This is a genomic window from Ectopseudomonas composti, assembly GCF_001567565.1.
GTDB classification, from domain to species: Bacteria; Pseudomonadota; Gammaproteobacteria; order Pseudomonadales; family Pseudomonadaceae; genus Aquipseudomonas; species Aquipseudomonas composti_A.
Window position 1 is genome coordinate 1 of record NZ_LSSW01000025.1, and the last position, 171317, is coordinate 171317.

General features: G+C 63.7%; 168 protein-coding genes, 2 tRNA genes and 1 pseudogene. 67 read left to right on the forward strand and 104 right to left on the reverse strand.

The window, feature by feature from the left end; genetic code table 11:
• Nucleotides 1-134 precede the first annotated feature (134 nt).
• The 4 genes from dctP to PCLY_RS13095 all read right to left on the reverse strand — a co-directional run bounded on the left by dctP (nt 135) and on the right by PCLY_RS13095 (nt 4977).
• On the reverse strand, nt 135-1127 hold the full coding sequence (gene dctP, locus PCLY_RS13080) for a C4-dicarboxylate TRAP substrate-binding protein DctP (RefSeq protein ID WP_061240059.1): 993 nt from the start codon (nt 1125-1127) through the stop codon (nt 135-137).
• Nucleotides 1128-1436: 309 nt separating this feature from the next.
• A complete protein-coding gene (locus tag PCLY_RS13085; RefSeq protein WP_061240062.1) occupies nt 1437-2822 on the reverse strand; it encodes a sigma-54-dependent transcriptional regulator in 1386 nt (461 codons plus the stop codon).
• A complete protein-coding gene (locus tag PCLY_RS13090) occupies nt 2819-4630 on the reverse strand; it encodes a sensor histidine kinase (RefSeq protein ID WP_061240064.1) in 1812 nt (603 codons plus the stop codon). The genes PCLY_RS13085 and PCLY_RS13090 overlap by 4 nt, the downstream gene beginning before the upstream one ends.
• Before the next feature lie 140 nt (nt 4631-4770).
• The gene (locus PCLY_RS13095; protein WP_156458600.1) at nt 4771-4977 is read right to left on the reverse strand and encodes a hypothetical protein; all 207 of its coding nucleotides are present in this window, start codon (nt 4975-4977) and stop codon (nt 4771-4773) included.
• 57 nt (nt 4978-5034) lie between these two features.
• On the opposite strand from PCLY_RS13095, the gene PCLY_RS24860 reads away from it, so the two are divergent.
• Nucleotides 5035-5181, forward strand: a complete 147-nt coding sequence (locus tag PCLY_RS24860) for a hypothetical protein (protein ID WP_156458601.1) — start codon at nt 5035-5037, stop codon at nt 5179-5181.
• Here the strand turns inward: PCLY_RS24860 and rfbD are convergent.
• The 14 genes from rfbD to PCLY_RS13165 form a co-directional block, all read right to left on the reverse strand.
• Nucleotides 5163-6041, reverse strand: coding sequence for a dTDP-4-dehydrorhamnose reductase (gene rfbD, locus PCLY_RS13100; protein WP_061240067.1), 879 nt, complete (start codon nt 6039-6041; stop codon nt 5163-5165). The genes PCLY_RS24860 and rfbD overlap by 19 nt on opposite strands.
• Nucleotides 6038-6586, reverse strand: coding sequence for a dTDP-4-dehydrorhamnose 3,5-epimerase (gene rfbC, locus PCLY_RS13105; protein WP_061240069.1), 549 nt, complete (start codon nt 6584-6586; stop codon nt 6038-6040). The genes rfbD and rfbC overlap by 4 nt, the downstream gene beginning before the upstream one ends.
• The gene (gene rfbA / locus PCLY_RS13110; RefSeq protein WP_061240071.1) at nt 6583-7455 is read right to left on the reverse strand and encodes a glucose-1-phosphate thymidylyltransferase RfbA; all 873 of its coding nucleotides are present in this window, start codon (nt 7453-7455) and stop codon (nt 6583-6585) included. Before rfbA ends, rfbC begins: the two co-directional genes overlap by 4 nt.
• A 9-nt stretch (nt 7456-7464) precedes the next feature.
• Nucleotides 7465-8526 (reverse strand): dTDP-glucose 4,6-dehydratase, encoded by a 1062-nt coding sequence (gene rfbB / locus PCLY_RS13115; protein ID WP_061240072.1) that lies wholly within the window; start codon nt 8524-8526, stop codon nt 7465-7467.
• A 132-nt stretch (nt 8527-8658) separates the two neighbouring features.
• Nucleotides 8659-8734 (reverse strand) — tRNA-Thr (locus PCLY_RS13120).
• 294 nt (nt 8735-9028) lie between these two features.
• The gene (locus tag PCLY_RS13125) at nt 9029-10243 is read right to left on the reverse strand and encodes a methyltransferase (RefSeq protein ID WP_061240074.1); all 1215 of its coding nucleotides are present in this window, start codon (nt 10241-10243) and stop codon (nt 9029-9031) included.
• Between the two features lie 46 nt (nt 10244-10289).
• Nucleotides 10290-10979: an ABC transporter permease gene (locus PCLY_RS13130; protein WP_061240244.1), complete on the reverse strand. Its 690-nt coding sequence runs from the start codon at nt 10977-10979 to the stop codon at nt 10290-10292.
• A 77-nt stretch (nt 10980-11056) separates the two neighbouring features.
• The gene (locus PCLY_RS13135; protein WP_061240076.1) at nt 11057-11752 is read right to left on the reverse strand and encodes an ABC transporter permease; all 696 of its coding nucleotides are present in this window, start codon (nt 11750-11752) and stop codon (nt 11057-11059) included.
• Nucleotides 11753-11806: 54 nt separating this feature from the next.
• Nucleotides 11807-12559, reverse strand: coding sequence for an ABC transporter substrate-binding protein (locus PCLY_RS13140; RefSeq protein WP_061240078.1), 753 nt, complete (start codon nt 12557-12559; stop codon nt 11807-11809).
• A 15-nt stretch (nt 12560-12574) separates the two neighbouring features.
• Entirely contained in the window at nt 12575-13348 is a 774-nt protein-coding gene (locus tag PCLY_RS13145; RefSeq protein ID WP_037002255.1) for an ABC transporter ATP-binding protein, read from the reverse strand.
• Nucleotides 13349-13595: 247 nt separating this feature from the next.
• Nucleotides 13596-13671: transfer RNA gene (locus tag PCLY_RS13150), tRNA-Phe, on the reverse strand.
• 149 nt (nt 13672-13820) lie between these two features.
• Nucleotides 13821-14093: an oxidative damage protection protein gene (locus tag PCLY_RS13155; protein WP_021490485.1), complete on the reverse strand. Its 273-nt coding sequence runs from the start codon at nt 14091-14093 to the stop codon at nt 13821-13823.
• Complete coding sequence (gene mutY, locus PCLY_RS13160) at nt 14090-15157, reverse strand: A/G-specific adenine glycosylase (RefSeq protein ID WP_061240080.1); 1068 nt, start codon at nt 15155-15157, stop codon at nt 14090-14092. Before mutY ends, PCLY_RS13155 begins: the two co-directional genes overlap by 4 nt.
• Nucleotides 15154-17379 carry an AsmA family protein gene (locus PCLY_RS13165; protein WP_061240083.1) on the reverse strand — a complete coding sequence of 742 codons (2226 nt, stop codon included), beginning with the start codon at nt 17377-17379 and terminating at the stop codon, nt 15154-15156. Before PCLY_RS13165 ends, mutY begins: the two co-directional genes overlap by 4 nt.
• Nucleotides 17380-17758: 379 nt before the next feature.
• On the opposite strand from PCLY_RS13165, the gene PCLY_RS13170 reads away from it, so the two are divergent.
• The 10 genes from PCLY_RS13170 (at nt 17759) to PCLY_RS13215 (ending at nt 26192) form a co-directional block, all read left to right on the forward strand.
• Entirely contained in the window at nt 17759-19417 is a 1659-nt protein-coding gene (locus tag PCLY_RS13170) for an OFA family MFS transporter (RefSeq protein WP_061240085.1), read from the forward strand.
• Nucleotides 19418-19563: 146 nt separating this feature from the next.
• A complete protein-coding gene (hisB, locus tag PCLY_RS13175; protein ID WP_061240087.1) occupies nt 19564-20157 on the forward strand; it encodes an imidazoleglycerol-phosphate dehydratase HisB in 594 nt (197 codons plus the stop codon).
• Nucleotides 20158-20796 (forward strand): imidazole glycerol phosphate synthase subunit HisH, encoded by a 639-nt coding sequence (hisH, locus tag PCLY_RS13180; RefSeq protein ID WP_061240089.1) that lies wholly within the window; start codon nt 20158-20160, stop codon nt 20794-20796.
• Nucleotides 20796-21050 (forward strand): DUF2164 domain-containing protein, encoded by a 255-nt coding sequence (locus tag PCLY_RS13185; RefSeq protein ID WP_061240091.1) that lies wholly within the window; start codon nt 20796-20798, stop codon nt 21048-21050. The genes hisH and PCLY_RS13185 overlap by 1 nt, the downstream gene beginning before the upstream one ends.
• A 37-nt stretch (nt 21051-21087) precedes the next feature.
• Nucleotides 21088-21825 (forward strand): 1-(5-phosphoribosyl)-5-[(5-phosphoribosylamino)methylideneamino]imidazole-4-carboxamide isomerase, encoded by a 738-nt coding sequence (hisA, locus tag PCLY_RS13190; protein WP_061240093.1) that lies wholly within the window; start codon nt 21088-21090, stop codon nt 21823-21825.
• Between the two features lie 96 nt (nt 21826-21921).
• Nucleotides 21922-22692, forward strand: a complete 771-nt coding sequence (gene hisF / locus PCLY_RS13195) for an imidazole glycerol phosphate synthase subunit HisF (protein ID WP_061240095.1) — start codon at nt 21922-21924, stop codon at nt 22690-22692.
• 209 nt (nt 22693-22901) lie between these two features.
• A complete protein-coding gene (locus tag PCLY_RS13200) occupies nt 22902-23636 on the forward strand; it encodes a substrate-binding periplasmic protein (RefSeq protein ID WP_061240097.1) in 735 nt (244 codons plus the stop codon).
• An 84-nt stretch (nt 23637-23720) separates the two neighbouring features.
• Nucleotides 23721-24476, forward strand: coding sequence for a substrate-binding periplasmic protein (locus PCLY_RS13205; RefSeq protein WP_061240099.1), 756 nt, complete (start codon nt 23721-23723; stop codon nt 24474-24476).
• A 133-nt stretch (nt 24477-24609) separates the two neighbouring features.
• Nucleotides 24610-25365: a substrate-binding periplasmic protein gene (locus PCLY_RS13210; RefSeq protein ID WP_061240101.1), complete on the forward strand. Its 756-nt coding sequence runs from the start codon at nt 24610-24612 to the stop codon at nt 25363-25365.
• A 71-nt stretch (nt 25366-25436) separates the two neighbouring features.
• Nucleotides 25437-26192, forward strand: coding sequence for a substrate-binding periplasmic protein (locus tag PCLY_RS13215; protein WP_061240103.1), 756 nt, complete (start codon nt 25437-25439; stop codon nt 26190-26192).
• A 159-nt stretch (nt 26193-26351) separates the two neighbouring features.
• Here PCLY_RS13215 and PCLY_RS13220 read toward each other — a convergent pair whose 3' ends face one another.
• The 3 genes from PCLY_RS13220 to gpmI all read right to left on the reverse strand — a co-directional run bounded on the left by PCLY_RS13220 (nt 26352) and on the right by gpmI (nt 30575).
• Nucleotides 26352-27668: a S41 family peptidase gene (locus PCLY_RS13220; protein WP_061240105.1), complete on the reverse strand. Its 1317-nt coding sequence runs from the start codon at nt 27666-27668 to the stop codon at nt 26352-26354.
• A gap of 28 nt (nt 27669-27696) precedes the next feature.
• Nucleotides 27697-28935, reverse strand: coding sequence for a murein hydrolase activator EnvC family protein (locus PCLY_RS13225; RefSeq protein ID WP_061240107.1), 1239 nt, complete (start codon nt 28933-28935; stop codon nt 27697-27699).
• A 107-nt stretch (nt 28936-29042) separates the two neighbouring features.
• Nucleotides 29043-30575 carry a 2,3-bisphosphoglycerate-independent phosphoglycerate mutase gene (gene gpmI / locus PCLY_RS13230; RefSeq protein WP_061240109.1) on the reverse strand — a complete coding sequence of 511 codons (1533 nt, stop codon included), beginning with the start codon at nt 30573-30575 and terminating at the stop codon, nt 29043-29045.
• A 147-nt stretch (nt 30576-30722) separates the two neighbouring features.
• Between gpmI and PCLY_RS13235 the strand changes: the two genes are divergently transcribed.
• Genes PCLY_RS13235 through secB form a run of 3 tightly spaced genes read left to right on the forward strand, consistent with a single transcriptional unit; the run spans nt 30723 to nt 31912 of the window.
• Nucleotides 30723-31136: a rhodanese-like domain-containing protein gene (locus PCLY_RS13235; protein WP_061240111.1), complete on the forward strand. Its 414-nt coding sequence runs from the start codon at nt 30723-30725 to the stop codon at nt 31134-31136.
• Nucleotide 31137: 1 nt separating this feature from the next.
• Nucleotides 31138-31398 (forward strand): glutaredoxin 3, encoded by a 261-nt coding sequence (gene grxC, locus PCLY_RS13240; RefSeq protein ID WP_061240113.1) that lies wholly within the window; start codon nt 31138-31140, stop codon nt 31396-31398.
• 28 nt (nt 31399-31426) lie between these two features.
• Nucleotides 31427-31912: a protein-export chaperone SecB gene (secB, locus tag PCLY_RS13245; RefSeq protein WP_061240115.1), complete on the forward strand. Its 486-nt coding sequence runs from the start codon at nt 31427-31429 to the stop codon at nt 31910-31912.
• A 61-nt stretch (nt 31913-31973) separates the two neighbouring features.
• Here the strand turns inward: secB and trmL are convergent, their stop codons facing one another.
• The gene (trmL, locus tag PCLY_RS13250; protein WP_061240117.1) at nt 31974-32438 is read right to left on the reverse strand and encodes a tRNA (uridine(34)/cytosine(34)/5-carboxymethylaminomethyluridine(34)-2'-O)-methyltransferase TrmL; all 465 of its coding nucleotides are present in this window, start codon (nt 32436-32438) and stop codon (nt 31974-31976) included.
• On the opposite strand from trmL, the gene PCLY_RS13255 reads away from it, so the two are divergent.
• Nucleotides 32437-32880 carry a hypothetical protein gene (locus PCLY_RS13255; protein ID WP_061240118.1) on the forward strand — a complete coding sequence of 148 codons (444 nt, stop codon included), beginning with the start codon at nt 32437-32439 and terminating at the stop codon, nt 32878-32880. The two genes, trmL and PCLY_RS13255, sit on opposite strands and share 2 nt — an antisense overlap.
• A gap of 593 nt (nt 32881-33473) precedes the next feature.
• On the opposite strand, the gene PCLY_RS13260 is transcribed toward PCLY_RS13255, so the two are convergent.
• Nucleotides 33474-35852 (reverse strand): penicillin acylase family protein, encoded by a 2379-nt coding sequence (locus PCLY_RS13260; protein ID WP_061240119.1) that lies wholly within the window; start codon nt 35850-35852, stop codon nt 33474-33476.
• Nucleotides 35853-35972: 120 nt separating this feature from the next.
• Between PCLY_RS13260 and PCLY_RS13265 the strand changes: the two genes are divergently transcribed.
• Nucleotides 35973-36977 carry an AraC family transcriptional regulator gene (locus tag PCLY_RS13265; protein WP_061240120.1) on the forward strand — a complete coding sequence of 335 codons (1005 nt, stop codon included), beginning with the start codon at nt 35973-35975 and terminating at the stop codon, nt 36975-36977.
• Nucleotides 36978-36983: 6 nt separating this feature from the next.
• Here the strand turns inward: PCLY_RS13265 and PCLY_RS13270 are convergent, their stop codons facing one another.
• Nucleotides 36984-37565, reverse strand: a complete 582-nt coding sequence (locus tag PCLY_RS13270; protein WP_061240121.1) for a DUF6436 domain-containing protein — start codon at nt 37563-37565, stop codon at nt 36984-36986.
• 125 nt (nt 37566-37690) lie between these two features.
• On the opposite strand from PCLY_RS13270, the gene bipL reads away from it, so the two are divergent.
• Nucleotides 37691-38632 (forward strand): phospholipase BipL, encoded by a 942-nt coding sequence (gene bipL, locus PCLY_RS13275; RefSeq protein ID WP_061240122.1) that lies wholly within the window; start codon nt 37691-37693, stop codon nt 38630-38632.
• A 13-nt stretch (nt 38633-38645) separates the two neighbouring features.
• Here bipL and PCLY_RS13280 read toward each other — a convergent pair whose 3' ends face one another.
• A complete protein-coding gene (locus PCLY_RS13280) occupies nt 38646-39413 on the reverse strand; it encodes a hypothetical protein (protein WP_061240123.1) in 768 nt (255 codons plus the stop codon).
• Nucleotides 39414-39535: 122 nt separating this feature from the next.
• Here PCLY_RS13280 and PCLY_RS13285 point away from each other — a divergent pair, with 122 nt between their 5' ends.
• Nucleotides 39536-40159 carry a 2OG-Fe(II) oxygenase gene (locus tag PCLY_RS13285; RefSeq protein ID WP_061240124.1) on the forward strand — a complete coding sequence of 208 codons (624 nt, stop codon included), beginning with the start codon at nt 39536-39538 and terminating at the stop codon, nt 40157-40159.
• 15 nt (nt 40160-40174) lie between these two features.
• Here PCLY_RS13285 and PCLY_RS13290 read toward each other — a convergent pair whose 3' ends face one another.
• The gene (locus PCLY_RS13290; protein WP_061240125.1) at nt 40175-40711 is read right to left on the reverse strand and encodes a DUF6160 family protein; all 537 of its coding nucleotides are present in this window, start codon (nt 40709-40711) and stop codon (nt 40175-40177) included.
• A 199-nt stretch (nt 40712-40910) separates the two neighbouring features.
• Between PCLY_RS13290 and PCLY_RS13295 the strand changes: the two genes are divergently transcribed.
• Both PCLY_RS13295 and PCLY_RS13300 read left to right on the forward strand, forming a co-directional pair.
• A complete protein-coding gene (locus PCLY_RS13295; RefSeq protein WP_061240126.1) occupies nt 40911-41423 on the forward strand; it encodes a 2-thiouracil desulfurase family protein in 513 nt (170 codons plus the stop codon).
• Between the two features lie 36 nt (nt 41424-41459).
• Nucleotides 41460-41897: a DUF4399 domain-containing protein gene (locus PCLY_RS13300; RefSeq protein ID WP_061240127.1), complete on the forward strand. Its 438-nt coding sequence runs from the start codon at nt 41460-41462 to the stop codon at nt 41895-41897.
• A 77-nt stretch (nt 41898-41974) separates the two neighbouring features.
• On the opposite strand, the gene serA is transcribed toward PCLY_RS13300, so the two are convergent.
• A complete protein-coding gene (gene serA / locus PCLY_RS13305) occupies nt 41975-43204 on the reverse strand; it encodes a phosphoglycerate dehydrogenase (protein ID WP_061240128.1) in 1230 nt (409 codons plus the stop codon).
• Between the two features lie 181 nt (nt 43205-43385).
• Between serA and PCLY_RS13310 the strand changes: the two genes are divergently transcribed.
• The 5 genes from PCLY_RS13310 to PCLY_RS13330 all read left to right on the forward strand — a co-directional run bounded on the left by PCLY_RS13310 (nt 43386) and on the right by PCLY_RS13330 (nt 47994).
• On the forward strand, nt 43386-44777 hold the full coding sequence (locus tag PCLY_RS13310) for an FAD-binding oxidoreductase (RefSeq protein ID WP_061240129.1): 1392 nt from the start codon (nt 43386-43388) through the stop codon (nt 44775-44777).
• Between the two features lie 116 nt (nt 44778-44893).
• On the forward strand, nt 44894-45559 hold the full coding sequence (locus tag PCLY_RS13315) for a fumarylacetoacetate hydrolase family protein (protein ID WP_061240130.1): 666 nt from the start codon (nt 44894-44896) through the stop codon (nt 45557-45559).
• An 81-nt stretch (nt 45560-45640) separates the two neighbouring features.
• The gene (locus PCLY_RS13320; protein WP_061240245.1) at nt 45641-46558 is read left to right on the forward strand and encodes an SdiA-regulated domain-containing protein; all 918 of its coding nucleotides are present in this window, start codon (nt 45641-45643) and stop codon (nt 46556-46558) included.
• Between the two features lie 102 nt (nt 46559-46660).
• Nucleotides 46661-47008, forward strand: a complete 348-nt coding sequence (locus tag PCLY_RS13325) for a NirD/YgiW/YdeI family stress tolerance protein (RefSeq protein WP_061240131.1) — start codon at nt 46661-46663, stop codon at nt 47006-47008.
• A gap of 71 nt (nt 47009-47079) precedes the next feature.
• Complete coding sequence (locus tag PCLY_RS13330) at nt 47080-47994, forward strand: SdiA-regulated domain-containing protein (protein WP_061240246.1); 915 nt, start codon at nt 47080-47082, stop codon at nt 47992-47994.
• Here the strand turns inward: PCLY_RS13330 and PCLY_RS13335 are convergent.
• Complete coding sequence (locus PCLY_RS13335) at nt 47991-48326, reverse strand: YegP family protein (protein WP_061240132.1); 336 nt, start codon at nt 48324-48326, stop codon at nt 47991-47993. The genes PCLY_RS13330 and PCLY_RS13335 overlap by 4 nt on opposite strands.
• Nucleotides 48327-48386: 60 nt before the next feature.
• A complete protein-coding gene (cadR, locus tag PCLY_RS13340) occupies nt 48387-48839 on the reverse strand; it encodes a Cd(II)/Pb(II)-responsive transcriptional regulator (protein ID WP_061240133.1) in 453 nt (150 codons plus the stop codon).
• Between the two features lie 81 nt (nt 48840-48920).
• Between cadR and PCLY_RS13345 the strand changes: the two genes are divergently transcribed.
• Together PCLY_RS13345 and PCLY_RS13350 are read left to right on the forward strand one after the other, a co-directional pair.
• Entirely contained in the window at nt 48921-51140 is a 2220-nt protein-coding gene (locus tag PCLY_RS13345) for a heavy metal translocating P-type ATPase (protein WP_061240134.1), read from the forward strand.
• An 11-nt stretch (nt 51141-51151) separates the two neighbouring features.
• The gene (locus tag PCLY_RS13350; protein WP_061240135.1) at nt 51152-51487 is read left to right on the forward strand and encodes a DUF3703 domain-containing protein; all 336 of its coding nucleotides are present in this window, start codon (nt 51152-51154) and stop codon (nt 51485-51487) included.
• Nucleotides 51488-51649: 162 nt separating this feature from the next.
• Here the strand turns inward: PCLY_RS13350 and rpiA are convergent, their stop codons facing one another.
• On the reverse strand, nt 51650-52321 hold the full coding sequence (rpiA, locus tag PCLY_RS13355; protein ID WP_061240136.1) for a ribose-5-phosphate isomerase RpiA: 672 nt from the start codon (nt 52319-52321) through the stop codon (nt 51650-51652).
• A 159-nt stretch (nt 52322-52480) separates the two neighbouring features.
• Here rpiA and ilvA point away from each other — a divergent pair, with 159 nt between their 5' ends.
• Entirely contained in the window at nt 52481-53995 is a 1515-nt protein-coding gene (ilvA, locus tag PCLY_RS13360; RefSeq protein WP_061240137.1) for a threonine ammonia-lyase, biosynthetic, read from the forward strand.
• Between the two features lie 14 nt (nt 53996-54009).
• Complete coding sequence (locus tag PCLY_RS13365; protein ID WP_061240138.1) at nt 54010-54450, forward strand: DUF2269 family protein; 441 nt, start codon at nt 54010-54012, stop codon at nt 54448-54450.
• Between the two features lie 119 nt (nt 54451-54569).
• Here the strand turns inward: PCLY_RS13365 and PCLY_RS13370 are convergent, their stop codons facing one another.
• Nucleotides 54570-55223, reverse strand: a complete 654-nt coding sequence (locus PCLY_RS13370; protein WP_061240139.1) for a histidinol-phosphatase — start codon at nt 55221-55223, stop codon at nt 54570-54572.
• Between the two features lie 144 nt (nt 55224-55367).
• On the opposite strand from PCLY_RS13370, the gene PCLY_RS13375 reads away from it, so the two are divergent.
• Together PCLY_RS13375 and ptsP are read left to right on the forward strand one after the other, a co-directional pair.
• The gene (locus tag PCLY_RS13375; RefSeq protein WP_061240140.1) at nt 55368-55847 is read left to right on the forward strand and encodes an RNA pyrophosphohydrolase; all 480 of its coding nucleotides are present in this window, start codon (nt 55368-55370) and stop codon (nt 55845-55847) included.
• Between the two features lie 18 nt (nt 55848-55865).
• The gene (gene ptsP / locus PCLY_RS13380; protein WP_061240141.1) at nt 55866-58145 is read left to right on the forward strand and encodes a phosphoenolpyruvate--protein phosphotransferase; all 2280 of its coding nucleotides are present in this window, start codon (nt 55866-55868) and stop codon (nt 58143-58145) included.
• A 78-nt stretch (nt 58146-58223) separates the two neighbouring features.
• Here ptsP and PCLY_RS13385 read toward each other — a convergent pair whose 3' ends face one another.
• Nucleotides 58224-58967: an NRDE family protein gene (locus PCLY_RS13385; protein ID WP_061240142.1), complete on the reverse strand. Its 744-nt coding sequence runs from the start codon at nt 58965-58967 to the stop codon at nt 58224-58226.
• A gap of 129 nt (nt 58968-59096) precedes the next feature.
• Between PCLY_RS13385 and PCLY_RS13390 the strand changes: the two genes are divergently transcribed.
• The 4 genes from PCLY_RS13390 to PCLY_RS13405 all read left to right on the forward strand — a co-directional run bounded on the left by PCLY_RS13390 (nt 59097) and on the right by PCLY_RS13405 (nt 62622).
• Entirely contained in the window at nt 59097-59879 is a 783-nt protein-coding gene (locus tag PCLY_RS13390; RefSeq protein ID WP_061240143.1) for a sulfite exporter TauE/SafE family protein, read from the forward strand.
• A gap of 10 nt (nt 59880-59889) precedes the next feature.
• Nucleotides 59890-60693: a prolipoprotein diacylglyceryl transferase gene (lgt, locus tag PCLY_RS13395; RefSeq protein ID WP_061240144.1), complete on the forward strand. Its 804-nt coding sequence runs from the start codon at nt 59890-59892 to the stop codon at nt 60691-60693.
• On the forward strand, nt 60690-61484 hold the full coding sequence (locus PCLY_RS13400) for a thymidylate synthase (RefSeq protein WP_061240145.1): 795 nt from the start codon (nt 60690-60692) through the stop codon (nt 61482-61484). Before lgt ends, PCLY_RS13400 begins: the two co-directional genes overlap by 4 nt.
• A 76-nt stretch (nt 61485-61560) precedes the next feature.
• Nucleotides 61561-62622 carry a transporter substrate-binding domain-containing protein gene (locus PCLY_RS13405; RefSeq protein ID WP_269451538.1) on the forward strand — a complete coding sequence of 354 codons (1062 nt, stop codon included), beginning with the start codon at nt 61561-61563 and terminating at the stop codon, nt 62620-62622.
• Between the two features lie 179 nt (nt 62623-62801).
• On the opposite strand, the gene PCLY_RS13410 is transcribed toward PCLY_RS13405, so the two are convergent.
• From PCLY_RS13410 to PCLY_RS13420, 3 genes are all read right to left on the reverse strand, one after another.
• Nucleotides 62802-64184, reverse strand: a complete 1383-nt coding sequence (locus tag PCLY_RS13410; protein WP_061240146.1) for a GTPase/DUF3482 domain-containing protein — start codon at nt 64182-64184, stop codon at nt 62802-62804.
• Between the two features lie 105 nt (nt 64185-64289).
• Nucleotides 64290-65681, reverse strand: coding sequence for a DUF2868 domain-containing protein (locus tag PCLY_RS13415; protein WP_061240147.1), 1392 nt, complete (start codon nt 65679-65681; stop codon nt 64290-64292).
• A gap of 60 nt (nt 65682-65741) precedes the next feature.
• Nucleotides 65742-66881, reverse strand: coding sequence for a glycerophosphodiester phosphodiesterase (locus tag PCLY_RS13420; RefSeq protein ID WP_061240148.1), 1140 nt, complete (start codon nt 66879-66881; stop codon nt 65742-65744).
• A 120-nt stretch (nt 66882-67001) separates the two neighbouring features.
• Between PCLY_RS13420 and PCLY_RS13425 the strand changes: the two genes are divergently transcribed.
• Complete coding sequence (locus PCLY_RS13425) at nt 67002-67532, forward strand: dihydrofolate reductase (protein ID WP_061240149.1); 531 nt, start codon at nt 67002-67004, stop codon at nt 67530-67532.
• A gap of 111 nt (nt 67533-67643) precedes the next feature.
• The gene (locus PCLY_RS13430; RefSeq protein WP_061240150.1) at nt 67644-68291 is read left to right on the forward strand and encodes a YitT family protein; all 648 of its coding nucleotides are present in this window, start codon (nt 67644-67646) and stop codon (nt 68289-68291) included.
• A 66-nt stretch (nt 68292-68357) separates the two neighbouring features.
• On the opposite strand, the gene gloA is transcribed toward PCLY_RS13430, so the two are convergent.
• The 36 genes and pseudogenes from gloA to PCLY_RS13605 form a co-directional block, all read right to left on the reverse strand.
• The gene (gene gloA, locus PCLY_RS13435; protein ID WP_061240151.1) at nt 68358-68885 is read right to left on the reverse strand and encodes a lactoylglutathione lyase; all 528 of its coding nucleotides are present in this window, start codon (nt 68883-68885) and stop codon (nt 68358-68360) included.
• 201 nt (nt 68886-69086) lie between these two features.
• Nucleotides 69087-69545, reverse strand: coding sequence for a metallophosphoesterase family protein (locus PCLY_RS13440; RefSeq protein WP_061240152.1), 459 nt, complete (start codon nt 69543-69545; stop codon nt 69087-69089).
• A 120-nt stretch (nt 69546-69665) separates the two neighbouring features.
• On the reverse strand, nt 69666-71504 hold the full coding sequence (gene ilvD, locus PCLY_RS13445) for a dihydroxy-acid dehydratase (RefSeq protein WP_061240153.1): 1839 nt from the start codon (nt 71502-71504) through the stop codon (nt 69666-69668).
• A gap of 202 nt (nt 71505-71706) precedes the next feature.
• Nucleotides 71707-72174, reverse strand: coding sequence for a methyl-accepting chemotaxis protein (locus PCLY_RS25400; protein WP_231740163.1), 468 nt, complete (start codon nt 72172-72174; stop codon nt 71707-71709).
• A 108-nt stretch (nt 72175-72282) separates the two neighbouring features.
• Nucleotides 72283-73062: pseudogene (locus PCLY_RS25405) on the reverse strand (PAS domain-containing protein); the annotation flags it as partial.
• Between the two features lie 100 nt (nt 73063-73162).
• Nucleotides 73163-74230 (reverse strand): protein-glutamate methylesterase/protein-glutamine glutaminase, encoded by a 1068-nt coding sequence (locus tag PCLY_RS13455; RefSeq protein ID WP_061240155.1) that lies wholly within the window; start codon nt 74228-74230, stop codon nt 73163-73165.
• On the reverse strand, nt 74227-74736 hold the full coding sequence (locus tag PCLY_RS13460; protein ID WP_061240156.1) for a chemotaxis protein CheD: 510 nt from the start codon (nt 74734-74736) through the stop codon (nt 74227-74229). Before PCLY_RS13460 ends, PCLY_RS13455 begins: the two co-directional genes overlap by 4 nt.
• Nucleotides 74729-75538 carry a CheR family methyltransferase gene (locus PCLY_RS13465; protein ID WP_061240157.1) on the reverse strand — a complete coding sequence of 270 codons (810 nt, stop codon included), beginning with the start codon at nt 75536-75538 and terminating at the stop codon, nt 74729-74731. Before PCLY_RS13465 ends, PCLY_RS13460 begins: the two co-directional genes overlap by 8 nt.
• Nucleotides 75539-75553: 15 nt before the next feature.
• Complete coding sequence (locus PCLY_RS13470) at nt 75554-76063, reverse strand: chemotaxis protein CheW (protein ID WP_061240158.1); 510 nt, start codon at nt 76061-76063, stop codon at nt 75554-75556.
• Nucleotides 76064-76114: 51 nt separating this feature from the next.
• Entirely contained in the window at nt 76115-77734 is a 1620-nt protein-coding gene (locus PCLY_RS13475) for a methyl-accepting chemotaxis protein (protein WP_082768078.1), read from the reverse strand.
• Nucleotides 77731-78282, reverse strand: coding sequence for a chemotaxis protein CheW (locus PCLY_RS13480; protein WP_061240159.1), 552 nt, complete (start codon nt 78280-78282; stop codon nt 77731-77733). The genes PCLY_RS13475 and PCLY_RS13480 overlap by 4 nt, the downstream gene beginning before the upstream one ends.
• A gap of 3 nt (nt 78283-78285) precedes the next feature.
• Nucleotides 78286-80490, reverse strand: coding sequence for a methyl-accepting chemotaxis protein (locus tag PCLY_RS13485; RefSeq protein ID WP_061240160.1), 2205 nt, complete (start codon nt 80488-80490; stop codon nt 78286-78288).
• Nucleotides 80491-80570: 80 nt separating this feature from the next.
• A complete protein-coding gene (locus PCLY_RS13490) occupies nt 80571-82508 on the reverse strand; it encodes a methyl-accepting chemotaxis protein (RefSeq protein ID WP_082768079.1) in 1938 nt (645 codons plus the stop codon).
• Nucleotides 82505-84658 (reverse strand): chemotaxis protein CheA, encoded by a 2154-nt coding sequence (locus PCLY_RS13495; protein WP_061240161.1) that lies wholly within the window; start codon nt 84656-84658, stop codon nt 82505-82507. Before PCLY_RS13495 ends, PCLY_RS13490 begins: the two co-directional genes overlap by 4 nt.
• The gene (locus PCLY_RS13500) at nt 84658-84963 is read right to left on the reverse strand and encodes an STAS domain-containing protein (protein WP_061240162.1); all 306 of its coding nucleotides are present in this window, start codon (nt 84961-84963) and stop codon (nt 84658-84660) included. The genes PCLY_RS13495 and PCLY_RS13500 overlap by 1 nt, the downstream gene beginning before the upstream one ends.
• 15 nt (nt 84964-84978) lie before the next feature.
• Nucleotides 84979-85347, reverse strand: coding sequence for a response regulator (locus tag PCLY_RS13505; protein WP_061240163.1), 369 nt, complete (start codon nt 85345-85347; stop codon nt 84979-84981).
• Nucleotides 85348-85358: 11 nt separating this feature from the next.
• Nucleotides 85359-86513, reverse strand: coding sequence for a methyl-accepting chemotaxis protein (locus PCLY_RS13510; protein ID WP_231740160.1), 1155 nt, complete (start codon nt 86511-86513; stop codon nt 85359-85361).
• A 138-nt stretch (nt 86514-86651) separates the two neighbouring features.
• Entirely contained in the window at nt 86652-87281 is a 630-nt protein-coding gene (locus tag PCLY_RS13515) for a response regulator (RefSeq protein ID WP_061240164.1), read from the reverse strand.
• Nucleotides 87281-89083, reverse strand: a complete 1803-nt coding sequence (locus PCLY_RS13520; RefSeq protein ID WP_061240165.1) for a sensor histidine kinase — start codon at nt 89081-89083, stop codon at nt 87281-87283. Before PCLY_RS13520 ends, PCLY_RS13515 begins: the two co-directional genes overlap by 1 nt.
• 74 nt (nt 89084-89157) lie before the next feature.
• A complete protein-coding gene (locus PCLY_RS13525; RefSeq protein ID WP_061240166.1) occupies nt 89158-90222 on the reverse strand; it encodes a protein-glutamate methylesterase/protein-glutamine glutaminase in 1065 nt (354 codons plus the stop codon).
• Nucleotides 90219-90737, reverse strand: coding sequence for a chemotaxis protein CheD (locus PCLY_RS13530; RefSeq protein WP_061240167.1), 519 nt, complete (start codon nt 90735-90737; stop codon nt 90219-90221). The genes PCLY_RS13525 and PCLY_RS13530 overlap by 4 nt, the downstream gene beginning before the upstream one ends.
• On the reverse strand, nt 90730-91551 hold the full coding sequence (locus PCLY_RS13535; protein ID WP_061240168.1) for a CheR family methyltransferase: 822 nt from the start codon (nt 91549-91551) through the stop codon (nt 90730-90732). The genes PCLY_RS13530 and PCLY_RS13535 overlap by 8 nt, the downstream gene beginning before the upstream one ends.
• Nucleotides 91548-92060 (reverse strand): chemotaxis protein CheW, encoded by a 513-nt coding sequence (locus PCLY_RS13540; protein WP_061240169.1) that lies wholly within the window; start codon nt 92058-92060, stop codon nt 91548-91550. The genes PCLY_RS13535 and PCLY_RS13540 overlap by 4 nt, the downstream gene beginning before the upstream one ends.
• Before the next feature lie 3 nt (nt 92061-92063).
• Nucleotides 92064-93707 (reverse strand): methyl-accepting chemotaxis protein, encoded by a 1644-nt coding sequence (locus tag PCLY_RS13545; protein ID WP_061240170.1) that lies wholly within the window; start codon nt 93705-93707, stop codon nt 92064-92066.
• A 32-nt stretch (nt 93708-93739) separates the two neighbouring features.
• A complete protein-coding gene (locus PCLY_RS13550; RefSeq protein ID WP_061240171.1) occupies nt 93740-94294 on the reverse strand; it encodes a chemotaxis protein CheW in 555 nt (184 codons plus the stop codon).
• A gap of 22 nt (nt 94295-94316) precedes the next feature.
• Complete coding sequence (locus PCLY_RS13555) at nt 94317-96488, reverse strand: chemotaxis protein CheA (RefSeq protein WP_061240172.1); 2172 nt, start codon at nt 96486-96488, stop codon at nt 94317-94319.
• Between the two features lie 6 nt (nt 96489-96494).
• Nucleotides 96495-96815 (reverse strand): STAS domain-containing protein, encoded by a 321-nt coding sequence (locus tag PCLY_RS13560; RefSeq protein WP_061240173.1) that lies wholly within the window; start codon nt 96813-96815, stop codon nt 96495-96497.
• A gap of 10 nt (nt 96816-96825) precedes the next feature.
• Nucleotides 96826-97194 (reverse strand): response regulator, encoded by a 369-nt coding sequence (locus PCLY_RS13565; RefSeq protein ID WP_061240174.1) that lies wholly within the window; start codon nt 97192-97194, stop codon nt 96826-96828.
• An 8-nt stretch (nt 97195-97202) separates the two neighbouring features.
• Nucleotides 97203-98348: a methyl-accepting chemotaxis protein gene (locus tag PCLY_RS25325; protein ID WP_061240175.1), complete on the reverse strand. Its 1146-nt coding sequence runs from the start codon at nt 98346-98348 to the stop codon at nt 97203-97205.
• A 188-nt stretch (nt 98349-98536) separates the two neighbouring features.
• On the reverse strand, nt 98537-99175 hold the full coding sequence (locus PCLY_RS13575) for a response regulator (protein ID WP_061240176.1): 639 nt from the start codon (nt 99173-99175) through the stop codon (nt 98537-98539).
• Nucleotides 99172-99915 (reverse strand): sensor histidine kinase, encoded by a 744-nt coding sequence (locus PCLY_RS13580; RefSeq protein WP_061240177.1) that lies wholly within the window; start codon nt 99913-99915, stop codon nt 99172-99174. The genes PCLY_RS13575 and PCLY_RS13580 overlap by 4 nt, the downstream gene beginning before the upstream one ends.
• A 531-nt stretch (nt 99916-100446) precedes the next feature.
• On the reverse strand, nt 100447-101301 hold the full coding sequence (locus PCLY_RS13585) for an ABC transporter permease (RefSeq protein ID WP_061240178.1): 855 nt from the start codon (nt 101299-101301) through the stop codon (nt 100447-100449).
• Nucleotides 101302-101434: 133 nt separating this feature from the next.
• Nucleotides 101435-102670, reverse strand: coding sequence for an ABC transporter permease (locus PCLY_RS13590; RefSeq protein WP_061240179.1), 1236 nt, complete (start codon nt 102668-102670; stop codon nt 101435-101437).
• Between the two features lie 119 nt (nt 102671-102789).
• Nucleotides 102790-103863, reverse strand: coding sequence for an ABC transporter substrate-binding protein (locus PCLY_RS13595; protein WP_061240180.1), 1074 nt, complete (start codon nt 103861-103863; stop codon nt 102790-102792).
• 34 nt (nt 103864-103897) lie between these two features.
• A complete protein-coding gene (locus PCLY_RS13600; RefSeq protein ID WP_061240181.1) occupies nt 103898-105016 on the reverse strand; it encodes an ABC transporter ATP-binding protein in 1119 nt (372 codons plus the stop codon).
• Between the two features lie 267 nt (nt 105017-105283).
• On the reverse strand, nt 105284-106483 hold the full coding sequence (locus PCLY_RS13605) for a class I SAM-dependent rRNA methyltransferase (protein WP_061240182.1): 1200 nt from the start codon (nt 106481-106483) through the stop codon (nt 105284-105286).
• Nucleotides 106484-106621: 138 nt separating this feature from the next.
• Here PCLY_RS13605 and PCLY_RS13610 point away from each other — a divergent pair, with 138 nt between their 5' ends.
• From PCLY_RS13610 to PCLY_RS13630, 5 genes are all read left to right on the forward strand, one after another.
• On the forward strand, nt 106622-107488 hold the full coding sequence (locus PCLY_RS13610; protein ID WP_061240183.1) for an HDOD domain-containing protein: 867 nt from the start codon (nt 106622-106624) through the stop codon (nt 107486-107488).
• A 106-nt stretch (nt 107489-107594) separates the two neighbouring features.
• Nucleotides 107595-108407 carry a bifunctional DNA-formamidopyrimidine glycosylase/DNA-(apurinic or apyrimidinic site) lyase gene (mutM, locus tag PCLY_RS13615; protein WP_061240184.1) on the forward strand — a complete coding sequence of 271 codons (813 nt, stop codon included), beginning with the start codon at nt 107595-107597 and terminating at the stop codon, nt 108405-108407.
• 45 nt (nt 108408-108452) lie between these two features.
• Nucleotides 108453-109031, forward strand: coding sequence for a lysophospholipid acyltransferase family protein (locus tag PCLY_RS13620; protein WP_061240185.1), 579 nt, complete (start codon nt 108453-108455; stop codon nt 109029-109031).
• A gap of 76 nt (nt 109032-109107) precedes the next feature.
• A complete protein-coding gene (locus PCLY_RS13625) occupies nt 109108-109446 on the forward strand; it encodes a hypothetical protein (protein WP_061240186.1) in 339 nt (112 codons plus the stop codon).
• Between the two features lie 92 nt (nt 109447-109538).
• Nucleotides 109539-111374 (forward strand): Na/Pi cotransporter family protein, encoded by a 1836-nt coding sequence (locus PCLY_RS13630; protein ID WP_061240187.1) that lies wholly within the window; start codon nt 109539-109541, stop codon nt 111372-111374.
• 59 nt (nt 111375-111433) lie between these two features.
• Here PCLY_RS13630 and ggt read toward each other — a convergent pair whose 3' ends face one another.
• From ggt to PCLY_RS13665, 7 genes are all read right to left on the reverse strand, one after another.
• Nucleotides 111434-113107, reverse strand: a complete 1674-nt coding sequence (gene ggt / locus PCLY_RS13635) for a gamma-glutamyltransferase (protein WP_061240188.1) — start codon at nt 113105-113107, stop codon at nt 111434-111436.
• Between the two features lie 78 nt (nt 113108-113185).
• Complete coding sequence (locus PCLY_RS13640; RefSeq protein WP_061240189.1) at nt 113186-113437, reverse strand: YfhL family 4Fe-4S dicluster ferredoxin; 252 nt, start codon at nt 113435-113437, stop codon at nt 113186-113188.
• Nucleotides 113438-113594: 157 nt separating this feature from the next.
• A complete protein-coding gene (gene coaD / locus PCLY_RS13645; protein WP_061240190.1) occupies nt 113595-114077 on the reverse strand; it encodes a pantetheine-phosphate adenylyltransferase in 483 nt (160 codons plus the stop codon).
• A 77-nt stretch (nt 114078-114154) separates the two neighbouring features.
• Nucleotides 114155-114526, reverse strand: a complete 372-nt coding sequence (locus tag PCLY_RS13650; RefSeq protein WP_061240191.1) for a hypothetical protein — start codon at nt 114524-114526, stop codon at nt 114155-114157.
• Nucleotide 114527: 1 nt separating this feature from the next.
• Nucleotides 114528-116120 carry a GMC family oxidoreductase gene (locus tag PCLY_RS13655; RefSeq protein ID WP_061240192.1) on the reverse strand — a complete coding sequence of 531 codons (1593 nt, stop codon included), beginning with the start codon at nt 116118-116120 and terminating at the stop codon, nt 114528-114530.
• A gap of 178 nt (nt 116121-116298) precedes the next feature.
• Nucleotides 116299-116844, reverse strand: coding sequence for a hypothetical protein (locus PCLY_RS13660; protein WP_061240193.1), 546 nt, complete (start codon nt 116842-116844; stop codon nt 116299-116301).
• A 42-nt stretch (nt 116845-116886) separates the two neighbouring features.
• On the reverse strand, nt 116887-118317 hold the full coding sequence (locus tag PCLY_RS13665; RefSeq protein WP_061240194.1) for a coniferyl aldehyde dehydrogenase: 1431 nt from the start codon (nt 118315-118317) through the stop codon (nt 116887-116889).
• A 385-nt stretch (nt 118318-118702) separates the two neighbouring features.
• On the opposite strand from PCLY_RS13665, the gene PCLY_RS13670 reads away from it, so the two are divergent.
• Nucleotides 118703-119362 carry a TetR/AcrR family transcriptional regulator gene (locus PCLY_RS13670; RefSeq protein WP_061240195.1) on the forward strand — a complete coding sequence of 220 codons (660 nt, stop codon included), beginning with the start codon at nt 118703-118705 and terminating at the stop codon, nt 119360-119362.
• A 120-nt stretch (nt 119363-119482) separates the two neighbouring features.
• Here PCLY_RS13670 and PCLY_RS13675 read toward each other — a convergent pair whose 3' ends face one another.
• The 5 genes from PCLY_RS13675 to PCLY_RS13695 form a co-directional block, all read right to left on the reverse strand.
• Nucleotides 119483-120463: a hydrolase gene (locus PCLY_RS13675; RefSeq protein ID WP_061240196.1), complete on the reverse strand. Its 981-nt coding sequence runs from the start codon at nt 120461-120463 to the stop codon at nt 119483-119485.
• Nucleotides 120464-120638: 175 nt separating this feature from the next.
• Complete coding sequence (locus PCLY_RS13680; protein WP_061240197.1) at nt 120639-120857, reverse strand: hypothetical protein; 219 nt, start codon at nt 120855-120857, stop codon at nt 120639-120641.
• Nucleotides 120854-121456, reverse strand: a complete 603-nt coding sequence (gene rsmD, locus PCLY_RS13685) for a 16S rRNA (guanine(966)-N(2))-methyltransferase RsmD (RefSeq protein ID WP_061240198.1) — start codon at nt 121454-121456, stop codon at nt 120854-120856. The genes PCLY_RS13680 and rsmD overlap by 4 nt, the downstream gene beginning before the upstream one ends.
• Complete coding sequence (locus PCLY_RS13690) at nt 121456-122916, reverse strand: M16 family metallopeptidase (protein WP_061240199.1); 1461 nt, start codon at nt 122914-122916, stop codon at nt 121456-121458. Before PCLY_RS13690 ends, rsmD begins: the two co-directional genes overlap by 1 nt.
• Nucleotides 122906-124279: a M16 family metallopeptidase gene (locus PCLY_RS13695; protein WP_061240200.1), complete on the reverse strand. Its 1374-nt coding sequence runs from the start codon at nt 124277-124279 to the stop codon at nt 122906-122908. The genes PCLY_RS13690 and PCLY_RS13695 overlap by 11 nt, the downstream gene beginning before the upstream one ends.
• A 142-nt stretch (nt 124280-124421) precedes the next feature.
• Between PCLY_RS13695 and ftsY the strand changes: the two genes are divergently transcribed.
• The 5 genes from ftsY (at nt 124422) to PCLY_RS13720 (ending at nt 129097) form a co-directional block, all read left to right on the forward strand.
• Entirely contained in the window at nt 124422-125747 is a 1326-nt protein-coding gene (gene ftsY, locus PCLY_RS13700; RefSeq protein WP_061240201.1) for a signal recognition particle-docking protein FtsY, read from the forward strand.
• Entirely contained in the window at nt 125744-126412 is a 669-nt protein-coding gene (gene ftsE / locus PCLY_RS13705) for a cell division ATP-binding protein FtsE (protein WP_061240202.1), read from the forward strand. Before ftsY ends, ftsE begins: the two co-directional genes overlap by 4 nt.
• Nucleotides 126412-127428: a permease-like cell division protein FtsX gene (gene ftsX / locus PCLY_RS13710; RefSeq protein ID WP_061240203.1), complete on the forward strand. Its 1017-nt coding sequence runs from the start codon at nt 126412-126414 to the stop codon at nt 127426-127428. The genes ftsE and ftsX overlap by 1 nt, the downstream gene beginning before the upstream one ends.
• 143 nt (nt 127429-127571) lie before the next feature.
• On the forward strand, nt 127572-128426 hold the full coding sequence (gene rpoH, locus PCLY_RS13715) for an RNA polymerase sigma factor RpoH (RefSeq protein WP_061240204.1): 855 nt from the start codon (nt 127572-127574) through the stop codon (nt 128424-128426).
• Between the two features lie 62 nt (nt 128427-128488).
• Nucleotides 128489-129097 (forward strand): hypothetical protein, encoded by a 609-nt coding sequence (locus tag PCLY_RS13720; protein WP_061240205.1) that lies wholly within the window; start codon nt 128489-128491, stop codon nt 129095-129097.
• 6 nt (nt 129098-129103) lie between these two features.
• Here PCLY_RS13720 and mtgA read toward each other — a convergent pair whose 3' ends face one another.
• Complete coding sequence (gene mtgA, locus PCLY_RS13725; protein WP_061240206.1) at nt 129104-129832, reverse strand: monofunctional biosynthetic peptidoglycan transglycosylase; 729 nt, start codon at nt 129830-129832, stop codon at nt 129104-129106.
• A gap of 206 nt (nt 129833-130038) precedes the next feature.
• Here mtgA and PCLY_RS13730 point away from each other — a divergent pair, with 206 nt between their 5' ends.
• From PCLY_RS13730 to PCLY_RS13755, 6 genes are all read left to right on the forward strand, one after another.
• Nucleotides 130039-130410, forward strand: a complete 372-nt coding sequence (locus PCLY_RS13730; protein WP_061240207.1) for a DUF423 domain-containing protein — start codon at nt 130039-130041, stop codon at nt 130408-130410.
• 102 nt (nt 130411-130512) lie between these two features.
• Nucleotides 130513-130713, forward strand: coding sequence for a sulfur carrier protein ThiS (gene thiS / locus PCLY_RS13735; RefSeq protein ID WP_061240208.1), 201 nt, complete (start codon nt 130513-130515; stop codon nt 130711-130713).
• Between the two features lie 18 nt (nt 130714-130731).
• Nucleotides 130732-131526, forward strand: coding sequence for a thiazole synthase (locus tag PCLY_RS13740; protein ID WP_061240209.1), 795 nt, complete (start codon nt 130732-130734; stop codon nt 131524-131526).
• 68 nt (nt 131527-131594) lie between these two features.
• Nucleotides 131595-132311 (forward strand): tRNA (guanosine(46)-N7)-methyltransferase TrmB, encoded by a 717-nt coding sequence (trmB, locus tag PCLY_RS13745; protein WP_061240210.1) that lies wholly within the window; start codon nt 131595-131597, stop codon nt 132309-132311.
• A 187-nt stretch (nt 132312-132498) separates the two neighbouring features.
• Nucleotides 132499-133842 carry a DUF1329 domain-containing protein gene (locus PCLY_RS13750; RefSeq protein ID WP_061240211.1) on the forward strand — a complete coding sequence of 448 codons (1344 nt, stop codon included), beginning with the start codon at nt 132499-132501 and terminating at the stop codon, nt 133840-133842.
• A gap of 74 nt (nt 133843-133916) precedes the next feature.
• A complete protein-coding gene (locus tag PCLY_RS13755) occupies nt 133917-134465 on the forward strand; it encodes an AAA family ATPase (protein ID WP_061240212.1) in 549 nt (182 codons plus the stop codon).
• A gap of 21 nt (nt 134466-134486) precedes the next feature.
• On the opposite strand, the gene PCLY_RS13760 is transcribed toward PCLY_RS13755, so the two are convergent.
• The 11 genes from PCLY_RS13760 to PCLY_RS13810 form a co-directional block, all read right to left on the reverse strand.
• Nucleotides 134487-134810, reverse strand: a complete 324-nt coding sequence (locus PCLY_RS13760) for a DUF3392 domain-containing protein (protein WP_061240213.1) — start codon at nt 134808-134810, stop codon at nt 134487-134489.
• Nucleotides 134811-134958: 148 nt separating this feature from the next.
• Nucleotides 134959-136119, reverse strand: coding sequence for a radical SAM family heme chaperone HemW (gene hemW / locus PCLY_RS13765; RefSeq protein WP_061240214.1), 1161 nt, complete (start codon nt 136117-136119; stop codon nt 134959-134961).
• Complete coding sequence (rdgB, locus tag PCLY_RS13770; RefSeq protein WP_061240215.1) at nt 136116-136712, reverse strand: RdgB/HAM1 family non-canonical purine NTP pyrophosphatase; 597 nt, start codon at nt 136710-136712, stop codon at nt 136116-136118. Before rdgB ends, hemW begins: the two co-directional genes overlap by 4 nt.
• Nucleotides 136705-137121, reverse strand: coding sequence for a DUF4426 domain-containing protein (locus PCLY_RS13775; protein WP_061240216.1), 417 nt, complete (start codon nt 137119-137121; stop codon nt 136705-136707). Before PCLY_RS13775 ends, rdgB begins: the two co-directional genes overlap by 8 nt.
• A gap of 14 nt (nt 137122-137135) precedes the next feature.
• Nucleotides 137136-137756 carry a methionine biosynthesis protein MetW gene (gene metW, locus PCLY_RS13780; protein WP_061240217.1) on the reverse strand — a complete coding sequence of 207 codons (621 nt, stop codon included), beginning with the start codon at nt 137754-137756 and terminating at the stop codon, nt 137136-137138.
• Nucleotides 137757-137758: 2 nt separating this feature from the next.
• Nucleotides 137759-138898, reverse strand: coding sequence for a homoserine O-succinyltransferase MetX (gene metX, locus PCLY_RS13785; RefSeq protein WP_061240218.1), 1140 nt, complete (start codon nt 138896-138898; stop codon nt 137759-137761).
• Between the two features lie 108 nt (nt 138899-139006).
• Complete coding sequence (locus tag PCLY_RS13790; protein WP_061240219.1) at nt 139007-140983, reverse strand: dynamin-like GTPase family protein; 1977 nt, start codon at nt 140981-140983, stop codon at nt 139007-139009.
• A 181-nt stretch (nt 140984-141164) separates the two neighbouring features.
• Nucleotides 141165-141455 (reverse strand): DUF167 domain-containing protein, encoded by a 291-nt coding sequence (locus tag PCLY_RS13795; RefSeq protein WP_061240220.1) that lies wholly within the window; start codon nt 141453-141455, stop codon nt 141165-141167.
• Nucleotides 141456-141600: 145 nt separating this feature from the next.
• The gene (locus PCLY_RS13800; protein ID WP_061240221.1) at nt 141601-142194 is read right to left on the reverse strand and encodes a YggT family protein; all 594 of its coding nucleotides are present in this window, start codon (nt 142192-142194) and stop codon (nt 141601-141603) included.
• A gap of 9 nt (nt 142195-142203) precedes the next feature.
• Nucleotides 142204-143022, reverse strand: a complete 819-nt coding sequence (gene proC / locus PCLY_RS13805; RefSeq protein WP_061240222.1) for a pyrroline-5-carboxylate reductase — start codon at nt 143020-143022, stop codon at nt 142204-142206.
• A gap of 9 nt (nt 143023-143031) precedes the next feature.
• Nucleotides 143032-143727: a YggS family pyridoxal phosphate-dependent enzyme gene (locus PCLY_RS13810; protein ID WP_061240223.1), complete on the reverse strand. Its 696-nt coding sequence runs from the start codon at nt 143725-143727 to the stop codon at nt 143032-143034.
• A gap of 216 nt (nt 143728-143943) precedes the next feature.
• On the opposite strand from PCLY_RS13810, the gene pilT reads away from it, so the two are divergent.
• Nucleotides 143944-144978: a type IV pilus twitching motility protein PilT gene (gene pilT, locus PCLY_RS13815; protein WP_003463935.1), complete on the forward strand. Its 1035-nt coding sequence runs from the start codon at nt 143944-143946 to the stop codon at nt 144976-144978.
• Between the two features lie 87 nt (nt 144979-145065).
• Nucleotides 145066-146211, forward strand: a complete 1146-nt coding sequence (locus PCLY_RS13820) for a PilT/PilU family type 4a pilus ATPase (protein WP_061240224.1) — start codon at nt 145066-145068, stop codon at nt 146209-146211.
• On the opposite strand, the gene PCLY_RS13825 is transcribed toward PCLY_RS13820, so the two are convergent.
• Together PCLY_RS13825 and PCLY_RS13830 are read right to left on the reverse strand one after the other, a co-directional pair.
• Nucleotides 146177-147064, reverse strand: coding sequence for a TIGR03915 family putative DNA repair protein (locus PCLY_RS13825; protein ID WP_061240225.1), 888 nt, complete (start codon nt 147062-147064; stop codon nt 146177-146179). The genes PCLY_RS13820 and PCLY_RS13825 overlap by 35 nt on opposite strands.
• The gene (locus PCLY_RS13830) at nt 147064-148275 is read right to left on the reverse strand and encodes a putative DNA modification/repair radical SAM protein (RefSeq protein ID WP_061240250.1); all 1212 of its coding nucleotides are present in this window, start codon (nt 148273-148275) and stop codon (nt 147064-147066) included. The genes PCLY_RS13825 and PCLY_RS13830 overlap by 1 nt, the downstream gene beginning before the upstream one ends.
• A gap of 146 nt (nt 148276-148421) precedes the next feature.
• Between PCLY_RS13830 and PCLY_RS13835 the strand changes: the two genes are divergently transcribed.
• Both PCLY_RS13835 and PCLY_RS13840 read left to right on the forward strand, forming a co-directional pair.
• On the forward strand, nt 148422-148820 hold the full coding sequence (locus tag PCLY_RS13835; RefSeq protein ID WP_061240226.1) for an NINE protein: 399 nt from the start codon (nt 148422-148424) through the stop codon (nt 148818-148820).
• Nucleotides 148821-148932: 112 nt separating this feature from the next.
• The gene (locus PCLY_RS13840; protein ID WP_061240227.1) at nt 148933-149580 is read left to right on the forward strand and encodes a DUF2076 domain-containing protein; all 648 of its coding nucleotides are present in this window, start codon (nt 148933-148935) and stop codon (nt 149578-149580) included.
• Nucleotides 149581-149629: 49 nt separating this feature from the next.
• Here PCLY_RS13840 and ntrC read toward each other — a convergent pair whose 3' ends face one another.
• From ntrC to glnA, 5 genes are all read right to left on the reverse strand, one after another.
• On the reverse strand, nt 149630-151063 hold the full coding sequence (gene ntrC, locus PCLY_RS13845; protein ID WP_061240228.1) for a nitrogen regulation protein NR(I): 1434 nt from the start codon (nt 151061-151063) through the stop codon (nt 149630-149632).
• A complete protein-coding gene (gene glnL / locus PCLY_RS13850; RefSeq protein ID WP_061240229.1) occupies nt 151060-152148 on the reverse strand; it encodes a nitrogen regulation protein NR(II) in 1089 nt (362 codons plus the stop codon). Before glnL ends, ntrC begins: the two co-directional genes overlap by 4 nt.
• 189 nt (nt 152149-152337) lie before the next feature.
• A complete protein-coding gene (locus PCLY_RS13855; RefSeq protein ID WP_061240230.1) occupies nt 152338-152952 on the reverse strand; it encodes a DUF4124 domain-containing protein in 615 nt (204 codons plus the stop codon).
• 5 nt (nt 152953-152957) lie between these two features.
• Nucleotides 152958-153515, reverse strand: coding sequence for a DUF4124 domain-containing protein (locus tag PCLY_RS13860; protein ID WP_061240231.1), 558 nt, complete (start codon nt 153513-153515; stop codon nt 152958-152960).
• Nucleotides 153516-153782: 267 nt separating this feature from the next.
• Entirely contained in the window at nt 153783-155189 is a 1407-nt protein-coding gene (gene glnA / locus PCLY_RS13865) for a glutamate--ammonia ligase (protein ID WP_061240232.1), read from the reverse strand.
• A 328-nt stretch (nt 155190-155517) separates the two neighbouring features.
• On the opposite strand from glnA, the gene thiI reads away from it, so the two are divergent.
• Together thiI and typA are read left to right on the forward strand one after the other, a co-directional pair.
• On the forward strand, nt 155518-156972 hold the full coding sequence (thiI, locus tag PCLY_RS13870; protein WP_061240233.1) for a tRNA uracil 4-sulfurtransferase ThiI: 1455 nt from the start codon (nt 155518-155520) through the stop codon (nt 156970-156972).
• Nucleotides 156973-157244: 272 nt separating this feature from the next.
• Nucleotides 157245-159068 carry a translational GTPase TypA gene (gene typA, locus PCLY_RS13875; RefSeq protein WP_061240234.1) on the forward strand — a complete coding sequence of 608 codons (1824 nt, stop codon included), beginning with the start codon at nt 157245-157247 and terminating at the stop codon, nt 159066-159068.
• A gap of 465 nt (nt 159069-159533) precedes the next feature.
• On the opposite strand, the gene gbcA is transcribed toward typA, so the two are convergent.
• Nucleotides 159534-160826 carry a glycine-betaine demethylase subunit GbcA gene (gbcA, locus tag PCLY_RS13880; protein ID WP_061240235.1) on the reverse strand — a complete coding sequence of 431 codons (1293 nt, stop codon included), beginning with the start codon at nt 160824-160826 and terminating at the stop codon, nt 159534-159536.
• A gap of 316 nt (nt 160827-161142) precedes the next feature.
• Here gbcA and gbcB point away from each other — a divergent pair, with 316 nt between their 5' ends.
• The gene (gbcB, locus tag PCLY_RS13885) at nt 161143-162255 is read left to right on the forward strand and encodes a glycine-betaine demethylase subunit GbcB (RefSeq protein WP_061240236.1); all 1113 of its coding nucleotides are present in this window, start codon (nt 161143-161145) and stop codon (nt 162253-162255) included.
• A gap of 112 nt (nt 162256-162367) precedes the next feature.
• On the opposite strand, the gene PCLY_RS13890 is transcribed toward gbcB, so the two are convergent.
• Nucleotides 162368-163408: a threonine aldolase family protein gene (locus PCLY_RS13890; protein ID WP_061240237.1), complete on the reverse strand. Its 1041-nt coding sequence runs from the start codon at nt 163406-163408 to the stop codon at nt 162368-162370.
• Between the two features lie 240 nt (nt 163409-163648).
• Between PCLY_RS13890 and PCLY_RS13895 the strand changes: the two genes are divergently transcribed.
• The 6 genes from PCLY_RS13895 (at nt 163649) to PCLY_RS13920 (ending at nt 171232) form a co-directional block, all read left to right on the forward strand.
• Complete coding sequence (locus tag PCLY_RS13895) at nt 163649-163948, forward strand: hypothetical protein (RefSeq protein WP_061240238.1); 300 nt, start codon at nt 163649-163651, stop codon at nt 163946-163948.
• A gap of 695 nt (nt 163949-164643) precedes the next feature.
• Nucleotides 164644-165897 carry a serine hydroxymethyltransferase gene (gene glyA, locus PCLY_RS13900; protein ID WP_061240239.1) on the forward strand — a complete coding sequence of 418 codons (1254 nt, stop codon included), beginning with the start codon at nt 164644-164646 and terminating at the stop codon, nt 165895-165897.
• A 66-nt stretch (nt 165898-165963) separates the two neighbouring features.
• Nucleotides 165964-167214 carry a sarcosine oxidase subunit beta family protein gene (locus tag PCLY_RS13905; protein ID WP_061240240.1) on the forward strand — a complete coding sequence of 417 codons (1251 nt, stop codon included), beginning with the start codon at nt 165964-165966 and terminating at the stop codon, nt 167212-167214.
• Between the two features lie 55 nt (nt 167215-167269).
• Nucleotides 167270-167596, forward strand: coding sequence for a sarcosine oxidase subunit delta (locus tag PCLY_RS13910; RefSeq protein WP_061240241.1), 327 nt, complete (start codon nt 167270-167272; stop codon nt 167594-167596).
• On the forward strand, nt 167593-170610 hold the full coding sequence (locus PCLY_RS13915) for a sarcosine oxidase subunit alpha (protein WP_061240242.1): 3018 nt from the start codon (nt 167593-167595) through the stop codon (nt 170608-170610). Before PCLY_RS13910 ends, PCLY_RS13915 begins: the two co-directional genes overlap by 4 nt.
• A complete protein-coding gene (locus PCLY_RS13920) occupies nt 170603-171232 on the forward strand; it encodes a sarcosine oxidase subunit gamma (protein ID WP_061240243.1) in 630 nt (209 codons plus the stop codon). The genes PCLY_RS13915 and PCLY_RS13920 overlap by 8 nt, the downstream gene beginning before the upstream one ends.
• The last annotated feature ends 85 nt before the right edge of the window (nt 171233-171317 follow it).

Genomic DNA, 171317 nt, shown 5'->3' on the forward strand with positions numbered 1-171317 from the left:
TGGGATCTCCCGAATGGAAAGGGCGTAGGGTGGGACGATACCGGCCCACCGGTCACAGCATGGGACGACGCCCGTCGCGGGCGTCGTGGTGGGTCAGAGCAACGACGCTCTGCCCACCCTACGGCTCTCCGGCCTTATTGCTGGTTGGCTGCTTGTGCGGCCTTGATCAGATCAGGACCGATCTCACCTTCGAACTTCTTCCATACCGGCTGCATGGCGGTACGCCATTCGTTGCGCTGCTCCGGAGTCAGGGTCAGAATTTCGGTGGTGCCAGCGTCGATGATGCGCTGCTTGTCACCTTCGTTGAGGGCGTCAGCCTGCTTGTTCACCTCGACGGTGACCTCGGCAACGATCTTGTTCAGCTCGTCACGAACGTCAGCCGGCAGACCGTCCCAGAACTTGGTGTTGGTGATCAGCATGTAGTCCAGCAGGCCATGGTTGGACTCGGTGATGTACTTCTGTACTTCGTTCATTTTCTGGCTGTAGATGTTCGAGTACGGGTTCTCGGCACCGTTGACCACGCCAGTCTGCAGGCCTTGGTAAACCTCGGCGAAGCTCATCTTGCGCGGGTTGGCGCGCACAGCCTTGAACTGCTCTTCCAGTACGGCGGAAGCCTGTACGCGGAATTTCAGGCCACGGGCGTCCTTCGGCTCCAGCAGGGCCTTGTTGGCGGACAGCTGCTTGAGGCCGTTGTGCCAGTAGGCCAGGCCGGTGATGCCCTTGTCGGTCATGGAGGTCAGCAGTTTCTGGCCTTCCGGACCTTTCTGGAAGCGATCGACCGCTGCCATGTTATCGAACAGGAAGGGCAGGTCGAATACCTGCAGTTGCTTGGTGTAATGCTCGAACTTGGCCAGGGACGGGGCAATGATCTGCACGTCACCGAGCAGCAGTGCTTCCATTTCCTTGCCGTCACCGAACAGCGAGGAGTTCGGGTAAACCTCGACCTTGACCTTGTCGCCCAGGCGCTGTTCAGCCAGTTGCTTGAACAGCATGGCACCCTGACCTTTCGGGGTGTGCTCGGCAACCACGTGGGAGAATTTGATGACGATCGGATCGGCAGCGTGAACCACGCCAGCGATGGACAGGGACAGAGCGCAAGCCAGCGCCTTGGCAGTCAGTTTGAACATGCGGATGCTTCCTCTTGTTGTGTTTATCGCATTTGCGCCGAAGGCGCTGATGACGAACGGACAAGAGCAAGTCTAGGCGGCTTGGAGAAAAAACGCCGGGTGGCATTAGCGACGCCTGGACTTGTACTTGTGGGTTCGCTTGAGATTAGCCTAGAGCAACCCTTGTGCCAGTCTGCCAAGTGCTGCTCCTGTGTATCGCGCAAAGGCCCATGGCTGCTGGCTTTATGGGTTTTCTGGCGGGAGCCTGAGAGCGTCCCCGGCGCGCTGGTGAGCGTTCTGGAAGGGGTGGAGCTGGCGGTTTGCCGCCAGTCAGTCGAAGTCCTCTGGCGAGCTTCCGCCAGCGCCGGAGAAGTTCAGCCCGTGTTTGCGCAATTTGTCATGCAGGGTCTTGCGCGGTATGCCCAGGGCTTCAGCCAGGCTGCGCAGCGAGCCGTGTGGGCGACTCAGTTCGGCAGCGATAAGGGCGCGCTCGAAGGCTTCCACCTGTTCGCTCAGCCCGCCATTGACCGGTGGCAGGCTCGGCGCGTTGCTGTCGAGAGCCAGCTCCAGGCCGAGTGCGAAACGTTCGGCAGCGTTCTGCAGTTCGCGCACGTTGCCCGGCCAGGGGTGACGCAGCAGCAAAGCACGTTGTCCCGGCTGGAGCTCGCGGGGTGCCAGGGTGTGGCGGGCCGCCGCCGCATCGGCGAAATGCTGGAATAGCTGCAGGGCGTCCTCGCCGCGTTCGCGCAATGGCGGAATGGACAGCGGCGCGACGTTGAGGCGGTAGTAGAGGTCGGCGCGGAAACGACCGGCATCGGCCGCCTGGCGCAGGTCTTCCTTGGTCGCGGCGATGACGCGGATATCCAGCGGAATCAGCTGATTGCCACCGAGGCGTTCGACCACGCGTTCCTGCAGCAGGCGCAGCAGTTTGACCTGCACGTCCATGCTCATGCTCTCGATCTCATCGAGAAACAGAGTGCCGCCGTTGGCGAACTCGAACTTGCCGATGCGGCGCTTCTGCGCGCCGGTGAAGGCGCCGGCCTCGTGGCCGAACAGCTCGCTCTCGACCACGGACTCCGCCAGTGCCCCGGCGTTGATGGCGACGAAGGGGCCATCGCGACGATTGGACAGGTCGTGCAGGGCGCGTGCGACCACCTCCTTGCCGGCACCTGTCTCGCCCAGAATCAGGACGTCGGTGGCGATACAGGCCAGTGCGCCGATCTGCTCGCGCAGACGCTGCATGGCGGGCGACTGACCAACCAGGCGGCTGGAGAGTTGCTGGCGGTCATTGAGCGCCATGCGCAGGCTGCGGTTGTCCAGCACCAGGCGGCGCAGCTCCAGTGCACGGCGCACGCTGTCGAGCAGATCATCGTTGGCGAAAGGCTTTTCCAGGAAGTCGTAGGCGCCTGCGCGCATCGCCTGTACGGCCAGCGGCACGTCGCCGTGACCGGTGATCAGCAGCACTGGCAGCTCGGTATCGCGCTCGCGCAGTTGCTGCAGCAGTTGCAGGCCGTCGATGCCCGGCATGCGGATATCGCTGACCACCACCCCTGGCCAGCCAGCGGGAATGCGTGCGGCCAGGCCCTGTGCATCGCCCAGGCTGACGACCTTGAGCCCAGCCAGGTCGAGCGTCTGGCTGAGTGCCTGGCGCAGATGGGCGTCGTCGTCGATCAGCAGTACCTGAACGCGGCTGTCGATGGCGCTGTCGCTGGTCATGGCGAAGGATCCTCTGAGGGTTGCAGGTTGACGCCGGGGCTGGCCAGGCGCAGGCGCAGGGTGATCAGCGCGCCGCCGGCCGGATGGTTGGCCAGTTGCAGTTCGCCGTCCAGCGCACGCACCAGACTATCGCAGATGGCCAGGCCCAGCCCCAGGCCCTGGGCGCTGGTCTTGGTGGTGAAGAATGGCTCGCGCGCGCGCGCCAGCGATTCGGCAGAAAATCCGGGGCCATTGTCGCGCAGCAGCAGGATGAGGTGATCGGCCTGAAGCTCGATGCTGATCCAGATGCGTCGTGGCGGCGCCTTGTCGACCAGGGCGTCGAGGGCGTTGCCGAGCAGGTTGCCGAGCACCTGGCGCAGGCGCGTTTCGCCAGCCTGAACCCAGAGCGTGGCATCGGGCAGGTCACGAATCAGTTCCACGTCCATGGCCCGGCGGCGTTTGGCCAGCAGCGAGAGGGCGTCGTCCAGTGCCGGCTGCAGGGCAACCCGTTCCGGCGCGTGGCGGTCACGGCGGGCGAAGGCGCGCAGGTGCGCGATGATCGAGGCCATGCGCTCGGTCAACTCGCTGATCAGCTTGAGGTTGGCGCGAGCATCGTCGCTGCGCTGATGGTCGAGCAGGGTGCTGGCGTTCTCCGCATAGCTACGGATCGCTCCCAGCGGTTGGTTGAGCTCATGGCTGATGCTGGCGCTCATGGTGCCAAGTGCCGAGAGTTTGCCAGCCTGGACCAGTTCATCCTGCGCGCGTACCAGTTCCTGCTGCGCATGCTCACGCTCGAGCACTTCCTGCTTGAGGCAGCTGTTGAGCAGCTCCAGGTCCTGTGTCCGCTCGGCCACGCGCTGCTCCAGTTCGGCCTTGGCGCGGGCATCGAGGGCGATGCGTTCGAGGTAGTGGCGGCGGCGCAGTATCAGCAGGCCAAGCAGTAGCAGCAGTGCCAGCAAGGCAGCTGCGCCCACGGCCACGGCGCTGCGTACTGGGCGGTCGAGCAGGATGCGCGGAGCGAGAATACTCACTGTCCAGCCGGTTTCGTCCAGGGTACGGCTTTGCGTCAGCCAGGCGTTGGGATCGAGATCGAGTCGGGGCGGAGCCTGGGTCGGGTAGGGCTGGTTGGCGGCAATGGCCGATTGTTCGACGCGGTCCAGTGGCCGGCTGGCGTGGAAGCGCCAATCCGGGCGCGAGGTGAGGATCACCACGCCGTTGGTATCGGTGACCAGCAATTGCTCGGGAGTGTTGCCCCACAGCGTTTCGGTATGGTCGAGGTCGACCTTGACCACCAGTGCGCCGATGTTGTGTTCATTCTCGCGTACTGGATAGGCGAAGTAGTAGCCGCGTTTGCCGGACGTTGTGCCCAGGCCGAAGAAGCGGCCCAGGCGCCCCGCCAGCGCTTCACGGAAGTAGGGTCGGAAAGCGAAATTGCCGGCGACGAAGCTGTCGGGTTTGTCCCAATTGGAGGCGGCCAGGGTGATGCCCTGCGGGTTCATCAGGTAAATCACGTCGGCGCCGGTCTGGTTTTTCACGCGGGCCAGCAGGCGGTTGGCGTCATTCAGTGTGGCAGGGTCTTCTGGGGCATCCAGGGCGGCGCGCAGACCAGGAAGATCGCCGAGAATCTGCGGCAGGACCTCATAGCGGCGTAGTGTGCCGAGCAGGTTGGCAACATACAGATCGAGAGTTTGTCGGTTCTGCTCGATCAGCACCTTGCGGTAATAGCTCTCGGCCAGGAAGTGGACAGGCCATAGTAGCGGGGCAAGCAGCAGCGCCAGCAGCACAAGGCTGCGCCAGCGAAGGCGGCGGGGGTGGGGAGTGCTGGGCATGGGTTCGACTGCTGAAGGTGTTGTAAAACGGTCGATGCAGGTTACGCGACGTGGCCAATACTGTAACGTAGCGCCGCCGCCAGGTGCGCGATTTTAAGCAGGTGAACGCCATCTGTTAGCCGGCGTGAATTCCGGGTGGCTCAGGGGAGGCTGGCCTTGCTGCCAGCGGTGTTGCTGGCAGTGACGCTGCTGATCGGCCTGTCCATCTTCGCCCACTGTTTGCCCTGCGCGATCTGATCAGCAAGGTGCAGCAGCGTTCCAACCTGACGCTGCGGGGCGATGTCAACGGACGGGATGAGGCAGCTGACACCGCGCGAGCCTTCGACACCCTGCTCGAACATCAGCAAAGCCTGATCCGCCATCTGACTGATACCGCGACCCAGCTCGCCACTTCGGCGGAGGAGATGAGCGCGATCAGCCAGAATATCAGCGGCCTCAACGACAGTATCAGCGAGGTGGTCAGCGGTGCCGAGCAGAGTTCGCTGGCCAGTCGCGACCTCGCTCAGCTTGCCAGCGGTCTACAGCAGCAGATTCAGCGCTTCACCGCCTGAGGCGTCTCGTCCAGGCACTGCTGCAGCGCGTCTTGCCAGTCCGGCAGGCGAATCTGCCACTCCTCCTCCAGGCGCGCACCATCCAGGCGGGAATTGAGTGGGCGTTGCGCCGGTGTCGGGTACTCGCTGCTTGGGATCGGGCGTAGCCGGGCGCAAGGTTTGCCGGCGGCGCGCAGGTGCTCCGCGATGGCGCTGGCGAAGCCGAACCAACTGGTCTCGCCCTGGCAGGTCAGATGGTAGGTGCCCCAGCGGTGGCGCCCTTGCTGCCACTTGTCGATCAACTCGGCGGTGGCGTTGGCGATGCTGCCGGCCCAGGTCGGGGCGCCGATCTGGTCGTCAACCACGCTGAGCTCCTCGCGCTCCTGCAGCAGACGCTGCATGGTCAGCAGAAAGTTGCGCCCGTGCTGCGAGTAGACCCAGCTGGTACGCAGGATCAGGTGATCGCAGCCACTGATGCGTAGCGCCTGCTCTCCGGCCACCTTGCTGGCACCGTAGACGCCCAGTGGGCATGGCGTATCGGCTTCGCGATAGGGCGTCGGCTTGCTGCCATCGAAGATGTAATCGGTGGAGTAGTGAATCAGCGGAATGTCCAGCTCGAAGCAGGCGTCGGCCATGGCACCCGGCGCCTCGGCGTTGATGGCGAAGGCCAGTTCGCGCTCCTGTTCGGCCTGGTCGACTGCGGTGTAGGCCGCGGCGTTGATCACCAGCGCCGGACGCTCACGGAGGATGACCTCGCTCAGGCTCTGCGGACGCGCCAGGTCAAACTGTTCACGCCCCAGGCTGAGCAGTTCGTGTTCGCCCAGTGCCCGCTGCAGCTCACGGGCGACCTGGCCGGTGTGACCTGTAATCAGAATCTTCATGCAAAGGTCTCGGCTTCGTTCAGGTTCAGGCCCTGTTGATCCTTGGCCGACAGCTGAGGTTCCAGGCCGTCCAGTGGCCAGTCGATTGCCAGCTTTGCGTCATCCCAGCGGATACACCGTTCGTGCGCTGGCGCGTAGTAGTCAGTGGTCTTGTAGAGGAATTCGGCGTGTTCGCTGAGCACCAGGAAACCATGCGCGAAACCTTCGGGCACCCACAGCTGACGCTTGTTTTCGGCCGACAGATGGACGCCGACCCATTTGCCGAAGTTCGCTGAGCTGCGGCGCACGTCGACGGCCACGTCGTAAACTTCGCCAGCACTGACCCGGACCAGCTTGCCCTGAGCCTGCTGCAGTTGGTAATGCAGGCCGCGCAGTACGCCGCGCGCGGAGCGCGAGTGGTTGTCCTGCACGAACTCGCGGGATACCCCGGTGGCTTCGGCAAAGCGCCGTGCATTGAAGCTCTCGTAGAAGAAGCCGCGCTCGTCACCGAATATCTGTGGCTCGAGAATCAGTACTTCCGGCAGTGCCGTTGCGATGACTTTCACAGCGATTCCTCCGCCAGCTTGAACAGGTACTGGCCATAGCCGGTCTTGCCCAGCGCCTTGGCGCAGGCGAGCAGTTGCTCACGGTCGATCCAGCCTTGCTGGTACGCGATCTCCTCGAGGCAGGCGACCTTCAGGCCCTGGCGCTTTTCCACCGTCTGCACGTAATGCGAGGCATCCAGCAGACTGTCGTGGGTGCCGGTATCGAGCCAGGCGAAGCCGCGGCCGAAGCGCTCGACGCGCAGATCGCCGCGTGCCAGGTAGGCATTGTTCACGTCGGTAATTTCCAACTCGCCGCGCGGCGAGGGTTTGACCGCCTTGGCGATCTGTACCACGTCGTTGTCGTAGAAATACAGGCCAGTCACGGCAAAGCTGGACTTGGGTTTGGCCGGCTTTTCCTCGATCGACAGCGCGTTGCCTGCGGCATCGAATTCGACCACGCCAAAACGCTCGGGATCGCTGACCCAGTAGCCGAAGACCGTGGCGCCGCTGTCGTGGCTGGCAGCGCGCAGCAGTTTCTCGGTGAAGTGCTGACCATGGAAAATGTTGTCGCCGAGGATCAGGCACACCGAGTCATTGCCAATGAACGACTCACCGATCAGGAAGGCCTGTGCCAGACCGTCGGGCGAGGGTTGCTCGGCATACTGCAGTTCGATGCCGAACTGGCTGCCGTCACCGAGCATCTTGCGAAAGTTGGGCAGGTCTTCGGGGGTGGAGATGATCAGAATCTCGCGAATGCCGGCCAGCATCAGCACCGACAGCGGATAGTAGATCATCGGCTTGTCATAGATTGGCAGCAGCTGCTTGGACACGCCGAGAGTGATGGGGTGCAGGCGAGTGCCGGAGCCGCCCGCGAGGATGATGCCTTTCATTGAAACTCCTTATAGCGCGCCGAGTCGCTGGCCTTGATAGCTGCCATCATGCACGCGGCCGCACCAGTCGAGGTTGTCCAGATACCACTGCACGGTCTTGCGCAGCCCGCTTTCGAAGGTTTCCTGCGGCACCCAGCCCAGTTCGCGCTCGATCTTGCTGGCGTCGATGGCATAGCGCAGGTCATGACCCGGACGGTCCTGCACGTAGGTGATCAGCTCCTCGTAGCGGGTGATCCCGGCCGGCTTCTGCGGCGCTAGCTCTTCCAGCAGGGCGCAGATGGCTTTCACCACGTCGAGGTTCTTCTGCTCGTTGTGCCCACCAATGTTGTAGGTCTCGCCCACCTTGCCTGCGCTGACCACCTTGAGCAGCGCGCGCGCGTGGTCTTCCACGTACAGCCAGTCGCGTACCTGCTGGCCGTTGCCATATACCGGCAGCGGCTTGCCCGCGAGGGCGTTGAGGATCATCAGTGGGATCAGCTTCTCGGGGAAATGGTACGGCCCATAGTTGTTCGAGCAGTTGGTGATCAGCACCGGCAGACCATAGGTGCGTTGCCAGGCGCGTACCAGATGATCGGACGCCGCCTTGCTCGCTGAGTACGGTGAGCTTGGGGCGTAGGGGGTGGTTTCGCTGAACAGGTCATCGACACCGTGCAGGTCGCCGTACACCTCGTCGGTGGAAATGTGGTGGAAGCGAAAGGCTGCCTTGCGCTCTGCATCCAGACCCAGCCAATAGGCGCGGGTGCTTTCCAGAAGGCTGTAGGTGCCGACGATATTGGTCTGGATGAAGGCGGCCGGGCCGTCGATGGAGCGATCGACATGAGACTCGGCGGCCAGGTGCATGATGGCGTCGGGCTGGAACTCGGCCAGGGCCGTGGTTACGCGCTCGCTGTCGGCGATGTCGGCGTGGAGGAAACGGTAGCGCGGACTGTCGGCGACCGGCGTGAGCGACTCCAGGTTGCCGGCATAGGTCAGCTTGTCGAGGTTGAGTACCTCGTGCTCGGTGTTCTGAAGCAGATGACGAATCAGAGCCGAACCGATGAAGCCGGCGCCGCCGGTGATAAGGATGCGCATCTGTTCATAACCTCGCAATGTAACCTTTCGCCATACCCACGATCCGAGTGCGGTAAGTGCAATGAACAAGCGACGGATATGGACAGTGCAAAAACAAAAAGGCCTGCATGAAAGCAGGCCTTAGATATTAGATGGTGCCGGCACCAGGAGTCGAACCCGGGACCTACTGATTACAAGTCAGTTGCTCTACCAGCTGAGCTATACCGGCACTGAAGGGCCGCCATTATATCCATTCGTCGGCCTGAGTAAAGCCACCTTCGAGCCAGGTTTTTTCAGGCTCGGCTATCAGTGGCTTCTGGCTTATGCACAAAGAGAAGGCATAAGCGACAGCCACGCACCGACGCTGTGCGATTCATCACTATTTTTTGCAAGTTGTTGTTTTTTCAGGTGCTTAGGTGGTTGTTCGAAAAATAGCCAGATGTCTACAGGGCAATTCCCGGCTGGCTTTGGCGCATTTGCCCAGAAAGGATCAACAGAGTTATCCACAGCTTCTGTGTGCAACTCAGGCGCGTTCCGCCAGCAGCAACAGGTTGCGTGGGCTCAGTTGGTAATCGCAGAAGGTGCCCAGTTTCACGTCGTAACCCTTTTCCTGCAGATACAGGGCGCGGTCCAGCAGCAGCCAGAGTTCCAGCGGCCGGCGGAACAGGTTGCGCAGCAACTCCAGGTTTCGCACTTCGGCCAGGCGCTGCCAGCCGCGAGCTTCAAGCTCCGGCCAGTTCTGCTCTCCGGGCGATGGTACGGCGCGTAGCGCGGCGAGGTCATGGCAGAAACTGGCGAAGGGTTTGCTAAACCAGTCGCTGGGCAGCGGTGGCGTTGGCAGGTATTCATCGATGCCGCGCAGCTGGCGTTGCAGCAGATCAAACGCCAGGCGCCAGGCCATCGACTGGTTGCGTTGTCTGCGCACGCGAGCGCCAGCCGTGACAGTCTCGCTCAGTGGGAGGCCGAGGTCGTCGCGTGACAGCCGCAAGGCGGAGGTTTGTGCGGCAGCCGATAGCGGTTGGTACTGCAGGCCGGCGATGCGGTTGTAGCAGCAGGGGGCGACTGCCAGCTGGGTACAGCCTTTCTGGCTGGCCAGTTGCAGCAGTCGTACATGCAGATCACCGCAGGCGTGCAGGGCGACGGGAGTGTGCTCTTGCTGCAGGCGCTCGCAGCAATCATCGGCCAGTACATCCTGTTGCAGATGCTGGGCATTCAGCCCCATGCGTTCGCTCAATGCGCGGCCTGACTCGATCAGCGCCGGGTCGTACTCCAAGCAGGTCAGCTGCTGATCGTCACTGGTCAGCCAGCGGCCCAGGTGGCCTTTGCCGGAACACCAGTCGAGCCAATGCACGGGGCGTTGGCGAAACTCCAGATGACCGGCAAATGCCTGGATCTGTGCCAGCTTCCTGCCAGGCACGTCGACACTCAGAGCGTGCTCGCGCACCGGGCTGTTGATGCCTGGCAGTTGCTGCACATGGCTGAGCGCCTGTGCGGCCTGTGCCAGTTCGGGGAAGGGCGCCGGTGCCGCGAGGGCGCAGAGGTTGCTGTCGCCGCTCTCGGCTTCTTCCAGCGAGCGGCTTCTGAGCCAGGCGCAGAGTTCGGGCAGTTCGCTCGCCCATGGCAGTTGCAGATGGTGGAACGGCCGTGGGCGCCAGAGCGCCTGATGACGCAGGAGAAAGCCATCCAGTGCCTGGAAGCGAGCGAGCAGGTCGCCTGAGGTGAGGATGGGCGTGGACATGGTTTATATGACTGGCAGAGCGGGCCGCCGAGACGGCCCGATTGTCTTAACGGCCCTGGCAGGCGTCGACACGCAGCCAGCGTTCGAGCAGGCGGAAAGCGCGAACCAGAACGAAGGCGATGACCAGATAGAACAGGCCAGCCGCGAAGAAAATCTCCACCGGCAAGTAGGTGCGCGCGATGATCGTACGCGCCATGCCGGTCAGCTCCAGCAGTGTCACGGTACTGGCCAGGGCGCTGGCCTTGAGCATCAGGATCACTTCGTTGCTGTAGGCCGGCAGGCCGATGCGTGCGGCACGCGGCAGGATGATATAGAACATCGCCTGCGCGCGGGACATGCCCAGCGCTCGTGCAGCTTCCACTTCACCGGGGGGCACGGCCTGGATGGCGCCACGCAGGATCTCCGCGATATAGGCGGCGGTGTGCAGGGTCATGGTGATGATCGCGCACCAGTACGGGTCGCGCAGATAGGGCCAGAGCGGGCCCTGGCGTACCGCGTCGAATTGCGCCAGGCCGTAGTAGATCAGGAACAGCTGAACCAGCAGCGGCGTGCCACGGAAGAAGAAGATGTAGCCATAGGGTATGGCGCGCACGTACCAGTGCTTGGAGGCGCGAGCGATGCCCATGGGCAGGGCGAGGATCAGGCCGGCGACGACGGCGACGGCGACCAGTTCGAGGGTCAGCAGCGCACCTTCGGACAAGCGCGGCAGCCACTTGATGATGATCGTCCAGTTCAGGCTGGAAAGGCTCGACCAAAGTCCGTAAGCGACGAGAAGGCCTGCTGCGAGCCAGGCGACGATAGCGGCGTTCTTTCTCATGAGGCGCTCCGGACGAAGCCGCGGCTAGCGCGCTTCTCGAGGAAATGCAGGCCGATCATGGCGAGAACGGTCAGGCCCAGGTAAATGAAGGCCGCAACCATATAGAAAGTGAAGGGCTCCTTGCTAGCGGTTACCGCGATCTGCGAGCGGCGCATGATCTCCTCCAGGCCGATCACCGACACCAGCGCGGTGTCCTTCATCAGAATCATGAACAGGTTGCCCAGGCCGGGCAGGGCGATGCGCCACATCTGCGGCAGAATCAGCTTCCAGAGAATACGGCCCTTGGACATGCCGAGGGCCTGGCCGGCTTCGCGGTGTCCCTTGGGAATGGCCAGGATGGCGCCACGGAACACCTCGGTGGCGTAGGCGCCGAAACACAGGCCGAGGGCGATGGTGCCCGCGGCGAAGGCGGAGAGTTCGAGGCTCTCGATGCCGAGCAGGTCGGCCAGGCTGCGCATCAGGCCGACCGTGCCGAAATAGATCAACAGCACCCAGAGCAGTTCGGGTATGCCGCGCACGATCGTGGAGTAGCTGCCGCCGAGCCACTGCAGTGGCTTGTACGACGAGGTCTTGGCCAGCGCACCGAGTAGACCGAGCAGCAGACCCACAGACAGCGCGCAAAGCGCCAGTTTGATGGTCATCAGCGTGCCGGCGGCCAGGGCGGGGCCGAATCCGTGGAGTTCGAAAATCATCGGAGGGCTCGGGCAACTGCGCCGCCGCGTGGGCGGCGCAATGCCGTCAGGTCATCAATAGATGCTGAACGGGAAGTACTTGTCGTTGATCTGCTTGTAGGTGCCGTCTTCGATGATGGCTTGCAGAGCGGTGTTCAGCTTCTCGCGCAGCGGGTCGCCCTTGCGCACGGCAATGCCGATCTTGTCGTTGTCGAATACCGGGTCGCCCTTGAACTCGAAGTCCTTGCCGGCGTCGCTCTTGAGCCATTCCCAGTTGACGAAGGTGTCGGCCAGTACGCCGTCGAGGCGGCCGGAGGCCAGGTCGAGGTAGGCGTTTTCCTGGGTGTCATACAGCTTGATGTCGACCACCTTGCCCAGGTTGTCTTCCAGCCAGGTGCCGGCGATGGTGGCGCGCTGGGCGCCGATCACCTTGCCCTTGAGGCTGGCTTCGTCGGTCTTGAAGTCGGCCGACTTGGGCGCGATGAACTGCAGCTTGTTGGTGTAGTACGGCTCGGTGAAGTCGACCGCGGCCTGACGCTCTTCGGTGATCGACATCGACGCGATCAGGAAGTCGAACTTCTTGGCGTTCAGGGCCGGGATGATGCCGTCCCAGTCGGAGGTGACCACTTCGCACTCGGCTTGCATCTTGGCGCACAGCGCCTGGCCGATTTCCACGTCGAAGCCGGTGACCTTGCCGCTGGCGTCGATCAGGTTGAAGGGTGGGTAGGCGCCTTCGGTGCCGAGTTTCAGTTTGTCAGCGGCGACAGCGCTGGTGCCAAAAGTCAGGGTAGCGGCCGCGGCCAGCAGGATCTTCTTATAGTTCTGCATGAATGTTGCTCCGTGTTAGCGATTGCTGGACATGAATTGTTTACAGCGTGCCGAATTCGGGTTGTCGAACACCTGGGCGGGTGGCCCCTGTTCCTCGACCAGCCCCTGGTGGAGGAAAACCACCTCGCTGGATACCTGGCGAGCGAAACTCATTTCATGGGTCACCAGCAACATGGTGCGACCCTCGTCGGCAAGTGCGCGAATCACATTAAGCACTTCTTGTACCATCTCCGGGTCGAGAGCCGAAGTTGGCTCATCGAACAGGATCACCTTCGGCTGCATGGCCAGAGTGCGGGCGATAGCCGCACGTTGCTGCTGGCCGCCGGATAGCTGGTTGGGATAAACGTGACGTTTGTCGGCGATGCCGACCTTGGCCAGCAGCGCTTCGGCCACCTCGATGGCCTCGGCCTTGCTCTGGCCGAGTACGCGACGCGGCGCCTCGATGATGTTGTCGAGCACGCTCATGTGCGGCCACAGGTTGAAATTCTGGAAGACGAAGCCGATCTCGCTGCGTAGGCGGTTGATCTGCCTGTTGTCGGCGGCAATCAGTTCGCCGTTCTTCGCTGCCTTGAGCTTGAGCTCCTCGCCAGCGACGAAAATCTGACCCTTGTGTGGGTTTTCCAGCAGATTGATGCAGCGCAGGAAGGTGGACTTGCCGGAGCCGGAGGAGCCGAGAATAGAGATGACGTCGCCGTCTTTGGCCGTCAGGGAAATACCCTTGAGCACTTCGAGATCGCCGTAGCGTTTGTGCAGGTTGCGGATTTCCAGCGCGGGCGTCGCCTCGGCCATGGGGTGGTGTCCTCTTCTTCTTCGAATGCACTCCGGCGTACGGCGGGCCGTCCTGGCTGGCGGCCAAGCTAGCATAGCGTTTCCGTGACCGCCAAGCCGTTTGCCGGGCGATAGAGGGTGGCTGGGTAGTGGGTGTCGCCTGGTTGCAGTTGCTTGTCGCGCAGGCGAAACAATGGCACGAGAAAAACGCTGGAGGCAGAAAGCAAAAAGCCCCAGCACATGGCTGAGGCTCTTTGTCGTATATCAGTGGTGCCCAGGGACGGAATCGAACCGCCGACACGGGGATTTTCAATCCCCTGCTCTACCAACTGAGCTACCTGGGCCAACGGGGCGCTATTAGACGGATTTGAAGGGTCAGTGTCAAGCGTGAGTTTGAAAAATATTTAATTATTTCGGGCGCTTAGGTTCGTGAGCAGGAAAAGCGGGGAGGGTGGGCCGGGTGTCGCGGCCGTGGCCCCTCCCACAGGCATGCTTATTCGCTTGGCGGTACGTAGCCTTCGGCCTGGGCGTATTCCTCGCCGGAGAGGAATTTGTCCATCTCGGCCTGGAGGAACTTGCGATCTTCGGCGTTCATCATGTTCAGGCGACGCTCGTTGATCAGCATGGTCTGGTGCTTCTGCCACTCGTCCCAGGCCTGCTTGGATACGTTGGTGAAGATGTCTTCACCCTTGGGGCCGGGGTAGGGCGCGCGATCCAGGCCGGGCAGTTCCTGTTTGTATTTGCGGCACTGTACGGTGCGGGTCATGTCGGTTCTCCAGCGGTAATGGCTTGCGCCGCGCGTTTTAGCAGCTTCTTCACCGGGGCGGCGAGGCCCAGGCGCAGCGGGGTGGCGAGGTTATACCAGAGCCAGTCGGCCTCGGCCACGCGCCCCGGCTGCTCGGTAGCTTCGATCAGCCAGGGTTCGATGGCCAACTGAAAGTGGCTGAAGGTATGGCTCAGGCCTTCCAGCTCGCGGCGTTCGCCGAGGCTCAGTCGTTGCTGCCGGGCGAGGTCGTCGAGCTGGGCGAGATCGTCCAGCTCCGGCAGGCTCCACAGCCCGCCCCACAGGCCAGTGGCCGGGCGGCGATAGAGGAGGATGTCGCCGGAATCGTTGACCAGAATCGGCATCAGGGTGCGTTTCTGCGGCAGCGTCTTGCGTGGTTTGGGGATCGGGTAGCGAATCTCCAGACCGAGCAGATGGGCCTGGCAACCGCTGCGCACCGGGCACAGCAGGCAGGTCGGCTTGCTGCGGGTGCAGAGGGTGGCTCCAAGATCCATCATCGCCTGGGTGTAGTGGTTGACTCGCTCGTGCGGGGTCAGGCGCTCGGCCACGTCCCACAGTTGCCTGGCCACCTTGGGCTCGCCGGGGTAGCCCTCCTGCGCCACGTAGCGCGCCAGCACCCGTTTGACGTTGCCATCGAGGATCGGCGCACGCACGCCCATGCTCAGGCTGGCGATGGCGCCGGCAGTGGAGCGGCCGATGCCGGGCAGCTCCGCGAGAGCTTCGACGCTGCGGGGAAATTCGCCGCCGTGCTCGCGCATGATGATCTGCGCGGTCTTCTGCAGGTTGCGGGCGCGGGTGTAGTAGCCCAGGCCCGTCCACAGGTGCAGCACTTCGTCTTCCGGCGCTTCGGCCAGGTCCTTCACGGTCGGTAGCGCGGCCATGAAGCGGTCGAAGTAGCCGAGCACGGTGCTGACCTGAGTCTGCTGCAGCATGATTTCCGAAACCCAGACGCGGTACGGGGTGATGTTCTGCTGCCAGGGCAGATCCTTGCGTCCGTGCTGGTCGTACCAGGCCAGCACGGCGCCGTTGAACTGCTCCGGGCTCATCGGTTGAACAGGCCCTTGAGTGCGTCTTTCAGTTCCGGGCTGACCTTGTCGCCGAGCTTTTCTTCCAGCTTCTCGGTCAGCTTGTTGCCGGCCAGGCGCGCGGCGATCTTGCCCAGGCCGTCCTGATCCAGGCGGCAGGCCTTGGCGCCGAGCTCCAGCGGGCCGCGGCAGCGCAGCGGCCACTCGATGCCGACATAGCGCTCGTTGACCTGGCAGGCCGGGTCGGGCATTTCACGCTTGTCGCCCTCTATGGTGATGCCGACCTTGTAGTCGAGGCCGAGCACGCGCAGGTCGAGGTCACCGTTGCCGCTGACCGCCAGGCCTGGAACCTGAGCCTTGAGGTCAGGGTTGTGCGCCACGCCATCGCGCACGCTGAGGCTGCCCGTGAGTTCGCGGAAGGGCGTGTCCTTGCCGGTTGGCGGGTTGCTCAGGGACTTGCGGTTGAGGGTGGCGATGCCACGGCACAGTTGCTGTTCGAGGTTGGCATCGACCAGAACACCATCGTTGAGCACGAAGCTGGCGTTGCCGTTGAGCGCTTCGATCCACTCCTTCTGGCTGTTGCCGCGAGTGTTGAACTTGGCATCGAGGTCGAGCAGGCCCTTGATCGGCGAGGGCTGGTCGTCCTTCTTCAGCAGCGGCTCAAGCGGTATGCGGCTCAGGTGCTTCTCGACACTGAGCATCGGTTCGGCCTGGCGCACGTCGATGCGCCCGCTGCCGACGAAGCTGCCGCCCTGCATCTTGCCGCGCGCTTCTTCCAGGGTGATCAGGCCACCGCGGCCGTTGGCCTTGAGGGTGACATCGGTGAGCGGGTGCTTGTCGTAGCTGAGCTGGCCGAGGCTGAGCGCCAGTTGCAGGTCGAGTTTGCGCAGCTGATCCACCGGCAGCACTTTCTCGTTGCTCCAGGCCTGCTGGGTCGGTGCATTGGGCAGCGCGGTAGTGCCGTCCTTGCCGGCGTCAGCGATGCTTTCCTTGACCTCGGCCTTGCGCGCGGCTGCGGCACTGTTCTTGGCTTGCGGCGGCAGGTAGCGATCGAGGTCGAGCTTGTCGCCCTTGAGGTCGGCGCGCAGCGCCTGCTTGGTGAAGTCGGCCACGCCGATGTTGCCGGTGAAGGTGCTGCCGTCGAGCTTGAGGTTGAGCTCTTCGAACATCATGCCCTTGCTCGAGCCGTTCAGACGGCTGACCAGTTCGAACTGGCTAAGGGCATCGCCTGCCTGCATGGCGGGCAATTCGACGCCGATACCTTCGAGGAACTCGCGCAGATTGAGCGAGGCGATGGACAGCCCGCCGGAGATCTTGGCGTCCTGGTCCAGCTCGCGCGCCTTGATCTCGCCGAGGGCGCGCAACTGGTTGGCAGAGAGCTTGAGGCCGTTCCACTCGGCGATATTGGCGGCCTGGTCGAGCAGCAACTGGCCCTGGGCGGAGAAATTCAGGGTCTTGCCCTTGAGCGGCTCGCCGGACGCTTCGCCGGTCAGCTTCAGGTCTTCGAACTGGTAGCGCTTGAGGGCGCGGTCGAAACGCAGTTGGCCTTCCACTTCGCTGCGCGCCCGCAGCAGCGGCTGGTTGGTGCCGAAGAAGGCGCTGAACTTGACCGGGATGCTGGCGCCTTCACGAATCGCGCCGGTTTTCAGTTCGATGTTCTCGACGGTGAATTGCTGGCCTTTCTGCGCGTCGCTGTAGTCGACGCGCGAGTTGCTCAGGGTCAGGCTGTCGATGTCCAGTTTCAGCGGCTGGCCGGCCGGTTTTTCGCTCGGCTGGCTCGTCGGCGTGTCAGCGCTGGGTGCCGGCTCGCTGGGCGCTGGTTGCTCTGTGCTGGCCTGGGCCGGGCGGCCGACGCCTTCCCAGTTGCCATGACCCTTGTCGTCGCGCTGCAGATTGAGGTTGAGGCCATCGACGCGGATGTCGCTCATCTGCACTTCCTTGCGCAGCAGCGGCATCACGCGCACTGACAGGCCAATCATGCGCAGGTCGGCGAAGGGTTTGTCCGGGGTATCGGCGCTGGCCAGGGTGGCGTCGGTCAGCTCCAGGCCCAGCCAGGGGAACAGGCTCCAGCCAATATCGCCCTTGAGTTGCAGGTCGAGGTTGGCCTTGTCGTGGGCGATCTGGCGGATCTCGTCCTTGTAGTCGTTGGGGTCGAACAGGTGAGTCAGGGCGAACAGCAGCGCCACTACGATCAGCAGCAAGCCGAGAAAGAAAAGGCCCAGGATCTTGCCTAACGCTTTCATGGACGGGTCCTTGGTTTCGAGAGCAGGAATGGCGAGGTGCAGAAGACTGCCGATTATAGCGTCATGCCGCCCGGCTCAGACGCTTGATGATGGCAATGAGCAGGGATCGGCTCGAGCTTGGATCGGAATCACTGCGGGCGGTTCCCCTTGGCGGTGGCGCGTAATGAGCCTGCGGGTGGATCGAAGCCGTCTATCACGCCGCGGAGATGGGCTTGGGGATTTCTGCGGGAGCGGCAAAAAAATCTGCATGAATTGATAATAATTGACATCGCGCGCGGCGATTTTTCGCGGCTGGGTGCTACTCTCTGCAAGCTTTTGCCTGGGCGAGCTGAAGCGGTCGCTTTGGCTTGCTCATAACCAATAAGAAGAGACCACACCTATGACTGACGCCTTTGCATTGGGCGGTGTCGCGGCGAAGCCGGCATTCCTGTCCAAGGAACGCATCATCGCCCGTCCCGGCTTCAACCGTTGGCTGGTTCCGCCAGCCGCTCTCGCTATTCACCTGTGTATCGGTATGGCCTATGGCTTCTCGGTATTCTGGCTGCCCCTGTCCAAGGCGGTCGGTATCACTGCCGCCACGGCCTGCGCCCCGGAAATGGGCTTCTTCGAGCAGGTCTTCGCCAGTAACTGCGACTGGCAGATTTCCATGCTCGGCTGGATCTACACCCTGTTCTTCGTCTTCCTCGGCTGCTCGGCCGCCATCTGGGGCGGTTGGCTGGAGCATGCCGGCCCGCGCAAGGCCGGTGTCGTTTCGGCGCTGTGCTGGTGCGGCGGTCTGATGATTTCCGCGCTGGGTATCTATACCCACCAGATCTGGTTGCTGTGGCTGGGCTCGGGGGTGATCGGCGGTATTGGTCTGGGCCTGGGCTACATCTCGCCAGTCTCGACCCTGATCAAGTGGTTCCCGGACAAGCGCGGCATGGCTACCGGCATGGCGATCATGGGCTTTGGCGGTGGCGCGATGGTCGGTGCGCCGCTGGCGGCGATGCTGATGAACCACTTCGCAACCTCGGAAAGCGTCGGCGTGTGGCAGAGCTTCGCTGTCATGGCGGTGATCTACTTCATCTTCATGATGGGCGGTGCTCTGGCTTACCGCGTACCGCCGACCGGCTGGAAACCGGCCGGCTGGACTGCGCCGGCGGCCAAGTCCAACAACGCGATGATCACCAAGGGCCACGTGCACGTTGATACCGCGCTGAAGACTCCGCAATTCTGGCTGGTCTGGGCCGTACTGTGCCTGAACGTGTCGGCTGGCATCGGCATCATCGGCATGGCATCGCCGCTGCTGCAGGAGGTCTTCGCCGGCAAGCTGATCGGGGTCGACCTGGCGTTCAACCAGCTCAGCGGCGCGCAACTGGCCGAGATCGCCGCCATCGCTGCCGGCTTTACCGGTCTGCTCAGCCTGTTCAATATCGGTGGCCGCTTCTTCTGGGCGTCCTGCTCGGACTTCATCGGTCGCAAGGGCACCTACTTCGTGTTCTTCGGTCTGGGCCTGGCGCTCTATGCCTCGGTGCCGATGCTGGGTCACCTGGGCAGCCTGGCGCTGTTCGTGCTGGCGTTCTGCATCATCCTGTCGATGTATGGCGGCGGCTTCGCCACCGTGCCGGCCTACCTGGCCGACCTGTTCGGCACGCAGATGGTCGGTGCGATCCACGGTCGCCTGCTGACCGCCTGGGCGGTCGCTGGCGTGCTCGGTCCGGTGCTGGTCAACTACCTGCGTGAGTATCAGCTGAGCATCGGTGTGGAGAAGGCCGCAGCCTACGACATCACCCTGTACATCCTTGCCGGCCTGCTGGTGCTGGGCTTCATCTGCAACGCCCTGGTGCGTCCGGTGGCGGCCAAGTACTTCATGAGCGAGGCCGAACTGGCTGCCGAGCGCGCCCATGGCGAGAAGTCGGCACCGGCTGCGAGCGAGCTGGAGTGGTCGGCTGACCCGTCGAGCAAGCCGCTGGTGATCGCTGCCTGGCTGGTGGTGGGCGTTCCGCTGGCCTGGGGTGTATGGATCACCCTGCAGAAGACTGTCGTACTGTTCCAGTAACGCCGAGCTGTTGCAAAAGCCCGCGCAGGCCTGGTGCCTGCGCGGGCTTTTTCGTTTCTGGCCGTTCGGCCATCGCCGGTAGCCGTTGCCGCCCCGGCACGCCTATAATGCTGGCCTTTTTCCGTTAGTAATTCGTGGAGCTGGTGATGGCCGAACGTACGGCATTCGTCGAGCGCAACACCCTGGAGACCCAGATCAAGGTCTCGATCAACCTGGATGGTACCGGCAAGGCGCGCTTCGATATCGGTGTGCCCTTTCTCGAGCACATGCTCGACCAGATCGCCCGTCATGGTCTGATCGACCTCGATATCGAGTGCAAGGGCGATCTGCATATCGACGACCACCACACCGTCGAGGATGTCGGTATCACCCTCGGCCAGGCCTTCACCAAGGCCATCGGTGACAAGAAGGGCATGACCCGTTACGGCCATTCCTATGTGCCGCTGGACGAGGCGCTGTCGCGCGTGGTGATCGATTTCTCCGGTCGTCCGGGCCTGCAGATGCACGTGCCTTTCACCCGTGCGGTGGTGGGCAACTTCGATGTCGACCTGTTCCAGGAGTTCTTCCAGGGCTTCGTCAATCACGCGCTGGTGTCGCTGCATATCGACAACCTGCGTGGGCACAACACCCACCACCAGATCGAAACCGTGTTCAAGGCTTTCGGCCGCGCGCTGCGCATGGCAGTGGAGCTGGACCCGCGCATGGCCGGGCAGATGCCTTCGACCAAGGGCTGCCTGTAAATGCAGACGGTAGCCGTAATCGACTATGGCATGGGCAACCTGCACTCGGTGGCCAAGGCGCTGGAGCACGTCGGCGCTGGCCGTGTGCTGGTGACTTCCGACGCCAAGGTGATCCGCGAGGCTGATCGCGTGGTGTTCCCCGGCGTCGGCGCGATCCGCGACTGCATGGCCGAGATCAAGCGTCTGGGCTTCGATGAGCTGGTGCGAGAGGTCAGCGTCGACCGTCCGTTCCTCGGTATCTGCGTCGGTATGCAGGCCCTGCTCGAGCGCAGCGAAGAGAATGACGGTGTCGATTGCATCGGCCTGTTCCCCGGCCAGGTGCGCTTCTTTGGCAAGGATCTGAGCGAAGAGGGCGAGCGCCTCAAAGTGCCGCACATGGGCTGGAACCAGGTCAGCCAGGCGGTCAAGCACCCGCTCTGGCACGACATTCCGGACGAGGCGCGCTTCTACTTCGTGCACAGCTACTACGTCGAGGCCGGCAAGCCGCAGCAGGTGGTCGGTCGTGGCCGCTACGGCAAGGACTTCGCCGCCGCGCTGGCCGAGGGCTCGCGCTTCGCCGTGCAGTTCCACCCGGAGAAGAGCCATACCCACGGTCTGCAGCTGCTGCAGAACTTCGCCGCCTGGGATGGTCGCTGGTAATGGCTCGCGCCAAGGTTCCCAGTCTCGCGCTCGAACCTGCCCAGGAGCAGGCCGCGCTGTTGATGTTGCAGCGCTTTCTCGATGAGCGTTTCGAGCTGCAGCTGGGGACCTTCGAAGTTCAGGAGGTGCTCGATCTGATCACCCGCGAGCTGGCTCCGCACTATTACAACAAGGCGATTCTCGACGTGCAGGCGCACCTGAAAGACAGGTTCGAAAGCATCGAGAGTGACCTCTGGGCGCTCGAAAAGAACTGAGCGCCTCACCGAATTCAAACTTGAGCAGGTTCAACCGATGCTGATTATCCCCGCTATCGATCTGAAGGACGGCGCCTGCGTGCGCCTGCGCCAGGGCCGCATGGAAGACTCCACGGTGTTCTCCGATGACCCGGTGAGCATGGCCGCCAAGTGGGTCGAGGGCGGTTGCCGTCGCCTGCACCTGGTCGACCTCAACGGCGCCTTCGAAGGGCAGCCGGTCAATGGCGAGGTGGTCACCGCCATCGCCAAGCGTTACCCGAATCTGCCAATCCAGATCGGCGGCGGTATCCGTACCCTGGAGACCATCGAGCACTACGTGCGCGCTGGCGTCAGCTACGTGATCATCGGCACCAAGGCAGTGAAGCAGCCCGAGTTCGTCGCCGAGGCCTGCAAGGCCTTCCCGGGCAAGGTGATCGTCGGCCTGGATGCCAAGGACGGTTTCGTCGCCACCGACGGCTGGGCGGAAGTCTCCAGCGTGCAGGCTACCGATCTGGCCAAGCGCTTCGAGGCCGATGGTGTGTCCGCCATCGTTTATACCGATATCGCCAAAGACGGCATGATGCAGGGCTGCAACGTCGAAGCGACCGCAGCGCTGGCTGCCGCTAGTCGCATTCCGGTGATCGCTTCCGGCGGCATCCACAACCTTGGCGACATCGAGAAGCTGCTGCTGGCGCGTTCGCCCGGCATCATCGGTGCCATCACCGGCCGTGCCATTTACGAAGGCACCCTGGACGTGGCCGAAGCGCAGAGCTTCTGCGACAGCTTCAAAGGTTAAGTCAGCCGTAGGGTGGGAAGCCGTCATTGGCTTTCCACCGAACAATGGTGGGCAAAAAGAGCGTTGCCCACCCTACAGAACTGCGAGAGCACCGATATGGCACTGGCCAAACGTATCATCCCTTGCCTCGACGTCGACAATGGCCGCGTGGTCAAGGGCGTCAAGTTCGAGAACATCCGCGATGCCGGTGACCCGGTGGAGATCGCCCGCCGTTACGATGAGCAAGGTGCCGACGAGATCACCTTCCTCGACATCACCGCCAGCGTCGACGGTCGTGACACCACCCTGCACACGGTCGAGCGCATGGCCAGCCAGGTGTTCATTCCGCTCACCGTCGGTGGTGGCGTGCGTACCGTGCAGGACATCCGCAACCTGCTCAATGCCGGTGCCGACAAGGTGTCGATCAACACTGCGGCAGTGTTCAACCCCGAGTTCGTCGGCGAAGCTGCCGCGCGTTTCGGCTCGCAGTGCATCGTCGTCGCCATCGACGCCAAGCGCGTATCGGCGCCGGGCGAGCCGGGGCGCTGGGAAATCTTCACCCATGGCGGGCGCAAGCCGACCGGCCTGGATGCCGTCGAGTGGGCGCGCAAGATGGAAGGCCTGGGCGCCGGCGAGATCCTGCTCACCAGCATGGACCAGGACGGAGTGAAGAGCGGCTACGACCTGGGCGTGACCCGCGCCATCAGCGAGGCCGTGCGCGTGCCGGTGATCGCCTCCGGTGGCGTCGGCAACCTGCAGCACCTGGCCGACGGCATCCTCGAAGGCAAGGCCGATGCGGTGCTGGCCGCGAGCATCTTCCACTTTGGCGAATACAGCGTGCCGGAAGCCAAGGCCTATCTGGCCAGCCGCGGCATCGTCGTCCGCTGATGACTGCCTCGCTCGGGCCGCGCAAGCGGCTCTGAGCGACCCGCTCTGCTCCCCGAAGCGCCCGTGCCACGCTGCCTTGGCCAAAGCTGCGGGCGAGTCGACGGCAAAGTGCCGGCAATCTCGCTAGCATTCTCCGCATATCCCTGAATCCCTCGTCCCCGCGATCGCGGAGGGCATCTTTTGCCGAGCATTTTCGACACGGAGTCTTCATGTTCCTTATTCGTTTCGTGACCATCCTGGCCCTGTCCTGTGGCCTCAGTCTTGCGCGTGCGGAGTCGCTGGTGCTGCTTACGGAGAACCTGCCGCCATTCAACATGTCGGTCACTGGCAACAACTTTGCGCGCGACGACAATGTCACCGGCATCAGTGCTGACATCCTGCGCGCCGTCTGCGAGCGAGCCGGTGTCGAGTGCCAGCTGATCCTGCGCTTCCCCTGGCAGCGTGTTTACCAGCAGACCCTGGATGATGCCGGTTATGGCCTGTTCTCCACGGCGCGCACGGCCGAGCGCGAAAAACTGTTCAAGTGGGTCGGCCCGATCGCCAGCAACGACTGGGTGTTGTTCGCCAAGGGCGACAGCGCTATCCAGCTGGGCTCGCTGGAGGATGCGCGGCGGTACCGCATTGGCGGCTACAAGGACGATGCCAAGACCCAGTTCCTGTTGGACAAGGGTATCGAGGTGCAGACAGCGCTGCGCGATGCCGAGAACGTGCGCAAGCTCGAGCGTGGGCAGATCGATCTGTGGGTCACTTCGGATCAGGCTGGGCGCTTCGTTGCACGTCAGGAGGGGGTGGATAGCCTCAAGGTGGTGCAGCACCTGTACAAGGCCGACCTGTACCTGGCGCTCAACCGGCAAACCCCTGATGAGCTGGTGCAGAAGTTGCAACGTACATTGGACTCGTTGCGGGCCGAGGGTGCGTTGAAGAGCATCGAGGCGCGCTACTGAGGCACACTGCCAGTAATCGCTGGGCTGAGGAGGGTATGGCGGTTATTCTGATGAGGTCTGCCTTTTATTAAAAAGAGAAACGCCATGTTCAAACGCATGCTGATCGCGCTGGGCGGCACCCTTGTGGTGCTGGCCGGTGCCGCGCGCGCCGAAGTGGATCCGAACTACAACGTGGTCCTGCTCACCGAAAATTTTCCGCCATACAACATGGCGAGCAACGGCAAGAACTTCGCCCAGGAAGACAACATCGACGGCGTCGCTGTGGATATCGTCAAGGAAATGTTCAAGCGCGCCGAGGTCCAGTACAACCTGACCTTGCGCTTCCCCTGGGATCGCATCTACAAGCTGGCTCTGGAAAAACCAGGCTATGGGGTATTCGTCACCGCGCGTCTGCCGGAGCGTGAGCAACTGTTCAAATGGGTGGGCCCGATCGGCCCTGATGACTGGGTGATGCTGGCCAAGGGTGACAGCTCGATCAACCTGAGCAGCCTGGATGAGGCCAAGTCCTATCGCATCGGCGCTTACAAGGGCGATGCGATCTCCGAGTACCTGACCGACAAGAGCGTGGATCACAGCACGTCGCTGCGCGACCAGGAAAATGCGCGCAAGCTTGTCGCCGGACAAATCGATCTTTGGGCCACGGGCGATCCGGCCGGCCGTTACCTGGCCAAGCAGGAGGGCATCTCCGGCCTGAAGACCGTCTTGCGTTTCGACAGTGCCGAGCTGTACCTGGCACTGAACAGGGGAACACCCGACGAGATCGTCGCCAAGTTGCAGGGCGCGCTGGATCGGATGCGCGCCGAAGGCTTCGTCGAGAAGACTCTTAACAGCTATCTGTAAGCACCGAATACGCGACCGACTACGAGTCGGTCGCTGGCCATGGACGGCAAGCCACTGAGCGCCAATGACCGGCCTCGGGTCCATGCAAGGATGTCGCTAGCCGAAACCTAAAGCCATGCGAGCGGTACGTCTTATGCTGAAAACTCTGAAGAAAAGCTTGTTCGTCGCCCTGTTTCTCGCCTCCGGTTTCGCCCACGCGGAGCTGCCACGGGATTACAAGGTGGTACTGCTGACCGAGAATTTCCCGCCCTTCAACATGGCGGTGGACGACAAGAACTTCGCCCGTGGCGATAGCATCGACGGTATCAGCGCCGACATCGTGCGTGAGATGTTCAAGCGTGCCGGCATCGATTACACCCTGACCCTGCGTTTCCCCTGGGATCGTGTCTACAAGATGACCCTGGACACGCCCAATGTGGGTTTGTTTTCCACCACCTTTAACGAGGAGCGCAAGCCGCTGTTCAAGTGGGTTGGCCCGCTGGCCAAGACCAGCCGGGTGTTGCTCGCGGCGCCTGATAGCCAGATCAAGGTGTCGAGCCTGCAGGATGCAGCCCAATACCGTATAGGTGCCTACAAGAATGCCGCGGTCAGTCTCTATCTGGCTGGCCAGGGGGTGACCACGTATGATTCGCTGCGTGATCAGGAAAATGCCAAGAAGCTGATGCGTGGGCAGATCGACCTATGGGCCACCACCGATCCGGTGGGGCGCTATCTGGCCAAGCAGGAAGACGTCACCGGCCTGCAGACGGTATTGCACTTCAACGAGTCGGAGTTGTTCCTGGCGCTCAATCGCAACACCCCTGATGAGGTGGTGCAGCGTTTGCAAACTGCTCTGGAGCAGATGCGTGCCGAAGGCGTGCTGGACGATATACAGAGAAACTACATGTGATTGTCGGTGCGGAAGCAGCTGCCCTGTGCGGTGGCTGATCCCGTCGATATGAAGTCTGGGGAGTCGCTCTTATGCTGAAGAAACTGAGTCAACGTCTGCTTTTGGCACTGTGCCTAGGTGCTGGTATCGCTCATGCGGAACTGCCGCGCGATTACAAGGTAATCCTGCTGACCGAGAATTTCCCGCCGTTCAACATGGCGATCGATGACAAGAATTTTGCCCGAGATGACTCGATCGACGGCATCAGTGCTGACATCGTGCGCGAAATGTTCAAGCGTGCCGGCATCGATTACACCCTGACTCTGCGCTTCCCCTGGGATCGTCTCTATCGCTTGACCCTGGACAAGCCCAACTACGGCCTGTTCTCCACCACCTATACCGAGGAGCGCAAACCGCTGTTCAAGTGGGTGGGGCCGTTGGCCAAGACCGGCTGGGTGCTGCTCGCTGCGCCGGGTAACGATATCAAGGTGTCGAGCCTCAAGGACGCTGCCAAGTACCGCGTCGGCGCCTACAAGAACGATGCGGTCAGCCAGCATCTGGAAAGCCAGGGATTGGAGCCACTCAACGCCCTGCGTGACCAGGAGAACGTGAAGAAGCTGGTGCGCGGGCAGATCGACCTGTGGGCCACCACCGACCCGGTCGGCCGCTACCTGGCCAAGCAGGAAGACGTCAGCGGCCTCAACACCGTGCTGCGCTTCAATGACGCCGAGCTGTACCTGGCGCTGAACAAGGACACTCCGGACGAAGTGGTCGAGCGTCTGCAGAAGGCACTGGACCAGATGCGTGCCGACGGCTTCATCGACGACATTACCGAGAACTACCTGTAATCATCTGCGGTTGCGAAAACCGCAGCGTGGGCCGGGCGCAGCAGCCGTGACGCTGGTGCCAGCCCCGGTGCGCTTCACCTCGGCGTCCCGCGACACGCTACGGAAGACAAGAAAAAGCCCGGACAGTTGTCCGGGCTTTTTTCGTATTGCCTGCTTGTCTCAGTTGCCGCGCGTGACGCTCAGGCCCTTGAGCAGGTTGAGTGCCTGGCTCAGCTGGTAGTCGTCGTCCTGCGGGCGATCCGTACGCGCAGCCTGGGCGCCACGGCTGGGGCGATCGGCACCGCCATTGCCATTGCCCAGGTGACCCTGCAGGTCGGCTTCCTTGATGCCTTCGCTGTCCTGCTCGCGGGTGAGCTTGGCACGTGCCACCTCGATGTCGGGGATGATGCCCTGAGCCTGGATCGAGCGACCGTTGGGGGTGAAGTACAGCGCCGTGGTCAGTTTCAGCGCGCGGTCGTTGTTCAGCGGCAGCACGGTCTGTACCGAACCCTTGCCGAAGCTGTCGGTACCCATCAGCACCGCACGTTTGTGATCCTGCAGAGCGCCCGCGACGATTTCCGAGGCCGAGGCACTGCCACCGTTGATCAGCACCACCAGCGGCACGCCTTCGCTGGCGTCGGCCGGATCGGCGTTGAAGCGCAGTTCGGAGTTGGCCAGGCGGCCTTCGGTGTAGACGATCAGCCCGCTCTTGAGGAAGTGGTCGGCCACTTCCACCGCAGCCTGCAGCACACCGCCCGGGTTGTTGCGCAGGTCCATGACCAGGCCGCTCAGCTTCTTGTTGCCATTCTCCTGGCGCAACTTGGTCAGTGCCTTGCCGACTTCCTCGCCGGTGTTGACCTGGAATTGCGAGATACGCAGATAGCCGTAGCCGTCTTCGAGCATCTGGCTCTTCACGCTGCGCACCTTGATCACGGCGCGGGTCAGAGTCAGGTCGAACGGGCGACCGCCATCACGCACCAGGGTCAGCTCGATCTTGCTGCCGGCCTTGCCGCGCATCTTGTCGACGGCTTCCATCATCGACAGGCCCTTGGTCGGTTGGCCGTCGATCTTGACGATCAGGTCGCCAGGCTGGATGCCGGCTTTCGAGGCGGGCGTGTCATCGATGGGCGATACCACCTTGACGAAGCCGTCTTCCATGCCGACCTCGATGCCCAGGCCGCCGAATTCGCCGCTGGTGCTTTCCTGCAGTTCAGCGAAGGCTTCCGGCTCGAGGTAGGCCGAGTGCGGGTCGAGATTGCTGAGCATGCCCTTGATGGCATTTTCCAGCAGGGTCTTGTCGCTGACCGGCTCGACATAGGCGGCCTTGATGCGGTCCATCACCTCGGCAAAAGTGCGCAGTTCATCCAGTGGCAGCGGGGCCTTGCTGCTCGCCGCCGGTGCCGGCGCGGGGGCAGGCTCGGCAGCTTGCAGGGCTGGAGTGCCAAGCAGCAGCCCGAGGGCCAGAGCCAGGCAGGTGGGGCGAAAGCGATGGGGCATGAACACAACTCCTAAATGGATAAAGCGCTTATCCCTGCGCGCGGCACCATTGTGCCGGATCACTCGGACGGCCGTTCTGGCGAATGGCGAAGTACAGCGCCGATGTTTCCTGGCCACCGCTGCTACCAACGGTGGCGATGGGGTCGCCGGCCTTGACCACGTCTCCGGCACTCTTGAGCAGGCTCTGGTTGTGGCCGTACAGGCTCAGATAACCGTTGCCATGGTCGAGAATGACCAACAGACCGGCGCCACGCAACCAGTCGGCGAATACCACTCGCCCACCATGCACGGCGCGTACCTGACTGCCGGCCGGCGCGCCGATCAGCACGCCGTCCCATTTAGTACGAGCGTCGCCGCCGCGAGGGGTTCCGTAGCGTGCTACCAATCGGCCATCGACCGGCCACGGCAGCTTACCTCGCGCGCTGGCGAAAGGCCCGCCATAGACGGCGCCGGAGGTCACCAGTGGGCCGCTTGGCTGACTGCCTGGGCGTGCCTGCTCGGTCTTCTGGGCGGCCAGGGCGCGCTTGCGTGCCTCCTCGGCTTCGCGGGCCTGACGGGCCAGTGTCTCTTCGATGGTCTTCAGCACGCGCCCCAGTTCGGCCTGCTCCTGCTGACGCGCCTTGAGGCGCTGATCACGGCTGGCGAAGTCGCGGTTGAGCTTGGCCAGGGCTTGCTGGCGTTCCTTGCGCGCCTCGGCGAGCTTGGCGTGACGCTCATCCAGACCGGCCTTCTGCGCCTGTAGCTGGGCCTGGTGGCTGGTGATTTCCTGCTCGACGTTGGCCAGCTGGCGCAGGGTCTCGTTGAAGGCCGAGAGCTGTTCGAGGCGGGCTTGGCTGAGGTAGTCGTAATAGGTCAGGGTGCGCGAGAACTTTTCCGGGTTCTGCTGGTTGAGCAGCAACTTGACATACTCCTGGCGCCCGCTCTGATAGGCGGCCCGCGCCTGGATGGCAATCAGTCGCTGCTGTTCAGTGCGCGCGCTCTGGAGTTTTTTTTTCTCCTGATCCAGGCGCTGGATTTCCTGCTCGCTGTCCTTGAGCTCGTGCTGCAGGTCCTTGACCTGGCTTTCCAGCTCGCCCATCTCGGTCTCGGTCTTCTTCAACTGCTGCTGCACGCCGGATTTCTCCTGCTGCAGTTTCTCCAGCAGCTTCTTCAGCTCGGCGACGTCCTGGCGTGCGGCTTCCAGCTGGCGCTGGGTATCGGCACGCTGATCGGCGATGGCCGGAGCGATCAGGCTGCTGAGCAGAATCAGGACGAGGATGCGAAGCATGGGCGAGGCGACACCGGAGGGCGAATTGAGGCCTAGTATGCCCGCGCTGCCGGGCAAAAAAAACGCCCCAGGCCTTATGGCGCGGGGCGTTTCTTGTTTTCTGTCGATTACTGCAGCTCGACGATGGTCTTGCCGGTCATTTCGGCTGGCTGTTCGAGGCCCATCAGCGTGAGCAGCGTCGGCGCCACGTCGGCCAGTACGCCGCCTTCGCGGATGCGTGCCGGGCGCTTGCCAACGTAGATGAACGGCACCGGTTCGCAGGTGTGGGCGGTGTGCGCCTGGCCGGTGCACTCGTCTTCCATCTGCTCGACGTTGCCGTGGTCGGCGGTGATCAGCGCTTCGCCGCCAACCTTGTCCAGTGCCTCGGCGATGCGGCCGACGCAGGTGTCGAGAGTTTCCACGGCCTTGACCGCTGCCTCGAACACGCCGGTGTGGCCGACCATGTCACCGTTGGCGTAATTGACGATGATCACGTCATAGCGCTGGTTTTCGATGGCATCGACGATCTTGTCGGTGACTTCCGGTGCGCTCATTTCCGGCTTGAGGTCGTAGGTGGCGACGTTCGGCGACGGAATCAGGATGCGCTCTTCGCCCTCGAACGGCTCTTCGCGGCCGCCAGAGAAGAAGAAGGTGACGTGAGCGTATTTCTCGGTCTCGGCGATGCGCAGTTGGGTCTTGCCGTTTTTGGCCAGGTATTCGCCGAGCACGTTGGTCAGCGCTTCCGGAGCGAAGGCGCTGGGCGCTTTGATGCTCGCCGCGTACTGGGTGAGCATGACGAAGCCGACCTGCGGCGCGCGTTTACGCTCGAATTCCTTGAAGCCCGGCTCGACGAAGGCGCGGGTCAGTTCGCGGGCGCGGTCGGCGCGGAAGTTCATGAACACCACGGCGTCGCCGTCCTCGACCTGCACCGGCGTGCCGACGGTGGTGGCCTTGACGAACTCGTCGCTCTCGCCGCGCTCGTAGGCGGCCTGCAGGCCTTCGACTGCGCTGGCGGCGTTGAACTGGCCGGCGCCGTCGACGATCAGGTGGTAGGCCTGCTCGACACGATCCCAGCGGTTGTCGCGGTCCATGGCGAAGTAGCGGCCGGTGAGGCTGGCGATGCGACCCTTGCCGAGGCGGGCGAAGGCGGCGTCGAGCAGTTCGATGGACGACTGCGCGCTCTTGGGCGGCGTGTCGCGGCCATCGAGGAAGGCGTGCAGGTAGATCTTCTCGGCGCCGCGCTTGGCGGCCAGCTCGGCCATGGCGACGATGTGATCCTGATGGCTGTGCACGCCGCCATCGGAGAGCAGGCCGAGGATGTGCACGGCCTTGCCGGCGGCCACGGCCTTGTCCACGGCCTGGTTGATGGTCGCATTATCGAAGAATTCGCCGTCGCGGATCGCCTTGGTCACGCGGGTGAAATCCTGGTACACCACACGCCCTGCACCGAGGTTCATGTGGCCGACCTCCGAGTTGCCCATCTGTCCGTCCGGCAGGCCGACATCCATGCCGCTGCCGGAGATCAGGCCGTGCGGGTAGGTGGCACGCAGGCGGTCGTAGACCGGCGTGTTGGCGGCGTAGATGGCGTTGTACTCGGGTTTGTCGCTGTGACCGAAGCCGTCGAGGATGATCAGAACCAAGGGTTTTGGCGTGGCACTCATTAAACTGGCTCGCTCTGCGTCTGAGGGGGCAATGGAACAGCCCGGCATTTTAGGGCCAAGCGCCTGGCGCGTCACTGCCGGACGGGGTTTGGCCGACCTGTGGGGCTGTGTATACTGGCCGGCATTTTACCGCCCTGGGTCCTATAGATGCTCGCTCACCTGATTGAATTCATCACCAACCACTATCTACTGAGTGGAATGTTCGCCGTTCTGCTGGTGTTGCTGATCATCACCGAAATGCGCAAGGGCGGGCAGAGCCTGTCCAGCCGCGAGCTCACCGCGCTGGTCAACAGCGACCAGGGCGTGGTGCTCGACGTACGTGCGCAGAAGGACTTCTCCGCAGGCCATATCGTCGATTCGCTGCACATCCCCTATGACAAGGTGGTTACGCGCATTGCCGAGCTGGAGAAGCACAAGGCCAAGACCATCGTCGTGGTCGACGCCATGGGTCAGCACGCCGGCAGCATCGCCCGCGAACTGAAGAAGGCCGGTTTCACCGCCGCCAAGCTGTCCGGTGGCATCGCTACCTGGCGTGGCGACAACCTGCCGCTGGTGAAGTGACATGGCCAGCGTGGTCGTCTACTCCAGCGACTGGTGCCCCTACTGCATGCGGGCCAAGCAGCTCCTGGCCAGCAAAGGGGTGGACTTCGAGGAAATCCGCGTTGACGGCCAGCCGACCATTCGCGCGGAGATGACCCGCAAGGCCGGGCGCACCTCGGTACCGCAAATCTGGATCGGCAGCACCCACGTGGGTGGTTGTGACGACCTCTATGCCCTGGAGCGCGCCGGTAAGCTCGATGCGCTGCTGCAGAGCCCCGCTTGAACACTCAACTTTAAGGAAGGCAAACGCCATGACCGAGCAAGCCATCAGCGGCGCAGCTGCTGACGATTCGCAGAACCCGCAATTCTCCCTGCAGCGCATCTACGTCAAGGACCTGTCCTTCGAAGCGCCGAAGAGCCCGGAAATCTTCCGTCAGGAGTGGACGCCGAGCGTTGGCCTGGATCTGAACACCCGCCAGAAAGCTCTGGACGGCGACTTCCATGAGGTCGTGCTGACCCTGTCGGTAACCGTGAAGAACGGCGAAGAAGTCGCCTTCATCGCTGAGGTTCAGCAGGCAGGCATCTTCCTGATCAAGGGCCTGGACGCCGCTTCGATGAGCCACACCCTCGGCGCGTTCTGCCCGAACATCCTGTTCCCGTATGCCCGTGAAGCGCTGGACAGCCTGGTGATCCGTGGCTCGTTCCCGGCGCTGATGCTGTCGCCGGTGAACTTCGACGCGCTGTACGCCCAGGAACTGCAGCGCATGCAGCAGTCCGGTGAAACCACCGCTCACTAAGCGCGGCTCGGTTGCATGAAAAAGCGCCCCGCGGGGCGCTTTTTTGTGTCCGTCTGGCGCCTTACTCGGCGTCGGCGAAGCCGTTTTGTCGCCAGGCTTCGTAAACGGTCACGGCCACGGTGTTGGAGAGGTTCAGGCTGCGGCAACCGGCGCGCATCGGCAGGCGCACACGCTGCTCGGGTGGCAGGGCATTGCGCACGTCCTCGGGCAGGCCGCGGCTTTCCGGGCCGAACAGGAAGGCGTCACCGGGCTGGTAGGCGACCTCATGGAACGGCTGCGAGCCCTTGGTGGTGAAGGCGAACAGGCGCGGCTGGCCAAGGCTGTCGAGGCAGCTCGGCAGGTCCGGATGGCGCTTGAGCGTGGCGTATTCGTGGTAATCCAGGCCGGCGCGGCGCAGGCGCTTGTCGTCCAGCTCGAAGCCCAGTGGCTCGATCAGGTGCAGCTGACAGCCGCTGTTGGCGCACAGCCTGATAATGTTGCCGGTATTGGGCGGTATTTCCGGTTGAAAGAGGATGACGTGGAACATGCAGCACTCCGAGCACTGGGACGAGCGCCATTCTACGCCGCCAGAAGATCCACGGCCGCGTTTGCGCTGGCGTTTTATGGCGTCGGTGATGCTGATCGCCTTCCTTGTCGGGGTCATGCTCGGGCGTCTGTTCGAGCCGCCGCGCATTCATATCGAGGACGTCGAACCCTGGGAGCAGGGGCTGCAGCTCTGGCTCAACCGTGAGCCACAAGCTCGCGTCGAGCATGTCGACGGCGCTCTGGTGTATCGCTACGAGGATGCCTACGGGCGGGTGCGCGATGGCCAGCTCAAACTGCCGCTGGGCCTGGTGAACTGGCGTGTGGAGCGCGACGGAAGGGATCTGCTGCTGGTGCTGGTCTCGCCCCGTCCGCTGGACGGGGAGTGGCGCGGTGCACAAGAGGATGGACGTTGGCGTGCGCGACTGGCACTGCGTCCCGAATAAAGAAGGGGATCCCCCGGCCTGCCTGTACCAAGGTCCCCGAAACGGGCAGCGCTGCGCTCTGGGATGAGCGATGGCGCCAGTTGTGACGCGGCTAGCGCGTCGAATAAAGAAGGGATCCCCGGCCTGCCTGTACCAAGGTCCCCGAAACGGGCAGCGCCGGGCTCTGCAATGAGCGGTGGCGCTGGTCGTGACGCGGCGAGCGCGTCGAATAAAGTGGGGATCCCCCGGCCTGCCTGTACCAAGGTCCCCGAAACGGGTAGCTGCGTGCTCTCGAATGAGCGGTGGCGCCGCTTGTGACGTGGTGATCACGTCAAATAAAGAAGGGGATTCCCCAGCCTGCCTGTACCAAGGCCCCCGAAACTTGAGTTGCTTAAGCCTATGCAGGGCGTGTGCCAGTTTTCTTACATGGACGTGAAGCCCTTGTTTCCTGGGCTTTGCGGAGGGCAGGCGGGCGCAGCGAGGCGTTCGTTGCGGGAGACGTGCACCAGTGTGCAGCGTGATGCACCGGCGGCGCACCACGCGGTGAACGGCGCTGCCCGGCTGCATGGTGCACGCTGGTCGTTGCGACGCAGCGTGCGCAGGCCGGGCAGTGCTTAGCGTGGCAGCAGCCTGAGCGTGCCCTGGCTGTTGGCCGTCACATCCTCGGCGCTCAGGTGTTGTGGACGGTATACGCCGAGCACGTGACCGGCGGCCTGGTCGGCGTAGTGTGGGTCGAAGGGGACGCCGCTCTGGCCCACGGGGTTGCCGCCGAGCGCCGTGCTGGCATCGGCCAGGTCGATCAGGCGTCGGGTCGAGGGGCCGTAGACCACTGGCCAGGGCGCTGGGCCGATCTTGTGCGAGAGGTTGTCCGGCACTTCGTGGCTACCCGGCGCGGCGAACGGGCCGGCATTCAGCAACCAGGCCAGCGGCTGTTGCTGGCCCAGCGGGTGGCTGTGGGTCAGGGTATGGGCGCGCCCCCATTGCCAATCGGCGGGGTCATCACCGAACTGCGCGTGCAGGTGCGCCAGGCTGGCACGCCAGGCGTCGGCGACGATCTGTGCGCGGGTCTCCTCGCCGCTGCCACCCTGGCGCCGCCACCAGGGCGAAGTCGCATCAGCTGTCAGGCGCGGCAGGGCGATGTCGAGCGCGCGGCTTTGCAGCAGGCTGTCGAAGAAGGCATCGCCCAGTTCATCGGCCATGGCCTCGTGGGCCAGTTGATAGAGCAACTGGCTGAACAGGGTGGCGCTCACCGAGTCCAGCGGATGCTCGCCGTTCCAGTCGGCCAAGGCCTGCACCATGGCTTGTTCCTGCTCGCCCTGAGCGGCGGCGCGCAACTCGTCGAGGATCGGGGTCAGCACCCGTTTGGGGTAGTCGCTACCGGTATCGAGCTGCAGGGCCTGGCTGTTGTGCAGGTCCCATTTCACCGAGGCATCGCTCAGGCGCTGGTTCAGGCGCTGGCCACGGTCAGGCAGGTTGTAGTAGCCGGGAATCTCGATGCCGCTGGCCGGCACCGGTTGGTAATTGGCCGAGACGATGTAGCCGCGCTGCGGGTTCTCTTCCTGTGGGTTGGCGCTGAATGGCTGGTAGCCGAGCTTGTCCGCTTCGCTGCTGGCACCGTCGAGAATGAAGGTCGGATTGACCCCGCTCGGGCGCAGCGGCAGTTTGGCGGCCGCCCACCAGCCGATATCGCCAGCGGCATTGGCCCAGACCACGTTGAGGCCGGGCGCTTCGATCTTTTCGGCGGCGGCGCGCGCCTTGTCCAGGCTGTCGGCGCGGTTCAGCTGGTAGAAGGCGTCGAGGAGCGGGTTGTCGGTCTCCAGGAAGGCCCACCACATGGCGATCGGCGTGCTGCCGCTGGTCTGGCCCAGGGCATCGTTGATGATCGGGCCGTGCGGTGAGCGGCGCAGGGTGATCTGCACCGGCTCGGCGCCTTTGACCCGGATGCTCTCGGTACGCTGTTGGAGATCGACCCACTTGCCGCGGTACCAGACCTGCTCGGGATTGTTCGGGTTGACGCGCTCGGCGATCAGGTCGAGATCGTCGTTCTGGAACATCGTCAGGCTCCAGGCGAAATCACGGTTGTGGCCGAGCATGGCGCTGGGGATCAGCGCGTGGTGGTAACCGTACAGCTCGTAGCCGGGCGCCTGCAGGTGGGCTTCGTACCAGACTGCCGGCAGCGAGAAGCGAATGTGCGGATCGCCCGCCAGCAGCGGTTTGCCACTGGCGGTGCGGCTGCCGGACAGCGCCCAGGCGTTGCTGCCTTCGAACTGCGGCAGGCCAGTGCCTTGTAAGGCGCTGTTGCTGAGCTGGGCCAGGGCGGACAGGTCCTTCCAGTCATTGGCGGCCAGGGAAGGGCCGATTACGCCCTGTGGGTGCCAGTCGAGGTCGAAGACCTTGAGGTAGTCCGCACCCAGTTCGTTGCGGATATGCGTCATCAGCGGTTCGGTGCGCAGTGCGGCCGCGAAGCTGTAGGCCATGTAACCGGCGACGCTCAGGGTGTCTGCCAGGGTGAAGGGGCGCGGTTCGATGCCCAGCAGGTCGAACTCCAGCGGGCGTGGCCGGCTGGCTTGGTACTGGTTGACCCCTTCGAGGTAGTGCAGCAATGCCTGGGTGGACGGGCTGGCGGGATCCAGGCGGGCCGCGTAGGCATCGGCATGGCGGCCGATTTCCAGGGTGCGGAACAGACGATCAGTGGGGACCAGCTTTTCGCCGAGCACCTCGGCCAGCTCGCCGCGCGCCAGGCGCCTGAGCAGCTCCATCTGGAACAGACGATCCTGGGCATGCACGAAACCCAGGGCGCGGTACATGTCCGCCTCGTTCTCGGCGCGGATGTGCGGCACGCCGCGTTCGTCGTAGTCGACCGTGACCGGCGCCTGCAGGGCCGCGAGTACCTGCTCGCCGTCGCGCTGCGGTTGCTTGTCGTGCAGGTACCAGGTCAGGCCGCCAGCCGCGGCGGCAATCACCAGGGCAAGGGCGGTCAGCGAGCGTTTCATCGAGCGATCCTTATTGTTGTGGGGCAAGCGAGCGAGCATTTTGCGCGGGTGCCTGCGTGCCGGCATTGACCTTATGCCTCAATGTTGAAAGTCTATGGTCAATATCTGTCTGAGTCTGCCATGGTCGACAACGCCTTCGTCGCACTCACCCACTCTTCGACCTTGCGCCGCCTGCTCTACGAGGCGCTGGCCGCATTGGGGTTCGACCCTACCGATACCTACCGCCGCGCCTATGCCGGTGTGGCGCTGGCGGCTCCGTTGCTGGAGGCGCGAGAGGAGCACGACAATGCGCCGCGCTTCTGGCAGGCGCTGGAGGGAATCAGCGGGGATGTCGACATCGGCCTGCACCTGGGCGAGGTGATGCAGCCACGGCCCATGGACGTGGTCGGCTACCTGCTGCTGGCGGCGCGCGATCTGCGCCAGGGCCTGCAGGCCTTCGTGCGCTTCCAGCACATCCTTTCCGGTGGCTTTGCCGCCAGGCTGGAGGAACAGGGCGATGAAGTGCGTCTGGTGATCGATCTCAACTACCGCGAGGTTGGCTCGTTGCGTCAGCAGATGGAGTGTCTGGCCGTGCTGTTGAGCAAGATGCTGGCGTCTGCAGGCGGCGAGTTGCCGCTGCTGGGCGTGGAGTTTCGCCATCGCGCGCCGCGCAGGTTGGCCGAGCATCGCCGCCTGCTCGGTGTCGAACCGCGCTTCTCGCAGCCACACGATGTGCTGATCCTGTCGCGTGCGTCGCTCTCGCGGCCCTCGCGCAGTGCCAGCCCGCGCTTGTTCGAGGTGCTCAGCGAGGAGGCCGAGAAGCAGTTGGCCGGATTGCTGGAGAACCAGCTGCTGGTGCGGGTGCGCTACTGGCTCGAGGTCAATCTGGGCGCGACGACCTGCAGCCTGGAGGCTTGTGCAGTGGCGCTGGGCAGCCCGCGCAGTACCTTGCAGCGCTCGCTGAGCGAGCAGGGCAGCAGTTTTCGCGCATTGCACGACGAGGTGCGGCGCTTGCGCGCGTTGCGCCTGCTGGATCAGGGCCTGGGTGTGCGTGAAGTGGCGCGGGCGTGCGGCTTTGCCGAGCTGTCGCCGTTCTACCGGGCGTTCCGCCGCTGGCAGGGTGGCACGCCACGCGGGCGTGGCTGAGGTTCGTCAGTCGGCGTCGGGCTTGGCCCATTCGCAGAAGCAGCCTACCGCCAGGGTGTTGCTGGCAGCCACTTTGCGCCCAGCCTCAAGCGCTTCGAGTATGGGCTCGATGAAACTGTTGCTGGAATTGCAGACCAGGCCTTCGCTGTAGGGGCCGAAGTAGGCCAGTTGGCCCTGCTTGTCCCAGATCGCCACGGCGGGGCTGGCCGGCAGGTTGGCACTGCCGGGCAGCTCGTCGATGGTTTGCAGCGCGGCCAGCTCGGCGGGCAGGCGGCCCTGGCTGCCGGGCTTCTGTACGACGTGAAATTGCACGCCTCGCGGCGCGTAGTGCTCGATCAGTTCGGCCAGGTGTTGCTGGTTGCCGACGTTGCACGGGCAGGCCGGGTCCCAGAAGTGCACCAGGCGGATCGCGCCGGGGCCGCTCAGTTCGGCGGGCAGTTGCAGCTCGGCGCCGGAGAACACCGCTGCACGCTCGTCGAAGGTGCGCAGGTAACGCGTTTCGAACCAGCGATAGGCGAGCAGCATGCCGACCAGCCAAGCCAGGGCGAGCAGGGCGATGAGCAGGTTCTTGCGTGACAGGCGGGGCATGGGGCGGGCCGGGCTTTAAAAGGGCGTGTAGCTTGCCACGATGCGCCTGGCAGCTGAATATCGCAGCATTCGAGGAGAGGGCGCCGAATTTACCCGCGCGCCTCGCGCAACCTATGGAAAGCCCAATGTCAGAGCCGTTTCAGCCCGATCGACTGCGCCTTCTGCTGCGACCCTTGGCCGCAGCGCGCCTGGATTTGCCCGTGCTGCAGGCTTATCGCAGCTTCTATGGCTTCGACCTGGCAGCGCGCTTTGCCGGCCTGGACAACCGCCTCGGCAGCTTCAACGCTGCCGGCTACCAGATTGCCGTGCAGCTGTGGGCGCCGGCCGAACCGCGCGGCACGCTGCTGTTGCTGCACGGTTATTACGATCACATGGGCTTGTACCGGCATGTGGTCGACTGGGCGCTGAGCATGAACTTCGCGGTGCTCGCCTGCGACCTGCCTGGGCACGGGCTGTCCAGCGGTGCACGCGCCAGCATCGGCGATTTCGCCGAGTATCAGCAGGTGCTTGCCGGCCTGTTCGAGCAGGCCGGCGAGCTGGGTCTGCCAAGCCCCTGGCATCTCTGTGGGCAGAGCACGGGCGCTGCGATTGCCCTGGATTATCTGCTCGCCGACGGTACGCGTCCCGAGCTGGGGCAGAGCATCCTCCTGGCGCCGCTGGTTCGGCCGCGCGCCTGGGGCTGGTCGAAGCTCAGCTATCGGGTGCTCAGCCCGTTCGTTCGTGAGATTCCACGGCGTTTCAGTGAGAACTCCAGCGACGCCACCTTCATCGACTTCGTGCACAATCTCGACCCCCTGCAGGCGCGCAGCCTGCCGACGGCCTGGGTCGGTGCGCTGGCCAAGTGGGTGCCGTACATCGAGGCGGCCGGACGTAGCCAGCACAGCCCGCTGATCGTGCAGGGCGAGGCGGACATGACGGTGGACTGGCACTACAACCTCGAGGTGCTGCAGGACAAGTTCCATCAGCCGCAGATCTTGCGCCTGAGCGAAGCGCGCCACCACCTGGCCAATGAGAACGAGGCGCTGCGCCGGCGCTACTTCGATTTTCTGCGCGAGCGCCTGCAATAGCGCGCCTGGTTGATCAGATGCCCTGCGGTGCCGGCTCCAGCTCGTTGCTGCTCATGCCCACGGCCAGGCCGGCACGCAGCGCTCGCAGGGCAGCCTGGTAATAGGCCTTGCCGGCATCGGACTGGGCAAATTCGACGAACTGTTCCAACTCCGGGTCGCTCAGGTCGCGATAGACGTGCAGCAGGGTGTTGTCGAGGTCCTGCTCGATCTGCGTCATCAGGCGCTCGCGCTGGCCATTGAGCAGCCCCTGAGCCTGAGCGCCGCCGAGCAGGCCGGGGATCATCTGGCTGAGGCTGTCGGCAGCCACGCCGGCCAGGGCCAGGCTGACTTCGGCGCCAGCCTCCTTGGCGGGAATGGCCTGGGCCAGGTGGCGAATCAGCAGGCGACGGGTGGCATCGGCGTCGGTACGCGGCAGGCCATTGGCGTACTTGGCCAGCTGATCGCTGCGTGTCGCCAGCGTTTCGGCAGCGACGATCTTGCGGCCCAGCGCGGATTCGAAGAAGGCCAGCGCCGGTTGCGGGTCGGTCAGTTGCATGCGCAAGCTGTGCTGCGCGCGTTGATCGATGGCGGCTGCGGCGAAGCGGCGATTGCTGTTATCCACCAGGGCCTGGAATACCGCCGGTGGCAGGGTGCTGCGGTAGCGCTGCTGGGCGGCGTCGAGTGCCTGGTTGAAATGTTCGCGCTGTTGCGGCCAGCCGGCAGCCTGATAGAGGCGCAGGTGATCGTCGGCCAGGGCCGGCAAGGTCAGGCCAATCAGCAGCAGGGCAAACAGGACGCGCATCGAGAACTCCTTGGCAAACTTTCCGAGCCGGCCGCAGGGTGCTGCGGCCGGCTATTTTCGGTGGCTGAAAGGGGCTTGTCGAGCTATGTCTAGTGGCTATCCGGCGCTGTACAATCGCCGCCATGACCGAAGCCCGCCAGCAAGACCCCTTTTCCAGCCTTATCGACGACCTCGCCAGCCAGGGCTGGTCGCAACGGGCGTTGTTCGCCCCTGAGGGTCTGACCCATGAACTGGCCGCGGAGTGCCGTAAGCGGGAGCGCCGCGGCGAGCTGAGCGCCGCCAGCGTGGGGCGTGGCAGCGCCCAGCAGGTGCAGGAAGGGATTCGCGGTGATCGCATCCAATGGCTGGAACCGGGTCAGAACGGCGCCTGTGACCAGTACCTGCAACTGATGGATGGTCTGCGCCAGGCTCTGAATCAGGAGTTGTTTCTCGGCCTGGAGGACTACGAGTGTCATTTCGCCTGCTACGAGCCGGGGGCTTTCTACCTGCGTCATCTCGACCGCTTTCGCGACGATGATCGGCGCGCGGTGTCGGCCGTGTTGTATCTGAACGATAACTGGCAGGCCGAGCAGGGCGGGGCCTTGCGCCTGTATCTGAGTGATGGCCGCGAACATGACGTGCTGCCCCAGGCCGGCACCCTGGCGCTGTTTCTGTCCGGCGACATGCCTCACGAAGTGCTGCCAGCCACCCGCGAGCGACTGTCACTCACTGGCTGGTTCAGGCGCCGCGGCACGGACGTGCTGTAAGGCCCGCTGTCCTGTTCAGTGGCCCCAGATCTTGATGGTGCCGTTGATGTCGCGCAGATCGCGCAGGGCAACATTGCCGATGTTGCCATTGCCGATATAGACGTCGCTGGCCACTCGCGCACGGATCACCAGCTTGCCCAGCGGGCCGAGTTGCTGGTTGATCGCCGTCAGGTTGGGCAGTTTCAGTTGCAGCTGGCTCTGGCCGTTGCTGCCCTTGACCACATCCACCTCCAGGGTCGGCACCTCCAGGCCCAGAATCGGTACGCTTGCGCCTAATTGAGCAGGGCCCAGGGCATAGCCATCGCAATCACTGGGCTTGAGGCAGCCGTTGTCGATCTTCACGTTGCGCAGCGACAGGCTGCCGCCGTCGTCCTGCCAGCGTATTTCGTCGATGCGCGCCATCAGGTCGAGGCGGATGGTGATCCCGGCCTGGCCGCTGATCTGGCTCAGGCTTTCATCCTCCAGCGCCTGCATTGCTGCCTGGGCTGAGGGGACGAGCAGCGCCGCGCTGCACAGCAGCGGCATGAACGACGTACGAAGCGGCTTGGACATGGACGGGAACCTCCCTGGTTGGCTGCGCAAGTCTGGCCGGGGCTTGTTCGCAACGCCATGGGGCGGGATCGCTTCCCGCCGAAGGATAGGCCGCGAGGGCGCGTGATTCGGGCTTCGTGGACGATTCGAAGGTTGTCTAATCAAGGGCTGACGGCGTTGTTACCGGCGGTTACCCTGATGCGGTCAATGGAGAACGTCGATGCAGAAGATATTGGTCAGCCGCTGCCTGCTCGGGCATCGGGTGCGTTACGACGGCGGAGCCCACGGCCCCTTCGACCTGCTTCAGCAATGGCTGGGTGAGGGGCGGGTGGTGGCGCTGTGCCCGGAAGTGGCGGGTGGTTTGCCCACGCCGCGCCCGCCGGCGGAGATCCATGGCGGCCAGGGTGGCGCCGTGCTGGATGGCCGCTTGCCAGTGCTGACGATCGATGGCGAGGACGTTACCACTGCCTTCGTCGACGGCGCCGAGCAGGCGCTGGCGTTGGTTCGCGAGCACGGCATCCGGCTGGCTCTGCTCAAGGCGCGCAGCCCTTCGTGCGGCAATCTGGAGAACTATGACGGCAGCTTCAGCGGCGTCCGGGTCGCGGGCGAGGGCGTCACCGCCGCGCTGCTGCGTCGTGCTGGTGTGCAGGTGTTCAACGAGCAGCAATTCGGCGAGGCGCGACGTGCCCTGCAGGCACTTGAGAGCGAAGCGGGAACGACTGGCGCGGTTTAGAGTCCATCGTTCTCTGCCTTGCTCGAGGACGCTGTGATGACCCGAACCCTGAATACCATTTCCCTCTGTGCGGCCTTGCTGCTGGGTGCCAGCGCTACCGCTTGGGCCGACATGCCGCGCACGCCCGCACCGGAAGGCGCCAAGGTGTACTTCATCGAGCCAGCCAACGGCGCGACGGTCGGCCAGACCTTTACCGTGAAGTTCGGCCTCAAGGGCATGGGCGTGGCGCCGGCTGGTGTCGATGCTCCGGCTACCGGGCACCATCATCTGCTGATTGATGTCGATTCGCCGCCTGCGATGAACGCGCCGCTGCCGATGACCGACGCCATCCGCCACTTCGGCAAGGGCCAGACCGAAACCGAGCTGACCCTGCCGCCGGGCAAGCACACCCTGCAATTGCTGGTGGGAGACAAGAATCACGTGCCGCTGGATCCGCCGGTGATGTCCGAGAAGATCAGCGTGACCGTGAAGTGATTCTGTAGCGCGGATTTACACCCATCCAGACGAAAAAGGGCGACCCGAGGGTCGCCCTTTTCATATCCGCCTGCCGCTTAGAACAGCACGCGGCTGCGGATGGTGCCATGCACCTGCTGCAGCTTCTCCAGCGCCAGATCCGAGTACTCGGCGTCGACGTCAATCACCACGTAGCCGACCTTGTCGTTGGTCTGCAGGAACTGGCCGGAGATGTTGATGCCGTTGTCGGCGAACACCTTGTTGATCTCGCTCATCACACCCGGCACGTTCTCGTGGATGTGCAGCAGGCGGTGCTTGCCAGCATGGGCCGGCAGGGCCACTTCGGGGAAGTTGACCGAGGACACCGAGGTGCCGTTGTCGCTGTACTTGACCAGCTTCTCGGCCACTTCCAGGCCGATGTTGGCCTGGGCTTCGGCAGTCGAACCGCCGATGTGCGGGGTGAGGATCACGCGATCCAGGCCGCGCAGCGGGCTTTCGAAGATGTCTTCGTTGGACTTGGGCTCGACCGGGAACACGTCGATGGCGGCGCCGATCAGGTGCTCGTCCTTGATCGCCTGGGCCAGGTGATCCAGCTCGACCACGGTGCCGCGGGCGGCGTTGATCAGGATGGCGCCCTGCTTCATGGCGCGGATTTCCTTCTCACCGATCATCCACTGGGTGGACGGCAGCTCCGGTACGTGCAGCGAGACGATGTCGGCCAGGCCCAGCAGCTCGTGCAGGCTGCCGATCTGCGTGGCATTGCCCAGCGGCAGCTTGGTCACGGTGTCGTAGAAGTACACCTGCATGCCCAGCGCTTCGGCCAGGACCGAGAGTTGGGTGCCGATGGAACCGTAGCCGATGATGCCGAGTTTCTTGCCACGGATCTCGAAGGAGTTGGCCGCCGACTTGATCCAGCCACCACGGTGGCAGGAGGCGTTCTTCTCGGGGATGCCGCGCAGCAGCAGGATGGCCTCGGCCAGCACCAGCTCGGCCACCGAGCGGGTGTTGGAGTAGGGTGCGTTGAACACGGCGATGCCGCGCTCGCGGGCGGCATCCAGGTCGACCTGGTTGGTGCCGATGCAGAAGCAGCCGACGGCGACCAGTTTCTTCGCACAGTCGAAGACTTCGGCGGTCAGTTGGGTGCGCGAACGAATGCCGATGAAGTGGGCGTCGGCGATCTTCTCTTTCAGCTCAGCGCCTGACAGGGCGGTCTTGAGGTACTCGATGTTGGTGTAACCGGCGGCCTTCAGGGTGTCTACGGCGTTCTGGTGCACGCCTTCGAGAAGAAGGAACTTGATCTTGCTCTTTTCGAGAGAGGTCTTGCTCATCGGAGTACCTGTGTCCCACAGAAGAATGTCAGGGAAGGGCTGAGAAAATCAGCCAGTGCCCGCAGATCGCTGCACGTCTCGATTCACGGGGTGCGTATGCTAGCATGTTCGCCTTTTTCAATGCTCGGTTGCGACCTGAATGGTTCTCAGGGCGACCATGAATCCTTTGAGAGTTTCGTAGATGACCACCCCCGCCCAGATCGAAGAGCTGAAGACCCTGGTTGAGCCCGGCAAGGTGCTGACCGATGCCGATTCCCTGGAAACCTACGGCAAGGACTGGACCAAGCAGTACACCCCCGCGCCGTCGGCCATCGTCTTCCCCAAAACCACCGAGCAGGTGCAGGCCATCGTGCGCTGGGCCAATCAGCACAAGATTGCCCTGGTGCCTTCCGGTGGCCGTACCGGGTTGTCCGCCGCTGCCGTGGCCGCCAATGGCGAGGTGGTGGTGTCGTTCGACTACATGAACCGCATCGTCGAGTTCAATGAATACGACCGTACCGTGGTCTGCCAGCCAGGTGTGGTGACCAAGCAGCTGCAACTGTTCGCCGAAGAGAAGGGGCTGTACTACCCGGTGGATTTCGCTTCGTCCGGTTCGAGCCAGCTTGGCGGCAATATTGGCACCAATGCCGGCGGTATCAAGGTGATTCGCTACGGCATGACCCGCAACTGGGTCGCCGGTCTGAAAGTGGTCACCGGCACCGGCGAGCTGCTGGAACTCAACCGCGATCTGATCAAGAACGCCACCGGCTATGACCTGCGCCAACTGTTCATCGGCGCCGAAGGCACCCTGGGCTTCGTCGTCGAAGCCACCATGCGCCTGGAGCGCGCGCCGAAGAACCTCACCGCGATGGTTCTGGGCACGCCGGATTTCGATTCGATCATGCCGGTGCTGCATGCCTTCCAGGGCAAGCTCGACCTGACCGCCTTCGAGTTCTTCTCCGACCGCTGCCTGGAGAGGATCCTCGGCCGTGGTGACGTACCGGCACCGTTCGAAAGCCGCACGCCGTTCTACGCCCTGCTGGAGTTCGAAGCGCTGAACGAGGACGTGGCCAACGAAGCCCTGGCCACCTTCGAGCACTGCGTCGAGCAAGGCTGGGTGCTCGATGGGGTGATGAGCCAGAGCGAGCAGCAACTGCAGAACCTGTGGAAGCTGCGCGAATACATCTCCGAAACCATCAGCCACTGGACACCGTACAAGAACGACATCTCCGTGACCGTCGGCCAGGTACCGGCCTTCCTCAAGGATATCGACGATATCGTCTCGACCAACTACCCGGACTTCGACGTGCTCTGGTACGGCCATATCGGCGACGGCAACCTGCACCTGAACATCCTCAAGCCCGAAGCGCTGGCCAAGGAAGACTTCTTCGCCAAGTGCGCGGTGGTCAACAAGTGGGTGTTCGAGATCGTCGAGAAGTACAACGGTTCGATCAGCGCCGAGCATGGTGTCGGCATGACCAAGCGTGATTACCTGCAGTACAGCCGCTCGGCGGCAGAGATTGCCTACATGAAGGCGATCAAGGCCGTGTTCGACCCCAACGGCATCATGAACCCCGGCAAGATCTTCGCCTGATCGACGCAGACGCCCGCCATCAAGCGGGCGTTTTCGTATCTGGCCGCGCGTCGGTTAAGGTACGTGACCGGCCACAAGCCGGGATATCCACAATACCAACAACACAGGAGTCGGTGATGAGCTATCAGCACCAGTACGTCGACGGTACCACCGTCCACTTTCCCCTTGGCAAGGTCGTTTGCATCGGCCGCAATTACGCCGAGCACGCCAAGGAACTGAACAACCCGGTGCCCACCGAACCGCTGCTGTTCATCAAACCGGGCTCCTGTGTGGTGCCGCTCGATGGCGGTTTCGCCATTCCCGATGATCGGGGTTCGGTGCATTACGAGGCGGAAATCGCCGTGCTGATCGGCAAGCCGCTGTCATCGAGGCCCGATGTCGAGGAAGTGCGCGATGCCATCAGCGGCTTCGCCCCGGCGCTCGACCTGACCCTGCGCGACGTGCAGGCCAAGCTCAAGGAAAAGGGTTACCCCTGGGAAATCGCCAAGAGCTTCGACGGCGCGTGCGTCCTGGCACCCTTCGTAGCGGGCGATGCCATCGAGGACCTGGGCGATATCGGCATTCGCCTGGTGATCAACGGCGAGACCCGTCAGGACGGCAACAGCCGCGACATGCTCAACCCCATCGTGCCGATGATCCAGGCCATGGCCGGGCACTTCGCCCTGCAGCCGGGTGACGTGATCCTCACCGGTACGCCGGTCGGCGTTGGCGCACTGAACAAGGGTGACGAGCTGGTACTGGAGCTGGTTGGTTACAGTCGCTTCACCAGCCGCGTGCTATAAGCAATGACCGCCGCCCTGGGGCGGCGGAACTCCCCTCGACAGCGGATGTCGCATTGCTACCCTGCAGCCGAGCCGCCGCCGATGCCTTCTCTCCGTTCTGCCCTGAGTCGTCCGCGCTACTGGTTGCTCGGCTGTACATTGCTTGCTGCTGGGGTGCTGGTGCAAACCCAGCACTGGGATGATCGCGCTCAGCTCTGGTGGCAGGAGCGCTCCACGCCGTTGGCTGAACGTCTCGCCAGTGTCTGGTTGCCCGGCTATCGCGCCGTGGTGCAGGCCAAGGCCCTGGCCGGGCTGGAAGAGGACGAAACCTCTGGGCTGACCTACAACCCGCGTACCGGCACACTGTTCACCGTCACCGGCAAGCATCCGCTGCTCGTGGAGTTGTCCCGCGATGGCGAGATTCTGCGCCGCATCTCGCTCAAGGGCTTCGCCGATCCCGAGGGTGTGGAAATGATGGACAACGGCCGCATGGCCATCGTCGACGAACGTCGTCGCCAGCTCACGACCTTCACCCTGCGCGATAGCGATCTCGAGTTGGATGCCGAAGATTTCCCGGGTTTCGACCTGGGCTTCGCCGACGCGGGCAACAAGGGGTTCGAAGGGCTGGGCTGGGACTCGCGCAGTCACAGCCTGCTGCTGGGTAAGGAGCGCAGTCCGCTGGGGCTGTTCAGCCTGCCGTTCCCAGGCGAGGACGGCGCAGCAGGCGTGATGCAGCCACTGCTGGCCGGCAATTTGGGGCTGCGCGACATTTCTTCGCTGAGCGTCGACGAGCGCACCGGCCACCTGCTGGTGCTGTCCGACGAATCGCGCCTGCTGCTGGAGCTTGACCGCCGCGGTCAGCCGGTCAGCTTTCTCAGTCTCAGTGGTGGGCTCAATGGCCTGGACCGGGCTATTGAGCAGGCCGAGGGTGTGGCCGTGGACGAAAATGGCGACATCTATATCGTCGCCGAACCGAACCTGTTCTACCGATTCAGTAAGCCACGAGCGAACGCCGGTTGAGGCGGCGCCTGGCATTCAGTTTGGCTTAAGCGTCGATTCAGTCTGGCTTCAGCTAGCGGCACTAATCTGACCCCGTCACTTACGAACAACGAGGTTCACAGCATGAAACGTACCGCTCTCGCTCTGATGGTTCTGCCGCTGCTCAGCACTGCTGCTTTCGCCACCGGTTATACCGGCCCGGGCGCAACCCCGCAGGTCACTACCGTATCTGCCGCGCTGCAGGCCGCCGATGACACCAACGTCGTACTGGAAGGCCAGATCGTCAAGCGCCTGCAGGACGAACTCTATGAGTTCAAGGACGCCACCGGCACCATCCATGTCGAGATCGACGACGAAGACTGGCCGGCGCAGAAAGTCTCGGAGAACGCCAAGGTGCGTCTGACCGGTGAGGTCGACAAGGACATGAACAGCCATGAGGTCGATGTTGATCGCGTTGAACTGATCAACTGATCGAAATAAATCGCCCGCCCGCCACGTCTAGCCCGTGGCGGGCTTTTCTGTGGCAGTCAGAGAATTTCATGATGCGTCGTCTGCTCTCCATCAACCCCTGGCTTTACCTGCTGTTATTCGTGCTGTTGGTGGGTGCTGTGCTGGGCCAGCAGTATCGGCTGTTCGAGCGCGTCTGGTTTTCCGTGCAGGAGTGGCAGCACGGTGCACAGTGGCGCGAGCAGTCAATGTGGCTGGGCGACTATCGCGTGGTGATCGAGGCCAAGCCGATTGCAGACATTCGTGACGTGTCTGCACTGACCTACGATCCTGATCGCCGCAGCCTGTTCAGCGTGACCAACAAGCCGGCCAAGGTGATCGAGATGAGCCTGGACGGTGAACTCAAGCGCACTATCGAACTACAGGGTTTTGGTGATCCCGAGGCCATCGAATACGTGGCGCCTGGCGTCTACGTGATTGCCGACGAGCGCGAGCAGCGCCTGGTCAAAGTGCGCATCGACGACGTCACGCGGGTGATCGATGCCGCCGACTTCCAGCAGCTGTCCCTGGGGATAGGGCGCAATGGCAACAAGGGATTCGAGGGGCTGGCCTACGATGCGCAGAATCAACGTCTGCTGGTAGCCAAGGAGCGCGACCCGGTGCGCATCTTCGAGGTGCTGGGTTTTCCCCATGTTGACGAGAGCAAGCCGCTGGCGCTGCAGGTCAATACCGACCCGAAGCGCGATGCGCGACTATTCGTGCGCGATCTCTCCAGTCTGGATTTCGATGCGGCGAGTGGGCATCTGCTGGCGCTGTCGGACGAGTCGCGCCTAGTGATCGAACTGGACACCGACGGCAAGCCGATCAGCACCCTGTCTCTGCTACGTGGCCAGCATGGCCTGCAGCGCAGTGTGCCGCAGGCCGAAGGCGTGGCCACGGATGGTGAGGGCAACCTGTACCTGATCAGTGAGCCGAACCTGTTCTATCTGTTCAGGAAGCAGGTCGACTAGCCCGTCTGGTCGTCCGTTTGCGCATCGGGCGCATTCTTCTGCACTGACTCGATACCGCTCTTGCAACTGGCGGCGCTGGCATACATCTGGCTCTGCCCGACTACCTGGCCGTTGCTGGCCTTGAGCAGGAAGTAGTGTTTGTCGTTGCTCGAGGTCTTGGTCTCGAAGGCGCCCTCACGCTGGGCGTTCTTCTTCACCGACTCGATGCCGTTAAGCGCCGAATCCTTGGCCTTGTACATCTCGCTGCTGAGGATGACCTGGCCGTTGGTGGCCAGCAGGTTGAAATGGAACTGGCCGTCTTTGGCCTTCTTCAGCTCGAACTTACCTGGCATTTTCGTTTCTCCCTGAGCGCCCGGCGGTATGCCGGAGCGGTGCCCTGCAAGCGTAGTCCATCAATGCGAATGGCTCTTGCCGACGTGGGTATGGCCGTCGTCCGGTAGCGCTTGCACGCCGCCGCTGACATTGAGTTGGCGCAGGATGCCGCAGTCTTCCGCCTCCTGCGGCCCGTTGCAGCGGTCGCGCAACTCGGTGAGCTGATCCCGTAGCGCCAGCAGGCTGTTGATGCGTGCCTCGACGTGCTCGATGTGCTCGTCCACCAGGCTGTTGATGCCGGCGCAGCTCTCCTGAGGCAGGTCGCGCAGGGCCAGCAGGCGCTGAATTTCCTCCAGGGTCATGTCCAGCGTGCGGCAGTTGCGGATGAATACCAGGCGTTCCAGGTGGCTCTGGCCGTAGACGCGGTAGTTGCCCTCGGTACGTGCCGGCTCTGGCAACAGGCCTTCGCGCTCGTAATAACGGATGGTCTCGACCTGGCAGCTCGCCTTTTTCGCCAGTTCTCCAATCTTCATGATCGTTCTCCGACAGGGTGCTTGACCCTATAGTGACTTCAGGGTGTGTACTGCGCAACATCACCTTCAGGGAGGTTTCCCATGAGCCGTTGCTGCGACCACTCGCACGAACAAGCACCTGCCCGGCACGATCATGCCCACGACCACGCCGGGCATGATCACGCCAGCGCAGCCACTCAGGCGGTGGACGAGCCGCTGACCGGCCCGCTTACCACGCGCATCCATATCGAACAGATGGATTGCCCGACCGAGGAGCGCCTGATTCGCGACGCGCTCGGCAGGCTGCCGGCGGTAGCCGGGTTGCAGTTCAACCTGCTGCAGCGTGTGCTCACCGTCAGCCACGCTGAAGATGGACTGGCGCAGGTGCTGGCGGCGATTCGCGCCCTGGGTTTCACGCCGAAACTGGAGGCCGCAGGCACCATCGAGCAGCCGGCGCCGCCTGTGCGCAAACCCTGGTGGCCGCTGGCGCTGGCCGGGGTGATGGCGACGGCGTCGGAGGTGGTGCATTTCGCCACGCTCGGCCCGGGCTGGCTGGTGGCGCTGCTGGCCGTTGCGGCCATTGGTCTGTGCGGGCTGAACACCTACAAGAAGGGCTGGATTGCCCTGAAGAACCGCAATCTCAATATCAATGCGCTGATGAGCATCGCCGTGACCGGCGCCGTGCTGATCGGCCAGTGGCCGGAGGCGGCGATGGTGATGGTGCTGTTCACCCTCGCCGAGCTGATCGAGGCGCGCTCGCTGGATCGCGCGCGCAACGCCATCCGTGGCCTGATGGACCTGGCGCCGTCGCGGGCCACGGTCAGGCAGGCAGACGGAGGTTGGCAGGAAGTCGACGTCCAGGCCATCGGCCTCGGCGCCGTGGTGCGCGTTCGCCCCGGTGAGCGCATCAGCCTGGATGGCGAGGTGGTCGGCGGCAGTTCGACGGTCAACCAGGCGCCGATCACCGGAGAAAGCCTGCCGGTGGAAAAACGTACGGGCGACCTGGTTTTTGCCGGCACCATCAACGAAGCCGGTTCGCTGGAGTTTCGCGTCACGGCGGCGGCGCGCGACACCACTCTGGCGCGCATCATCCATGCGGTGGAGGAGGCGCAAGGTTCGCGCGCCCCGACTCAGCGCTTCGTCGACCAGTTCTCGCGCATCTACACCCCGGCGGTGTTCGCCTTCGCCCTGGTGGTGGCGGTATTGCCGCCGCTGGTCATGGGCGGCGCCTGGTTCGACTGGATCTACCGCGCCCTGGTGTTGCTGGTGGTGGCCTGCCCCTGCGCGCTGGTGATTTCCACCCCGGTGACCATCGTCAGCGGCCTGGCGGCGGCGGCGCGCAAGGGCATCCTGATCAAGGGCGGCGTCTATCTGGAGAACGGCCGGCACCTGGCCCAGCTGGCGCTGGACAAGACCGGCACCCTGACCCACGGCAAGCCGGTACAGACCGACAGTGTTCACCTGCTGGAAACGGGCGAGCCGATCCATGCCACCTGGGCAGCGAGTCTGGCCGCGCGTTCCGATCACCCGGTTTCCCGGGCGCTGGCTCTGCACGCCGCAGAGCAGGGGCAGGGGCTGCATGAGGTCGAGGACTTCGAGGCGCTGCCAGGTCGCGGCACCCAGGGGCGGATCGACGGCAAGTTGCTCTATATCGGTAACCACCGCCTGGTCGAGGACCTCGGGCTCTGCTCGGCGCAACTGGAGCAGCGTCTCGCGGCGTTGGAGCGCCAGGGCAAGAGCGTGGTGGTGCTGTGCGACGAGCAGCGCGCGCTGATGCTCTTCGCCGTGGCCGATACGGTGCGCCAGACCAGCCGCGAGGCGGTCGCCGAACTCCATGAGCTGGGCGTGCGCACCTGCATGCTCACCGGGGACAACGCTCACACCGCTGCGGCCATCGCCGAGCAGGTCGGTGTCGATGAGGCGCGCGGCGACCTGCTGCCGGCGGACAAGCTGGCCTGGGTCGAGGCGCGCCAGGCGCAGGGCAAGGTGGTCGGCATGGTCGGTGATGGCATCAACGATGCGCCGGCGCTGGCCAGGGCCGAGATCGGTTTCGCCATGGGCGCCGCCGGAACGGATACCGCCATCGAGACGGCGGATGTCGCCCTGATGGACGACGATCTTCGCAAGATTCCCGCATTCGTCCGTCTGTCACGGCAGACTCACGCGATTCTGCTGCAGAACATCGTGCTGGCGCTGGGCATCAAGGCGATATTCCTGGGCATGACCCTGGCAGGCGAGGCGACCATGTGGATGGCGGTGTTCGCTGACATGGGCGTGAGCCTTATGGTGGTGTTCAACGGCCTGCGCCTGCTGCGCAAGTGAGGGTGTTCGCCATGCACGTGGAACTGAGAAAGGCCATCGACGAAGCGTTCGCCCAGGCGGTGCAGGCCCTTGGCGAGCGCCGTGGCGCCGAGGCACTGGCCTGGCTGGAGCGCGCCCACATCCTCACCCAGCGTCGCCCATGGCTGCATGCGCGTTCACATTGCCTGATGCTGCGTGCCGGCTGGCAGCTCGGGGATGTGCGCGAGGTGGCGGGGCAGGTGCCGCGCATCCTCGCGGCACTGCTGTTCTCGCGCATCTGGGTGCCGCTCGGCAATAGCGGGCGGGCGCGGGTCAGTGCCTTCAAGCCGATGCCGATGAGCGAGGAGCTGCGCCGCCTGTTGGAGTAGGTGTGGACAAGCGCACCTGGCGTTTCCGGTGTGCGTGGCGAATCGCAGGAGACTCTGATTGCATTCGGGCTACCGACTGCGCAAATCAGGGTGGGTGGAGCAAAGAACGCTGTGGGAGGGGCTTCAGCCGCGACAATCGCCGCTGAAACGCCTCCCACCGATTTAGCGCTTGAGTTCTTTCACACCTTCGGCGGTGCCGAGCAGCAGCAGGTCGGCCGGGCGGGCGGCGAACAGGCCGTTGGTGACCACGCCGACGATGGCGTTGATATCCGCCTCCAGCTTCACCGGGTCGACGATCGACATGTTGTGCACGTCGAGGATGATGTTGCCGTTATCGGTCAGCACGCCTTCGCGGTACACCGGGTCGCCGCCCAGTTTCACCAGCTCGCGGGCCACGTGGCTGCGCGCCATGGGGATGACTTCCACCGGCAGCGGGAATTCGCCCAGCACCGGCACCAGCTTGCTGGCGTCGGCGATGCAGATGAAGGTCTTGGCCACCGCCGCGACGATCTTCTCGCGGGTCAGCGCGGCGCCGCCGCCCTTGATCAGGTTCAGGTGCTCGTCGCTTTCGTCGGCGCCGTCGACGTAGAACTCCAGATCGCTGACGGCGTTGAGGTCGTACACCGGAATGCCATGGCCTTTCAGACGGGCGGCGGTGGCTTCGGAGCTGGCCACGGCACCATCGAATTCCATCTTGTGCTGGGCCAGCGCGTCGATGAAGAAATTGGCGGTGGAGCCGGTACCGACGCCGACGATGCTCTTGCTGTCGAGGCGCGGGAGAATGTGGTCGACGGCGGCCTGGGCCACGGCCTGTTTCAGCTGATCCTGGTTCATCGCGGGGGAATGCCTGGGAAGGTGAGGGAATAAAGCGCGAATTATAGCCGCAAGTGGCGTTCTGGCGGGCTGAATCCCGTGCGTTTCGTATGGTCGCCCGGCGCGGCGCTGGGGTAGACTCGGCAGTCCCCTCCAAGCCCGAACGCCTGCGAAATCGCCATGCTCGAACAGTACGTGAAGAAAATCCTCACCTCGCGCGTCTACGACGTCGCGGTGGAAACCCCGCTGCAACCCGCCCGTCAGCTCAGCGAGCGACTGGGCAACCAGATTCTGCTCAAGCGCGAGGATCTGCAGCCGGTGTACTCGTTCAAGATTCGCGGCGCTTATAACAAGCTGGCGCAGCTCTCACCCGAGGAACTGGCGCGCGGCGTGGTGACGGCCTCGGCCGGCAACCATGCGCAGGGCCTGGCCCTGGCGGCCAAGCACCTGGGGGTGAAGGCGACCATCGTCATGCCACGCACCACGCCGGAGCTGAAGGTACAGGGCGTGCGTTCGCGCGGCGGCAAGGCCGTGCTGCATGGCGACGCCTTCCCCGAGGCGCTGGCGCATTCGCTGAAACTGGTGGAGGAGAAGGGCTACACCTACATCCATCCGTATGACGATCCGCTGGTGATCGCCGGGCAAGGCACGGTGGCCATGGAAGTGCTGCGTCAGCATCAGGGGCGCATCGACGCCATCTTCGTGCCGGTCGGTGGCGGCGGCCTGATCGCCGGTATCGCCGCCTACGTGAAGTACCTGCGCCCGGAGATCAAGGTGATCGGTGTCGAACCGGACGACTCCAACTGCCTGCAGCAGGCGCTGGCGGCCGGCGAGCGCGTGGTACTGCCGACTGTCGGGCTGTTCGCCGATGGCGTGGCGGTGGCGCAGATCGGCCAGCACACCTTCGACATCTGCAAGCATCACGTCGACGAGGTGATCACCGTCAGCACCGATGAAATCTGTGCGGCGATCAAGGACATCTACGACGACACCCGCTCGATCACCGAGCCGGCCGGCGCGCTGGCCGTGGCCGGGATCAAGAAGTACGTCGAGCGCCAGGGCGTCACCGGCGAGGTGCTGGTGGGCATCGACTCTGGTGCCAACGTCAATTTCGACCGCCTGCGCCACGTCGCCGAGCGCGCCGAACTGGGCGAGAAGCGCGAGGCCATCATCGCCGTGACCATTCCTGAGCAGCCGGGCAGCTTCAAGGCCTTCTGCGAGGCTGTGGGCAAACGCCAGATCACCGAGTTCAACTACCGCTATCACACCGGCAGCGAGGCGCACATCTTCGTCGGCGTGCAGACCCACCCGGAGAACGACCCGCGCCAGGCGCTGGTCGAGGGCCTGCGCGCGCAGGGCTTCCCGGTGCTGGATCTGACTGACAACGAGCTGGCCAAACTGCATACCCGTCATATGGTCGGTGGTCATGCTGCCGGCGTCGGCGACGAGGTGGTGCTGCGTTTCGAGTTCCCCGAGCGGCCGGGGGCGCTGTTCAACTTCCTGCAGAAACTGGGCGGGCGCTGGAATATCTCGATGTTCCACTATCGCAACCATGGCGCCGCCGATGGTCGCGTGCTGGCCGCGCTGCAGGTGCCGAGCGATGAGCGCCATCTGGTGCCGGCGGCGCTGGACGCCATTGGTTATCCCTACTGGGATGAAAGCGAAAACCCGGCATACCGCCTGTTTCTGGGCTGAACAAGGACTCCGTGATGGAACACTATCTGCTGGTTCGTATTCTTCACAGCGCCCCGGGCGTGTTGCTGCTGCTCGGGCTGATCGCCCATGGCGTCATGCTGTTCAAGGCGCAACGCAGTGGTGATGGCGCGGTGCTGGCGCGCAAGCTGCGCGTGACCCTGCTGTTCAGCTTGCCGGCATTCGCGGTGCTGGCGCTGAGCCTGCCGATCACGGGGTACTGGCTGGTGGATTCCTTGGGTTGGCCGCTGGGGCAGACCTGGCTGCTGCTGGGCAGCATTCTTTATGGCGTGATGATGTTGCTCGGCCTGCTGCTTGCCGGGCGCCTGGCGGTCTGGCGGGCGCTGGGCGATACGCCGGCTCCGCTGGCACTGAAACGCCTGTGCCTGATCTATGCCGGGCTGATTCTGCTGCTGTTGATCGCCATCATGGCGCTGATGGGCGCCAAGCCCGCTTGAGCATAGTGTCATGGCTGGCTGTAGGAGCGGCTTCAGCCGCGATGGCCGCTTAAAAGGCTTCGCGGCTGAAGCGGAATGCCGCCCAGCCGCTCCTACAACTGCGTGTTCAGGGCTTCATCTCAACGCAGCGAAATAACCGGCCAGCCGCGCTCGATGGCGGTGGCGCGCAGTACATCGTCCGGGTCCACTGCCACCGGGTTGGCCACGGCTTCCAGTAGCGGCAGATCGTTGCGCGAGTCGCTATAGAAGTAGGCGTCGTCCAGGGTGTACCCAGTCTCGTCCAGCCACTCGTTCAGACGCGTCACCTTGCCGCCCTGGTAGCAGGGTGTGCCGCTTATCTGCCCGGTATAGCGGCCGTCCTGCATGCCGCACTCGGTGGCGATCAGCGTTTTCACGCCCAGGCGCTCGGCGATGGGCGCGGTGACGAAGCGGTTGGTGGCGGTGATGATCACCAGCTTGTCGCCCGCCGCGCGGTGTTCGGCCAGCAGTGCCTCGCCCTTGGCCAGGATGATCGGCTCGATTACTTCGGCCATGAACTCGCGGTGCCATTGCGCCAGCTGCGCCATGTCGCTGCGGCCGAGAATGGCCTGGCTGAAATTCTGATAGGCCACCACGTCCAGCTTGCCGGCGCAGTAGTCGGCGTAGAAGGCGTCGTTGCGCGCCAGATACTCGGCCGCATCGACCAGGCCGCGCTGGCAGACGAATTCGCCCCAACTGTGGTCGCTGTCGCCGGCCAGCAGGGTGTTGTCGAGATCGAAAAGGGCCAAGCGCACGGTTCTGTACCTGTTCTGCAAAAGGGGGAGGGGCGCCAGAATAGCCGCTTTGATGGGGCTTTCAAACTGCGCCTAAACCCGCGTTGCTGCTGTCGCCGGCTTTGTGGAACAATGCCGGAACTTGCGTGTACGAGGTTGCTTGCCGTGATCGATTCTGATGGTTTCCGCCCGAATGTCGGCATCATCCTGACCAATGATGACGGCCAGGTGCTCTGGGCCAGGCGTATCAACCAGGATGCTTGGCAGTTTCCCCAGGGTGGCATCAATGATCGTGAATCGCCGGAAGAGGCGCTTTACCGTGAACTGAATGAAGAGGTTGGGCTCGAAGAGCAGGATGTGAAGATCCTTGCCTGCACTCGGGGCTGGTTGCGTTATCGTTTGCCGCAACGTCTGGTGCGTACGCATAGCCAGCCGCTGTGCATCGGGCAGAAGCAGAAGTGGTTTCTGCTGCGTCTGACCGGAGCAGAAGACCGCGTACGCATGGACCTGACCGGCAAGCCGGAGTTCGATGGCTGGCGCTGGGTCAGCTACTGGTACCCGCTGGGTCAGGTCGTCACATTCAAGCGCGAGGTCTATCGCCGCGCGCTCAAGGAACTCGCCCCGCGCCTTTTAGTGCGCGACTGATACGGACCCCAATCGAGCATGCTCAATACGCTGCGCAAGATCGTCCAGGAAGTAAACGCCGCCAAGGATCTCAAGGCGGCGCTGTCGATCATTGTGCAGCGGGTCAAGGAAGCCATGGGCAGCCAGGTCTGCTCGGTCTACCTGCTTGATCCGGAGTCCAACCGTTTTGTGCTGATGGCCACCGACGGCCTCAACAAGCGCTCCATCGGCAAGGTCAGCATGGCCCCCAGCGAAGGTCTGGTCGGTCTGGTCGGCAGCCGCGAAGAGCCGCTGAACCTCGAAGACGCCGCCAGTCATCCCCGCTACCGCTACTTTGCCGAGACCGGCGAGGAGCGCTACGCCTCCTTCCTCGGTGCGCCGATCATCCACCACCGTCGGGTGATGGGCGTTCTGGTCGTGCAGCAGAAGGAGCGCCGCCAGTTCGACGAGGGCGAGGAAGCCTTCCTGGTCACCATGAGCGCGCAGCTCGCCGGTGTCATTGCCCATGCCGAGGCCACCGGTTCGATCCGGGGCCTGGGGCGCCAGGGCAAGGGTGTACAGGAGGCCAAGTTCGTCGGCGTGCCGGGTGCGCCGGGGGCAGCGCTCGGTACCGCTGTCGTGGTGCTGCCCCCGGCCGATCTCAATGTAGTTCCAGACCGTAGCGTCGACGACATCGCCGCTGAGCTGGAACTGTTCGACAAGGCGCTTGGCTGGGTGCGCGAGGACATGCAGGAGCTGTCCGAGAAGCTCGCCACCCAACTGCGCAAGGAAGAGCGCGCGCTGTTCGACGTTTACCTGATGATGCTCGAGGATGCCGCGCTGGGTAACGAGGTGCGCAAGGTCATCCGCACCGGCCAGTGGGCGCAGGGCGCCTTGCGTCAGGTGGTGCTCGACCACGTCAACCGCTTCGAGCTGATGGACGATGCCTATCTGCGTGAGCGCGCCTCCGACGTGCGCGACCTCGGGCGCCGGCTGCTCGCCTACCTGCAGGAAGAGCGCAAGATCTCCCTGGTCTACCCGGACAACACCATTCTGGTCAGCGAGGAGCTGTCGCCGGCGATGCTCGGCGAGGTGCCGGAAGGCAAACTCCTCGGTCTGATTTCGGTCACCGGCTCGGGTAACTCCCATGTGGCGATCTTCGCGCGTGCCATGGGCATTCCCACGGTCATGGGTGTGGTCGATCTGCCGTACTCGAAGATCGACGGCATCAAGCTGATCGTCGATGGCTACCACGGTGAAGTCTTCACCAACCCCAGCGAGCTGCTGAGCAAGCAGTACGCCGAGGTTGTCGAGGAGGAGCGCCAGCTCACCGAAGGGCTCGATGCATTGCGCGCCCTGCCGTGCGAGACGCTCGACGGCCACCGCATGCCGCTGTGGGTCAACACCGGTTTGCTGGCTGACGTGGCGCGCGCCCAGCAGCGCGGCGCCGAGGGTGTCGGTCTGTACCGCACCGAAGTGCCGTTCATGATCAACGAGCGCTTCCCCAGCGAGAAGGAGCAGCTCGCCACCTACCGCGAGCAACTGCAGGCCTTCCATCCGCTACCGGTGACCATGCGCACCCTGGATATCGGTGGTGACAAGTCGCTGTCCTACTTCCCGATCAAGGAAGAGAACCCCTTCCTTGGCTGGCGCGGCATCCGCGTGACCCTGGACCACCCGGAGATCTTCCTGGTGCAGACCCGCGCCATGCTCAAGGCCAGCGAGGGGCTGAACAACCTGCGTATCCTGCTGCCGATGATTTCCGGCATGCAGGAGCTGGAAGAGGCGCTGCACTTGATCCACCGCGCCTGGGGTGAGGTGCGTGATGAGGGCACAGACGTGCCGCTGCCGCCCATCGGCGTAATGATCGAGATTCCTGCCGCCGTTTATCAGACCCGCGAACTGGCGCGCCAGGTCGATTTCCTTTCGGTCGGCTCCAACGACCTGACCCAGTATCTGCTGGCGGTCGACCGCAACAATCCGCGCGTGGCCGATCTCTACGACTTCCTCCATCCGGCTGTGCTGCAGGCGCTGCAGAAGGTGGTCAACGACGCGCATCTCGAAGGCAAGCCGGTGAGCATCTGCGGCGAGATGGCGGGTGATCCGGCAGCGGCCGTGTTGCTGCTGGCGATGGGCTTCGATTCGTTGTCGATGAACGCCACCAACCTGCCCAAGGTGAAATGGCTGCTGCGCCAGGTAACCCAGAGCAAGGCCAGGGAAGTGCTCGGCCAGGTGCTGACCATGGACAACCCGCACCTGATCTACAGCACCCTGCACCTGGCGCTGCGTAACCTGGGCCTCGGTCGGGTCATCAATCCGGCGTCCAATATCCAGGCCTGAAACGCGCCTGTAAAAACGCTGCGTAGCGCGGATGTGGTCCGGCAATAGCGGGGTTCGTTGCCCCGATTGGCATCCGCACTAGCCGCGTAACGCGACTTCGCCGAGCGAGGCACCCTGTGGCCCGAAGCTGCGCTCGGTGATGCTCCAGCCCCCATCCCTGCCAAGATTGAGCACCGTGCTGGCGCGAGTGCCGTAGGCCTCGCTCGCGATAAAGACGCTCGATAGCAGGCGCTCCGTCGCCAGGCCCACACCGGTATCCGGCAACAGGTGATCGGCCGGCTGGCTATGGTCGCTCAGTAGCGCCAGCAGCTCCTCATCCTTGCCATCGAGGCGATCGCTCAGGGCCTCTCTGGCGCGCAGCAGCTTCGGCCAGGGCGTGTCGAGGTTGGCGTTGGACATCCCGTAGACGCCGCTCTCCAGCTGTCGAGGCCGTCCTTCCTGAGAGTTGAAATGCCAGAGCTGCTGGCGGTCGCCGACCAGCAGGTTGAAGCCGGCATGCTCAGCAGCGTCGCGCATGACCCTGTCGAGATAGGCCGCTGGCGACTCCTGGCCCAGCAGATAATCAGCCGTCAGCGCACCGCGTGAGCGGGGGGCGGCTTTCTGCCTGGGATCGCGGATATTGGTCAGCGCGGCGAAGCGGCCTTGTCCGGTAACGCCGAGCCAGGTTCCGCCAGCCTGCAGATCACGCCCGGCGAACACGTCCGGCGCATCCGGCCATTGACCCAGCGCTGCGCTGGGACGCGCGTAGAACTCGTCGCGATTGGCGGCCAGGCGCAGCACCGTTGCTTGTTCGGGCTGCCAGGCGAAGACGATCAGGCACATGCGTGTTCCTCCGGTGGCGGAGTCTGGCAGGCTAGCGAGCTGAGCTCGGGCCGGCAACCGTTCCGTCGATCCGTATGCCGTTGAGTGGGCATTTCCGCTACCATGCCGCTTTGTTTTTTGGGGGTGTTGATGGAACTGCTGCTCTACCTGGTACTGGGCTCGGCCGCCGGTGTGCTGGCAGGCCTGTTCGGTGTGGGCGGCGGTCTGATCATCGTTCCGGTTCTGGTGTTGAGCTTCACCTCGCAGGGTATGCCCGCGGAGATTCTCACTCACCTGGCGGTCGGCACCTCGCTGGCGACCATCGTCTTCACCTCGATCAACTCGCTGCTCGAACATCATCGTAAGGGCGCGGTGCGCTGGCCGCTGTTTCGTTGGCTGACGCTGGGCATCCTGCTCGGGGCTGCGCTGGGGGGCATGACGGCGGCGCTGATTCAGGGGCCATTGCTGCAGAAGATCATCGGTACCTTCGCCATCATCATTGCTGCACAGTTGGCGCTGGACCTGAAACCCAAGGCAAGCCGCGGTGTCCCAGGCAAGCCGACATTGACCGTAGCCGGCGCCGTGATCGGCTGGGCTTCGTCGATTTTCGGGATTGGCGGTGGCTCGCTGACCGTGCCGTTTCTGGTCTGGCGCAGCGTGCCGATCCAGCAGGCGGTGGCGACCTCGGCGGCCTGCGGCTTGCCGATTGCCATCGCCGGTGCCCTGAGTTTCATGTACACCGGCTGGGAGAATCCGAATCTGCCGCAATGGAGCGTCGGTTTCGTGTACCTCCCGGCGTTGCTGGGGATCGCCCTGACCAGCATGTTCTTTGCCCGTTTTGGTGCGCGCCTGGCCCATCGCCTGTCGCCACTGTTGCTCAAGCGTCTGTTCGCCCTGCTGCTGCTGAGCGTGGGCCTGAGTTTTTTCATTTAAGGAGTCCTGGATGCTGCCTTATCCGCAGATCGACCCGGTGGCGATCGCCCTCGGCCCCCTGAAGATTCATTGGTACGGCCTGATGTACCTGGTCGGTATCGGTGGTGCCTGGCTGCTGGCCTCGCGCCGGCTGGAGCGTTTCGATGCGACCTGGACCAAGGACAAGCTGTCCGACCTGGTGTTTTGGGTGGCCATGGGGGTGATTCTCGGCGGGCGCCTGGGTTATGTGTTGTTCTACGATCTGCCGGCGTACATCGCCGAACCGGCGAAGATTCTGCGGGTTTGGGAGGGCGGCATGTCCTTCCACGGCGGCCTGATCGGGGTGATGCTGGCGACCTGGTGGTTTGGCAAACGCAACGGCAAGAGCTTCTTCGAGCTGATGGACTTCATCGCACCGCTGGTGCCGATCGGTCTGGGTGCCGGGCGTATCGGCAACTTCATCAATGCCGAGCTGTGGGGCAAGGCCAGTGACGTGCCCTGGGCGATGATCTTCCCCACTGATCCTCAGCAACTGGCGCGTCATCCCTCGCAGCTGTACCAGTTCGCCCTGGAAGGCGTGGCGCTGTTCACCATCCTCTGGTTCTACTCGCGCAAGCCGCGGCCGACCATGGCCGTGTCCGGACTGTTCGCCATCTGTTACGCGATTTTCCGCATCATCGTGGAGTTCGTCCGGGTGCCGGATGCTCAGATTGGCTACATCGCCTGGGGCTGGCTGACTCAAGGGCAGCTACTGTGCGTGCCGATGATCATCGGCGGCGCTGCGCTCATGGTCTTTGCCTACAAGCGTGAAGCCGCGCAGGGAGTTGCTCGATGAAACAGTACCTCGACCTGATGCGCCACGTGCGCGAGCACGGCACCTTCAAGGAAGACCGCACCGGCACTGGCACCTACAGCGTGTTCGGCTACCAGATGCGCTTCGACCTGGCCGAGGGTTTTCCCATCGTCACCACCAAGAAATGCCACCTGCGCTCGATCATCCATGAGCTGCTGTGGTTCCTCCAGGGCGACACCAACATCAAGTACCTCAAGGACAATGGCGTCAGTATCTGGGACGAGTGGGCCGACGAGAACGGCAACCTCGGTCCGGTGTATGGCTACCAGTGGCGCAGCTGGCCTGCGCCCAATGGTGAGTCCATCGACCAGATCGCCAAGCTGATCGAGATGATCAGAAAGAACCCGGATTCGCGCCGCCTGATCGTTTCGGCGTGGAACCCGGCACTGGTCGAACAGATGGCCCTGCCGCCATGTCACGCGCTGTTCCAGTTCTACGTCGCCGACGGCAAGCTCAGCTGCCAGCTGTATCAGCGCTCGGCGGACATCTTCCTGGGCGTGCCCTTCAACATCGCCAGCTATGCACTGCTGACGCTGATGGTGGCGCAGGTCTGCGGCCTGCAGCCGGGCGAGTTCATCTGGACCGGCGGCGACTGCCACCTGTACGCCAACCATATCGAGCAGACCGACCTGCAGCTGACGCGCGCGCCGCTGCCGCTGCCGACGATGAAGCTCAACCCCGAGGTGAAGGACCTGCTGGCCTTCACGTTCGAGGACTTCGAACTGGTGGGCTACGAAGCCCATCCGCATATCAAGGCGCCGGTCGCGGTCTGAGGTTCTGCCCGAACAAAACCGCAGGCAGGGGCAATTTGCTACCCTTTTCCCTCAACGAGTGAAAAGGGAGTCCCCCGTGAGCCGAATCGCACTGGCCCTGCTGCTGGTTTGCAGTTGTTTGACGAGTCGTGCCGAGACCTCGCCGCTGCGGGTCGGCATCACCGAAGTGCCGCCGTTCGTGATCAAGCATGAGGACGGCAGCTGGAGCGGCATCAGCATCGACCTGTGGAATGCCATCGCCGAGAAGAACGGCTATGCCTTCCAGTACGAGTCGATGCCCTTCGAGCGCCTGCTCGACAGCCTCGAGCAGAGCAAGGTCGACGTCGTGGTCGGGGCGATGACCATGACCCCCGAGCGCGAGGCGCGCTTCGACTTCACCCATCCGTTCTACTTCACCGGCCTCGCCATCGCGGTGCCGGCTACCGCCTCGGCGGGCTGGTGGACGACCTTCAAACGGCTATTCTCCTGGCGTTTCATCAGCGTGGTGCTGGGCCTGGCCGCGGTGCTGATGCTGGTCGGGGCCTTGATCTGGTTCTTCGAGCGACGGCGCAACCGCGAGCAGTTTCCTGAGGAGCCGGTGCGCGGCCTGGGTGATGGCTTCTGGTGGGCCGCGGTGACCATGACCACCGTTGGCTACGGCGACAAGTCACCGGTGACGCTGGGCGGACGGCTGGTCGCGGTGGTGTGGATGTTCGCCGCACTGATCATGGTCTCGACCTTCACCGCAGCGATGACCACGGCCCTGACCGTGAGCAATCTGCAAGGCAGCATCCAGGGGCCGAAGGATCTGCAGGGCGCCAATGTCGCCAGCGTGCAGCACACGGCCAGCTCGCGCTGGCTGCAGGAGCAACGCATTCGCCAGAGCGACTACCCGAATCTGACCAAGGCCTTGCAGGCGGTGCAGCAGGGTGAAGCCGATGCCATCGTCTATGACAAGCCGATTCTGCAATACCGCAATCGCGAGCTGGTCGGCGCGCGCCTGCAGGTCCTGTCAGGCACTTTCGAGAACCAGAGCTACGGCTTTCTGGTGCGCAGTGGCAGCCCGCTGCGTGAGCCGATCAGCCGGGCGGTACTGGGCATCATGGATGATCCGCAATGGCCGCGAACGGTGAACGAATACCTGGGTGAGGCGCTCTGAGGCGTCGTTTGCGGATTGGCCTCCAGCGGGCGTCCGCCAGTCGTGCGCTTTCAGTCTGCCGAGAATGCTGGCGCCGGGTTTGCTGTCGATCATCGCCAGAGAGAGCTGATCGGTTACGCGCATTGGCATGCACGCCGGTTATCGCTGCCTTAGGCATTGGCGCAGAACAGCACGCATCGTCATGCCTGCTGTGCCTGGGCCAGCTCTGTCAGCAAGCGTTGCGCCTGCTCCTGGCGCTCGGCCTCTTCCAGGCGCGCGCCTGGGTTCAGTGACGACCATTGCGGGTGAGCGCGCGCCACGTTCAGCGGGGCGGGCAGTTTGCCCTGGCGCCACAGGGTCTCCTGCGGTGCGTTGAGGGTAATGGCGTCCATCGCCGCGTGGCCGCGCACGTCCAGCGCGGCCAGCAGTTGCTGCTGACGCAGGGCGAGCAGGCGCAGCACGGCGTCGTCGACGGTCAGCTCGCGTTGGCCTTTCAATTTTCCCTTCAGCCGTTCCCCGTAATTGCGCAGGGTCTGCGCACTGCCGCCGATCACCGCGCCCAGCGCGGCAGCGGCGCCGAGGGTGATGCCGCCTACCAGCAGATCGACGCCGATGCCAGTGGCGGCGCCGGCGGCCATGCCACCGCCGACCTTGATGCCGAGTTGCTTGAGGGTTTCCGGGTTGAACAGGTCGTCGCCCCAGCGGCCATTGAGCAGCGGCAGATCGGCGGCCTTGGCATCGCTGCTGCGGAAAGCGTAAAGGCGCAGCAGGGCTTCGACACAGCGTTGTTCGCGCTGGCGAATCGCGTCGCGCAATTCGGCGATGGCGCCCTGTTCCAGCACGGCCTGGGCCGCGACGCTACGGCGGCAGGCGGCGCAGTCGATCAACAGCTCGGCGATCAGGCGGTTGCCTGCCTGGCGCCGGGCCAGGCGTTGCGCTTCGTGATCCTCGATCAGGCGTTGCAGTTGCGGGCGTGAGCGCTCCAGCAGCAGGGCCAGGCTCTCATACAGGCGTCGTTCGCCGTCTGCAGGTGGCGCCACGCTATCGAAGGCCACCAGGGCGTGCAGGCCGAGGCGCGCCAGGGCTTCGCGCCATTCGGCTTGGCGATGGCTGGCGCTGGCGACGAAGTTGAGCACCGGCAGCAGAGGTCGGCCGCACATGTTGAGCACGGCAAGCTCGTCGCGGTACTTGGCCAGCACCGGCTCGCGCACGTCGATCACATACAGCCCGGCGTCACAGGCTGTGAGCTGGCGCAGTACCTTGGCTTCCTGCTCGTAGCGCTGGCGTGCTTCGCTGCCTTCGAGAAAGCGTGCCAGGCGTGCCGGCCCGTCGAGGCGCTCGCCGGGGCGGTCGAGACGTTCCAGGTAGTCGAGCAGGGCAATGGCGTCTTCCAGGCCTGGGGTGTCGTACAGCTCCAGTAGCGCCTGGCCGTCCACCGACAGGCGCGCACCTTCGACGTGGCGGGTGGTGCTGGCACGCGGCGAAACTTCGCCGAAGTCGATGTCGCGGGTCAGGGTGCGCAGCAGCGAGGTCTTGCCGACGTTGGTGTGGCCGACCAGGGCCAGTTTCAGTGGTGGGCTCATGAGGCAGACCCCGACAGGGTGTTCCCGGATTGCATCCGGGCTACGGGCTGAAGCTCCCCTCTCCCGCTTGTGGGGGAGGGGTTGGGGGAGAGGGTAATAGAATCGTCAGTCATGCCCACTCTCCAGCCAGCTCAGCGGTGCCGTGTCGCCATGGGCCAGGCCGAGCTTGTCCAGCGCCTGGTGCCAGTCTGTCAGGCGTGCGCTGTCCAGGCTCTCGCTGGCGCTCGGTGGCAGTAGCCAGATGCGCGTGGCACCGGCCGAGCGCGCCAGTTCGCCGAGCAGCGCCAGGGTGCCGCGGTCCGGTGAGCGGCGTGGGTCGCAGACGATGGCCAGGCGTTCAGGCGGGAAGCGAGTCAGCTGTTCCAGCAACAGGCGGCGTTGTTCGCGGCTGTCGATCACCCCGGCGTCGGCCACGCCTTTGGGCAGCGCTGCCGGAGGCCAGGTGCGTCGCCCGTCCAGTTCGATGCCGAGCAGCAGTGCGCCGCTGCCCGCTTGGGTGCCGGCGCCGCTTGGCGGTTGATGCAGCGTGGCGGGCGCCAGGTCGCAGATGCCCAGGCGTTCGCTGTCCGGCTGCAGGCGCTGGCGCAGCAGGCCATAGCCGGGCAGGTCGAGATCCAGATGCAGCGCCCCCTTGCCGGTTTGCCAGCGCCACAGGCACAGCAGCGCCAGCAGCAGGCGCGGCAGCAGGCCGTAGACCAGTACCACGCCGACCAGCCAGCCAGCCCAGCTTTGCCGTGCCGCCTCACTGGCGATGGCGGCATCGCCACTGGCGCGGATCAGGTCGATGTCCGGCAGGCTGAAGCCGAGCAGCGCGGGCAGGGAGCCGATGGCCTGAGTCAGGGCGATGAAGGTGTCGCCGCCGAGAATGGTGGTTTCCCAGACGAAACCGTAGCGGCGGGTGGCGAGCAGCAGCAACAGGGTGATCAGTGCCGTGAGCATGGCCAGCGTCCACAGGCCGTTGACCATCAGACCCAGCCCCCAGCGCGTCAGGCGCTGGCGTTGCAGCATCAGCAGCAGTGCCGGTGCCAGTTGTGCGGCGCTGGCGTCGCGCGCCAGTTTTTCACTCAGCCACAGCCACAGGCGGCCGAGTGCGCCGGGGTGATCCCGGGTCAGCAGCAGGCCCAGCAGCCAGCCAAGCAGCATCAGCAGATTGAGCCCGAGCAGGCTGCCCAGGGCCCAGAACACATTCACCGGCTGGCGCCCGTCGCCCAGCGCTGCCAGGGCCAGGCCGAAACCGCTGGCCAGGGCCAGCAGCGCCAGTAGCAGGCCAGCCAGGCGTGCGCCTTGCAACCAGTGCAGCAACGCCTGCCACTGACCGTCACGGCGGGCCAGGTGCAGGGCGCGATGCTGGATGCGTTCGGTCAGGTCGCCGTGTTCGCTGCGGGCCCGGCGATTGGCCTCGGCGTCTTCGAGCGGGCCGGCGTGTTCCTCGCGCAGGCGAATCGTCTCGCTGAGCCAGAGGCGTTGGAATGCGGTGGGGGAGGAGGCGTCTATCACGCGGCGTCTCGTCGTTTGGATCAGGGGGTGAGAATAACCCCTGATCCGCCCCGGTGCGAATCAGCGCTGCTGGCGCAGACGCACGGCGATGTCCGGCTGGTCGATGAACAGGCCGTCGATGCCGGTGGCTAGGAAGGCGCGCAGCTCGGCGTCGATGTCGCCGTGTGCGGTCGGATCGCTGCCATTGCGCAGGTCTGTAGGCAGGAAGGCGTTCTCGGCGCGGAAGGTATAGGGGTGTACCTTGAGCCTGGCGGCATGGGCGTCGCTCACCAGGCTGGTCGGCGTGGTCAGGTTGCCGGCTGCATCACGCGGGATGATCATGCCTTTCTCCGGACCGATGCCGCTGGCGTAGCGGGCGATGGCTTTCAGGCCCTTGGGCGTGATCATCTGCGCATAGCTGAGGTCGGTGCCGAGTGCCTGCTGGTCGTATGGCTGGCCGTCCGTCCACAGCAGCTGGATCAGGCGGATCGAGGTCATGCGGCTGAGGGTCTTGAGGTTCTCCACCTCGAAGGACTGGATGTACACCGGCGCCTTGGCGCTGGCGTAGCCGTTGCGCTTGAGCACGGCCAGCAGCGGTTTCTCCATGGCCAGGCCGAGTTGCTGAAAGTGGGTGGGGTGCTTGGTTTCCGGGTACAGGCCGATCACCCGTTGCTGGCTGAGCTGCAGGCTCTTCACCAGGTCGATGATTTCCTGCAGGGTCGGGATTTCGAACTGGCCGTCGAAGCGCGTATTGCCCGGACGGACCTGCGGGATTCGCTCGATGGCGCGCAGCGTCTTGAGCTCGGCCAGGGTGAAGTCCTCGCTGAACCAGCCTTCCAGGCTGACGCCGTCGACCGTCTGGGTGCGCTTGCGTGCCGCGAACTCGGGGCGCTGGGCGACGTCGGTGGTCAGGCCCAGTTCATTGTCATGGCGCGCCACCAGTTGCCCGTCGCGGGTCATCACCAGGTCCGGCTCGACATAATCGGCACCTTGCAGCACGGCCAGGGCGTAGGCGGCCAGGGTGTGTTCGGGCACGTAACCACTGGCGCCACGGTGCGCGATCACCAGCGGCTTGCGCGCAGCATGCGCGTGCTGTGGCTGTGTGCCGGGTTGGCGCTGGGCCCAGTCGACGGCGTTCTGCACGGTGTCGGCCTGCACCGACAGTGCGGCGCTCAGCAATCCTGCGCACAGCAGTCCTGTGCGCAACAGGTTCGATATCATCGCGGCATCTCCTTGCTCGGGTGGGAGTGCCAAGCCTGGCGCATGGGCGATGACGATTCGGCGACAAACCGATGGCCGGTTGCCCGGGCTGTGAGCTGCTCGTCACTTGGTCGCTCTGCTATGCTCGCCGTCATGAACAAGACTCTACCTCTTTCCCTGATCGCCGCGCTCGCGCACAACCGCGTGATTGGCCGCGACAACCAACTGCCCTGGCACCTGCCGGCGGACCTCAAGCACTTCAAGGCACTGACCCTGGGCAAGCCGATCATCATGGGGCGCAAGACCTGGGATTCGCTCGGCCGGCCCTTGCCGGGGCGCCTCAACATCGTCGTCAGTCGCCAGCCGGGCCTGACCCTGGAGGGTGCCGAGGTGTTCGCCACCCTGGACGCGGCCATCGAGCGCGCCGATGCCTGGGCGCGCGAAGAGGACGCCGAGGAGCTGATGCTGATCGGCGGCGCGCAGCTCTACGAGCTGGGCCTGGCGCAGGCCGATCGCCTGTACCTGACGCGTGTCGGTCTCGATCCCGAGGGCGATGCTTTCTTCCCCAAGGTCGAAGAGGCCACCTGGCGCATGACCTCCAGCGTCGAGCACCCCGCCAGCGCCGAAACACCCTTCTATGCCTTCGAAGTGTGGGAGCGCCGCGGCGCATAATCCTGCCGAGCGTTGCGGCCGTCTTTGCCGGCAGGCTGCTTTGCGTGGTGTGACGGCCATGGCCTTGCCACTGCCGTAACGGCTTTCGTGCATTCTGATGCAGGTTCTTTCATGACTGAGCAATCGCCCGTCGACGAGCGCCCGAGCGTCGTCGCTGCACTCTTCGTGCGTCATCCACTCTGGGAGGATGCGCTGGCTCTGCTGTTCGGCACCGCTCTGGTGGCGCTGGGTATCGCCTTCTACGCACACGCTGGCCTGATCACCGGCGGCACCGTTGGCATCGCCTTCCTGGCCAATTACCAGGCCGGCTGGTCGTTTGGTCTGGTGTTCGGCCTGGTCAACCTGCCGTTCTACTTGCTCGGGATCTGGCGCATGGGGTGGGGTTTCACCTTGCGCACGGGCTGCGCGGTGCTGCTGGTGTCGCTGTTGGCCGAGGCGACGCCGCACTGGGTCGCCTTCGCTCACTTGAGCAGCCTCTACGCCGCGTTGTTCGGCGGCGCGGCGATGGGGCTGGGGTTGCTCATGCTGTTTCGCCACCGTGCCAGCCTGGGCGGGGTGAACATTCTCGCGCTGTACATGCAGGAGCGCTTCGGCTTGCGGGCCGGCGCCGTGCAGATGGCCATCGACGCGAGCGTCGTGCTGGCGGCGATCTTCGTGGTGTCGCCAGACAAGGTGCTGCTCTCGGTGCTGGGGGCGGTGATGCTCAATCTGGTGCTGGCGATCAATCACCGGGCGGATCGCTACGTCGGCGTCAGTTGAATCTTTTGACGCATGAGGGGCTGCCTGGTTGCAGGCAGCCCCTCGTCGTTTTCGCGGACGCGAAAATCAGATCACCTCGGTGAACTGGATGATCTCCACCCAGTAGCCATCCGGGTCCTTGATGAAGGCGATGTCGCGCATGCGGCCGTCGGTGAGGCGCTTCTGGAAGGTTACGCCGAGGTCTTCGAAGCGCTGGCAGGCGGCCTTGATGTCCGGCACCGCTACGCACAGGTGGCCGAAGCCGCGTGGGTCGCTGTTGCCGCTGTGGTAGGCAAATTCCGGGTCTTTCTCGGTGCCGTAGTTGTAGGTCAGTTCCAGCACGCCGGGGATGGACTTGCGCCACTGATGCCGGGCCGCCGGGTCAGCGGGAATCTGCGACTTGTCGTTGATCAGGGCAAGGAAGTACAGGCTGAACTCGGCGTCGGGGAAGTCCTTCTTCTCCAGCAGGGTGAAGCCCAGCACGCGGGTGTAGAAATCCAGCGACTTCTGCAGATCCTTCACGCGGATCATGGTGTGGTTGTAGACGAATTCTGCAGTGGCGACGTCGGGCTTGGCGGTCACGCCGGGCAGGGTGTTCAGTTCGTCGAGGGTCATGGGGTTCTCCATCAGGCGTGAAAAGTCTGTACTTGCCTAGATGGATTCGGTGGCAACGTTTTTCAAGTATGTGGGTAAGCCTTTGCCAGCCCTGACCAAGCAACGATGCAGGGGCGTATGTAGGAGCTGCTTCAGCCGCGATTGACGCGGAGACGCGAAGCATCGCGGCTGAAGCCGCTCCTACGGCGCATACGGTTGGCTTCAGATCTGCAGGGTGATCAGCTCGGCTCGCGCCTTGTCATCCTCGATATGCACGATGCCCAGGCCGATGGGCAGCTTGAAACGCCGTGGCCCGGCGCTACCGGGGTTGAGGTAGAGCACGCTGCCGCGCATCTCGTGCAGCGGCTTGTGCGAGTGCCCGGCGATCACCACGTCGACGCCGAGTGCGGCCGGGTCGATATCCAGCTGCTTGATGTCATGCAACACATGCAGCGTGACGCCGCCAAACGTCAACGTCAGGCGCTCGGGGATGGCGTCGGCCCAGGCGTCCTGGTCGTTGTTGCCACGCACCACCGACAGCGGCGCGATGCGCTGCAGTTCGGCGAGGATGTGCGGCCCGCCGATATCACCGGCATGGATCAGATGATCAACGCCCTGCAATGCCGCCAACGCTTCGGGGCGCAGCAGGTTGTGGGTGTCGGCGATCAGGCCGATGCGCATGGGACTCTCCGGTTTGGGAATACAGGCTTCAGCTTGCGGGGATCACGAGCGGATGCAAAACCTGCCGGCAAGAAAAAGCCCGGCATCGAGCCGGGCTTTCTCAGGCTGCAGGTGCGGGAATCAGCCGTCCAGCATCGCCTTGTCACGTACCGCGCCCTTGTCGGCGCTGGTGGCGAGCAGGGCGTAGGCCTTCAGAGCGGTGGTCACCTTGCGCGTGCGTGGCGCGGCAGGTTTCCAGCCTTTCTTGTCCTGTTCGGCGCGGCGGGTGGCCAGCTCTTCATCACTGACCAGCAGGTTGATGCTGCGGTTGGGGATGTCGATGAGGATCTTGTCACCGTCGTTGACCAGGCCGATAGCACCACCGGAAGCCGCTTCCGGCGAGGCGTGGCCGATGGACAGGCCGCTGGTGCCGCCGGAGAAACGGCCGTCGGTGAGCAGGGCGCAGGCCTTGCCCAGGCCCTTGGACTTGAGATACGAGGTCGGATAGAGCATTTCCTGCATGCCCGGGCCGCCTTTCGGGCCTTCGTAGCGGATGATGACGATGTCGCCGGCTTTCACCTCATCGGCGAGGATGCCTTTGACCGCGCTGTCCTGGCTCTCGAAGACCTTGGCGGTGCCTTCGAAGACGTGGATGGACTCATCGACGCCGGCGGTCTTAACCACGCAGCCGTCGAGGGCGATGTTGCCGTACAGCACGGCCAGGCCGCCTTCCTGCGAGTAGGCGTGCTCGACGCTGCGGATGCAGCCTTCGGCGCGGTCGTCGTCGAGGCTGTCCCAGCGGGTCGACTGGCTGAACGCAGTCTGGGTCGGGATGCCGGCAGGGCCTGCCTTGAAGAAGTGGTGCACCGCCTCGTCCTGGGTCTGGGTGATGTCCCACTGGGCGATGGCGTCACTCATGCTCGGGCTGTGCACGGTGGGCACGTCGGTGTGCAGCAGGCCGCCACGGGCCAGTTCGCCGAGGATGGAGAAGATGCCGCCAGCGCGGTGCACGTCTTCCATGTGGTACTTCTGAATGTTCGGCGCCACCTTGCACAGCTGCGGCACCTTGCGCGACAGGCGATCGATGTCGCGCAGGTCGAAGTCGATCTCGGCTTCCTGAGCGGCGGCCAGCAGGTGCAGGATGGTGTTGGTCGAACCGCCCATGGCGATGTCGAGCATCATGGCGTTCTCGAACGCCTTGAAGCTGGCGACGTTGCGCGGCAGTACCGACTCGTCGCCTTCGCCGTAGTAGCGTTGGCACAGCTCGACGGCCAGGCGGCCGGCGCGCAGGAACAGCTGCTCGCGGTCGCTGTGGGTGGCCAGGGTGGAGCCGTTGCCCGGCAGGGACAGGCCCAGGGCTTCGGTCAGGCAGTTCATCGAGTTGGCGGTGAACATGCCGGAGCAGCTGCCGCAGGTCGGGCAGGCGCTGCGCTCGTACTCGGCGACCTTCTCGTCGGACGCAGTCGAGTCGGCGGCGATGACCATGGCGTCGACCAGGTCCAGGCCGTGGCTGGCCAGCTTGGTCTTGCCGGCTTCCATCGGGCCGCCGGAGACGAATACCACCGGGACGTTCAGGCGCAGGGCAGCCATCAGCATGCCGGGGGTGATCTTGTCGCAGTTGCTGATGCAGACGATGGCGTCGGCGCAGTGGGCGTTGACCATGTACTCCACGGAGTCAGCGATAATCTCGCGGCTCGGCAGCGAATAGAGCATGCCGTCATGGCCCATGGCGATGCCGTCGTCGACGGCGATGGTGTTGAATTCCTTGGCCACGCCGCCGGCTTTCTCGATCTCGCGGGCAACCAGCTGGCCGAGGTCCTTCAGGTGCACGTGGCCGGGCACGAACTGGGTGAAGGAGTTGGCGATGGCGATGATCGGTTTCTTGAAGTCTTCGTCCTTCATCCCGGTGGCGCGCCACAGGGCACGGGCGCCGGCCATGTTGCGGCCGTGGGTGGAGGTTTTCGAGCGGTAATCGGGCATGACGGTTTCCTGCGGCTAATTCGGTTGAGTGTGCGGTGAGCAACGTCGGGGCGGCTGATCGCCGCTTGAGGAGGGCTGCAAGACGAGTCGGGATCACCACTCGTGCGCCAGGGCTCACGGGCCCGCCGGGGATGCCAGGCGAGGAATCGGCTGATTCTACGCCCGGCAGGGCTGGAGGGGAAAGACCGCTAGCCGGAAGGCACTAGCTGGGCTGCACTACGGTGCCGGGGCGGAGGCCGTCGTCGATCTTGTGGGTCAGGCGCTGGATGGCTTGCACCATTCGCTGCGCGCCACCCTGAATGCTCTGGATGGCTCGCCCAGCCTCATTCGCCAGCACAACTCCCTGGTCCACCTTTTCGCAGCTCTGACGCATGCTGGATACGGCTTCCTGGGCCAGTTCGTGATTGCGCCTCACCACCTCAATGATTTCCTCGGTGGCCTGAGCGGTGCGGGAGGCAAGGTTGCGCACTTCATCTGCGACAACCGCAAAGCCTCGGCCTTGCTCGCCTGCGCGAGCGGCTTCGATGGCGGCGTTAAGGGCCAGAAGATTGGTCTGCTCGGCGATGCCGCGAATGGACTGAACGATACTGTTGATCAGCTCTGACTGCTGGCTGACTGCGCTCAAACGCTCGGCTGCATGGGTCAGCCCTCCGGCGATACCCTGCACCATATCCACGGTGCGCGTGACTACCTCGGCGCCCCCTTGGGCTTCAGCGTCGGTTTGCAACGCGGTTTCAAAGGCCAGGTGAGTCGCTGCGGATTCCGCCTGCTGCTCCAATACCTTGGCGGTGATGTCGGATGCGAACTTGACGATCTTGTAGAGACGCCCGCGAGTGTCGAATACCGGGTTGTAGCTGGCCTCGAGCCATATCACCTTGCCTTCCCGGTTGCGCCGCTGGAAGCGGCCGCTGCAGTATTCGCCGCGATTGAGTTGCTGCCAGAACTGCTGGTAGCCCGAGCCGGTCGTTTCTTCCGGGGCGCAGAACAGGCGGTGATGACGGCCTATCACGTCCTGCGGCCGGTAGCCCATCACACTGAGGAAGTTGTCATTAGCGGCGAGCACCTCGCCGCTTGGATTGAACTCGATGACGGCCGTCGAGCGGTTCAGGGCCGTCATGATCGCGTCTTCTTCATGCTGCTGAACAACGCTCTGGGTAATGTCGGTTGCCAGCTTGATCACCTTGGTGACTGCGCCTGTGGCGTCATGCACAGGGTTATACGAGGCTTCTAGCCAGACGTCTCGCCCCTGTTTGTCGAGGCGCAGAAAACGCTCTCGGATGAACTCACCGCGCGCCAAGCGCGCCCAGAACTGCCGGTACTCGTTGCTTTCTGCTTGCTGCCTTTGGCAGAACATGCGGTGGTGTTGCCCCACGATTTCATCGAGACGGTAACCCATGGTGTGCAGGAAGTTTTCGTTCGCGCCGAGAATCGTTCCGTCGGGTTGGAACTCGATGATGGCCTGTGAACGATTTAGGGCGTCCTGCAGTGCCAGGGCTTGGGCCAGCGCTTCATTGCAGCGCGCCAGTTCTTGTTTCAGAGCGGTATTGAAGAAGTTCATTTTGTGGATCTCCGGTTCTCCCTCAGATCAGGCTACGTGGCATGAACGAGGGCAAAGATGTTCCTGTTTGGCGATGCTCCCTGGTCTCTGGTCCGCATGCTCAATGCTGTTCTCCCCTTAGGATGTAGGCGGGTATCTGCTCCAGCGGGATTTCCCGGCTGACCGCGTCAATTTTCTTGGCCTCTTTGGGCATGCCGTAGACCACGCAACTGGCCTCGTCCTGGCCGAGGGTGAAGGCGCCTGCCTCGTGCATTTCGCGCAGGCCGCGGGCGCCGTCGTCGCCCATGCCGGTCATGATGATGCCGGTGGCGTTGGCGCCAGCGGCACGGGCAGTGGAGCGGAACAATACGTCCACCGAGGGTTTGTGCCGGCTCACGGGCGGGCCGTCGACCACTTCGACCATGTACTGCGCGCCACTGCGCTTGAGCAGCATGTGGCGACCACCGGGCGCGATCAGGGCGCGACCGGGGATGACCCGGTCGCCGTGCTTGGCTTCGCGCACTTCGATCTGGCACAAGCCGTTGAGGCGTTCGGCGAAGGCCGCGGTGAATTTTTCCGGCATGTGCTGAACGATGACGATGCCCGGGCAGACGCGCGGCAGCGCGGTGAGTACGTACTCCAGAGCCTGGGTGCCGCCGGTGGAGGTGCCGATGGCGACGACTCGCTCGGTGGTGCGGGACATGGCCCCGACACTGCTGGCCGGCAGGATGGCGTCGGCATTGAGCTTGGGCGCCACTGCCACGGGGGCTGGCGTCTGGCGCCTGAGGCGGGCCTGGGACGCGGCCCGAATCGCACCGGCCAGCTCTTCGGTGGCCTCCAGCAGAAACTGGCGCAGACCGACCTGCGGCTTGGTGACGATGGCCACGGCACCGGCGGCCATGGCCTCCATGGTGGTGGCGGCGCCTTTTTCCGTCAGGGTCGAGCAGATCACCACCGGGGTCGGACGCTCGGCCATCAGCTTCTTCAGGAAGGAAATGCCGTCCATGCGTGGCATCTCCACGTCCAGCACGATCACGTCGGGCCATTCGCGCTGCATCTTGTCCAGGGCGAACAGGGGGTCGGCAGCGGTGCCGATCACCTCGATGCCGGCGTGTTCGGCGAGACTGGCATTCAACACCTGGCGAACGACAGCGGAGTCGTCGACGATCATCACCTTGATGTTCTTCATGATGGTTGCGCCTCGTAGCGGCGTGTAGCGATCTGCTGTTGGGAGGGGCAGCGCAGGGTGACGTGGCCGCTCCAGATGTCGAAAATCAGGTTACGGTAGCCATCGCCACCGGCATGTGTGGCATGGCACTGCAGTCCATGGGCGGCGAGCAGTTCCAGGCCAGCGCTGACATTAGCGTGGCCGATGTTACGTTTGACCTGTGCGCCGAACATGTTGCCGCCGCCGAACAGGCTGATGCGATAGTCGCTGGAGCGTGTGCCACTGGCCTTGATCTCGCAGAGCAGCATATGCAGGGCCTCATCGGCGTAGCGCCCATCGAGCTGTTTCCCGGGGTGGCGTCGACTGGGCAGCATGTAGTGGCACATGCCGCCGAGCAGCTCGTTCTGGTGCCAGAGCACCAGCGATACGCACGAGCCCAGCAGGGTACGGATGCGCGTATGGCGGTCGCCGAAGTACAGATCCCCCGGTTGCAGGAAGACCTCGATGACGCCATCGGGCTTATGCATGGGGCTTCCGGTAGATCGAAGGGCGCAACGCCTGCAGTTCGTCGCTGATGCCGTTGAGACTTTCCGAGTGGCTGACGAAGAAGTAACCGCCAGGACGAAGGCGCGCGCACAAGCGCTGTACGACCTGGCGCTTGGTCGGCTGGTCGAAGTAGATCATCACGTTGCGCAGGAAGATCACATCGAACACGCCGACCTCGGGCAGTGCATTGTTGAGGTTGATCTGGCGAAAGCTGATGCGGCGCTTGAGCGCCGGCTCCAGGGTGAACATGCCGGCGTGCTGGCCGGTGCCTTGCAGGCAATGGCGGTGCAGCACCTCACGCGGAATACCGGTGGCACCCTCCAGGGGGTAGATACCGGCGCGGGCCTTGTCGAGGATGCGCGTACTGATATCCGAGGCGAGGATTTCCCAGGGGCGAGTGCCCAGGCTGTCGGCCAGCAGCAGGGCCAGGGTGTAAGGCTCCTCGCCGCTGGAGCAGGCTGCGCTCCAGATGCGTAGAGGCTGGCTGCCGCTGCGCAGTTCGTCCTGCAGGCGCTGCTGGAGAAACTCGAAGTGCTTCGGTTCGCGGAAGAAATAGGTCTCGTTGGTGGTCAACAGGTCGACGGCGGTCTGCAGCTCGTCCTTGTCCTTCATGAGCAACTGGAAGTAGTCGCCGAAGCTGCTCAGGTCGTAGTGGCGCAGGCGCTTGCTCAGCCGTCCTGCGACCAGCTGGCGCTTGGCGTCGCTCATGGCGATGCCGGCGATCTCGTAAATCATGTCGCGAAACTGCTGGAACTCGCGATTGCTCAGGCTGGCGGCATTCATTACGGACTCCCGGGCTCAGGCCTGTTCAGGCAGTTGGTTGGCGGCCAGTCGGCGCAGGTCGTCGAGCGACAGCACACGACCGATATCGAGCAATACCACCAGGCGTGTGTCGAGCTTGCCCATGCCGATGAGGAAGTCGGTCGGAATATGGCTACCGAGGCTGGGCGGCGGTTCGATGTCCTGGACCGGGATTTCCAGCACGGCGTTCACGGCCTCGACGACGATGCCGATAACCTGCTGCAGACCATCACGCTGGACTTCCAGGATGACGATGCACGAGCGGCGTCCGATCTGCGTCGCGTCCTGACCGAAGCGCTGGCGCAGATCCATGATCGGTACCACGCCGCCGCGCAGGTTGATGACGCCGAGGATGCTCGGGGGCATCAGCGGCACCGGGGTCAGCCGACCATACTCGATGATCTCGCGGACATCGCGCGTGCCAACGGCGAAAATTTCGTCGCCGAGGCTGAACGTCAGGTATTGCTGGCTGGTGTCCGTGGCGGTGGCCGGGTTGAAGCTGGACATGAGTCGCTCCTGGGGCACTGTGTGGTGCCCGGCTGCGAATGTGGGCTGTGGTCAGTGCTGGAAGCGTATGAAGCCGGCGTACGCCGAATCCTGCGCGAACGAGTTGCTGCTGGCTTCGCTCGTTTCTCGGGGGCGGCTGGCCTGTTGGCTGCGCTCTGGACTCTTGCTGCCAGCGCTGTTTTGGATCTTGAAGAAATCCATCAACTGCTGCAGTTGTTCGGCCTGGCCACTCATTTCTTCGGCGGTGGCTGCCAGTTCCTCGGAGGCAGAGGCTGATTGCTGGGTGATCTCGCTGAGCTGATTCATGGCGGTGTTGATCTGCCCGACCCCGGCACTCTGTTCTTCGGAGGCTGCGGAAATTTCCTGTACCAGATCCGATGTCTTGGCGATCGAGGGCAGCATCTGGTCGAGCAAGTCGCCCGCGCGTTCGGCCAGCGATACGCTGTTCTTGGCTACCTCACTGATTTCCTGAGCGGCGATCTGGCTGCGTTCGGCCAGCTTGCGAACTTCGGCGGCCACCACGGCGAAGCCCTTGCCGTGTTCGCCAGCGCGGGCGGCCTCAATGGCGGCGTTGAGCGCCAGCAGGTTGGTCTGGTAGGCGATGTCGTCGACGATGCCGATCTTGTCGGCAATGGTCTTCATCGCCGATACGGTGTCCTTGACCGCCTGGCCGCCCTCGTCAGCCTCACGTGCGGCCTTGCTGGCCATGCCGTCGGTGACCTTGGCGTTCTCGGTGTTCTGCGCGATGGAGGCGGACATCTGTTCCATCGAGGCACTGGTTTCCTCCACCGAGGCGGCTTGCTCCGAAGCACCCTGGCTCATGCTCTGCGCGGTCGCGGAGATCTGCTCGGAGGCTGAGGTCAGGGCGTTGGCATTGCTGCGCACCTCGCCGATGATCTGCGCCAGTTTTTCTACCATCACCTTGATCGCGGCGAGCATGCTGGTGGTGTCGCCGGCCTTGGTATTGACGCTGGCGGTGAGGTCGCCGGCGGCGATGCGCGCCACCATTTCGGCCGCGTAGGCCGGCTCGCCTCCGAGCTGGCGCAGCAGATTGCGGGTAATGAACAGACCGATCAGCGCAACCAGCAACAGGGTGATAGCGGACACGATGATGGAGGACAGTGTGGCGGTGTGCAGCTGCTCGCTGGCATCCAGGGTGGCCTGGTCACCTAGTTTCTCGTTGAAGTCCACGTGAGCTTCGAAGGCGCGGGTCAGTTCGTTGATGGCCGCCGAGTTGTCGAGAATCATCTTTGCCGCCGCTTCGGTCTGGTTGTCGGCGGACAGCTTGATGACCGCGCCCTGCACCTCCCGAAAGCGCGCCAGCGCCGCCAGCACTTTGTCCAACAGTTGCTGATCCTCTTCATTGGACAGCAGCTTGCGATAGGCCTCGGTAGCATCTTGCAGGCTCTGCTCGGTCTTGCGGATGTCCTCTTCGATCAGGCGCATATTGGCGTCATCGGTGGTCAGGATGTGCTTGTACATCTGCCGGATCAGGTCCTTGGCATTGCTTTCCATACCACGCAGGGCCAGCAGGCTGGGTACCGTGTTGTCATTGCCGTAGTTGGCCGAGGTAAACACCGACTTGAGCTGGTACTGGCCGACACCTGCCAGCACGATGATGCCGAGCAGAGCCGAGAGAACCAGAAGGATCATTTTCTTGCTGATGGTCATTTATTTGCTCCTGCGCGCTCGCGCGCATCGCATGGTAGGTACGAGGTGTCGCTGGGTTGGCCTGCCATGGCGGCGATCTGCGCGACCGACAACACTTGCTCCATGCGTAACAGGGTGAGGAAGTGCTCGTCGATGCGAGCCATGTCCTCGATGAATTCGCCGCGAATGCGGCTGCCGAACGCGGGGGCCTGGCGGATGGCCCCTGGTTCAACTTCCACCACCGCGTTGACCGCATCGACCAGGGCGCCCATCAAATGGGTCTCCTCCTCGTCGAGAATTTCCACGATGACGATGCAGGTGCGCGCGCCGAGGGCAGTACGACCATGGCCGAAGCGTTCGGCCAGGTCGATGATCGGCACCACGGCGCCGCGCAGATTGATCACGCCGCGCACCAGACTGGGCATCATCGGCACCATCGTGATCTGGTCGAACTCGAGGATCTCGCGCACGTAACGGGTGGCGACGCCATACAGGTCCTGGCCGACGCGGAAAGTCAGGTACTGGCGTTGTTGCTCTTCGTTGATCAGCAGGGTGAGATCGGTGGTCATGGTTCAGCTCCCGAAGCGGGCGAATCCGCCGTTTTGTTCGCCGGATGCACTTGGCGCTACCGATATGGCCGCATGCTGGGGGCGTGAGATATTGAGCAGGTTGTCGCGGTTGGCCAGGCGAAAGAACTGCACCAGGTTTTGCAGGTTGATCGATTGGCTGGTCATTTCCTCGGCTGTGGCCGCTAGCTCTTCCGAGGCTGCCGCGTTCTGCTGGGTGATGTCGCTGAGTTCGCCCATGGTGCTGCTGATCTGGTTCACCCCTATGTTCTGCTCTTCCGAGGCGGCAGAGATTTCCTGTACCAGGTCGGAGGTCTTGGTGATCGACGGCACCATCTGGTCGAGCAGGTTGCCGGCACGCTCGGCCAGCGACACGCTGTTCTTGGCCACTTCGCTGATTTCCTGGGCTGCGACCTGGCTGCGTTCTGCCAGCTTGCGTACTTCGGCGGCGACCACGGCGAAGCCCTTGCCGTGCTCGCCGGCACGAGCGGCTTCGATGGCGGCGTTGAGGGCCAGCAGGTTGGTCTGGTAGGCGATGTCGTCGACGATGCCGATCTTGTCGGCGATGGTCTTCATCGCGGCCACGGTGTCCTTGACCGCCTGGCCACCCTCGTCAGCCTCACGTGCGGCTTTGCCGGCCATGCCGTCGGTGACTTTGGCGTTCTCGGTGTTCTGTGCGATCGAGGCGGACATCTGCTCCATCGCCGCGCTGGTTTCTTCGACCGAGGCGGCCTGGCTGGAGGCGGCCTGGCTGAGGCTCTGCGCGGTGGCGGAGATTTCCTCGGCGGCGCTGCTGAGCGTGCAGGTGGACTGCTGCACCTGGCCGATCACGTCCGCCAGTTTGCGTACGGTGGCATTGAGCGATTGCTGCAGTTCCTCGAGATTTCCTTTGTAGTTTCCGTTCATGGAGCGAGTCAGGTCGCCTTCGGCTAGCGCCTTGATCACGGCCATGGCTTCGTTGACCGGGGTGATGATGGCTTCCAGTGTTTCATTGAAGCCATTGACGATATTGCGGTAGTAGCCTTTGTGTCGGTTGGCATCGGCACGTACGTCGAGCTTGCCATGCATCGCCGATTGGCTGAGCAGGCTGGTGTCCTCGATCAGTGCGACCATGTTGGCGCGCAACTGCTCGATGGTCTGGTTGATGAACACCTTCTTGCCAGGGAAGGTTTCCAGATGAGCTTCGAGGTTGCCGGCACCGAGCTCCTGCACGCAGGCGATGGCTTTCTTCTTCACGGCGATGTGGCCGGCGACCATGGCGTTGATGCCGTGGGCGATCTCGGCGTAGCTACCGGAAAAGCGTGCTGCGTCGATGACCACATCGATATCGCCCTTGTCGTGCTCTTCGGCCATGTGGCGCATCTCGTCCATCAGCCCGGCGATGTTGCGGCGCAGGGTTTCGATGTTGTCGTTGATGAAGGCCTTCTTGCCGGGGAACTGCTCCAGCGAAGCGTTAAGGTCACCTTCACCGATGGCCTTGACACAGGCCATGGCTTTTTTCTTCACCGCTATATGTCCGGCGACCATGGCGTTGATGCCGTGGGCGATCTCGGCGTAGCTGCCAGAAAAGCGCGAGGCGTCGATGACCAAATCGATATCGCCCTTGTCGTGCTCTTCGGACATGTGGCGCATCTCGTCCATCAACCCGGTGATATTGCGGCGCAGGGTTTCGATGTTGTCGTTGATGAAGGCTTTCTTGCCGGGGAACTGTTCCAGCGGCGCCTTCAGGTCGCCTTCGGCGATTGAGCGCACGCAGGCCATGGCTTTTTTCTTCACATCGATATGGCTGGTCACGAGGGCGTTGATGTCCTCGGCCACCGCGCCGTAGATGCCGGGGCGGTGGGTGTCCAGCGTCGCGTCGATATCGCCCTGGGCGTGTTCATCACTGACGCGGCGCAGGCTCTGGGCTAACCCATCGAGTTGCCCGCCGATTTGTTGCAGATGATCGCGTAGCGAGCTGGCGGCTGCGGGAAGCGCAGGCTGATGGCTGACTTCACCGCGCGTCAGTTGCTCGGCGAAGTCGAGCAGGGCCTGGGGTTCAGCGCCCAGTGGCTGCAACGTGCGTTGCAGCAGCAGACCCTGCACGATAACGGCGATGGCCGCCAGGAGCGCGATGGGCATGGCCGCGCTGGCGGCCAGATTGGATGCGAGAACCAGCAGTGCGAGGGTGGCCGTCGCGATCAGCGTCGTTATGCGAAGGGTGATGTTCATTGCACGGTACTCCTCCGTTGAGTGAATGGTGTGACTTGTGCCCCTGTGTTTTGCGTGAGCTGCGCATTCATTTGCATGACTCAGCTCCCGAAGCGGATGAACCCGCCTTCCTGCTCATCGACCTGTGCTGTTGGAACGCTGCGTACTACCGGCTTGGCCCGCGCTGTACTGGTGTCGCTGCGCTGATTGGTCAACTGGAAGAACTGCATCAGGTCCTGCAGGTTGACCGATTGCCCGGTCATTTCCTCGGAGGTGGCGGCCAGCTCTTCGGAGGCAGCAGCGTTCTGCTGGGTGATGTCGCTGAGCTGGGTCATGGCGGCGCTGATCTGGTTGACGCCGGTGTTCTGCTCGTCCGAGGCGGCGGCGATTTCCTGCACCAGGTCGGAGGTCTTGGAGATCGACGGCAGCATGTGGTCGAGCAGGCTACCGGCGCGCTCGGCCAGCGACACGCTGCTCTTGGCCACTTCGCTGATTTCCTGGGCGGCCACCTGGCTGCGTTCTGCCAGCTTGCGCACTTCGGCGGCGACTACCGCAAAGCCCTTGCCGTGCTCGCCGGCTCGGGCCGCTTCGATGGCGGCGTTGAGGGCCAGCAGGTTGGTCTGGTAAGCGATGTCGTCGACGATGCCGATCTTGTCGGCGATGGTCTTCATCGCGGCCACGGTGTCGCGCACCGCCTGGCCGCCTTCGCTGGCTTCGCAGGAAGCCTTGCCGGCCATGCTGTCGGTGATCTTGGCATTCTCGGCGTTCTGCGCGATGGAGGCGGACATCTGCTCCATCGCCGCGCTGGTTTCCTCGACCGAGGCGGCCTGGCTGGAGGCCGCATGGCTGAGGCTTTGCGCGGTGGCGGAAATTTCCTCGGCGGCGCTGCTGAGCATGCTGGTGGAGTGTTGTACCTGGCCAATCACATCCGCCAGTTTGTTCACCGTGGCATTGATCGACTGCTGCAGTTCGGCCAGATGCCCCTTGTAGTGGCCGTTCATGGTGCAGGTCAGGTCACCCTGGGACAGCCCAGCGATCACGTTCATGGCTTCACGCAACGGGGATACGATGGCTTCCAGGGTGTCGTTGATGCCCTCGACGATGCGACGGAAGTCCCCCTCATGGCGGCTGGCGTCGGCGCGGGTGTCGAGGCGCCCGTCGAGCGCGGCCTGGCTGAGCATCTGGGTATCTTCGATCAGAGCCAGGACGTTGCGGCGCAGGGTTTCGATGTTGTCGTTGATGAAGGCCTTCTTGCCGGGGAACTGCTCCAGCGGCGCCTTCAGGTCGCCTTCGCTGAAGGCCTTGATGCAGGCCATGGCCTTCTTCTTCACGCTGATATGGCCGGCGACCATGGCGTTGATGCCGTGGGCGATTTCGGCATAGCTGCCGGAGAAGCGTGTGGCATCGATGGCCACGTCGATATCGCCCTTGTCATGCTCGTCGGCCATGTGGCGCATCTCGTCCATCAGCCCGGTGATATTGCGGCGCAGGGTTTCGATGTTGTCGTTGATGAAGGCCTTTTTGCCTGGCAGTTGTTCCAGTGGCGCGTTGAGGTCGCCTTCGGCGATCGAGCGCACGCAGGCCATGGCCTTTTTCTTCACTTCGATATGGCTGGCCACCAGGGCGTTGATGCCCTGTGCGACTTCGCCATAGAGACCGGGGAGGCGGGTGTCCAGCGCCACGTCGATGTCGCCACGGGCGTGTTCATCGCTGACATGGTGCAGGTTCTGGGTAAGCCCGCCGAGCTGGGCCGCAGCCTGTTGCAGGCGGTCCTGCAATGAGCCAGCGCTCGCCTGATTCTGCGGCCGCGGGCTGTTGTCGCCACGCGCCAGCCGCTCGGCCAGGTCGAGCAGGAGCAGAGGGTCCGCCCCCAGTTGCTGGTTCAGGCTGCGCTGCAGCAGCAGCCCCTGAATGGCGACGGCAATGGCTGCCAGGATGGCCACCGGCAGAACCGCGCTGGCAGCCAGGTTGGATGCCAGCACCAGCACGGCGACGATGGCGGTAGCGGTCAAGCTCATGATGCGCAGAGTGAGGTTCATTGCACGGTACTCCTGAGTTGCTGGGCTGGGCTGGCGACGCGCGCATTGGCGTTTTGCGTGACCTGCGTCAGCAGGCCCGGGATATCGAGGATCAGGGCGACCGCACCACTGCCAAGGATGGTGAAGCCGCTCAGCGCCGGGACCTGGCAGAACACCTTGCCCAGCGGCTTGATCACGGTCTGGAATTCGCCGAGCAACTGGTCGACCACCAGGCCGGCGCGAACCCCGGCGTAGCTGACCACCACCACGTTTTCGCGGCGGGGTGGCTGGCTCTGGTCATCGAACATCTGGCGCAGGCGAATGAACGGCAGCACGTCGCCGCGCAGGTCGAGGTGCTGCTGGCCGGCGATCTGCTCGCTGGGCAGCTCGATGCATTCCTCGACCATGTCCAGCGGCACCACGTAGCTGGCCTGGCCGACACCGATGAGGAAGCCATCGATGATCGCCAGGGTCAGCGGCAGGCGGATGCGCACGCAGGTGCCCTGGCCGAGCTTGCTGTCGAGTTCGACGGTGCCGCGCAGGGCGGTGATGTTGCGTTTGACCACGTCCATGCCGACGCCGCGGCCGGAGAGGTTGCTGATCTGCTCGGCGGTGGAGAAACCGGGTTCGAAGATCAGGTTGAGAATCTCCTTGTCGCTGAGCGGCTGGCCCTCGCTGACAAGGCCACGCTGGGTGGCTTTGGCCAGGATCTTCTGCGGGTTGAGGCCGCCGCCGTCGTCCGACACTTCGATGACGATGCCGCCGGCCTCGTGGTAGGCGTTGAGGCGGACCACGCCCTGCACCGACTTGCCGCTGGCGCGCCGCGCGTCGGCCGCTTCGATACCGTGGTCCATGGCGTTGCGCACCAGGTGAGTGAGCGGGTCGCCGATCTTCTCCACCACGGTCTTGTCCAGCTCGGTGTCGCCGCCGCTGATCTGCAGCACGATGTCCTTGCCCAGCTCCTTGGACACGTCGCGCACCACGCGCTGGAAGCGGTTGAAGGTGGCGCCGATCTGCACCATGCGCAGGGTCAGGGCACTGTCACGCACCTCTTCGACCAGGCGCGAGAGGGTCTCGGCAGACTCGCTCATGTCGGTCAGGCCACTGCGCTGGGCCAGCATGCGGGTGTTGGCGCCGGCGATGATCAGCTCGCCGACCAGATTGATCAGTTGATCGAGTTTGCTGGCGTCGACACGGATCAGGTTGGCGTCGTTGCTGCCACGCGCTGCCTCCTTGCCGCTGCGCGCCTCGGGGGATGGGGCTGGAGTGGCGCTTTCAGCCTGGATGCTGGGGGTATCGACGCTGGCTTGGAGGCTGTCGGTGGCGCTGAGTGCTTCGATACTCAGCCCGGAGCAGCGTGCCAGGCGTTCGAGTTGCGCCGAGCCTTCGCTGGCGCGCTCCTGCAGCAGCGCCTGGAAGTCGTCCAGGCTGGCGCCGGGTGGCAGCAGACGGATGCTGCCCTCTTCGCGAACGAAGTCGAAGGCGCCTTCGATGGCGCTGGCTTCGGCGTCGCTGGCGAAGCTGAGTTCCAGGCCCAGGTAGCAGGTTTCCGCATCCAGCTCATCGAGTGTCGGCAGGTGGTCGAGTACCGTCTCGATATGCAGCACCTGACCGAGTGTGCTCAGGTAGCGGATGAAGGCCAGTGGATCCATGCCGTTGCGCAGGGTGTCCGGGCCAAAACGCAGTGACAGGTACCAGTGCTGACTGCCGCCGGCGGCACGGTGTTCCTGAGTGGCGCTGGCGCTCGGAGTGGTCGCTGTGCTGGCCGACTGATCCTGCAGGTAGCGGCTCAGGGCCGTGATCAGCTCCTGGCCGTTGGCGTTCACGCTGTCAGGCAGTTCCGCCAGGTCTCCACCGTCGGCCAGGTGACGAATCAGCCCGGCCAGGTGGTCGCCGGCGTTGAGCATCAGGGCGATCAGGTCGGCGTCCAGGCGCAGCTCACCGCCACGTACGCGGTCGAGCACGCTTTCTGCCACATGGGTGAAGGCGACGATGCCATCGAAGCCGAACAGCCCGGCCGAGCCCTTGATGGTGTGGGCGGCGCGAAAGATGGCGTTGATCAGTTCGGGATCATCCGGGCTGTGTTCGACCTGCAGCAGCGCGTCTTCCATCTGCAGCAGCAGCTCCTGACTTTCGGCGATGAAGGTGCCGATGATGCTGTCGAGGTTCATCAGTTGGCCTCCGGGGCGATCAGTGCGTCGCCCAGCCCACTCAGGGCGAGCAGCTCGCGAACCACTGCATTGGCGCCCAGCAAGCGCAGGTCGATATCCTGGCGGCGTGCCTGTTCGCGGGTAGCCAGCAGCAGTTGCAGGCCGGCGCAGTCGAATTCCTCGATGCCGCTCAGGTCGATCTCGAGGGCGATGGCGCCCTGCAGAGCTGCGCTCAGGCGCGGCTTGGTGTCGGCTGCGGTGTAGATGCTCAGGGCGCCGTCGAGCTGCAGTTGGCGGGTCTCATCGACTGTGGTGGTCGCGTGCATGGCACACCTCGCGGATCAGGGCAGGATCAGTTTGGAGACGGCGGTGAGCATCTGCGCCGGCTGGAAGGGTTTGACCACCCAGGCTTTGGCACCGGCTGCCTGGCCTTCGCTCTTCTTGGCGTCGCCGGCTTCGGTGGTGAGCATGATCACGGGGGTGAATTTGTAGTTGGGCAGCGTCTTGACGTTCTTCAGGAAGGTGATGCCATCCATGTTCGGCATGTTCACGTCGCTGATGATCAGGTGCACCTTGCGCCCGTCGAGCTTGGTCAGCGCGTCCTTGCCATCGACGCCTTCGATGACGTCGTAACCGGCACTTTTCAGGGTCATGCCGACGACCTGGCGAATGGAGGCGGAGTCGTCGACGATGAGAATGGTCTTGGCCATGGGGCAGGTCCTCAGAAAAAGGTGATATCGGAAGCGCTTTCGGCTGCTGCACTGCGGCGGCCGTGATGAATGGAGTGCTGCTCGGGCATGGTGTAGGTGCGCGACAGCTCGTCGAGCCAGGTGCGCGCGTCGATCCGTTCGCAGGGCTCGCTCAGGTGCATGCCCAGGCGCTGAATGTCGTCGCGCATGTGGCCCAGCATCTGGCTGACGCGGTCCTGGAATTGCAGCGCCACCAGCACCTCGGAGATTTCCTCGCCAACGGCCCTGTTCTCCTGATGCAGCACCGCACCCTGTTCGACCAGGCGAGTGGCGCTGCCACGCAGGTCGTCGATGAGCTGGCGGATCACTTCGCTGGCGCTTTTCAGGGTGTTGGCGTCGCGGTCGGTGTGTTCGTTGGAGACCTGCAGGGTGCGCTCGATGGCCGAGCTGACGGTTTCGATGGTTTCGTCGATGCGTTTTCCGGTGGCTTCGGACAGGGTGGAGAGCTTGCGCACTTCATCGGCGACGACGGCGAAGCCACGGCCGGCCTCACCGGCCCGTGCGGCCTCGATGGCGGCATTGAGGGCCAGTAGGTTGGTCTGCTTGGCGACGTCGCCGACCTCCTTGGCCATGGTGCGCAGTTGGGTGGTGTAACCACTGAGGCTGATCACTTCGGCCAGCAGGGTCTCTTTGCTGCTCAGTGCCTGACGCAACTGGCCGACGATGGCTTCCAGGTCATGCTCGCTGCTGGCCAGGAGGCTGAGCAGCGATTGCTCGTCGCCCTGGTTGTCGCTACTGACCACTGCGCTGATGCGCTGGGCCAGCTGGGTGAAGCGTGCGCTGAGCGATTCGATGGCCGTTTCGGTGTGCTGGCGAGCCGCTTCGATCTGCTGCGACCAGACAGGAGACAGGCCACGGCACAGGTCGGGCAGGCCATCTACGTGGCGTTGGGCCTCCGCTGCCTGACCAGCGCTGACGCCGCTCTGGTAGGCCAGCGCGGCCGCTTCGGCCTGCTTGCTGGTCAGACTGCGTACGCTGGTGTGCACCAGTACACCGGGCAGCAGCGCAGCGATCAGCCAGTAGGCGCTGGGTAGTACCAGCACCAGCCAGGCGAGCAGCAAGCCGCCAAGGCTGGCCAGGGCTGCGGGGAGCCAGGAAATCCGGGGGGTGGTGAGCTGTGCGGTCACGTTGACACTCCATCGGGCAGCGACGTCGGGTATTGGCTACCCGGTCTTGGCTGTCAGGATGGTGTGTCGGCAGCCTTTGCAGCATCGGTGCATCCCGATGATGGCGTAGGGCTACTCCTTTTTTTTGTAGGGCTTTTCCTACCTCGACAGACGCTCCGTCATGGCGAAGCGGATGATGTCGGCGTTGCAGCTGAACCCCATCTTCTCCATCAAGCGGGTCTTGTGAGTGCTGACGGTCTTGTTGCTGATGGACAGACGTTCGGCGACCTGATTGACGCCCAGGCCGTCGGCGAGCAGGCGCAGTATCTGAAATTCCCGATCCGACAGGCTGTCCAGGCCACTGTCACGGGGTTCGGCATTGGCGAAGGCCAATTGCTCGGCGATGCGTGGATCCAGGTAACGTCCGCCGCCGGCCACCTTGTTGATGGCGGCGAGCAGGGTTTCGGCGTTGTGGTCCTTGGTCAGGTAGCCGCTGGCACCGGCCCGCAGGGCGCGCTGGGCGATCTGCGGTTCGTTGTGCATGCTCAGCACCAGAATGGGTAGCTTGGGGTAATGGCCGTGGATCCGGGCGATCAGGTCCTCACCGCTGATGCCGGGCATGCTCATGTCCAGCAGAACCAGGTCGAGCTCCACGTTGCGCAGGTTCTCCAGCACCTGGCCGCCATTTTCGGCCTCTGCAACCACTTGCAGGCGGTTGTCGAACTCGATCAGTTGCTTGAGACCGTTGCGCATGAGGGTGTGATCGTCGGCGATCATGATCCGCGTCATCAGGTTTCCTCGGCCAATTTGATGGGCAAGGTCGCCTGCACGGTGGTGCCCTGGCCGGGGTGGCTGAAGATCACCACCTCGCCACCCAGGCTGATGCCGCGCTCGCGCATGCCGGCCAGCCCCAACGAGCGTTTGTTGACGGAACCCGGGTCGAAGCCGCGACCGTTGTCGGCGATGTCCAGGCGGTAGGCGCCGTCGATGCGCTCCAGGCTCACCATGGTGCGCGTGGCGCCTGAGTGGCGGGCGACGTTGTTGAGCGCCTCCTGGACGATGCGAAAGGCGGTAGTGGCTTGGTCATCGGTCAAGGCGGGTTCTTCGCTGTGGGTGGTGAGTTCGCAGGCGATCCGGGTGTGCTGGCGAAACTCGTTGATCAGCCATTCCAGTGCCGGGTAGAGCCCCATGTTGAGCACGGCCGGGCGCAGGCTCGTGGCAATGGAACGCACCACCTGGATGGTGCGATCACACAGCTGCATCAGGCCGTCCACGGCATCGCTCAACCCTGGCGCCTGGGCGCCGAACTGCAGGTTTAGCATAGATATGCCCATGCGCAAGGCCGTCAGATGCTGGCCCAGTTCGTCATGGATTTCCTGGGCGATCAGCTTGCGCTCTTCTTCTCGGGCGGATTCCCGGCGGCTGGTCAGCTCGCGCAACTGCTGGTTGCTGTCGGCCAGCCGGCGTTCGGCCTTGCGAATGTTGGTGATGTCCCGCGCCAGGGACAGCACGCTGGTGACCTCACCGTTGGCATCGCGCTCGGGTACCAGTTGCACCAGGTAGTGCAATTGCTTGTCGATGGGGCCATCGATGCCGTGGATCATTTCCTCTTCCAGCGAGGTGCCGCTTTGTGCCACCTCGCGCACCATGTCCGCCATGATGTCGACCTGCGAGTTGTCGCCAAAGGCATCGCGTGCGGGGCGGCCGCGGGCCTCCACCAGAGGCAGTCGGCACAGCGCCTCCAGCGCCGGGTTGGCATAGATCAGACGGAAGTCGGGCGTGAGGCGGCCGATGGCGTCGTGGGTGTTCTCGATCAACGCACGGAACTGGCGCTCGTTGTGTCGCAGGGTTTCGGTCAGGCGTTGCTGCTCGGTGAGGTCGTGCAACAGTGCCAGGCTGTAGCCGCGCCGGTCATAGTGGAAGCGTGTGAACTTCACCGAGAGGTGACGGCGGGTGCCATCGATGGGGTTGTTCAACTCCAGGTTCAGCGCTCGCTGGTCGCGTACCAGTTCCTGCAGCTGTTCGTCGCTGTGCAGGGCCAGTGGCGCCAGCACCTGGCCGATGCTCTGGCCCAGCAGGTACCTGTGGGCCTGGCCCAGCAGAACGGTGGCCGATTCGTTGAGGTAGCGAATATTCAGGCCATCATCGAGCAGCACGGCGCCGTCGGCGGTGAAGTCGAGCGCGAAGCTGAGCAGGTACACCAGCTCGGCGCGCTCCTGGGTCGAGCGTGGCGGGCTCAGGCGAATCAGGAAGTGATCGACCTCTGCGCCGCTCGCCGAAATTCCGGAAACGCTGGTGCTCAACCATTGATACGCCTCATCTGCGCCGCGTATGCGCAGCTCGCCGCAGGGAATATCGGCATGCTGGTGACGCGCGCGTTTCATTGCATAGGTCAGGGCGTCCCGATCCTGCGGGTGCAACCAGTGCGTCAGCGGCTCGAGCGTAGGCACCTGCAGCGGCGTGCCGAGCAGCTGCAGCAGTGCCTGGTTACCCTGCTGCAGACAGCCGTCGAGCTTGAGTACTCCCAGGCCTACAGGTGCCGAATGCCATGCCGCGCCGAGCAGGGCATCTACCGTACGTGTCTCTTCCAAAGCCTTCCCCCGATGGCCTGACCCTTTGAGTATGGGTCAGTTTTCAGGTTACGCCGTATGCATCGGGTTCAGGCTCAGGGACGTTCGGCCCGCAGGATCTGCGCGGGAATTTGTTCCAGTGGGATTTCCCGACCGATCGCGCCAAGTTTCTTGGCTTCCTTGGGCATGCCGTAGACCACGCAGCTGGCTTCATCCTGGCCGAAGGTCTGAGCCCCGGCTTCGAACATTTCGCGCAGGCCACGCGCGCCATCGTCACCCATGCCGGTCATGATGATGCCGGTGGCGTTGGCGCCCGCTGCGCGTGCGGTGGAGCGAAACAGCACGTCCACCGAGGGTTTGTGCCGACTCACGGGCGGGCCGTCGACCACTTCCACCAGGTACTGCGCGCCGCTGCGTTTGAGCAGCATGTGACGGCCACCGGGGGCGATCAGGGCGCGCCCGGGGATGACCCGGTCGCCATGGCGCGCTTCCAGTACCTCGATCTGGCACAGGCCATTGAGGCGTTCGGCGAAGGCCGCCGTGAAGCGCTCCGGCATGTGCTGGACGATGATGATGCCAGGGCAGACCCGTGGCAGCGCGGTGAGTATGTACTCCAGCGCCTGGGTGCCGCCGGTGGACGTGCCGATGGCCACCACGCGTTCGGTGGTGCGGGCCATGGCCGCTTGCCCGGCCGGGAGCACCGCGTCGGCGCCCAGCTTGGGCTGCACCGGGCCCTTGCTCTTGGCCAGTTGGCGCATGTTGGCGCGCGCTGCGGCTTTCACCGCGCCGAGCAGGTCATCGCTGGCATTGACCAGGAATTTGCTCAGGTTGAGCTGCGGCTTGGTGACGATGCTCACGGCGCCAGCGGCGAGGGCCTGCATGGTGGTGCTGGCGCCTTTTTCGGTGAGGGTCGAGCAGATCACCACCGGCGTCGGGCGCTCGGCCATGAGCTTCTTGAGGAAGGTGATGCCGTCCATGCGCGGCATCTCCACATCGAGGACGATCACGTCCGGCCATTCGCGCTCCATCTTGCTCAGGGCGAACAGCGGGTCGGCGGCGGTGCCCAGAATCTCGATCGCCGGGTCGGCTGCCAGCACCGAGGCCAGCACCTGACGGACGACGGCGGAGTCGTCGACGATCATGACTTTGATGGGTTTCATGCAGGTTGTACTCCAGTGGGACATCCACTGTCAGCTACGAGGGGGGATTGCTTGAGGGCCAGCTGGCCGCTCCAGATATCGAAGATCACGTGGCGGTGGCCTGTACCACCGACATGTTCGCCATGACTCATCAACCCGTGCATGGCGAGGAGCTTGTAGGCCATGTCGATATTCTGCTGGCCGATGTGGCGTTTGCCGCGATTTCCGACGTTCGGAAACATGTTGCCGCCGCCAAAGATGCGCAGGTGATATTCGCTGGCGCGGGTGCCGTGAGCGCGGATGGCCTCCAGCAGCAGGAGCATGGCTTCGTCACCGTAACGCCCATCCAGCCTGGCAGTGGGCTGGCCACGGGTGGGCAGCATGTAATGGCACATGCCGCCCAGCCTGCGCCGAGGATGCCAGAACACCAGGGAAACGCAGGAGCCGAGCAGGGTTCGAATACGCGTGCCAACGCCGGCGAAGTGCAGGTCACCGGGTTGCAGATAGACATCTCGGGGTGCAACGGGTCTAGGCATCGGGTTTGCGATAGATCGAGGGTTTCACGACCTTGAGTGTGTCATCGATGCCGTTGAGGCTTTCCGAATGGCTGATCAGAAAGTAGCCGCCGGGCCGCAGTCGGCTCAAAAGGCGCTTCACGACCTGGCGCTTGGTGTCACCGTCGAAGTAGATCATGACGTTACGGAGGAAGATCACATCGAATTGACCGACTTCCGGCAATGGGTTGTTCAGGTTGATCTGCTCGAAGCGCACGCGTCGGCGCAGTGCGGGGTCGATCAGCAGATTGCCCTCGTTGGCGCCGACGCCGCGAAAGCAGTGGCGTACCAGCATCCGACGCGGGATATCCTCGCTGTCCTGCACACGATAGACCCCGGCGCGGGCACGATCCAGCACGCGCTGGCTGATATCCGACGCAAGGATCTCCCAGGGTTTGTCCACGAGTACGTCGGCCAGTAGCAGGGCGATGCTATAGGGCTCCTCGCCGCTGGAGCAGGCCCCGCTCCAGATGCGCAGGGGGCGCCCGCTGGGAATCAGGCCCGGCTTCTCCAGGTGCTCGCGGAGAAAGTCGAAATGCTTGGGTTCGCGAAAGAAGTAGGTTTCGTTGGTGGTCAGCAGGTCGACGCAGGTCTGCAGCTCCTCCGGGCTCTGGCTCAGGCGGCGGAAATACTCGCCGTAGCTGTCGAGATGAAACTCGCGCAGGCGTTTGTTCAAACGGCCGGCGACCAGGGGTTTCTTCGCGTCGGAAAGGCTGATGCCGGCGATTTCATGGATCAACTGGCGGAACCTGGCGAACTCCTGATCACTCAGGGCGATGGCCGCGCTGCTGCTCATGGTTGGTCCTGCGCCGTCGTGCCTTGTGCTCCGGCATGCTCCAGCAAGGCTATTTCATCGTCGGACAGCACCCGCCCGACATCGAGCAGCACCACCAGGCGCTCATCCAGCTTGCCCATGCCGCGAATGAAGTCGGCGCGAATACGATTGCCGAAGCTGGGGGCCGGCTCGATCTGCTCTGCACTGAGTTCCAGGACTTCGCTGACCGCATCGACCACCATGCCGATCACCCGCAGGCCATCGCCTGTCGCGATCTCCAGAATGACGATACAGGTGCGTGGGCCGATCGAGGTGGCGCTGCCGCCGAAGCGCAGCCCCAGGTCGATGACGGGCACCACCGCCCCGCGCAGATTGATCACGCCGAGGATGCTTGGCGGCATCATCGGCACGCTGGTCAGGTGGCCGTACTCGATGATCTCGCGCACGGCATGGATATCCACGGCGAACAACTCCTGCGCCAGGGCGAAGGTCAGGTACTGGCCGGCGACACTGTGAGTGGCGGCAGTCATCGACTACTCCTGAAAGCGCACGTAGCCTGCGGGCAAACCGCCGGCCATCAGCGTGGGCGCGTCGTCATCGGTCTGCGCACTACGTGGCGAGCGGCTCGGGCGTGACGGCTGGACGTTGCGTTGCGAACTGCGAGTGCCCTGGGCGCTGTTGAGCTTGAAGAACTCCATCAGTTGCTGCAGTTGCTCGGCCTGGCCGCTCATTTCTTCTGCCGTGGCCGCCAGCTCTTCCGACGAGGAGGCGTTCTGCTGGGTGATTTCGTTGAGCTGGTTCATGGCCGTGCTGATCTGGCCGACGCCCGAGCTTTGCTCTTCGGAGCCTGCCGCGATTTCCTGCACCAGGTCAGACGTCTTGGCGATGGAGGGGACGATCTCGTCGAGCAGGGTGCCGGCACGTTCAGCCAGTTGCACGCTGGACTTGGCCACTTCACCGATTTCCTGGGCTGCGATCTGGCTGCGTTCGGCCAGCTTGCGCACCTCGGCGGCGACCACCGCGAAGCCCTTGCCATGCTCGCCGGCACGGGCGGCTTCGATGGCGGCGTTGAGCGCTAGCAGGTTGGTCTGGTAGGCGATGTCGTCGACGATACCGATCTTGTCGGCAATGGTCTTCATGGCGCGTACGGTTTCCTTGACCGCCTGGCCGCCTTCGCTGGCTTCGTTGCTGGCCTTGCTTGCCATGCCATCGGTGATGCGGGCGTTCTCGGTGTTCTGCGCGATGGAGGCGGACATCTGCTCCATCGACGCGCTGGTTTCCTCCACCGAGGCCGCCTGCTCGGAAGCCGCCTGGCTCATGCTCTGCGCGGTGGCGGAGATTTCCTCGGAGGCACTGGTCAGGGCATCGGCGTTGCCGCGTACTTCGGAGATGATCTGTGTCAGGCGCTGCGACATGCTGTGGATGGCGGCCAGCATGCTGGTGGTGTCACCAGGACGGGTGTTGACCTGCACGCGCAAATCGCCTTCGGCGATGCGGCTCACGACTTCGGCAGCATAGCCTGGCTCGCCGCCGAGCTGGCGCAGCAGGCTGTGGGTGATCAGCCAGGCGATCAGCACGGACACCAGCAACGCTACGCCACCGACGATCAGCAACTGCATGCGCGACTCCTCGTAGAGGGCAGTGCCGTCAGCAGAAGTCTGGTTCATCAGCTCGCTCTGCAACTTCACCATTTCGTCCACGGCAGCCAGCAGCGTGTTGTTTGCAGGAATCAACTGCTCATACAGGTAGCTTTCCGCGCGCTCCTGATCGCCAAGCATGGAGAACAGCTCGTCAAGGTGTTTGCCAAGGGATTCGCGTGCCGCGTTGATCTTCGCCAGCAGTTCGCGCTCCTGGGGCGTATCGACCATCTTGCCGAGTTCTTCGACCGCGTCGGCGCGGCGCTTTCTGCTGGCGTCTATCAATGCCTTGGTTTCTGCATCAGCGGCTTCGTTGTCGACCAGCAGCATGTCGCGGATAAACCGGGCTTGATTCAGGGTTTCTTCCTTGGCGCTGACGGCCAGGCGCACGGTGACGTAGCTATCCTCGACAATGACGGTGCTTGCCGCATCGATGACGGCCATGCGAGTGATGCTGAGCACCAGTGATACCACCAGCAGCAGGATGACCACGCCAAAGCCCAGTCCCAGCTTGGTCGCCACTTTCATATTCTTGAACATGGTTACTTTCTCCGTATGACCTGGTCAGGTGCTCAGGTGCGTGTTCTGCTGCCGGACGCCACGATTTCGGCGACCGCCAGGGTGTGTTCGATGGTCAGAAGGACGATGAAGTCATCACCCTGGCGCACCATGCCGTGGATGAAGTCGCTGCGAATGGGATTGCCGAAGGCCGGGGACGGGCGTATCTGCGTGGCGGCGACCTCCAGCACTTCGCTGACGGCGTCGACGATGATGCCCAGTACCTGAGCGTCCTCTTCGTCCACCACCTCGACGATGATGATGCAGCTGCGTTTGTCGATGCGGCTTGGGCCCTGGTCGAAGCGCAGGCTCAGGTCGATCACCGGCACGACGGCACCGCGCAGATTGATCACTCCGTGGATGCACGAGGCGGCCATGGGCACGCGTGTCAGCTGCGGATATTCGATGATCTCGCGCACGCACAAGCCGTCGAGGGCGTAGCGCCGTGCATTGAGCTCGAAGGTCAGGTACTGGCGCGAGGCGTCCAGCTCGGTGACGGCCGCGCCAGCAGCGGGGATGACCGCCATGGGGTGTTGCGGCACGCTCGCCGGATTATCGGGAAAGCTCATGATGTGCGCTCATTGGCTGAATTCAGGCTTCGATGGTGAGTGGGGCCGCGTGGGTCGTGGCACTGGACAGGTCGGTGAGCAGGCTGGGGATGTCGAGAATCAGCGCCACCGCGCCGCTGCCGAGAATGGTGAAGCCGCCGACGCCACGGCAGGTGCCGAACAGCTTGCCCAGGGGCTTGATCACGGTCTGGAACTCGCCCATCAGATGATCGACGACCAGGCCGGCGCGCTGCCCCGCATAGCTGACCACCACCACGTTTTCGCGGCGTGGCGGCTGGCCGGATTCGTCGAACAGTTCGCGCAGGCGGATGAATGGCAGCACCTCGCCGCGCAGGGCGATGTGGCCGCGGTCGTGCCGAGTGTTGGTGTCGAGCTCGATGCACTCCTCGACCAGATCCAGCGGGATCACGTAGCCGGCCGGGCCTACACCGACCAGGAAACCATCGATGATGGCCAGGGTCAGCGGCAGGCGGATGCGTACGCAGGTGCCCTCGCCGAGCTTGCTGTCCAGGTCGATGCTGCCGCGCAGGGCGGTGATGTTGCGCTTGACCACGTCCATGCCGACGCCACGGCCGGAAAGGTTGCTCACCTGTTCGGCCGTGGAGAAGCCCGGTTCGAAGATCAGGTTGAAGGTTTCCTTGTCGGTCAGGGTCTGGCCTTCGCTGATCAGCCCGCGCTCACGGGCCTTGGCCAGGATGCGCTGCGGATCGAGACCGCCACCGTCGTCGGTGACTTCCAGGACGATGCTGCCGGCGTCGTGGTAGGCGTTCAGGCGTACGTTGCCTTGCGCCGGTTTGCCGCGCGCCTGGCGCACGGCCAGCGACTCGATGCCGTGGTCCATGGCGTTGCGCACCAGATGGGTGAGCGGGTCGGTGATGCGCTCGACTACGGTCTTGTCCAGCTCGGTTTCACCGCCGCTGATGGTCAGGGCGATGTCCTTGCCCAGCTCCTTGGACACGTCGCGCACCACGCGCTGGAAGCGGTTGAAGGTGGCGCCGATCTGCACCATGCGCAGGGTCAGGGCGCTGTCGCGGACCTCCTCGACCAGGCGTGAGAGCAGTTCGGTGGATTCCAGCATTTCGGCATGGCCACATTGCTGGGCGGTCATGCGCGCACCGGCACCGGCGATGATTAGCTCGCCGACCAGGTTGATGAGCTGGTCGAGCTTGCCGGCATCGACGCGAATCAGGTTGTTGTCGCTGCTGCGGTTTTCCTTGACCTGTTGCTGCTTGTGCAGGGCTGCGGCGATCACCGGTGGCTGCACCAGGCTCTCTTCCATCAGCACCTGGCCGATGGGACGGGCTTCGGCCTGCTGCTGGCCCTGTACCTGGGCATGCAGCACCTCCTGCAGTTCGGCTGCGGTCAGGGTGCCGCAGCGCATCAGGATCTCGCCCAGGCGCATGTCCTCTTCCGGCAGGGCGCGGATCAGTTCCAGGTACTCTTCGGACTTGCTGTTGGGCGGCAGGATGCGGATCAGGCTGTCTTCGCGGACGAACTCGAAGGCGCCCTCGATGGTGGCTTTGTCCGCCTCGCTGACGAAGGCGACCTCGAAACCCAGGTAGCAGGTTTCCGGGTCCATCTCGCTGGCTGGCGGCACCCGGTCGAGCAGCGGAACGATGCTGACGATGCGTCCGAAGGTGTTCAGGTAGCGCAGCAAGGACAGCGGATCCATGCCGTTGCGCAGCGTGTCTGGGCCAAAGCGCAATGAGAGATGCCAGTGATCGGCGCTGACGCCGCCAGTGCCGCTGCGCTCGACCAGACCGTTGCTGGAAGGCAGGCTGCTGGTGCCTTGCGGGGCGCTCATGTAGAGGCTGAGTTGCTCGCTCAGCTGCCTATTCTGTTCGAGCAAGGCCGGGTCGAGCTGTTCGAGCGAGTGGCCTTCATCGAGCAGGTCGACCAGGTGGCGCAGGTGATCGCCGACCTGCAGGAACAGGGCGGTCAGGGTACCGTCGAAGCGCAGTTCGGCATTGCGAATCCGATCCAGCACGCTTTCCGCGATATGGGTGAAGCTGACGATCAGGTCGAGGCCGAACAGGCCGGCCGAGCCCTTGATGGTGTGCGCCGCACGGAAGATCGCATTGATGGTGTCGCTGTCCTCCGGGGCGCTCTCCAGCACCAGCAGCGCTTCCTCCATCTGTTCGAGCAGTTCGCGGCTCTCGGCGATGAATATCTTGAGTACTTCGTCCATGTCCATGCCGTGTCACTCGCCGCTGGGTTTGATCAGGATGGGGTCGCCGAAGAAGGACACCAGGCCACTGAGTTCGAAGGCGTCGATGACCGCTGGGCTGTGGTGGCTAAGGCGCAACTGGCAGCCCTGGCGTTCGGCTTCCTGCTTGGTCAGTACCAGCAGTTGCAGCCCGGCACAGTCGATTTCGTCGAGGGCGGAGAGATCCAGCTCCACCTCCGCACCAGGCGTCAGCGCGCGCAGCAGCAGATCCAGGTTTTCGCCGACGCTGTAGATGGTCAGGCCACCTTCGAGCGGCAGGATGCGGTACAGGTTCTCGCCCGACGCGTCTGTCATGGCGCCGGCCTCAAGGCAGGATCAGTTTGGAAACGGCAGTGAGCATCTGCGCCGGCTGGAAGGGCTTGACCACCCAGGCCTTGGCGCCCGCGGCGCGACCTTCTTCCTTCTTCCCTTCGCCGGCTTCGGTGGTGAGCATGATCACCGGGGTGAACTTGTAGGCGGGCAACTGCTTGACGTTCTTGAGGAAGGTGATGCCGTCCATGTTCGGCATGTTCACGTCGCTGATGATCAGGTGCACCTTGCGACCATCGAGTTTGTTCAGGGCATCCTTGCCGTCGCATCCTTCGATCACGTCGTAGCCTGCACCTTTCAGGGTGATGCTCACGACCTGGCGAATGGAAGCCGAGTCGTCGACGATGAGTACGGTCTTGCCCATGGGGTACCTCAGAAGAAAGTGATTTCGGAATCGTTGCGCTTGCCGGGTGCTTCTCCCCGGTGGATGTCGTGTTGTTCAGGCATGGTGTAGGTCTGGGCCAGTTCATCCAGCCATCGGTCCACATCCAGAGGCACCGGTTGCTGGCCGAGCCGGCGTTGTTCGTTGCTGCTGTGGATGTGTCCGAGGAGCTTGTCGATATTGCCGCTGACATGCCCGAGCATCTGGCTGATGCGGTCCTGGAACTGCAGCGACACCAGCACTTCGGCGATGTCCTGAGCGACGATTTCGCTCTGGCTGCGCATTGCGTCGTTGTGGCTGACGATGCCGCTGGCGCTGTGGTGAAAGCGGGTGATCACGCCCTTGATGACGTCGCTGGCATTGTTCAGGGTGGCGGCGTCGGTCTTGGCGTATTCGCGGGAGATGTTCAGGGTCTTGTGAATCGCGCCGTTGACGATGGTTACCGTTTCGCCAATGCGCTGACCGGTTTCGCCGGACATGGAAGACAGCTTGCGCACTTCGTCGGCGACCACGGCGAAGCCGCGGCCACTTTCACCCGCACGGGCGGCCTCGATGGCGGCGTTGAGGGCCAGCAGGTTGGTCTGCTTGGCGATGTCGGCGACGTCCTGCGCCATGTCCTGCAACTGGTCGGTGAAGTTCGACAGCTCCATGACTTCCTTGAGCAGCGACTCCTTGCTGGCCATCGCCTCGCGCAGGGCCATGATGATCATGTCCAGTTCGTGCTGGCTGGTGGACAGCAGCGCGACCAGGCGATTGCCGGCTTCACGCTCGTGACCGTTGCCCAGGCTCTGCTGAATGCGTACGGCCAGGTTGGCGAAGCGCTCGCTCAGTGCGCTGATCGCTTCTTCGGTGTGGTTGCGTGCGGAGTGAATCTGTTGCGACCAGAGCGGCAATGTCTGTTCGCAAAGCTCTTCCATATCCCGGGGAAGAGGTTGCTCGTCACGGGGCTGGACTTCGATGCTCGGCGGCGATGCCTTTAGTCGCCTCTGCTGAAGCAGCAGTGCGCCGCCGATCACCAGCAGGCCGACCAGCGCGACCAGGGTATCGAGCCAGCCTGAGCCGACCAGCACGACAGCCACGATGCCGGCCAGCAGCGTTAGCGATGGAATGACCAGGGAGAGGTTCTGCTCGCGCACTTCATGGCTCCGCGACTACTGGGATCAGGTGATCGCGGAACAGTTGCCAGGCTAGAAGGGGGAATTTCCTGCAGGGTGCCTGTCATCGTTCCATCGACATCTGGAGGATGCATTAGGCACTTGGGTGGGGGCATCGGAATGCGCTGGATTTTTGCGTGAACTTATCCCGCTTGGCGCTAGGGAAATCCTCAGCCGGGCTCGGACATGCTGAGTCTGCTGGCGTACTTGACCAGGTCGGCGTTGCTGGAAAAGCCCATTTTCTCCATCAGATTTATCTTATGCGTGCTGACGGTCTTGTTGCTGATCATCAGCTGCTCGGCGATCTGGTTGACGCTAAGGCCGTCGGCCAGTAGTCGCATGATCTGGAACTCCCGGTTGGTCAGGCTGTCGAGGCCCGACACCGGATTCTGCTTGAGGCTGTTGAGGGCGATCTGTTCGAGCAGCTCCGGGTCGATGTAACGCGCGCCTGTGCTGACCTTCTTCACGGCGGCGATCAGGGTTTCGGGTGACTGGGTCTTGGTCGTGTAGCCGGTGGCCCCGCAGCGCAGCACGCGCATGGCGACATGCGGGTTGTTGTGCATGCTGAGAACCAGAATAGGCAGTTGCGGATGTTGATGGACGACGCGTGATACCAGCGTCTCGCCACTGAGGCCGGGCATGCTGATATCCAGCAGGAGCAGATCGACCTGTGTCGTTCTCAGATACTCCAGCGCCTGCAGACCGTTGGCCGCCTCGCCGGCGATGTGGATGTCCTTGTCCAGTTCGAATAGCCGTTTGAGGCCTTCTCGCATGATCGTGTGATCGTCGACGATCATCAGGTTGATCATTTGCTTTCCTTCATCGATTGATGCACGGGGAAAATTGCCTGGACGATGGTGCCCTGCCCGGGGTGGCTGAAGATGATCACCGGGCCGCCCAGTTGCTTGCCGCGCTCGCGCATGCCGGACAGTCCGGTGGAGTCGGGCAGGATGTCGCTGAGGATGAAGCCCTGTCCGTCATCGAATATTTCCAGAACGTAGTCGTTCTCCCGCTGCTCCAGGCTCACTTCGGCTCTGGAGGCATTGGCGTGACGCAGGATGTTGGTCAGCGATTCCTGGACGATGCGATAGAGATGGGCCGCGCGTCGCGGCTCCAGCTCCAGATCTTGTTTGGGCAGGTTGCAGCGACAGTCGACCTCGGAGAGCTGGCGAAATTCATCGATCAAGCCTTTGAGGGTATTGCTCAGGTTGTGCTGCAGCTTCTTGATGGGCGCCCCGTTGCTGATTTCACGGACGACCTCGATGGCGCTATGGGAAATGCTGCTCAGGCGCTCGATGTGACCCAGCAGATCAGGGCGGTCCTGGCCGAGATGGATGCGCAGCACGCCCAGTCCTTGTTGCAGTGCGGTGAGTTGCTGTCCCAGCTCGTCGTGTAGTTCACGCGCGATACGCTTGCGTTCCTGAGTGCGGGCAAGAGCGCAGAGCCTGGCTTGCTGCGACTGGCAGCTGGGACAGGCGGCTTCGGTATCTGGTTTTTGTTGTTTGCGAGGAGGGAGGTTGTAGTGCGAGAGCGTCGTTGTAATGTTCACCTTGGCTCTATCTCTTCTTGGCGCGGGGCGGGCAATCCACCGCTGGGCTGGCACGGGTTGGGGAGCTTCTGGCCAGCGTATGGGCCTTATGCGAGGAAGGACGCCCAACATCGAAACAAGAAGTAACGGAAGATGAGGACTTCACTCGCCGAGGGGCGGGTGAGTTGAGATGTGCATTCCCCTGTTTCCAGTCACTTGGACGAGAGGCCGGTACCGTTCGGAGACAGTCGGGTGCAGCTCAGCGTTTTAGCTGCACCGGTATTTACCCGTCTCCATAAATAGTGTGGCGACCGGTCTTTGGCGGGGGGAGGGGCGGGGCAAGTGCATCGGCCACCAGATGGCTGATGCCTTCGTGGGACTGAGTGATCATGGTAAAGGCTCTGCTTGTCCGATGACCTAGCATATCGCCCGTGCAGCTCGTGAGGACAGCAGGAAATCAGCCTGATGCTGGAATCTTGGCGTGGTCGACGAACCTGTGTCGTCGATGCCTGTGCGTCAGGTCTCAGAACCCCGATACGCGTGCCGTGCGCGTCAGTGCGGAATCTCGATTCCCCGCATGCGCTCGGCGCGGCGGCGCAGCAGTTCGATGGTCACCAGCAGGGCGATGGACACCAGGATCAGCAGCGTGGCGATGGCCAGGATGCTCGGGTTGATCTGCTCGCGCAGGCCCGAAAACATCTGCCGCGGGATGGTGCGCTGCTGCGGCCCGGCCATGAACAGGATGACCACCACTTCATCGAACGAGGTGATGAAGGCGAACAGCGCGCCGGAGATCACGCCTGGGCGGATCAGCGGCATGATCACGTCGAAGAACACCCGGATCGGCGTGGCGCCGAGATTCAGCGCGGCACGTGCCAGGCTGTAGTCGAAGCCGGTCAGGGTGGCGGTGACGGTGATGATGACGAAAGGCGTACCCAGTGCGGCGTGCGCCAGGATCACTCCCAGATAGCCGCCGGCCAGGCCCAGGTTGGAGTAGAAGAAGAACATGCCGGCGGCGGTGATGATCAGCGGCACGATCATCGGCGACAACAGCAGGGCGGTGATGAAACGGCGAAACGGCATCTCGTCGCGGGCCAGGCCCACGGCGGCGCAGGTGCCCAGAGTCGTGGCCAGGACGGTGGAGAGAATGCCGATGAAGAAGCTGTTCTTGATCGCCAGGATCCACTTCGGATCGTTGAGGATTTCGCTATACCAGCGCAGTGAATAGGCCTCGGGGTCCAGCTTCAGCATGCCTTCGGTGAAGCTGAAGAAGGGTTCGGCGTTGAACGACAGCGGCACGATCACCAGGATCGGCAGGATCAGGAACAGCAGCACCAGCCAGGAGCTGAGCTTGAGCAGCCAGTGGCCGAGGTGGTGCCAGAAGCCGTAGTAGGCTGGAATTTTCATAAGTGCGAATCCAGGCTGGAGCGTCGGCAGTCGTTACCGCTAGCCCGGATGCAATCCGGGAAGGCGCCCTTGCCGGGATACCCGGATTGCATCCGGGCTACGTCGCTGCGTCGCGATGCTGATACGGGCATGGTCATCCCAACTTGATGTTGCTGGCGCCGACGAAACGGTCGTACACCCAATACAGCAGCAGGATCAGGCCGAGCAGCAGCGAGCCCAGCGCGGCGGCCAGCTCCCAGTTGTTCGAGCGCTGCATGTGGAAGGCGATGATGTTGCTGATCATCTGCCCATCGGTACCGCCGACCAGCGCCGGAGTGATGTAGTAACCCACCGAGATGATGAATACCAGGAGTGCCCCGGCGCTGAGGCCGGGCAGGGTCATCGGGAAGTAGATGCGGGCGAACGCCGGGATCGGTTTGTCGCCCAGGCTGAGCGCTGCGCGCATGTAGCTGGGGTCGATGCCGCGCATCACGCTGTACAGCGGCAGGATCATGAACGGCAGCAGGATGTGGGTCATCGCCACCACGGTGGCGAACGAGGTGTAGAGCATCTCGAAGGGCTGGCCGATCAGGCCGATGCCCATGAGAAAGGAGTTGATCACGCCGTTGGTCTGCAGCAGGGCGATCCATGAGGTGGTGCGCACCAGCAGGGAGGTCCAGAACGGCAACAGCACCAGTACCAGCAGCAGGTTGGCGCGATTCGAAGGCAGCCCGGCAAGGTAGTAGGCCAGCGGGTAGCCGAGCAGGGCGCAGAGCAGGGTGATGACCAGCGCCATGTTCAGGGTCTTGGTGTACAGCTGCAGGTAGATCTGCGTGTCCTGGCGCACCTGAATGCCTTCGTCAGGGTGCAGTTCGAGGTCCAGGGCAGTCAGGTAGTAGTCATAGGTGTAGACCTTGCCGGCACGCTCGATGGCGTACCACAGCTCGGGTTTGCTCCAGTTGCGATGGGCGTCGAGCAGGGTCTTTACGCCCTGGGTTTCCAGCTTCTGGGCGTCCAGACGGCCAATACGGCGGGCGCTGGATTTGACCACGCTGGACATGCCGGTATACGCGCGGTTGAACTCCTCGGAGAGCTTGCCGGACAGGCGTTGCTCGTTGAGCCCATGCAGCTCCGTGACGAAGACCTGCAGCGTCTTCTCGTCCGGTAGTTGCTTGTGATCGTCCCAGCGCTGGAGTTCGGCCAGGGTCAGGGGAATCAGCTCGGCCACCGTCGGGTGATGCACGCTGCGCCACAGCATGGTGCCGATCGGCGCAACGAAGGTGACGAGGATGAATAGCAGCAGCGGCACCACGAACAGGAAGGCGGTCAGGCGCTTCTTGCGTCGGGCGCTGGCCGCTTGGCCGGCTTCGCTGGTAGTCAGGGATGACAAGGCGTTACTCCGATGGATTCAGCCCCACTGCTCCCCCGGTTCCCGTGGGAGGCGCTTCAGCGGCGATGGTCGCGGCTAAAGCCCCTCCTACAGGTCGGAGGAAACAGGGCGTTGGTGCTTTACTTCAGCAGCCACTCGTTGAACTTCTCGCCCAGCGATTCGCCGTAGTCGGCCCAGAACTCGGAGCCGGCCTGGATACCCTGGTTCAGGTGCGCGGTCGGCAGGTGCGGAGTAGCGCTCTGGTCAGCCAGCGGCATCGACGACTTGCGAGTCGGGCCGTAGGCCACGTCCGGCATGCCGGCCAGCGGCTTGGAGCCGGTGGCGAACTTGATGAACTCCATGGCTAGGTCCTTCTTCTTCGAGCCCTTGACGATGGCCCAGGCGTCGAGGTCGTAGACGTGGCCGTCCCAGACGATTTCGAAGGGTTTGTTCTCCTGCACGATGGCATCGTAGAAGCGCCCGTTGGCCGACTGCACTAGCACGGCGCCGCCATCGTTGAGCAGCTGCGGCGCCTGCGACCAGGAGTCGAACCAGACGATGTCCTTCTTGATGCTGTCCAGCTTGGCGAACGCGCGTTGCTGGCCTTCCGGGGTGGCGAGTACTTCGTAGACGTCTTTCGGTGCGACGCCATCGGCCATCAGCGCCCACTCCATGTTCACCTGCGGGCGTTTGCGCATCGCGCGTTTGCCGGGGATCTTGCTGGTGTCGAAGAAGTCGCCAATGCTGGTGGCCTTGGTGCCACCGATGGTGTTGTCGTTATAGGCGAACACCACCGACCAGACGATGTTGCCCACCGCGCATTCGCTGGCCAGGGCCTCGGGGATGAAGTCCTGGGCGGCTGGGGTACCGTCGATGCCGGCTGGCAGCACGCTGTGGTCGAGGGTTTCCAGCAGGCCTTCGGAGCAGGCGCGCTCGAGGTCGATGACCTCGAAGTCGACCACATCCCACTGGATATTGCCGGACTCGACCTGGGCCTTGATCTCGGCGACGCCGCCCGAGTAGTCCTCGAACAGCACCTTGACCCCGGACTCGGCCTGGTAGGGGTCGATGACGTGCTTCTTCTGCGCGGCGCCGTATGCACCACCCCAGGACACGACGGTGAGGCTGTCCTGGGCGCTGGCGTTGCCGGCGGTGAGCCCCAGTGCCGCCACCAGGGCGAAGGTGGAAACGCTGGTAGTCAGTGATCTAGCCATTGCTGTGCTCCATTTGCTTCTACTAGTTGTGGGGTCAGAGCGTCGTCGGCACTTCGGATCGGTCCAGGGCCTGGCTGTCTTCCGGCTGCCAGGTCAGGGCGATCTCTTCCTGAGCGCTGAGTTGTGGGGCTGAACTGTCGTTCAGATTCTTCACCACCAGCTCACTACCGCTGGCGGTCTCGAAGTGGTAGCGGATGTACTCGCCGACGTAGTGGCGGGTGACGAAACGGGCCTTGACCTGATTGCCGCTGTCGCCGAGGCGGGTGGTGAAATTGAGCTTTTCCGGGCGTACCGACACCGTGGTGGCCAGGCCGACTTCGCTGCAGTTGGCCTTGAGCGTGCTGACCAGGCCGCCGTCGTCGAGACGCACCTGCACCCGCTCCGCCTCGACCGCCTCGATCACCCCAGGCAGCTTGTTGCTCTCGCCGATGAAGTCGGCGACGAACAGATTGGCCGGCCGCTCGTAGAGCACGTGGGGCGCGGCGCATTGCTGCACCACGCCATTGTTGAACACGGCGATACGGTCACTCATGGTCAGCGCTTCGGTCTGATCGTGGGTCACGTAGATCACGGTGAAACCGAGTTGCTCGTGCAGGCGCTTGATCTCGAACTGCATCTGCTCGCGCAGTTTCTTGTCCAGCGCACCGAGCGGTTCGTCCATCAGTACGATGTCCGGCGCGAAGATCAGCGCGCGTGCCAGCGCCACGCGTTGACGCTGACCGCCAGAGAGCTGGCCCGGGTAGCGACCGCCGAAGGCCTGCAGTTCGACCAGGGCGAGGTATTGCTCGACCTTGGCGTGGATTTCGTCCTTGGGCAGTTTGCGAATCTTCAGCGGGTAGGCGAGGTTCTCGCGGATGGTCATGTGCGGGAACAGCGCGTACTGCTGGAAGACCATGCCGATGTTGCGCGCGTAGGGGGCGATACTGGTGACATTGCGGCCGTTGATCAGGATTTCGCCGCTGGTCACGTCCTCGAAGCCGGCGAGCATCATCAGGCAGGTGGTCTTGCCGGAGCCGGAGGGGCCGAGCAGGGTGATGAACTCGCCCTTGGCCACGTCGAGGTTGAAGTCCTTGACCACCAGGGTCTTGTGATCGTAGGTCTTCTTGACGTTGGTGAATCGCAGGAACGCGTCGTTCCCAGCCTGCGCAGTCATAGTCCTCCCCACTGTCGGCAATCCGGAGCCTGCTCGTGGCCAAGGCTCCAGCTTCTGAATCGATTCACCTCCTGCTTGGGAGGCGTTCGTTGTGTGGTTAGCCAAAAGCAATAAGCAAGCCACATGACCAGTGGCCGGCTGATAGCGCTCTGCTATGCAGATTCAAGCCTAGTCCATGCGGGGCGAGATGCGAGGCGGGTGTGGGCGCAGGTAACAGCGCGGGGGAAAGAGGCACCTGTCGAAACGCACTCGACAGGTGCAGGTTGCTCAGCTGTTGGGCAGCAGGCGGACGGTCAGGCTCTTGATGTAGCGGGTTTCGTTGATCGCCGGGTGCACCGGATGATCCGGACCCTGGGCGCCGCGTTCGAGCAGCTGGATGTTGCGGTCCAGATGGCGGGCGCTGGTCAGCAGGATGTTCTGCAGGTTGTCTTCTTCCAAGTGCATCGAGCAGCTGGCGCTGACCAGGATGCCGTCCTTGTTGAGCAGGCGCATGGCGGTTTCGTTGAGGCGACGATAAGCGGCCTCGCCGTTCTTGATGTCCTTCTTGCGCTTGATGAAGGCGGGTGGATCGGCGATCACCACGTCGAAACGTTCTTCGGCGGCCTTGAGCTCGCGCAGGGCGGCGAACACGTCGCCTTCCACGCAGGTAACCTTTTCGGCGAAGCCGTTGAGCGCCGCGTTGCGCTCCACGCCATCGAGGGCGAAGGCCGAAGCGTCCACGCAGAACACTTCGCTGGCGCCAAAGGCCGCGGCCTGCACACCCCAGCCGCCGATGTAGCTGAACAGGTCGAGCACGCGCTTGCCCTTGACGTAGGGCGCCAGGCGCGCGCGGTTCATGCGGTGGTCATAGAACCAGCCGGTTTTCTGCCCTTCGATCACCGGCGCTTCGAATTTCACGCCGTTCTCTTCCAGCGCGACCCACTCCGGCACCACGCCGAAGGCGGTGTCGACATAGCGCTCGAGACCTTCGGCGTCGCGTGCGCTTGAGTCGTTCTTGAACAGGATGCCGCTGGGTTTGCACACCTGGATCAGGGCGGCGAGCACGTCGTCCTTGTGCGCCTCCATGGTGGCGGAGGCCAACTGCACCACCAGAATGTCGAAGAAACGGTCGACCACCAGACCCGGCAGCAGGTCGGAATCGCCATACACCAGGCGATAGCAGGGTTTGTCGAACAGCCGCTCGCGCAGGCTCAGGGCCACGTTGAGGCGATGCACCAGCAGCGATTTGTCCAGCACGTGCTTGACGTCGCGCGACAGCAGGCGGGCGCAGATCAGATTGTTCGGGCTCATGGCGACGATGCCCAGCGGCTTGCCGCCGGCCGCTTCGAGGACGGCCTGGTCGCCGGCCGCAAAGCCATGCAGCGGAGTGGCGGCGACATCGATCTCGTTGCTGTACACCCACAGATGGCCGGCGCGCAGGCGTCGGTCGGCGTTGGCTTTCAGGCGCAGACTGGGCAGGGAAGACATGAGTTCGGGCTCCGCGGGGAAAAGAGCGGGATTATAGCGGTTTGCGCGCAGGCCCGGCGTTTACAAAAGTCGGCTGCGGGCAGGTCTGCGCTTTGGCTAGACTGTGTGCTACTTCTCATCGTGCGCGATCCCTTTTCCATGACCTACGAACTCACCGCCGAACAGATCCAGCAAGTCCTGCAGGGGATCAGCGTACCGCCGCAGCCGCAGATCATGGTCGACCTGCAGATGGAGCAGGTCATGCCCAGCCCCGATCTGCGCAGCATCGCCAAGCTGATCAGCCAGGATCCGGGGCTGTCCGGTGCGTTGCTGAAGATCGTCAACTCTCCGCATTTCGGCCTTGCCAATCGCATCGCTTCGATCCAGCAGGCGGTCAACCTGCTGGGCTGCAACACCGTGATCAACCTGATCAACGCGCAGTCGATCAAAGGTGAGCTGACCGATGAAGCGATCCTGGTGCTCAACCGTTTCTGGGACAGTGCCCAGGATGTGGCGATGACCTGCCTGACCCTGGCCAAGCGCCTCGGTTACCACTCGCCTGACGAAGCCTACAGCTTGGGGTTGTTCCACGACTGCGGCATTCCGCTGATGATCAAGCGCTTCCCCAATTACATGCTGGTGCTGGAGGAGGCCTATGCCAGCGCCAGTGACGAGTGCCGTGTGGTCGATACCGAGAACCGCCTGCTGACCACCAACCATGCCGTGGTGGGGTACTTCACCGCGCGCTCCTGGCGTCTGCCGGAGCACCTCTGCGAGGTCATCGCCAACCACCACAATGCCTCGTCGATCTTCAACGATGAGTCCGGGCGCGATGCGCAGCTCAAGACGCTGCTGGGTATCCTGAAGATGGCCGAGCATATCTGCGAGACCCATCGCGTACTGGGTGGCCAGGCTGTCGACATGGAATGGCAGTACATTTCGCAGTCGATCCTGGAGTATGTGGGGCTGTCGGAGTACGACTTCGAGAACCTGCGTGAGAGCATCCGCGACCTGGCCGTGCTCTGAGTCTTCGCTCGCTGCGCCGCTGGGCGAAGGTGCAGGCGGCGCGCTCTACCGCTTTGCGGGCCGCTCCTGCTAAGGTGGCGCACCGCCGTTCTGCTGCCGTGTAGCCATGCCTGAATTACCTGAAGTCGAAACTACCCGCCGTGGTATCGCCCCCTACCTTGAAGGTCAGCGCGTCAGCCGCGTGATCGTGCGTGAGCGCCGTCTGCGCTGGCCGATTCCTGAGGACCTGGACGTGCGTCTGTCCGGCCAGCGTATCGAGTGCGTCGAGCGCCGCGCCAAGTACCTGCTGATCAAGGCCGAAGTCGGCAGCCTGATCGGTCACCTGGGCATGTCCGGCAGCCTGCGCCTGGTCGAATGCGGTCTGCCAGCGGCCAAGCACGAGCACGTGGATATCGAACTGGAGTCGGGCCTCGCCTTGCGCTACACCGACCCCCGCCGCTTCGGCGCGCTGCTGTGGAGCGAAGATCCGCTGCGCCACGAGCTGCTCAGCAAGCTCGGCCCGGAGCCACTGGGCGGGCTGTTCGATGGCGAGCGGCTGTTTCAGATGTCGCGTGGGCGCAGCATGGCGGTCAAGCCCTTCATCATGGATAACGCCGTGGTGGTGGGTGTCGGCAATATTTACGCCACCGAAGCGCTGTTCGCCGCGGGTATCGATCCGCGTCGCGAGGCTGGTGCCATCTCGCGGGCGCGCTACCTGCGCCTGGCCGAGGAGATCAAACGCATCCTCGCCCATGCCATCGAACGTGGCGGCACAACGCTGCGCGACTTCGTCGGTGGCGATGGCCAACCCGGTTACTTCCAGCAGGAGCTGTTCGCCTATGGGCGTGGCGGCGAATTCTGCAAGGTCTGTGGCAGCACCTTGCGCGAGGTCAAACTGGGCCAGCGCGCGAGTGTGTATTGTCCCAAGTGCCAGCGTTGAGCAAGACCACACTTCCAAAATAATAAGAAACACCGAGGTTGATCGATGTCCGGTAACTACCTGCCGCGCAACCCGGCCGCCGAGTGGCTGGGGCGCAGCGTGCTGAAACTGATGGGTTGGCGGATCGAGGGAGAGCTGCCGAAGCTCGACAAGTTCGTCGCCATCGGCGCCCACCACACCTCCAACTGGGATTTCGTGATCTTTATCGCGCTGAAGTTCGTGCTGCGCCTGAATGCCCGCTGGTTCGGCAAACACAGCATCTTCCGCTGGCCCTTCGCTGCGTTGATGCGCAGCTGGGGTGGCATCGCGATTCGCCGTGATCGCCAACTCAATACCGTTGAACAGGCCATTGATGCCTTTCGCGAGCATGACCAATTCATCCTGGTGCTCTCGCCCGAAGGCACCCGCAAGAAGGTCGAACGCTGGAAGATGGGCTTCTACCATATCGCCCTCGGTGCAGGCGTGCCCATCGTGCTCGGGGCGCTGGATTACCAGAACCGCCGCGTGGTCATCGGCCCTACCTTCGAGCCTACGGGTGACGAAAAGGCCGATCTGGCCGCGATGCTGGCGTTCTTCCGGCCTTATGTACCGAAAAAGCCGGAATATGCCTTTCACGGCGATTGACGTCCGTCACGCTGACAATTACCAATGCGCTGTTATAGTTACTGGCACTTTCCCGAATAATCTGAAGGATCGATCCATGAAAGCGTTCCGCACTTCCGCTGCTGTCCTGGCGCTGACCTCTGGCCTGCTGGCGCTCTCGGCGCAAGCAGAAGTGGTTCAGCAGAATGCCAGCGGCGATCCGCTCTACACTGTCGAGGCCCCCAAGGGCTATGCCATGATCGGCGACCTGGTCATCGCCCGCCCGCTGCTGATCGGGGCCACGGCGATCGGCGCTGCAGCCTTCGTCGTCAGCCTGCCGTTCACTGCACTGGGCGGTAATGTTGGTGAAGCTGCTCAGTCTCTGGTGGTCGAACCAGGTAAAGAAGCCTTCGTGCGTTGCCTGGGCTGCACCAGCAGCGGCTACAAGCGAGACTGATCCGCTACACCGCTTGAGACGGCCTCTCGCCTCCCTTTGGAGGCGAGAGGCCGTTTGCGTTTGAACGCCGAGAAAAGGAAGAACCGGTGGTAATGAAGTACCTGCGCTGGGTGATGTTGTTGCTGGTGGTGTCGGGGCTGATCGCCTCGTTCTGGTTCAGCCAGGGCTGGCTGCAACTGTGCGCCGGTCTGGCGATATTCCTGTTCGGCATGCAGTGCCTGGAAGAAGGCCTGCGCCAGTTGGCGGGCAGCAAGCTGGAACAGATACTCGGGCGTAGCACGTCCACGCCCGTCAAGAGCCTGTTGTTCGGCGTGGGTGGCACCCTGTTGCTGCAGTCCAGCACCCTGGTTTCCCTGCTGACCATCGCCTTCATCAGCACCGGGTTGATTCAACTGGCCGGCGGTATCGCCATTTTGTTCGGCGCCAACCTGGGCGCCACCAGCGGCATCTGGTTGCTGGCGCTGGCTGGGCAGAACCTCAGCCTCAGCCCCCTGGCTCTGCCACTGCTGGTGCTCGGTGTGCTGGCCGGCTTCTTCGGGCCCAGGAGCAAGGCAGCCGGGCGCATCGTGCTGGGCATCGCGTTCATCTTTCTCGGCATCGACCAGATCAAGGAAGGCTTCGCCAGCTTCGGTGATGGCCTGGACATGACGGGCCTGCAGGAAGGCGGGCTACGCGGGGCACTGCTGTTCACCGCTATCGGTATGGCCATCACCGTCGTGCTGCAGTCGAGCCATGCCACGCTGATGCTGACCCTGGCGGCATTGGCCAGTGGTCAGCTGGAACTGGGGCAAAGCCTGGCCATCGCCATCGGCTCGAACGTCGGCAGCAGCGTGACCACCGCCTTCGTCGGCTCGCTGGGCGGCAACCGCAGCGGTCAGCGTCTGGCACTGGCCCATGTGCTGTTCAACATCACCACCGGCGTTATCGCGTTCTGCCTGCTCGGCCCGCTGACCTGGCTGGTGCATGTCTTGGCCGAACCCATGGGGCTTGGCGAGAACAGCCTGATTCAGCTGGCGATGTTCCACACGTTGTTCAACGCCATGGGCGTGGCGCTGTTCTGGCCGCTGCAGGCGCGTCTGGCGCAGTACCTGATCCGCTGGCTGCCGGAGCGAGTCGAGCCGCAGGTATTGATCACCGAACTGGTGGCCGAGCAGGTGCCCGAGCCCGAGCGCACCCGTGCTCGTTACCTGAACGAGCGCTGCCTGGATTCGGTCGAAGCGGCGTCCGGCGCGGTGGTGCAGGAGCTGGGCCACCTCGGGCGCCTGAGCCTGGAGGTGATCTGCCATGCCTTGTATCTGCCGGTTGATCAACTGGCGCAGGCCAAGGCCGACGAGCAGTTGCTGCAGGCCAGGCCGGTGCGCGACGGGGTCGACGCCAATGATCTCTATCAGCGCCATATCAAGGGCGTGTATGGCGATCTGCTGAGCTTCATGGGGCGTATGGAGTTGCCCATGGACGAAGCACACCAGCAGTTCTGGAACACTTGCCAACTGGCGGCGCTGCAACTGGTGGATGCGGTCAAGGATGCCAAGCACCTGCAGAAGAACCTCGGCCATTATCTGGAGCAGCCGCCTTCGGGCGTACGCACCTGTTATGTCGAGTTGCGTCGCCATCTGCTGCTGACCTTGCACGAGTTGCGCGAACTGGCCCGCAGCGAGCTGGAAGAGGAGGCCTGGCGCTCACGCCTGGCCTGGCTGGACGACCAGGCCGCGGAGTTCGACGCTCAGTTCCGCCAGCGGCTGTTCAGCGAGGTGCGCTACGGTCATCTCGATGGCTTGCAGGCCAGCTCGCTGATGAACGACCTGGGTTACGTCAGCCGTATCTTCCAGAGCCTGCGCAACGTGCTGATGCTGGGCGACGAGCAGGTGCCGTTCCGTGAGCTGCGCCGCTTCGGGCATGAGCAGGAGAGCCTGATCGAGACTCCGTAGCCTGGATGAGGTTCGGGGCTGCGCACAAGGGCGTCCCGGGCTGCATCCGGGCTACGGTTCTACTGCTTGCCGGGCACTACCAGCGGCTGCCCGATACCACGCGGGTCGCTCGCTGCCTGCACCTCGCCGCTGGCCTTGTTCCAGAACAGCACCTGCTGATTGCCGTACTGCCGATCCAGGCGCTTGAGGCTGTAGCCGCGTGCTTGCAGCTCGGCGACCTGCTCGTCGCTGAAGGTATCCGGCTCATGCTCGATCACATCGGGCAGGAACTGGTGGTGATAGCGTGCCACGGCCGGCCAGCTTTCGATGGGTTGGCCGTCGAGGTATTGCAGCATCGCCAGCAGCACCATGCTGGGAATGCGGCTGCCGCCTGGCGTGCCGAAGGCGGCGAACTCGTCGGTGTTTTCGAGAAAACTCGGGCTCATCGATGACAGAGGCCGCTTGCCACCGGCGATGAGGTTGGCCTGGCTGCCCACCAGACCGTAGGCGTTGGAGCCATCGACTGCGGCGGCGAAGTCGTCCATCTCATCGTTGAGCAGCACGCCGGTACCGGGCACGGTGAAAGCGGCGCCGAACGGCAGATTGATCGACAGGGTGGCGGCCACCGCATTGCCGTCGGCATCGAGTACCGCGAAGTGGGTAGTGTTGTCACCTTCATGCCAGGTGCCGGCCGGTGGCAGGCTGTCGCTGGGCGTGGCCTGTTCGGGGTCTATGCTGCCCGCGAGCACGGCCAGGTGGCCTGGCGAGAGCATTTCCTGCAGTGGGTTCTTGACGAAGTCCGGGTCACCCAGCAACTCGCGGTCGCGGTAGGCGCGGCGCAGGGCCTCGACCACGTAATGCACGCGTTGTACGGGTTCGGCATCACGCCAGGGAAATTGTTCGAGAATGCCCAGGCTTTGCGCCAGAGCCACGCCACCGGCCGAGGGGGGTGGGGCGCTGATCAGCTCATGGCCATCGTCCAGGGTGACGCGCAAGGGCGCGCGGCGAACCACCTGGTAGCCGCGCATATCATCCATTGTCCAGATACCCCCGGCGCGGCGTACGCCTTCGACCAGGTGTTCGGCCAGGGCGCCGTCGTAAAAACCGGGACGGCCCTTCTGCGCCAGGGTCTGCAGGGTGGCGGCCAGTTCCGGCTGGCGCAGCAGGTAGCCCTCGGCAGGGACTTCCCCCTGATTGAGGAACAGTCGTGCGCTCTCTGGATCATCGCGCAATGCGGCCAGGCGCCAGGTGGCGCGCTCGCGGTAGACGCGATCGATGGCAAAGCCGTCGCGAGCCAGGGCGATGGCAGGGGCCAGGCTGGTCTTCAGTGGCAGACGACCATGCTTTTCGGCCAGTTCCACCAGGGCCGCCGGCAGACCGGGAATGGCGGCGGCGAGGGCGCCATTGAGGGACAGTTCGCGCTGTATCTGGCCGTCTTTGGCGTAGAGGTCGGCCTTGGCTTCCAGTGGCGCGCGCTCGCGGGCATCGAGAAAGTCATAGGTTGGCGTTTCGCCGGCGTTGCGCAGCAGGAAGAAACCGCCGCCGCCCAGGCCAGAACCATAGGGCTCGACCACGGCCAGCGCTGCGCTGGCAGCCACGGCGGCGTCGAACGCGTTGCCGCCGGCATCGAGCATCTGCTGGGCAGCGGCGCTGGCAGCCGGGTGGGCGGTGGCGATGGCGGCTTGATGCGGTGTGGCCTGCGCCAGCAGGCTGGCGCCGAGCAGCAGGGTCGATAGCAGAAGTTTGCGCAGCATGCGATCTACCTAGATGGGTTGAGGAAGTCGCAGCTTAGCAGCCTTGCCCAGGCGCGTGCGCCTGGTTGGCCGGGAGTCTCAGGCCTTGCCGGTGATGATGCGATATTTCTGCATCAGGTCATCCTTGCTCTCGACATTGTTCTCGTCGAGCGGGATGCAGTCTACCGGGCACACCTGCTGGCATTGCGGCTCATCGTAGTGGCCGACGCATTCGGTGCACAGGTTGGGGTCGATCACGTAGATCTCCTCACCCTGGGAGATGGCGCCGTTGGGGCACTCGGGTTCGCAGACGTCGCAGTTGATGCAATCGTCGGTGATGATCAGGGACATGGGGCAACTCCTGTCGAGGCGCTGGCTTCGACACTGTACGGGCAACGATGCTGCGAATTGTGCCGGATTACCCACAGGGGCGCCATGCAGCGTTGTTGCGGCCCTGAGATCGCGGCTGCCATCAGGTGCGCATGGCGCACCTCACGGCGTTCTGTCTTCAGCTCTTGCGAAAGCGCTGGTTCAGCGCGTCGGCGACGGCCGGGTGAACGAACTTGGAAATATCGCCACCCAGGGCGGCGATTTCGCGCACCAGCGTCGAGGAGATGAACGAGTATTTTTCCGATGGGGTGAGGAACAGGCTCTCGACGTCCGGCGCCAACTGGCGGTTCATGTTGGCCAGTTGGAACTCGTACTCGAAGTCCGATACCGCACGCAGTCCGCGCAGGAACACGTTGGCGTTCTGTTCCTTGACGAAGTGCGCGAGCAGCGAGGAGAAACCCACTACTTCGACGTTCGGCAGATGCTTGGTCACTTCGCGGGCCAGCTCGACGCGTTGCTCCAGCGGGAACAGCGGGTTCTTCTTGGGGCTGGCGGCGACGGCGATGATGACGTGATCGAAAAGCCGCGAGGCGCGTTCGACCAGATCGCCATGGCCTTTGGTGATGGGGTCGAAGGTACCCGGGTACAACACTCGATTCATCGCTTCGTCCTGTTCGAGGCGGCAAGAGTCGCGGATGGTAGCGCAGCGTTTCCCTTGCGGCCAAGCGCGACGACAGCTCAGTGATTGCGCAGGTGCAGCAGCGATGCAGGTATCAGGCAGGCGAGGGCGATCCAGTCGGCGACGACTACACGACGCAAAGCCTCGTTGTAGACGGGTGCGCTCCAGGCCAGCAGGAGGAAGGCGAGCACACTGACCAGCCCTGCGAGCATGGCCGCGCTGCGCAGCGTCGGGACGAACGCCGCCGCTACCAGCAGGGCGCCCAGCAGGCCGAACAGCACCGCGCGGTGGCGCATCAGGATCTGCAGGTTGGGCTCGTCCAGGGCCAGGCCATACAATGCATTGAGCCGTTCACCGCCTAACACGCCGACCACTGGCAGCAGGTGGATGGTGCCTGCCACCAGCAGGAGAAAGGCAATCAGCTTGCTCATCTCAGGCCTTCAGGCGTTCGGCCAGCAAGGTGGCGAGTTTCGCGGTCAGCCCGTAGATCGACAGCTGCGGGTTGGCGCCGATACTGGTGGGGAACAGCGAGCCATCGTGGATCGACAGGTTGGCCAGCTGATGGTGACGACCGAGGCTGTCGACCACGGCTTGCTGCGGATCTTCGCCCATGGCGCAGCCGCCCATGACGTGAGCGCTGCCCAGGCGGGTACGGTAGAGCGCGAGGTCGAGGTGCTCGATCAGGTCCTTGGCCTGCTTCCATGTCTTCACGTAACCGGCGTCGGCATGCATCGGCATCACCGCCTTGGCCCCGGCGGCAAACTGCACTTCGGCCATGGTCAGGAAAGCGCGGCGCACGCCGTCCCAGGTGTAGTCGGTCATCTGGTAGTCGAGTACCGGGCTGCCGTCGTCGCGCAGTTCCACGCGGCCTTCGGCGCTGTCGGGGTGGAAACCGTCGCGCAGCAGGGCAAGCATCACGTTGGTGTGCGGCAGTTGCTCCATGCGCAGGGCGTTCTCGCGACCGAACTCGCCAAGCAGGGTGGCAGTCAGCGCCGGCTGCAGCGGCGGCACTTCCAGTTTGTAGGACAGGCGTCCGCTGGTGCCGTCATCCCATTGGAAATGATCGGAATAGAGCGACTGCGGTGCGCCATAGAAAGGGTTGATGACCTGCTCGAACTGCGCCGCGGAGAAGTTCACCAGGTGCAGGTAGGTGCGCCGGCCGATGCGTTTGTGCGGGTCAGGCACTGCGGAGCGCAATAGCAGGCCGGGCGTATTGATGCCGCCGCCGGCCAACACGTAATGCCGCGCCTTGACCCGAATGCGTTTGCCGGTGGGCGCGACGCAGCGTTCGTCCATGCCCAGGCAGTCGATGCCGACCACCTTGTCGCCTTCGATCACCAGCTTGTCGGCGCGCGCCAGGTAGAGCAGCTCGCCGCCTGCATCCAGGGTGGCGGGGATGGTGGTGACCAGCATCGATTGCTTGGCGTTGGTCGGGCAGCCCATGCCGCAGTAACCCAGATTCCAGCAGCCACGCACGTTGCGCGGGATCACCGCCCAGTGATAGCCGAGCTTGTCGCAACCGCTGCGGATCACCTCGTTGTTGGCGTTCGGCGGCACGACCCAGGGGGCGACGCCCAGGCGCTGTTCCATTTTCTCGAACCAGGGCGCCATGGAGGCGACATCATGACCCTTCACGGCGTGGGCTTCGGCCCAGTACGCCAGTGTCTGCGGTGGCGTGCGGAAGCTGCTGGTCCAGTTGACCAGCGTGGTGCCGCCGACGGCGCGTCCCTGCAGGATGGTGATGGCGCCATCCTTGCTCATGCGGCCGATGCCTTCCTGATAGAGGTTCGGGTAGGCCTCGGCCTCCTGCATCTTGAAGTCGTCGCTGGTCTTCAGCGGGCCTTCCTCGATCAGCAGCACCTTGTAGCCGGCGGCGCTGAGGATTTCCGCCGTGGTACCTCCGCCGGCACCGCTGCCGACGATGGCAACGTCGGCCTCCAGGGTCAGGTCGTTTTCCAGGCGCGAACCGTCGTATGTCTTCCAACCTTTCGCCAGGCCTTGCTTGAACAAATCGGGTACAGGCATTTCACCTTCTCTTCTTGTCGTAGGGCCGTCTGTAGGGGCGAACTCACGAGCTGAGTGGCCGCTCTGATCGCGGATAAATCCGCTCCTACACAAACAGCCCGCATCCCGTGGGAGCGGCTTCAGCCGCGATGCTCTCTGCAGTCGGCAGGGTGGGCCGGGTGGCGGTCCGCTTCAGCCGTTATACGGTGGGCGGCCCCGGATAGCCGCAGTGCGCCCAGGACTCGGGGCGGCTGTACCAGGCCATCATCACCAGCTGCAGCAGTGAGGCATGGCCCATGCGCAGCAGGCTCAGGCTGCTGTTCTGCCAGCGCCTCAGAAAATGCCGCACGTCATCGGCGCTGGCGTTGTCCCAGCTGCCCCAGACCCCGGTCAGCGGGCCACGGGTGACGGGCAGGGCCAGTACGTCGAACAGTTGCACGGTGAGCTTGAGCATTTCCGGCGACAGGTGCGCCAGGCTGTTGTCGAGGCTCTTCAGCGTGCCGTCGACGGCCTGGGGCATCTGCTCAGCGCTGACGGCGCCATCGAGCATCACCGGGATCAACGCACGCAGAAACGGCAGGTCGCTGCTGCGCAGGATCAGGTGGCCGCTGGCCGGCGTGCTGGCCGAGCAGCCACTGAGGGTGGCGGTCAGCCCGGCAGTGCCGAGCAGCGCCGTGCCCAGCAGGCCGGCCTTGAGCAGGCTGCGCCGCGACAGCTGCGGCGCGTGGAGGGTGGTGTCGTTCATTGTTGTTATCACCAGGTGTAGAGCGGGCGTTGCCCGCGTTGATCAGCGTACGAACAACCTGTAGACCAGCTTCTGGATCGCCTTGCCATAAGGCGGATAGATCAGCCGCGCGGCGTTGAAGCGTTGTTTGATGAACACGCCCTTGGCCTTGCTGAAGGTCAGGAAGCCTTCGTGGCCGTGGTAGTGGCCCATGCCCGACGGGCCGATGCCACCGAACGGCATGTCGTCCTGCGCCACGTGCAGCAGGGTGTCGTTCAGGCACACACCGCCTGAGTGAGTCTCGTGCAGCACGCGCTGCTGCTCGCGCTTGTCGTAGCCGAAGTAGTACAGCGCCAGCGGCCGCGGCCGCGCGTTGACGTAGGCGAAGGCGTCTTCGAGGCGGTCGTAGGGCACCACCGGCAGCAGCGGGCCGAAGATCTCGTCCTGCATCAGCTTCATGTCGTCGTTGACGTCCAGCACCAGGCTCTGCGGCAGGCGCCGGCCCTGGGCCTCGGGGTAGAGCGGGACGATCCGCGCGCCCTTGGTCTGGGCGTCGTGCAGGTAGCCATTGAGGCGGGCCAGCTGGCGTTCGTTGATGATCGCCGTGTAGTCCGGGTTGTCCTTGAGCTGCGGGTAGAAGCGCTGCACCACCTCGCGGTAGGCGCTGACGAAGCCGTCGACGCGATCGCGCGGTACCAGCACATAGTCCGGCGCCACGCAGGTTTGCCCGGCATTGAGGGTCTTGCCGAAGGCGATGCGCTCGGCGGCGTCGGCCAGCGGCACGTCGGCGGACACAATGGCCGGCGACTTGCCGCCCAGCTCCAGGGTCACCGGGGTGAGGTTCTCGGCGGCGGCGCGCATCACGTGCTTGCCGATGCTGGTGGCGCCGGTGAACAGCAGGTGGTCGAACGGCAATTTGGAGAAGGCCATGCCGACTTCAGCCTCGCCCAGGGCGACGCTGACCAGATCCTCGGGGAAGATGCGCGCCAGCAGATCCTTGATCAACTGCGAGGTGGCCGGGGTGGACTCACTCATCTTGATCATCACCCGGTTGCCGGCGGCCAGGGCGCCGGTCAGCGGGCCGATGGCGAGAAACAGCGGGTAGTTCCACGGCACGATGATGCCGACCACGCCCAGCGGCTGGTAGATGACCTTGGCTGCGGCGGGCATGAACTGCAGGCCGACGCTGCGCCGCGAGGGCTTCATCCATTTCTTGATGCGTTTGCTGGCGTAGTGAATGCCATGCAGGCTGGGCATCAGCTCGGCGAGCAGGGTTTCGTCGGCCGAACGGTTGCTGAAGTCTGCACTGATCGCCGCCACCAGGGCGTCCTGCTGCTGGGTCAGCAGCTCACTCAGGGACTTCAGCCACTGGATGCGTTGTTCGGCCGACGGCATCGGGTTGGCGGCAAAGGCCGCACGCTGCAGGGCGAAGCTGCCATCGAGCTGGTTGATCTGCTGTTGGCTGTGCTGCAGGTAGGCGATGTCGGCGACCATTGGTTTCTCCTCGACGTTCCAGCGGGCAGGCTGCTGAAAAACTATCTGCGTTGTCATCGCTGCGTTAAAAACAGGCTCGTGCGCGAGTCCGATCAAAATGCTCATTTACAACTTGTAAATTCCGCTTTTTCGCCTTTTTTTGCCTTGCGCTGACTGCCTCGCCGACGTTTTTGAAGCAGCCTGTTGAAGGCGGCTATAAGCCGCGATTAGGCTTAGCTGGATTTCTAGAGCAATTGCTCTAATGTGTCAAATAGGATGCCGCGTCACTGCCTGAGTCGCACCCTAACCAAAGGTCAGCAGGTGCTGTTGGCATGCGTCGAGGGGTAACACTTAGTCTGTTTCGTCTGTACCTTTGCCACTTTTGAAGTCGAGATCGAGCTGCGTCATGGCGCCACCCAAGACCCGCGACCGCATCGTTGCCGAGAGCCTGGCCCTGTTCAACAGTCAGGGCGAGCGCAATGTCACCACCAACCATATCGCCGCGCACCTGGGTATTTCGCCGGGCAACCTGTATTACCACTTCCGCAACAAGCAGGTGATCATCGCCGAGCTGTTCGCCGAGTACGAAAGCAAGGTCGACAGCTTTCTGCGTGTGCCCGAAGGCCGTGCCTTGACGGTGGCGGACAAGACCTTCTACCTGGAAGCGCTGCTGGCCGCGATGTGGCACTACCGCTTTCTGCACCGCGACCTCGAGCATCTGCTCGACTCAGATGCTGAACTGGCCGAGCGCTACCGTGCCTTCGCCCGGCGCTGCCTGGTGGGCGCGCAATCGATCTATCAGGGCTTCGTCGAGGCAGACATCCTGCTGATCAGCCCCGCGCAGATCGAGGCGTTGACGCTCAACAGCTGGATCATCATGACCTCCTGGGTGCGTTTTCTCTGCACTGCCGGGGCCAACCCGGAAAACCTCAGCCAGGACATGTTGCGCCGTGGCATCTATCAGGTGCTGGCGCTGGAGGATGGCTACGTCGCGCCTTCTGCGCGCGAGGCGGTCGAGGCGCTGTACGGTCGCCTGCACGTGCCGCTGGAGGAGGTGCTGGGGTGATTGCCTCACGCGTTCGGCCTTTGTAGGAGGGGCTTTAGCCGCGAGCGTTTCGCCGCTGAGCCCTCCCGCAATCTGCAGCGACGGTCCCTGCCGTCCGCGTAGGAGCGGCTTCAGCCGCGATTATCCAAGGCTCACCAACCACTGCGGAATGCGCCGCTCCAGGTAATACCCCGGCTGGCGCGGGCTGCCCTCGACGAAGCCGACATGGCCGCCCTTGGCGTGCAACTCGAACTCGGTACCCGGGGCGAGCTCGTTGGCCTCGGGCAGGCTGTGGCGGAAGATGAAGGGGTCGTCTTCGGCCTGGATGATCAGTGTGCGCGTACGGATTTCACCCAGGTAGAAACGGCTGGAGGCGCGCCGGTAGTAGTCATGCGCGTCGGTGAAACCATGCAGCGGCGCGGTGATGCGCCCGTCGAAGTCCCAGAAGGTACGCATGCCGTCCAGCGGGCCCAGGCGCTCCAGCACCGACAGGCGTTCTCCCTGGCCACTCTCGGCGAACAGGCGCTGCTTGTTGTTTACGTAGGCGACCATCTCGCGCATGAAGTGCGCCTGGTACACCCGCGAGAAACCCAGCCCGATACGATCCGCGCACTGATCCAGGCGAAACGGCACCGACACCGCCACGGCGCCCTGCAGCTGGCTTTGCTCGCCGCTTTCGCCGAGGTACTTGAGCAGGACGTTGCCGCCCAGCGAATAGCCGACCGCGAACAGTGGCGCCAGCGGCCGCAGGGTGCGCAGGTGGGCCACGGCCGAAGCCAGGTCTTCGCTGGCGCCGGAGTGGTAGCCGCGCGGCAGCAGGTTGGGCTCGCCGGAGCAGCCGCGCCAGTTCAGCGCCACGCTGGCCCAGCCGCGTGCCGCCAGGGTCTGCTGCAGGCCCAGCACGTAGAGCGAGCTGGAGCTGCCGGTCAGGCCGTGCAGCACCAGTACCAGTGGTGCGTGGGCGTCGTGCAGGCCGTGCCAGTCGAGATCGAGAAAGTCGCCATCATCCAGCCACAGCCGCTCGCGCTGCCGTTCGAGTAGTGGCGGCTTGCGGCAGAAGGGGTTCCACAGCGTCTGCAGATGCGGGCCGGGGAGCCACCAGGCGGGTTGGAAGGGGGTCATGAAGGTGTCCTGTAGGGTGGGTCGGGGCGCGTAGCTGGCGCTTTCTCCATCCACCGATCACGCCATCATGGTGGATGTAAAAGGCGACATCCACCCTACATTCAAAGCAATCGCTGGCCAGGCCAACTTGCGAGGATTTTGCTCGCCCCGGCAGGCTCGCCGCAATGTTGCCCGCTTAGCGCCGTCGCTTGCGCATCATGCGCCAGGCACACCAGGCCAATACCAGCAGGGCGGCGATGCGCTGGTTGGTAAGCCCGATGACGACTCCGCCATTGGGATCGTGCGGTATCGCGCGCTGCAGGTTGAGCGCAATTTCCTGCTGGCTGAACAGCACCGGCAGCGCCAGTGCGATCAGCAGCAGGTAGGGCAGGTGGTCGTAGATGAAATCCTTCATCCACGCTGCCACAGCGCGTAATGCACCTGGCCGGTGTGTTTCTCGCGGTGCAGGCGCCAGTTGCCGGGCAGGCCCAGGGTGGAGGGTGCGGTCTCGCTTTCGGTATAGACCCAGGCGTCATCGGCCAGCCAGTCCTGTGCTTCCAGCAGGCTGCAGGCGTCCTGCAGCAGATCCTTGTGAAACGGCGGGTCGAGCAGGACGATATCGAAGCGGCGTGGCGCCGGGCGGGCCAGCAGTTGCAGGGCGTCGCCCAACTGAATCTCGCCCTCGTTGCATTGCAGGGTCGCCAGGTGGCCTTGCAACGCGGCAACCGACGCCGGGTTGAGGTCACAGGCCAAGCCGCTGGCGGCGCCGCGCGACAGCGCTTCGAGCAGCAACGCGCCACTGCCGGCGAAGGGGTCGAGCACATGGGCACCCTCGACATGGGGCGCCAGCCAGTTGAACAGCGTCTCGCGTACCCGGTCCGGGGTCGGGCGCAGGCCCGGTCCATCAGGGAAGGCGAAGCGCCGTGAACGCCACTGTCCACCGATGATGCGCAATTGGCCCTGGCCGCCGTGGGCTTTGCCCGCGGCGGGTTTCTGCGGGGCGCGGCCGCGCATCAGTGCGGCACCGTGCTGGGCAGCTCGGCCGGGCGCTCGGTGGGCGGTGGTAGTTCCTTCTGCGGCACCGTCGGGCCGGCGGTCACCACCACCAGCGCCTCGGGGTCGAGGTGCTTGGCCATCGCTGCCTTGACCTGCTCGGTGGTGAGGCTCTGCACATCACGCATGAAATCGTCCAGGTAGCTCAGCGGCAGGTCGTAGAAGCCCATCGACGCCAGCTGGCCGACGATATCGGCATTGCTCGCGGTGGACAGCGGGAAGCTGCCGGCCAGTTCGCGCTTGGCGTTGTCCAGTTCCTGCTGGGTCGGGCCATCGCGCAGGTAGTCGGCCAGCAACTGCTTGACCAGTTTCAGGGTGCCTTCGCTGAGCTCGGCGCGGGTCTGCAGGTTGATCATGAACGGGCCGCGCGCCTGCATGGCGCTGAAACCGGAGTAGACGCCATAGGTCAGGCCACGCTTCTCGCGCACTTCGCTCATCAGACGAGTGCCGAAACCGCCGCCGCCGAAGATCTGGTTGCCCAGATACAGCGCGGCATAGTCCGAGTCGCGGCGGTCGATGCCGAGTTGGGCGAGCATCAGGTGGGTCTGGTTGGACGGGTATTCGATATGGCTGGTGCCGGGCTTGGGCGTTTGCGGCTGGGCGATCTTCGCCAACGCCGGACCTTGCGGCAGTGCGGCGGAGATGCGGTTGGCGATGGCCTCGGCCTCGGCGCGCGACAGATCACCGACCAGGGCGATCACCGCGTTGCCGGCGCTGTAGGCGCGAGCATGGAAGGCCTGCAGTTGCTGACGGCTGATCGCCGGGATCGATTGCGCGTTGCCGTCGCTCGGATGGGCGTAGGGATGCTTGCCGTACAGGCGTTCGAACAACTCCAGGCTGGCCAGTTTGCCCGGGTTCTGCTTCTGGAACTCGAAGCCGGCGAGCAGCTGGTTCTTGATCCGTGCCAGCGAGTCGGCGGGGAAGGTGGGCTTGCCCAGTACATCGGCGAACAGGGCCAGCGCCGGCTCACGCTGCTCGCGGGCGCTGAGGCTGCGCAGGCTGGCCACGGCCATGTCGCGGTAGGCCCCGTTGCCGAACTCGGCGCCGAGGCCCTCGAAGCCGGCAGCGATGGCGCCGACATCCTTGCCCGGCACGCCTTCGTTGAGCATGGCGTTGGTCAGGGTGGCCAGGCCCGGCACGCCGCCGTCCTGGCTGCTGCCGGCAGCGAAGGTCAGGCGCAGGTCGAACATCGGCAGCTCATGGGCTTCGACGAACAATACCTTGGCGCCCTGGGCCGTCTGCCAGGTCTGGATATCCAGAGTGCGGCGGGTGGGAGCCTTGCCATCGAGTGCGGCCAGTGACTGCAGCTTGGCGGCGCCACCCGTCGGGGCATTGTCAGAGAGGCTGGCACAGGCACCCAGCACCAGTGCGCTGGACAGGACCAGGCCGAGCAGGCCCAGGCGGCGATGCTCAGTCTTCATGACGGGACTCCTCATTGCGGGACGCTTCGGGCAGGATGTGGGCGACGCTCAGGCGGTCGCGGACGAAGAAGGTGCGGGCGGCCTGCTGGATGTCGGCTGGGGTGACGGCCTGCAGTTCGTTCAGTTCCTGGTCGATCAGTTGCCAGGACAGGCCGACGGTTTCCAGTTGACCGATGCTGGTGGCCTGGCTGGTGATCGAGTCGCGCTCGAACACCAGGCTGGCAATGACCTGGGCGCGTACGCGCGCCAGTTCGGCAGCCGATGGCGGGTTCTTCTTCAATTCCTCCAGCTCACGCCACAGGCCGGCTTCGGCCTGCTCCAGGGTCTTGCCCTTCTGCACGTTGGGCGTGGCGGTCAGAACGAACAGGCTGTCGCCCCGGGTGAAGGCGTTGTACCAGGCGCTGGCACCGGAAACGAGTTCCTCGCCGCGCTCCAGGCGGGTCGACAGACGCGCGCTGTAACCACCATCGAGCAGGGCCGCGGCCAGGCGCAGGGCGTAGACCTGACGCGGCGTCTCGGCGGTGGCCAGGCCCGGCACGTTGAAGCCCATCAGCAGGCTCGGCAGTTGGGTCTTGAGGTGCAGCGTGGTGCGACGTTCACCCGCCGCGGCGAGTTCCAGCGGCAGCTTGGCGGTCGGCACCTCGCGGCGCGGAATATCGCCGAAGTAGCGCTGCACCTGAGTCTTGACCTCGTCCAGGGTCACATCGCCGACCACCACCAGGGTGGCGTTGTTCGGCGCGTACCACTTCTTGTACCAGGCGCGCAGTTCGTCGATGTGCATGCGCTGGAGGTCGGCCATCCAGCCAATGGTGGGAATGCTGTAGCCGCTGGCCGGGTAGGCCATGGCCTTGAACAGCTCGAAGGCCTTGGACGAGGGGCGGTCGTCGGTGCGCAGGCGGCGCTCCTCCTTGATCACCTCGATTTCCTTGTCGAACTCGGCCGCTGGCAGTTGCAGGCTGGCCAGGCGGTCCGCCTCAAGCTCCAGGGCAACCGGCAGGCGGTCGCTGGCCAGCACCTGGTAATAGGCGGTGTAGTCGTCGCTGGTGAAGGCGTTCTCTTCTGCGCCCAGCTGGCGCAGAACTTCCGAGGCTTCGCCCGGGCCGAGCTTGGCGCTGCCCTTGAACATCATGTGTTCCAGCGCATGGGACAGGCCGGTGGAGCCGGGCGTCTCGTAGCTGGAACCGACCTTGTACCAGAGCTGGGAGACCACCACGGGGGCGCGATGATCCTCGCGTACGATGACCTTCAGGCCATTGTCCAGTTTGAATTCGTGAGTGGGTTGAGCGGGAGAAGCGAAGGCCGCAAGTGGCACGCAGAGTGCGCCGAACAGCAGGCCGAGGGAACGGCGGGCAATGGCATTCATCGAAAGTCTGACCTGTCGGATAGCCTGGGCGGTCGTACCGCCGGCGGGCGAAGAGGTGCTAGGATACCCCATCCTTTTCCGGGGCGGCGCGGCAAGGCTTTTCAGCCTGTTAGCGAACGCTCCCTTGAGATGCAAGCGACCCATGTTTGGTTCCAATGACGACAAGAAGTCGCCGGCCGAGGCTGGCGCGCAGACCCCGCCTGTGACCGAAGAAAAGAAATCCCTGTTCAGTTGGTGGCGCAAGAAGCCAGCAGAAACGGCTACTCAGCCGCCCCGGCCAGAGTCTGTCGAGCAGCCTGAAGCCGCTCAGACGCCTGCCGAACCGCCTGCGCCTGATCAGGCGCCAGCGGCCGTGCAGAGCGTCGAACCTGAGGCCGCGACGCCGGTCCCTGCTCAGCCCGAGCCAGCCGTCGAGGCGCCGCCGCAGGTCACCCCGGTCGTCGCCGAGCAGCCGGTTGTGCTGCCCGAGCCCATCGTCGAGGCCGTGCCCGCGCAGCCGGTGACAGCGCCGGTTGCCGCGCCGGCCACGCAGGAAAGACCCGGTTTCTTCGCCCGCCTCAAACAGGGCCTGTCCAAGACCAGCGCCAGCCTTGGCGAGGGCATGGCCAGCCTGTTCCTCGGCAAGAAGGCGATCGACGACGACCTGCTCGATGATCTGGAAACCCGCCTGCTCACCGCCGACGTCGGCGTCGAGGCGACCACCGCGATCATCGGCAACCTGACCAAGCGCGTGGCGCGCAAGGAACTGGCTGATAGCGGCGCGCTGTACAAGGCGCTGCAGGAAGAGCTGGTGACCCTGCTCAAACCAGTCGAGCAGCCGCTGGTCATCGACACGGCCAAGCAGCCCTACGTGATTCTCGTCGTCGGCGTGAACGGTGTGGGCAAGACCACCACCATCGGCAAGCTGGCCAAGAAGCTGCAGCTCGATGGCAAGAAGGTCATGCTCGCTGCCGGCGATACCTTCCGCGCCGCTGCGGTGGAACAGCTGCAGGTCTGGGGCGAGCGCAACAACATCGCGGTGATCGCCCAGCACACCGGCGCCGATTCGGCCTCGGTGATCTTCGATGCGGTGCAGGCCGCCAAGTCGCGCGGCATCGACGTGCTGATCGCCGATACCGCCGGGCGCCTGCACACCAAAGATAACCTGATGGAAGAGCTGAAGAAGGTGCGCCGCGTGATCGGCAAGCTGGATGAGACGGCGCCGCACGAAGTGTTGCTGGTGCTCGACGCCGGCACCGGCCAGAACGCCATCAACCAGGCCAAGCAGTTCAACCAGACGGTGAACCTCACCGGCCTGGCGCTGACCAAACTCGACGGCACCGCCAAGGGCGGCGTCATCTTCGCCCTGGCCAAGCAGTTCGGCCTGCCGATTCGTTATATCGGCGTGGGTGAAGGCATCGATGATCTGCGCCCGTTCCAGGCGCAGGACTTCGTCCAGGCACTCTTCGAGGAGCGTGAACGCGGATGATCCGATTCGAGCAGGTCGCCAAGCGTTACCCCAATGGCCATGTCGGGCTGCACGAGCTGAGTTTCCGCGTTCGCCCCGGCGAGTTTCTCTTCGTCACCGGCCACTCCGGTGCCGGCAAGAGCACACTGCTGCGTCTGTTGCTGGCGATGGAGCGGCCCACCAGCGGCAAGCTGTTGCTGGCCGGGCAGGACCTGTCGACCATCACCAATGCGCAGATTCCGTTCCTGCGCCGGCAGATCGGCGTGGTGTTCCAGAACCACCAGTTGCTGTTCGACCGCAGCGTGTTCGACAACGTCGCCCTGCCGCTGCAGATCCTCGGCCTGTCCAAGCCGGAGATCGGCAAGCGGGTCGGTGCCGCGCTGGAACGCGTCAGCCTCAGCGACAAGGCCGCGCAGTCGCCGGGCGATCTGTCCACTGGTCAGCAACAGCGCGTCGGTATTGCCCGCGCCATCGTTCACCGACCCGCCCTGCTGCTGGCGGATGAGCCCACCGGTAACCTCGACCCGCGTCTGGCCGCCGAGATCATGGGCGTGTTCGAAGACATCAACCAGCTGGGCACCACGGTGCTGATCGCCAGCCACGACCTGGCCCTGATCGCGCGCATGCGCCAGCGCATGCTCACTCTGCAACGCGGTCGTCTGATCGGTGATGGGGAGGCTGCCTGATGAGCGCATCGAAGATGCCCACGCCGCAACCGGCCGAACGTGTCGGCGCGGCGCCGCGCAACAAGGTGGTCGACGGCCCGGCGGATGAGCCGGATTTTCGCACCCTGCTCAACGCCTGGCTGGAAAGCCATCGCGCCAGCCTGGTCGACAGCCTGCGCCGTCTGGCTCGCCAGCCCATCGGCAGTTTCTTTACCTGCCTGGTGATGGCCGTGGCGCTGAGCCTGCCCATGGGCCTGTCGCTGCTGCTGGACAACGTCGAAAAGCTCGGCGGTTCCTGGCAGCGTGCGGCGCAGATTTCCCTGTTCCTCGACATGTCCGCCGGCGAGCGTGACGGCCAAGCGCTGCGCGAGCAGATCGCGGCGATGGATGATGTGTCCGATGCCGAGTGGATCAGCCGCGAGCAGGCGCTGGAAGAGTTCCAGCAGCTGTCCGGCCTGGGCCAGGCGCTGAAGGAATTGCCGGAGAACCCGCTGCCCGGCGTGGTACTGGTGACGCCGAAGGAGGTCGACAAGGCCAAGCTCGAAGCCTTGCGCCAGCGCCTGGCGGAACTGCCCAAGGTGGAGCAGGCGCAGCTCGATCTGGTCTGGGTCGAGCGTCTGACTGCGATCCTCAAGTTGGGCGATCGCTTCGTCTTCGGCCTCAGTCTGCTGCTGATCCTGGCGTTGCTGCTGGTGATCGGCAACACCATCCGCCTGCACATCGAGAACCGCCGCGCCGAGATCGAAGTGATCAAGCTGGTGGGGGGAACGGATGGCTACGTGCGACGTCCCTTCCTTTATATGGGCGCGTTGTACGGTTTCGGCGCAGGTGTCTTCGCCTGGCTGTTGCTAGCCTTCGGGCTGGATTGGCTGAACGATGCTGTAGTACGTTTGGCCGGTCTTTACGGTAGCGATTTCGCGTTAGGTGGCGTACCTTCTTCCGACGGTTTTTCGCTGCTGCTCGGCGCCGTGCTGTTGGGCTATATTGGCGCCTGGCTGGCGGTGGCGCGTCACCTCAATGAGCTGGCGCCCCGCTGAGGCGTCAGTCAGCGAGGCTGAACGTAAGCTGACAAGCCATTGTTTTGGTTGATATTGACTATCTGTCTGGGAACTTATCCACAGGCCCTGCATCAGATAGCGCAGTGCTACACTGCACGAGTTTCGTGAATCGGAGGATTCGAATGTCCACTTCCTTGCAACCTGTTCATGCTCTGGTTCCCGGCGCCAACCTGGAAGCATACGTGCATGCGGTCAACAGCATTCCGCTGCTGACGCCCGAGCAGGAGCGTGAGCTGGCCGAAAATCTCTACTACCAGCAGGACCTCGAGGCCGCCCGCCAGATGGTGTTGGCCCACCTGCGTTTCGTGGTGCATATCGCACGCAGCTACTCCGGTTATGGCCTGGCCCAGGCTGACCTGATCCAGGAAGGCAACGTCGGCCTGATGAAGGCGGTCAAGCGCTTCAACCCGGAAATGGGTGTGCGTCTGGTGTCCTTCGCCGTGCACTGGATTCGTGCGGAAATCCACGAGTTCATCCTGAAGAACTGGCGCATCGTCAAAGTGGCCACCACCAAGGCCCAGCGCAAACTGTTCTTCAACCTGCGCAGCCAGAAAAAGCGTCTGGCCTGGCTGAACAACGACGAAGTGACCGCCGTGGCCGAAAGCCTGGGCGTCGAGCCGCACGAAGTGCGCGAGATGGAAAGTCGCCTGACAGGTCACGACATGGCCTTCGACCCGGCAGCCGATGCCGACGACGACAGCGCCTTCCAGTCGCCTGCACACTACCTGGAAGACCATCGCTACGATCCGGCTCGCCAGCTCGAGGATGCCGACTGGAGCGACAGTTCCAGCAGCAACCTGCACGAAGCGCTGGAAGGCCTGGACGAGCGTAGCCGCGACATCCTTTACCAGCGTTGGCTGGCCGAGGAGAAGGCGACGCTGCACGACCTGGCAGCCAAGTACAACGTGTCGGCCGAGCGTATTCGTCAGTTGGAGAAGAACGCGATGAACAAGCTCAAGGGCTGCATCGCCGCCTGAGCTTGTCGATACCCCGAAAAACCGCACCCTGGTGCGGTTTTTTTCTGTCTGGAGCAAATGCCTTGAATAAAGCCCCTCTGAAAGTGCAGCACTGGCTGGTGTTCCTGGTCGTGGCCGTGCTGTTCTTCGCCTGGGGCGCCTGGTTGATGCGCAGCAGCGAGGTGCATCCGGTCGCCAACCTGCAGCAGTGGCGTGATGCCCTGTTGCAACCGCTGGCCGAGGATGAACTGACGCTGCGCGATCTGCGGGCGATGACCGGGGGCGAGCTGTGGCTGGAGCCACGCCTGGACGGCGCACGGCTGACCTATCGGGCAACACTCGAAGGGGAGGAGGGCGAGTGGGCGTTGCAGGCTGAACTGGCCTTGAGCCAAGGTCAGCGCGACAGCCTGATGGCGGCACAAGGGCTGAAGCCGGGTGACGCAGAGTTGGCCCTGGATGAGTCGCTGCTGGATCAGATGGCTGCTTTCGCCATTGCCAGCCTCAACCTGAGTGCCCCGCAGGCGCTGGCCAGCGAGCGCCTGGCGGCCAGTCTCGGGCAGCCGCGCCTGACCCTGGAACTGGCTGACGGTCAGGCCTGGGTCTATCCGCAATGGGGGTTGACCGTACATCTGCGCGGCGATGACGTCGCGCTGCTGCACGCGGTGCCGCGCAAGGCGTTTCGCAGCCGCTAGCCCGGTCTACAGCCAGCGCGGCCAGCCGTCCGGGCGTTTGGGTTTGAGCTGGTTGAGGTAGTGGCTGCCGCCGAGCTGGTTCATCTGCTGGCGAATCCAGGCCGCGCGGCGAATGATGTAGCCATTCGGCCGGCCTGCGCTCCAGCGCAGCGGGTTGGGCAGCACGGCAGCCAGCTGGCTGGCCTGCTGGCGGTTCAGGTACGGCGCGCCCACGCCGAAATGATGCTGCGCGGCAGCTTCGGCGCCGAAGATGCCATCGCCCCATTCGACGCTGTTGAGGTAGACCTCGAGGATGCGTTCCTTCGACCAGAGCAGTTCGATCAGCGCGGTGAACCAGGCTTCCAGTCCCTTGCGCAGCCAGCTGCGGCCGGACCAGAGGAACAGGTTCTTCGCCACCTGCTGGCTGAGGGTGCTGGCGCCGCGCAGCGAGCCGCCACTCTGGTTGTGCGCCAGGGCGGCCTGGATGGCACCCATGTCGAAGCCCCAGTGCTCGGCGAACTTCTGATCCTCGGCGGCGATCACCGCCATCTTCAGGTTGTCCGGCAGCTCGCTCCAGGGCCGCCACTGGCGCTTGAGCTCCAGTGACTGCCCGCTGTTCCAGGATTCGATCTTGCGCTCGATCATCAGCGCCGTGCCGGGCGGCGGTACCCAACGCAGGACTAGCACCAGCAGCGCACTGGCCAGCATCAGCCAGAGCAGCAGTTTCAGCAGGCGGCGGGTAAGGGCTCGGAGCATGGGGTCTCGCAATGATCAGGTGAGGCGCTATTAAAGCAAAAAATCGCCTTGAGCGATTTTTGCCGTCTGTGATGGCTGGCAACAAAAAAGAGATCAAGGGGCGCGCGCGGCACCACAGGATTGGTCGCGGGTGTGACAATAGCGACCATTCCACCTCTCGGCCCAGCGCTTAAACTGCGTGCAGGTCGATCTATTCAGGAGTTTCCATGGCCCGTCTCTGGCTGCTGTTATCCGCATTCGCCGGCTTCACTGGTGTCGCACTGGGCGCCTTTGCCGCCCACGGTCTGAAGAACCGGCTGACGGCCGAGTATCTGGCGGTGTTTCAGACCGGCACGCACTATCAGCTGATCCACGCGCTGGCCCTGTTCGGCGTCGGTCTGCTGGCGCTGCACGCCCCCGGGCGTCTGCTCAATCTGGCCGGTGGCGCCTTCGCACTGGGCATCCTGCTGTTCTCCGGTAGCCTCTATCTGCTGACGCTCAGCGGCATCGGCAAGCTGGGCATCATCACCCCGTTCGGCGGTGTCGCCTTCCTGGTCGGCTGGCTGTGTCTGGGGCTGGCGGCCTGGAAAATGACCTGACCCTGGCGTCAGAAATGAGGACGAATGGCGCCTTTTAGCCTTGGTCGCCGCAGCCTATCGGGCTAGAATGCCGGCCCTCTTTCTAGTTGTGATCGAGTCGTCATGCGTATCCAGTTGAATGGTGAACCCTTCGAACTGCCGGATAACCAGAGCGTCGCCGACCTGTTGGTTCGCCTCGATCTGACCGGGCGCCGTGTGGCGGTCGAGCTCAATCAGGACATCGTTCCACGCAGCCAGCACGACAGCACCCAGCTCGCCGAGGGCGATCAGGTGGAAGTGGTGCACGCCATCGGCGGCGGTTGACCCCTCGAGGAGTATTCCATGAGCCAAGTTCGCAGCGACAAGCCCTTCACGCTGGCCGGTCGTACGTTCCAGTCGCGCCTGCTGGTCGGTACCGGCAAGTACAAGGATATGGACGAGACCCGTGACGCCATCGCCGCTTCGGGCGCCGAGATCGTCACCGTGGCGGTGCGCCGTACCAACATCGGCCAGAATCCGGGCGAACCGAATCTGCTCGACGTGATCAGCCCGGACAAGTACACCATCCTGCCCAACACCGCCGGCTGTTTCGATGCCGTCGAGGCCGTGCGTACCTGCCGCCTGGCCCGCGAGCTGCTCGATGGCCACAACCTGGTCAAGCTGGAAGTGCTGGCCGACCAGAAGACCCTGTTCCCCAACGTCATCGAAACCATCAAGGCCGCCGAGGTACTGGTCAAGGACGGCTTCGACGTGATGGTGTACACCAGTGACGACCCGATCATCGCCCGCCAACTGGCCGAAATCGGCTGCATCGCGGTGATGCCGCTGGCCGGCCTGATCGGTTCGGGCCTGGGCATCTGCAACCCCTACAACCTGCGCATCATCCTCGAAGAATCGAAGGTGCCGGTGCTGGTCGATGCCGGTGTGGGCACGGCGTCCGACGCCACTATCGCCATGGAGCTGGGCTGCGAGGCGGTGCTGATGAACAGCGCCATTGCCGAAGCCCAGGATCCGGTGCTGATGGCGCGTGCCATGCAGCATGCCGTCGAGGCCGGTCGCCTGGCTTACCTGGCTGGTCGCATGCCGAAGAAACTCTATGCCAGTGCGTCGTCGCCGCTGACTGGCCTGATCAATTAAGGAAGACGATTTGCTGCGTGCCGGTCCGCCGGCGCGCCAAGTCGTAACGCAATCTACAAGAGCACAGCATGACCGATACCCAGCAGTCCGAACTGACCGAAGACGGTCGCCAGCGTCGTACGATCAAGAGCTTCGTGATGCGTGCCGGGCGCATGACCGAAGGCCAGCAACGCGGCCTGGACAAGGGCTGGCCGTTGTTCGGTCTGGCGCTCGAGGATGGCCTGCGTGACTTCGACCAGGTGTTCGGTCGCAGCGCGCCGCGTACCTTCGAGATCGGCTTCGGCATGGGCCACTCCACCCTGGAAATGGCTGCCGCTGCGCCGGAGCAAGACTTCATCGGTGTCGAAGTACACAAACCCGGTGTCGGGGCGCTGCTCAACGGGGTGATGACGCAGAAACTGGGCAACCTGCGCGTCTACAGCTGCGACGCCTTGGAAGTGCTGCGCGACTGCGTGGCCGACGCCAGCCTCGACCGCGTGCTGCTGTTTTTCCCCGACCCCTGGCACAAGGCGCGTCATCACAAGCGCCGCATCGTCCAGCCGGCGTTTGCCGAACTGGTGCGCAGCAAGCTGAAGATCGGCGGTGTGCTGCACATGGCCACCGACTGGGAGAACTATGCCGAGCATATGCTCGAGGTGATGAACGCCGCGCCGGGCTATCGCAACCTGGCCGCCGATGGCACCTATGTGCCGCGCCCCGAGGAGCGTCCGGTAACCAAGTTCGAACGTCGCGGCGAGCGCCTTGGCCACGGTGTATGGGACCTCAAGTTCCAACGCCAGGAATGATTGCCGGGCGATCCGCGTTCGCCAGGATCGCCCGGGCTTAGAACCAGCTGGATGCACGATCAGATCGGGATAACCCGACAGCCGGCCAGGACGGCCCCCTCACCGCAAGACACAACAACGATAAGCATGCCTGCCAGGCGTGCGGATATTGGCGACGCCGCTGCCATGGCGCCGCAAGGAGAGCATTGTGTTGAGATCGGTTTCCCTTCTTCTGCTGACTGCCCTGGCCTTTCAGGCTCAGGCCAAGGTCGACGCCAGTCAGGCTGCACGCCTGGGGCAGGACCTTACCCCGCTGGGCGGTGAGCGAGCCGCCAATGCCGCGGGCACCATCCCCGCCTGGACAGGCGGCCTGGCCACGCCGCCGGCGGGTTACCAGCCGGGGATGCACCACCCGGATCCCTACGCCGACGACAAACTGCTGTACCGGGTCGATAGCCAGAACCTGGCACAGTACGAACAACAGCTGCCGGTCGGCCTCCAGATGCTCCTGCAGCAGAACCCGAGCTTCTACCTGCGCGTATTCCCGACTCGTCGCAGTGCGGCCGCGCCGCAACGCATCTACGATGCCACGCGCTTCAACGCGCTCAATGCCGAGCTGATCTCTGGCGGCAATGGCGTCCAGGGCGCAGCCGCTGGTGTGCCGTTCCCGCTGCCGCAGAACGGCCAGGAGGCCATCTGGAACCACATCATGCGTTACCGTGGCGACCAGATCAGCATGGCCACCAACCAGGCGGCAGTGCTCGCCAACGGCAGTTACAACCTGCTCAAGCTCGAGCGCGACATCTACTTCCTCTACGGCCGCGAAGGCATCGCCCCGCAGGATCTGGAAAACACCCTGTTCTACTACAAGTACAAGGTGGTGGCGCCGGCCAAACTGGCCGGTTCGGCCCTGGTGGTGCAGGAGACGCTCGACCAGGTTCTGGCGATTCGCAAGGCCTGGCGCTTCAACCGTGGCGAGCGGCGCGTGCGGCGCCTGCCGATGCTCGCCTACGACACCCTGCAGCCCGACACCAACGGCATGGCCACCGCCGACCAGGTCGACTCGTACAACGGCGCTCCGGATCGTTACGAGTGGCAGTTGCTGGGCAAACGCGAACTGCTGGTGCCTTACAACAGCTACGCGGTGCACCAGCAGGGCATTGCCTATGCCGATATCCTGCGGGCCAAGCACGTCAATCCGGAGCTGCTGCGTTACGAGCTGCACCGCGTCTGGGTGGTGGAGGCCGATCTGCGCAAAGGCTTCAGCCATCCCTACGGCAAGCGTCGTTTCTACCTCGACGAGGACAGTTGGCAGATCCTTGCGGTCGACCTGTATGACCGCGCCGGTAATCTGATCGGCCTGCAGGAAGCCCACCCGATCAGTTACTACGATGTGCCGATGTTCGGCTCGACCCTGGAGACGATCTACGACTTCAAGGGCGGTCGTTACTTCGCCGACGGCCTGGACAACAACGAGAAGATGTACGACTTCAACGCCAGACTGACCCCGCGCGACTTCACCCCGCAGGCGCTGCGCCGCGAAGGCAACTGACAGGGCTGTGGTCGTTCATGAAGCCGCCCTCGGGCGGCTTCTGTATTTTCTGAGCATCTGATCAGGGAGGACGCATGAGTATCAGACTGCACATATTCGGTGCATCCGGTTCGGGCACCACCACCCTGGCCCGCACGCTGGCCGAGCGCTGTGGCTGGCTGCATCTGGATACCGACGATTTCTACTGGTTGCCCAGCGAGCCACCGTACCTGCACAAGCGCCCGCCGCAGCAGCGCGTGGCCCTGATCCGCGAGCAACTGGAGCAGGCACCCAACTGGATATTGAGCGGCTCGCTGTGCAGCTGGGGCGAGGCGCTGATTCCTGCGTTCAGCCATGCGCTGTTCCTGCGTCTGGACGATGCAGAGCGCATGCGTCGTCTGCATCAGCGTGAAGCGGCGCGCTACGGCGAGCGTATCGAGCCGGGCGGCGACATGCACGCCCAGAGCCAGGCCTTCCTCGATTGGGCATCAGGCTACGAGCAGGGGGATCTGCGCACGCGCAGCCTGCTCATGCACGAAACATGGATCGAGCAGCAGCTTGATTGTCCCCTGCTACGGCTGGATTCGACGCACGACAGCCCGGCTCGACTGGCCGAGCAGGTCATGGCCTGGCTGCGAGATTGAGATGCCCAGGGGCTGCATCCGCTAATTGCGGTCGGCCAGTATGCCAATGACCACGAAGATCAGGATCAGCACCGGCGCCAGGGTGAAGTTGTTGAAGTAGGCCAGGCCCTTGGCCAGCCAGGGCGTGAGGAAGACGATGGCCAGGCCATAACCGACCGCGCAGAACACCACGAAGAGCAGGGTGCGCAGTACGAAGTTGAGGTTGCCGATGGTGCGTTGAACCCAGGCGTTGATGGCTGGGCCGAACAGCACCAGCAGGGTGGCCATGATGGCCAGGGAGATGTCGCTGAGGTGGCTGCGGCTCCAGCGCGAAAGGGTGACGATCAGGTCCAGTAGCAGATCCATTCAGGCTCCTTGGCAGGGGTAACGGTCAGCGCAGCGGCATCAGGGCTGCGCGAGCGAGGCGCCTAAGCCTAACGGATTCTCGTTGCGCTGTGGGTGATCTAGGCGCCGTCCTAAAGGTGCCTGTGCTCGGCGACTTTTCTTCCAGACGCTAAACCAGGAACTGCTGCAGCAGGTCGTTGAGAAACAGCTGGCCCTTCGCGGTGGCGACCAGTCGCGTGTCGTCGGCCTGCAGCAGACCCTGGCGTTCGGCTTCGCGGCGTGCCTGCTCGAGTTGCTGCAGCGGCAGGCCGGTGCGCTGGCTGAACAGCTCGGCCGGTGCGCCATCGCTCAGGCGCAGCACGTTCATCAGGAACTCGAAGGGCAACTCCTCGGCATCGAGCACACGTTCGCCGGCCTGGTAGGCCTTGGCCGGGTCGAGGTAGTCCTTCGGCAAACGGGTCTTCCAGGTGCGCAGGATGCGCCCGTCCGGTGTGCTGAGTTTGGCGTGGGCGCCGGCGCCGATGCCGAGAAAATCACCGAAGGTCCAGTAATTGAGGTTGTGCCGCGCCTGTTTACCGGGCTGGGCGTAGGCCGACACCTCGTACTGCGCGTAGCCTTCGGCGGCGAGCAGCGCCTGGCCGGCTTCCTGGATGTCCCACAGCAGGTCGTCCTCGGGAAGTACCGGCGGTTGGCTCCAGAACACCGTGTTCGGCTCCATGGTCAGCTGGTACCAGGACAGGTGCGTCGGGCCCTGGCTGATGGCGGTGCGCAGGTCGAACAGCGCGTCCTCGATGCTCTGCTCGGGCAGGCCGTGCATCAGGTCGAGGTTGAAATTGTCGAAGCCGGCGGCGCGCGCCATGTCGGCGGCGCGGATGGCCTCGTCGCCGTTATGGATGCGCCCCAGTGCCTTGAGCTTGTCCTGCTGGAAGCTCTGCACGCCGATGGACAGGCGGTTGATGCCGAGGCTGCGGTAGCCCTTGAACTTGGCCTGCTCGAAGGTGCCGGGGTTGGCTTCCAGGGTGATCTCGATGTCCGGCGCGAACGCTACGCGGCGCTCGACACCTTCCAGCAGGCGGCCCAGGGCGCGGTCGGAGAACAGGCTGGGGGTGCCACCGCCGAAGAAGATCGAGGTCAGCGGCCGCCCATGCACGTGCTGCTGGTCGAGGTCGAGGTCGGCCAGCAACGCGTCGACGTACTCATCCTCCGGCAGCGTTGGTCCCGCGGCGTGGGAGTTGAAGTCGCAATAAGGGCATTTGCGCACGCACCACGGGATGTGGATATACAGCGCAAGGGGCGGGAGCAGGAAGCGCCCGCCAGCGGTGTCGCTCATGCCAGCCCCAGACGCTGCTTGAGCAGGGCCATGGCGCGGGCGCGGTGGCTGAGGCGGTTCTTCTGCGCGGCCGGCATCTCGGCGCTGGAGCACTCGCTCTCCGGCAGCCAGAACAGCGGGTCGTAGCCGAAGCCATGCTCGCCACGGGCCTGGTGCAGGATGCGGCCATGCCAGAGGCCTTCGCAGAGGATCGGCAGCGGGTCGTCGGCATGTCGCACCAGGGCCAGGGCGCAGACGAACTGGGCGCCGCGCTGGGCGTCCGGCACGTCTTTCAGGGCATCGAGCAGCTTGGCGTTGTTCGCCGCATCGCCTGCACCGTCTGCGTAGCGCGCCGAGTAGATGCCTGGCGCGCCACCGAGGAAATCCACCGCCAGGCCGGAGTCGTCGGCCAGCGCCGGCAGGCCGGAGATGCGCGCGGCGTTGCGCGCCTTGAGGATGGCGTTCTCGACGAACGACAGGCCGGTTTCTTCCGGCTCGACCTGGCTGAACTCACCGATCGAGCGCACGCGCACGGCGTCGCCGAGCATGGCCTGCAGTTCTATGAGTTTGCCGGCGTTGTGACTGGCCAGCACCAGCTCCTTGAACTCAGTCATCCGGGAACATTTCCTGATTGAAGGTGATGCGGTGCGCGTCGTCACCCTGGCGTACGTTGAGGGTGAAGCTCAGTACTTCGCGGGTCTTGAAGGGGAACTGCGCCAGGTAATAGATGGCCTCGCCCTCGGTGACCTGGCGGAAGGTCAGTGCGGTGCTCTTGCCGAGCAGATCCTTCACTTCGCCACCGACCACTGCGGTGCTGGGCTTGCCGGCCTTGAGCACGGCGATGTTGATCACGCCCTGGGTCTTGCTGCGGGTCAGGCCGGCGGCTGCGGCGATGTCCGGCTGGATGAAGCTGGAGTTGAAGACGCTGTAGTGCACGTCGAGATCGCCGAAGCTTTGCTTGCGCTCGGCGGCGGCCGGCAGGGCCAGGCACAGGGCGATCAGGAAGGGGATGATGCGGCGCATGATGTTCTCCTCGTTCAGACCGCGACGCGGTGGGCGGCAGGGGCCGCACCGCTGATGCGGTAGATGCCGATCTCGCCCAGCAGGTTGGGCCAGATGCGGCTTGCCAGGCCGTGGCGATGGTCACGGTCCACTGCCAGGCGTTCTTCCACGCGGGCACCCTGGGCATGGCAGAGGCGCTCGAAGTCCTCGAAGGTGCAGAAGTGGATGTTCGGTGTGTTGTACCAGGTATAGGGCAGGAAGTCCGATACCGGCATGCGACCTTTTGTCGTCAGGTACCAGCGGCAGCGCCAGTGGCCGAAATTGGGGAAGGTGATGATGCAGGTCTTGCCGACGCGCAGCATCTCGGCCAGCACCTTGTCCGGGTAATGCAGCGCCTGCAGCGACTGTGTCATGACCACCACGTCGAAGCTGTTGCTGGCGAAGTTGCCCAGGCCCAGGTCGAGGTTCTGTTCGATGACGTTGACGCCGCGCTCGATGCACAGCGCGATCTTGTCCGGGTCGATCTCCAGGCCGTAGCCGGAGACCTGTTTGTTGTCGCGCAGGCCGGCCAGCAGTTCGCCGTCGCCGCAGCCCAGGTCGAGTACGCGACTGCCGGGGGCGATCCATTCCTGGATGATTTCCAGATCCGCTCGCATGCTCACACCTCGATCCGTTTCATGTAGCTGTCGAATGCCTGCAGATAGCGCGGGATCGGCATGAGGAAGGCGTCGTGGCCCTGCGGTGCATCGATCTCCAGGTAGCAGACGTTCTTTTTCGCGGCCAGCAGGGCGTCGACGATTTCCCGTGAGCGGGCCGGGGAGAAGCGCCAGTCGGTGGTGAAGGACATCACGCAGAAGTCGGCCTTGGCCGCGGCCAGGGTCTTGGCCAGATCACCGTCATGGGTGGCGGCCGGGTCGAAGTAGTCCAGTGCCTTGGTCATCAGCAGGTAGGTGTTGGCATCGAAGCGGCCGGAGAATTCCTCGCCCTGGTAGCGCAGGTAGCTTTCCACCTGGAACTCGACGCTGTGGAAGTCGTAGTTGAGCTTTTCGCTCTTCAGTCCGCGGCCGAATTTCTCGCCCATGGCGTCATCGGACAGGTAGGTGATGTGGCCGACCATACGCGCCAGCATCAGGCCGCGTTTGGGGATCACGCCCTGTTCCTGGAAGTGTCCGCCGTGGAATTCCGGGTCGGTGAGAATCGCCTGGCGCGCCACCTCGTTGAAGGCGATGTTCTGCGCCGACAGTTTGGGCGCCGAGGCGATGGCCAGGCAATGGCGTACGCGCTCGGGGTAACTGATGGTCCACTGCATGGCCTGCATGCCGCCGAGGCTGCCGCCGATCACCGCCGCCCACTGGGCAATGCCGAGCACATCGGCCAGGCGCGCCTGGCTGTGCACCCAGTCTTCCACGGTCATCACCGGGAAATCGGCGCCGTAAGGTTTGCCGGTGGCCGGGTTGATGCTGCTCGGGCCGGTGGAGCCGTTGCAGCCACCGAGGTTGTTGAGGCTGACGACGAAGAACTTGTTGGTGTCGATCGGTTTGCCGGGGCCGATGCAGCTGTCCCACCAGCCGGGTTTGCGATCATCCGGGCTGTGGTAGCCGGCGGCGTGATGATGGCCGGACAGGGCGTGGCAGATCAGCACCGCATTGCTGCGCGCGGCGTTCAGTTCGCCATAGGTTTCGACGACCAGTTCGTACTCGGCCAGGCTACGCCCGCAGGCCAACGCCAGGGGATCGCTGAAGCGCAATACCTGGGGGCTGACCAGGCCGACGGAATCTTCGGGAAATGCAGTGGGCATGGAGGCGCTGCTAAGGAATCGGAGGAGGGCGCCAGTCTAAAGAGCACCGCCCCGAGCGGCAAGCGAGCAAGCCCGCGAGCCCGCGAGCGCTCGCTGTTTGGCGGCGCGCTACAGGCTGCGAGGGCGCGCTGCCAGCGGCAGGCTGACCACCTTGCCCTGGCGCTGCACCGGTGCCGGACGCCGCAGCACGCGCAGCATGTCGCTGGCCTGGGCCAGTTGTTGCTCAAGTTCTTCGTGGTAGCGCGCCAGTTGCAGGCTGCGCTTGCGTGTCTGCTGGGTTTCCTGGGCCAGGGCCTTGAGGCGCAGCATGTGGGTTTCCAGCATCTGCTTGTGTTCCAGGGTGTGTTGCATCAACGGCATCAATGCATCGGCCGCCCATTGCTCGGCGTCCAGGCGCAGGCGCTGGTGCAGGCCGATGACTTCCTGGGCCAGGGTGGCAAAGAAGCGTCGCGTCAGGCTGCGCTGCTCGGTGAGCAAGGTCTTGAGGTGCAGGCGGAACTGATCGCCCTTGGTCTGCAGGTTGTTCAGCTCACGCAGGTAGCGCTGGATCTTGAACTGCGGCGCGTCGACGCCTCCCAGCGGGTTGTCTTCGTTGTGTCGGCGATAGATGGCGGCGACCATCTTGTTGGCCATCTCAGCTTCGTGCTGCAGGTTGTGCAGGTCCTGCTCCACAGCCTGGAAGAAGTGCAGGATGGCCTGGTTGATGCCCAGGGTCGTCCAGCTGCCGGTGAGGTTGCGCCGGACTTCGCTCAGGTGCTGTTCCAGGCGCTCGGGGCGGGCCGCGTGGCGTAGCAACTGGCCCTGGCGCAGCAGCAGGCGCTGATTGGTCTTCAGGCCGAGCAGGCGCTTGTGGTGGCGGCTGTGGTCTTCCTTGGTCTTGGCGGTCAGTTCGAACAACAACTGGCCGTTGTCCTGCTGATGGTTGCCGAGCAGGGCCAGCTGTTCGCTGACCTTCTCCAGGCGCAGGTTGAGCACGTGCTGGCTGTTGTTCAGCAACGCCAGAACCTGCCGCACTACATGGTCTTCGATCAGGCGTTCCTTCTGCGCGACGATGCGTTCGCACAGCAGGTTCTCCAGATTGGCCATCAGGCTGCGTGCCAGCAGTGCCTCATCCTTGCGCACCTTGGCCAGCAGCGCCTGCTTGGCCGACAGCGGCAGGACGTCCTGCTTGGCGATGCCCAGCTGCTTGGCGGTGGCGCTCTGGATCTGGCTGATGGCGTTGTGCACGAAGGTCTCGCCGGCCAGGTCGTCCCAGAGCACGTCGATCTTGTTCAGCACGGCGAACAGGCTGGTCTGCGCATCCTCGTCGAGCTGGCGGATATGCTGCTGCCAGATGTGCATGTCGCTGGCCGTGACGCCGGTGTCGGCAGACAGCAGGAAGATGATCGCCTGGGCGTTGGGCAGCATCGACAGGGTCAGCTCGGGCTCGCTGCCCAGGGCGTTGAGGCCGGGAGTATCGAGAATGCGCAGGCCTTGACGCAGCAACGGGTGGTCGAAGTTGACCATGGCGTGGCGCCAGGCCGGCACCAGCACCTGGCCGCGCTTGCCGGTGCCTTCGAGCATGTCCGGGTGGAAGCCGAGCTGGATCGCCTGCTCTACTGGCATCGGCTTGGTCTTGGCCACCTGGCTGAAAGCCAGTGCCATGTTGGCCGGGTCGCTGGTATCCAGCGGGATGTTCACCCAGTGGCGGGGGATACGCTTGAACTGCGCGACGCTGGCCGAGGCGGTGCGGGTCTCGATGGGCAGCAGGCGAATGTAGGGGCGTTCCGAGCGCGGGTCGAAGAACAGCTCGGTCGGGCACATGGTGGTGCGACCGGCATGCGAGGGCAGCATGCGCTGGCCATATTCGGAGAAGAACAGGCTGTTGATCAGCTCGGTCTTGCCGCGCGAGAACTCGCCGACGAAGGCCAGGGTGATGTGATCGGTGCGCAGGATCTTCAGGGCGCGTTCGAGCTTGGCCTGCACCGCCTCGGAGTTGAGGCGATTGTGTTCCAGCCAGCTGCGATAGCGCGTGATCTCGCGCATCAGTTCGCGTTTCCATGCGACGTAGGCGTCAACCTGCTGGCTGAGACGTTCCATGCTCATCCTGGCTCTCCTGTCGGCAAGATCATCCACTTGCGGGGGCTGCGTGACGGTTCAATTGAGTTTGCCGCCAGGAAGCACGGCATTGACGACAATAGCCTGCATTATGCGAGCTACGAGGCCGCCGTCAATTGGCTGCGTTTGCAGTCCCGCCTTATGGTCGGCTATGGCGGCTGAATGGTCGTCAGGCGCGCTGCAGACCCGGGATCGGCGGCAGGATCTGCGGGGCGCGGATGCGCAGGCGCTTGTGCCGGTTTAGCGTGCCACTTTCCAGGCTGACCTGGCTCTTGGCGACGCCGAACGCCTTGGCCAGGAAGGCCTGCAACTGGGCGTTGGCCTTGCCGTCGACCGGCGGGGCGGTGAGGCGGATCTTCAGCCGCTCAGCCTGCAGCCCGGCGAACTCGTCCTTGCTCGCCTTGGGTTGCAGGTGGCAGTCGAGGATCAGGTCCTCGCCATCCCAGCGGTAGAAGCTCATCCTGAGTACCTGCTCAAAGTCTGCTGCGCGTCGGCTTTGCTGCGTTAAAAACAGGCTCGGACTGCTCATTTATCACTTGTAAACTCCGCTTCCTCACCTGTTTTTGCCTTGCATAGCGCTAGCTCGCGAGCCTTTGAACAGGCTCTTAGAGGAAGGGGCTGAGCATCGGGGGCAGGCCGGTGTAGGCCGCCAGGCCGCCGATGATGAAGCGATCCGCCAGGTTGATGGCGATGAAGGCGAAGATCGGCGAGATGTCCAGACCACCCAGGTTCGGCAGCAGCTTGCGAAACGGTGCCAGCAGCGGCTCGCAGATCTGGTTCACCAGCTGGGCGCCAGGGTTGTAGCTGCCCGGAGCGACCCAGGAGAGGATCACGCTGATGATCAGGGCGAAGAAGAACACCTTGAGGAACAGCGAGGTCACGCCGATCAGCGACCACACCAGCAACTGCAGGATGAAGCCGCCGACGTTGTAGCCCATCAGGGTCAGGGTGACGATCATCAGCAGCAACTGCACGAGGATGGCCAGGATCAGTGAGGCTATATCCAGCCCGGCAAAGCTCGGAATGATCCGGCGCAGTGGCGTCAGCAGCGGTTGCGTGGCCTTGACGATGAACTGGCTCAGCGGGTTGTAGAAGTCGGCCCGCACCAGTTGCAGGATGAAGCGCAGCAGCACGATCAGCAGATACAGGCTGCCGAGGGTCTGGATGATATAGATGAGGGCTTCGATGAGTCCGGACATGCTGTCTCCTTATTGACCCAGTTGTTCGGCGAGTTCGGTCGAGCGATTGGCCGCAGCGTTGAGTGCCTTTTGTACCAGCGCCTCGAAGCCGCCGGCCTGGAAGGTTTTGATCGCCGCTTCGGTGGTTCCGTTCGGCGAGGTAACACGGCGACGCAGTTCTGCGGCGTCGACATCGCTTTCACTGGCCATGCGCGCGGCGCCCAGCGCGGTCTGAATGCTCAGGCGTGCAGCGGTTTCGCGTGGCAGACCGAGTTGTTCGCCGGCTGTGGTCATGGCTTCGATCAGCAGGAAGAAATAGGCGGGGCCACTGCCGGAAACGGCGGTGACGGCGTCGAGCTGGGATTCCTCGTCCAGCCACAGGGCCAGGCCGACGGCGCTCAGCACGTGCTCGGCCTGGGCCTTCTGCTCAGCGCTGACGCGCGGGTTGGCGAACAGCCCGGACACGCCCTGGCGCAGTAGCGCCGGCGTATTGGGCATGCAGCGCACCAGCGGGCACTCGCCCAGCCAGTTTTCCAGGCTGGCGCAGCTGATGCCGGCAGCGATGGAGATGATCACCTGATTGGCGGCCAGATGCGCGGCCAGGTCCAGGCATACCGCTTTCATGACCTGCGGCTTGACTGCCAGCACGATCAGGTCGGCACCTTTGATGGCTTCGGCATTGTCGGCGAAGGTGGTGATGCCGTGCTCCTGCTGCAGGCGTGCACGCTGTTCCTCGCCGGGCTCGCTGGCGCGAATGGCGCTGGCCGGCACACCCTGGGCGCGCAGACCGCCAATCAGGCTGGCAGCCATGTTGCCGGCGCCGACGAAGGCAATGATCGGATGGTTCATAGGGCTTCCTTATTGGTGGGCGGGCTGGCCGTAGTCACGGGCGCCGAACAGGGCAGTACCGATGCGTACCCAGGTGGCGCCTTCTGCGATGGCGGCCTCCAGGTCATGGCTCATGCCCATGGACAGGGTGTCGAGGTCGAGCGCCAGGTCATCACGTAGCTGACGCAGACGGGCGAATGCAGCGTGTTGTGCGACGACGTCGTCGGTGGGCTCGGGAATCGCCATCAGCCCGCGCAGACGCAGGTTCGGCAGGGCCGCGACGGCGCCCGCCAGTTGCGCCAGTTCGGCGGGGCTGCAGCCGGACTTGCTGTCCTCGGCGCTGACGTTGACCTGCAGGCAGATGTTCAGCGGCGGCAGCTGCGCTGGTCGTTGATCGGACAGGCGTTGCGCGATTTTCAGGCGATCCACCGAATGTACCCAGTCGAAGTGCTCGGCGATGGGCCGGGTCTTGTTCGATTGAATGGGGCCGATGAAGTGCCAGATCAAGGGCAGATCGCTCAATTCGACCTGTTTTTCCAGGGCTTCCTGCAGGTAGTTCTCGCCGAAGTCGCGAATACCGGCGGCATGGGCGTCGCGGATGGCGGCTGCCGGTTTGGTCTTGCTCACCGCCAGCAGGCCGATATCGGAAAAATTCCGCTGCGAGGCTTGCGCCGCCTCACGGATGCGCGCTCCGACCTTTGCAATATTCTCTGCTATCGTGGACATTACTTGCGCTCTATAAAGCCCGGCCTTTATAGGGGGCGTCTACAAATTGCTGCGCCTGGCCATGCTGCGTTGACGTCAGCCTCAAGATGCACGTGTACCGCTCGTACATAGCGCTTGTTCGACTGATTTCGCCTTGCTGACCTGCGCTCGCCGCTTTGTAAACAGCCTCCAGGGGATCGCGGCATTCTACCTGCTTGCTTGTAATTGGGGAGTCCCATGGATATCACTGAGCTGCTCGCCTTCAGCGCCAAGCAAGGCGCGTCGGATTTGCACCTCTCGGCTGGCTTGCCGCCGATGATCCGCGTTGACGGCGATGTACGCCGCATCAACCTGCCGCCGCTGGATCACAAGCAGGTGCACGCGCTGATCTACGACATCATGAACGACAAGCAGCGCAAGGATTTCGAAGAGTTCCTCGAGACCGACTTCTCCTTCGAAGTGCCGGGTGTGGCGCGCTTCCGGGTCAACGCTTTCAATCAGAACCGTGGCGCCGGTGCGGTGTTCCGTACCATTCCGTCCAAGGTGCTGACCATGGAAGACCTGGGTATGGGTGAGGTGTTCCGCAAGATCACCGACGTGCCGCGCGGCCTGGTGCTGGTCACCGGCCCTACGGGCTCCGGTAAGTCGACCACCCTGGCGGCGATGCTCGACTACCTCAACAGCAACAAGTATCACCACATCCTCACCATCGAAGACCCCATCGAGTTCGTTCACGAGTCGAAGAAGTGCCTGGTCAACCAGCGTGAGGTGCACCGCGACACCCACGGCTTCTCCGAGGCACTGCGCTCGGCGCTGCGTGAAGACCCGGACATCATCCTGGTGGGCGAGATGCGTGACCTGGAAACCATCCGCCTGGCGCTGACCGCTGCGGAAACCGGCCACCTGGTATTCGGCACCCTGCACACCACCTCTGCCGCCAAGACCATCGACCGCGTGGTCGACGTGTTCCCGGCCGAGGAGAAATCGATGGTGCGTTCGATGCTCTCCGAATCGCTGCAGGCAGTGATCTCGCAGACCCTGCTGAAGAAGATCGGCGGCGGTCGTGTGGCGGCGCATGAAATCATGATCGGTACACCGGCGATCCGTAACCTGATCCGCGAGGACAAGGTGGCGCAGATGTACTCCGCGATCCAGACCGGCGGCGCGCTGGGCATGCAGACCCTCGATGCCTGCCTGAAGACGCTGGTATCCAAGGGGTTGGTCAGTCGCGACAGTGCGCGTGAAAAGGCCAAGAGCCCCGAGAACTTCTAAAAGCCGCAGCGACTGCGCCGCACGCCGGCAGTCGCCGGGCCCGTTCAGGGCCTGTAACGGGCGTGCAGCTGATTGGCGAGACCGACGATGGAATTCGAAAAACTATTGCGCCTGATGGTCGAAAAAGGCGGCTCCGATCTGTTCATCACCGCTGGCGTACCGCCGTCGATGAAGGTCAATGGCAAGATCATGCCGGTGACCAAGAACGCCATGTCGCCGGAAATGACCCGCGAGACCGTGCTGGGCGTGATGAACGAGGCTCAGCGCCGCGATTTTGCCGAAAACCACGAGTGCAACTTCGCCATCAGCGCGCGCGGCATCGGCCGTTTCCGGGTCAGCGCCTTCTACCAGCGCAACCTGGTGGGCATGGTGCTGCGCCGGATCGAGACCACCATCCCGACCATCGATGAACTCAAGCTGCCGGAAATCCTCAAGAAGCTGGCGCTGACCAAGCGCGGCCTGGTGCTGTTCGTCGGCGCCACCGGCACGGGTAAGTCCACTTCGCTGGCCGCGATGATCGGCTACCGCAACAAGAACAGCAGCGGCCACATCATCTCCATCGAAGACCCGATCGAGTACATCCACCAGCACCAGAGCTGCATCGTCACCCAGCGTGAAGTGGGCATCGACACCGAATCGTTCGAGGTGGCGCTGAAGAACACCCTGCGTCAGGCGCCAGACGTGATTCTCATCGGTGAGGTACGGACTCGCGAGACCATGGATCATGCCGTGGCCTTCGCCGAGACCGGCCACCTGTGCTTGGCCACCCTGCACGCCAACAACGCCAACCAGGCACTGGACCGCATCATCAACTTCTTCCCGGCGGATCGGCAGAACCAGGTGTGGATGGACCTGTCGCTCAACCTCAAGGCCATCGTCGCCCAGCAACTGGTACCGACTCCGGATGGCAAGGGCCGCCGCGCGGTGATCGAGGTGTTGATCAACACCCCGCTGGCTGCCGACCTGATCCGTAAGGGCGAAGTCCATGAACTCAAGAGCCTGATGAAGCGCTCTACCGAGCAGGGCATGCAGACCTTCGACCAGGCGTTGTACAACCTCTACACCCAGGGCGAGATCACTTACGAAGATGCGCTGCTCTACGCCGATTCGGCCAACGACCTGCGCCTGATGATCAAGCTCGGCTCGGAAACCGACGGCGATCACCTGACCAGCATGTCCCAGGGCCTGGCACTGGAAGTCAGCGAGGAAGATCCGGGGCGTCGCTTCCGCTGAGGTTGTCAGACGGGGGACGCGATGCGTCCCCTTCTTGTATCCGGGTGATGCGTTTGCCCTTCCTGCCGGCCAGCACCAATGCCTGGCCATCGCGTTGCGCGCCGGCGCGCGCCTCGCTCATCAGTTGCGGAATCAGCGGCCCTTCCGGCAGATGCTTCCAGAATCTCAGTGGCAGATGCTGCTGCATCGCCGTGCGATTGAGTCGCGCCGGGTTGAAGGTGCTGCCGTAGTAGGCACGCCACAGCGCCTGGCCGTCATCCTCGGGTTGTTGTGCCCAGGCTTGCCATTGCACTGGGCAGCGCCGCTCATGCTGCAGGCGTTGGCCATCCCAGTAAACGCCGTCGCGCGAGGTCGCGATCAGCCAGCTGTGTTTGCCCAGGCGCTCGGCGAAGTGACCGCTGGCGGCGGCGAGGATGTCGTGTGCCGGTTCGAACCAGGCGACGAAGTCCGGTGCGCCTGTTGCCGTGCAGGGTTGGAAACGCACGAAGGCATGCAGATGATGCGCCTCGCGCCGCACGGCCTTGAGCCGCCGCTGCAGTTCGCTGCCGTCCGGATCGCCGGCCAGGATGGCGCTGCGCTCACCCTGCACGAAGCGCCAGAGCACGCGATAGAGCAGGCTCCAGCGTTCATCGCCACGGTACTGTGCGGCGCTCTCGAGCAAGTCGAGCAGTTCGGGGGAGACACGCAGACGACCATTGGGCTGCGGTGCGCGTTCGGCCGCTTGATCGAACAGCCCAGGCGCTGCCTCTTCGTCCAGCCACTGCAACTGGTGTGGCGCCAGGCCCTGCAGTAGGGCTCGGCGCGCGGCCTGGCGCCAGGTAGCGAAGGTGCCGTCGAAGCGCAGGCTGTGCATCACCACAACGCCATCTGCGCCGGGGTGTCGCGCAGTTGCTGGCGCAAGACCACGGACTCGTGCTCTGCCCGCGGCGGCCGGTAATCCTGGGTGACGATGAAGGGCTTGGCCTTTTCCAGTACGCAGCGCAGGCGGGTCAGGTCCTCGTAGCGGATACGTCGTTCACGCCGCAGCGCACCCAGGCGCCTGGCGCTGAGCACGCCGATGCCGGGTACGCGGGCGATCAGCGACTCGTCGGCGCGGTCCAGGTCGACCGGAAATTGTTCGCGGTTGGCCAGGGCCCAGGCCAGTTTGGGGTCGATGTCCAGGGCCAGGTTGCCGGGGCCGGCGAGCAGCTCCGTGGCGCTGAAGCCATAGCCGCGCATGAGAAAGTCGGCCTGGTACAGGCGGTGTTCGCGCAGCAGCGGTGGCGCTTCGAAGGGCACCGTCTTCGGGCTCTGCGGAATCGGGCTGAACGCCGAGTAATAGACGCGGCGCAGGCGGTAGTCGTGATAGAGGCTCTGGGCGTTGTGCAGGATGGTGCTGTCGTCGGTGGCATCGGCGCCGACGATCATCTGCGTGCTCTGCCCGGCCGGGGCGAAGCGCGGCGCGCGGTGCTCCTCCCTGGCCTCGCGCTCGCCAAGATGAATGGTGTGCATGGCCTGGTGGATGCTGCCGACGTTCTTTTCCGGCGCCAGGCGTAGCAGGCTGGTCTCGGTGGGTAGCTCGATATTGACGCTGAGACGGTCGGCGTACAGACCTGCCTCGGCGATCAGCTCCGGCGCGGCATCGGGAATGGTCTTGAGGTGGATGTAGCCGCGGAACTGATGCTGTTCACGCAGCAGCTTGGCGACACGGATCAGCTGCTCCATGGTGTAGTCGGCCGAGCGGATGATGCCGGAGCTGAGGAACAGGCCGCTGATGCAGTTGCGCTTGTAGAAGTCCAGGGTCAGCGTCACCACTTCCTCGGGGGTGAAGCGCGCGCGGGGCACGTCGCTGGAGCGGCGGTTGATGCAGTACTGGCAGTCGTACAGGCAGAAGTTGGTCAACAGGACCTTGAGCAGCGCCACGCAGCGGCCGTCGGGCGTATAGCTGTGACAGATACCCATGCCGTTGGTCGAGCCGATTCCGTCCTTGCCCTTGGAGCTGCGCTTTGGCGCGCCGCTGCTGGCGCAGGAGGCGTCGTACTTGGCCGCGTCGGCGAGGATGGTGAGTTTCTCGATCAGTTGCATGGCGGGCGACATCTGTACTGGTTTTTTATACAGTATATGGGCGTCGTGCAGCTATCAAGCCATTCCTGTGTTGCGCCACCTCGCTGCTCGTGAAACCTTATCCCGGCACGCAGCGTCTGAGCTGTATCTCGCACAAGGAGTTAGCCATGCAACGACAGGATACGCACAGCAAGCTGATCGGCTACCTGCTGTGGATCTTCGGTTTCCTCGGGTCGCACCGTTTCTACTACGGCAAGCCGGTAACCGGGACCATCTGGTTCTTCACCCTGGGGCTGTTCTTCATCGGCTGGATCATCGACCTGTTCCTGATCCCGGCAATGGATCGCGAGGCCGACCTGCGCTTCACTGCGGGTGAAACCGATTACAACGTGGCGTGGATTCTGCTGACCTTCCTTGGCGTGTTCGGCGTGCACCGCATGTACCAGGGCAAGTGGATCACCGGGATCATCTATCTGTTCACTGGCGGTCTGTTCCTGGTCGGCGTGCTCTACGACTTCTGGACCCTCAATACGCAAATTTCCATCAGCAACGCTCGGCGCGGCTGAGCTGCAGGGAACTGTGCCCTGGCGCCTCGCTCAAACGCAGCAGAGCGAGGCGCCCGTCTCGCGAGGAATTTTCCCTACAGGGACGTGCCACCTTGCAGTAGAAGAGGCACCCATGAATTCCGAAGAGCGAACCCTGATCGATGGCCTGTTCTCGCGCCTGCACGATACCGAGCGGCACAGCTGCGCGCGTGATGCCGAGGCCGATGCGCATATCGCCGAACATGTCTCCCGCCAGCCCGCCGCGCCCTACTACATGGCGCAGACCATCCTGATCCAGGAAGAGGCGCTCAAGCGTCAGGATCAGCGGGTCAAGGAGCTGGAGGCGCAACTGGCCGAGAGGCAGCAGCAACGGCCGAGCAGCGGCGGCTTTCTGTCCGGGCTGTTCGGCACAGGCGCACGTGAGGCGCAGCCGCAGTCGAGCGCGCGACCGGCAGGCTGGGGTGAAACGCGTTTTTCCCAGGGGGCTGCCGCCAGCGATCCGCGCCAGCAGCCGGCTACGCTGCCGGGGCAGGGCGGTGGTTTCATGCGTGGGGCAGTGCAGACCGCTGCAGGTGTCGCGGGCGGCATGATGATGGCCGAGATGCTCGGCGGGCTGTTTCATCACGGCAACCCGACGGAAATCGTCGAGGTGGTCGAAGCGCCGCCGATGCAGGAACCCAGCAGTTTCGATGCTGGCTCATCCAGCGACAACTTCGGCGATGACAGCTACTTCGATGGCAGCGACTTCTTCGACGCGGGTGACGACAGCTTTTTCAGTTAAGCACTGTGGCCGAGCGCAGCGCCTATGCTGCGCTCAGCCACCTGACGACTCAGTCGTCGCTGTCGTCGTCATCCCCGCCGTCGACCTTCATGCCCAGTTCCTTGATCTTGCGCGTCAGGGTGTTGCGACCCCAGCCCAGCAGCAGCGCGGCGTCGCGGCGACGGCCTGCGGTGTGCTTGAGCGCGGTCTCGATCATGATGCGTTCGAAGGCGGGCACGGCGGTGTCGAGCAGGTTGGACTGGCCACGGGCCAGGGCCTGGTCGGCCCACAGGCGCAGGGCCTGTTCCCAGTTGGTCACCGGCGCGGCGTCCTGCGGCTGGGTCAACAGCTCTGGCGGCAGATCGTCGACGTGCACCTCGCGGCCCGAGGCCATGACGGTGATCCAGCGGCAGGTGTTTTCCAGCTGGCGCACGTTGCCCGGCCACGGCAGGTGCTTGAGGTAATCCTCGGTCTCGCTCTTGAGCAGCTTCGGTTCAACCGACAGTTCCTGCGCGGCGCGGGCGAGGAAGTGGTTGGCCAGGGTCGGGATGTCCTCGCGGCGGTCGGCCAGGCGCGGGATGTGGATACGGATGACATTGAGGCGGTGGAACAGGTCTTCGCGGAACTTGCCGGCCTGCACCAGGGTTTCCAGGTTCTGGTGGGTGGCGGCGATGATGCGCACGTCGACCTTGACCGGGGTGTGGCCACCGACACGGTAGAACTCGCCATCGGCCAGCACGCGCAGCAGGCGCGTCTGGGTGTCGGCCGGCATGTCGCCGATCTCGTCGAGGAACAGAGTGCCGCCGTCGGCCTGCTCGAAGCGCCCGCGACGCTGGTTGGCCGCGCCGGTGAAGGCGCCTTTCTCATGGCCGAACAGCTCCGACTCCATCAGGTCCTTGGGGATCGCAGCCATGTTCAGGGCGATGAACGGCGCGGCGGCGCGTGGGCTGTGGCGGTGCAGGGCGTGGGCGACCAGCTCCTTGCCCGTGCCCGACTCGCCATTGATCAGCACGGTGATATTGGAATGAGAGAGTCGGCCGATAGCGCGGAACACCTCCTGCATCGCCGGCGCTTCGCCGATGATTTCCGGGGTGCGTGCCTGCGCTGCCGGTGCGGCCAGGCTCTGTTGTTCCTGTGCGTGCTGGAAGGCGCGCTTGACCAGCGATACCGCTTCGTCGACGTCGAAGGGTTTGGGCAGGTACTCGAAGGCGCCGCCCTGGTAGCTGGCCACTGCGCTGTCCAGGTCGGAGTGCGCGGTCATGATGATCACCGGCAGGCGCGGGTACAGCTCGCGGATGCGCGCCAGCAGGTCGAGGCCACTGGCGCCGGGCATGCGGATGTCGGAGATGATCACGTCCGGCTGTTGGCGGGTCAGGCGGGCGAGTACACCGTCTGCACTGTCGAAACTCTGGGTGGTCATGCCTTCCTGTTGCAGGGCCTTTTCCAGTACCCAGCGGATGGAACGATCGTCGTCGACAATCCAGACGGTTTCACTGCGGCTCATGGCGTGGGCGCTCCTTGTTCCAGCGGCAGGAAGATCGAGAATACGGTGTGGCCGGGATGGCTCTCGCATTCGATCAGGCCTTGATGCTGGCTGATAATGTTCTGGGTGATGGCCAGGCCCAGGCCGGTGCCGTCGGCACGGCCGCTGACCATGGGATAGAAGATCGTTTCCTGCAGCTCCGGCGGAATGCCGGGACCGTTGTCGATGATCTCCATCTTGACCACCAGGCGGTGGCGCGTGTGGCCAATGGTGAACTGGCGCAGGGTGCGCGTGCGCAGGCTGATGCGCCCGAGGCCCATGTCGTGCTTCTGCCCGGCGATGGCCTGCATGGCGTTGCGCACGATATTGAGCACGGCCTGGATCATCTGTTCGCGGTCGATCAGCAGATCCGGAATGCTCGGGTCGTAGTCGCGCACCAGAATGACGCTGCCTTGCGCCTCGGCTTCGATCAGGTTGGCCACCCGTTCGAGCACTTCGTGCACGTTGGTCATCGCCAGCGACGGCAGCTTGTTGGAGCCGAGCATGCGGTCGACCAGGTTACGCAGGCGGTCGGCCTCTTCGATGATGACGTTGGTGTAATCCTTGAGCTCTTCGTTGGGCAGCTCGCGTGAGAGCAGCTGCGCTGCGCCGCGAATGCCGCCGAGCGGATTCTTGATCTCGTGGGCCAGGCCGCGCACCAGCAGTTTGGTGGTCTCCTGCTTGGACAGCTGCGCCTCTTCCTTGGTGATACGCAGCAGGCGGTCGCGCGGGTGCACCTCAAGCAGCAGCAGGGTTTCGCCCTTGCTGAACAGCGGGGTGACGGCGTAGTCCACGGTCAGCGTCTGCCCGGTGACCGAGGTCAGTACCGCCTCGCGTTTGTTGAACGGGTGCGCCTGCTCCACCGCCTGGCGCAGTGACGACAGCGCCTCGGGTGATTCGGTGAACAGCTCGCTGATGAACTGGCCGTGGCTGCGCTGGCCGCTCACGGCCAGCAGCATTTCTGCCGCCGGGTTCATGTATTCCAGGCACAACTGGCTGTTGAGCAGCAGCGTGGCTGTGGTCAGGTTATCGAGTAGCAGGCGATGCAGCGCGTCGTTAATGGTCATAGGCAGTGCTTTCCGGCAATGGGCGGGAAAATGCAAGAAGCAAACCAAGGCCCCGAAAAGACGCATTATTTGTGCGGTCTGCCAGGTTTTGGTGGTGCAGCGGCGCGGCTGGGTCGATAAAAACGACCCAAAACAGGGAGAGATTAGGAGGTGGTGCGTCAGATTGCACCGTTAAGGTGCGATCTGTTTTCAGAAGAAAGGCAGGATGCTGACGTCGTCCTTGGGCTTGTCCTTGAGCGGACATTCGGGGCGCACGCCGTACTCATCCTTCTTGCATGGATTGACCTTGCGCTTTTGCGCCAGCGTCATGCGGTGCATGTGAAAGGGCTGCGCCGGCGTACGTTCGACGATGAGGCCGGCAGAGTCGATGATTTCTGCCACCAGTTGGTGCGTGCCTCTGTCGACGTGCCGCAGGGAGAACACCGGGCTGCGGCTGGCTTCGCCCTGAGGTTCGCCATCGAGCAGCAGTCGGTAGTTGTGGTCGGGCAGCAGGCCGGGTTCGCTGGTGAGGGTCACGATCATGTCACCGGAGCCGTGATGGATCGATGCGTCCGGCTCCGGCACGAGAATACGCAGTAGCTGATAGTGCACGGCCTGCTTGGTGACGGCGGGTGGGGTCGCGCGCACCGTGGCGGTGGGCTGACTCAGTTCGACACTGTTGGATGGCGCCAGCATCACCGGCTCGGCATTGCTGCTACGCGGTTTGTCGGTAAAGACGCGGTTACCTTCGGCGTCGATGTAGGTATAGACCTGAGCCGAAGCCGCTTGGGTGATGAGCAGTAGGCAGAACAGCAGTGCACGCATCGTGATCAGTTCACAGGTCTCGGGCGCGGTGGTGGCGCCGGCTGGCGGGCAGGGCTGTTGAGGCTGATGCGCTGCACGGTAAAGGTTTCGGTGTTGCTCTGCTGGATGACGCGATCACCAGCCATGACCGCCACCGCCAGGCTGTGTTCGCCGCGGTCGAGGTTGTTCAGTTGCAGGCTGGGGACGTTGCTGGCCTGGCCATAGGGCTTGCCGTCGAGAATCAGGCGCAGCTGGTGGCCGGGTTGCAGGCGTGGCTGAATGTTCACGCCGACAATGAAGCTGCCGTTGTTGGCGCGCATGGCCTCGTCATCCGGGATGCCGGTCAGGCTCAGTACGGAGTAGGGGGCTTCGCTCTGCGCCGGGGTGTTGTCGTCGACCGCCGGCATGCTGGGCGTCTGCATCTCCACGGTGTTGGTCGGGGGCAGGTCGACGCTCTCGGCTGCGGTGCCTTCGGGCGGCTGGTTGGTGAAGACTGTGTTGCCATTGGCGTCGGTGTACTTGTAGATCTGCGCGCTGGCCGGCAAGGCCAGGGCGAGCAGCAGGCAGGCGAGTAATGGGCGCATGGGCCGATCCTTCCTCGGATGATGCGCTAAGCCTTGCACTGCTATCGGTTCCTGGCAAGCGCAGTGCGCCATGGCTGTGATGTTTGGCTACAAATCAGCTCGGCTTACAGGGCGATTGCGTAGGGTGCGCTGTGCGCATCATCGCTGTGTGATTGACGGCGCAGGCGCTGTGCATGGTGCAGTGCGCTGCTGAGGGCATGAAAAAAGCCCCGCCAGGCAGGGCCGGGCGGGGCTTTCGAACGCGCCGTCAGGCGGCGCGATGCTGGCTTAGACGCTGTAGTACAGGTCGTATTCCAGCGGGTGTACGAAGGTACGTACCTTGATTTCTTCTTCGGCCTTCAGCTCGATGTAGGCATCGATGAAGTCGTCGGAGAACACGCCGCCCTTGGTCAGGAACGCGCGGCCCTTGTCCAGCTCTTCCAGGGCTTCTTTCAGGCTGCCGCACACTTGCGGGATCAGCTTGCCTTCTTCCGGCGGCAGGTCGTACAGGTTCTTGTCGGCTGCATCGCCCGGGTGGATCTTGTTCTGGATACCGTCGATACCGGCCATCAGCAGAGCAGCGAAGGCCAGGTAGGGGTTGGCAGCCGGATCCGGGAAGCGAGCTTCGATACGGCGAGCTTTCGGGCTGGCAACGTACGGGATACGGATCGAGGCGGAGCGGTTGCGAGCCGAGTAGGCCAGCATGACCGGCGCTTCGAAGCCCGGGACCAGACGCTTGTAGGAGTTGGTCGACGGGTTGGTGAAGCCGTTCAGGGCCTTACCGTGCTTGATGATGCCGCCGATGAAGTACAGAGCGGTCTCGGACAGGCCGGCATAGCCTTCACCTGCGAAGGTGTTCTTGCCGTCTTTGGAGATCGACATGTGCACGTGCATGCCCGAACCGTTGTCGCCGTACAGCGGCTTCGGCATGAAGGTAGCGGTCTTGCCGTAGGCATCGGCTACGTTGTGCACGCAGTACTTCAGGGTCTGAACTTCGTCAGCCTTGTTCACCAGAGTGTTGAACTTGACGCCGATTTCGTTCTGGCCAGCAGTGGCCACTTCGTGGTGGTGCACTTCGACGACTAGGCCCATTTCTTCCATGGCGTTGCACATGGCAGTACGGATTTCGTGGTCGTGGTCGCACGGCGGAACCGGGAAGTAACCGCCTTTGACGGCCGGGCGGTGGCCCTTGTTGCCGCCTTCGACGTCGCCGTCGGTCATCCAGGAGCCTTGCTCGGAGTAGATCTTGAACATCGAGCCGGAGATGTCGGACTTGAACTTCACTTCGTCGAAGATGAAGAACTCGGGCTCCGGGCCGACGAATACGGTGTCACCGATGCCGGTGCCTTTGAGGAACTCTTCAGCGCGCTTGGCGATGGAGCGCGGGTCGCGGTCGTAGCCTTGCATGGTGCTCGGCTCGATGATGTCGCAGACCAGGATCAGAGTCGGCTCTTCGGTGAACGGATCCAGTACGGCGGTTTCGTCGACCGGCATCAGGATCATGTCGGAGGCTTCGATGCCTTTCCAGCCATGGATGGACGAGCCATCGAACATCTTGCCGTGCTCGAAGAAGTCTTCGTCCAGGGCGTCACGGGCCGGCATGGTCACGTGGTGCTGCTTGCCCTTGGTGTCGGTGAAGCGCAGGTCTACCCACTTCACGTCGTGTTCTTTGATCAGTTGAACAGCCTTAGACATGTTGTCCTCCAGGTGGAAAAGGCTTTTTTCGATAAGCCTTGAAGATACGGTGAAGCCCGGCGGGATAGTCCTTCAGGGCGACCTGCCTCACAAGGGAGCAAATTGCATGCCAGTGCCCCTTATTGGGCAGAGGCCGCGAAACTCAGGCACCGCGCCGCCTGCGCGGCTATTTGGCGTGAATATTTGCACCATTTAAGGGCTGTAAATTATGGCTAAGACCTATTTTGGTGCATTGATTGGGTGGTGCAGTATTTTTGGTCAAAGCTTGAACAATTTCCGCTATAATCCGCGCCCCTGTTTTTTCGTCCCCCAAGCGGGCGCTCTATTCATGAAGCTCATCGTCAAAGTTTTCCCGGAAATCACCATCAAGAGCCGCCCAGTGCGCAAGCAGTTCATTCGCCAATTGGGGAAGAACATCCGCTCCGTGCTGCGTGATCTTGACCCCGAACTGCGGGTGACCGGTGTCTGGGACAACCTCGAGGTCGAGACCGACCTGGATGATCCGCGCCTGCTGAACGAGATGACCGAGCGCCTGCGCAACACGCCGGGCATCGGTCTGTTCCTTGAGGTCAATGAATACCCGCTGGGTGATCTGGACGACATCACCGAGCACTGCAAGCGTCACTACGCCGAGCAGCTGCCGGGCAAGATCTTCGCAGTGCGCTGCAAGCGCGGCGGTAAGCACGCGTTCTCCTCCATCGATGTCGAGCGTCACGTTGGCTCGCGCCTGCGCCTGGAGTGCGGTGCTGCCGGCATCGACCTGAAGAAACCGGAAGTCGAAGTGCGCATGGAGATTCGCGATCAGCGCCTCTTTGTGGTGCACAACCGTCACGAAGGCCTCGGCGGTTACCCGCTGGGTTCGCTGGAGCAGACCCTGGTGCTGATGAGCGGCGGCTTCGACTCCACCGTGGCGGCCTATCAGATGATGCGTCGCGGTCTGGTCAGCCACTTCTGCTTCTTCAATCTCGGTGGCCGCGCCCATGAACTGGGCGTGATGGAAGTGGCGCACTATATCTGGCAGAAGTACGGCCGCTCGCAGCGTGTGCTGTTCATCAGCGTGCCGTTCGAGGAAGTGGTCGGCGAGATTCTCGGCAAGGTCGATAACAGCCAGATGGGCGTGATCCTCAAACGCATGATGCTGCGCGCAGCCACCCGCGTCGCCGAGAAGCTGCAGATCGAGGCGCTGGTCACCGGCGAGGCGATCAGCCAGGTCTCCAGCCAGACCCTGACCAATCTGGCGGTGATCGATTCGGCCACCGACATGCTGGTGATGCGCCCGCTGATCGCCAGCCACAAGCAGGACATCATCGACACCGCCACGCAGATCGGCACCGCCGAATTCGCCAAGAACATGCCCGAGTACTGCGGTGTGATCTCGGTCAACCCGACCACCAGGGCCCGTGGTTATCGCGTGGAGAAAGAAGAGGCCCAGTTCGACATGGCCATCCTCGAGCGTGCCCTCGAGCGCGCTACCCAGCTGCCCATCGATCGCGTGATCGACGAGCTGGGCAAGGACGTGCAGGTCGAGGAGGTGCGCGAGGCACTGGCCGGGCAGATCGTCATCGATATCCGTCACCCCGATGCAGCAGAAGACGAGCCGCTGGACGTGCCCGGCATCGAGGTGCAGGCGTTGCCCTTCTATGCGCTGAACAACAAATTCAAGGAACTGGATGAGAACCGCCAGTACCTGCTGTATTGCGACAAGGGCGTGATGAGTCGCCTGCATGCCCATCACCTGCTGAGCGAGGGGCATGCCAATGTGCGCGTTTATCGTCCGGCATAGAACACCGGGGCTCAATGGCGGCAGTATCCGCCATCGCCCTCCCGACCCGGGGCGCCTCTAAAAACTACCTGCGTTGTCATTGCTGCGTTAAAAACAAGCTCAAAATGCTCATTTACAACTTGTAAACTCCGCTTTTTCGCTTGTTTTTGCCTTGCACTGACTACCTCGCCTACGTTTTTAGAGGTACCCCGATCAGCCCGCTGAACCCAGTTTCTTCATATTTGTCGTCCAGGCTGGGCGACACACCGAATCCTCTGATCGAGATACACACAGTGATCGAAAATCTGCGCAACATCGCCATCATCGCCCACGTCGACCATGGCAAAACCACCCTCGTCGACGCCCTGCTGCGTCAGTCCGGCACCCTCGAGCGTAACGAGCTCAACGACGAGCGCGTGATGGACAGCAACGACCAGGAAAAAGAACGCGGCATTACCATCCTGGCCAAGAACACCGCCATCAAGTGGAACGACTACCGCATCAACATCGTCGACACCCCCGGCCACGCCGACTTCGGTGGTGAAGTCGAGCGCGTGATGTCGATGGTCGACTCCGTGCTGCTGGTCGTCGATGCCCAGGACGGCCCGATGCCGCAAACCCGCTTCGTGACCAAGAAGGCCTTCGAAGCCGGCCTGCGTCCGATCGTCGTGATCAACAAGATCGACCGTCCGGGCGCCCGTCCTGACTGGGTCATGGATCAGATCTTCGACCTGTTCGACAACCTTGGCGCTACTGACGAGCAGCTCGACTTCCAGGTCGTCTACGCCAGCGCCCTGAACGGCATTGCCGGTCTCGACCACACCGCCATGGCCGAAGACCTGACCCCGCTGTACCAGGCCATCGTCGACCACGTGCCGGCACCGAACGTCGACCTCGATGGTCCGTTCCAGATGCAGATCTCCGCTCTGGACTACAACAGCTTCCTCGGCATCATCGGCGTTGGCCGTATCGCTCGCGGCAAGGTCAAGCCGAACACTCCGGTAACGGCCATCGACGTCGACGGCAAGAAGCGTAACGGCCGTATCCTCAAGCTGATGGGCCACCACGGCCTGCACCGTGTGGACGTCGAAGAAGCCACTGCCGGCGACATCGTCTGCATCAGCGGTATGGATCAGCTGTTCATCTCCGACACCCTGTGCGACATCAACCACGTCGAAGCGATGAAGCCGCTGACCGTTGACGAGCCGACCGTATCGATGACTTTCCAGGTCAACGACTCGCCGTTCTGCGGTAAGGAAGGCAAGTTCGTCACCAGCCGCAACATCAAGGAGCGTCTGGACAAGGAGCTGCTGTACAACGTGGCCCTGCGCGTTGAAGAAGGCGACAGCGCCGACAAGTTCAAGGTCTCCGGCCGTGGCGAGCTGCACCTCTCGGTTCTGATCGAAACCATGCGTCGCGAAGGTTTCGAAATGGGCGTTGGTCGTCCGGAAGTGATCATCCGCGAAGTCGACGGCGTCAAGCAGGAGCCGTTCGAGAACGTCACCATCGACATCCCTGAAGAATCCCAGGGCAAGGTCATGGAAGAAATGGGCCTGCGTAAGGGCGACCTGACCAACATGTCGCCGGACGGTAAAGGTCGCGTGCGTCTGGAGTACAACATCCCGGCTCGCGGTCTGATCGGTTTCCGTAACCAGTTCCTGACCCTGACCAATGGCGCTGGCATCCTGACCTCGATCTTCGACCGTTACGACACCGTCAAGCCGGGCAGCATGTCTGGCCGTCAGAACGGCGTACTGGTGTCGATCGATACCGGCAAGGCGCTGACCTACTCCCTGGAAACCCTGCAGGCGCGCGGCAAGCTGTTCGTCGAGCACGGCCAGGAAATCTACAACGGTCAGATCGTCGGCCTGAACAGCCGCGACAACGACCTGGGCGTGAACCCCACCAAGGGTAAGAAGCTCGACAACATGCGCGCTTCGGGCAAGGACGAAACCATCGCCCTGGTGCCGCCGGTTCGCTTCACCCTGGAGCAGGCTCTGGAATTCATCCAGGATGACGAGCTGTGCGAAGTGACGCCGAAGTCGATCCGTCTGCGCAAGAAGATCCTCGACGAAGGCGAGCGCACCCGCGCTGCCAAGAAAGCCAACAAGGCTTGATACGGCTGACCTAGCGCTGTGACCGAAAGCCCCGCCAGAGCGATCTGGCGGGGCTTTTTGTTGGCTGTTTGTCGCCTGCTATCTGGAGTGGTGCGCAGGCGGTTGTCCATTCGCTCGCGCACGCCATGAGAGTTGGCCTGCCGGACATACTGGATGGTGGTGCGGAGGCTGGTCAGGCTGGCGCAGGTTCTTGGTCTGCGTGAGTCTGGCGGGGGAGGGGCAAGTCGGTTCGACTGCCGTTGCGGCGGTCTGCTGCCGGGTCCGAAAAAGCTGACACGACTTGGCTGGCAAATAGCTCGGGTTGGCGCTTGCATTTCACTGGCCTGCGAGCTGCGCTGGCCATGAATGCAAACCCCGGCGATATGCGCCGGGGCTGCTCAGCTCGATGGCTTTAGCCTGCGTTCGGTCTGCAGGCCAACACTCCGTAGAGTGTCAGCCCGATCAGCACCAGCAGGCTGAGCGTCATCACTCGCCTGCCACCTGACGCAGGCTTTGCGCCGGGGTGTCTTCCAGGTTGTTGAGCATGCGCTCGCTGTACCAGTCGAGGAAGTTGATCACGCCGAACTCGTAGGTCTTGGAGTACGGGCCAGGCTGGTAGGCGGTGGAGTTGATGCCGCGCTGGTTTTCCTCGCCGAGGCGACGATCCTGGTCGTTGGTGGCATCCCAGACTTCGCGCAGGCGGGCCACGTCGTAGTCGACGCCTTCGACCGCGTCCTTGTGTACCAGCCACTTGGTGATGACGATCGACTCCTGGGCGCTGATCGGCCACACGGTGAAGTTGATCATGTGGTCACCCATGCAGTGGTTCCACGAGTGCGGCAGGTGCAGGATGCGCATGGAGCCCAGGTCCGGATCGGTGATGCGGCCCATCAGCTTCTTGCTGCCCTGCTTGCCGTCCATGGTCATGGACACAGTGCCCTTGAGCAGCGGCATGCGCACGATGCGGTTGCGCAGGCCGAAGCTGGCGTGGGCGTAGGGGATGTTGTCCTTGTCCCAGCGGGTGGTGCACTCGGCGACCTGATCCTTGAACGCCTGGCTGGCGCGCGGGTCGGTGACGTCGTCCCATTCCAGCAGGGTGTTGAGCAGTTCCGGGTGCGAACCGTTGCAGTGGTAGCACTCGCGGTTGTTCTCGAGCACCAGTTTCCAGTTGGCCTGCTCACGCATGGTGCTCTGCACCGCGACCTTGGTGTTCTCCATGTCGTACGGCTCCATGTAGTGAGCCAGGGTCGCGAGGAATTCGTCGATGGCCGGCGGGTTTTCCGCCAGGCTGATGAAGATGAAGCCGCCAGCGGTCTTGCACTGCACGGGCTTGAGGCTATAGTCCTTGAGGTCGAAGTCGGCGCCCATTTCGGTGCCGGCGAACAGCAGGCGGCCGTCCAGCTCGTAGGTCCACTGGTGGTACGGGCACACCAGTTTGGCGACCTTGCCCTTGTCGCTGACGCACAGGCGCGAGCCGCGGTGCCGGCAGACGTTGTGGAAAGCATGGATCTGGCCTTCGGCGCCACGGATGACCAGGATCGGGTTGTCGCCGATCTGCACGGTGAGGAAGTTGCCCTTGGCCGGGATTTCGCAGGTCATGCCGGCGATCAGCCATTCCTTGTGGAAGATCTCCTGCATGTCGACCTGGAACAGGCGCTCGTCGTTGTAGAAGGGCTGCGGCAGCGAGAAGGTGTGATCGCGCTCGTGCAGCATCTGGGCAGTGGCCTTGCGGACGGGTTCTAGTGGGTCGCCCAGGCTCAGGTTTTGGGTGCAGTCCATCGGTGGCTCCTCAATTGGTCAACGCCTCGCGTCGGCCGGTAAAAGTGGCTGTTACGGTAAATGCCGCAAGGTATTCGTCAATCGCTGCAGCCTGCGATGGGCATGCATGCTTGGTGAGGCGGAGTGTGGATCGGGGCAACGGTGAAACCTTATCCACGGGCGACATGGCCAGATGCGTTTCCGACGCGCCAGGCCCCGTGTAATGGGGCAGGTCGCGATAAGTATGTGGATGTCGCTGGTAGATAAATGACGGGTCGCGGCCTTTCGCACAATCCGCCGCATATGGGCCGACATCCGGCCGTGTGGAGAGCTGTTCATGACCACCACTACCCCTAACTCATTCCTTAACCCGGTTACTACCCAGACCTGGACCAACGGCCGCCACCTGGTGCGCTGCGTCAAGGTCATTCAGGAAACCTGGGATGTGCGCACTTTCTGCTTCATGGCCGATCAGCCCGTGCTGTTCTTCTTCAAACCGGGGCAGTTCGTCACCCTGGAACTGGAGATCGACGGTCAGCCGATCATGCGCTCCTACACCATCTCCAGCTCGCCTTCGGTGCCCTACAGCTTCTCCATCACCATCAAGCGGGTGCCGGGTGGCAAGGTGTCGAACTGGCTGCACGACAACCTCAAGGAAGGCGACGAGGTGCCGGTGCACGGTCCGGTCGGGCTGTTCAACGCCATCGACTTCCCGACCGACAAGGTCTTGTACCTGTCCGGCGGGGTTGGCATCACGCCGGTGATGTCGATGGCGCGCTGGTTCTATGACACCAACGCCAATGTCGACATGGTCTTCGTGCACAGTGCGCGCTCGCCCAAGGACATCATCTACCAGCGCGAGCTGGAGCACATGGCGGCACGCATCAGTAACTTCAGTGTGCACGTGATCTGCGAGAAGCATGGTCTGGGTGAAGCCTGGGCGGGCTATCGTGGCTATCTGAACAAGCCGATGCTGGAGCTGATCGCGCCGGACTTCCTCGAGCGCGAAATCTTCTGCTGCGGCCCGACGCCCTACATGAGCGCGGTCAAGCGTCTGCTCGAAGCCTCTGGCTACGACATGAGCCGCTATCACGAGGAAGCCTTCGGCCCGACACCGCCGGAGATCCGTGCCGAGGTCAAGGAGCTGGCCGCCGAAGCCGCCGATGCGCCGGAAGTGCCGGTGGGCGATCTCAATCAGGTGGAGTTCATCAGCACCGGCAAGAGCATCCGTGTCGGTCCGGGCGAGACCGTCCACGCCGCCGCTGCCAAGCTCGGCCTGCATATTCCCAAGGCCTGCGGTATGGGCATCTGCGGTACCTGCAAGGTGATGAAGACTGCCGGCGAAGTGGACATGGAACACAACGGCGGCATCACCGACGAGGACGTGGCCGAAGGCTACATCCTGTCGTGCTGCAGCGTGCCGAAAGGCGACGTGGCGATCGATTACTGATCGCCACGAAATCCTCCGGCCCGGATGCAATCCGGGGATGGCAGGACGCATCGATCCCGGCGCGTATCCGGGTACATAGACAGAAGCCCCACTCGTGGGGCTTCTGTCGTTTTCAGGCGCTCATCACTTCGCGGATATCGGCAGCCAGCTGGCGCACGCGGGCCTCGTCGGTATCCCAACTGCACATGAAGCGCGCGCCGCCGGCGCCGATGAAGGTGTAGAAGCGCCAGCCGCGGGCGGTCAGGGCGGCGATGGCCGGTTCCGACAATTGCAGGAATACGCCGTTGGCCTCCACGGGGAACATCAGGCTGACGCCGGGTACATCCTCGACCAGGCTGGCCAGCAATTGCGCACAGCGGTTGGCGTGGTTGGCGTAGTTGAGCCAGACGTCGTTTTGCAGGATGCCGACCCAGGGCGCGGACAGGTAGCGCATCTTCGAAGCCAACTGGCCGGCCTGCTTGCAGCGGTAGTCGAAGTCTTCGGCCAGCGCCTTGTTGAAGAAGACGATGGCTTCGCCGACGGCCATGCCGTTCTTGGTGCCGCCGAAGCACAGCACATCGACGCCGGCCTTCCAGGTCAGCTCGGCCGGACTGCAGCCGAGGAAGGCGCAGGCGTTGGAAAAGCGCGCGCCGTCCATGTGCAGGTGCAGGCCCAGCTCCTCGCAGACCTGGCTGATGGCACGAACTTCTTCCGGGCGGTAGACGGTGCCGACCTCGGTGGCCTGGGTGAGGGTGACCACACGTGGTTTCGGGTAGTGGATGTCCTGGCGTTTGAGCGCGATCTCGCGGATCGCCTGCGGGGTCAGCTTGCCATTCTCGGTGCTGGCCAGCAGCAGCTTGGAGCCGTTGGAGAAGAATTCTGGCGCGCCGCATTCGTCGGTCTCGACGTGAGCGGTCTCCGAGCAGATCACGCTGTGGTAGCTCTGACACAACGAGGCCAGGGCCAGGGAGTTGGCGGCGGTGCCGTTGAAGGCAAAGAACACCTCGCAGTCGGTCTCGAACAGCTGGCGGAAGTGATCGGCGGCGCGGGCCGTCCATTCGTCATCGCCGTAAGCGCGCTGGTGGCCCTGGTTGGCCTCGGCCATGGCGGCCCAGGCTTCGGGACAGATGCCGGAGTAGTTGTCGCTGGCGAATTGCTGGGCATTGTCGGGCATTGGCGCGTTCCTTCTGAAAAGCCTGCCGGCGGGGCCGCCGGCTAAAAGTGTCACCTTAGCTGCTGAGCCGGCGGGCGGGCCTCCGTAACGGCGACGAGTTGTTGTGTCGATGCGTACTGCCGGGTCGAATCGTGGCTAACCGTTCGGCTTGGAGAGGGAACTTGAGGTGTTCGTGGGGGTTCACACCTACCAGAAGGCGGCATTCGATCCGTCTTCCGCAATCAAGAGAAGGAGTTTCCTATGACTTATCGTCACCTGCTCGCCCTTGCCCTGCCGCTGGCCGTGGCGCTGCCCGTTGCCGCTGCCGAGTGGTCGGATAATGCCAAGACCGAGTTCGTTCAGCAGTGCATCGCTGGCGCACCGGCAGGCTACGAGGAGCCACAGCTGCGAGCTTACTGCGACTGCGCCGCGACCAAGGTCAGCCAGGAGTTCAGCGAAGCCGAATTGCAGGAAATGAGCCGCCAGTCTCCGCCTGACCCTGCGATGCAGCAGCGCCTGGTGAATGCGTCCAGCAGTTGCTCTGGCAAGCTCAAGCCGTAAGGAGCGGTTGAGCAAATCGCATGCGCTGGCGCCGGAGCCCCGCGGGCTCTGGCCTGGCGCCATGTTTCCACAGGCCGTGCACAGCCAAGCCCACAGTATTTGTGTACAAGCCTGCTCTATCTCTTTGATGTTGTTCGATTTTTATTCGCCCGCCGGCAAGCCGCGGCCGCTCTGGCTGTGAGCTATGGTCGAACAGCCTATGCACAGTTTCATCCACATCTTCTGTGCATATCCCCAACCGACTCTCGCCGTTCGTTCATGTCGCAGCTGGATAAGTCAGGGCGCCTGCGCGGTTGGATGGATATCGAGCGCCGGCCTGGCATCCAGTGCTGGCGAGGTCGGCAGCCATCTGCTGACAGCTTTTCCACAGGCTAGTCCACGGCTTCTGTGTATGACCTGAGTTGCTAACTGATTGATATCGATCAGGAAATGATCGTTGCGTGGAAGCCCTTGCGGGGGCTGCGGTTGCGCCGTGTATGCACGGTTTATCCACAGCTTGGTCCCCGTGATTTGTGTGCAAACCGACGGCTTTGTCGCGACCCGCCTGAATGCGACAAGGCTATGTCGCAAACGAATGCCCTCACGGCGTTGGCAGGCATCTGAACGGGCAGGGCCGGCCCTACCATCGCTGCACAGGGCCTAGCCGGCCCGTCAGTCCAAGACCGCCGCCAAACAGGCGCTGCAGGAGAGTCGAGATGTTCAGCAAACAAGATCAGATTCAAGGTTACGACGACGAGTTGCTCGCGGCGATCGACCAGGAAGAACGCCGTCAGGAAGAGCACATCGAGCTGATCGCTTCGGAGAACTACTGCAGCCAGCGCGTGATGGAAGCGCAGGGCAGCGGCCTGACCAACAAGTACGCCGAAGGCTACCCGGGCAAGCGTTATTACGGTGGCTGCGAGTACGTCGACAAGGTCGAGCAGCTTGCAATAGACAGAGCCAAGGAGCTGTTCGGTGCCGACTACGCCAACGTCCAGCCGCACTCCGGTTCCTCGGCCAACAGCGCCGTCTACCTGGCCCTGCTCAATGCTGGTGACACCATCCTGGGCATGAGCCTGGCCCATGGCGGCCACCTGACCCACGGTGCCAAGGTGTCGTCCTCGGGCAAACTGTACAACGCCGTGCAGTACGGCCTGGACACCGCCACTGGTCTGATCGATTACGACGAGGTCGAGCGCCTGGCCGTCGAGCACAAGCCGAAGATCATCGTTGCCGGTTTCTCCGCCTACTCCAAGACCCTGGATTTCCCGCGCTTCCGCGCTATCGCCGACAAGGTCGGTGCCTACCTGTTCGTCGACATGGCCCACGTGGCAGGTCTGGTCGCTGCCGGTCTGTACCCGAACCCGATTCCGTTCGCCGACGTGGTCACCACCACTACTCACAAGACCCTGCGTGGTCCGCGTGGCGGCCTGATCCTGGCCAAGGCCAACGAAGAGATCGAGAAGAAGCTCAACTCCGCCGTATTCCCGGGCGCCCAGGGTGGCCCGCTGATGCACGTGATCGCCGCCAAGGCCGTGTGCTTCAAGGAAGCCATGGAGCCCGAGTTCAAGGCCTACCAGCAGCAGGTGATCGATAACGCCCAGGCCATGGCCGCAGTGTTCATCGAACGCGGCTTCGAGGTGGTCTCCGGTGGTACCGACAACCACCTGTTCCTGCTCAGCCTGATCAAGCAGGGTCTGACCGGTAAGGATGCTGACGCTGCCCTGGGTCGCGCCGGTATCACTGTGAACAAGAACGCCGTGCCGAACGACCCGCAGTCGCCGTTCGTCACCTCCGGTATCCGTATCGGTACCCCGGCCGTTACCACCCGTGGCTTCAAGGTCGCCCAGTGCCAGAGCCTGGCCGGCTGGATCTGCGACATCCTCGATCACCTCGGCGATGCCGATGTCGAGGCGCAGGTGGCCAAGCTGGTCGCCGGGCTGTGCGCGGATTACCCGGTCTATCGCTAAGCCAACCTTCTCTCTCGGCCCCTCTCGCGCAGTCGCGAGAGGGCAGTAGAACCCTGGAGCATGCCCATGCAACGTTATTCCGGCTTCGGCCTGTTCAAGCACTCGTTCAGCCATCATGAGAACTGGCAGCGCATGTGGCGTAATCCGACGCCCAAGCCGGTTTATGACGTGGTCATCGTCGGCGGTGGCGGTCACGGCCTGGCCACGGCTTACTACCTGGCCAAGGAATTCGGCGTGAAAAACGTCGCCGTGGTGGAGAAGGGCTGGCTTGGCGGTGGTAACACCGCGCGCAACACCACCATCGTGCGTTCCAACTACCTGTGGGACGAGTCCGCGCACCTGTACGAGCACGCGATGAAGCTGTGGGAAGGTCTGTCGCAAGACCTCAACTACAACGTCATGTTCTCCCAGCGTGGCGTGTTCAACCTCGGCCACACCCTGCAGGACATGCGTGACATCGAGCGCCGCGTCAGCGCCAACCGTCTCAACGGTATCGATGGCGAGGTGGTGGATGCCAAGCAGGTGGCGGAGATGATCCCCTACCTGGATTGCTCGAAGAACACCCGTTACCCGATTCTCGGTGCCTCGTTGCAGCGCCGTGGCGGCGTTGCGCGTCACGATGCCGTGGCCTGGGGCTTCGCCCGTGCCGCCGACGCCCTGGGCGTCGACCTGATCCAGCAGACCGAAGTGATCGGCTTCCGCAAGGAAAACGGCGCGGTAATCGGTGTCGAGACCAGCAAGGGTTTCATCGGCGCCAAGCGCGTCGGCGTGGTCGCTGCCGGTAACTCCGGACACCTGGCCAAGCTGGCCGGCTTCCGCCTGCCGCTGGAATCGCACCCGCTGCAGGCGCTGGTTTCCGAGCCGATCAAACCGATCATCGACACCGTGATCATGTCCAACGCCGTACACGGCTACATCAGCCAGTCGGACAAGGGCGACCTGGTCATCGGCGCCGGTATCGACGGCTACAACGGCTACGGCCAACGTGGTTCCTACCCGACCATCGAACACACCCTGCAGGCCATCGTCGAGATGTTCCCGGTGCTCTCGCGCGTACGCATGAACCGCCAGTGGGGCGGCATCGTCGACACCACGCCGGACGCCTGCCCGATCATCGCCAAGACGCCGGTGAAGAACCTGTTCTTCAACTGCGGCTGGGGCACCGGTGGCTTCAAGGCCACGCCGGGCTCGGGCAACGTGTTCGCTGCCAGTCTGGCCAAGGGCGAGATGCATCCACTGGCCAAGGCCTTCTCCATCGAGCGCTTCCACAACGGTGCGCTGATCGACGAGCACGGCGCAGCCGGTGTGGCGCACTGATTATGGCGCCCTCTCTCGCTGAGAGAGGGACGATGGTTTTCTGGAGGTACCGAGCATGCTGCACATCTTCTGCCCTCACTGTGGCGAACTGCGTTCCGAAGAAGAATTCCACGCCGGCGGTCAGGCGCACATCGCCCGTCCGCTGGACCCGAACGCCTGCACCGACGCGGAGTGGGGCGAGTACCTGTTCTTCCGCGACAACCCGCGCGGTATCCACCACGAGCTGTGGATTCATGCGGCGGGCTGCCGTCAGTACTTCAACGTCACTCGCCACACGGTGAGCTACGAGATTCTCGAAACCTACAAGATTGGCGAGCGCCCCAGCGTCACTGAGGCCAGTGTCGCCGCGAAAAAGGCCGTCGACCAAGGAGTAACGGCATGAGCCAGGTCAATCGTCTTTCCCAGGGTGGCCGCATCGACCGCAGCCAGCCCCTGACCTTCAGCTTCAACGGCCAGACCTATCAGGGTTATGCCGGCGACACCCTGGCCGCTGCACTGCTGGCCAACGGCGTCGACGTGATCGGCCGCAGCTTCAAGTACTCGCGTCCGCGCGGCATCGTTGCTGCCGGCGCCGAAGAGCCCAACGCCGTGCTGCAGATCGGTGCCAGCGAAGCGGCGCAGATCCCCAACGTGCGTGCCACCCAGCAGGCGCTGTATCAGGGACTGGCCGCGGCCAGCACCAACGGCTGGCCGAGCGTCAACACCGACCTGATGGGCATCCTTGGCAAGGTCGGCGGTGGCATGATGCCGCCCGGCTTCTACTACAAGACCTTCATGTACCCGCAGAACCTGTGGCTGACCTACGAGAAGTACATTCGTAAGGCTGCCGGTCTCGGTCGCTCGCCGAAGGAAAACGATCCGGACATCTACGACTACCTGAACCAGCACTGCGACGTGCTGGTGGTCGGTGCTGGCCCTGCCGGTCTCGCCGCAGCCCTGGCTGCCGGTCGTAGCGGGGCGCGTGTGATCCTCGCCGACGAACAGGAAGAGCTCGGCGGTAGCCTGCTCTCCACCCGCGAGATGCTCGACGACAAGCCGGCCGCCGACTGGGCTGCCAAGGCCATCGCCGAGCTCAAGAGCATGCCGGAAGTGACCCTGCTGCCGCGTGCCACGGTCCACGGTTACCACGACCACAACTTCCTCACTATTCACCAGCGCCTCACCGATCACCTGGGCGAAGTGGCGCCCATGGGCCAGCCGCGTCAGCGTCTGCACCGTGTACGTGCTGGTCGCGTGGTTCTGGCCACTGGCGCCCATGAGCGTCCGCTGGTGTATGCCAACAACGACGTGCCCGGCAACATGCTGGCCGACGCCGTCTCGACCTACGTGCGCCGCTATAGCGTCGCGCCGGGCCAGAAGCTGGTGCTGTCGACCAACAACGATTACGCCTACCGCGTGGTGCTCGACTGGCTCGACGCCGGCCGCCAGGTGGTCGCTGTGGCCGATGCCCGCAGCAACCCGCGTGGCAGCTGGGTCGAAGAAGCGCGCCGCCGTGGCGTGCGCATTCTCACCGGCAGTGCCGTGGTCGAAGCGCGTGGCAGCAAGCGCGTCACTGGTGCGCGCATCTGCGCCATCGATCTGGCCAAGCACAAGGTCACCAGCCCTGGCGAAGTGGTCGACTGTGACCTGATCGCCAGCTCCGGCGGCTACAGCCCGGTCGTGCACCTGGCTTCGCACCTGGGCGGTCGTCCGGTCTGGCGCGAAGACATCCTGGCGTTCGTTCCGGGTGAAGGCTTCCAGAAGCGTCATTGTGCCGGTGCGGTAAACGGCGTATTCGGCCTCGGCGACAGCCTGTCCGATGGTTTCGAAGCCGGTGCCAAGGCCGCTGCCGAAGTGGGTTTCAACGCCGTGACCGGCAGTGTGCCGAAGGCCGAGAAGCGCATCGAAGAAGCCACCGTTGCACTGTTCCAGGTGCCGCACGACAAGAGCACTGCGCGTGCGCCGAAGCAGTTCGTCGATCAGCAGAACGACGTCACCGCCGCCGGTATCGAGCTGGCCACCCGCGAGGGCTTCGAGTCGGTCGAGCACGTCAAACGCTACACCGCGCTGGGCTTCGGTACCGATCAGGGCAAGCTGGGCAACATCAACGGTCTGGCCATCGCTGCCCGTTCCATCGGCATCAGCATCGCCGAGATGGGTACCACCATGTTCCGCCCGAACTACACCCCGGTGACCTTCGGCGCCATCGCCGGCCGTCACTGTGGCGAGCTGTTCGAGCCCAAGCGCTACACCGCCATGCAGAAATGGCACCTGGAAAACGGTGCCGAGTTCGAGGACGTCGGCCAGTGGAAGCGTCCCTGGTACTTCCCCAAGAACGGCGAAGACATGCACGCTGCCGTGGCCCGTGAGTGCCTGGCCGTGCGCAACGCGGTGGGTATCCTCGACGCTTCGACCCTGGGCAAGATCGACATCCAGGGCCCGGATGCACGCGAGTTCCTCAACCGCGTCTATACCAACGCCTGGACCAAGCTGGACGTGGGCAAGGCTCGCTACGGCCTGATGTGCAAGGAAGACGGCATGGTCTTCGACGACGGTGTGACGGCCTGCCTGGCTGACAACCACTTCGTCATGACCACCACCACCGGCGGCGCCGCACGGGTGATGGAATGGCTGGAAATCTACCACCAGACCGAATGGCCGGAGCTGAAGGTGTACTTCACCTCGGTCACCGACCACTGGGCGACCATGACCCTGTCCGGCCCCAACAGCCGCAAGCTGCTGGCCGAAGTCACCGACATCGACCTGGACAAGGACGCCTTCCCCTTCATGACCTGGAAGGAAGGCAACGTTGGCGGCGTACCGGCTCGTGTGTTCCGTATCTCCTTCACCGGTGAGCTGAGCTACGAAGTCAACGTTCAGGCCAACTATGCCCTGGGCGTGTGGGAGAAGATCATCGCCGCTGGCAAGAAGCATGGCCTGACGCCTTATGGCACCGAGACCATGCACGTGCTGCGCGCCGAGAAGGGCTTCATCATCGTCGGTCAGGACACCGATGGTTCGGTCACCCCGGACGACCTCGGCATGGGTTGGTGCGTTGGCCGTACCAAGCCGTTCTCCTGGATCGGCTGGCGTGGCATGAACCGCGAGGATTGCCTCAAGGAAAACCGCAAGCAGCTGGTCGGCCTCAAGCCCGTGGACCCGAACAAGGTGCTGCCGGAAGGCGCGCAACTGGTGTTCGATCCCAAGCAGTCGATTCCGATGACCATGGTTGGCCACGTCACCTCCAGCTACATGAGTTCGGCGATGGGCTACTCCTTCGCCATGGCCCTGGTGCGCGGTGGCCTCAAGCGCATCGGCGAGCGCGTCTTCGCGCCGCTGGTCGATGGCAGCGTGATCGAAGCCGAAATCGTCAGCCCCGTGTTCTATGACCCGAAAGGGGATCGCCAGAATGTCTAACGCCAATGTTTTTCAGCAACGCCCTGCCGACATCGAAGGGCAATCCTCCCTGCACCACGCCGGCCTGCACGAGCTGGTCGGCAAGGGGCGCAAGGGGGCCGGGGTCACGCTGCGTGAGAAGAAGCTGCTGGGTCATCTGACCCTGCGTGGTGACGCCGACGATGCGAATTTCGCTGGCGGCGTACACAAGGCCCTGGGCCTGGAACTGCCGGGCGCCCTGACCCTGGTGAGCAACGGCGACACCTCGCTGCAGTGGCTGGGCCCGGATGAATGGCTGCTGATCGTGCCTGGCGGCAGCGAGTTCGAGGTCGAGCGCAAACTGCGTGAGGCCCTGGACGGCCAGCACATCTCGGTGGTCAACGTCAGTGGCGGGCAGACCCTGCTGGAGCTGTCCGGGCCGAAGGTGCGCGAGTTGCTGATGAAGTCCAGCAGCTATGACGTGCATCCGAAAAACTTCCCGGTCGGCAAGGCGGTCGGCACGGTGTTCGCCAAGTCGCAACTGGTGATTCGTCGCACTGGCGAAGACACCTGGGAGCTGCTGATCCGTCGCAGTTTCTCCGACTACTTCTGGCTGTGGTTGCAGGACGCCAGCGCTGAGTACGGGCTGGCGATCGAGGCCTGATAGCGAACGGCTCCCTCTCCCCTCTGGGGAGAGGGTTGGGGAGAGGGGAAGGGCGGATCTCGTTGTACCGGCAGCCCTCTCCCCC

Excerpts from the sequence above, each read along its gene's own strand:
- dctP (WP_061240059.1), bottom strand. The coding sequence starts at position 1,127 with ATGTTCAAACTGACTGCCAAGGCGCTGGCTTGCGCTCTGTCCCTGTCC.
- PCLY_RS13085 (WP_061240062.1), bottom strand. The coding sequence starts at position 2,822 with ATGACCAGCGACAGCGCCATCGACAGCCGCGTTCAGGTACTGCTGATC.
- PCLY_RS13090 (WP_061240064.1), bottom strand. The coding sequence starts at position 4,630 with ATGCCCAGCACTCCCCACCCCCGCCGCCTTCGCTGGCGCAGCCTTGTG.
- PCLY_RS24860 (WP_156458601.1), top strand. The coding sequence starts at position 5,035 with ATGAGCGCGATCAGCCAGAATATCAGCGGCCTCAACGACAGTATCAGC.
- rfbD (WP_061240067.1), bottom strand. The coding sequence starts at position 6,041 with ATGAAGATTCTGATTACAGGTCACACCGGCCAGGTCGCCCGTGAGCTG.
- rfbA (WP_061240071.1), bottom strand. The coding sequence starts at position 7,455 with ATGAAAGGCATCATCCTCGCGGGCGGCTCCGGCACTCGCCTGCACCCC.
- rfbB (WP_061240072.1), bottom strand. The coding sequence starts at position 8,526 with ATGCGCATCCTTATCACCGGCGGCGCCGGCTTCATCGGTTCGGCTCTG.
- PCLY_RS13125 (WP_061240074.1), bottom strand. The coding sequence starts at position 10,243 with ATGTCCACGCCCATCCTCACCTCAGGCGACCTGCTCGCTCGCTTCCAG.
- PCLY_RS13135 (WP_061240076.1), bottom strand. The coding sequence starts at position 11,752 with ATGATTTTCGAACTCCACGGATTCGGCCCCGCCCTGGCCGCCGGCACG.
- PCLY_RS13140 (WP_061240078.1), bottom strand. The coding sequence starts at position 12,559 with ATGCAGAACTATAAGAAGATCCTGCTGGCCGCGGCCGCTACCCTGACT.
- PCLY_RS13145 (WP_037002255.1), bottom strand. The coding sequence starts at position 13,348 with ATGGCCGAGGCGACGCCCGCGCTGGAAATCCGCAACCTGCACAAACGC.
- PCLY_RS13155 (WP_021490485.1), bottom strand. The coding sequence starts at position 14,093 with ATGACCCGCACCGTACAGTGCCGCAAATACAAACAGGAACTGCCCGGC.
- mutY (WP_061240080.1), bottom strand. The coding sequence starts at position 15,157 with ATGAGCCCGGAGCAGTTCAACGGCGCCGTGCTGGCCTGGTACGACCAG.
- PCLY_RS13165 (WP_061240083.1), bottom strand. The coding sequence starts at position 17,379 with ATGAAAGCGTTAGGCAAGATCCTGGGCCTTTTCTTTCTCGGCTTGCTG.
- PCLY_RS13170 (WP_061240085.1), top strand. The coding sequence starts at position 17,759 with ATGACTGACGCCTTTGCATTGGGCGGTGTCGCGGCGAAGCCGGCATTC.
- hisB (WP_061240087.1), top strand. The coding sequence starts at position 19,564 with ATGGCCGAACGTACGGCATTCGTCGAGCGCAACACCCTGGAGACCCAG.
- hisH (WP_061240089.1), top strand. The coding sequence starts at position 20,158 with ATGCAGACGGTAGCCGTAATCGACTATGGCATGGGCAACCTGCACTCG.
- PCLY_RS13185 (WP_061240091.1), top strand. The coding sequence starts at position 20,796 with ATGGCTCGCGCCAAGGTTCCCAGTCTCGCGCTCGAACCTGCCCAGGAG.
- hisA (WP_061240093.1), top strand. The coding sequence starts at position 21,088 with ATGCTGATTATCCCCGCTATCGATCTGAAGGACGGCGCCTGCGTGCGC.
- hisF (WP_061240095.1), top strand. The coding sequence starts at position 21,922 with ATGGCACTGGCCAAACGTATCATCCCTTGCCTCGACGTCGACAATGGC.
- PCLY_RS13200 (WP_061240097.1), top strand. The coding sequence starts at position 22,902 with ATGTTCCTTATTCGTTTCGTGACCATCCTGGCCCTGTCCTGTGGCCTC.
- PCLY_RS13205 (WP_061240099.1), top strand. The coding sequence starts at position 23,721 with ATGTTCAAACGCATGCTGATCGCGCTGGGCGGCACCCTTGTGGTGCTG.
- PCLY_RS13210 (WP_061240101.1), top strand. The coding sequence starts at position 24,610 with ATGCTGAAAACTCTGAAGAAAAGCTTGTTCGTCGCCCTGTTTCTCGCC.
- PCLY_RS13215 (WP_061240103.1), top strand. The coding sequence starts at position 25,437 with ATGCTGAAGAAACTGAGTCAACGTCTGCTTTTGGCACTGTGCCTAGGT.
- PCLY_RS13220 (WP_061240105.1), bottom strand. The coding sequence starts at position 27,668 with ATGCCCCATCGCTTTCGCCCCACCTGCCTGGCTCTGGCCCTCGGGCTG.
- PCLY_RS13225 (WP_061240107.1), bottom strand. The coding sequence starts at position 28,935 with ATGCTTCGCATCCTCGTCCTGATTCTGCTCAGCAGCCTGATCGCTCCG.
- gpmI (WP_061240109.1), bottom strand. The coding sequence starts at position 30,575 with ATGAGTGCCACGCCAAAACCCTTGGTTCTGATCATCCTCGACGGCTTC.
- PCLY_RS13235 (WP_061240111.1), top strand. The coding sequence starts at position 30,723 with ATGCTCGCTCACCTGATTGAATTCATCACCAACCACTATCTACTGAGT.
- grxC (WP_061240113.1), top strand. The coding sequence starts at position 31,138 with ATGGCCAGCGTGGTCGTCTACTCCAGCGACTGGTGCCCCTACTGCATG.
- secB (WP_061240115.1), top strand. The coding sequence starts at position 31,427 with ATGACCGAGCAAGCCATCAGCGGCGCAGCTGCTGACGATTCGCAGAAC.
- PCLY_RS13255 (WP_061240118.1), top strand. The coding sequence starts at position 32,437 with ATGCAGCACTCCGAGCACTGGGACGAGCGCCATTCTACGCCGCCAGAA.
- trmL (WP_061240117.1), bottom strand. The coding sequence starts at position 32,438 with ATGTTCCACGTCATCCTCTTTCAACCGGAAATACCGCCCAATACCGGC.
- PCLY_RS13260 (WP_061240119.1), bottom strand. The coding sequence starts at position 35,852 with ATGAAACGCTCGCTGACCGCCCTTGCCCTGGTGATTGCCGCCGCGGCT.
- PCLY_RS13265 (WP_061240120.1), top strand. The coding sequence starts at position 35,973 with ATGGTCGACAACGCCTTCGTCGCACTCACCCACTCTTCGACCTTGCGC.
- PCLY_RS13270 (WP_061240121.1), bottom strand. The coding sequence starts at position 37,565 with ATGCCCCGCCTGTCACGCAAGAACCTGCTCATCGCCCTGCTCGCCCTG.
- bipL (WP_061240122.1), top strand. The coding sequence starts at position 37,691 with ATGTCAGAGCCGTTTCAGCCCGATCGACTGCGCCTTCTGCTGCGACCC.
- PCLY_RS13280 (WP_061240123.1), bottom strand. The coding sequence starts at position 39,413 with ATGCGCGTCCTGTTTGCCCTGCTGCTGATTGGCCTGACCTTGCCGGCC.
- PCLY_RS13285 (WP_061240124.1), top strand. The coding sequence starts at position 39,536 with ATGACCGAAGCCCGCCAGCAAGACCCCTTTTCCAGCCTTATCGACGAC.
- PCLY_RS13290 (WP_061240125.1), bottom strand. The coding sequence starts at position 40,711 with ATGTCCAAGCCGCTTCGTACGTCGTTCATGCCGCTGCTGTGCAGCGCG.
- PCLY_RS13295 (WP_061240126.1), top strand. The coding sequence starts at position 40,911 with ATGCAGAAGATATTGGTCAGCCGCTGCCTGCTCGGGCATCGGGTGCGT.
- PCLY_RS13300 (WP_061240127.1), top strand. The coding sequence starts at position 41,460 with ATGACCCGAACCCTGAATACCATTTCCCTCTGTGCGGCCTTGCTGCTG.
- serA (WP_061240128.1), bottom strand. The coding sequence starts at position 43,204 with ATGAGCAAGACCTCTCTCGAAAAGAGCAAGATCAAGTTCCTTCTTCTC.
- PCLY_RS13310 (WP_061240129.1), top strand. The coding sequence starts at position 43,386 with ATGACCACCCCCGCCCAGATCGAAGAGCTGAAGACCCTGGTTGAGCCC.
- PCLY_RS13315 (WP_061240130.1), top strand. The coding sequence starts at position 44,894 with ATGAGCTATCAGCACCAGTACGTCGACGGTACCACCGTCCACTTTCCC.
- PCLY_RS13320 (WP_061240245.1), top strand. The coding sequence starts at position 45,641 with ATGCCTTCTCTCCGTTCTGCCCTGAGTCGTCCGCGCTACTGGTTGCTC.
- PCLY_RS13325 (WP_061240131.1), top strand. The coding sequence starts at position 46,661 with ATGAAACGTACCGCTCTCGCTCTGATGGTTCTGCCGCTGCTCAGCACT.
- PCLY_RS13330 (WP_061240246.1), top strand. The coding sequence starts at position 47,080 with ATGCGTCGTCTGCTCTCCATCAACCCCTGGCTTTACCTGCTGTTATTC.
- PCLY_RS13335 (WP_061240132.1), bottom strand. The coding sequence starts at position 48,326 with ATGCCAGGTAAGTTCGAGCTGAAGAAGGCCAAAGACGGCCAGTTCCAT.
- cadR (WP_061240133.1), bottom strand. The coding sequence starts at position 48,839 with ATGAAGATTGGAGAACTGGCGAAAAAGGCGAGCTGCCAGGTCGAGACC.
- PCLY_RS13345 (WP_061240134.1), top strand. The coding sequence starts at position 48,921 with ATGAGCCGTTGCTGCGACCACTCGCACGAACAAGCACCTGCCCGGCAC.
- PCLY_RS13350 (WP_061240135.1), top strand. The coding sequence starts at position 51,152 with ATGCACGTGGAACTGAGAAAGGCCATCGACGAAGCGTTCGCCCAGGCG.
- rpiA (WP_061240136.1), bottom strand. The coding sequence starts at position 52,321 with ATGAACCAGGATCAGCTGAAACAGGCCGTGGCCCAGGCCGCCGTCGAC.
- ilvA (WP_061240137.1), top strand. The coding sequence starts at position 52,481 with ATGCTCGAACAGTACGTGAAGAAAATCCTCACCTCGCGCGTCTACGAC.
- PCLY_RS13365 (WP_061240138.1), top strand. The coding sequence starts at position 54,010 with ATGGAACACTATCTGCTGGTTCGTATTCTTCACAGCGCCCCGGGCGTG.
- ptsP (WP_061240141.1), top strand. The coding sequence starts at position 55,866 with ATGCTCAATACGCTGCGCAAGATCGTCCAGGAAGTAAACGCCGCCAAG.
- PCLY_RS13385 (WP_061240142.1), bottom strand. The coding sequence starts at position 58,967 with ATGTGCCTGATCGTCTTCGCCTGGCAGCCCGAACAAGCAACGGTGCTG.
- PCLY_RS13390 (WP_061240143.1), top strand. The coding sequence starts at position 59,097 with ATGGAACTGCTGCTCTACCTGGTACTGGGCTCGGCCGCCGGTGTGCTG.
- lgt (WP_061240144.1), top strand. The coding sequence starts at position 59,890 with ATGCTGCCTTATCCGCAGATCGACCCGGTGGCGATCGCCCTCGGCCCC.
- PCLY_RS13400 (WP_061240145.1), top strand. The coding sequence starts at position 60,690 with ATGAAACAGTACCTCGACCTGATGCGCCACGTGCGCGAGCACGGCACC.
- PCLY_RS13410 (WP_061240146.1), bottom strand. The coding sequence starts at position 64,184 with ATGAGCCCACCACTGAAACTGGCCCTGGTCGGCCACACCAACGTCGGC.
- PCLY_RS13420 (WP_061240148.1), bottom strand. The coding sequence starts at position 66,881 with ATGATATCGAACCTGTTGCGCACAGGACTGCTGTGCGCAGGATTGCTG.
- PCLY_RS13425 (WP_061240149.1), top strand. The coding sequence starts at position 67,002 with ATGCTCGCCGTCATGAACAAGACTCTACCTCTTTCCCTGATCGCCGCG.
- PCLY_RS13430 (WP_061240150.1), top strand. The coding sequence starts at position 67,644 with ATGACTGAGCAATCGCCCGTCGACGAGCGCCCGAGCGTCGTCGCTGCA.
- gloA (WP_061240151.1), bottom strand. The coding sequence starts at position 68,885 with ATGACCCTCGACGAACTGAACACCCTGCCCGGCGTGACCGCCAAGCCC.
- PCLY_RS13440 (WP_061240152.1), bottom strand. The coding sequence starts at position 69,545 with ATGCGCATCGGCCTGATCGCCGACACCCACAACCTGCTGCGCCCCGAA.
- ilvD (WP_061240153.1), bottom strand. The coding sequence starts at position 71,504 with ATGCCCGATTACCGCTCGAAAACCTCCACCCACGGCCGCAACATGGCC.
- PCLY_RS25400 (WP_231740163.1), bottom strand. The coding sequence starts at position 72,174 with ATGGTGCAGGGTATCGCCGGAGGGCTGACCCATGCAGCCGAGCGTTTG.
- PCLY_RS13455 (WP_061240155.1), bottom strand. The coding sequence starts at position 74,230 with ATGAAGAACATCAAGGTGATGATCGTCGACGACTCCGCTGTCGTTCGC.
- PCLY_RS13460 (WP_061240156.1), bottom strand. The coding sequence starts at position 74,736 with ATGCATAAGCCCGATGGCGTCATCGAGGTCTTCCTGCAACCGGGGGAT.
- PCLY_RS13465 (WP_061240157.1), bottom strand. The coding sequence starts at position 75,538 with ATGAATGCCGCCAGCCTGAGCAATCGCGAGTTCCAGCAGTTTCGCGAC.
- PCLY_RS13470 (WP_061240158.1), bottom strand. The coding sequence starts at position 76,063 with ATGTCCAGCTTCAACCCGGCCACCGCCACGGACACCAGCCAGCAATAC.
- PCLY_RS13475 (WP_082768078.1), bottom strand. The coding sequence starts at position 77,734 with ATGACCATCAGCAAGAAAATGATCCTTCTGGTTCTCTCGGCTCTGCTC.
- PCLY_RS13480 (WP_061240159.1), bottom strand. The coding sequence starts at position 78,282 with ATGACCACCGATCTCACCCTGCTGATCAACGAAGAGCAACAACGCCAG.
- PCLY_RS13485 (WP_061240160.1), bottom strand. The coding sequence starts at position 80,490 with ATGAACATCACCCTTCGCATAACGACGCTGATCGCGACGGCCACCCTC.
- PCLY_RS13490 (WP_082768079.1), bottom strand. The coding sequence starts at position 82,508 with ATGAACCTCACTCTGCGCATCATGAGCTTGACCGCTACCGCCATCGTC.
- PCLY_RS13495 (WP_061240161.1), bottom strand. The coding sequence starts at position 84,658 with ATGAACCTCGACAGCATCATCGGCACCTTCATCGCCGAAAGTCAGGAG.
- PCLY_RS13500 (WP_061240162.1), bottom strand. The coding sequence starts at position 84,963 with ATGCACGCGACCACCACAGTCGATGAGACCCGCCAACTGCAGCTCGAC.
- PCLY_RS13505 (WP_061240163.1), bottom strand. The coding sequence starts at position 85,347 with ATGGCCAAGACCATTCTCATCGTCGACGACTCCGCCTCCATTCGCCAG.
- PCLY_RS13515 (WP_061240164.1), bottom strand. The coding sequence starts at position 87,281 with ATGACGCGGATCATGATCGCCGACGATCACACCCTCATGCGCAACGGT.
- PCLY_RS13525 (WP_061240166.1), bottom strand. The coding sequence starts at position 90,222 with ATGAAACCCATCAAAGTCATGATCGTCGACGACTCCGCCGTCGTCCGT.
- PCLY_RS13530 (WP_061240167.1), bottom strand. The coding sequence starts at position 90,737 with ATGCCTAGACCCGTTGCACCCCGAGATGTCTATCTGCAACCCGGTGAC.
- PCLY_RS13535 (WP_061240168.1), bottom strand. The coding sequence starts at position 91,551 with ATGAGCAGCAGCGCGGCCATCGCCCTGAGTGATCAGGAGTTCGCCAGG.
- PCLY_RS13540 (WP_061240169.1), bottom strand. The coding sequence starts at position 92,060 with ATGACTGCCGCCACTCACAGTGTCGCCGGCCAGTACCTGACCTTCGCC.
- PCLY_RS13545 (WP_061240170.1), bottom strand. The coding sequence starts at position 93,707 with ATGTTCAAGAATATGAAAGTGGCGACCAAGCTGGGACTGGGCTTTGGC.
- PCLY_RS13550 (WP_061240171.1), bottom strand. The coding sequence starts at position 94,294 with ATGAGCTTTCCCGATAATCCGGCGAGCGTGCCGCAACACCCCATGGCG.
- PCLY_RS13555 (WP_061240172.1), bottom strand. The coding sequence starts at position 96,488 with ATGGACATGGACGAAGTACTCAAGATATTCATCGCCGAGAGCCGCGAA.
- PCLY_RS13560 (WP_061240173.1), bottom strand. The coding sequence starts at position 96,815 with ATGACAGACGCGTCGGGCGAGAACCTGTACCGCATCCTGCCGCTCGAA.
- PCLY_RS13565 (WP_061240174.1), bottom strand. The coding sequence starts at position 97,194 with ATGGGCAAGACCGTACTCATCGTCGACGACTCGGCTTCCATTCGCCAG.
- PCLY_RS13575 (WP_061240176.1), bottom strand. The coding sequence starts at position 99,175 with ATGATCAACCTGATGATCGTCGACGATCACACGATCATGCGAGAAGGC.
- PCLY_RS13585 (WP_061240178.1), bottom strand. The coding sequence starts at position 101,301 with ATGAAAATTCCAGCCTACTACGGCTTCTGGCACCACCTCGGCCACTGG.
- PCLY_RS13595 (WP_061240180.1), bottom strand. The coding sequence starts at position 103,863 with ATGGCTAGATCACTGACTACCAGCGTTTCCACCTTCGCCCTGGTGGCG.
- PCLY_RS13600 (WP_061240181.1), bottom strand. The coding sequence starts at position 105,016 with ATGACTGCGCAGGCTGGGAACGACGCGTTCCTGCGATTCACCAACGTC.
- PCLY_RS13605 (WP_061240182.1), bottom strand. The coding sequence starts at position 106,483 with ATGTCTTCCCTGCCCAGTCTGCGCCTGAAAGCCAACGCCGACCGACGC.
- PCLY_RS13610 (WP_061240183.1), top strand. The coding sequence starts at position 106,622 with ATGACCTACGAACTCACCGCCGAACAGATCCAGCAAGTCCTGCAGGGG.
- mutM (WP_061240184.1), top strand. The coding sequence starts at position 107,595 with ATGCCTGAATTACCTGAAGTCGAAACTACCCGCCGTGGTATCGCCCCC.
- PCLY_RS13620 (WP_061240185.1), top strand. The coding sequence starts at position 108,453 with ATGTCCGGTAACTACCTGCCGCGCAACCCGGCCGCCGAGTGGCTGGGG.
- PCLY_RS13625 (WP_061240186.1), top strand. The coding sequence starts at position 109,108 with ATGAAAGCGTTCCGCACTTCCGCTGCTGTCCTGGCGCTGACCTCTGGC.
- PCLY_RS13630 (WP_061240187.1), top strand. The coding sequence starts at position 109,539 with ATGAAGTACCTGCGCTGGGTGATGTTGTTGCTGGTGGTGTCGGGGCTG.
- ggt (WP_061240188.1), bottom strand. The coding sequence starts at position 113,107 with ATGCTGCGCAAACTTCTGCTATCGACCCTGCTGCTCGGCGCCAGCCTG.
- PCLY_RS13640 (WP_061240189.1), bottom strand. The coding sequence starts at position 113,437 with ATGTCCCTGATCATCACCGACGATTGCATCAACTGCGACGTCTGCGAA.
- coaD (WP_061240190.1), bottom strand. The coding sequence starts at position 114,077 with ATGAATCGAGTGTTGTACCCGGGTACCTTCGACCCCATCACCAAAGGC.
- PCLY_RS13650 (WP_061240191.1), bottom strand. The coding sequence starts at position 114,526 with ATGAGCAAGCTGATTGCCTTTCTCCTGCTGGTGGCAGGCACCATCCAC.
- PCLY_RS13655 (WP_061240192.1), bottom strand. The coding sequence starts at position 116,120 with ATGCCTGTACCCGATTTGTTCAAGCAAGGCCTGGCGAAAGGTTGGAAG.
- PCLY_RS13660 (WP_061240193.1), bottom strand. The coding sequence starts at position 116,844 with ATGAACGACACCACCCTCCACGCGCCGCAGCTGTCGCGGCGCAGCCTG.
- PCLY_RS13665 (WP_061240194.1), bottom strand. The coding sequence starts at position 118,317 with ATGGTCGCCGACATCGCCTACCTGCAGCACAGCCAACAGCAGATCAAC.
- PCLY_RS13670 (WP_061240195.1), top strand. The coding sequence starts at position 118,703 with ATGGCGCCACCCAAGACCCGCGACCGCATCGTTGCCGAGAGCCTGGCC.
- PCLY_RS13675 (WP_061240196.1), bottom strand. The coding sequence starts at position 120,463 with ATGACCCCCTTCCAACCCGCCTGGTGGCTCCCCGGCCCGCATCTGCAG.
- PCLY_RS13680 (WP_061240197.1), bottom strand. The coding sequence starts at position 120,857 with ATGAAGGATTTCATCTACGACCACCTGCCCTACCTGCTGCTGATCGCA.
- rsmD (WP_061240198.1), bottom strand. The coding sequence starts at position 121,456 with ATGCGCGGCCGCGCCCCGCAGAAACCCGCCGCGGGCAAAGCCCACGGC.
- PCLY_RS13690 (WP_061240199.1), bottom strand. The coding sequence starts at position 122,916 with ATGAAGACTGAGCATCGCCGCCTGGGCCTGCTCGGCCTGGTCCTGTCC.
- PCLY_RS13695 (WP_061240200.1), bottom strand. The coding sequence starts at position 124,279 with ATGAATGCCATTGCCCGCCGTTCCCTCGGCCTGCTGTTCGGCGCACTC.
- ftsY (WP_061240201.1), top strand. The coding sequence starts at position 124,422 with ATGTTTGGTTCCAATGACGACAAGAAGTCGCCGGCCGAGGCTGGCGCG.
- ftsE (WP_061240202.1), top strand. The coding sequence starts at position 125,744 with ATGATCCGATTCGAGCAGGTCGCCAAGCGTTACCCCAATGGCCATGTC.
- ftsX (WP_061240203.1), top strand. The coding sequence starts at position 126,412 with ATGAGCGCATCGAAGATGCCCACGCCGCAACCGGCCGAACGTGTCGGC.
- rpoH (WP_061240204.1), top strand. The coding sequence starts at position 127,572 with ATGTCCACTTCCTTGCAACCTGTTCATGCTCTGGTTCCCGGCGCCAAC.
- mtgA (WP_061240206.1), bottom strand. The coding sequence starts at position 129,832 with ATGCTCCGAGCCCTTACCCGCCGCCTGCTGAAACTGCTGCTCTGGCTG.
- PCLY_RS13730 (WP_061240207.1), top strand. The coding sequence starts at position 130,039 with ATGGCCCGTCTCTGGCTGCTGTTATCCGCATTCGCCGGCTTCACTGGT.
- thiS (WP_061240208.1), top strand. The coding sequence starts at position 130,513 with ATGCGTATCCAGTTGAATGGTGAACCCTTCGAACTGCCGGATAACCAG.
- PCLY_RS13740 (WP_061240209.1), top strand. The coding sequence starts at position 130,732 with ATGAGCCAAGTTCGCAGCGACAAGCCCTTCACGCTGGCCGGTCGTACG.
- trmB (WP_061240210.1), top strand. The coding sequence starts at position 131,595 with ATGACCGATACCCAGCAGTCCGAACTGACCGAAGACGGTCGCCAGCGT.
- PCLY_RS13755 (WP_061240212.1), top strand. The coding sequence starts at position 133,917 with ATGAGTATCAGACTGCACATATTCGGTGCATCCGGTTCGGGCACCACC.
- PCLY_RS13760 (WP_061240213.1), bottom strand. The coding sequence starts at position 134,810 with ATGGATCTGCTACTGGACCTGATCGTCACCCTTTCGCGCTGGAGCCGC.
- hemW (WP_061240214.1), bottom strand. The coding sequence starts at position 136,119 with ATGAGCGACACCGCTGGCGGGCGCTTCCTGCTCCCGCCCCTTGCGCTG.
- rdgB (WP_061240215.1), bottom strand. The coding sequence starts at position 136,712 with ATGACTGAGTTCAAGGAGCTGGTGCTGGCCAGTCACAACGCCGGCAAA.
- PCLY_RS13775 (WP_061240216.1), bottom strand. The coding sequence starts at position 137,121 with ATGCGCCGCATCATCCCCTTCCTGATCGCCCTGTGCCTGGCCCTGCCG.
- metW (WP_061240217.1), bottom strand. The coding sequence starts at position 137,756 with ATGCGAGCGGATCTGGAAATCATCCAGGAATGGATCGCCCCCGGCAGT.
- metX (WP_061240218.1), bottom strand. The coding sequence starts at position 138,898 with ATGCCCACTGCATTTCCCGAAGATTCCGTCGGCCTGGTCAGCCCCCAG.
- PCLY_RS13790 (WP_061240219.1), bottom strand. The coding sequence starts at position 140,983 with ATGAGCATGGAACGTCTCAGCCAGCAGGTTGACGCCTACGTCGCATGG.
- PCLY_RS13795 (WP_061240220.1), bottom strand. The coding sequence starts at position 141,455 with ATGAGCTTCTACCGCTGGGATGGCGAGGACCTGATCCTCGACTGCCAC.
- PCLY_RS13800 (WP_061240221.1), bottom strand. The coding sequence starts at position 142,194 with ATGTCCGGACTCATCGAAGCCCTCATCTATATCATCCAGACCCTCGGC.
- proC (WP_061240222.1), bottom strand. The coding sequence starts at position 143,022 with ATGAACCATCCGATCATTGCCTTCGTCGGCGCCGGCAACATGGCTGCC.
- PCLY_RS13810 (WP_061240223.1), bottom strand. The coding sequence starts at position 143,727 with ATGTCCACGATAGCAGAGAATATTGCAAAGGTCGGAGCGCGCATCCGT.
- pilT (WP_003463935.1), top strand. The coding sequence starts at position 143,944 with ATGGATATCACTGAGCTGCTCGCCTTCAGCGCCAAGCAAGGCGCGTCG.
- PCLY_RS13820 (WP_061240224.1), top strand. The coding sequence starts at position 145,066 with ATGGAATTCGAAAAACTATTGCGCCTGATGGTCGAAAAAGGCGGCTCC.
- PCLY_RS13825 (WP_061240225.1), bottom strand. The coding sequence starts at position 147,064 with ATGCACAGCCTGCGCTTCGACGGCACCTTCGCTACCTGGCGCCAGGCC.
- PCLY_RS13830 (WP_061240250.1), bottom strand. The coding sequence starts at position 148,275 with ATGCAACTGATCGAGAAACTCACCATCCTCGCCGACGCGGCCAAGTAC.
- PCLY_RS13835 (WP_061240226.1), top strand. The coding sequence starts at position 148,422 with ATGCAACGACAGGATACGCACAGCAAGCTGATCGGCTACCTGCTGTGG.
- PCLY_RS13840 (WP_061240227.1), top strand. The coding sequence starts at position 148,933 with ATGAATTCCGAAGAGCGAACCCTGATCGATGGCCTGTTCTCGCGCCTG.
- ntrC (WP_061240228.1), bottom strand. The coding sequence starts at position 151,063 with ATGAGCCGCAGTGAAACCGTCTGGATTGTCGACGACGATCGTTCCATC.
- glnL (WP_061240229.1), bottom strand. The coding sequence starts at position 152,148 with ATGACCATTAACGACGCGCTGCATCGCCTGCTACTCGATAACCTGACC.
- PCLY_RS13855 (WP_061240230.1), bottom strand. The coding sequence starts at position 152,952 with ATGCGTGCACTGCTGTTCTGCCTACTGCTCATCACCCAAGCGGCTTCG.
- PCLY_RS13860 (WP_061240231.1), bottom strand. The coding sequence starts at position 153,515 with ATGCGCCCATTACTCGCCTGCCTGCTGCTCGCCCTGGCCTTGCCGGCC.
- glnA (WP_061240232.1), bottom strand. The coding sequence starts at position 155,189 with ATGTCTAAGGCTGTTCAACTGATCAAAGAACACGACGTGAAGTGGGTA.
- thiI (WP_061240233.1), top strand. The coding sequence starts at position 155,518 with ATGAAGCTCATCGTCAAAGTTTTCCCGGAAATCACCATCAAGAGCCGC.
- gbcA (WP_061240235.1), bottom strand. The coding sequence starts at position 160,826 with ATGGACTGCACCCAAAACCTGAGCCTGGGCGACCCACTAGAACCCGTC.
- gbcB (WP_061240236.1), top strand. The coding sequence starts at position 161,143 with ATGACCACCACTACCCCTAACTCATTCCTTAACCCGGTTACTACCCAG.
- PCLY_RS13890 (WP_061240237.1), bottom strand. The coding sequence starts at position 163,408 with ATGCCCGACAATGCCCAGCAATTCGCCAGCGACAACTACTCCGGCATC.
- PCLY_RS13895 (WP_061240238.1), top strand. The coding sequence starts at position 163,649 with ATGACTTATCGTCACCTGCTCGCCCTTGCCCTGCCGCTGGCCGTGGCG.
- glyA (WP_061240239.1), top strand. The coding sequence starts at position 164,644 with ATGTTCAGCAAACAAGATCAGATTCAAGGTTACGACGACGAGTTGCTC.
- PCLY_RS13905 (WP_061240240.1), top strand. The coding sequence starts at position 165,964 with ATGCAACGTTATTCCGGCTTCGGCCTGTTCAAGCACTCGTTCAGCCAT.
- PCLY_RS13910 (WP_061240241.1), top strand. The coding sequence starts at position 167,270 with ATGCTGCACATCTTCTGCCCTCACTGTGGCGAACTGCGTTCCGAAGAA.
- PCLY_RS13915 (WP_061240242.1), top strand. The coding sequence starts at position 167,593 with ATGAGCCAGGTCAATCGTCTTTCCCAGGGTGGCCGCATCGACCGCAGC.
- PCLY_RS13920 (WP_061240243.1), top strand. The coding sequence starts at position 170,603 with ATGTCTAACGCCAATGTTTTTCAGCAACGCCCTGCCGACATCGAAGGG.